Genomic DNA, 165941 nt, shown 5'->3' with positions numbered 1-165941 from the left:
AATGAACATACCCAAACTCGTCGCATTGTGTCCGTTTAGGGGCTGCAAATATAAAACCCTTTTACTTACAACCAAATACTTTTTAACCTTTTATTTATTTAATTTTTTACAGGAAAAACCAATAGACTGAAATTCACATATTTAATCTGAATATTAATCTAAAATTTTATAAGAAGAAGTCCCAAACCAAACCAAAACGAATGGTAAAGTCCCTATAAGGATGATTAGGAGCTGAGAAATAATCATAACCTGTAAATGAGGAATTGAAATGTTCTGCTTTAAAGAAAATGCGAGTTTGTCTCACTTTTGCATTAATAAAAAAGTCTAGTCTAGGAAACCCCCCTATCTTAGTTGAATTCTGAGTATAGAATTCCGCCAATACAGGATCGTATCCATTCATATTATATTCTGTAAAATAATTGACTGTTACTCCTGTTTGGAGTTTCATGGCTTTCTTAAAAATATGGTTAGAATAATAAAGCGTATTTCTAGAAATTAGTGTTGGTACATTTAACACTTCTGCATCGCTTAAAACATTCTGATACATAATTGTGTTGTCTAAAGCAAAGTTACCAACTTTAAATTCTCTCTGGACCTTTAACCTTAAATATTGTAATGAACTATTAAACTGTTGTGGACTTACAACCCTTACTCCATCTTCATTGATTTCATCTAAATTGAAATATGTATAATTTTCAATGTTTGAAATATCTAAAGATGCATTAAAAAACTTTTGGGACTTAATATTAAACCTTAACTGCTGAGTATTGATGTTATTAAATTGATTGAAATTATACCAGTTATAGTTAGTATAATCACTTTGATATAATAAGTAATTATAATTTGGTAATTTAGAACTAATATTAATCCCACCAGAAACATTAATGTCATCATTAAGTTTTAATCCAAGTTCTGCGTCAATATAACTACCTGCAAACTCATCAGACAGATTTAAACTTGCTTTACTCTGTAAATGAATTGACTTGATGGTTTTGTTATACGATGCATCTAATCCCAAGTAATCAGTCTTTATTCTATTTGGTATTAACTCATCAGGAAACAAAACTATACTATTGTACCCATAGTTAATGTTGGTATAATTTATTCCAAATCTAATTTCTCCTAATATATTGTTGATGAATTCAACATGTACTTTTGTTTTGAAGTCTTCAAGTGTAACTTTATCATTTATTCTACTTGTGAAAGAGTCACCAAAATAATCACTTGAAGGTGAATCTTGATAGTATTGAAAATATTTATCTTCAAAGAAAACCTCGTTTACAATCGTTAGTCTATTATTATTAATTGAGTCTTTTTTATTTACAATGTCGTAAGAATGATTTAAGAAAAATCTTTTTCCTTTTAAAATACTTTCTGCGTTTTCAAAATTCATATCAAATACAGACCTATCTAAAAACTCTTCATCACCAGATGTGAAATTCTCCAAATCCTCATCCTTTATCCCACCATTTTCTTGATTAAGGAAATCTTGCATTACTATATGTCCCATTGCCTTGTAACGCTTATTCTTTGTATGATAATTAGTAGTAACCCTAAAATTGCCTGTGCTGGTTAATGCGTTTTGGTAATTACCTAATGACCTTAAACCTTTATATGCTATTGAAAAGTTAAATTGTCTCGAAAGATTTACAGCAAAAAAAGCATCTAACATCTGTCCTTGTTCAAAAGCTGTCTTATATGTCAGCCTTGTCCATGGTGTTGGTACTTCGTAATACTTTGTGTCGTCACTTTCTAAATAGTTGAAATGTCTTGCTCTGGCGCCAAATAAGGGTTTGGTTTCATCACTTATAGAATTAATACTTAAAGAATTGTAAGTCTGGCCTATGTTGGCGAAAGGCATTAACCCAAAGTTATCTTTCTGCAGATAATTAAATTTATAATCCTTTTTTATGGTTAAAGTGGTGTCAACTATAGAGGTATCTACTTCGGTGTTGTATTGCAAATACATATCTATTGAAGCAAGGTCTTTAAAACCTCTTGAGAGCCTAATATCAGTAGAATCATTTTTATCATTTGAACTTCTAGAGTTAAAGCTATTCAATTTTACCTGTGCATTTACATTAGCAATGACAAGAGAGAAAATGAAAAATAAAAATAATTTGATTTGCATCTATTTAAATATAATCTAAAACAAAGTAAATTATAAATTATTGTTTTAGAGGGAAGAATTACAATTTACTTAACACAAAAAAGACCAACTTAAATCGTTGGTCTTTATCTTGTTTAAAAAAGGAGTGCTATTCAATTACTAGTTTATGAGAAGTAGTTCTATTTCCTTCTGATATATTTACTATGTATACACCTGCCTTTGCATTTTCTAAAGTTATCGTTTCTTTAAAAATTGAAGACGAATTCGTATACTTATTATTGTAAACAAGTCTACCTTGTAAATCATACACCTCTACTTTTACATTATTGTCAATACTATTTAGATTTGATTCAAATGTAAGAGTGAACTCGCCATTAGATGGGTTAGGGTAAACCGCTAATTTTCTTGCTAAATCATTTTCATCAACGCTTAACACAAGATTATTACCTGTAATAACTAGAGAAAAATCTTGGTTCCCTGGATCAAATGGCCCTGCACCACCACCTTGAATGCTACCTTTGTGGGAGACAGTTAATGTGTACATACCATTGGTAGGGACTTCTATATCAACTCTTTCTATGTTATCAACTGAATTATCTGCTTTTGTTGTTGAATATCCGCTAACTGGGTCAAAATTTAAACGCCATGGTAAATACGTAGTGGTACCGTCAGATATTCTCAAATCTAAATCATTTACCAATCTTGGTGTTGGGTCATTAGCTGGACCGTTGGCAGGTGGTCCTGGTAAGTCTGTCCAACATATAGTGGCAGACAATTTTTCGCCTGCTTGAGCTGAAAAAGTAAAGGTATAAGTTTCGCCTTCAGCCAAATTCAATTCATCAATGACAGCTTGTGAACTATTGGCAGCAGCGATTGTTTGTGCTGAAGCTCTTGCGTTCAACAAACCCCAACCGAATACAGGATCTGGACCCATAGTATGATTTGGATTTACTGGGTTAACATCAAATTCGTCAATGGCCGTATGGCAAACTAAAGCCTTTAAAGTAGCAGAATTCATATATTCTCCGAAAATTTGGTTATGATACTGCTGCAACAATAATAACGTGCCTGCCGTATTTGGTGATGACATTGATGTGCCTGAAAATGTTGAATAACCATTCCCTGGAGTTGGAGATAATAAGTTAGTACCATCAGCGGCTATATCTGGTTTAATTCTAAGATCATCTGTAGGACCTTCACTCGAACCAGAGTTTATAGCTAAACTTGTTAATTCATAGTTTCCACTGAAGGCTGGCTGTTCTGATGCTATAGGATTGGCGTTAGCAACAATTAAACTGTTCTTTGCATTCTTGTCGCCAGTTAACTTATCAAATCCAGGAAACATTCCACCAGGATAAGAAACGTTACCAGAATTACCAGCAGACATTACAGGTAAATATTTAGGGTTATTTCTTGTTATGTTATCAACTGTGACTGCACCTGAAGAATAAGCTCCTATGAAATCTGCATCTAACTGATTACCGTTTCCTTGATCTATTGGCACTCCATAAGAGTGATTAGAAACTAGCATAGGACTGACTAAGTCACCTGCTTCAGTTGTCATTTCTGCAGAGTCATTAGTCCAATTAAATGATTTAACATTTACTCTAGAAGCCATACCCCTTGCACTTGGGTTAGTTCCGTTAGCAGAAATAGTACCTGCAACATGTGTTCCGTGTGAGCTAAAGCCTGTATCACCGTCAACAACAACAGGATCTATAATCTCCATCCTAGTATCAGTACCTGCTGCATTTTCAAATTCAACATGACCATCATCAGCTGGTCCACCATCCCAAACACCCACAGTCATACCTAGGCCATCTAAGTCAAGACCTAAACTCCCCCCTGTCCAAAGCTCAGCAGTTTTGGTTGCACGTGCAGCTTCCAAGTTTTCAGTGGATCTATATATAGGTTTTCCGTTTCTAACATCGTGGATATGCATTAATGTAAAACCATCGTTAATTAATGTAGCTTTAACATTTGGATGGCTTTGTAAAAAGTCTTGTACTCTACTAATTCGCTCATTCTCTTGTGCGTTTAGCTGAGCTAATAGAAGTCTATTTGCTTCAGATAGATTACTATCTGTAACCTGTCCAAAAGACAAACAACTAAAAACAATTAAAACAAAACGTAATAAATTCTTCATTTTCATCAAATTTTTAATTTTTATGCAATATAAAGATATTTTAAATCACTTAAAAAAAAAAGCCATCTATTAAGATGGCTTTAATATATAATTAGATTGACTTACTACTAATTGATTGTAAAAGTTGCTGATGATTGAGTACCACCTACAGCTGTAGCAGGAACAAGAGTTCCTCCTGCTGATGTCACGCTAAATACAGGACCTCCATCTCCGTAAGAGTCATAAACAACAACACCATAGTTACCAGCTGCTAAACAAAAATCAAAAGCTAATACAGCAAAGTCATCATCTGGATTTACATACGGTCCACCAGAAGCGATAACAGATGGAGTACCATTTAAGTCATATATTTCCCATGTAGTTTCATCTGGCCAAGTATCTAACTCTAAATTGAAAGTTACTACAGTATCTAGACATTGCTCAGTAACTGCATAAGTAACTTCATTTCCAGAAAAACCTTCAATACCAAAAACTAACAATTGTTTTTCGAATCCTAGATTATCATTATCAGTAACAGTAAAAGTTAAAGTACCTTCATTAGAACCACCAGGTATAGTTACCGTTGATGGTACTGTGTATGGTGATGCTAAAGAAGTATCATCCATATCAACTACAACATTAAATGTTCTATCAGACGAAGTAGTTTCTGTGGCATATACCTTTATATCAAATGACTCTGATGCATCTTTAGGAACTGTAATTGCTCTCTCTGCAGTTCCTATTTCAAAACCTGCAAAGTTTGAGACAGGTGACTCTAAATCTTGCTCACAGGCAGTAAACAACAATACTACTAGAGCCAGGCTGAATAATGATTTAAAATATCTATAATTTTTCATAAGATTTATTATTTTAATTATTTTGAGATGAAATGTTAGGATTGTTTATAATCTCAGTTTCAGGTATCTGGAAAGACATTTCATCAGAATCATAAACAAATGACTCACCTGCTCTAAACACATGGTTAGTACCACGAGTAACAGTTGCTTGATTACGTTTCATAGCGAAGTAACTCTTTCCTTCACCCCACATCTCAACACGTGTTTGGAAATATATTTCATCTACTAATGCTGGCCCAGATAATGGCGCTAAATAAGTCGTTGCAGCAGCAGCACTACCTAATCGAATAGACAATAGCTCTTGTAAACGTGCTTTAGCAGCAGGTTCATTTCCTGTCTTTGCAGCTGCCTCGGCACTTAGCAAATAAAATTCTTCGACTCTCATAAAGATGTAGTCTGTTGTAATTGCAAATTGTCCACCTGGCGTTCTACCTGGATCAAAGAACTTATTAATTGGCTGTAAAGCTTGAGCACCTGTACCAAATTGAGTAGCTCTAATGTCATTAGCTGGAATCTGGCTATATAGTAAATCATCTATAGATTTAGTATCTCCAGCCCATGCATAACTATATGTAAAGTAATCCATTTGTCCCCACCAGTTGATTAATTGGTGACCTAAATCAGCAGTAATGTCAAATCCCCAAACCCAATTTGGTGCACTTACATCATTAAAACCTGATCCCGCTCCTGGGAACGCTAGTGCACCAGCAGTAGCTAGAGGATAACCTGAAGATATTACTGCATCGGCTTGTGTTTTAGCATTAGTATAATCACCCATAGCTGCATAAGTATATGCTAATAAACCTTGAGCTACAGTTTTGTCTATCTCACTAATAGCTGTTCTAGTATAACCATCTAGGTTATCAATAGCAAAAGTTAAATCACTAACTATCAAATCATAGATTTGAGAAGCCTCAACCTTAGCAGTATTGATATCATCAATATTATAGAAAGGAAGAATAGGCTCAGCTGGGTCATAAGCTGTTTGATATAATTGAGCTAAATAAAAATAAGCATAAGCTCTATATGCTTTAGCTTGGGCATTAACTCTTAGAGTATTATCGTCTAAATCCCCAGGATTATTACCACCTGCTGTTTGAATTACAGAGTTAGCAACACTTATAATTCTGAAATAGTAATTCCAAATGATTTCATTTTCTTCACGAGTAAAATCTGTGGTAGTTAAAAGATTAGCTGATGCATTATACCATCCAAATGCACTGGCAGATAATGATGCATCACCACAAACTATATCTGTCCAAATATCCACACCTTTCTGACCTATGTCATAATGTCTACCACCCGTTACTCCGAATGGTTCAATCATGAATCCACTGATACCCGTTAGGTTTCCTTCAATAATATCTGGATTTAAACCCGCCGCATCAGTTATACTAACATCAGTTAATACATTGGTATTTCTTTCTGGATCTAAAAAATCTTCTTCACAGCTGAAGCATAGAGCTAGAACTGCTACTATTGATAAATAAATTACATTTTTTTTCATATTGCTTTTTTTTAAAATTGAACTTTCGCTCCTAAACTAAAGGTAGTTAATGGCATGTAAATACCCGAATTAGTTGTACCTATAGCTGTACTAGGGTTTAAACCTTTACGGCTACTTAAGAACATTAAGTTATCACCAGACAAAGTAAAACTTACTGCCTCTAACCCCATAGATTCAACAACAGATTGCGACAATCTATAGTTTAAGTTTACATTGTTCAATGAGAAGAAGTCTGACTTTGTAAGGAAACGTGTAGACGTATTGTTTTGCTGTCCATCGTTACCAAAGTTAGCTGAAGTTCTTGGTATATCAGTAACTTGACCAGGAGTTGTCCATGCATCTCTAATATCAGTATGAAAATTGTCAGCACCGATAAGATTATTATCAACAAGTAATCTATAACCACTATCAAATGCATATCCACCAAGACTGTAACTAAATTGTGCAGAAATATCAAAATTCTTAAACCCTGCGTTAATTCTGAATCCACCACGCACATCTGGAATAGCTGATTTACCAGTGAATACTTGAGTCGCATCAGCATAGTTATTAGTAGTAGTTCTTCTAACATTTGCACCAGGAACCAACTGTTGATATTCAAACAAATTACCTGAAGCATTATCATTGATGCCATCATTATCTACATCAACCTCAAAGGAACCACCATTAAAAGAAGATAGCTCACCATTATCGAAAACACCATTGTTGTTTTCATCAACATAGTACATATACCACAAAGCCTCACCATTAGCTGGATTAACACCTGCCCATTCTCTCATATACCAATCATATTGAGAAACACCTTCTGCGATGTTATTAAAATCATCAAAAATTGCTTTCTCACCAGAGAAAGGGTCAGTAGGCATCTCTAATACCTCATTCTTAAATGTTTCTCCATTTAGATTTAATGATAGTCTAAAATTATCTTTTTCAACAAGTTTAGCATTAATATTAAATTCTAAACCTTGGTTTAATAATTCACCACTGTTATAACGGATAGTCTCTTGACCAGAAGAAGGTGCCAAGTTAGCTATTTGAATTAAATCTACTGTTCTTCTATCGTAGAAATCTACATCTACACCTAGACGACCGTCAAACCAAGTACTTTCAAAACCAACCTGAGCTACATTAGAAGTTTCCCAAGTCAAATTTGGATTTGCAGCCTCGCTGGAAATAGTATAAGATATGTTACCGTTAGGATCTTGGTTAATATTAAAAACTTGGAAACCGTTTAATAGAGCAGTACCTGTATCACCAATCACACCATAACTAGCTTTTAACTTTAAAAAGTCTAAAGCACCTACGTTAGCCATGAAATCCTCTTTTGTAACAATCCATCCTAAACCTACAGACCCAAACGTACCCCATTTGTTCTGTAAGAAACGTGAAGAACCATCACGTCTTATAGACGCTGTTAAGAAATACTTATCTGCATAATCATAATTTAGCCCAGAGAAATAACTATCTAAAGTCCAACCTAATCTAAATGAACCTGCTCTTCCCAAAGGAGTTGTATATTGATTTAAATCATTTGAACCAGGGATAATTGCACGTTCAGCTGCACCAGTGATTGTTCTAAAACGATCTTCTGTTGATTCATGAGCAACAAATAACTCTATATCATGATCACCATAAGACTTAGTAAAACGTAATAACTGTAAAAAGTTTTGGTTTGTTCTTAAATCATCATCTAAGAATAAACTACCTCCTGAATTAGCCGCACCACCATAGAACTGATTATTTCTGTTAGTATTTATTCTTGAATCATACTGACCACTATAACGCATCTCAAATGCTAACCAGTCTGTAACATCTATACCAACATTAAAATTACCTAACAAAGTGTTGATGTCTGATTGGGTTAAATCGTACTTAGCTAAAGCAATACCATTAGTAGCATTCCAAGCACGTCTTCCTGTTTCTGCACCAAAATCATACTGAGAACCCCCAAAAATTGGATCTGGAACTAAATTTCCATCCAAGTCTCTTAAGAACACATCATAAATTGCTGGTGTAGTATAAACTAAAGCAAAAGGGTTTGCAGAACTACCAGCACTACCTTGAGTACCTGAATTTGTAGCACGTGCGCCAGCCCAAGCAATATTACCACCAATTGTTAACCAATCTTTTGGCTTATGCTCTAAATTTAATCTCGTAGTGTATCTTGAATAGTTTGAATTAACAGAGTAACCTTCATCATCAACATAACCTAGAGAAACAGCATATTTAGTTTTTTCATTACCTCCAGAGAATTGTAAATTCGCCTCTGTTCTTACACCAGTACCAAATGCAGCATCTCTCCAAGAAGTTGGCGTAAATCTACGCTGAACACCTGGATTAAATTTCCCAGTAGTTGGGTCTATTAATTGGTTACCTGGCACATTCCATATGTTATAAAGCTCATTAATACCTTCTGCAGTACCATATAAATTGTTACTAGCAAAAGCAGCAGGATCAGCTTGACCTGTTAAGATTCCTTTCGTTCTTAAAGCTTGCCAGGATATCTCCATATACTCCTCTGGAGAATCAATAGTTTCATATTCTGGTAAAAATAATGTATTAATACTTGTTGTTACATCCACTGAAATACGAGAAACACCTGCTTTACCTTGTTTTGTGGTGATTAATACAACACCATTCGCACCACGAGAACCGTAGATAGAAGTAGCAGCAGCGTCTTTCAACACAACCATATTCTCAATATCAGAAGGGTTAATAGACTGTAATACACCTGTAGCATTACCATCAACTGGAGCACCATCTATTATGTAAAGAGGAAGCGTATTACCATTGATAGAACCAAAACCTCTAATTCTAACTTCTGCAGTAGAACCAGGAGCGCCACTTCTTGTAATAACATTCACACCAGCTACCTCACCCCTTAAGGCTTGAGTAACGTTAGAAACAACTTTGTCTTCAACACCTTCCATGTCTACAACTGCAGCTGTACCTGTGAATGATTCTTTTGTCGTTTTGCTATAACCAACAACAACAACTTCATCAAGAGTGTTACCTTCTTTTAAAACAACATCATATACATTAGATGCACCCACTGTTACTTCAACAGGCTCCATACCAACGTAAGATATTACTAAAACATCTCCTGAGTTGACTCCGATAGTATATTTACCATCAAAATCAGTTTGAGCACCTTTTGTAGTACCCTTTACAATTACACTAGCTCCCGGAAGGGGTAAACCATCCGATTCTGTAGTAACTGTACCTGTGACCATTTTTTCTTGTGCAAAAGAAAATTGCATCACGAACGCCATAAAAAGCGTTAATAACCATGTTAACTTTAATTTCATAAAACAATTATTTGAGTTAGTCTAGTTGCAAACATCTTAATTAAATATTAAATAAACAAGCGTTTTTGCCAAAAAAATGTTAATGGTTTTGCGATTTCATCAACAAAAATGAACTAATATTTAATTAGTGTTTTTGACGCTTAACTCATTACGTAGATACCAAAACTGTAAAAGGGTTGCGTTAAAATTTTAACTTTGTTCAAATTTTAACATTTTGGTCTTAAAAACTCAATTCACAAATTTTGATTTAGAATGTGGCACAGACGAGGCAGGCAGAGGGTGTTTAGCTGGTCCTGTAACTGCTGCGGCTGTCATACTACCTTCAACCTTCAATAACAGTATACTAAATGACTCTAAACAACTTTCGGAAAAAAAAAGAATACTATTAAAACCCCTGATAGAACAAGAGTCCTTGTCTTTTGGCGTACAACACATTTTTGAAGATGAAATAGATACAATCAATATATTAAACGCATCTATAAAAGCTATGCATGGCTCCATATCACAGCTTGACATAGAACCAAATTATATCATCGTGGATGGAAACAAGTTTAAACCCTATAATACTATACCATATCAAACTATTATAAAAGGAGATAGCAAATATCTAAATATTGCTGCTGCATCAATTTTAGCAAAAACTTACAGAGATTTATATATGGAGAAAATTCATGAAGAATTCCCTATGTATAATTGGAAAAAGAATAAAGGCTACCCTACAAAAGAGCATAGAGCTGCAATAGAAAAATATGGAGTAACTAAATATCATAGAAAATCGTTCAGATTATTGCCAGAGCAATATCGTTTAGATTTATAACTTTTTATATTTGTAAATATATCTTTACATATGAAGCATTTTGGATTTCTATTGATTTTACTTTCTGTTTTAGTGTCTTGCCAAAAAGACTACAATTCTTCAAAATCTCCATATAAATTTCTCCCTTCAGAAACCGAAGTTGTTATTTCCATTAATGAGCTCAATGATTTTACAAATAGTACTAAAAAACATAAAATTTTATCTGGTATATATAATAAGGAGTTAACTGAGACTTCTACTGTACTTAAAAACATGAATCCAATAGATAAAGTATATGTTGCATTCTTAAACAAAACCAACACAGAGTATCTCGTTTTAACTAAGAACGATTCCACCGTATTTACGATTGATTCTTTACCAAATCATATTTCAGAAAACCTTAAAGAAATCAATATTGCAAAAACTCAAATCGACTCTACTATATTTTATCACAAAACCCTAAACAATGTTTTTGCTGCTTCTAATAGTTTAGGAGTTTTGAAAAATTTAAAACCAAACGAAGGCAATCAAAAGTTAGTCGATTTAATTGAAACTGCTGACAATCGCACTATTGCTTCAGTGCTATATAAAACAAATACAGCAAATCTATCTAAACTACAATTTTCAGAAACGATTAAAAATTCAAGTAGCAGCTTTACATTACTTGATTTAAATTTTTCTGACAACAACATAAACTATAATGGTATTGTGACCTCGTCAGATTCTATATCACAATTAATAGATTGCTTTAAAAATGCCGTTCCTCAAAACATAAATAGCCTGAACATAGCATCAGCAAACACTAAATCACTGTTCAGTATCACCTTTGATGACTATTCAAATTTTAGTAATAATTTGAATAAGTTCAAAAATGTAGTGCCAGACAGCACTAAAACATTTTTAAACTTTACAAACGAAATCGCATTAGCAGATAACACCCTTATCCTCCATTCCTTAGATACAGAACTTGTGATTGAATCCATTGAAGAAAAATCAATTTCCGAAACTTTCAGAGATATTGATATTTATGAATTTGGGGATACTGAGTTTTTCAAAAATAGATTAGAACCAATTATTAGTTACGAAACTGCTAACTTCTTTTTTAAATACGAGGATTATATTGTTTTCTCAGATTCCATCGAAACATTAAAATCACTACTTTCTGATGCATTAAACAATAATACCATTGCTAATTCTAACGCTTACAAAAACATAAGCACTAATTTAAGTGATGATGCCTCAATCTTTATCTATAAAAACAACGAAGCACTTTCTGAACATTTAGGCATCAACACAAAAAACTATCATGCCAACGTGGTACAGTATGTTTATGAAAACAATTATGCGCATATGAATGGTGTAATAGAAGAATTCAAGAAGAAAGCAGCTTCAAATTCGGTAACAGAAACTTTTACAATAGCCCTCGATGCTCAAATTGTATCACCTCCTCAAACTGTAGAAAATTATATCGACAACACACATGATATTGCGGTACAAGATACCAACAATGTATTGTATCTAATTTCAAATTCTGGTAGCTTACTTTGGAAAAAACAACTTCAAGGAAAAATACTTGGAAAAATAGAGCAAATAGATACCTATAAAAACGGAAGATTACAATTAGCTTTTGCAACATCTAACCGTCTATATGTTTTAGACAGAAACGGCAATGATGTGTCTCCTTTCCCGAGAAAATTCAATGACGAAATCACACAACCCTTATCTATTTTTGATTACGACAAAAGAAAAAACTACAGACTCCTAATTACCCAAGGAAAAAACCTTCTTATGTACGAAGCTAAAGGCAAAACCGTCAGTGGCTTTGCTTACAAAAACAACACTAAAAACATAACCTCCCAGGCTAAACATTTTAGAATCGGAAGTAAGGATTACATTGTATTCTCTACAGAAGACAATCTAAAAATTCTAAACCGTCAAGGTAAAGTTAGAATTGATGTTAAGGACAATATTCGTTTCTCAGACAATGAAATCTCCTTATACCAAAATAAGTTTACTGCTTCTAACACCCTAGGTCAACTCGTACAAGTAGATACTCGAGGAAAAATAAGCCGAAAAGATCTCAATTTAACAGACAAGCACAATATAGCTACGACGAGCAAAACGTTGGTCTCAATGTATGAGAATAAACTTTTTATAAAATCGCGACGTGTAGATTTAGACTATGGTGTATACACAGCACCTAGAATTTTTTACTTAAACGATAAAATTTATATTACAACAACAGACTTACAGTCTAAAAAGGTTTATTTATTTGATAGCCAAGCAAAATCAATTCCAAATTTCCCTGTTTTTGGAACTTCTGCTGCAGAATTACAGAAACTAGACAAAAACAAAGGCTTGGAATTAATAACTCAGGCAGATGATAAAACAATAGTTGTTTACAAACTACACTAATTTATTAACCATTTTTCATTTTCATTTTTAAGTATCAATAGTTATTCTTATTTTTAGTCCGCTATTAATCAATTACTTAAAATGAATTTTACAAAAATTTCCCTCGCGTTTTGTATAATCCTCTTTATTACTCCTGCCCTTAATGCCCAAACAAAAAAAATTAAACGTCCCAAAAGCAGAGTTGGAGTTGCTAGTGTAGACAATTTTGTTCAAGAATCTTTCGATTTGTACGATAAAGTATATAAATATGATGGCTATGCTGCTTCTGGTCAATCTTTAGAGGATGATGATATTGATGTGCTAGAAGAAGCGTTAGAAGAAATGTCTTCGCTTAGCGATAGTGCACCAGACATTATAAACGACTTAGATGGAGTTGGTGTTTTAAAGCAAGGAAAAGCCACCTTGCAAATGAACAAGGCAAAGAAAGCCTTAAAATACAGCATAAAAACAGCTAAAGAACTTCTTCTGGGACAGCGTGAGCGTGAAACTGAGGATGAAGAGGATACCAAAGAATCTAATGACAAACCAGAAGATAAAACCAATAGTGATTCTGGTAACACAAATGATGCTATTGAAGAGACACCATCAAATGTTTCTGATGGTTTAGAAGTGTATAGTAAATACGATTTTGTTCCTGGTGACAAACTTCTGTTTTTTGATGATTTTTCAAATGATTTTATTGGAGATTTACCAAGTAAGTGGAACACGAACGGCTCTGGTAATATCGTAAAATTCAATAAGGTAGAAGGTAATTGGTTTGAGCTAAAAGCAGGTTACAGACTATACGCCATACCAGATCTTAGTCAACTACCAGAAGACTACACTATAGAATTCGATTTACTCACATCTGGCGTTAGCAATAAAACGTCCTCTGGCGCAAGACTTCATGTAATATTGAGCGATGCTAATGCATTTACAAACGGAGAAACCCACTATGCATCTGTTTCACTTCCGTTGGGTCAGTATGCTCCTTTCAACATAGATACTTATAATTATTTCAATGGCAAAGCTGGCATGATTAACTCTGGTCTAACTGCTGATATAAGAGATGAAGTAAAAAACCAACCACATATCGCTATTTCTGTGACAAAAAAACGTTACAGACTCTGGGTTAACGAAGTTAAATATGTAGATATTCCAAGATTTATAGAGGAGCTTAACGTGCTTAATTATTTAAAATTTCATGTGTATGGACTAAAGGATGGTGAAGAACGCGTTTTTATAAAAAATATTAAAGTTGCCGAAGGTGGTGTTGACTTAAGACGCAAACTAATGTCTGAAGGCAAGATTTCTACCAATGGTATTTTGTTCGATTCTGGCTCTGCCAACATACAACCGCAATCATTAGGTATTGTACGCCAAATCTCGCAAGTGTTAATGCAAGATGACAGTATTAAACTCAATATTGTTGGGCATACAGATTCTGATGGTCCTGACGACTCTAATCTTAAGCTTTCTAAAGACAGAGCCGAAGCTGTAAAAACGGCTTTGGTTAATATCTACAACATTTCGGCAGATCGACTTACAACCGAAGGCAAAGGAGAAACAGAACCTGTTGCAGATAATGGTACTGCAGATGGAAAAGCACAAAACAGACGTGTAGAGTTTGTAAAAATATAACGGTAACCAAATCTCAAAGTCCCTGAGTCTGAAAACGCCAAATTTATTTTGGCGTTTTCTTTAGTTTTAAGCCATACCTTTTGTAGTATTGCAAACACTTATTTTCTTATTTATTTACTGATGATAAAACGACAAAAAGCCTCAATAAAACAATGTATTATTCACAAGGTTGGCAATAAGTTTAATGATACTAAAAACGCGTTTTCAGATGCTGCTGTGCATTTTGACGAAGCCACTTATAACCTTATGCTACCTTACTTACTAAAACCCTTTGTAAGTGTTGCAGAGAGTTATCGTTTTCATCATCATAGCAATGTTGGGCTTAATGAAATCAACACCTATTCTGATCAACTTTTTAAAGAAGAAGCTGATTTTGTAGAAACGTCTAAACACATCGTCACACATCTTTATGAACAAAGTAATTCAGCCCAAATAAAAACAGGAGATGTATTGGTTTGTCATTTTGAAAATATACAGTACGAAGACTTTTTTGTAGATGCTATTGGTATTTATAAAATTGAAAACAAAACCGAGTTTTTTCAGACCTATTTAGAGTCTGGTAACTACGACATTTTGGTTCAAAAAGGCATACAAGCCAAGAAAGTAGATAAAGGGTGTCTGATTCTGAACACTTCAGACATGGAAGGTAAAATAGTATTTAGTGTAGACAACAACACCTACGATACGCAATACTGGATTAAAAGCTTCCTAAACATTAAGTATCCTGACGACAGCAACCAACACACCAAGAATTGCATAGAGCTTTGTAGAGAGTTCTCTAAAGAAGTTTTACAACCCAATTTTGGTGGACAAGAGCAAAGTAATTTCTTAGCAAAAACAGTAGACTTTTTTAAAGAAAATGAAATTGTAAACATTGAAAACTTTAAAGAAGAAGTATTTGAGGAAGAAGACCAAATACAACTTTTTGAAGACTATAAAAAAACCTACGAGGCCGAAAACAACGTGCTGATTAGAAACCAGTTTGATGTCTCTGAACGTGTCTTAAAAAAACAGAAACAAAAGATAAAACCCGAAATAAAACTAGACACCAACATACAAATAAAGCTCGATGTTGATGCACCAGATGCTTCTGCTGAATACCTAGAACGTGGTTACGACGAAGAGAAGAAAATGCACTATTATAAAGTGTTTTTTAATGAAGAGGCTTAGATTGATTTTTAAGAACTTTAACTGATTAAACCATGAAAAAAATCTTTTTAGCATTAATAATTTTTGTTTTAACATATTCATGTTCAACTTATAAAATTGAAAATAAAAGTAACAGGTATTTTGATGATAGAGATATTGAGATAAAAAAAGTAGAATTTGAAAAGAAGCTTTCTTCATTGGAATATCTAGGTATTGAAGGGGATTCTATAAATCACAGAAGATTAATTAAAAGAGAAAATTATGGCGAAATATCAAATAAAAAAGTATTATTAAAACTATTGAAAGAGACGGTTAACAGTGAGCTGGACTCAACCAAACCGATTGTAATAATATATTATCCAGGTAAGGATAAATGCAATGGTACAGGTGGGTTCACTAGCAAACTTTGGGTTGAAAACTGGCGACAAGATCTTGAAAATGGTTTAAATCAAATAGCACAGGTTAAGCCATTGTATATCTACAAAACACCAGAAGGTTTAGAAAAACATGAGAATATTATAAATTGGCATGAAGACCCAGAGAACATAATTGAGAGACTATTCTTTAAGCATCATTATCCATGTGGTAGTTTTGTGGTAATATCTAAAAATGGTAAATATATAAGTTATCTTGGTGAATACCCGAAAGAGTATGTCTGGGCTGCAACAAAGTTGATGAATGAATAATCATCTTTAAATATATAAAGATGTCACACAAACTCTGCCTCAAAAAGCGCTTTAAAATGCTTTAAAATCTTTTCTTTCACTGCTTTTTCATCAACAGTTTCTACACCAAGTTCATTATTTAAAGAGGTCACTGCTTTCCCTCTAATTCCGCAAGGAATAATATTATCAAAATAGCCTAAATCGGCATTTACATTAAGCGCAAAACCATGCATAGTAACCCAACGGCTGGCACGTACTCCCATAGCACAAATTTTTCGTGCAAATGGAGTACCAACATCTAACCAAACACCAGTTTCACCAGGACTACGTTCGGTTTTTAAACCATACTCAGCCAACGTAAGAATAATGATTTCCTCTAAAAATCGCAGGTATTTGTGAATGTCAGTAAAGAAATTATCCAAATCTAAAATAGGATAGCCAACAATTTGCCCAGGACCATGATACGTAATATCTCCACCTCTATTAATCTTGTAGAAGGTTGCGCCTTTCTCTGCTAATTGTTCCTCTGAGAGCAACAAATTAGACAAGTCTCCACTTTTACCCAAAGTGTACACATGTGGATGCTCTACAAACAGAAAATGGTTATCGGTTGCTAAGCCTGCATCTTCTCTCCTATTCTTAATTTTAGTATCTAAAATGGCTTTAAAAAGCGTTTCCTGATAATCCCAGGTGTCTTTAAAATCTTTTAAGCCTAAATCTTGAAGTTTTACGGTTTTATTCATCAACAAATTTCACGTTCACGTCTAGTAACTTTGGATTCTTAAGATACTCTACCCAATTGCTTTTGTAAGTCACTGTTTTTCTATCGTCAGAGAATTCAGCACCTTCAATATCTATAGATTTAACAGCTTTTGGGAAGGTTAACTTCACATTATAAAAAGAATCTTGAAAATAGGCTATAAGCTGTTGGTTGTTTTCATCGGTTTCATCAAAAAGCTCGTCTATAGCATCTTCTGTTGCTTCGTCTGGCAAATTAATACTCGTCATTCTAGAAAAACCATCATTAGTATACATGTAAGCTACATCACTATTTTCATTACCCATAAAGTTACCAAGTGGTGAGTTTTCTTTCATAGCACCTACTTGGTCTCCTTGTGCGTTTAAGCTTTGTAGTTTCCTAAATTTTTCACTAAGATCCCTTAAATCGTCAATAGATTCAAACTCCATTCCCATACCAAAATTCATAACACCTTCATCCTCATTCATCTGCATTCTCATGTACATATCTTTTACTGCCTCCATAGCTAAACGCTTTTTTTCTGGTAGTGCTGCAACACTGTCTTTATAGGTTTCCATAATATCGGCAATTACCAAAGTGGTATCCATAACCTCGCCACCTTCTTTCTTTTCTTTATTATCGCCACCACCCATAGATTCTTGGAAGGCTTTCATAGCTTCACCCATTTCATAAGTAACTAAAAAATCACCTGAACCATCCTGATTAAAAACAATAGATTCGGTAACATTACAACTTGTTATAAAACAAGCAAAGACGATGAGAAGAAATACTTTTTTCATGTGTTTTAAATTGATTTAGTAAAGCACAAAGATACGATTAATTCTACTTGTGGTTATAAATGTGTTTTTCACTTAAACGTTTATAAATCTTCATTGGACTCAACAAAAAAAGCTCAACATCATATCCTGCTGAGCTTTGTCTTAAACATTTCAATTTTTTTTAGCCTTCTGGATTATAGAAAAATTGTTCCTTCCATATTTTACCATCCTTTACCTCATATACAGCGATCTCGTTCATTTGAGAACGATGTCCACTTGGTTTGTGTGTAGTATCCATCCAAAATTTTACTGTAAAGTGGTTATCTGCAACCAACGGATCAGAAACTTCAGTGGCATGTACCTCAAAATTTTCTTGCCACCATTGTCCCTTTTTTTGTATACCTTCAAAACCATGAACTTCTTTCATTGGTTCTGCCATTTCAATACTGGTAATTTCAGGACTATATAGTTCTTCATAGGCCTTATCCTCTTGATTGTTTCTGCAATAGGATACTAATTTTTCTGCAATGTCTTTTGTTGTCATTTTGATTTAGTTTTTTGATGAATTTAAAGTTAAATAATTCTACTTTTAAAAACTCATATTTTCTAAAACAATTAACTAACGTTCTGGATTATTGAGAATTACCAAAGCAGCAATAACTCCCGGAACCCAGCCGCAAAAAAACAATATAAATGTAATTAGAAAAGATCCACAGCCTTTATCTACAACAGCCAAAGGTGGAAAAATAATAGCTAAAATAACGCGCCAGATACTCATAATTTCGTTTGATGATTTGATGTATCTGTATGACGCTAGTTTGTTAAAGTTGTTACACTTTTACCACAGTACTATTTTATTGTTTCCTAAAATTGTGTAGTTTCGTTTTATGCGGTTTAAATTATTGATTTGCTTTTTATTGGTATCGCTTTACTGTAAAGCACAATATTCTTTTTCGGGCTACACCAATCCAGATGAATGGCAAAAAACTGTATACCTTTCTATTGTAGAGGATTACCGTAAAATGTCTGGTGTATATTCTGAACAAATCATTGCAAAAACCTCAGCAGATGAAACAGGTTTTTTTGAGTTTAAAGGCGATATGCTTAGCACAGAAAATCGAATCTATCGTATCCATGTAGATAAGTGCAGCGAAACACAACAAGACATCAACCACTTTAACGGTCACTGCAGTAATAGTGAAGAATTACTATTCATTGCAAAAAACACTGATACTTTAAAATTACCTTTTTCTTTTGGCAATCAGGTGTTTTGTAAAGTAGAATCTAACAACCCAAGAGCTAATGCATTTTTAAAGATAGATTCCCTTAAAAACGATATGCGTTTTGCTTATGGTGAAGTACGAAGTGAAGCCAACCGAAAACTGAACAACAAAAAGTGGTTTACAACATTACAAGACTACGGAACTGCCTTAAACGAGCCTGTAGCAGAACTCGCCATTTACGCTTATTTATCAGATAGAAGTAGTGATTTACATAGCTACTATGTTGAAGATTTACAGAACAATTCTTATTACGACGATCTCAAGGAACGCTTAGAGACTACATACCCTAATGCACCATACACTACACAATATAGAAATGAATTAGCAGCTGACCGATTTATGCTGGCATCAACTGAAGAAAACAAAAGCGCTTCATTTGACATTTACCTTTACACTCTACTTGGAGTTTCTTTTTTCTTGAATTTGTTTCTACTCTACCGAATGTGGAAAAACAAACAATCTAAATCTGAAGATTTAAAGTCTAAATTATCCAAACAAGAGCAAGTTGTTTTAGAGCATTTACTACAAGACAAGACCAATAAAGACATTGCTGAAGCCTTATTTTTGAGTGTTAGCACCATAAAAACGCACACCAATAATATCTACAAGAAGTTGGAAGTACAATCTAGAGACGATGTTAAATCTTTATTTATCAAGTAGTTAAAAAATTCAACCTTGGTACTAGTACCAATTTCAAACCCTTTTTTTTAAAAAATTTAGCTTCTAAGTTTGAAGTTTGTTTCAAGTATTAATCAAAAATTTTTAAAACCATGAAACGAACAGTAAACACTATTCTAATTTTAATTCTTTCAGTAGGATTATTCAATGCAACTTCAAACAAGATTGAAAACAAGACAGGCAAAGTAGCTATTATTTCATTTGAAACTGAAGTCATAGATTACGGAACCATAGAACAGCATTCTGATGGTACACGATTATTCGCTTTTACCAATGAAGGTGACGCTCCACTACTAATTACAGGCGTAAAAACCAGTTGTGGTTGTACTGTACCAAGCTACTCAAAAGAACCAATTTTACCTGGTAAAACTGGCGAATTAAAAATTAAGTACGACACCAAAAGACTTGGCGCTTTTACAAAAACTATAAGAGTCACTTCTAATGCTGAAGGCGGAAACAAGATCCTTAAAATTAAAGGGAATATTATAGCAGCTAAATAAATATTTACTTCCTTTCAGTTTTGTCATTCTGAACTTGTTTCAGAATCTATTTTAGATTTCTATCAAACAAGATCTAGAAACTGAAATAAATTCAGTTTGACAAATTCATCTTTTAATCTCAATAATTTGAGAATTGGTTAAGCTGAACTTTAAAGTTTTGCTCATCCTTCGCTATACCAAAACAGCATACTAATCTTTTTAAAAAATCTATCATGAAAACGAACATATTTTCACTACTCATCATATCCTTTATCTCAATTCAAATAACCGCCCAAAACCTCAACACAGAAATCACAGAAAATACCGATACACCTTATCTTCTAGGTAAAATAGACAAAAGCGGTTTAGAAGGTAACAACTACAAATCTTGGTTTACCAAAAATTATAATGATTACGAGCCAAATTCAACTATTACCGAAGCCATAGCGTCAGAGTTAAAAAACTACAGCATCACTTTGTTTATGGGTACATGGTGTGGTGATAGTAAAAAGGCAGTTCCAAGATTATATAAAGTTTTAGAAGCATGCAATTATCCTATGGATCAACTAACGGTTGTTGCCGTAAGTAGAGAAGCTGGCATGTATAAACAAAGCCCACAGCACGAGGAAGCAGGTTTAAATATTCATCGTGTACCAACCATTATTTTTTATAAGGATGGTAAGGAAATCAATAGAATTGTAGAACATCCTGTAAAAACGTTTGAAGAAGATATTCAGAATATCATTACAGTCAATGACTACAAATCCAATTACCAAATCGTAGCTACCGTAGATGATATTTTAAGTAAAAAAGGAACAAAAGGCTTAAAAAAGAAACAAAAAAAGCTTTTGAATAAATTCAAAGGTAACGTAAGCAGTATGTTTGAGCTTAACACCTATGGCAAAATACTATTCAACACCAATCGCATAGAAGAGGTTATTGCCGTGTTTGAACTTAACACAAAACTTTTTCCTGACGAACCAAGAACGTATATGAGTTTAGCCAACACCTTAGGCTTTTCAGGTCAAAAAGAAAAAGCTATAAAAGTTCTTGAAAATGCTGTCGAATTATTTCCAGATAACAACGACCTAAAACAAAATTTAGAGGTTATAAAATCTAATTAAAATAGGTTCTCGATACACTTCGCTCTGCTCAGCACTCGAACTGACCTCAACTTTTCTATTTAAATTAACGTCACTTCGAGTGATTTTGAAGCATGAAAAATTGTATCGAGAAGTTATAACAAAAGCCATTTAATAATTCTATGAAATAATGTAATTTTGCATTTTTAAAATAAGCAAGAATGCAACTTTCAGAACAAGAATTAGTAAGACGTCAAAAGTTAGAAAAACTTCGTGCTTTGGGAATTAATCCTTATCCAGCCGATTTATACCCAGTTACGCACACTTCCAAACAGATAAAATCTGACTACAAGGAAGGTAAACAGGTAGTTGTTGCTGGTCGTCTTATGGCAATTAATGTTCAAGGAAAAGCTTCTTTTGCGCAGTTACAAGATAGCGAAGGACGTATTCAGGTATATTTTAACAGAGACGAAATTTGCCCAGGCGAAGACAAATCGTTGTATAACGATGTCTTTAAAAAATTAATCGACTTAGGCGATTTTGTTGGTATTGAAGGCGAATTGTTTACCACCAAAGTTGGCGAGAAAACAGTAATGGTAAAGCAGTTTAAATTATTGAGTAAGGCTTTAAAACCATTACCAATTCCGAAGCAAAAGGACGGAAAAACCTACGATGCGTTTACAGACCCAGAGCAACGTTACAGACAGCGTTATGCTGATTTAGCTGTAAATCCGCACGTAAAAGATGTGTTTGTAAAGCGTACAAAATTATTCAACGCTATGCGTCAGTTTTTTAATGACGCTGGTTATTTTGAAGTTGAAACACCAATCTTACAACCAATTCCTGGTGGTGCTGCTGCGAGACCATTTGTAACGCATCACAACACGTTAGACATTCCGTTGTATATGAGAATTGCCAACGAGCTTTACTTAAAGCGTTTAATCGTTGGTGGTTTTGAGGGTGTGTATGAGTTCTCTAAAAACTTCCGTAACGAAGGTATGGACAGAACACACAATCCCGAGTTTACAGCAATGGAAATCTACGTTGCTTACAAGGATTACAACTGGATGATGGACTTCTGCGAAAAGTTATTAGAGCATTGTGCTATTGCTGTTAATAGTACTACAGAAGCAACATTTGGTGAGCATAAAATCAACTTTAAGGCACCATACAAACGTATCACGATGCGCGATTCTATTTTAGAATTCACCGGATTTGATATCTATGGTAAATCTGAAGCTGAAATTAGAACTGCAGCCAAAGAAATGGGTATTGAAGTTGACGACACAATGGGTAAAGGCAAATTGATTGATGAGATTTTTGGCGAGAAATGTGAAGGCAACTACATTCAACCAACATTCATCACAGACTACCCTAAAGAAATGAGTCCGTTGTGTAAAGAGCATAGAGAAAACCCTGAATTAACAGAACGTTTTGAGCTTATGGTTTGTGGTAAGGAAATCGCGAATGCGTATTCTGAGCTTAACGACCCAATAGACCAACGCGAGCGTTTTGAGCACCAGTTAAAACTAGCACAAAAAGGCGATGATGAAGCAACGGAATTCATTGATTTTGACTTCTTACGTGCTTTAGAATACGGTATGCCTCCAACTTCTGGAATGGGAATTGGTATGGACAGATTGATAATGTTCTTAACCAACAACCAAAGTATACAAGAAGTATTGTTCTTCCCACAGATGAGACCAGAGAAGAAAAAAGTGGATTTAAGCGATAATGAAAAAGCGATTTTTGAAATTCTTAAAAAAGAACAGCGTATGGACTTAAACGAACTTAAAGCACAATCTGGATTGAGCAACAAAGGTTGGGATAAAGGTATTAAAGGCTTAGGAAAACACGGCTTAACCAAAGTTGAAAAAACTGATGAAGGGTTGTTTGTTGAGATGGTTTAAACAATGATTAAATTCATAATAAAATATAAAGCATATCTTCTTATAGGATATGCTTTTTTATTGATAATACATTTTATTTTAAAAGACAGATTTTATCTAACAGGAATAGTTTTCTATGCTTTTCCTTTACCGATAATTTTTCTTATTTCAGCAATATTATTGGTGGTTTTCTTCTATGACAAGAAATTAAAAATTATATTATCACTAGCCTTTTTATGTCTTACATTTTTTTGGTTTAAAAATTATTACTTCTTAGATAATTCAGACGAAAGAAATGAAAAAGGAAAAACACTTATCCTCTGGAACGTAAATAAACAAGAAGACTTTAATATAAACCAACTTAAAGAAATTACAGAAAATAAAAATATTGAAACTATTTTTTTGGTTGAAGCTATTCACGAAGAAAGCGACTACAAAAACAAAATTGAAAGAGAACTGCCTAACTATAAAATAGAATATCTTAAGGGTAATATGATTGTTGCCTCAAAAAATAAAATTGAGACTTTGAATTCCATTCAAATAAATCAGGATTTAAATTTAAATCACATTCGGGTTGATGATGAAATTTATTTACTAGTCGATGTTTATGCAAGTCCAATACATTACAAAAAAGATGCTCTTAACAAAGTCATTGAATATGCTACAAAAAACAATATTGATGTTATCTTAGGAGACTTCAACACACCATATGAAAGTGTTCATTTTGAAAAGTTTAAAAACAATTACACTTCGTTTAGAGCGTATCAAAATGGATTTACAGCTACATGGCCAATTGGTTTACCTTTACTAGAACTTGATCAAATTTGGTTAAGAAGTAAGATAAGACCCTTGAGGTTAGAGAAATCATACTATTCCTGCTCTGATCATGCGGTTTTGATTGGTAAATTTGAATAAAATTAATTAAACTCTTAAATCGATTTACATTAAAAAAATAGTATAAAAGTTTTTACAATAAATCTACTTTTTTAATTCCAATCACCAATATCGGTTGGAACTTTTTCTTTTAAATAGAGTTCAAGAAAACTTACCAGATCTTTAGCAATATATTTGCTGGGTTCACCTTTTTGCCCAAGCTGAATAATTTGACCTACATATCCATTTTGATCAGGTAATAAATCCATGGCATAACTATAACTATAATCCTCATAAATTGTCAACCATCTTGGTGAAACAGATAAAGAAGCAACACGTTTAGAAATGTCCTTATATCTTTTGTCCTGTAAATTTTCAATTGGAGTATTATAGAATACATTACTTGATTGTTCCAAACGCACCTTGAGCTTTCCTAGTTTAACAAAGGGGCCATTAAGATTTTGATGCTTAAAAAAGAAGCTTAAGTCCTCCGGAAGTAAAATTTCAGAAGGTTCCAAATAAACCTTTTTAGGTATTGAGTCTATTTTGCCCTTATACTTAAATTTAAATTTAGTATTAATTTTTTCCCATGCAACTAGTAGTCTTGTAGTATCTAACTCAACTCTTTTTTTCGATATACCTTCATACTGGTTTAGTAATTTATTATGCTCTCGTCTTCTTATTAAATTGTAAGATGGCACACTATCAAACTCATAATAATATTTAAATGGATAGTTGTAATAGTCTGGGATTTTCTCAAAATCGTACGCTTCTATATGACTATTAGTAGAAGACACAAACATCTGTCCATCACTACTTTTAACTCCAATAAAAACGTTAAACGGTTCCACATACGATTTACCAATATTGTCTCTTACGTCCTTCAAAAAAAGATATTGATCAGCAGTATCAACGGTATCAAATTTATCGATTTGAAACAAGGTTAATATCATATTATTCTTTACAGTGGAATATATCTTAACGTCATCACCATTTATTTTATAATTACTATAATTAACTTTTTTATGCAGTAAATACGATATCGAGTCTTTATCAAATGAAGGTACGCTAACAGCACTAGCCAAGCCTGTATTTAATTGACTAATATGGATTTGCGCTTCATTATTCTGATTTTCAATTATGGCTTCCTTCTTACTGTTCTGAATCATATATTCGATCTCAAAATAAGCAAATAAGAAAAAAAGAGTTGCTATTTCATATACTAAAAAGCCCAAAACCAAAAAATGCCACCATGGTCTTTTGAGTGGCATTGTGTTGTAACTGTTAAGCAGCTGTTTTGGTGCAGTTTTCTTGTAATGGTGTTGTCCACAATTTCTACATACAAATTCTATTTCTTTCTTTAATGGAATTATCGGAATCCAAAATAAATGAAAATAACTCGCTTTTCCTTTTACATCAAAAGACCCAACACTATTGCATTTAGAACATGTAGTACCAACTCTTATTGGTTTACTCTTTAGCTTTGAGTCTCTAACTCCAAATATTACAAAAAACATATTTTGATTTTATTTCACTTGTCGTAAAAATAAGCATCATTATCTTATATCATAACAATTCCTTTCAATTGAGAAATTGTAATGAAATTTAGTGATTTGTAATTCTGTTTTTTTTATTATTTTCACACTCGCTATGAATCAGTCACTTATCAAAAAAATGAAAAAACTTACGCTTCTTTTCGCAATTCTAATTGTTGCATTTTCATGTGAAAACGATGACGACATAACACCTGTACAAGATCCTTTAGTAGTTGCAGAGTTTAGGCCTAATCTTTCAGAATTAAACTTATTTATAGGAAATCTTGGAGATTTAAACATTTCTTCTCGCGCCTTTAACTATGAACTTAATTCACAGTTATTTACAGATTACGCACACAAACAACGGTTAATTGCATTACCAGAAAATACTTCAATGCAGTATGATGGTGACGGTTTACCAATTTTTCCAGACAATACTGTAATTGCCAAAACATTTTATTACAATAATGACGAACGCGATTTAACCATAGGAAAGACTATTATTGAAACACGTGTACTAATAAAAATTAATGGAGAATGGGAAACAGGTGATTACAAATGGAACGAAGACCAAACAGAAGCTGTATTAGACCTTAACGGAAGTACTGTACCTGTAACTTGGATTGATGCTGATGGCGAAAGCAACTCAGTAAATTACGAAATACCATCTAACACAGATTGCTTCACCTGTCATCATACTTATGACAATGCCACACCAATTGGACCAAAGCTTAGAAATATGAACTTTGAAGTTAATGGTGCTAATCAGCTAGAAAATTTCATCAGCGAGCAGTACTTAACTGGTTTATCTGGTAGTTCTGAAGTTTCATCAATAGTTAATTGGAAAAACACATCTGAATCCCTAGAAAATAGAGCTAGGTCTTACTTTGATATTAACTGTGCACACTGTCATATCGAAGGTGGTGATTGTGAAGATGAATCAACGTTGCGATTGGCTTTTGAAACATCATTAGAAGACTCTCAGATAGTTCAGAGAAAATTCAGTATTTCACTTAGAATTTCGGAGTATAACGAAGGATTTAGTATGCCATTTATTGGCACTACTATCGTTCATACAGAAGGTGTAGAACTTTTACAAGCATACCTAGATACGCTATAGCCTTGCGTTAAAAAAATTATAAAGTAGGTTTTAAAACTGAAAGATTCTTAATAGAATCCTTATTTTCATGCAAATTTTTTAAAACCGACTCAAAGTGAAACAACTATCCATTAAGCTACTTTTAGTAGCTTCTGCTTTTTTGGCATTCTCATGTTCTACTGCAAAAAAAGCTAGTAAATCTAAGAAAACAGATGCAACAGCAATGGCAAAACCTGCTGGGAAGAAACCAGGAAAAAATGACCCAAAACCTTACGACAAAGTAATTACTAAAGATGCTAAAAGTGACGAAGGTCTCTTTACAGTTCACACTTTAGACGATAAGTTCTACTACGAAATACCTGATTCGCTTTTTGATAGAGAGATGCTAATGGTAACACGTATTGCCAAAACTGCCAGTGGTCTTGGTTTTGGTGGAGGAAAGCAAAACGAACAGGTTTTACGCTGGGAAAAGAAAGGTAAAAAAGTAGTTTTACGTGTTGTGTCTTACAACGTGACTGCTGCCGACTCGTTACCAGTAAACGAAGCTGTTAAAAACTCAAATTTTGAACCTGTTTTATTTACATTTCCAATAAAAGCGTATAGTAAAGACTCAACAAGTACAGTAATTGATGCTACTCCATTATTTGAAAAAGATGTAAAATCACTTGGGCTTCCTATGTTTAGAAGAAGACCATATAAAGTTACTAGATTAGAAAGTGATAAATCTTTTATTGAGACTATAAAAAGTTACCCAAGAAACATTGAAGCACGTCATGTAAAAACGTATGCTGCTGGCTCACCTCCTTCTAATTGGAGTACAGGAAGTATTTCTATTGAGATTAATAATTCCATGATTTTACTTCCAGAAAACCCTATGAAACGTCGTTATTTCGATGAGCGTGTTGGATGGTTTACAAGTAGTACGACTGATTATGGATTAGAAGACCAAAGAAGTAAATCTTTAACCTATTTAGATCGTTGGAGATTAGAAGTTAGAGATGAAGATATTGAGAAATTTAAACGTGGTGAACTTGTAGTTCCTAAAAAGCAAATTGTTTACTATATAGATAGAGCTACTCCTGAAAAATGGAGAAAATACATTAAACAAGGTATTGAAGACTGGCAAGTAGCCTTTGAAGCTGCAGGCTTTAAAGAAGCAATCATTGCAAAAGATCCACCTTCAGTAGAAGAAGACCCAGAATGGACACCAGAAGATGTTCGTTATTCTGTAGTGAGATATTTAGCATCACCTATCCCAAATGCTAACGGACCTCATGTAAGTGATCCTAGAACAGGTGAGATTTTAGAAAGTGATATTAACTGGTATCATAATGTAATGTCGCTTTTACGTGGTTGGTTCTTCGTGCAAACTGCTGCCATAAATCCTGAGGCTCAAAGCCCTGAGTTTAAAGACGAAGTTATGGGACGATTAATTCGTTTTGTGTCTGCTCATGAAGTAGGACACACACTTGGTCTCCCTCATAATATGGGAAGTAGTGTTGCTTATCCTGTTGAAAAACTTAGAGATGCTGAGTTCACTCAAAAATATGGAACTGCACCATCTATAATGGATTATGCGCGTTTCAACTATGTAGCTCAACCTGGTGACGAAGGCGTTGCGCTTATGCCTAATATTGGTGTTTATGACAAATACGCTATAGAATGGGGCTACAGACCTATTTTAGACAAATCACCTGAAGAAGAAAAAGAAACCCTTAACCAATGGATTACTGAGCATGCAGGAGACCCAATGTATCGTTTTGGACACCAACAAGTTGGTGATGTTCACGATCCAAGTTCGCAAACTGAAGATTTAGGTGATAACGCAATGCTTGCTAGTGCATATGGTATTAAAAACCTTAAGCGTATTGTTCCTAACTTAATAGAATGGACTACTGAAGCTGGTGAAGATTATGATGATTTACAGGAAATGTATGGTCATGTTATATCTCAATTTAATAGATACATGGGACACGTTTCTAATAACATTGGTGGTGTTTATGAGCACTACAAAACATCAGACCAAGATGGTGTAGTTTATACTCCTGTACCTAAAGCTCACCAAAAAGAAGCAATGCAATTTATACAAGATAATTTATTTACTACTCCAGAGTGGTTAATTGATGAAAACATCTTTGACCGCATAGAGTATTCTGGTTCTGTTGAACGTGTACGTGCGCTACAGGCAAGAACACTAAATAATATTTTAAGCTTAGGTAAGATGCAACGTTTAACTGAAGCTCATACTTATGATAGCGATGCTTATGCTTTAACAGACATGATGCGCGATTTACGTAGAGGTGTATGGAGCGAATTACGTACTGGTAAAAAAATAGACACTTATCGCCGTAACCTGCAACGTGCTCATATCGATCGTTTAGCGTATTTAATGACTGCTGAAAACCAAAGTGGAAGATCACCAAGTCCTTACTTAAAAATGACTGCAGTAAACACTAGTCAATCTGATATTAGAGCTGTAGTAAGAGCAGAATTAAAGACTTTACGTAGTCAATTGCGTTCTGCGCGTGGTGGAGATAGCATGAGTAGAATTCATATTGCTGACGCGATAGAGCGTATCAATAATATTTTAAATCCTAAATAATCTAAACATTCTTATAATTAAAAAAGGCTTCAATTAAATTTGAAGCCTTTTTTAGTTTAATAGGTTATCTATTGCTTGATGATAATCTTTAAACTCAATGAGGTTATTATGATTTCCATTTTCAACGGTTATAAAGTCTAAATTATCTATCCCTAATTCCAGAAGTTTTTTAGCCGACGAATAAGGCACCACATTATCCTCAGTACCATGAATAATTGTGATAGGACAATCTACTTTTTTTAAATATTGAAATGTAGGAAAACGGTACTTTAATAACTGTTTTACAGGTAAAATAGGAAACCGATAGTTAGCAACATCTTCAATACTGTGATATGGTGTCTCTAAAACAACTTGCTTTGGGCTGTTTTCTTTTGCTAAATAAGAAGCAATTCCTGTACCTAAAGACCTTCCGTATAATGTGATTTTATCTTCAGAATAATGTTTCAATAAATAATTATAGCAATATTGTGCATCCTTGTAAAACGCTTCTTCACTTAATTTTCCAGAACTCTTTCCGTAAGTTCTATAATCCATAACTAATACATCATAATCTTTCTCAACAAAATACTCGGTTATGTTTCCCCATCGACTTAAATCACCAGCATTACCATGAAAATATAGTATGACTCCTTTAGGGTTTTCTGCTTTAAAGTGAAGCGCATTAATGATAGCTTCTTCATCTGTGTTGAAAAAATATTCTTCAAACGGGTAATTAAACTGGTATTGATAATCTTGCTCTAAAGTTGTAGGCAAAAACAACATCTTTTCCTGTAAAAAATAAAGTGCTGATGCAATCATAACATACAAACCTAATAAGACAACAAATAGTCTTTTAAGCCTTTTTCTTAGTTTTTTTGGAAGAGTGAATGACATTAATGCTCGTGGTTTCCAAATCTATGGTTTTGGGTTCGTTATTTAAAATATCGTCTAACATCTTGTGATAGGACTCAAAGTTATTTAAGTTTTTATGTCCACCACCAATTACGGTGTGCAACTTAGTAAGATTGGGATTAATCTGAGCCAATTTTACACTCGATTTATACGGAATCAACTTATCTTGAGTACCATGAATAATGTGTATAGGACATTGCACATATTTTAACCACTTATATGTTGGCAAAGGATACTTCAGCAATAAAGATAATGGCATAAATGGTGCATATCGTGCAGTAACTTTTGTAAGGCTATAGTAAGGCGCATCTAAGATGAGCATTTTGGGATTGTTTAACGACGCTAATTTTGTTGCAAAACCAGAACCCAAGGAACGACCATAAAGTATTATTCGGTCTTCAGAGGTTTGTTCCTTGATTTTATTATACACCAATTGTAAATCGCGCTTAATGGCTTTTTGCGAACGCTTGCCAGTACTTTTACCAAAGCCACGATAATCTACCATTAAAACATTATAACCATGCCTTGTAAAATCTACAGCAAATTTTCCCCAACCTTTTATACTTTTGGAATTACCTTTAAGGTACAAAACCACACCTTTACTTTCACCTTTAGGAAAAAAACGAAGTCCATTAATTATGGCTCCATCTCTAGTTTCTAGGTTGTATTCTTTGGTTTCCTGATTTTCATAATCAAACTGAAAATCCTTGGGTAATTTTTCTGGTTTAAACAGCATATAATCTTGTAAGTAATACAAGGCTATACTTATAGCAATATAGATACCCAAGATTAATAAAATTGTTGAAACCCAATAAGACATAAGCCAAAGTTTACTTTCTACAAGATACAAATTATTGATTATTGCCTTTTTCTAAGTAATAAGCAATTGGCTTATCGTTTATGTAGACATCTTTTAAAACGGCTTTCCCATTTTTAATCGCAACCAAAGCGTATGTTTGATTTAATGTATCTCGACGTCTATTATATTTTCTGTAAATATCTTCAGCAGGTTTTGCTTTAGTTTCTTCCATATAAAACCTATCGAAAGGTAACTCGAAATTAACAGTATTTGAATTACCATAATTCCAACGGACTTTAGCCTCAACATAATCTCTATCTATATCCTTTTCTTCTTTACTTACACTATGAACCTTAGCATAACCAAGACTATCATTTTTTAGATAAACAAAAATCGTTTCACCACGTTTCCAAATTGAATCGTTTGTTTCAGCAGAATTCATTTCATAGTTTAAAGTAATGTATTTTCCTCTAAATGGATCATTAGGATCAACAGGTCGTGTTTTAAACTTGTAGGTTATTCCTGTTTTTAAAACATCTTCCCTATCTAAAATCATTTTTGCTGGCACAAATAATTGTATAACCGCAACTATTACGAATAGTATAAAAATGTGTATCGTTTTCATGTGTTTTAAATTTAAGGTTTAACGATTTAATTCTTTCTTCTTTTTAAGCATTATATAGTTGGTTAAGAAGAATCCAAATCCAACAGCAACAAACAAAATTCCTCTAAAAACAAAGCTCATATCAGTATCAAAAAAGCGACAGACAATAACAGCGGTTATAATCAACAGTCCATAATTAAGGACACTAAAACGAAATGTATCTGCACCTATTTTTATTGCTGAAAGCCCTAACACCAAAAGTAGAATATTGGTTAAAACAGTAGCTGCAATGGCATTTGCTACACCTATAAAAAAGATTATTGCAACTATTAAAAAAACATACTGAAACAGGTTGAATCTTTCATTTTTTTCATTCTTTCTGGAATAGAGCAATGCCGCAAATGCCGCTATCAGCAAAACAGTCGCAATTATCATTTCTTGAGTGTTCATTGCTATTGAAGCTCTTTTTACAACTTCTTCCCAAATGATATTGAAAGATAGAATCGTCAACAAAACCACAGAGCCTAAAGAACCTATTATGGTAAAACTATTTCGTCTTAATTGTTGGTTTTTATAAATCGGAGTTTTTCCTAGATTATAAAAAACACCGAACAGCATGGCATACATTAAAAAGCCTACTGGCCAATTGCTGTTAATAAAAGTACCTAATACAATAGTAAAACTTAAAACATAGAGCCAATTGAAAATGGATGTTGAATTTGCTAGAGGTGACTTTTTTAATAGCTTTAAATAAAATGGTAATGTTGCCAAAATAAAAACCAAATACATCCAAGGAGTGCTGTCCTTATATCCAAAATCGTATCCTAATTCACATGCGTAATAACTTGCAAATACAATAACCAGAATTGATACTGCTTTAGAATTGAGCAGATAAACTAAGGGTAATGCCAGCACTATCCATGTAAACAAAAAACTACCTAAATCGCCAGGTATATTATAAATCTGACTTACTAGTGCGATGGAAGCTCCAATGGCAAAAAAGAGAAACGTTCCTGAAGATTCTTTCCACGCCTGATTTTTCTTTTTAAGAATAGTAAATCCTGAAATAATTTGACCAATAACCAGTGGTAAAAAGGCAAAAAATGTTTTTATGATTCTTGAGAAATTATCCCAATTATGTGCCAGTATTAGGATAATTCCCAAACCTACCAATGTAGCTCCCAAGACTCCGAAAACGGTAAATAGCCTATTAGGCTGGTCATCTTCCTTCGATTTATAATACGCTGTGATATTTGAGGCAACTTCTTGAGAAATTATATTGTTCTCTAAAAGTTCTGATATATCGCTTAATAGTTTTGATTTCATGATATTTAAATTTATCTATGAGGAAATAATAGCAGATTTAGAGCAATTAGTATTAAAGCCATAATTATAAAAGCTTTCTTTTTTGTGTTTTCACTTTTCTTCTTTTTGTAATATAATGAATAAACTATTGTCATTATAACACTAACTAAAACAAGAAAGGGAATCGTAATTACTATTATTAAAGAAGCACCACCACCTTCAACCAGAAGAATTTCTAAAAGTGGAATAGTTAAAAATCCTAATAGGATTAATATTATAGTTTTCAAATAATCTGATTTCATATCAATTAGAATTTAAAACCTCGCAGCTCTAAACCAATCTGCGAGGTTTTGGGTTACTAACTAACCAATCATCAAAACAAAAAAATCATGTATACGATGATACCTTCAGCAATACCTGTAACGATAGACATTCCTAAAATGTCCTTTATTTTGCTTCGAAGAAAAAATACAGTACTCAGTATGGCAATTATACCTGCCAAAAGAATTTCTAAAGCGTCAATCCTAGATAACAACAAGGTTATTCCTGTAAAGGAAGCTGTTATTCCTAAGGTTATTAACCCGAATTTTATAATCTCTTTTTTAGTGTAATTACCTTCTATAAAACCCTTTCTTAAATCCCTTAAGATGGAAAGAACAAATAGTAAAGGAACAACTGATAGAAAAGGAGCAAAGATGACTTTAATGCCTTTTACAACGCTTAAGTTATTATAGAAGAAAAATGCTATAGCTGTAAAAGCAAGCAATCCGGTGACAATAATAGTCTGAAATGTAAAAAGTAACTCTCTCTTACTTACATTGGTCTGTTTTTTTGGTGTTTTAATGATATTCATAATATTAAAATTTGATGATTGTACATTTAGTTTTAAGCGGATAAAAAGAACATATGAATTGCTAAAGCCATAAGCACTCCGCTTAATATGCCATTGGCTTTTAAATTGTTATACAGTAAAAAATTAAACACGTAAGAACTTATTGATGTAGAGTTTATAAGATGAGCAAGTATTAATGCATCTTCGAGTTTCTTATGGGTTAGAAATTCTAAAGCTTGCATTAGCAATAGCACAACTACAACAGAAACTGCTAATAAAATAGTTGCTGGTTTTTGATTTTTCGCTTTGTACTCATCAGAGTTTACAGGCATAAAATGTTCAATAACAATAAATCTTGTAAAGAACAGTATTGGTATTGGAAACAAAATAGATCCTATAATCTTTACGACATCTTTAAAGGTTTTTATTTCATCATAACCTAAAAAGACCAGATAAATAAAAACTACTACTGATATTCCTACAGTAATGAAGAAAGCCATATTTAAGCTCTTTTCCCTCATTTTAGTACCTCAAAATATTTGAACTACTCACAGTGTTGTTAGCTAAAAATTCTACATTCTGGTTATAGGCATCAATTAAATAACCAGATATGGTCTGTGAATACACAGCTATTAAACCTAGAAAGCTAAAAAAAAGACCTGCCCAAATGCGCTCTGCTTTAGTAAAATTAGATTTAGATTTCATAATACTTTGTTTTAATGATTACGAGACAAATTTTGAATAAATCTAACTCACATAAAAACTAATATCTTCTAATTACTGACGATATAATTTTATATTTATTATAATTACATATTATATTTATTGATAATATTATATAATTTAATGACGATTAAATGATAGCATTAAAATCAATTATAGATGCCTTTAGTATAGAAGATCAACAAAGATTCACCGCTTATCTTCAGCAAAAAAACAAGCGTAAGGACACAAAGAATATTGAATTATTTAGGTTAATAACAAAACCTGAATTAGATTCTAAATCTATTTGCTATGAACTCTATAAAGTTGATAATTGCAATGCATATCACGCTTTAAGGAAACGACTATTTCAATCTTTAATAGATTTTACTGCCAATAAAAATCTGGAAGACGAGAATTCAATAGATATGCAGATTATTAAATATATTCTGGCATCTCGCACTTATCTACTTCAAAAAAACTATGAGATTGCCTACAAAATTCTAGATAAAGCAGAGCGTTTGGCAGACGAACATTTACTCTTCCCCATTCTTAATGAAATCTACCATACCAAGATTCAGTACGCACCCAATTACCCAAAAATAGACCTAGACAACCTCATCCTTAAGCAAAAAGAAAATAGAAAAAAGCACATACTGGAAGATCAATTGAATATTGTTTACGCTCAACTAAAGTCTGTATTAAATTCTATGAGCTACCAAGGAAAAGCCATTAATTTTGAAGCAGAACTAGAATCTATTCTTGAAGATTACAACATCGAACTAAGTGAATCTCTTTCCTTTAAATCACTTTATCAAATTTTGGCGATTGTTAATATCTCTGCTCTAGCAACAAATAGGTATTACGAAATTGAAAAATTTGTTTTAAAAAGCTATAACATCCTAAAAGACAAAAAGGACACTGAGAAGCAGCTGTTTTACCAAATTCATATCGTTTATATTATCGCAAACACACTTTTTAGGAATAAAAAATTTGAAGCTTCCTTAAGCTATATTCAAGAGATGGAAGAACTGATGAAGCTAAAAAAAGGAGCCTACCAAAAAGAGTTTATACTTAAGAAAACCTTAGTTGAAGCCCTAAACTATAATTACCTTAATAATCAGAACAAAGCCATAGACATTGTTGAACAAGTCATTAAGAAAAAACATAGCGACATAGAGGCACTTCTAGACTTATACCTTTCACTTTTAATGTTTCATTTTCAAAAAGAGGATTTTTCAAAAGCAAAATCTGTACTTGCAAAATTTTATCACACAGATCAATACTATATAGAAAAAGCTGGTATAGATTGGGTCATTAAAAAAAATCTTGCTGAAATTCTACTTTATATAGAATTGAATGAAGACGACTTATTCTATTCAAGATTAAAAAGTTTTAAACGCAAATACACATCTTACCTAAAACAAATTAACCAATCCAGAATATTAAACTTTGTTAACTATGCCGAACGTTTGTATCAAAAACCCGAAACTAAGATGGATACTGATTTTTCATTAAAATTAAAATCGACTTTTGAATCGAACACAATACACAAAGAAGACATTTTTGTAATAAGTTTTTATGCTTGGCTAAAGAATAAAACAGAAGACAGCACACTCTACAACACAACATTAAATCTTATAAATTCTTAGTACTGTGCAGATAGCATCTTAAAAATTACTATTTTTAGAGTTCTAAATCTTATATCAATTAAAGATGAAAAAATTAATTTTAATCCTTCTCTCGTTTGTAGCATTTAATCTTGGTGCACAAGAAAAAATTGAAGTCAAAAGAGAGACAACTAAGAAAGAACAACAGAAGTTAGTTCAAGATAATGATGCTAAAACATTAGCTAAAAATGAAACCAAAAAACTTACCAAGCAATTAGACCTTTCTACCAAACAACAAGAAAGGGTTTATGATATTTTTCTGGATCATTTTGAAGATGAACTTAAAAACAAGCAGAAAATAAAAACGTTGATTAATTCAAAAGACAAGGAAAATAAAGAAGAAATCAAACAAAAAATTGCCAAACAAAAAAGTGGTAACAGAGAGGCCTTAGACTCTAAACTCAAAGATGTTCTAACTGAAGAACAATTTAAAAATTATCAAGAAAACACTAAGGTTAAGCACAAAACCAAACAGAAAAAGTTAAGAACAAAGAATTAATTTGTTCTATACAAGAATAAATACCAAAGGTTTAAATAAAATTATTATTTTAGTAACCTATTTAACTAAACAATCCGTAATGAAAAAGATACTTACTTTAGGCTTATTTGTTTTTGCAATGTTTTTAGGAACTGGGTCTTTAATGGCACAATCCAACAAAATAGAAGTAAACAAAAAAGCATCTGAACAAACTGAAGCACTTGCAAAAGTCATTAAATGTGATAACAATCAAAAAGATCAAGTTTATTTAGCTTTACAAGAGTTTACTCAAGCTACATTAGATTTAAAAAATGCTTCAGTTGTAAAAGAAGGTGCTGTTGAGAAAATCAAGACGCTTTTAGACACTAAAATGCAAGACATTTTAAACGAAACACAATACGAACGCTACGAAGTTTTTTTTGAAGAAAACCTAAAAAACTTATAGCTAACCATTAGATATTTAAACAAAAAAGCTTCGTAATTGCGAAGCTTTTTTGTTTTACAACTCTTTTGCAACTTCCTCAACAGCTGCAATGGTTTCATTTAAATCTTGATATGTTAACGCATCAGTTATAAACCAGGTTTCAAAAGCGCTAGGTGCTATATAAATCCCCTTGTTTAGCATACCATGAAAGAATTTCTTAAAAGTCTCATTATTTCCTTTTGCTGCACTTTCAAAATCTACTACAGGCTCATCAGAAAAATGAACAGAAATCATTGAGCCTATTCTATTGATACTATGTGTTACATTGTTTTTATTTAAAGCCTCAGCTATACCATTATGAAGATATTTTGTTTTCTCATCTAGCCTATTCATTAGACCTTTATCTGTATTAATTGCCTTAAGCATGGCTAATCCTGCTGCCATAGCCAAAGGATTACCACTTAAAGTTCCAGCCTGATATACAGGTCCTAAAGGTGCCAAATGATTCATTATTTCGTTTCTTGCAGCAAAAGCACCAACAGGCAAACCTCCACCAACTACTTTACCAAAACACACAATATCTGCATTTATTCCTTTTAATTCCTGAACTCCCCCTTTAGCAAGTCTAAAACCTGTCATCACTTCATCAAAAATCAACAGCATATCATTAGCATCACAAACCGCTCTTAAGCCTTCTAAAAATCCTTCAACCGGAGGAATACAACCCATGTTACCTGCTACTGGTTCAACTATTATTGCTGCTATTTCTCCTTTATTTGCTTCAACTAATGATTTTACATTTTCAATATCATTGTACGTTGCCAAAAGAGTGTCCTTAGCAGTACCTTGTGTTACTCCTGGACTATTTGGAGTACCAAACGTAACAGCTCCACTACCTGCTGCAATTAAGAAAGAATCACTATGTCCATGATAGCAACCTGCAAACTTTATAATTTTATCTTTTTTAGTGTAACCTCGTGCTAAGCGAATAGCGCTCATACAAGCTTCTGTACCAGAATTCACAAAACGAATTTTATCAATATTTGGCACCATAGAGACTGCCAATTCAGCAATTTCTGTTTCTAAAGCTGTTGGCATTCCAAAAGAAGTTCCTTCTTTTGTTTTTTCAATTACAGCCTCTACAACTGGTGGAAAAGCATGACCTAATAACATTGGTCCCCAAGAATTAATGTAATCTATAAAACGGTTTCCATCTTCGTCATAGATATAAGCACCTTTTGCTGATTTTGCAAAAATTGGCGTACCTCCTACAGCTTTAAATGCTCTTACTGGCGAGTTTACTCCTCCTGGTATAACATTCTGCGCTTCTTTAAACAAAGCACTACTTCTTTGATATAACATATTTAATTTGGAATCTTTAATTCTTGACCAATAGCAAGTGTATTAGAACTTAATCTATTCATACTTTTTATAGCATCTACAGTGGTATTATAGCGCTTAGACAAGGAATATAACGTATCACCTTTTGCTACAATATGTATCGTTGTTCCGCTATTGACTCTAACAATTTTAATACTATCTTCTTTTGAACCCAAAACTTCCTGATCATATTCATATAGTTTGTAACGTTCAATTAGACTAATAAGTTTATCTGGATATTTTCTATCAGTGGCATAACCAGCTTTTTTCAAGCCTCTTGCCCAACCTTTGTAATCATCTTGTTTTAATTTGAATAAATTAGCATAGCGACCTCGTCCTGTTAAAAACTTAGAATGATCTTCATAAGAAGATTTTGCCTCTTTATATTTTCTAAAACATTCTTGAGAACGGTCATCATCATGATAGATTTTTGCGCCTGTCCAACCATGGCATTTTATACCAAAATGATTATTGGCCTTTACTGCAAGTCTACCCTTACCAGATGCAGATTCAAGAATTCCTTGTGCTAATGTAATACTTGCAGGAATCTTATATTTACGCATTTCTTCTTTAGCAATATCAGCATAAGTTGCTATGTACACAGCTGTAGATGTCGGTGGCTTAACCTCTACCTCTTTTTCGGAAGTTTTAACTTCATCAGCTTTTACAACCTCTACTGTTTCAGTCTTTTCTTTCTGTTGTTTTTTCTTAGTTACAATACCTTTTTTTGGTCCACATGAAAACGCAACTATAGCAAAAACTAATATTACATATTTAAAATCAATTTTTATTCTAATTGAGGCCATCCTTTTTGTTTCAATTTTATATTCATCCCTTCTATTCCTTGCAAACCACCTGTGTGTATCGCTAATATTTTTGCGTCTTTTGGGAAAAATTGTTTTTCCATCAAATCAAAAATACCAAACATCATTTTACCCGTATAAATAGGATCTATAGGAATATGGTATTTCTTTTTAAAGTCATTAATAAACGTAATTAGTTCAGGCTTTATTTTTCCATAACCACCAAAATGATAATCCGTTATTAAATCCCAATTATCCTTTTTTGCAAATTTACGAATATCCTCTCGGATAAAATCACCTTTCAATGCCGGAAAACCTAATATTTTCTGATGTGGTTTTGCAGAATTTATTAATCCAGAAATCGTGCCACCTGTACCGACACAACAACAAATAAAATCAAAATCACTATCATCTTCATTCAAAATTTCTTCGCAACCTTTCACTGCTAGTTGATTAGTACCTCCTTCAGGAATTAAGTAAAAATCACCAAACTCTGTTTTAAGATTTTCAACAAAGTCGTTTTCTGACTTGTTTCTGTATGTTTCTCTATCTACGAATTTAAATTGCATTCCGCAATCTTCCGCAAACTTTAAAGTAGGATTAGAATCTACTTTATTCACCAATTCCTCTCCTCTTATAACACCAACAGTTTTAAATCCATATAATTTCCCTGCGTAAGCAGTTGCAGCAATATGGTTAGAATAAGCTCCACCAAAAGTTAAGAGCAAGTCTTTATTTAGTGTTTTAGCTTTTTGAAGGTTGTATTTTAGTTTTCTGTACTTATTTCCAGATATGAAACGATGAATAAGATACTCAGGCTTTACAAACAACTGATTATCAATATTAATATTACCAAAGTCTTGTTTTACCAACTAATTATGTGTTTTTCTAACATTTTCATTATTAAAATGTTAAATTAATTTTATTTTTTTTACATTTACCCATAATCCCTACATAATCTGCTATTTACAATATATTACCCCCTTTACATGGGATAATTATACGTTAGCCTTTCTTCATGGTAACCAGCCAAATTTATGTAGTTGTTAATTGAGACAACTACTAATGGAATATGTATTTACTAGAAAACCATAAAACTAGTAATTCTAATATTAACGTTTTAGCTGATGAAGAAATTTTTACTAGCTCCGATTTTTATATTTTTATATTTTACAACTAGTGTCATTGCGCAATGTCCTTCCTTTGGAACTGATCAATGTACAACTGCTGCACCAACCGTAATAGGAAATTCTATTATTTGTACACCAGCTCTAAATAATGGTGGTAGACGGAATTTTAGGGTTACAAACATGATCGCCAATGCCACGTATAGAGTGTCAAATTGTGGTTCTGGTTTTGATACCCAAATGACTATTAGAACAGCTGCTGGAGCTTTTGTTGAATTTAACGATGATAATGGTCCAGCATGTACAGGGACTGCCGCTTCCATTGACTTTATTCCACCTGCAACCGGAGATTATCGAATTCAACTTAATAGATGGGATTGCCAAAATAGCGGCTTCCTTGATAACGGTGATATTACTGTAACGCTAATTGCGGATCCTCCACCTCCGGTAACTAACGATGAGTGTTCTGGTGCAACAGCCCTAACTGTTAATGCTGACTTAAATTGTGGTGTGACTACGGCAGGAACTACATTAGGTGCAACAGCATCACCTCAAGCTGATGATGTTACTGGGACACCTAACAATGATGTTTGGTACAGTTTTATCGCAACTGATACAGCCCATGTAGTTTCATTACTTAATGTTGTTTTGGTTAATGGCAGTACAGATATGGGAATCGGTGTGTATGATGGTACTTCGGGCTGTAGTGCACTGACTTTTGTGGATGATAGCGACCCTAATACTCTAAATTTAACAGGATTAACCATAGGAAATCTTTATTACGTTAGGGTTTATGGTTGGTTTAGCGACTCTTCTGATGCAGCTAATTTTGATGTTTGTGTAGGTACTGATTCACCTTGTGTGCTACCAACACCTATAACTACAGCAGCTTGCCCAACTGTTGATGTTACACCAGATTCTGCTACTGTTGGCTCATGTGGTTCTGGCTCAGGTCCTGTCGACTTAACCGCAGCATACACAGACCTTGGAGATACCTCTGATTATGATGTTGATTTAATTACATGGGATCCAACGGCCTTTGGTTTACTCTCAGCAGCAGCCTCCACCAATATCGCGTTATCTGCTGACGATAGATGGTCCGATCTTGCTTACAGCATACCTTTTGATTTCTGTTTTTATGGTAACTCCGTTACACAATTTGTTGTTGGTGCCAATGGCGTTATATCTTTTGATTCTAGCCTAGCCAACACTGGTTCTGGTTATTCATTTAATAACAATTTACCTAGTACAACAGGAGCTTTATTTGAAAATGCCATTTATGGTGTTTATCATGATATAGACCCTAGCGTAGCTGGAACTATAAGTTATGGGACTACTTCAATAAATGGATGCAATGCTCTAGTTATACTTTGGGATGATGTTGCAATGTTTGATAATGGGAATTTCGGCGATAATACAAAGAGAAATACCTCAATGATTGTTATGTACGAAAACACTAATACAATTGAAGTATATATTGAAGAAAAGGTTATTGATGATGATTGGAACAATAACAATGCTATTGTAGGTTTACAAAATGCTACAGCTACAGCTGCAGTTGTTCCGCCTTGTAGAAATGCTCTAGATACTGATTGGTCAACGACTAATGAATTATGGCGTTTTACACCATCTGGCGGTAGCTCTATTGCTACTTTACAATGGTTAGTAGACGGAACCTTAGACCCAACTTACAATGGACAAACAACCATAAGTGTTAACCCTACATCTACAACGACATATACCGCACAAGTAACATACAATCTATGTAATGCTACTACATTAGTTATCACAGACGATGTTATTGTCTCTACTAGTGGAGCGAAGATTTGGGATGGCTCCCAACCAAACGACAATTGGATGGATCCTCTTAACTGGTCAGACGATGCAATACCAACACCTGCAGATTGTGTTATTATTCCAAACACAGGAAATGACCCTGTGATTTACACTGGAAGTGATGGAGATGGTCTCAATCTAACAATTGAAAATGGAGCTACCCTAACACAACAATCTAACTCTACATTAACAATCGTAAATTTTATAGATGTTGAAACTGGTGGCACGTACAATATGGATGATAGCTCTAGTCTCATTCAAGTTGACAATGTAGCTAACACTGTTGATGGTACTTTTACTATGAACAGAAACACCAACATCAGAGTTAATGACTATGTGTATTGGTCTTCCCCAGTTACTAGTTTTAATGTTCAAAATATATCGCCTGGAACACCGAATGGATACAAATACGAATGGCTTCCTACTTTATTTCAAGGTACTGGACCTCCTGGCAACATGGTTTTCGGTGAATGGCAAGGTTATAATACTGGCGTAATGGATATTGGTAAAGGTTACATTGTAAAGGGTCCTACAGGGCATACGGCAGCTCCTTCAAACTATACTGCCACCTTCTCTGGAACTCCTAACAATGGTATTATAGTACAACCTATAGAAAGAGGTGCTTACACCGGTGCAAACTACTTTTACAACCCTTATGGAAATGACGTTCTTTTAGTAACTAGTGACGATGACAATTGGAATCTTGTTGGTAATCCGTATCCTTCAGCCATTAATGCCATTGACTTTTTAACTCACACCGATAATGGTAACATCTCAGGAAGTGTTTATTTATGGACTCACGGAACAGACATTGGCACCGGAAATACAGATCCATTCTATGATGATTATTTATACAACTACAATGTAGCCGATTATATTGCCTACAATTCAAGTGGTACATCTACACCAGCAGGATTTAATGGAAATATTGGCGCAGGACAAGGATTCTTTGTGTTAATGACTGATACTGCTACCACAAATGAAACAGTAACCTTCGATAACACTATGAGAAGCAGTACTTATGCAAATAATCAGTTTTACAGAACCAACAACCCTTCAAATATGGATGGTTCGGCTGCCAATAGAATATGGTTAGATTATGTAAATCCTTCTGGTCAAACTAGTACAACTTTGGTGGCTTATATAGACGGAGCTACTAATGATGAAGACAGAATGTATGATGCACATACAACTACAGGAAATGGTTTAGATCTTTATTCTTTGATAAACGAAAAAGAGTTTCTAATACAAGGACGACAATTACCTTTTGATAATAATGACCAAGTGCCTCTAGGCCTTAACATCACAGAATCTGGTATTCACACAATAGCAATTAACACATTACAAGGATTGTTTAATGATAGTAATCAGGATATTTTTATTGAAGATTTACTCAATGACACAATTCACAACATTAAGGAGTCACCTTATTCGTTCACGAGCGAATCTGGTATTATAAATGATCGTTTTGTTTTAAGGTTTACCAATACAACTCTTGGGCTAGAAGACTTTGATACCTTGAGTGGTGTAATTGTTTTTGAAGACAATGAAAAAATAACTGTAAAATCAGATTACGGAACCATTGCCTCAATAGATGTATATGATGTGCTCGGAAGAACATTATACTCTAATAAAACGGTTAACATTAATAGGTTCTCTATTGAATCTATTTCGCCTAATAATGCCACTTTATTACTAAAAATTAAACTAACAGATGGCAAACAAAAAATAGCTAAGATTATTTTTTAAAGTACTTTACAAAATTCCAAAAAGACCTCTTTTTTAAATAACTGAGGTCTTTTTCATTTAAATAAGCTTCACGTTCAAAAGAAATATTTCGGTATGCCAAATGCCAGTTCTTATATTGTAATAATCGGAACAAAAACTCTAGAAAATAGACCACAAAAAAAAGAATAATCAACAATTCCAACTGTTGTTTTAAGTGTATTTTTTCATGATTAATCAACACGCTGTTCCCTTTTAATGTTTTGTACTTTAAAAACATAAAAGGAAAAACAGTCATACCAATATAACCTCTAGGCACCAAGTATTTTGAAATCAATATCACAATCTACTCTATTCAAAAATCAATCCAAATTACATTATCTTTGTGAGAGATGAAAAAATATGTCCCAATAGAAGAAGGCGATTACTACCTAACACCAGAAGGATATCGCTGTTTTACAGAACAATATCACCTAAAACGAGGCTATTGTTGCGAAAGTGGCTGTAGACATTGCCCTTATGGATTTAACCCTTCAACCATGCTCAGGACAGGCGAAAAAATTAAAAAAGAAATAATGCAAGTAACAGAATTATCATTTAAGGATCAGATTTTAGAAGGCATACCAGATATTTTACCACAACCAAAAACGTATGACTCAAAAATAAATCATGCACCTAAACGAAAAGCTATTCTATCACCAGAAGAAGAAAAGCTAGCACTTAAAAATGCATTGCGCTATTTTGATAAAAAACATCACATTACTTTATTGCCAGAGTTTAAGGAAGAATTAGACAAATACGGTCGTATTTATATGTACCGTCTACGTCCTGATTACAAAATGTACGCAAGACCAATTGATGAATATCCAGCAAAATCAAAGCAAGCTGCAGCTATAATGCTGATGATTCAAAATAATTTGGATTATGCTGTAGCACAACATCCACATGAATTAATTACTTATGGTGGCAATGGTGCTGTATTTTCTAATTGGGCACAGTACAGACTTACAATGAAATATTTGGCTGAAATGAATGACGAGCAAACACTTGTTATGTATTCTGGTCATCCTATGGGTTTATTTCCCTCTCACAAAGAAGCACCAAGAGTTGTTGTAACCAATGGTATGATGATTCCTAATTATTCTAAACCAGACGATTGGGAAAAATTCAATGCATTAGGTGTTACGCAATATGGACAAATGACAGCAGGAAGCTACATGTACATTGGCCCACAAGGCATTGTTCATGGCACAACGATTACCGTTTTAAACGGCTTTAGAAAAATAAATAAATCACCTAAAGGACACATTTTTGTTACCTCAGGTTTGGGAGGTATGTCTGGCGCACAACCAAAAGCTGGTAACATTGCAGGTTGTATTACGGTTTGTGCAGAAGTAAACCCTAAAATCACACAAATTAGATTAGATCAAGGTTGGATTGATGAAAAAATCACCGATTTAGATGAATTAGTAGCTCGAGTTCAAACAGCGCAATCAAATAAAGAAACAATATCAATCGCATATCTAGGAAATGTTGTTGAAGTCTGGGAAAAATTTGATGAAGCCAACATTCATATCGATTTAGGAAGCGACCAAACCTCACTACACAACCCTTGGGCTGGTGGTTATTACCCAGTTGGACAATCTTTTGAAGATTCTAATCAAATGATGGCGAATAATCCTGAATTGTTCAAAACCAAAGTTCAGGAAAGTTTACGTCGTCATGCAAAAGCAATAAATAAACATACGGATAAAGGTACCTATTTCTTTGATTACGGAAATGCCTTCTTACTCGAAGCTTCTCGAGCTGGCGCAGATGTTATGGCAGAAAATCCATCCATTGGTCGCGAATTTAAGTATCCTAGTTACGTACAAGATATTATGGGACCAATGTGTTTCGATTATGGTTTTGGTCCTTTCCGATGGGTTTGTGCTTCAGGAAAACCAGAAGACCTAGCAAAAACTGATGCTATTGCTTGCGAAGTTTTAGAAGAGATTATGAAAAATTCACCTGAAGAAATCCAACAACAAATGGCTGATAATATTCAATGGATTAAAGGTGCTCAAGAAAACAAGTTAGTGGTAGGTTCTCAAGCAAGAATATTATACGCAGATGCAGAAGGTCGAATGAAAATTGCCCAAGCTTTCAACGATGCAATTGCAAAAGGCGAAATAGGCTACGTTGTTCTAGGTCGTGATCATCATGATGTTTCTGGGACAGATTCGCCATACCGTGAGACCAGCAATATTTATGATGGTTCTCGTTTCACTTCAGATATGGCTATACACAATGTTATAGGAGATAGTTTTAGAGGAGCCACTTGGGTAAGCATCCATAATGGTGGTGGTGTTGGTTGGGGAGAAGTTATTAATGGTGGGTTCGGCATGGTTCTTGATGGTACTAAAGAAGCATCAAAACGTCTCAAACAAATGCTATTTTGGGATGTAAATAACGGTATCTCAAGAAGAAGTTGGGCAAGGAATGAAGGTGCGGTTTTTGCTATAAAACGCGCTATGGAAACCGAACCAAATTTAAAAGTAACATTACCAAATACTGTTGATGATGGTCTTTTAGAAAACATTTAAAAAAAAGTGATATGAAGAAACTACTCAAATTTACGCCGATTTTAGTTTTAGCCATCCTTCTATCGTCTTGCAGTTCTGTAAGAGTTGCAGCCGACTATGATAGAGAGGCTGATTTTGAACAATATAAAACCTTTGCGTTTTTTAAACCAGGAATTGATAAAGCAGAAATAAGCGATATAGACAAGCGTAGAATTTTGCGAGCTATTGAAGCCGAATTGATGGCAAAAGGAATGACAAAGTCTGAAAACCCAGATATGCTTGTTAGTATATTCACCAAATCCACACAACGTGTAGATGTTTATAACAATGCTTGGGGCTACGGAGCTTGGGGCTGGGGAGGTTTCAACCGTTGGGGTTGGGGCTGGGGACCAGGTTGGGGCCGAAGCAATGTGTCAACAAAAACCGAAGGTATGCTCTTCATCGATTTTATTGACACAGGTAAAAAAGAATTGGTTTGGCAGGGCTCTGGAACTGGCTACTTAGTAACCAAGAATGTCGAAAAGAAAGAAGCTCGTATCAAAGAATTTGTATCAAAAACTTTAGAGCAGTTTCCACCTTCAAATTAAAAGAATAAAAAACACATAGTTAAAAGCACTGATTACTCAGTGCTTTTTTTGTTTACAATTTCAAAACACCTATTATTCTAAATATCCTATCTTTGCCGACTTCAAAATGAAAATGTTATGATTTTAGGTCAAACTACAAGAAAGAATTTTACTCAAAACCCTAAAGACGATATTTTATCTGGTCTTACAGTTGCACTTGCATTAGTTCCAGAAGCTGTTGCTTTTGCCTTTGTTGCTGGTGTAGATCCATTGGTTGGATTGTATGGTGCTTTTATGATGGGAATCGTTACCGCATTGTTTGGTGGACGACCAGGAATGATTTCTGGTGCTACAGGTGCAATGGCTGTGGTTATGGTACACCTTATTCAAAAAGGAAATGAAGTTGGTATTAATTTAGATACACCTATTGATAATCTTGGGCTTCAATGGCTTTTTATTACCTTACTATTTGTTGGTGGTATTCAAATTTTGGCAGGTGCTTTCAAACTAGGGAAATTCGTTAGACTTATTCCGCATCCTGTAATGATGGGCTTTGTAAATGGTTTGGCCATCGTTATTTTCTTATCACAATTAAAATTATTCCCTAATGCTGTACCACAGGATATTTCATTTTTTGATAATACTTCTGAATGGTTTTCAGCATTATTCTCAAATGCTGCTTTTTGGAAAATGATGGGCTTCATTGGATTGACAATGGGAATTATGTATGGCCTGCCTAAACTCACCAAAAAAATTCCTGCAGCTTTAGTGGCTATTATTGTTGTAGCTTGTATCACTATTTTTGGTGGAATTGAAATGAGTACTGTAGGATCCTTTATTGCTGAAGGTGGCGGAAAAGGTTTAAAAGGTGGATTACCAACATTTCAAGATCAAATTTTCGGATTATTCGGAACACTAGCTGGACATTGGGACACCATTATTTCAACTGCATTTATTTTAGCAGCTGTTGGTTTAATTGAATCTTTAATGACCTTAAACCTTGTTGATGAAATCACTGAAACCAGAGGTAATGGAAATCGTGAATGTATTGCCCAAGGAAGTGCCAATATGCTAAATGGTTTATTTGGTGGAATGGGTGGCTGTGCGATGATTGGTCAATCTATCATCAACGTAGATTCTGGCGGTCGTGGTCGTTTATCTGGTGCTTTTGCCGCATTAGCTTTATTAGGGTTTATTCTATTTGCTGCACCATTAATTGAGCAAATTCCAATTGCTGCACTTGTTGGTGTAATGTTTATGGTAGTTATCGGAACCTTTGCTTGGTCTAGTTTTAGAATCATTCGTAAAATTCCTATTGCTGATGCTGTTGTACTTATTGCTGTTTCTGCAATTACCGTTTGGAAAGATTTAGCAGTAGCTGTTATCGCTGGTGTTATTATTTCTGCTTTGGTATTCGCTTGGAAAAATGCGACAATGATTAGAGCACGTAAGCGCATACAACCAGATGGTACTAAAACTTACGAAATTTGGGGACCTTTATTCTTTGGGTCTATTCAGAGTTTTAATTCTAAGTTTGATGTAAAAAATGACCCTGAAAAAGTGGAAATAGATTTTGTTGAATCTCGCGTGAGTGACCATTCTGCTATGGAAGCTATTTTCAATTTGGTAAATAAATATGAAGCTGCAGGAAAAAGCTTAAAATTGAAACATCTTAGTGAAGATTGTAAAGCTTTAATGCATAAAGCAAGCCCTAAGTTTAAAGAAGTTATTGTTGAAGATATTAATGATCCTCGCTATTATTTGGCTGCTAATCCTGAAGAGTTTACCAAACCGCTTTCGGAATACGATTTATAAAAGAAAAGCGACTCAATTGAGTCGCTTCTTTATTTTAATAATTAAGTAAAGCTTCTATTCTAGCTTTCACCTTTTCAGTTGAAGGAATCATTGTTTGCTCTAATATTGAATTCAATGGAATTGCAGGCATATTTTCGCTACCAATCGTCATTACTGGCGCATCTAAATATTTGAAGCATTCCTCTTGAATCTTTCCAGCTAAAGCTCTAGCAAAACTATTATTTGACGGTTCTTCGGTAACTACCAAACATTTACCCGTCTTCTTAACTGATTTCATGATTGTATCTTCATCTAAAGGGTAAAGCGTTCTTAAATCTACAATTTCAATTTGGTCGCGTATATCTAATTCTCCTGATGCATTGTAAGCCCAATGCACACCCATTCCATAAGTTACAATGGTACACGTTTCTACATCATCTTGCTTCCAGATTTCTTGTAATACCCATGCCTTTCCGAAAGGTAATACGTAGTCTTCCGCAGGTTCTACAGAGGTTGCACCTTGTGTTCCTGGTACTTTAGACCAGTACAAGCCTTTATGCTCAAAAATGACTACTGGATTTGGATCGTGATATGCGGCTTTCATCAGTCCTTTTAAATCAGCACCATTACTTGGATAAGCAATTTTCACACCTCTAATGTTAGTGACTACACTTTCTACAGATGATGAATGGTAAGGTCCACCACTACCATAGGCACCAATTGGCACACGCAAAATCATACTTACAGGCCATTTTCCGTTACTTAAATAACAGCTACGGCTCACTTCTGTAAATAATTGATTGAGTCCTGGCCAAATATAATCCGCAAATTGAACCTCAACAATAGGTTTCAAACCAACCGCACTCATACCAACCGTAGAACCCACGATAAAAGCTTCCTGAATTGGTGTATTAAAAACGCGGTCGTCACCAAATTTCTTTGCTAATGTTGCTGCTTCTCTAAATACACCACCAAGTCGTCCACCAACATCTTGTCCGTAAAGCAGACATTCTGGATGCTTTCGCATTAATTCTTCAACAGCGAATAAGGCACAATCTACCATCACTACTTTTTCCGCACCTTCAGGCGAACGCTCACCTTTTTCCTCGGTAATTGGTGTTGGTGCAAAATCGTGCGTAAATAAATCTTCTGGTGTTGGATCTTCAGCTTTTAAGGCGTTTTGAAAATCATTTTCAACCAACGTTTTTATTTCCGCTTCAATAGTATCAATATCGTTTTGAGTGAAACCATTGTCTAACATTTGCTGTTTTAAAACAGGATATGGATCACGAGATTTTGCTTCTTCCAAATCATCACGATACCATTCCATACGCACACCAGATGTATGATGATTTAATAACGGTACTTTAGCGTGTACCAAAAATGGTCGACGCTCTTCTCTTATAGTTTTTATAACTTTTTCCAATGCTTCGTAGCTTTCAATAAAGTTAGCACCATCAATAGAAATGGCTTCTAATCCGTGAAAACCTTTTGCATATTCTGCAGCATTTTGAGCTCTGGTTTCGGCTTCATTGGCTGAAATATCCCAACCGTTGTCTTGCACCAAATATAAAATTGGCATTTGCTTTAATGCTGCCATTTGAAAAGCTTCTGCAATTTCGCCTTCGGTTACTGATGCGTCACCTAAACTACAAACAACAAGCCCATCCTCAATCCTTCCCGAAGGGAAGGAAGCCTTTGCGTGCTCAATCGTAACGGAATTTTTTAAACCCTGTTTCTCTAAATATTGTAAACCCATGGCAACACCAGTTGCAGGAATGGCTTGCATACCTGTTGCTGAAGATTGATGTGGAATTTTAGGCTTATCAGCATCTTTTAAACTTGGATGCGAATAATAGGTTCTTCCACCAGAAAATGGATCGTCTTTTTTAGCTAACACCTGAAGCATTAGATCGTAAGGCGTCATACCAAAAGCTAACAACATTGCATCGTCTCTATAATACGGAAATGCATAATCTTGAGGTAACAATTGCATTCCTAAAGCGGTCTGAATGGCTTCGTGACCACGTGATGTAGCGTGTACGTATTTTGAAACTACTTTGAAGTTAGCTTCATACAATTCTGCCATTGTTTTGGCGGTTACTAAATTTGTAAATCCTTTTTTTAATATGTCTTTATTCATCATTATATCTATTCGTCAGTACGAGTGGAATTGCCTTATGCAATTTTGTATCGAGAACTTTATACTTACTTCTCGATACAATTTGCTCGTTCCTCACAAATCACTCGAAGTGACGTTATCTTTACACTAATTCCTTCTCAACCTTTATCATCCAGTTGAATTTATCTTCAATTTTTCCTGTTTTTATGGCATTTAGCGTGTCGTTAACTTCTAATCCTACCGGACTTTCATCAGATACGTGAATGTCGCCATTTTCTGTGCCAATGCTCTGAATGTAAGCAATACCAACAGCTGTTCCTGTTCCGAAAGCTTCTTCTAAAAGGCCTTTTTCTGATGCTTCTCGGATTTCGGTAAGCGTGATTGGACGCTCAATAACTTCAAAACCTTTATCTTTTAGAATATCGATAACACTCATTCTGGTAATGCCATCGAGAATGGCGCCATCGCGACGTGGCGTGATGAATCTTCCATCGATTTTGAAGAAAATATTCATTGTTCCCACCTCTTGAATGTACTCGTGCTCAACAGCATCTAACCACAATACTTGGTCGTAGCCTTTTGCTTTTGCTAATTCTGTAGGACGAATTGCTGCTGCGTAATTTCCAGCCGCTTTTGCTTCGCCTGTACCACCATCTACGGCACGAACGAATTTTTTTTCTGCCCACAATTTTATGCGCTTGCTAAAAAATGGTCCTGCTGGTGATGCCATAATGATAAACTTGTAACTTGTGGCTGCACGCATCCCGATAAAGGCTTCGTCAGCATACATAAACGGACGTAAATATAAGGCACTACCATCTTGTGGTGGAATCCACGCTTTGTCCATAGCTACAAGCTGTTTTAAACCTTCTACAAACAATTCTTCTGGAACATTTGGCATTCCCATTCGGTCTGCACTAAAGTTTAAACGCGCTGCATTTTTGTCGGCACGGAATAGCATTGGTGTTCCATCGGCATCTACATTAGCTTTCATTCCTTCAAAAATAGCTTGTCCGTAATGCAATGCCATTGCTGCTGGATGCGTTGGAATTAAAGCTAAAGGTTCAATTCTTGGGTTTTGCCATTGGCCATCTTTGTAATCGCAGATAAACATATGATCTGTGAAAGAGGTTCCTAATGGTATGTTGTTGAAATCGATGGTATCGACTTTTGATTTTTCTATTTTTTTGATTGCTATGTTGTAAGACATAATTTTTATAAATGATGAAATCCTGAATCAAGTTCAGGATGACAGTTAACTATATTTTTCTATTCGTATCAAATTGCTCTAAATAATCAGCTACGCGACGTACAAAGCTTCCACCTAGGAAACCATCTACGACACGATGGTCGAAAGACAGAGATAAGTACATCATACTTCTAATAGCGATTTCGTCGCCTTCTTCTGTTTCGATGACTTCGGCACGTTTTTTAATAATTCCTAATGCTAAAATAGCAACTTCTGGTTGGTTGATAATGGGTGTTCCCATAACGCTTCCAAACGTCCCAACGTTAGAGATAGTAAACGTGCTGCCTTTGATATCGTCGCCACTCAACTTGTTTTCTCTTGCTTTTCCAGCGAGCTCGTTTACGTTTTCTGCTAACGTTTTTAAGTCTTTGATATCGGCATTTCTAACTACTGGCACAATTAAGTTTCCACTTGGTAATGCTGTTGCCATACCAATATTAATGTCTTCTTTTACGATGATATTGTTACCATCAACAGACGCATTGATGTTTGGAAAATCTTTAACTGCTTTAGCTACGGCTTCTACAAACAATGGTGTAAAGGTTAGTTTTTCGCCATATTTTTCCTGAAAAGCAACTTTATTTTCATTTCGCCAATTTACCATATTGGTTAAGTCAGCTTCAACATAAGCCGTTACGTGTGGCGATGTATGCTTGGAATACACCATATGATCTGCAATCATTTGACGCATACGATCCATTTCTACAATCTTACCTTTGCCCTTATCGAACGTTAATTGTGGAATGCGATAAGCTGTTGGATCTTCAACCACTGGCTGCGCAAACTTATAAGGTCTGCCGTCTTCGATATAATTGAAGACATCGCTTTTTCTTAATCGTCCTTCGCTTCCGGTTGCTGGTATTCTTGCTAATTCTTCAAAACTGATATGATGTTCTTTGGCAATGGAAATGATTAATGGTGAAAAGAATGTATTTGTATTATTGACTGAAAATGAATTTGAAGTAGATGTTTCGACTGTGCTCGATGTGATAGAACGTTTCTTTTTAGTTTTCTTTTGAGACGTCTCGACTGCGCTCGACGTGACATCATTTTTCGATTTCGGTTTCGATTTCGATTTTTCTATTTCTAGAAGAGCGATAACTTCACCAACTTTTACCACATCTTTTGCTTGGTATTTGGTTTCTAGCAACGTTCCTGCTGCTGGTGCTGGCACTTCGTTATCCACCTTATCTGTGGCTACTTCTAATATGATATCGCCTTCATCAAAAGAATCGCCTTCATTAATTAACCAATTAATGATGGTTCCTTCTGTGATGCTCTCGCCCATTTTGGGCATTTTTAGTTCAAATTTAGACATAGTCTTTATCTTCAATTTAGATTCCACATCAAGTGCGGAATGACTAAACGCATTAACTAGCGTTTGTTAGTTTTTATTTCTTACGCGTTAGCGATTGAAACGGCATCCTTTTTTGCTATTAAAAGCAAAAAAGATATAGTGTAAAGCGCGACCCTTGTGGTAACGCCCAAATTATTTTACTTTTTCATAAAATCCCTCAAAGTGTCATATGCACCTTCTTGGATTTTCATATTTTCAGGAACTTCTCGTAGTGGCTCAACGGCTTTTAAACTGTTGTGACAATCTTGCGGCAACTGCTGATATAACTGAGTTCCTTTAGTTTTCCAAGCAATCATCTCGTCGCTTACCTGCTTGATGACTTTTGCTGGATTACCAACCACCAAACTACGAGGTGGAATTTTTGTTTCGGCCTTAACAAATGCCATGGCTCCAACGATACTTTCATCTCCAATTTCGGCATCATCCATAATTACGGTATTCATACCAATGAGACAGTTACGTCCTAAATTGGCTCCGTGAATGATGGCTCCGTGACCAACGTGTGCACTTTCTTTTAGGGTAATAGATTTACCTGGAAACATATGCACTGTACAGTTTTCTTGCACGTTAACGCCATCCTCTAAAATGATTTGTCCCCAATCCCCACGAATGGCAGCACCTGGACCGATGTAACAGTTTTTGCCAATGATGACATTACCTGTGACTGCTGCCAACGGATGCACGAAACTGCTTTCGTGTACGACTGGTGTGTAACCTTGGAATGCGTAAATCACTATTTAAATCGTTTTAATGTTTCTTTTGTAAAATCACTTAATACCAAGCGACCACTAATGGCTGCTCTTTCAGCTAAAAGCGTGTCCCAATCTTCGGTACCTTGCCAGAAGATTTTCTTCATTTCTTTCATTGCTTCTGGATTATAGTTGCAAAGATTTTCAGCAAAGGTTTTTACGGCTTCATCTAATGCTTCTGTAGTTTCAAACACTTGTGTAAATAAGCCTTTTTGTTTTGCCCATTCTACTGGATAAAATGTATTGGCATCAATGGCGATTTGTGACATTCCGCTTAATCCTAACTTGCGCTCTACGGCTGGACCAACCACAAACGGACCGATACCAACGTTTAGTTCACTTAATTTAATAGCTGCAAACTTGGTTGCCATACAATAATCAGTTGCAGATGCTACTCCTACTCCACCACCAACGGTTTTTCCTTGCACGCGACCAATGATAAATTTTGGACATTTACGCATTGCATTAATCACGTTAGCAAATCCTGAAAAGAAGACTTTTCCTGTGGCTTCATCATTAATATTAATAAGCTCGTTAAAACTTGCGCCAGCACAAAATGTTCTATCTCCTCCACTTTTTAAAACGATAACTTTAATGTCGTCATTATTGCCAGCATCGGTGATAGTCTGTGCTAGTTCAGCCAGAATATTTCCTGGTAATGAATTATGCGCAGGATGAAAAAATTCGATGTATCCTACTTGGTTTTCTATTTCTAATTTTACGTAAGGGTTACTCATATCTTAACTTATAATTTAATTCCATTACAAAATAGTTCTTCTTCTTTTTTATCAGCATACTCATTCCAAACAACTTGATTTCCATCTTCAATATCAATTTTCAATTGAGTACACCAAAGTCCATCCAATTCAATATATTTTGCTTCAGCATTTAATAATTTCTTCTGAGCTAAATTAAATTTCATAAGTAGATTTTCTCTTATCCACTTATATCTAACCTGTCCATCTAAATGTTTACTCTCATATTCTTCCATTTCTTCTTCAACAAATTCTTCAATATTTTGGCTTTCCGAAAAATTTTCTATCCAAACTTTAGCTTCATCAGGGTTTAAATCTTCCCAATGTGGTACCCAAGCATCTATAAAAAAGCGATGCCATATTGAATCACTTGTTTTCATCCATGCAAAACAAGGTTCTCTTTTTCTATCATATTCAGCAAAAAGGAAAGTCAAATATTCAATTTTCTTACCTATCGACCTATTAAATTCACCTTCAAATATCTCTCCGAATGTATCAACCATAATTTAAATTAATCCAAATTGTTCAAAATGATGATTTAAATGTTTTCTTTCGAGTAAGTAAGATTCGTAACGATTCAATTCGCCAAATACTAAATTCTTCAATTTAGCATCTGGATTTTCCTTGAAAAACTCGATGTATTTTTTGCGTTGTTCCTTAAACTTCTCAATCGCTGTTTCTAAATCTTGATGTTTTAAATCATCTAGCGTGTCTTTTTCTAACTGTGGGAATTGAGAGTTTTGTGGAAACTTTCTATAGTTATACAAGCTTGCGTGCACCTTGTCTAAAATCTTTTCTGGTGTGGCAATTTCAAAATCTTGAATTTCGCCAGACGCAATTTTATAAGTGTATTCTAAATGCTCAATCATATGTTGAGGCGTCATAATACCCCATTTTGGTTTAGTATCTACTTTTAACTTTGATAAGCATTCGTTGATTTTCACTTCAGTCATTTCAACAAAGGTTTCTTGTTTTTTCTGAACCATTGTTAGGATGGTAGCTACAGCAACCAACGGACTGTCTTTGTCTGTTTTTTGGCTTTCTGGTCGGTCTTCAAAATTAGCATCAAAAACCTCAACGTGCCATTTTACAATACCACTTGGATGCTCGGTTGATGACACATCTCTATCTACTTTTTCCTTGCAGGTTAAACGCACATAAATAGTATCGTTGTGATATAACGGTCTTAAAAATCGTATAGAATCCAAACCGTAATTTGCCGCTACTGGACCTTTATTTGGATACACAAATAAACCAGCTGCAGCCGAAATTATAAAATAACCGTGTGCTGTTCGTTTTTCGAAAATACTTCCATCTAAAGAGGTAATATCTGTGTGTGCGTAAAAATGGTCCCAAGTTAAATTGGCAAAATTTTGAATATCAGTATCCGTAAGTGTACGCTTATGCGTTTTTAAAGACATTCCTGGTTGAATATCTTCCCAATGGTACTTAAACGGATGATCTTCGGCTTCCTTGTATTTTGCATTTTGCTGATATATGCCAGTGATTTCGGTAATTGTTGATGGTGTTCCTTGAATGGCTGTTCGTTGCAAATAGTGTTTAATACCACGCATTCCACCCATTTCTTCTCCACCTCCAGCACGTCCTGGACCTCCGTGAACCAAGTAAGGTAATGGCGAACCGTGACCTGTACTTTGTTTTGCCATTTCGCGATTAATCACTAAAATTCTTCCGTGATGACTCGCTGCATTTACTACATAATCAGTTGCAATGTTATCATCATAAGTTGCAATAGAAGACACTAACGACCCTTTACCCATTTGCGCTAATTGCACAGCTTCGTCCATTGACTTGTAAGGCATAATGGTACTTACTGGTCCGAATGCTTCGCGCTCGTGAACCACATTATTCTGGAAAGGATTATCAGTTCTAAACACTACTGGACTTATAAACGCTCCTTTGTTGGCATCTGCTCCAATGGTTTTGATATTATCGAGATTACCATAAACCATTTCAGCTTCTTTGCTGATGTCTGCAATAGAACTTTTAACGGCTTCAACTTGTTGCTTACTAACCAATGAGCCCATTCGCACTTCCTTAAGTCTTGGGTCTCCAATGGTAACTTTATCAAGTTCTTTTGCTAATGCAATTTGAACATCTTCAACTAAATTTTCTGGAACAATGATGCGTCGGATGGCTGTACATTTTTGTCCGGCTTTTACCGTCATTTCCTTTCGAACTTCCTTAACGAACAAGTTAAATTCTGGTGTCCCAGGAACTGCATCTTCACCTAAAATAGAGGCGTTAAGTGAATCAGCTTCCATAGTAAAAGGTACAGATTCTTCAATTAATCTTGGATGCGCTTTTAACAAACGACCTGTTGCTGCCGAACCTGTAAAAGTTACGACATCTTGAGATTCAACCGTATCTAAAACAGTTTTTACGGTTCCGTTTATGATTTGAAGTGCGCCTTCTGGTAAAATACCTGAATTGATAATTTCTCTCGCTACAGCTTCAGCTAAATAAGATGATGATGGTGCAGGTAAAACCACTGCTGGCACGCCAGCCATCCAGTTTACAGCGCACTTTTCTAACATTCCCCAAACCGGGAAATTAAAAGCGTTAATATGAACCGCAACACCTTTTTTTGGCACCATTATATGATGCGCCATAAAGCGTCCACCACGAGACAAATCGATTGGGTCGCCTTCTACGTGAAATGGTTTGTTTGGAAACAATTTTCGTAATGAAGCATTGGCAAACAAGTTACCAAAACCACCTTCTATATCTATCCAACTATCCACACGAGTTGCGCCAGTTCTGTAACTTAAATCATAAAATTGTTCTTTGCGTTTTGTAAGATAAAGCGCCAATTTTTTGAGCATATTACCTCGTTCTTGAAAGGTCATTTTACGAAGCACTTCGCCTCCTTTTGTGCGTCCGTAATTAAGAACTTCAGGAATATCTAATCCTTCAACAGCCCAATTTGTGAAGTGTTCGCCTGTTATGGCGTCGTAAATTGGTGCTCCTTCTTCTTTTCCTGTGGTCCATTGTCCTTGGACGTAGTGCTGAATTTTATTCTTCATCTTACTGTTTAAGATTATGTATTATCGACTTTGTATTTTTTGAAGCAGTTCTCCTATCATTAATCTACTATCTTTAATCGTTTGCATTTAACTCAATTATCTTTTTTATCCAATCTTTTTCATTGTTTAGTAGGACATCTGGTGTTATGCCAACTTGTTCGTACTTTAAATAATCATTTTTAATCACTTCTATGGAAAACGCATATTGAATAGAATTACAATTTAATCTTCCTGCTATCCCTTTATTTCCATAACCATATGATACTGCCCCTTTTGAATTCTCACCAACAATAACAGTGCGCTTATCGTCTTTTAGCCGAAGCGTACTTATTTCTGCAGCGCTAGCCGTTAAAAAATTGATAAGCACATAAATTTTTTTGATTTCTTTTGTCTTTTTTAACAATTTAATAAGTGATTTTGTTTGTAATAAAGAACCACCTCCATTGTTTCTTAAATCTATAATTAAGTAAGGTTTGACTAATTTTTGCTTTAAATCGTTGTAAAACGTATCAGCTTCATCCATTAGCTCATATGTACGCTTAAGGGATTTGATATTTATATAGTCATGATTAGCGTCCAAAGATTTAAAGCCGAAATTTTCTTCGTGTTGTTTATAAAAATGATACGTATTGTCTTTATTCCAAAAGGTGTTTCCTATTCTATTGTTCTTTATTTCTATATTGTTATTGTATACGAGTAAGCCGTTTTTATAATACTCGAATATTTCAAATTTCCCTTTTGAGGTTTTGTTGAGCTTTATTCTTATGGAACCATTTTTCCAAATATCAGAATCTGAAGTATCCATAACACCCAACCAACTCGAATTTGAATGTTTTATGAGTTTTATAGTTTCGTTACCCGAATAGTAAATTCCAGAAATTGAGTCTGAGTCAATAACATCATCAACTTCTCTTTCATAAAACAAAGGCTTAAATAAATCGGCTTCAGTCTTTTGATAAATTATATTGTGATTATCTTTTATAAAGGAGATGTATTTTTGAAGATACCCTAAACAAAAATAATCCTTTAGACTATCTTCATTAATTTCCTTTATTATTTGGCTTTTCCATTCTTCAAACCTGAATTCATCTGATTTAGTTTTAATCTGAGACTTATAGCTCTTGGCTACTTTAATCTTTTTGGAAACCTCTTCTAAACTATTTAGGCAATCGCAGCTTTTATCCTGGCCAGAGGATATATTAGTAAATAACAGAATTAATAAAATCAGAATTTTATTCATGTAACTAAAAACAATAATTTAACTCATATTTTCAATAATAGCTGCATAGCCTTGACCCACGCCAATACACATTGTTACCAATGCGTAGCGCTTGTTTTGCTCTTTGAGCTCTAAAGCCGCTGAATAGGCGATTCTGGTGCCTGTAACGCCAAGCGGATGGCCAATTGCGATAGAGCCTCCATTTGGGTTGATTCTTGGATCATTATCTGCCAATCCCCAAGCTCTGGTGCACGCCAATGCCTGCGCAGCAAAGGCTTCGTTGAGCTCTATAATGTCGATATCGTCCATTGTTAATCCGGCTTTTGCCAAAGCTTTGTTGGACGCCTCGACTGGACCAATGCCCATAATTCGCGGTTCTACACCTACGACAGCGGAACTCACGATGCGCGCTAAAGGTTTTAGATTGTATTTTTTTACTGCCTCATCTGAAGCGATAATGGTTGCTGCTGCTCCGTCGTTTAAACCTGATGCGTTTCCTGCGGTTACGCTTCCTCCTTCTTTTTTAAAGGCTGGTCGTAATTTGGCTAAAATCTCTTTTGATGTTGTTGGTTTTACAAATTCATCTTTTGCAAAAACGATTGGGTCTTTTTTACGTTGCGGAATTTCAACAGGTAGAATTTCTTTTTCTAATCGTCCGTTTTCTTGTGCTTGTGATGCTTTCATCTGACTCCAGTATGCGAATGCATCTTGGTCTTCTCTCGAAATATTATATTTCTCGACAAGATTTTCGGCTGTCATTCCCATTCCGTCAGTGCCATACATTTCGTGCATTTTCGGGTTTACAAACCTCCATCCGAATGTAGAATCGTAAAGCTTTGAATCGCCTCCATATGCGCTTGATGGTTTTGCCATAACGTATGGTCCGCGTGTCATATTCTCAACACCTCCTGAAATGAATACATCGCCATCTCCTGCTTTTATCGCTCTGTTTGCGTGAATAATTGCTGACAAACCTGAACTACATAGTCTGTTCACGGTTTCTCCTGGAACTGTAAATGGCAATCCTGCTAAAAGTGACGCCATTCTTGCCACGTTACGATTATCTTCTCCGGCTTGGTTAGCACAACCAAGAATAACATCGTCGTATGCTTCTTTTGGAATGTTTGGGTTTCGTTTTACGATTTCTTTGATTACTAAAGCTGCTAAATCGTCTGTTCTTACAGCCGATAATGTGCCTTTGTAATTTCCTATTGGTGTTCTTATGCCGTCTATTATGTATGCTTCCATTCTTAAGGAATTAGTTAAATAGGGATTAGGGATTAGTTTTATTTCTTTCAATAATTGTTCGTCTTAATGAAGACATCATTTTTGTTAATTCTGATAATTCTTCTCGATTTTGCTCATCTTGTTGAAAATCGATATAATTTCTTCTTCTTGCTTTGGTACTACAACTCACACATTCATTAGCGCTATGTATTGCGTGATTAATATGCTTTACAAATTGAGCATCAGAACCAGGATAACCTTCTGCAATATTCAATGCTACCGAATCAGCTGCTCTTCTGAACTGAGATGATAAAGCATAGAGTTCGTGATTTGGAAATTGCTTGACTTGATGATCAACATTTTCACCAAAATCCATTGCTTTTTGGTAAATCTTTAAGTCTTCAAACTTAAAATGATATTTACTTTTATCACTCATTCCTAATTCCTAATCTCTAATGCCTTTTATTCCCAATCTTTTTGAGTGCGATAAACAACACCTTTAAATAGTGCTACCAGTTCATCTCCTCGCTTTACTTCTACGATATTAAATCCGAGTCTGTTTTTCACGTTTTCTATCACAGATTCAGCGACTAAATAATCTCCTTCATTTAATGCTTCTATATGGTTGATGCTGGTTTCTATTGACACAGCAAACTTTCCGTGTGTATTCGCTGCGAATCCAAAAGCGGTATCTGCCAATGCATAACTAATGCCACCGTGTGCTTTTCCCATACTATTAAGCATTTCCTTGCGAACCGTCATTGCTACACGACAACGACCGATTTCGCATTCCAAAATTTCGATGCCTAACCAAGTGCTGAATGCATCTTGACTTAACATTTTATGTGGAATTTGTTCTCCTTTCATACTTCAATTTGTCACTTCGAGTGATTTTCGATAGAAAATTTTATCGAGAAGTTTCGCTTGTTCTCGATACGCTTCGCACTCGAACTGACGCTAGTTAAAAAATGTTTTATTTTCCTTGTTCATTTTACGCAACAACGGACTACAACGGTAACGGTCTTCGTGATACTCGTTGTACAATTCATCTAGTTTGGTTACGCACCAATCAATGCCTTTTTCGTCTGCCCAAGCTAATAATCCTTTTGGATAATTAACACCTTTAGTCATTGCGTTGTCTATATCTTCTGCCGATGCGATGTTTAAAAACAAGGCGTCTGCTGCTTCGTTGATTAACATTACTAGAACACGGTCGAAAATGGTTTGTGCTAATTCGCTATCTTCTTTTGGTTCTTGCTTTACAGCTCCTTCAGAATAATCATAATAACCTTTTCCTGTTTTTCTTCCTAAATAACCTGCTTCGCTTAAACGCTTTTGCGTAAAACTTGGTTTGTATCTTGGGTCGAAATAGAAGGCTGTAAACACGGTTTCTGTTACTGTGTAATTGACATCGTTACCAATAAAATCCATTAACTCGAATGGTCCCATTCTGAAACCTCCCAATGTTTTTAAACTATGGTCAATGGTTTCAAAATCAGCGATACCTTCTTCGTAAATTCTTAAGGCTTCTCCGTAAAATGGTCGCGCTACACGGTTTACGATAAAACCAGGTGTATCCTTGGCAACAGCTACTGTTTTCTTCCAACTTTTTATAGTTTCAACCGATTTGTCTAAAACCGCTTTTGAGGTTTGCACTGCTGGAATGACCTCAACCAATTTCATCAATGGTGCTGGGTTGAAAAAGTGAATACCAATGCAACGCTCCGGCTTTTGTAATGATGATGCAATTGAAGCTATGGATAAACTCGATGTGTTTGATGCTATAACACAATCATCCGCAACATAGCTTTCCAATTCTGAAAATACTTTCTTCTTGATATCGATATTTTCGACGATAGCTTCAATCGTAAGATTTGAATCTGCTAATGCTTTTAGACTATCGACATACCTGATATTTGACTGAATTCTGTTTTTTTCTTCAGTATCTATTCGACCTTTTTCTATGAGTCTATTTAATATTTTCTCAAGACTTGCTTTAGCTTTGTCTAAAACCGCTTGGTTGGTATCGTATAATTTTACGGAACAACCAGCAGTTGCCGCTACTTGAGCGATACCGCTTCCCATTGTTCCTGAACCGATGATTCCGACAACCATTGTTGATTGCTGATTTTTGATTGTTGATTTTTGATTTTCCTTAGTTATGCCCATAAAATTTTGGATTTATTGATTTCACTTCTAAAATCGCCAATCGCTAATCATTTTAATTTATTTGACGCTGTTTTGATACTCGAAACAAATATTGAAATCAACTCATCATTTTCTTTCATTAATTTTTCGAGATTTTGCACATCTGAAAGTGTTTTAGCTCCTTTCTGAATTCTAAGATTTATGTAAGATTCTCTCAACTCTTTCAAACAAATTTTCATTTTATGTAAAAAATCCCTTGTAGATTCTCCACTTCTAGCTTCGCCATAGTTTAACGCTGAGGATGTAGCTGAACGAATTAGCTGCTTTGTCAAATGCTCGGAAGCAAAGGATTTATCAATAGATTTACATAAAAGAATGACATCTATTGCAAATTGAATAAGTCTATCTTCTAACTGATTTGGTTTCATTATATTACTACTCGTTTAAAATCTAAATTCTAACATCAAAAATCTACAATCGTTAATCAGAATTGTAAATTCTTCAGGTCTACATTTCCGCCAGAAATGATGATTCCGACGTTTTTATTTTTAAATTCTTCTTTATTCTTTAAAACAGCAGCAAAAGCTACTGCGCTTGATGGCTCTACAACTATTTTCATTCGTTCCCAAATGAGTTGCATAGCCTCTTTAATTTCTTGTTCTTCTACTCTAATAATTTCATTTACCAAATCTTTAATGATTGGAAAATTACGGTCGCCTAAATAGGTTTTTAGGCCATCTGCAATGGTATTTGTGCTTTCGTTTTTTTCAATCTTACCTGATTTTAAAGAACGATACGCATCATCGACTTCCATTGGCTCTGCACCTATTATTCTGCAATTTGGTGCAAACTGATTAACCGCCAAAGCTGTACCTGCTAATAATCCACCACCTCCAACTGGTGAAATAATTACATCAAGATTAGGCTGCTCCTCTAACAACTCCATTGCTGCTGTCGCATTGCCGTAAATCACTTCATCTTGATTAGATGGATGTAAAAATGAAGCTTTTGTTTCTTTTTGAATTTTATTGGCCGTGAACTCTCTCGCTTCAGCTGTTGACTCACATTCTATAATTTTGCCACCATAGGTTTTAACACCATTTTTTTTGGCTTGCGGTGCATTTTCTGGCATAACGATATATGCCTTAACACCAACTTTCTTAGCTGCTAGTGAAACAGCTTGAGCAAAATTACCTGAAGAATGTGTTACGACTCCGTTTTGTCTTTCTTCATCAGAAAGGGATAAAATTGCGTTTGCTGCACCTCTCATTTTAAACGCTCCCATTTTCTGAAAGCTTTCACATTTAAAAAACACATTACAACCTGCTATTTCATCTAATAATTGTGATGTTAACACAGGTGTTTTGTGAATAAATGGTTTTATTCTTTGATGGGTTTGTATGAGAAGTTCTTTATTCATAATTGGTCAGATCCTGAATCAAGTTCAGGATGACAGACCTAAGTTATTTTCCTTTAAAAGTTGGTTTACGTTTTTCTACAAAAGCTGAAACGCCTTCTTCGTAATCTTTAGTTTGAGCTGCTTCGATTTGTAATTTTGATTCTAATGCTAACTGCTCCTCTAAATTATTCGTCAAGGATTGATTAAAGGCTTCCTTAATTTTCCCTAAAGCTAATGTTGGCATATTAGCGAGTTTCAATGCTAGTTTGTTTACTTCCTCTTCAAAACTTTCTAATGGTAAAACTTTATAAATCATCCCCATTTTTTCAGCTTCATCTGCAGACACTTTATCTCCTAACATCGCTAATGCTGATGCTTTTTGAAAACCTATTAAGCGAGGTAAAAAGAACGTTCCTGCACTATCTGGGATCAAACCTATTAAACTAAACGCTTGAATAAAACTTACTTTTTCGTGAGCCACAACGATATCACAAGCTAATGCGATGTTTGCTCCTGCTCCTGCTGCCACACCATTTATCGCACCAATGATTGGTTTTTTTATGTTTCTAATTCTGGTGATGATTGGGTTGTAATGCTCTTCTAGAATTTTCTTGAATCCTGGGTTTAGTTCCGGACTTGTCACTTCTTTTAAGTCTTGACCTGCGCAAAATGCTTTTCCGTTTCCGGTTAGCACGATTGCTCTTACTTCAGAATTACTCTCGCAATCGTCAAAAACTTGCTGTAGGTTTAATGCCATTTCACGGTTGAAGCTGTTAAAAACTTCTGGTCGGTTTAGTGTGATGTAGGCTATGTTGTTTTCTATTTTTAGTTCTATTGAATTACTCATAATAGTCTTTTATTTTCTTTTATTCATTTTTGTCTTGACACAAAAACGAACCAAAAAAGTCAAGTTGAAATGAGGAATTTTTCAATCTTGTTACACAGATTGAAAACCTCAAAATAAAATCTAAATTTCTTCCAAGGCTTCAGAAATTTATAACGATTTCATTTTGTTATTCTGCATTTCAACATTTCTTACTTGCTATCTAATTTTCTAACAGCGAAGCGGTCTAACTTCTCTGTTCTAATTTCTATTTCAAACATTTAAAATAATCAAATGGTTCTTGGCAATCGTTGCACTGAAACTGTGCTTTACAAGCTGTTGAACCAAATTGACTTATCATTTTTGTATTTGTGCTTCCGCATTGCGGACATTTTACTAATTGTTTTCCTTCTAGCAACACGGACTTGTCGGCTTCAGCATCTAATGGTGCTGCAATACCGTAATCTTCGAGTGCTTTTCTGCCTCTTGGTGTAATCCAATCGGTTGTCCAAGCTGGATGTAAAATCAAATCTACTTCAGCTTTATAACCTGCTTTTTGCATTGCGCGTTTGATATCGTCTCCGATAACATCCATTGCAGGACAGCCACTGTAAGTTGGTGTGATTTCGATTTTCACAATATCATTTTCGATAACAGCAGAGCGCACAACACCCATATCCATAATGGATAATACTGGGATTTCTGGATCTGAAATAGATTCTAATATCGAAACTAGATCCCCATCCACCTTCCCCAAAGGGGAAGAGTTATCACTCGGCTGTAATATTTGATTTTCCTTACTCATATTTTTCATCTTCCCTTTAGGAAGACTGAGATGGGCTTTTTACCATTCCATATTTGGATAGGTGCGCTGCATATATTGTAAATCGGCCATTAAGTAACCCATATGTTCGGTATGAATGCCTTGCTTTCCTCCTTTTTGAAAGTATCTGCTTTCTGGAACGCTTAACGTTGCTTCTTCTAAAACTGCATTTACTTCTTCATAATAAGCGTCTTTTAATTTAGTGACATCTACTCCAACGCCTTCAACGACCATAGCTTTATCAGCTTCGGTTTGATGAAATAATTCATCTGTATACGTCCATAGATCATTAATTGCGGTTTGAATACGACTATGGCTTTCTTCGGTACCATCTCCTAATCGCTTAATCCAATCGGATGAGAAACGTTTGTGGTAACTCACTTCCTTGATGGATTTTTTTGCAATTGCAGACAGATTTAAATCGGTACTTTTTTCTAATTCTGTTAACATTAAAAAATGATATACATCGAATAAGAATTGTCTTGCCATTGTGTACCCAAAATCGGTGTTTGGCTGTTCTACCAATAACACATTGAAGTATTCGCGTTCTTTACGAAGCATCGCGATATCATCTTCAGTTCTGCCGTCTCCAGCAATCTTCGCTGCATATTGATAATAACTACGTACTTGCCCTAATAAATCTAACGACATATTGGTGCACGCAATATCTGTTTCTAAACTTGGTCCGTGACCGCAAAGCTCTCCTAATCTCTGACCGAGAATTAGGCTGTTATCTGCGATGCCTAGGATGTAATTGTATAGGTTTTTGTTTTTCATTTTTACTCAAATTGAGACCTTTCGACTGCGCTCAAGGTGTCATTAACATAAATAAAGAGATCCTGAAACAACACTTCGACTGCGCTCAGTGTGACAGTTCAGGATGACAAAGCCTTGCTTTGTTACATATGCTTTACGTCGTCTGGTAAATCATAAAATGTTGGATGACGATACACCTTGTCTTGTGCTGGTTCAAATAATTCGCCATTATGCTCTGGGTTTGATGCTGTAATATGCTTGCTTTCTACAACCCAAATGCTTACGCCTTCGTTACGTCTCGTGTAAACGTCTCGTGCATTTTCTAAAGCCATTTCTGCATCTGCTGCATGAAGACTTCCGAAATGACGGTGTTCTAATCCGTTTTTACTTCTTACGAAAACCTCCCAAAGTGGCCAGTTCTTTTTATTAGACATTAGATATTCGATGTTAGATGTTAGATGTTAGACTTTATCAGAGTACTTTTCTCATTTCTCATTTCTCGAGTCTAACATTCTGATTATACTACTTGTTTGTTTTTTCTTTCTTGTTGTTTTTCAGCATGAGCCATAGCTGCGTCTCTAACCCATTCGCCACGTTCCCAGGCGCCAACTCTGGCTTTCATTCGTTCTTTATTCATTGGCCCGTGACCTTTTACAACTTGCCAGAATTCATCCCAATCAATTTTTCCAAAATCGTAACTCTGACGCTCTTCGTTCCATTTTAAATCTGGATCTGGAATTGTTAATCCTAAAATATCAGCTTGTGGTACGGTTTGGTCAATAAACTGCTGACGCAACTCGTCATTGGTTTTTCGCTTCAATTTCCATTTCATTGATTGTTCGGTGTGAACTGACATATCATCAGTTGGACCTAACATCATTAAACTTGGCCACCACCAACGGTTAAGTGCATCTTGTGCCATTTCTTTTTGCTCTGGTGTTCCATTGCAAAGCTTTAGCATAATTTCGTAGCCTTGACGTTGGTGAAAACTTTCTTCCTTACACACGCGAACCATAGCTCTTGCATAAGGTCCAAAAGACGTGCTACAAAGTGGCACTTGATTAATAATGGCTGCACCATCTACCAACCAACCGATAGCTCCCATATCTGCCCAAGTCACTGTTGGATAATTAAAAATGGAAGAATATTTTGCTTTACCAGAATGCAATTGCTCGTATAACTCGTCTCGCGAGATGCCTAATGTTTCGCAAGCACTGTATAGGTATAATCCGTGACCAGCTTCGTCTTGCACTTTTGCCAATAAGGCTACTTTACGACGTAAGGATGGTGCTCGCGTAATCCAGTTACCTTCTGGTAACATTCCTACAATTTCGGAATGCGCGTGCTGACTAATTTGCCTAATATGCGTTTGACGATATTTTTCTGGCATCCAGTCTTTAGGTTCAATTTTTTCGTCGCGTGCGATACGCGCTTCAAATTGCTCTTCCAAGTTTTTTATTTGTTCTTCACTCATTTCTTTTAGCTTTTGGCTATTAGCTTATTGCTTTTAGCTGGTGAAACTTAATTTTTCTTTTTCAATATTATGAGATTCCTGCTTTCGCAGGAATTTTACACGTCGAAATCGACCACCACTTTTTTAGTAGTTGGAACGGCTTGACAGCTTAACACATAGTTCTGCGCAACTTCATCTTCTTCTAATGCATAGTTGATTTTCATTTCAACTTCACCTTCCATTACTTGACACTTACAGGTACTACAAACGCCTCCTTTGCACGCAAATGGTAAATCTGCTCCTGCTATAAGTGCTCCATCTAAAATATTATCATCATCTTGCTGCATAGTGAAACGAAATTCTTTTCCGCCATCGATAATAACAACTTCGACACCATCTATTTTTTGTTCTGATAAACGCTCAACACGTTTTTTATCTTCTTCGGTTAGGCCTTTTACAAATAATTCGAAATGAATTAAATCTTTTGGCAAACCTGCTTCAGCTAGATAGTTACTTACGTAATTGACCATATCTTCTGGTCCGCATAAAAACACTTCGCTTGTGTCTGGAATATCAATGAATGTCTTGGTGAGCACTTTCATTTTTTCATCATCAAAACGACCATTGAACAACTCAATATCTCGCTTTTCTTTGGTTAGGAAATAATAGATTTCCAAACGACCGAAATAGGTGTTTCTTAATTGCTCCAACTCTTCCTTAAAGATAATGGATTTTGCTGTTCTATTAACATAAAACAACTTACAAGTTGAGTTTGGCTCTGCTGCCAAATGCGCTTTAATCATCGAAAGAATTGGTGTGATACCACTTCCTGCCGCAAAAAACAGGTAGTTTTTAGCATTGTCCGCATTACAATCTACTCCGAATGTTCCACTAGGAGCCATAACATCTAGCTCATCTCCGGCTTTTAAAGTGCTGTTGACAAAGGTTGAGAATTTTCCTCCTGGAATTTCTTTGACTGCCACTTTCCATTCGTTATCAAATGGACTAGAACATAACGAGTATGAACGACGCACATCTTCGCCATTAATTAGTGCCTTAAGCGTTAAATGTTGCCCTTGCGAGAATTTAAATTCGTCTTGCAACGCTTCAGGAACATCAAAAGTTACAACGGATGTATCTTTAGTTTCCCTATAAATATCTTTTATTCTTAATTTATGAAAATCTGCCATTAACAGTTATAATCTAAACTTTAAAACTTTTTAAGCTTAACTCGAAAACGATTTCGAATTACAAACTAAAAAAACTAACAGTTGTTAGTTTACTTGACAAATTTACAAAAAATTAATCGATTTTTTTGTTAATTCCGTTAATTAGTACTCGGCTTAATTGTTGTGAAAGTTCTTCAGAGTTTAGATCTTCTTTCTTGGGAATCCAAAGATATAGGGATCTTAAAGTGGATAAAATTGAGAATAGAATTACTTCTATATTTTCATCAATAAATTCATCTTTTTTTTCACCTTCTGATATTATCTCCCTTAACTTATCTTCATAATTAGCACGCAATTGAAGGTAATAATCTAGCTTTTCCTCAAGATGCATCCAATCGTTATTTAAGGATGCCATACCGTAAGTGTTTTGAGAAGTAATCTTAACATGTAGCTTTACGATATCCTTGAGTTTTTCAACATTAGATTTATTTGTTTGTTGTATTTCTTGCAAACCTAAGGTAAACTCTTCAGCTAGTGAAATAATTATCTCTTTGAGGATTTGTTGCTTAGAGTTTATATGATTATAAAGACTTGCAGCTTTAATTCCCATCGCAGACGCAAGGTCTCTCATTGTTACTGCGCTATAACCCTTTTCTTTAAAGAGTTTAGCAGCAACTCTAATAATCTCCTCTTTTCTGGTTTCTGCGTTCTTTTTCAAAGTTTAATATCAATTAATTTTAATGCATCTAAAGTTTCAATAGGTGTTTCATTGTACTGCAACTCCCAACCCATAGAATTGGTTAAAATAAAGAATTTTGAAAGTTCGCTAAGCAGCCTGTTTTGAGCATTAGATTTTAAATCTGAAGCTTCAATTTTTTTCATTAGAGACTTTTTTACAATCTCTTTTATATTGTTATAATCATCTGCTTCAAAAGGATTTAGATAATCTGCCTGAATATCATAATACTCTAAATCTGGGCTAATTTTTATTTCTTCTTCTGGTATACTCAATATTTGAAGCGTCTTATTTTCTTCGTCTATTTTGTATTCTATTTTACTTAAATCATATGCAACAGTAACATCAGCGTTTACAATTACTACTGCTTGTTTTTTTGCTTCCAACAAATCTGCAAAAACCGCTTTAGAATTTTTGTAGGTAAACACTTCACTAAAATGTCCTTCAGTTACTACTAATTTACCTACATTTTTAATTTGTTCTTGTATTAAAGCCGTATTCTCCTGGAGAAGAATTCTATCCTTCTTTTTATCTCCGCAATACTTAAAAGTGAACAATATGACGAGTGTAATTACAACTCCTAATAGAATTTTTCGCATAAGGCTAATTTAATAATTTTAGTATTTAATGTTTGTCTAATCTGTTTTTTAAATCCTATTTATTTGCATTACAGCGAATGACTTAGCCTCTCATCCATAAAAAAAGTAATCTAACTTAGATTTTTAATCAAATCAGTGTTTATAAATACTTTAGATAGTTACAACACTGTTTTTTCCTCAAATCTCCAAAGCGCAGTATTAGTTAATCCATTTTAATGCTTAAAAACGTTTACATATTTGTTTTCATGTTTTTGACACTGGCTTCATATGGCCAAAAATCTACACTTTTACAAAATATTAATTTTAGGGCCAAAGAGCTAAAACACAACTTAAACAAAGCAGGAGATACACTTATTTTAAGCAGTGAAAAAACCATCTATAATGTTGATATTTTCAATCAAGATTTTGAAAAAACAGTTGATGTTAGAAGTAATGAAACCAAGATACCGTTACACGACACACCTCTTGGAAGGTTGGTAGTACAAGCTAAAATGCCAGACAAAAGAATTATTATGACTTTGCTTAGGCATGAAGAAATAGAAAATGTACCCTCTAAAAAAATTGAAGTATTAAGTAAAAAAGAAGATGAAGTACAAAAGCAACCCGTTTTAAAACTGAAAGCTCTATTTAAAATTAATATTGCAATCATCACTAAAAGTGCCAAATTAAGTAGTAAAAACAGAAACACTGTTGACAATACTCCAAGTAAACCTGTTGCAGAAAAGGTTGTAGAACCTATTATCAAAATAACACATCCCAAACCAGAAGCTAAAACTTCAAGAAGTATTTCAGATATGCTTAATTGGAACTCGAAAAAAGCAAATACTAGTAATAAAGTTTTTTGGATTTCTCACACCATAAATAGTGGTACCTCTTCAAGAAAAATCATGAAAATGGTGACTCATACCGAAGCTGACCATCTAATTGCAAAGTATAAAGCAGAGAACCAAACACAGCAAGGCAAACTTAACGAACTAACTATTTGGGAGGTTTTTGACACAACAAATTTTTTAAAAAAACAAACACAGAATTCTGAATATATTGAATCCAAAAATTCTGATTTTTTCAACACAGTACCTTATTTTTCTTCAACCAAAAACTTTGTTGCTCTTAATTAGTTGACGTCTTATTTATCTTTTAACTATTTTTAAGGATAAAAAACCAACTGTTATGAAATTAAGATATTTAAAGTTTTTCTGCACATCATTAATTATACTTTGTTTTCTAGGCTGTTCTAAATCTAAACAAGATTATGCTACTATGCTTATTTATGGCGGAACCATATATACTGTAGACAGTACGTCAGTTACTGTTGAAGCTGTAGCTACAAAAGATAACAAAATCCTTTTTGCTGGCAGTTTAGAAGACGCTGAAACTTATAAAAACAAACAAACCAAAGTTCTGGATTTAAAAGGAAAAACAATGACACCAGGCTTTATAGAAGGTCATGGCCATTTTATGGGTTTAGGATATAATGAACTTAACCTAGACCTTATGAATACAACGAGCTATCAAGCTATTGTTGATGCTGTTGCAGAGCGCGTTAAAACTGCTAAACCTGGCGAATGGATAACAGGCAGAGGTTGGCACCAAAGCAAATGGGACAGTATGCCATCTGATGTAGTTAATGGTTTTCAAACACATCATTTATTAAGTGAAGTTTCACCAAACAATCCTGTTTATCTTGGTCATGCAAGTGGTCATGCTGGCTTTGCAAATGCAAAAGCAATGGAAATAGCAGGACTAACCGAATTGGCTTTAGATGGTTTAAAGAAATATGAAGTTGAAGGTGGTGAAGTCCTAGTAGATGCTTTAGGTAGACCAACTGGAGTTTTTAATGAGCGTGCACAAACTTTAATCACACAACATATACCTGAAAGAACAACTGAATCTGATATAAAAGCCTTTGAACTTGCTGTAGATGCTTGTCACAAAAACGGCATAACAAGTTTTCATGATGCTGGCATTCCAAAAGAAACAATCGCTTTGTATGATCAGATGAAGTCTGACTCAAAAATGAATGTAAGAATCTATGCGATGCTAACTGGTTGGGATAAAGATTTATTAAACGATTGGTATAAGAGAGGTGTAATGATAGACAATGACCATCTCTTTACAATTAGATCTGTAAAACTTAATTGCGATGGCGCACTAGGCTCTCGTGGTGCTTGGCTTTTAGAACCTTATACTGACAGACCAGATCATTTTGGTCATGAAACCTTACCTATGGAATTTGTAAAAGAGACTGCGATTAGTGGACTTAAAAATGGTTTTCAAGTATGCTCTCATGCCATAGGAGACAGGGCCAATAGAGAAATTTTAGATCGTTACGAAATAGCCTTTAAGGAATATCCTGAGCACACACAAGACCATAGATTTAGAATAGAACATGCACAGCATCTTCATCCAGAAGATATTCCTCGTTTTGCAGAGTTAAACGTTATTCCTGCCATGCAAGCCGTACACATGTCTTCTGATAGACCTTGGGCTATTGATCGTTTAGGTGAAAAACGAATTAAGGAAGGGGCTTACATGTGGCAAACCCTTCTTCAAAGTGGCGTGCCCATTGTAAATGGAACAGATGTACCTGTAGAGCCTGTAAATCCTATTGCCAGTTTTTATGCCAGTGTAAGTAGAAAAACACTAAAAGGAACACCTGATGGAGGCTACGAACCAGACCAAAAAATGACCAGAACACAAGCTTTAAAATCTTACACTTTAGATGCAGCTTATGGTGCTTTTGAAGAACAAATAAAAGGCTCTATTTCTGTTGGGAAGCTGGCTGACTTTACAATTTTTGACAAGGATATAATGACTATTGATGAAAATAAAATTTTAGACTCTAAAGTTGTGATGACGATATTTAATGGTAAAGTTGTATATAATGCTGAAGAATAAAAAAACATTAGTTTCCTTCTCTACTGAAGGTCTAACTAATGTTTAAGCATGCGGTTAATAGCATTACAAAAATAAATAGTTCTGTGCGAATGAACATTACTAAAATATTACTAATACGTTATCAGAAATTAGCCTAAAGCTTAGAACTAATGACTAGCTACAAAGCAAGAAATATTGAATACAAAGAGCTTTTAAAAGTTAATGATTGGTTTATAAAGGTGTACACCATTACTAAACATGATGATAAGTTTAACAGTGCTGAATTTTACGAAGACGTAAAGCTTCAAATTCCTAAGTGGATTACATTAAAAAATGGTTTTAACCATAATCATAATAATATTGGATTTTTAATTCTACATCAAGGAACTGAAGGTATTTTCTCATTAATAAACTGGTGGGTTGGCGACAATATGCTAAACACTCATATTTTTAAAACAGACTATAATCAACCCATTTCTTTTGATAAAATTTCTGGTGACGGCCTAGCACCTTGTGTTTGGGAACTTGAGATTATCAATCATGAACGTGTGGCTTGGACAAACCATGTGTTAAAAAAAGCACCTGAACCTGACTTTGAATCGTATTTAAAAAGTTCATTTAGCAAAACTTTATAGCCCAATTCTGTTAATGCCATTTAACATAAGTTTTTCGCTTTACAACGAAACCAATAGCTTTTCAACTTAAAAAAAACACCTTACAACCTAAGAATACTAAGATCTTGAAGTCATAAATTATATTTGTCGCAAGTATTATACATACTAATTTGTTTCCCCAAAAACAAAACCTACTTATTATGACAAGACTATTAACCGCACTCCTATTACTTTTGGCTCCCTTTATTCATGGCCAAAAATCAACACTTTTAAAAAACATTAATTACAGAGCCAGTGAGCTACAACATAGCTTAAACAAAACTGGAGATACTCTAATCTTAAAAGGTGAACGTACTATTGATAAAGTTGAGATTTTTAACAATGATTTTCAAAAAGCCTACATTGTTAATAGCTTAGACACAAAAATATCTTTAGCTGATATTCCGGTCGGAAGATTTGTAACTGAAGTAAAAGTGAATGATAAACTTATTATTATCACACTTTTAAGGTACGAGAATTTTGAAGATGTCTTAGAAACTGCAGAAACAGAGACTAACAAAGAAAATGATGGTTTTGGTGAATCTAACTACCAAAATAAAACTGAAGGCAAGACATTATCTGAGTTTGAAACAAAAGAAACACTAAGTAATACAACCAACAAACCAGTAAAATTTTATTGGATTGTAAAGCATATAAACAAAGGACATGGCTCCAGTAAAAAAATGCGCATTGGAGACAAAGCGATTGTTGACAAAATGATTACTCAGCATAAAATAGATTTAAAATCTAAGGCTGGAAAACGTAACAAGTTAACCATTTGGGAAGTATACGATACTTCAAAATTTATGCGCTTTAAAAGAGAAAATCCAGATTATGCCACTGTAAAAGAAGCAGATTGTTTTAATACTGAACCTTTTTATAAATCTGAAGGCAGTTAAATATTTACCAAACTACTTTTTTAACTCTAACTTTTCAGCAAAATAATCACAAAAATCCTTCATTGTAGCAGTCATTTTCTCGTCTTGTGTAGCACGCAGAAAAGTATCGCTCATTGTTACTAAAGTCTGGTGAAAAAACAGTTTCATTTCATCAACAGGCATATCTTTAGTCCATAAATCTATTTTTAAGGTTTCCTGAGCGTTGCTATCCCAAACAGAAAGCATAATTGCCTTAGCTTCTTCATTTTTTACTCCACCATCTTCAGCAGACCAGTTCAGTTTTTCTGGCACTCTGTTCTCATCGAGTTCTACGTTTAGTTCTATTTTAGATGTTATGGTTTTAGCCATTATTTCTTCGGTTTAAATTTTGCTTTGTTAAAAATTTCTTCTGGTTCTTTTTCTAAAATGCTCAACACATTTTCGTCTGTTGTTTCTGCATAGGCTCTTACAATTTGCCAACCTATATATTGCCCTAATCTTCCAGGTGATTCGTTGTCTAATTCTAAATAAAACTTGGAATAAGGTGCGTCTGCAATAAAACGACTTGGTAGTTTACTATCTGTACTAAAGAGCAATTCCTTTTCAATAAAATAGCTCCATATTGGACTCTCGTTGGCTTCTGCCCATTTTAGCTCTTGTTCTGTATAGCCAATCTTTTCAGCATTGGTTTTAAAAGGAATCATTACATCCTTAAAGTAAAGTAATTTTCCATAGTAAATCATTTCATCTAAAAGTGTCTTGCGGTTAGACTGAAAAGTATATTTCTTAGCATAAGCTTCTGCTGCTTCAGACACAATTTGATTCCTCTGCATGTTCTTTGCTAAGTATCTTGGTATATTTTGATAAAATTCATGGTCTTCACCCAAAAAATTATCAAGAGCAACTAGCAACAACGAATCTGTAACAATAGTTTTATTTCTATAATCTACATCATTTGTTAAGGTAACCAATCTTGGTACACTAAATGTTTTATCATAATACTTTAGATGCTGAAACAGTCCTTCAAACTCTTCTTTTACGTCTTTAAAGTCTGGATACACCTCCGCTACTTCAACCAATAACTGATTTTGTAATGTATCTTCAATTCTATCAATCCAAACAGAATCTGGCACATGCTTAGAAAATAAAAATGGATAAGCTTGTTTTAACTTAGGAAGATCAGATGGTTGTGCTTTTGCATAGGCTTTATCAAATCTTTCAACTACAAAATCTACTTCAATTTTTGAAATTTCTTCCTCAAGTTTAGCGTCTTCATTACAAGACACCATCAAAAGACTCAACATAAATAAAATGAAAATTCTCAATGACATTTTACGAAACATTTTTAATCCTAACACGTTTCCGTTATTTTTGTTGTGCAAAGGTACATTTCTTTGTTTTAAATTGTAAACATTATGCAAACAGAAAAGGTTGTAAATCATATTGTAAATTGGTTAAAAGATTACGCAAATAACGCAAAGGTTAACGGTTTTGTTATAGGTATCTCTGGCGGAATAGATTCTGCAGTAACCTCAACCCTTTGTGCCAAAACCGGTTTAGACCTTTTATGTATTGAGATGCCAATACACCAAGCTGCAAGCCATGTTACAAGAGCTCAAGAACACATTGCGCAATTAAAAAAGCGTTTCCCAAATGTAAGTGATGCTCGTGTTGATTTAACTCCTGTGTTTGAAGAATTTAAAACCGAAGTAAGTCTTGATGGTAAACAAGCCACTGTAGATATGGCTTTAGCTAATACAAGAGCCAGATTACGAATGACCACGCTTTACTATTATGCAGGTCTGCAAGGCAGATTAGTTGCCGGAACTGGAAATAAGGTTGAAGATTTTGGAGTAGGTTTTTACACGAAGTATGGAGATGGAGGTGTGGATCTTAGTCCTATTGCAGATTTATTAAAATCTGAAGTTTATGAAATAGGCGACTATTTAGATGTACCAGAGTCTATTATGAAAGCTGCGCCAAGTGATGGTTTATTTGGAGATGCCAGAAGCGATGAAGACCAAATAGGAGCCACATATCCAGAGTTGGAATGGGCTATGAAAATGAAAGATGAAGGAAAAACTGCTGACGACTTTACAGGAAGACAACGCGAAGCTTTCGAAATTTTTATGAGCTACAACAGAAGAAATCAACACAAAATGATTCCTATTCCTATTTGTGAAATTCCTAATAATTTAAGATAAATACAGCAGTTTATCGAATAAATTGCTTATTCTGCTTTTTTTTTAATTACCTTTACTAGGCAAATCTCCACGAGAATCTTGACTTAGTAATATTGTTATTACAACTGATTAACCCTAACCAAACCAAAATCAATTGTCATGATACGTATTTTGATTGTTGACAATCACCCTATTGTAAGAACGGGTTTAGAACTGTTCTTAAACAGTAAACCCGATCTCAAAGTCGTAGGTAAGCTAAGTAGTGGTATAGAAATTTTTGAATTTGTAAGACGTAACGATGTTGACGTTATTATTTCAGAGATTGATTTACCAGAACTTAATGGTATCACTGCGCTAAGGGCAATTAAAAAAGAAAACCAATCGGTTAATGTACTCATTTTTAGTCATCAACCAGAGGAAATCTATGCTATTAGCACGCTAAAAGCAGGTGCTTCTGGCTACTTAAACAAAACTGCTGATGTAGAGGCTATTGAAGCTGCTGTTAGAAAAATTCATGGTGGTGAAGTATCCCTAAGTGAAAAAATGGATAAGCATTTGCGTTATGAAGATACGCGCAAGAGCAGAAGCCGAATGTTTAAAAAGCTATCTACCAGAGAGGTAGAAGTTTTAAAACTTTTATCTATCGGAAGAAAAAATAAGGAGATTGCAGAAGAGCTTGATATTAACGAAAAAACGGTAAGCACTTACAAAGCAAGACTTTTTAAAAAGCTTAATGTTAACAATATCGTAGATTTAATCCATCAGGCAAAGCACCACAACCTAACTTAGTTTTTATCCGCCAATAACTTTACCAAGTTTACGAGACAACAACATTTTAAGACCTAAATAGTCCTTTACGTCTTCCATAACCGAGCGCGTATCTGCGTTCTCCCTTAAGGTTTCGTTTTTGTACTCAGCTACTTTTTGGTCAATAAGATAACAACGTAAACTCAAAATGGTCTGACTAACCAATTGAGAAATAGAATGCTCCTTTTCCTTAGGAATGATTTGATTACGCTGCCAATCGTGAAGGTTGTATTTCTCATCCTCCATTAAAATACTGGTAACTTCGGTTGCCGATTCTTGGTCTAACTGATTGACAAAATCTTTAGTTGAAAAATTTTCATCCTGGTTTAGCCTGTCAATGATAGAATAATATAACTCTCTAAACTTTTCATTAGAAAACATCATTTCATCTTCCTGAAGGTCTAAGTAAATTTTTTCGAACACACGTGCTTCATGTACTGCTGGCTCTAAAACTAAATCGCCAGATACCTCATCTTCCTTTAGGATTAGGTCTTCAAACTGTTCTGTTCTGTCACCATACAACATCAAGATTTCTATAATCTTTCGTTCCAACTCATACTGAACGTCAACTTTTGGTTTCTTTTGCTGTTCTGTTTTTACAACTTCAAAAGCCTTTTGATCTTGTTTGTATTTTTTATTAGCGTCTTGAACATCTTTTTTATTGATTTGCGCCAATGTACTAAAGAGAACATTTTCACTAATATTCATAATAGAAGCACACTCTCTTACATAGATTTCGCGCTTAATGGCGTCAGGAATTTTAGCAATACTATTAACAATATCTCTAATGGTTTCAGCTTTTTTTATTGGGTCGTTATTAGCTTCTTTTACTAAAAGTGAGGCTTTAAACTGGATAAAATCCTTAGCATTTTCATTAAGATATTCGGTAAGCTCTTCTAAAGTATTAGACTTTGCAAAACTGTCTGGATCTTCACCATCTGGAAAGGTACAGACTTTGACATTCATACCTTGCTCCAAGATTAAATCTATACCACGAATAGAGGCTCTTATACCTGCAGCATCACCATCAAAAAGCACTGTGATGTTGTTGGTTAGCCTATTAATGAGTCTTATTTGCTGAGAGGTTAATGCTGTACCAGAAGACGACACCACATTTTTTACTCCTGTTTGGTAAAACTGAATAACATCTGTGTAACCTTCTACCAAAAAGCAATTATCTTCTTTGGCAATGCTCTGTTTAGCAAAAAACAAACCGTAAAGCACATTGCTTTTATGGTATATATCGCTCTCTGGCGAGTTTAAGTACTTTGCAGCTTTTTTGTCGTTGGTAAGAATACGACCACCAAAACCAAGCACTCTTCCGCTCATACTATGAATAGGAAACATCACACGACCTTTAAATCTATCGAAACGACGCTCATCCTTAACTATGGTAAGTCCTGTTTTTTCTAAAAACTCTAGCTTGTAACCTTTACCCAAAGCATCATCTGTAAAGGCTTGCCACTCATTTAAGGAATAACCAAGTTGAAACTTTTTTATCGTGTCTTCTGTAAAACCACGCTCTTTAAAGTAGCTTTTACCAATGGCTTGTCCTTGATCTGTTTTTTGTAAAACTTTTTGAAAATACTCATTAGCGTACTCACTTACCAAATACAAACTTTCTTTGGCATTGGCTTGCTCCCTTTCCTCATCTGTACGCTCAGTTTCTTCAATCTCAATATTGTACTTTTTGGCTAAGTAGCGTATGGCTTCTGGATAGGTAAAATGCTCATGCTCCATTAAAAAGGTAATGGCATTACCACCTTTGCCTGTTGAGAAATCTTTCCAAATCTGTTTTACAGGAGAGACCATAAAACTTGGCGTACGCTCTTCGCTAAATGGACTTAAACCTTTAAAGTTGCTACCAGCTTTTTTTAACTGCACAAAATCACCAATTACCTCCTCTACGCGAGCAGTTTCAAAAACCTGTGATATGGTGTTTTGTGAGATCATACAACTTCCTGCAAAGACAGGGATCTTTTTAATTTTTTAAATTATAAATGTCATACTACAAAAAACACTTCGACAAGCTCAGTGTATCACACAGCAATGACAAGCGTGTAAAATTAAGATAATCTATTTGTTTTAAAAATAACTATCGGAAAGTTATTTAAGGATAGATTTTGATAAAGCAACGCAAAAACTTCTCTTATCCCGAGAATGAGACAGGATAATGATTATATTTATTGTTATACAACAAGTTGTAAGGCATTTGAAAATCGAAACTAAATGGGAGTTTGGAACACTGAAATAAAAGGAAATGATATCACATTAGATATTTACTCGAACTATTTCGAAAAGTATAATAATGGAAGAAATCAAGTTTGGGTTTCAAACGAAATAAAGACGGAATTTGCTGATTATTTTTCAGATTCGGACGATCGAAATAATTCATTATTCGGACTTGCTTTGGCGCAATGGGAAACGAAATCTCTTGAATCAGAAATTTTTAAGCAAGTAAAAGAAATAATTGATAACGGAATTGACTTGGAATTGTGGAAAGAACTTGGTGCAGATGAAAAGACAATTCAGGAAAGAAAAACTGAATTACAGAACTTCTTGAAATTAATATCGACTGAAAAGTCAAAAGCGAAAAGAAGAGTTCGACCAAAATTTGATTTTACAACAAACGAACTCGTCCGAATTTCAACTGCTGACGGAACAAAGGAATTCAGGGTCAACGAAGAATTTACGAACGGAAAATATATCCATACAAGCGGAATAATGGAATGGAATTCTGGCGGTGGAGCTGGAATAATGTACTTTAATGGAGAAGGTAAAAAAGTTTCTGCGAAATGGATTGACAATAACAACTTGGAAATAATCCACGAACCGAATTTGAATTTTGTAAAAAAGGAGAATGAATCGTTTTTCCGAGGAAACGAAGTGAAAATAGAATATAAAACTGAATAAAAAACGCCTTACAACAATGGCTATAAGTAATTTGAAAATGATTTCGGAAAACAAAAATGAATTAGAAAAACAAGAAAAGACAATCCGAAAAAGTCTTGCATTGGTGTTTATTCCAATTTTTATTGTAATTATTTCTGTATCACTTATTCAAAATAATTCGAAAAGCTATCTTGAAAAAGAATATAATAAAATCCGAAATAAGTCCTACTCTGGAAAAATAACAAATTTATTATCAGAAAAAGACAACGGACGAACAAGATCAATTCTTATAAATAATAATTGGGAAAAAGAAATTCCTTTTTTCATATACGAAAAACTGAATATTGGAGATTCCCTATATAAACAAACTGATTCTGATTTTGAATATTATGTTAGAAAATCAAAAAAGGACACTATAAAACGAGATGTAAATGAGTTTTATCGGAAAAAATATTTTGACAAACTGAATGAAAAATAAAAAACTGTACAGAACAATATATTACTGTAATTTTTCAATCTAAAATCACTAACTTTAATCCATTAATTGACTGTTGCTCAAATACATTGACCACGATTATTAGAAACCTATTTCAATTATGAGGAATCTTTTATTAATAATATTTTTTTTAGCATCAATACAAGGAACTGCACAAAATGAGTCTTGTGAATTTTCTGATGGTAATTATCATTACTTTTTGTGGCTAGAAGATGATACTCCTATAGGTTTTAACAAAAGTGATTTTATTTCCTATCTTGAAACGAATAGTAACATTTCTAGTTCCGAAGTTACTTTTCTTGAATCTAATCTTGTTGAAGTCTACAGATCGGTTCCTTACTTAGACTCTGACCCAGAGAACAAACTTATACGTGTAGAAGCTATAGATGAAGACTTAGTGCCCTTTTTCTTATCTCTTAATGAATCCATTAATCAAGCAACTATATATTGCGATTGCCTAAACTCAGATGGATTTTTTCATTTCTATGTACGATTGATTATTGATGATATACCATCTTCTGATTTTGACAAAACTGATTTCATTAATCATATACAAACGAATAGTAGTCCTTCTAGTTCGGATTTGGATTTTTTTAATAGTTCTATTTCGAGTGTCTCCCTTCCTTTTCCTTCATCTCAATCTGAAAGTTTGCAAAAAACTCTGCTTGTAATTTCTAACTACGACCTTATGATGCCTTACCTACACCAATTTTCTGAGGCTCTCAACTTGGTGGAATTAATTTGTGGTGAAGCTGAATTATCCATAACGGATTACCAAGACCCTAAGGATTTAATAACAATAACTCCTAATCCAATCGTAGAGACTTCTATAATTAAAATTGATGATCAATTCTCCTTAGAAGAATTGCAGATCATTGATTTGAATGGTAAAATATTGTACCATAAAAACATCAGAGGTTATGATATGATTAATATGAATGAATTCAATTTGAACTCTGGTTTGTATTTTATAAAATTCTCTGAACAGAAAAGTAGTATTATAAAAAAGATTGTAGTACAATAGCTTTTATAGCTAAAAATTAATTCGTCGTATTTGGAAAGTCTCAAAATTTCCAAATTAATTGAATTACACACAATTCATCAAGACTATTCAACAATTCAGGATTATAAAATTTCTACGCTTTGTATATTAATGGAAATTTGTGAGTGCAAAATATTAGTAGCTTATTTTACTAAAAGCAAATGACATCATGAAAAAAAACGTATTTAGAGTAGTCTTGTTGGTTAGTACCGCAATTTCCTTATTCTACGTACCATGGATTTTGGTTTGGGCTTGGATTTTGCCATTGCCAAACACCGTACAAGAACAAGTAGATGAAACCTTATCTCATGGCTTTGAAGGCATGATTGTCTATGTAGACCAAGCAGGTAAACCTCCTGCATTTTATACAGGTGGCTGGAAAGACAGAGAAAACAAAATACCTGCAGACCCAAAGTCGTTATTTAAAATTGCAAGTATTAGTAAACTATATACTGCTGTTTCTATTGCTAAACTCGCCAAAGCCAATGAATTGTCGTTAGATGACACACTTGCTGATTACTTTCCGGAATTGGTTGGTAGAATTGAAAACGCAGAGTCTATTACCTTAAAAATGATGGTGCAGCATCGAAGTGGTATTCCAAATTTTACAGACAATCCTACGTATTGGGAAAACGAACAAGAAAATGGCAAAAGAGCGCTTGATTTTGCTTTGGATTTACCAGCTAGTTTTAAACCAGATCGAGGCTATGAATATTCTAACACCAACTATCTGCTACTTCGTAGAATCATGGATAAAATTTTAGGTTATAGCCACGAACAATACATTAAAGAAACCATATTGCGTCCACTAAATCTTAATAACACATTTTTTTCACTCAAAGAAGTCAACTTAGATGATGTAATGAGTGGCTATTATATTGGCATTGACAAAGATTTTAAAACCAATGAAAACGGCATGTTGGCCACAGCAGAAGATGTTGGTAGATTCTTACGTGCATTAAATGATGGTTCTGTTTTTAATGAAGGTGAAAGAGATATTTATGCGTCTATTTATGAGTTTGAACATGGTGGATTGGTTCCTGGATACCAAAGTCTTGCCGAATACCATGAAGACATAGACACTGTTGTTATTCAATTTCTAAACACCACAGATTTTAATGGCTACGAATGGAATTTATCAGAGATTTCGATTAATCGTATCGTAAAAATCATTAAGAATCAGAAATAAAGTGCATGTAGAAGCTTTTAGCCGTTGCATACACACTAACAAATCAATATTAACCCATGAAGTATATTTTATTATTCAGCCTAGTATTAGCAATGAGTTGCTCTAGTAAAACCAAGCCTGAAACCACATCGACAAAAACGGAAAATCAAAAAAGTTTAATTGCAGTTTTAGACACTATCTGGAAAGCTGAACAACTGCCTATTAGAAAAAGAGATTCTCTTATGAAACTATATGGTGCCGAATCGGAATTAGTGAAAGAACAACAAGCCATCTATAAAAAGAACCATAGCATCAATGAAAAAAAAGTAAAGCATATTCTAGATACTTATGGATGGCCAACCAAAGAAATGTCAGGTGGCGAACAAGGTAATTGGACAATATGCAATGTTATACAACACTCAGACAATGCTGTTAGAATACACTATCTACCAATGATGAGACAAGCTGTAAAAGACAAAAAGTTAGAGCCTCGATTTTTAGTTAGAGCGGAAGACCGCATAGCAACCGAAAGAGGAGATTTACAAATCTATGGTGGACAAATGAAGTACTACCCAGAAACGAAGAGCTTTAATCTTTGGCCTGTTTTTGAACCAGAAAATATAGATAAAAGAAGAACTGAAATTGGGCTCGATTCAATAGCGATATTTCTAAAAAATAGATTCAATTTTGAATGGAATCTAGAAGAGCAAATAAAGCGAACGGAAGCGTTTTTAAAGGAACGTAATAAACAATAAAGAAAAAGCCGTAATCTAAATATTAAGATTACGGCTTTTAACACTCAAAAATTGATTGATGAAAAATTTATTTTAGTCCATATCAAATCTTAAACCTACTGATATGTTATTTTGGTCAAAAGCCTGGTCCTTAAATAATGGATTAAGATCGTACTTTACATAAAGTGCAACATCTCCCCAAGCCAAATAGCCACTTAATCCGTATACAAACTCATTAACTTCGAAACCTCCTCGTTGCTTGTCCTTAATGCGGTTACCATCTTCCTTGTATTTTAGCTTTTGCATGCTACCAATATTAAGACCAGCATAACCACCAAGACCTATTTTAAACTTATTGTGTGTAGAATATCTGAAGTAATCCTCTTTTTCAATCTTTTTTGATGGTCCAAATTCTAAGTGAACAGGAAACACTAGGTTGGTAGTTCTAAATTTTGCTTTCTTTAAATCTAAAGGAAATTCTTGCAACGTAACATTACCATCTGTATTCACAAAGTATTGGTTGTCTTTAATATCAAACTTATTCCACTGAAATGAGAAACCATATTTTAATCTCCAGAAGTTAGTATTCTGAAAAATTCTTGTTTTCCAGGCATAACCAAGCTCCATAAAACCAGAACCACCAATTTTATATGGAGAGTCATCAATATTTTCCCCTTCAATTATAGCGTTATTTAATCCAAATGCAAAAACGATATCGCTTGTAGTGCGTCTGTCGTATTTTCTTGGTTTTCTTACCCTATCTTCCGGTGTTATTTCTACACCTGTAAACTTTCCAAGATTAATTCCAAAACGGATAGATTCATTATCTGACTGATAATCATCTTCGTTTCTTTGCAAAAGAGCAATTCTATTATCAATAATTGCTAATCTGTTTTCTATATTAGCGGCTCTCTTTTTTGCAGCTTCCTTTTTTAATTCTTCGGCTTCTGCAGCTGTAATTTGTTTAGCATCTAGTCGCTCGTTTATAGCCTCAATTTCTTTTTTTAAAAACTCGCGCTCTTCCTTTTCAATTTCAACTTTTCGTTCTTCCAAATCTTCAATTTTATAATCTACTGAAGTTTTTTCTAAACTGTCTTTTACCTTTTCTTGTGCTTGTATTGTACCAAATGTTACCGATATAATGGCATATACTACTAATCTTGTGATTGTGTTCATAACTGTTCGTTTTTTGATGATTTATAATTGTTTTATTTGATTCTAACTTTTCTTAAGGAACTTAATCGTTACGCTGTGCTACTGCAGTTTTTACTGTTTTGTATCCGTCTTTTAGCACTTCGTAAACTTTACTTCTAAAGGATTGTCCCATCTCATCTTCCACATCTTCTAATAGTGACTTTGCATCAACTGTTCTGTTTGCTTCCTTATGCAACTTATCTTTAAAAAGTTCTTTGCTTGCTACTTTAAGAAGCGAATCTACTTCTCTATCTGTAACTGCTGTATTAGGCTTTATTTCGTTTAAAACTTCTGTCATAGCTTCGGCAAAAGCTTCTTTATCAATTGTAACCTTCTCCGTAATTAATTTTATATCTTTACTAGAATTTTCAACACTACTTTTATTCTTCTGCATTAATTTTTCATCAACTGCCAATTGTGTATCTACCTTACGCTTTGTAGCTGATTTATAATTAATTATTTCTGTTTTACTCTTTTTGTCTAGACCTTCAGAACCAACTTCTACTTCGTTATCCTCTGATGCTAATTCTATCTTATTGATTTCAGTTGTATTAGACTTTTCTGTATTATTAATATCATCTTTCACCTCTTTCTCAACCACCTGAGGTAAGCTTTGCTCAGTATTTTTAGGTTCTAATGTTTGCATCACAACAGTTAGTGTAATTATAACTGCTGCTGCTATTCCCATCCACCAAAACCAAGGGAATTTAGTTTTCTTATCTTCTGCATATAGACGTTCAGACAGTTTTGCCCAACTCTCTGCCGAAGGTTGCAGACTGCGCTCTTCTAGCTTGTCTTTTAATTGTTCTTCAAATTTAATTGGTGCCATAACTGCTGTTGTTTAATTCTTTAATCTTTTTCTGAAGCATTTGTCTAGCTTTAAACAATTGAGACTTAGAGGTGCCTTCTGATATGTTTAATAACTCAGCTATTTCATGATGCTTGTAGCCTTCTACTGCGTACATTATAAATACCATTTTATAGCCTTCTGGCAGACTATCTATTAACTGTTGAATTTCTGCAACCTCAATATTAGTCTTAATGTTATTAGAATAATCTTGCTCTAAATAATCGTCTTCTAAAGCAAACTCAATATGTTTTTGTTGCCTTAAAAAAGAAATCGCCTCCCTTACCATAATCCGTCTTATCCAACCCTCAAAACTACCTTCATTCTTAAATGTTTTTAAATACTTAAACACTTTAAAGAATCCATTTAACATAACTTCTTCAGCTTTCTGCACATCTTTAATGTAGTATCTGCAAACACTTAACATTTTAGGAGCGTGCAGCTCATACAATATATGCTGTGCCTCACGATTATTCTTCGCGGCTCTTTGTATAAGTTTAGTTTCGTTTTTATGAAGCTGAATAACTTTCATCTTGTCGGTTACGATTGCTCTTCTATTTATAGAGACGCAAATATCTTACTAATGGTTGTCTGGAAAGTAAAAAAACTTCAATAATATTTTTAAAAAATTGTTTTTCAGACACTTACAAACCATATTACTTTAAATAAAAGAATTAAAAATAAAAGTTTTAAATTTTGTGCATGTTATTAATACCTCTAATTTTACAAAAAAACTACAATGAGATATTTTTTCTTCCTCTTTATAATTACTACATCTATTCTAAGTTGTAAAAATGACGACGACCAAACAAACGAACCAGTAGTACTATCTGAAAATGTTGAAGTTTATGATGGTGATGCTATTGAAAATGGTTACGTATTAGCAATTGAAAATGGTGGTACTAGTTCTTACCTGCTTAATAAGGAAGGATTTAGAGTTCATGAATGGACTTTTGAAGATAATCTCGGAAATGATGTAGAAATCTTACCAAACGGTAAATTAGTTGGCATATTTAAAGTTGAAAACCCTGAAATTGCTTTTGGAGGGTCTGGTGGAATTATTAAAATACTAAACTCTGATGGAACCACAGACTGGGAACTACCTTATGCTTCTTCAGATATGATTTCGCATCATGACGTAGAAATGCTACCTAACGGCAATGTGCTCTTTATTGTTTGGGAGCGCATAGATAGTACGCTTGCTGCTCAACAAGGAGTAAATACAACCACAACAGATATTTTTCCAGAGGTTTTAGTTGAAGTAAATCCAAGCACTAATGAAGTAGTTTGGGAATGGCACAGTTTTGATCATATTATTCAAGATCAATTTAGTAATCTACCCAACTATGGAGATATAGCAGCGAATCCTCAATTAATTGATATTAATTATGATGTTGTTGATAATGGAGATATAATGCATGCGAACGGTATTGACTATGATGAAGAAAAAGACGTCATCTATTTAAGTGTTAATTTCTATAGTGAAGTTTGGGTTATAGATCACAGTACAACTACTGCAGAGGCGGCAACCAACTCAGGTGGTAACTACAATAAAGGTGGTAATTTAATCTATAGATTTGGTAATCCGACTGCCTATAATAATACTGAAGGAGAGCGTATATTTTTTAATAATCATTTCCCTAATTTACTAGAAGGTAATGAGCCTGGTGCAGGCAATATTCTTGTTTATGGCAATGGTGTAGATCAATCTACAGTTTTTGAACTAGACCTACCTGAAAATTTCACGCTAACTCCAAATACTAATAACGAACCAAGTATTGTATGGAGTTTTACAGATCCTGATTTATATTTTGGCAGAATCTCTGGTGCAGTACGTTTACAAAATGGTAATACACTCATTGCTGAAGGTGATTATGGTTTTTGGGAAGTAACACCTAACAATGATGTTGTTTGGAAATATTATGGTCAAGGTACACGCTTCTGGAGATGTTACGGCTATTTACCAGATGATGAAGCCATTATAAACTTAGATATTTTCTAAAAAAAATTACTTCTTTCTATCTATTACGTAGTTCACCATAAGCTCTAGTGACGCTTTGTATGGAGATTCTGGATATTTACTAAGTAAGTTTAAGGCTTCTTGTTGAAAATCTTTCATTTTTGATATGGCATAATCTAAACCACCATTAGATTTCACAAAAGCGATAACTTCCTTGACGCGCTTTTTATCTTTATTGTGATTTTTAACAGAATTTATTAACCACGATTTTTCCTTTTTTGAACAATTGTTAAGCACATAAATTAAAGGCAGCGTCATTTTCTGCTCCTTTATATCAATTCCTGTTGGTTTGCCTATTTTTTCTTCACCATAGTCAAATAAATCATCTTTAATTTGAAAAGCCATACCTATTAGCTCGCCAAACTTTCGCATAATATCAACTTCGGCGGAATTAGGCTTTACGGATGCAGCTCCTAAACTACAACAAGCTGCAATCAAAGTTGCTGTTTTCTGACGAATGATATCATAATAAATAGCCTCTGTTATATCGAGTTGTCTTGCTTTTTCTATCTGTAGCAATTCACCTTCACTCATTTCTCGTACTGCAACAGAAATAATTTTCAGTAAATCAAAATCATTATTATCAATAGAAAGCAAAAGTCCTTTGGAAAGGAGATAATCGCCAATTAGAACTGCTATTTTATTTTTCCATAGGGCATTGATAGAGAAGAAACCTCTTCGCCTATTACTATTATCAACAACATCATCATGCACCAAGGTTGCTGTATGTATAAGCTCTATAACGGAAGCACCTCTATACGTACGCTCACTAACCTCACCATTATTTAGCATTTTGGCAACCAAAAACACAAACATTGGTCGCATTTGCTTACCTTTTCTGTTGACAATGTAATGTGTAATTCTATTAAGCAACGCTACTTTACTAGCCATAGATAGCTGAAACTTTTGCTCAAAAAGTTCCATTTCGTAGGCAATAGGCTGCTTAATTTGTTCGGTTATTTTCATAAATGCATATAAAACTTTGCAAAATTACAAATAAAGCCGCTTTTTATCGTTAAAAATTGAATATTACATAATTAACGTATTTGGTAAACAAATATTTGTAACTTTAGGCAATTAATCTAAAAACAAACTTTATGAAAAAAATTACTTTACTGATGGCATTAGTCTTCTGCTCTAGTCTAATGTTCGGACAAGTCTTATCTGAGGATTTCGAAGGTGGACTCAGTTTACCAGCTGGATGGACCAATAACGAAATCGCTGCGATGGGCGGAACTTGGGGTTTTGCATCTGGAGGTGAAGCTATAGGTTATAACTCACCTAATACAATTTATTACGATGATGGTTTATTATTTGGCAACTATGCTGTATTTGATAGTGATGGGATTGGTAATGATGGAAATGCAGAAGAAGCAGCATTAGAAAGCCCTGCTTTTGATGTGTCTGGTGCTACTAATGTTATTTTATCTTTCAATCATTTCTTTACCGCTGGTTATGGAGGACAAGGTTTTGTTGAAGTTTTTGATGGAACCACTTGGGTGCAAGTTGCTTCTTATTCTGGAGCTGACCAAGCTGCTTCATCTTTTGGATTAGAAGAGATTAATGTTTCTACTGAAATAGCAGGTGTTGCAAATGCACAAGTACGCTTTAGATGGGTTGGTGACTGGTCTTGGGGATGGGCTGTTGATAATGTTGAAGTATCTGCACCTACCTGTATTGACCCAACAGGTTTTGCAATAGGACCTAACGGAGTTACAACAACAAGCTTTGATATTCAGTGGACTGACCCTAATGGTGGTGGCACTGTATTTGATATAGAATATGGAGAAACAGGTTTCTTACCAGGATTAGGAACAATGGTTAACGACCTTGCTGCTACCAACTATGATTTTACTGGTTTAATGCCAGATACAGAGTACGAATTTTACATTACTGCCAACTGTGCTGGTGGTAATGGTGACAGTAACCAAGTAGGCCCTATTACATTCTTAACTGCTTATGATTGTAGCACTTACACTCTTCCTGTAATGGAGGTGTTTGATAATAATAATGCTTTTGTAAGTTGTTACACTACAGAGGATGTTGATGGAGATACACTTTCTTGGATTTCTCAGCAAGATTTAGATCTTGACGGTGACATGGTTAATGAAACATTTGCTACAAATGCTAATGGTGATGCAGCAACTACACCTATGAAGAATGATTGGTTAATAAGTCCTGCTATTTCTTTAACTGCTGGTACTAATTATGAAGTTACAACTAGATTTAACGTATTTAGTGGAACACCAAATGCGAGTTTAGAGGCTTTTATTTTGGACGCTCCAAACTCTGGTGCAACGCAAGTAGCTACATTATTCTCTAATACTGGAATAGTTACACAAGGTGCATTTGAAACATTAGAAACAATGGCATACGAAGAAATAAATACTTTTTCAGTTGGAACTTCTGGCGACTATTACATAGCTTATCGTTCGTTTGGTGCTGGTGGGTCTGGATTTGTTCTTATGTTTGATTCAAATATTCAAGAGTCCTTAAGCATTGATGAGTTTAATCAAAATACATTTACTCATAACTACAGTAAAAACTTAGAAACATTGACGCTAGAGTCTTCTAATTTAGAAATGACTAATATTGAAATTTATTCAATCTTAGGTCAGAATGTAATTTCTAAGCCATTATCTAGTACTAGAGAGGTTATCGATGTAGCATCATTAAATGATGGTGTTTACTTAGCAAAAGTATTTGCTGAAGGTGGTTCTAAGACTATTAAGTTTGTGAAGAACTAAAACACTTTAAATATTACTCATAAAAAAAGCGGCTAATGCCGCTTTTTTTATGCTTTATTTTTATTAGCCAACTGACCACAAGCAGCATCAATATCTTTACCTCTGCTTCGTCTTACTGTAACTGTAATATTATTAGCCTCTAATATATTTACATACATATCTAAGGCTTTAGAATCTGCTTGTTGAAACTCACCATCGTCTATAGGATTATATTCTATAAGATTAACCTTACTTGGTGCAAACTTGCAAAATTCAACTAATGCATCTACATCCTTACGTTTATCGTTTATTCCTCTCCAAACGACATACTCGTAAGTAATTCTGTTTTTAGTTTTAGAATACCAATATTCTAATGCTTCTCTTAAGTCTTTTAAAGGAAATGTAGCATTGAAAGGCATTATGGATGTTCTCACCTCGTCTATAGCTGAATGCAAGGATACAGCTAGCTTAAACTTAACACCATCATCTGCCATTTTTTTTATCATTTTCGGCACGCCTGATGTGGATACTACAATTCGTTTCGGAGACATACCTAAACCTTCTGGCGATGTAATTTTATCTATCGCTTTAAGCACATTGTTATAATTCATTAAGGGCTCTCCCATTCCCATAAAAACGATGTTGCTTAATGGTCTGCCATGATATAATCTACTTTCGTTATCAATAGCTACAACTTGGTCATAAATTTCATCTGGATTAAGATTTCGCATTCGCTTTAACCTAGCTGTTGCACAAAACTTACAATCCAAACTACATCCAACCTGAGAAGACACACATGCTGTTGTGCGAGTTGGTGTTGGTATTAGCACAGATTCTACAATTAAATCATCATGTAATCTTACAGCATTTTTTATAGTACCATCAGAACTACGCTGCATCTGATCTACCTTAATATGGTTTATTACAAAGTTGTCCTCCAACATCTGACGCGTTTGCAATGATATATTGGTCATATCTTCAAAACTATGAGCAGACTTTTGCCATAGCCACTCATAAACTTGATTTCCTCTAAACGCTTTATCCCCTTGTTTTACAAAAAAATCACGAAGTTGCTCTTTAGTTAAAGCTCGTATATCTTTCTTCTTAACTTCCATATTTTACAAAAATAGGCATTGTAACTGTATCTTTTTCCAAAATAAAAAGCCTCTACTCTTTTTAGCTGTATGAGTAGAGGCTTAATAATATTCTAAGTTTGTTTTAGATGATTAACATAGCATCACCATAAGAATAGAACCTATATTTTTCCTTCACCGCTTCTTCATAAGCACGTTTTACAAAATCGTGTCCTGCAAAAGCAGAAATCATCATTAATAATGTAGATTTTGGTGTATGGAAATTGGTAATCATACAATTTGCAATACTAAAATCATAAGGTGGAAAGATAAATTTGTTTGTCCACCCATCATATGGATTTAACCTTCCGTTTGATGACACAGAACTTTCTATGGTACGCATAGATGTTGTACCAACAGCACAAACACGTTTTTTGTTCTCTATACCTTTATTTACTATATCAGCAGCTTTTTGGCTGATTATAATTTCTTCACTATCCATTTTGTGTTTAGAAAGATCTTCTACCTCAACCGGATTGAAAGTTCCTAAACCAACATGTAATGTAACTTCAGCCATTTCAACACCTTTAATTTCTAAACGTTTTAATAAATGCTTAGAAAAGTGTAAACCGGCTGTTGGTGCTGCTACTGCTCCTTCATTTTTTGCATATATGGTTTGATAACGCTCCTCATCTTCTGGCTCTACGTCTCTCTTAATATACTTTGGTAGTGGTGTTTGCCCTAACTCAGTTAATTTTCTTCTAAAATCGTTATAAGAACCATCGTATAAGAAACGTAAGGTACGTCCTCTAGAGGTTGTGTTATCAATAACCTCTGCTACTAAAGTTTCGTCATCACCAAAGTACAGTTTGTTACCAATTCTAATTTTACGTGCAGGATCTACTAATACATCCCAAAGACGCTGATCTTGGTTTAACTCTCTTAATAAAAACACTTCGATACGTGCACCTGTTTTTTCCTTATTACCATATAATCTGGCAGGAAAAACTTTGGTGTTGTTCATTATCATTACATCACCTTCATCAAAATAATCGATAATATCCTTAAAAAGTTTGTGTTCGATAGTTTGATTAGCTCTGTCTAGAACCATTAATCTAGACTCATCTCTGTGTTCTGCAGGATGTTCAGCTAATAATTCTTCTGGAAGGTCAAAATTAAAATTTGATAATTTCATGTATGAGTATTTTTTTTTAGAAGTTGCAAATATACAATCTCAGAATAGGCCTTGTCAAGTAATTAGCTGTTTATTTTGGAATTCCATATCTAAGGGTACAGAAACCAAAAAAAATACATATTATACAACTTGTAATTAAAACTTATATTATGCTTCAGTAACTTCTAACTGAAAACCAATACTTTTTAAGTCTTCCCAGAATTGAGGGTACGATTTACTCACCACTTCCGCATCATTAATTTGAAGTGTTGTTTTTAACCCTAATGGAGCAAATGCCATTGCCATTCTATGGTCATTGTAAGTCTCTACAGATACATCACTTTTAATACTCTTAGAGGGTTTTAAATACAAAGATTCATCCGTAATTTCTACTTCTGCACCAAACTTTTCTAGCTCTGTTTTTAGGGCTATTAACCTGTCGGTTTCTTTTATTTTTAAGGTATGTAAGCCTGTCAACTTGCATTCTAAGCCTAAACCAAAAGCTGTTGCCGAAATGGTCTGTGCGATATCTGGCGCATTGCTTAAATCAAACTTTATGGTTTTGTTGCTATCAACTTTCTTAACTTTTTTTATGGTTACAGAATTATTCTTAAAATTAGTTTCTATACCAAACTCTTTATATAACTCTGATAATATAGAATCCCCTTGCAGTGAGTCTTTTTTATATGATGACAACCTTAACGCAGTATCAACATTGCTCAATGCTGCAATACTAAAATAATATGAAGCAGAGGACCAGTCTGACTCTACCACCAATGTTTTAGACGCTGTTTGTTTTACTTTCGGTTTTACAGAAATAACATTATCTTCAAATTTTGTTTCTATACCAATTTCGTTAAGCAACCCTAAAGTCATTTTGATATAGGGAACAGAGGTTATTTTACCATCTAAAGTAAGCTCTAATCCGTTTTCTAATTTTGAAGCTATAAGCAATAATGCAGAAATGTACTGACTGCTAACATTGGCTTTGAGTGTAACCTTAGAACAAGTTAATTTTCTTCCTCTAATTTTAAGTGGTGGAAAACCTTCATTCTCTAAATATTGAATATCTGCACCTAGCAATTTTAATGCATCTACAAGGATACCTATAGGACGCTCTTTCATTCTAGAAGAACCTGTCAATGTCACCTCTCTGCCTTCTTGAATGGAAAAATAAGCTGTTAAAAAACGCATAGCTGTGCCTGCATGATGGATATCAATAATATCACCATCGGAAGACAATGCCTTTTGCATTAAAATAGAATCGTCTGAATTAGAAATGTTTTCAATATCTATGTGAGGATATAAGGCTTTTAATAAAAGTAAGCGATTAGATTCACTTTTAGAACCCGTAATTGTGACAGAAGTTTTTTGTTTAGTCTTAGACGAATTGAGAACTTGAATATCCATGTAGTTTTTCTTCTTTAGCAGAAACAAAACTACTTCAATTTTTCATTATTATGATGTCTATCGTGATCGCGTTTTGTTTTTTTATCCATTTTCTTATCAAAAGAAGCCTGTAAATCTATACCTGTTTGATTTGCTAAGCACAGCACTACAAATACAACATCTGCTAATTCTTCTCCTAAATCTTTGTCTTTATCACTTTCCTTTTCACTCTGCTCACCATAACGCCTTGCTATAATACGCGCGACTTCACCAACTTCTTCAGTAAGCTGTGCCATATTGGTAAGCTCATTAAAGTATCTTACACCATGTTCTTTAATCCAATTATCTACTTCTTTTTGTGCGTTTTTTATGTTCATTATTTAGCTTTTGACAACACAATTTGCTCTTTGTTTTTATCAATGATTTTTGAATAAAAAGCCTTAAAATTTTTGTAATCTGCTGGTGCAATAAAAGGGTTATTTATTTCAAAATCTAATTTTAAGCTTAGATATTTACCATTTTCTTGCATTACATATGAAAATTTTACATCTCCAGAACCAAATTCCATAGCTTCGCTTTCTGGTAAAAATTCTAACTCGTAACCCTCTGGCAAAAGAATATTTACAATAGTATTATAATTTACGGGATATATAAAGTCTATAGGATAAATACGGTTCTCTAACTTAAATGGATTCTCCTTTGTTGCTAAAAATAAAAGTGGTGAAAAATATAGCTTATCTCCTATCTCATCGATACCGTCAGATAATTCATAACTGTAAGTTACTTTAACTGGTTTACTAATATCAGTATCATTTTCAAACTGTAAATCTGAAATTTCAATATCTCCTTTTCCAGACTCTAGCGATTTTAAATGGTCATCTTCGCTTAATCCTGTGTAACGCTTTCTGTATTGCAAGGCTAAGTTAGAGGTATGATTTTCTCTTACTTGACCAGAGATTAACAAATCACTATCTATTTTTACATTTAGCATTGTAGTTTTTTTAGACTTTTTTAAAGATTTAACATTCACCCAACGTGATACACCACCATTTTTAATTAAGCGTCCTTGCCAGTTGAGCACTCTTTCTGGCAAAACATTATTAGTACTAAATGGCTCTGTTGCATCAATTAACATATAACCATCCTGACTCTCTACCATACAAATTACATAGTTAAATCCTTGTCTTGTTGGAAACAAAGGAAATCCATTATTACGAGTACTGATTAAAACCGGATTTGCCTCAACTCCCAAAGATTTCAACATAGCAACCACCAATAGGTTAATATCAGCTACGTTACCCTCACCTTCTTTATAAGCTCCTCTAATTCCTTTTTGTGCATAAATACCGTAATTGCCATTCCATTTCACCTTAGACTTTACGAAATTTTCTACCACTACTGCTTTTTGAAAATCGTCTTCTGCATTTTGCAAAACACTATTTAAATCTTCTTTGTAAAAAGGAGATTTATTGAGTTGTCCACCGAAGCTTTCATTATCATAAACTGTTTTTGAAACCCCTTCCCAAGTGACAGCATAAGATTTCTCTACATAACCTTCTTTAGCCAAACTTGCCTCGAGCTCTAAACTTAATTTTGCTTTGTAATTATTAATGTTTCCACCATATGACTCAGTCTTAAGTGCAGGAACATTGGTCTCAGTTAACTCTAAAACATTATCAAAATAATCGAATTGACTTGTGTATAGCGAAGAGCCTGAACCAACTTTTGTATTTCTTGTTGTGCTTTCGCCTCTTCTTGCCAGGGAAACTTGCCTGTTGTTTTTAGACTCAGAAAAGTTCGGCCTAAAAAATGCTCTAGGGTTTAGCCTAGTCTTGTATTTATAGAATTGTGGTGTTGCAACCGAAACTTCAATCTTATTTATAGGTATACTGTATTGTAAATCAATTTCATCAATTTGCAAAAAAGGGGAAGTTATAGTGTATTCGTACTCTATGATTGAGCCTTCTTTAACATTTGGTAGTGTAAAAGAACTAATATCATAGATTTCCGTTGCTTTCTCTGTAAAAATACCACTATTCTTTAGCTTAGATTTTTCTATTTTACCCTTCTCTAAATTATAAGTATACCCTTTTATACTCTTTATTTTTTCATCATTTCCTGAGGTACTTTTATATAATGGCACCTTTATATTAGCCCATTCAAATCCTTCCTTATTATAGATTTTAATCTTTGTAGCTACCTCTTTCATTTGAGTAAAACCATTGGATTGACTGTAATTGAAATAAATCTTTTCGCTCCTGTAAATAATAGCTGCGTTTGCCGATGAGTCTGTAGAATGATATTTTTCTTGTAACTCTAATTTAGAAACATCTCCCAATTTAAAGTTCTGGCTGTTACTTTTTAATTGGGTCAATTGAAAAATGAAGAATAAGATTAATAGTTTTTTCATAAAAATGGAATTCACAATTGTTATTTAATTAGGCTTTTATTAAGGCAATTTTAGATTTGTCATTTCTTACAATTTGCTTTCTAAAATCTCTATATGCTTTGTATTCAAGTTTATCGTAGGTTCCTTTGTACTGCATATATGTTCTTGTATATTTAATTTTATTGCCGTCTATAGCCTGTAACTTATACTCATATTTACCAAACTTATTCTGAATGCTTATGCCCTCTAGCATAGCTTCTATTTCATAACCGTTTGGTAATTTTATAATATATTCATCAACATCCTTAAATGCTCTATTTATAGTAAAATCTAACTTTCTATCAGTATATCTTACAGGAATAACACTAAGCCGATTAAATATATTTGGTTGTATTATTAATCGATCTCCACTTTTTGAAGAATAGTTATCAGCTGATAAGGTTACACTCTCTTTATAAATAATATTATTTTTATCATTTATTAGTTGAATTTTGGTAATATCAAGATTATTGATATAATCCCAGTAGTTATTGTAGTGTAATTGCTGGTCTCTTAGTTCCTTTCTTTCTAATCCTTCATGTATTGCGTACTGATAACCTTTGGTTTCAATAATCACCTCAGCTGATATACTTCCATCTTCATGAATAGTAACGTTAGCTCTCGTTTGTTGTAAACTATCATCCGCATCATACACCTTGGTGTGTACTATTTCACCACCTTCAGGCTTTACCAACAGCACATCTCTATCGTCCGTGAATCCAGCTATAAAACCAAATGGATGGGTTTGACTTGTACATTCTAAGAATATATTTTCTGAGTTGTTTGGAATGCACAAGATTACATGATTGCCCTGAATAGATGAAAATTCCTTATCAATACTACGTATATCTCTACCACCATATACAACGGTATAATAGGAGGGTACATCAACAGCTTCTAATAGAGATTTTGTGTAATTTGTTAAACCTTTACAATCAGAATAACCAAGATTATCTACTTCTTGTGCCATCATTGGTTTCCAACCACCAATACCAACTTGGATGCTTATATATCTTGTTTTGTCTTGCATATACTTATATACAATTTTTGCTCGCTCAATAGGATCCTCAGTATCTTTTGTTAAAGCTTTAACCTCGTCTATAGTACTTTGTGGTATTTTGTCTGTACCAGTCAATAGTTTATTGTACATCCATTTTCCAAATTCTTTCCAGTTGGTATTAACACCTTCAAGACCTAGCATATCAAAAGATGTTAATGCAACCTTATATCTCGGTATAAGCTTAGATAGTGACGGTGTGTAAGATTCATATTTAATACCCTCTACATTATTCAACACAAAATGATGATCAGTAATTTCTTGAATTGGAAAACTATCAAAATTAACCTTCTTAGTTTTTAAACTGATATTGGCAGGATTCAAAATTTTATACTCAGAATGCTCTACGCTTAGAAAAAAATCACTAATCGGACGCCAATCTGGGAAAAAAGCAGTGTTTCTATAAATCACCTCAGAAAAATATTTCACGGTGTAAGGATAATCTATCGGATTATAACTAAGGTGCTTTACTCTATCGTCCTCATAAATTGAAAAGTCGCTTACTGCACTAATATCAATGAAATCACGCTCTTTTATATTTTTTATTTCTGAGCCATACTCGTCATAAATTGTGGCATTCATATCCAAGATTTCAGTATAATCATCATAATACTGAGTTGCATCTACATGTCTATTACCGTATTTATTGAAGACAGTTACAATACGGTTAGTGATTACCTTAATTTCAGAATTACTTAATATCTGCACCGTTTTATTTTCAGACCTAATGACGGCATTAGCCTTAACTTTTAATTCTGATGGTATGGCACTAGATGTATATAAGTCTTCAGATTGTGAAAAGCCAGTAATAATAAAAAGAAGAAATATTACTGTAGAAAAATATTTCATGCAGAGTCTTGATTAATTGAATTGATTGGTAGCACAATATAATAAGTAATAATAGTAAGCCAAATGATTAAAGTCATAAAATCCCTACAATTCTCAAATACTCGATAAACAACGTAAAATCAATTGTTAATTTTATTATTCTTTATTCTTAGAATCTATAATTATAGTTACAGGGCCATCATTTACCAAGTGTACTTTCATGTCTGCACCAAACTCACCTGTTTGTATTGGTTTTCCAAGAGTATTTTGTAAGGTCGAAACAAAATTTTCATAAAGCGGAATTGCAACATCTGGCTTAGCTGCTTTTATATAACTTGGTCTGTTTCCTTTTTTTGTACTCGCATGAAGGGTGAATTGACTAACTACAATAATATTACCATCAGAATTTAGTAGAGAAGTATTCATAACACCATTTTCATCTGGAAACACACGAAGATTTACAATTTTATTACATAACCAATCGATATCCTCTTGGGTATCCTCATTTACAATTCCCAATAAGACCAAAAGGCCTTTTTCTATTGAGGCTACTTTCTTTTTATTAATCACTACAGAAGCTTCAGATACTCTTTGAATTACTATCTTCATTCGTTATCCCAATTATCTGTCCTGTAGTTCTCTTCATCCCCTTCTAAAATCTGAATATAACTTCGATATCTGGAATAAGACACTTCATCATTTTCTAGTGCTTCTTTAACCGCACACTTTGGTTCTTTTAGATGCAGGCAATTATTGAATTTACAATCTTGCTTTAAAGCAAAAAACTCAGGAAAATAATCGCCTACTTCTTCCTTTTCCATATCCACAACACCAAATCCTTTGATACCTGGCGTATCTATAATTTTAGCATCAAAACTTAAGTCGAACATCTCTGCAAAAGTAGTTGTATGCTGCCCTTGCATATGCTGTTCTGAAATGGCTTTAGTTTTAAGATCTAAGGAAGGTTCTATAGCATTAACCAGAGTAGATTTACCCACACCAGAATGCCCAGAAAACATACTCACCTTACCTATCATTAAAGATTTTACTTTTTCTATGTTATGTCCTGTCGTAGCTGAAATCTCAATGCATTCATAGCCTATTTTTTTATAAATACTTTCAAGATATTTTACCTCTAGTAATTTCTCTTCATTATAGGTGTCAATTTTATTAAATAATAAAATAGTTTTCACAGAATAGGCTTCGGCAGTAACCAGAAAACGATCAATAAAACTGGTAAACGTAGGTGGATTGTCTAAAGTAACCAAAAGAAATACCTGATCTATATTTGCCGCAATAATATGGGTTTGCTTAGACAGATTAACCGATTTTCTAACAATGTAGTTGGTGCGCTCTTCTATACGATGTATTACCCCTGTTTCGGTATTATTTTTAGTTTCTAGCTCAAACTCTACGATATCACCTACAGCAATAGGGTTAGTGCTTTTTATACCTTGAAGTCTAAATCTCCCCTTTATACGGCACTCATAAAACTTACCGTTCATCGTTTTTACGGTATACCAACTTCCGGTAGATTTATAAACTGTTCCTGTCATCAATACAAAGATGATTATTATTGTTTAATGAAACAAAAAAGCTCATCAATTAAGATGAGCTTAAATTAATTCTATTGAATAACTAGTGGTTAATAATCTCCTCCTGATGATTAATAGACTCTTGGTGAATGGCCTTAAACATTCTAAGAATAAATTCTTCGCTAAGATTTTTCTCTTCACCTTCTAAAATCATTTTACCCAAAATCTCATTCCAACGTTTGTTTTGTAAAACTGCAACGTTGTGCTTCTTTTTTAAACTACCTATATCATCTGCTACTTGCATTCGCTTCCCTAAAATTTCAATTAATTGATGGTCAATAACATCTATTTTAGTTCTTAAGGTGTTTATCTTATTTTTAAACTCTGCATCTTCACCAACTTCCTTTCTAATACGTAAATCTTCTGTGTACTTAATTAGAGTTTCTGGTGTAATTTGCTGTGCAGCATCACTCCAAGCATTGTCTGGATCGTGATGTGTTTCTATCATTAATCCGTCATAATTTAGATCTAATGCTGTTTGACTTAAGTCGAAAATTATATCTCTACGACCAGCAATATGAGATGGATCTAAAATTAATGGCAAATCCGGAAAACGGTTTTGTAAATCTACTGCAATTTGCCACTCTGGATTGTTTCTGTAGCGTGTTTTTTCATAAGTTGAAAACCCTCTGTGAATTACACCTAAATTCTTAACATCTGCAGTGTAAAAACGTTCAACAGCACCCAACCATAACGATAAATCTGGGTTTACTGGATTTTTAATTAAAACTGGCTTATCTGTTCCTTTTAAAGCATCTGCAATATCTTGCACTATAAAAGGACTTACTGTGGTGCGCGCGCCAATCCAAAGTATATCTACATCGTGCTTTAAAGCCAATTCTACATGGTTGGCATTAGCTACTTCTGTAGTAATAAGCATCCCTGTTTCTTCTTTTGCTTTTTGAAGCCACTTTAACCCAAGCGCTCCTACTCCTTCAAAATTACCAGGACGTGTTCTTGGTTTCCAAATACCTGCTCTAAAAACAGTGGCATCGCTATCTTTTAGCTGATGTGCAATTTTTAAAACCTGCTGTTCTGTTTCAGCACTACAAGGTCCAGCAATTACCAGTGGATGATCTAAATTAAAAGCATCTAACCAGTTTCTCAATTCTTTCTTGTTTTCCATCTTACTATTAATCTTCTTTTTCTTAGTTTTTATTCTATTCCGTTTAATATATCTTTTATATGGTTGGTGGTTTCCATCTCCTTGAAAACTGCCTCAAAGTTATCTTCTAACATTAACTTTCTGAAATGCTTTAGGTTATCTATATATTCATCTAAAGTTTCAATAACATTAGTTTTATTTTGTTTAAAAATTGGTGTCCACATGGCTGGCGAACTTTTTGCTAAACGTACTGTACTTGCAAAACCACTGCCTGCCATATCAAAAATATCGCGTTCGTTTTTCTCTTTTTCTATCACTGTTTTGCCCAACATAAAAGAGCTTATATGCGACAAGTGCGACACATAGGCTATATGTTTGTCGTGCGCTTTAGGATTCATATAACGAATACGCATCCCTAAATCCGAAAACAGTTTTAATGCTTTTTCCTGAAGCTTGAAAGCTGTTTCTTCAACTTCACAAATAATATTTGTCTTGTTGTTATATAAATTATGAATTGCTGCATCAGGCCCTGAAAATTCTGTACCAGCAATAGGGTGTGCTGCTAAAAAATTTCTACGTTTTGGATGATTTTTCACCTTAAGACAAATATCTTCTTTGGTTGAACCAGCATCAAACACAACGGTCTCATCCGAAATCAGATCTAGTACTTTTGGCAACACTTCTAAAGTAGCATCAACAGGAATAGCCAAAATAACAACATCTGCTGTACTTAAATCTTCGTAAATAGCCTTTTTATCTATAATACCCAGAGTTTTTGCTTTATCTAAATGCGCTTCGCTCTTGTCTATACCATACACAACACATTCTGGATTTTGCTTTTTTATATCTAAGGCAAAACTTCCTCCTATTAATCCTACTCCTATGATAAATACCTGTTTCATCTATCTAAACTCGCGCTATCGCTTCTTTTATTTGTTCTTCTGGAGAGCACAATGAAAAACGCACATAGCCTTCGCCATTACTTCCAAAAACTGTTCCTGGTGTTATAAATATTGAATGCTCTTTTAACACTAAATCGGTAAATTCTTCAGACTTTAAATGTGGTGGTAATTTTGCCCAAACAAACATACCTGTTGCATACTCGTCGTAGGTACAGTTTAAAGCCTCTGCCAGTTTCCAGATAAGCTCTCGTCTTTGTTCGTAAACACTATTTAAACTTACAAACCACATATCTGAACATTTTAAGGCTTCTATTGCTCCTTTTTGAATGGCATAAAACATTCCTGAATCCATATTACTTTTTACCTTAAGCACTGCATTAAGATGCTCGTAACTTCCTACAAGCATACCTACTCGCCAACCTGCCATATTAAAGGTTTTACTAAATGAATTTAACTCCAAACAAACCTCCTTTGCATGGTTATAACGCATGATACTGATAGGTTTTTTGTTTAGAATAAAACTATACGGATTATCGTTTACTATTAAAATATTGTGTCGCCTTCCAAAGGCTATAACTTCGTCATAAAACTTGTTTGGTGCGTTAGCTCCTGTTGGCATATGCGGATAGCTGATCCACATAATTTTTACCTTACTTAAATCTAAGCGTTCTAAAGAAATAAAATCTGGCAACCAATGGTTGTCCTCCTTTAAATCGTAAAAAACTGGTTTTGCTTCTAACAATTTAGTTACCGCAGAATATGTTGGATATCCTGGATTTGGAATCAAAACCTCATCACCTGGATTTAAAAAAGCCATAGAGATATGCATTATACCTTCTTTACTTCCTAAAAGTGGTAACACCTCAGTTTGCCCACTTAGATTTACTTTGTACTGTTTTTTGTAAAAATTGGCAATCTCTTCTCTTAACTCTGGTAAACCTTGGTAACTCTGATATTTGTTAGCTCCTTCTTCATCCAAGCTATCTTTTAAAAGCATAGTAGCTTTAAAAGGCGGTTCTAAATCCGGACTTCCAATACCAAGGTTGATAATAGGTTTTCCTTGAGATTGCAAAAAGGCCACTTCCCTTAACTTTTTAGAAAAGTAGTATTCTTCTACATGTTTTAAACGGTTGGCTACTTCAATCATGTTTTTGCATTTTTATATTCACCTAACACTTTAAAATTCTCTGCCATAATCTGCATAATGGCATATGCTTTTTCGTAATCTTTGTAATCATCAAAAGTTACATCTACAAAAAAAGCATACTTCCAAGGCGTCTCAATTTTTGGTAAGGATTGAATCTTAGTTAGGTTTAGTTTACAATCACTCATTACATTGAGTATTGTAGCTAAACTACCACGTTTATGATCTAATTCAAATTTTAGAGATGCCTTATTAACTCCTTTTCGTTCAAGGTTGCTATTTTCTCGCCTAACAATTGCAAAGCGTGTTTCATTATGTTTTATGGTTTGAATGCTTTCGGCCAAAATATCTAATTGATATAAACTTGCTGCATTCTTGCTTGCTATAGCTGCGATGCCTTTAATATTATTTTCTGCAATTTGTCTAGCAACTTCTGCTGTATCTTTTGCTTCTACCAACTTAATATGTGGATGATCTTTAAAGAACACTTTACATTGTAGCAATGCCATTGGATGTGAATGTACTTCTTTTATAGTTGCTAAAGTTTCACCTTTTAATGCCATTAAGTTGTGCTGAATATCCAAATAATACTCACCAACAATACTCAGATTATGATTATCTATTAGTGCGTAATTAGGAATTATAGAACCTGCTATAGAATTCTCTAAAGCCATAACCATACTATCTGTTTGGTATTGTAATAAATTGTCCACAGCACTATCAAAAGACATGCACTCAATGACTTCTGCTGTAGAGCTGAAGTACTTTTGAGCCACCTCATGATGAAACGATCCTCTTATTCCTTGTATGGCTATTGGTTTTGTCATAACAAAAAAAGTCTCGAATTAATCGAGACTTTTTTAAACTTATATTTTATTCACTAAAACATACTAAGCCTCGTTTCTTCCGTTAAAAAAGAAATAAAACCAGTTATAATATGTTTTAGCTATGTGTTTCATAATATTCTGTGGCTAAAGTAAATAATATTTTTACAAATCAAAATTGTTGTTATACCTTTTTTGAGTTGTGCACAAAATTTTAAAGATTTTATAATAAATAATGTGTGGTATTAGATATTAGTTATTTTTGATTAAATATTCTGAATTATGTCTATTGAAGTTACTAATATTTCAAAATTATATAAAGATCAAAAAGCATTAAACAACGTTTCTTTTAAAGTGAACGATGCTGAGATTGTAGGTTTCCTTGGTCCAAATGGTGCCGGAAAATCGACAATGATGAAGATTCTTACTACGTATATTGAAGCTTCCGAAGGCAATGCAAACGTGAACGGATTTGATGTTACGGAGAACAAAAAAAATGTTCAGAAAAGTGTTGGTTACTTACCAGAACACAATCCGCTTTACACAGATCTTTATGTAAAAGAATATTTAAACTTTAATGCCAATGTGTATGGAGCACCAAAATCTAGAATTGACGAGGTTATTGAACTTACAGGACTAACACCAGAAGCGCATAAAAAAATAGGACAACTTTCTAAAGGTTACAGGCAACGTGTTGGTCTGGCAAACGCACTACTACACAATCCTGATGTTTTAATTTTGGATGAACCAACAACTGGTTTAGACCCTAACCAACTGGTAGATATTAGAAATCTCATTAGAGACATAGGAAAAGAAAAAACTGTGTTTTTATCTACGCACATCATGCAAGAGGTTGAAGCCATGTGCGATCGTGTTATAATCATTAATAAAGGTGAAGTAGTTGCAGACAAATACCTCAAAGACCTCAGAGAAGGTCAAGAACAGGTTATTATTGTTGAGTTTGATTACCGTGTTGAGGATGCTTTTCTATTACGTTTACCTAAAGTAAATAACGTAAAAAATGTGCACGATTTTATTTACGAAATCACATTTTCAACCAAAGAAGATATGCGCTCTCATGTTTTTGATTTTGCCCATGATAACGAATTGAAGATTCTTCAGCTCAATCAAAAAAATGCTAGTTTAGAGAGTTTGTTTAGAGAATTAACGAGTTAATGATTTTGGAGGCTTTTCTAGAATTTTTAGCAGGAATAATTCAAGAAGCGATTCCAGATCTTTTAAAATACATTGGCGCTTCTTTTAAATGGCTTTTTTACTTAGGCAAGAAACCTTTTAGAACTATTTTACAAGAAGAATGGAATAGAAGGCTTGGGTTATTTGTAATTATTTTAACAATAGTAATAATCGTAAACCTTGGTTAATCAAAAAACAACTGACCTGTATAAACACGCTCTACCTCTACAATTGGTGGTTCATTTACAGAAATAAGATCGCCTGTACCTCTTAATATCCCTGTGAGCGATGCTTGCGGATTTACAACCATATCGTTACTACCTCTGTGGTTTACTTCCACATTTTGAGCGATTAAATTTTCACCTTCAAATCGCCCAGAACCAGAGAAAAACCCAACAAACAAAGTCTCTACTTCACCATTAATATAAAATGATGATATATTATTTGAAGTAATGCGTAAACTCTCAGAATTTATGGACAACCTAAAATCACCGACAGTAAAATCTGTAGCTTCATTAAAATCTTCTGAGAATAATCTTAAACTAGGATATGTTAACACTCCATCAGATGAAATTTCATACTGCGACGATGTTCTTATTTCTGTAAGATTTGGTGCTTCAACATAAATTTTTGTAATACCATAGTCTCTTACATAATTACAGGTATTATCATCTGTAAGTACTAATCTATTGCCAATAACTTCTGCCTTTACATCGTTTATTAAGTTTTCACCAGTTTCAATAGTAACTTTATATTCTGGCGCTTCGGTAATGATTAATTCTATATCTCTATTCACTACAATTCTTTCAAAGCCAACAACATTAACATCTTGTTGAATAATAGTTCCTGAAGTTTGAAAGCAATCATTAGCATCTTCGCTATTGCAAGCAAAAACAAGAAAAACCAATAAACAAATTATTTTCTTCATATCTAAAATAGATTCCTGTCTCACTTCGACTTCGCTCAGTGACCAACTCAAGAATGACAAATTTATAATCTTACTCCAATTCCAAATTCTACAGCTTCTGCTTTAGCTCCATGAGATTTTAAGGTTATAGCTCCAAAAAATTTATTTCCAAAATAGCGTTTTAAGCCTATTCTTAAGTAAGTTCTTCCTTCAAAATCATAAGGATAATACACGTAATAACCTATTTGAGATTCTATTGACATTTTATTGATAAACAATTCATGACCCACAAATAGTCCTACACGCTTGTAATCTTCATCACCAGTAACATCTAACTCAGGAAAAGAAACGGATTGATAATAAATGAGTTCTTTTAAAAAATTAGAAAAGAACACATCTGCACCAAACTGAATAGCACTTACGTGACTAAGTCTTTTATCTGCATAAGCAGACACAATGTAAAACGGAAATTGCCCACTTCCTATAACGTCGCTCTGATTAATACCACTTCTAAAAGCTATATTATACTTAATGCGTTCTGTGAATTTTTCATCACTTAGATTATCGATGTATTCTGCTTCGTCTTCATCTAAATTATAGGTTAAACCCAAATTAAAAGTCATAGAATTAACGCTGGTGTTTGGCGCTTTTACATTGGCATTAGAATAATGAATTAATGACAAACCGGATTGCAAACCAAACCTATTAAAAAGGCGTTCTTTTTTATAATTAAGCATTACGTATGTAGAACTCAGTAAATGCGATCCGAAAGCAATGTTTTTATGATTTTCTAACTTATCATAAGGATTAGTGCTATAGGCAATACCTTGCCCAATTCTAAACATTAGGTTACGCTTAAAAAAGTAGAAATTATAGTGCGCATACAGTCCATAATTTTCACCAAGCACATCATTCTTTAAATCTTGATAAATAAAGGAAGCTCCATAATCAGGGTAGTTAAAACGTTGTTGCCAATCTTCTTCACCAAAGGTTTTCTTATTCCAACTGAGAATTACACCTTCTGGATGTCCTTGAATGAGGTGAAGAATATCGTTATTGTGAAGTGCAATATTTCCGGAGAAATAATTGACATCTAAGTATGAATTTGAGTTATCATTATTTTGAGAAAACAATAATAATCCAAACAAAACTGTAAATCCTGTCAGCCAGTACTTCATAAAAAATTGGTTACTGGCAAAAGTAACAGAATATTTAATTTAAAAACAATGTTGCAACTAAAGATAGTAGTGTTATTGCCATTAACTTTAATGCAAAACTGACTTCTAATTTATACTTTTTCATGTGATTTGGTTTTGGTGCAAATTTCTGTAATATCCACATTCTAAATTTTAGCAATAGAGCAATAAATGGTTAATAAAACATTAATTAAAACTATGTACGTTAACCTTTTGTAAATGTGCAGAAAGCTTCAGAATATCCGAAAATACACCTCTTGCGGTTACTGCCTTACCTGCACCTGCTCCTTGAATTACTAATGGTTGCTTATTATACGATTCCGTATAAATTTCAATAAGGTTGTCAGTACCTTTTAACTGCCCTAAAGTTGAAGTCTTTGGTACGGAAACAAGCTTAACTTCTAAGGTATTTTTTAGTACATCTAGTTCGCCAACGTAACGTAAAACAGTGTCTTTATTTTGTTTTGCCGTACTTGTTTTAATACTATCATCTAACTCAAAAGCACGTTCTTTAAACTCATTTAAAGATGTTGAGCCATTGAGCTGTTTGGGCACCAAAGAGGTTATGTTTACACTACTAAGTTCTACCTTTAAGCCTAATTCTCTTGCTAAAATCAAGAGCTTTCTCGCCACATCTTTACCAGATAAATCGTCTCTTGGATCTGGCTCTGTTAACCCTAATTTTACCGCATTATTTAAAACCTCATGAAAAGGCAATTCTTCTTCCGAGTAAGTATTAAAAATGTAACTCAAAGATCCTGAAAACACACCTTTTATCTTTTGTATTTCTTCACCAGAATTGTATAAACTTTTAATCGTTTCTACAATTGGCAATCCTGCACCTACATTTGTTTCGTACAGAAACCTTTTGTTGTTCTGCTTTAAAATAGCTCTTAAGTCTTTATAAAAATTATAATCTAAAGTATTAGCAATCTTATTTGCAGCAATGATGTGAAAACCATTCTCTATTAATGTCGTGTAGTTTACTACAAATTCATTACTAGCTGTAGCATCAATTGCGATAGCATGTTCTACTCCTAAAGCCTTAAAATGATTGATTATATCTTGAAGGTTATAAGGCTCTGAAAATTTTTCAAAATCCACCTCCCATTCGCCTGTAGTGTTATTAGCAAAAAATGCTAATGTTGAATTTGCAATTACAGAAATCCGAATATCTAATTGTTGCCGCTCTTGAAGCTTTCTTTTTTGTTGTTGAATCTGATTGATTAATGTAGAGCCTACATTACCAATTCCGAATATAGCTAGATGTATGGTTGTCATATTCTTCTAATTTTAGATTAAAAACTGGTTTTAATAGCTTAATGAGTTGCTGATACTCAATTAAAAAAGCATCGTGACCATCGGTTGATTTTATTTCTCCAATGGTTACATTTTCTTTTACAGATTTTAACTCTACAAATGTGCTCCAGTTTTCATCAGACTTAAAAAGCAAATCTGAATTAATAGTAATAATGTGAATGTGAGATGTAATTTTTCCAGCCACTTCTGTAAACGTACTTTTCCCTTGTGTAATGTCTATAGTTTTTAAGACCTGGTTCATTATTTTATAGGAAGAAAGCCGAAATCGATTTTCAAGTTTTTCTCCATGATGCGCTAACCATGTTTCAATCTTAAATGCATCCTTACGCTGCTTCTCTCTTTTAAATTTTGAAGCAAAAGATTCTGGCGTTCTGTAAAACGTCATGGCATGCAATCTGGCATCAAATAAAGGTTGAGACGAATGATTTAATATTTCATCTTGAATGAAGCAATTACCAATTACCCAGTCTGTAGATTTCCAGTCAGTTGCAATTGGAATTATATATTCTGCTAAATTTGGTCGTAATGCTGCCAACTCCCAAGTAATACCACCTCCAACAGATGCACCAACAACAGCATATAATCGGTTAATTTTTAAACGATCTAATCCTTCAGAAAAAATACGAGCAATATCTCTTGCTGTAAATTCTTTATAATATTCTAAAAAGGATTCTTCTAATCGGCCAAATCCATTACCTGGTACATTAAAAGCTAAAATCGTGTAAATCTCTGTGTCTATAACCTTACCTTTACCTACAATATCATTCCACCAACCATCCTTTCCTGTTATTTGAGAATTTCCTGTTAAGGCATGATTTACTAATACTATTGGGTTGTTTCCTAATGGCTTTCCGAATACTTGATACGACAATCTAAGGCTAATGTTTCTGCCACTGCACAACTCAAAATGATCTATTTCAATAAACTTAAGCACACTCATAATTGTATTTTTTATTTCTTCTCTGAAAAATTTTTAAATTAAGCTGAGCGAAAGCCTCGTCGCCCAGCTTAATTAAACAACACTAATACAAAAAGAGATTAAGCTAATTGAGGCTTTTTTATTAATTGAAATGCTTCTTTTAAATCGGCTTTTAGATCTTCAACATTCTCAATACCAACAGACAATCTTATAAGGTCTTTTGTTACTCCTGTGCTTTCTTGCGCCTCATCGTTTAATTGCTGATGCGTTGTACTTGCAGGATGAATGATTAAAGATTTTGTATCGCCAATATTGGCTAATAGCGAGAATAATTTTGTTTTATCTGCTACAATTTTTGCAGCATCATAACCACCATCAACTCCAAAAGTTACAATTCCACTTTGTCCTTTTGGCAAGTATTTTTTAGTAAGTTCATTATACTTGCTAGTTTCTAAACCAGGATAATTTACCCATGAAACTTCTGGTTGTTCTTGTAACCATTTTGCAAGTTGAAGTGCGTTTTCGCTATGCTTTTTTATTCGTAATTCTAAGGTCTCTAAACCTTGAATGATTTGAAATGCATTAAACGGACTTAACGCGCCACCATAATCTCTTAAACCTTCAATTCTAACTTTTGCAATAAATGCAGCTGCCTCTAAAGCTTCGCTATACACCAAACCATGATAACCAGGTGAAGGCTCTGTAAATTCTGGGAATTTTCCGTTTGTCCAATCAAAAGTACCAGCATCTATAATTACACCTCCAAGTGCAGTTCCATTACCATTAATGTACTTTGTTAATGAATGAATAACGATGTTAGCACCATATTCTATTGGGTTTAACAAATAAGGCGTTGCCACCGTATTATCTACAATTAATGGTACTTTAAATGCTTTTGCCTCTCTTGAAATTGCTTCGATATCTAAAACATCTAACTTCGGATTTCCTAAAGATTCTATAAAGAATGCTCTGGTATTTTCTTGAGCAGCATTTTTAAAGCTTTCTGGATTTGATGGATCTACAAAAGTTGTAGTGATGCCATGTCTTGGCAATGTTACACTCAGCAAATTATAGGTTCCGCCATACAAACTGCTTGATGCCACAATATGATCTCCAGCCTTTAAAAGTGTAAGCAACGATGTTGCTATAGCAGAAGTACCAGATGCTGTTACCACAGCCGCAATACCACCTTCTAAAGCTGCTAGACGCTGCTCTAAAACATCGTTTGTTGGGTTATTAATTCTGGAATAAATATTCCCAGGCTCTGCTAAAGAAAATAAATTAGCAGCATGATCTGAGTCGTTAAAGACATAAGCTGTAGATTGATAAATAGGAACTGCTCTGGTTCCGCCATTGTTTGCTACGTCGTGTCCTTCGTGCAACGCTTTTGTTGCAAATTTTTGTGTACTCATTTTTCTAAGTTTTTGAGTTAATAATGAGTGCTATTTGCAGAACGAGATTAATGGAGTAAGAAGTTTCTTTTTCACTAATACTTCAAAATAAAAATTGACCATAACTAAGGCTATGCTAAATTTTTATTTCTCGTCTAATCAAAAAATCTATCTGCTTCCTATCATCAATCCCATTCAACAAATAGCACGATTAAACCAAAAGCCAAATAAGCCTTTTCGTAAGGCGTACTTAATAGAAAAATGTTATAAAGAAAATGCCAATTACAAATGGGTAATTGGTCTTGAGTTATCTATCCGAACTGGCAAGAAATGATTTGCGCGTTCAAGTAGAATTTAGCACCTTCTTAGTAAGTCTAAGGGTTGCTAAGGCTTCATTGGGTCTATTCCCTCCACCTTTCTTGATAACATTTCAGTAAGTGTATTGAACTTTGTGAGTACAAATATTGCGATACAAAAGTTTAATTTCAAAATATATTTTACACTTTTTTAATTTTTTAACAAAAACCAAAGCATCCAAAACTGGTATAAACTACTGATAAACTAATAATTACAAAGATTTTTAATCAGAAAACCAAATTTTTGAAACCTAAGAATTTATGAATTCATTACCATTTGAAGTCTTTCTATCTTAATTAAAATCTTTATTTTTGCCCAGATTTATTAAGAGGAAAAATTTGTCTGATTGCAACCTCATTAAAAAATGCTAAAGCAGTTAGTATACGACTTCTCTAGCGACCAAGCAATCTCACAATTTTAAAACAACAAATTAAAATATAGGATTTATGCCATATTTATTCACTTCCGAAAGTGTTTCGGAAGGACATCCAGATAAAGTTGCAGATCAGATTAGTGATGCATTAATTGATAATTTTTTAGCTTTTGATCCAGAGTCTAAGGTAGCATGTGAGACCTTAGTAACTACAGGACAAGTTGTCCTAGCTGGTGAAGTGAAATCTAACACCTATCTCGATGTACAGCAAATAGCTAGAGATACCATTAATAAGATAGGTTACACCAAAGGTGAGTACATGTTTGACGGTAACTCTTGTGGAGTAATTTCTGCAATACACGAGCAGTCTGAAGATATTAATAGAGGTGTAGATAGAGCGAGCAAAGAAGAGCAAGGTGCAGGAGACCAAGGTATGATGTTTGGTTACGCTACCAATGAGACAAATAATTATATGCCACTCGCATTAGACATTTCTCATCTAATACTTAAAGAACTAGCTGCATTGCGTCGTGAAAACAAGGAAATTACATACTTAAGACCAGATTCTAAAAGTCAGGTAACTATTGAATATAGTGATGACAACACACCTCAGCGAATCGATGCGATTGTGGTTTCAACACAACACGATGATTTTGATACCGATGAAGCTATGTTGGCAAAAATCAGAAAGGATATTGTTGAGATTTTAATTCCACGTGTTGTTGCTAAAGTACCAGACCATATCAAACCATTGTTTACTGATGATATTAAATATCACATCAACCCAACTGGCAAATTTGTAATAGGTGGACCACATGGAGATACAGGTTTAACTGGAAGAAAAATCATCGTAGACACATACGGAGGAAAAGGTGCACATGGTGGTGGAGCATTTTCTGGGAAAGATCCTAGCAAAGTAGATCGCAGTGCTGCTTACGCAACAAGACATATTGCCAAAAACTTAGTTGCCGCAGGTGTTTGTGATGAAGTATTGGTACAAGTGTCTTATGCTATTGGTGTTGTAGAACCTATGGGAATTTTTATAGATACTTACGGTACTTGTCCTTTCAATCTTACTGATGGAGAAATTGCTAAAAAAGTTTCTGAAATTTTTGATATGAGACCAGCAGCTATTGAAGAACGTTTAAAACTACGTCAACCAATGTATAGTGAAACTGCCGCTTATGGTCATATGGGAAGACACAATGAGGTAGTTACCAAAACCTTTCAACAACCAAATGGTGAACCAAAAACTTTGGAAGTAGAGCTGTTTACTTGGGAAAAATTAGATTATGTAGACAAGGTAAAAGAAGCTTTTGGCTTGTAATTATTGCCATTCTTAATATTAAAAACTCTGATTATGTATTTAATCAGAGTTTTTTGTTTATAACAATAAGGTAGGAATTTTTAAACTAGAATTGTTTTATAACCACAAGACCATTCAATTGGTAAACTTTTAACTAAATCAATTCATTATGAAAAGCATTAAAAACTTCCCAAATCTTGTTTTAATACTTTTATTATCATTAGTTGTAGTAACATCTTGCCTTAGTGATGACGAAAGCATAGGTGGAAGTGACCCACAAGAAAACATTCCAGATACATTCTCTGAATATTTCGGAAATGAAATTTCTCGCGACTTTCTTGGAACAGTAATCGACAAAAACCATAATCCCATTGAAGGAGCTACAATTACTATCGGTAACGAAACCGCAACAACCGACAGCAATGGTGTTTTTATGATTAATAGCGCTACAGTTAACCAACGTTTTGGCTATATAAAAGCCGAAAAAGCTGGTTACATCCACGCCTCAAGAAGTGTTGTACCTTCTAATGGCACCAACAAAGTTACCATTATGATGCTAGAAGCTACCGTTACAGGCTCTGTAACAAGTGGCACTTCTGGAACCGTTACAGCAACCGATGGTAGTTCAGTGAGTTTTGATGGAAACTTTATTAAAGAAGACGGTTCAAGCTATGATGGCTCTGTAGATGTAATTTTACATCATTTAGATCCTGCTGATGACGATATGCCAATGCAAATGCCAGGAATGTTATATGCTGAAAATGAAAATGGTGCTGAACGTATGCTTCAAACTTTGGGTATGCTTGCTGTGGAACTTAGAGGCTCTGGTGGAGAAGATTTAAATTTACCTGAAGGGTCAACTTCTGAAATTAAAATTCCTGTTGATGCTAGTCTAATGAGTATAGCTCCTAACACCATTCCGCTTTGGTATTTTGATGAAGTCAATGGCTATTGGAAAGAAGAAGGACAAGCAACTTTACAAGGTAACATGTATGTGGGCACAGTATCTCATTTTAGCTTCTGGAACTGTGATATTCCTACTGAAGCTATTACACTTTGTGTTACAACCACAGATGAAGACAATGTTCCTTTAGCAAATATGGCTGTATCTATTACAAGTGCAACATTTGGGACTACATATGGCTATACAAATGAAAACGGTGAAGTTTGCGGCTATGTACCAAGTAATGAAGGCTTAGAACTAAACGTGTATAGCTATGATGTATGTGGTGATACTGCATTACACACAGAAACTGTTGGTCCTTTTACTGTAGATTCTAGCATAACGGTTATTGTACCAGATAATCCAGATGTTGTTCAAGAAACTGTAGTTGGTACCTTTAACACGTGTGCAGAAGAACCTGTAACAGATGGTTATGTGCAATTACGATACGGCAACCAAACCTTTATTGATGCTGTAAGTAATGGTGAATTTGAAATTAATCTTTTAAGATGTAGCGATAATAACTCATTTGCTATAGAAGCTAGTGACTACGTTAACTTACAGGTTACAGATAGTATAAGTTATACCTTTACAACACCTTTAACAGACATAGGAACTATATCTGCATGTAATGCTGTAACTGAGTTTATAGAATATACAATTGATGATGGAGAGAGTACCATTATTTTTGAAAATATTTCTGCTAATTTCTATGTAGAAAGCCCTAATTATCCTGGACCTACAATAGATATTTTTGCATCTAGTAACGATCAAGGAAATTGTTTTTACATGTATGGTGCGCTTAATGAGCCTGATTATTTAGGTACTTATGATAATTACTCCTTTAATGGTACAGTAGGTGATACAGGCTTTTTTATTGGTGAATGCTTAAGTGTTGCTGATGAAAACAATGATATTACCTATAATCTATCAGCTTTAGGAGACGTTGGTGAATATATAGATATAAACTTTAGTGGCAGTTATGAAGATTGGAATGGAAATACTCACACTATAAATGGAGTTGTGCATGTATTGAGAGATAATTAATAACCTAATTATCAATATTATAAACATATAAAAACGCTCAAATCAGAATTTTAAGATTTGAGCGTTTTTATTTATAAGAATTTTAACGCAACCCTTTTACACTTCTTGTATCTTCGATATATAAAACATCATCAATCATTACATGAAATCAACTGCATTAAAAGTATTTGTATTTCTTATTTGTATCTTTTTTATATCATCTAATAATAATTCTGAAGATAAATTAAAAGAGCAAATTAATAATACAAATACATTAACCGAATACTTGGGAAAACCCATTGAAGTTAACTTTAAGGGCTCAATCGTCAATGACAATAATGAGCCTCTAGACAGTGTTACAGTAACTATTGGAAACCAATCCGTGCAAACAGATGCTCAAGGTAATTTTGAAATAAAAAAAGCAACTGCTCATGACAATTTTTTGCCAATAGAAGCTCAGCGCAAAGGTTACAAAAATGTCATCTTAAACCTAAATCCAAATACCAAAGACAACAATATAGATATCACCCTTAAAAAAGAAGGTACCACTTGTCTTTTCTGGTTTTGCGAGCATAACCACAATCTATCTACCACTTCGAATTAGCAAAATAAACTAAGTTTATACGCAACCCTTCATTGATTTTAGCATCTAACAAGAAACGCTAAAAATCAATCGCTATGAAACCAATCAAACTTTTCCGTTTACTAATACTCTTATTTCTTATTTGCAATCTTTCATGTCAACTAGATGATGGTTTTACAAATAATGATTCACAAAATACCTTTTCCCAATATTTCGGAAATGAAATTTCCAGAGATTTTTTAGGAACTGTTATTGATAAAAATCATAGCCCAATCCAAGGTGTAACAGTTACTATTGGTGATGATAGTGCAATAACGGATAGCAATGGCATTTTTATAATTAATAACGCTACCATAAATCAACGATTTGGCTACATAAAAGCCGAAAGAGCTGGTTATATCCATGCCTCTAGAAGCGTTGTCCCAACAAATGGCACCAACAAAATCACCATCATGATGCTTGAGGCTACCGTTACAGGATCTGTTACTAGTGGTAGTTCAGCAACTATAACAACTAACAATGGTAGTTCTGTAAGTTTTGATGGCAACTTTATAAAAGAAGATGGCTCAGCATATTCTGGTTCAGTAGACGTTATTATGCATCACTTAGACCCAGCGGATGATGATATGTCATTGCAAATGCCTGGAATGCTTTATGCACAAAATACCCAAGGAGAAGAACGTATGCTTCAAACCTTAGGTATGCTTGCGGTTGAACTCAGAGGGTCTGGTGGTGAAGATTTAAACTTAGCTGAAGGCTCTACTTCAGAAATTAAAATTCCTGTAGATCCTAGCTTAATGAATATTGCGCCAACAACCATACCTCTTTGGTATTTTGATGAAGTTAATGGCTATTGGAAAGAGGAAGGTGAAGCAACGCTACAAGGTAATATGTATGTAGGTACCGTATCGCATTTTTCTTTTTGGAACTGTGATATTCCAGCAGAAGCTATCACACTTTGCATAACTTCAAAAAATGAAGATGGCGTTGATCTAAATAATTTAAATGTTAAAATCACTAGTTCCGTATATGGGACACGATGGGGCCAAACTAATGAAAAAGGGGAAGTTTGTGGTTTAGTTCCACGAAATGAAAATCTAGAGCTTAGCGTTTTTGGTAATGATTGTGATAATTCTCCTCTTTATACAGAAATAATTGGACCTTTTAATTCTGACTCTAGTATTACTATAATTGTACCTGATAGCCCATACATTATTCTAGAAACAATTACAGGAATCTTAAATACCTGCGATGGTGATTCAGTGACCAACGGTTATGTAGAAATCAACTATGGTAACTTAACCTTTTATGAATATTTAAGCAACGGAAGTTTTGAAATTATTCTCAACAGATGTTCTAATAATGATAATAATACTTTTTCTATTATTGGTAGTGATTTTTCTAACTATCAAACCACAGAAAGTACTAACTACACTTTTACAACACCCTTAACTGATATTGGTACACTAAATGCGTGTCTATCACAAGAAGAATATATACAATACGTAATTGATAACTCTATCTTTGTTTCATACACAGATTTTATTGATGTTATTCTTGGAGATGATAGATTGGTTATCTTAAAATCAACTAATGGTGCATTCTTAGCAGATTTACCGAATCAAATAGGTACCTATACTGTTGACTCAGAAAACTCAAATGTATTTAATTTCAACGTACCAGGAAGCGGATATATTTTTATGGGACAAGAAGGTATTGTCATAAATGTAACTTATGTAGGAACTGGAATAGGTGATTTTATCGATATGAATTTTTCTGGTACATTTATAAATCAAGGTACAACTAGAACTATTGATGGCTTTGCCCATGTAAGAATAGATTTATAAATGGGATTGTAGAATTTGCATTAATTAAAACCGTAAATTTATAAGCATAATGTTTATTATCATTTAATCGAAAACCACTAACATGAAATCAACCGATCTATTAAAGCTTCTGATTTTATTCGTTTTATTATTTGCTTCATGTCAAAAAGATGATGGAAACTCTGGTGGCGAACCACAAGAAAATATTCCTGACACCTTTTCTGAATATTTTGGTAATGAGATTTCACGAGACTTTTTAGGAACGGTTATCGATAAAAACCATAACCCTATTGAAGGCGTAACTATTAGCATTGGTAACGAAACAGCATTAACTGACAGTAATGGTGTATTCATTATTAGAGATGCCAACGTAAATGAACGTTTTGGGTACGTAAAAGCTGAAAAAGCTGGATACATTCACGCTTCACGAAGTGTTGTGCCTTCTAATGGCACCAACAAAGTAACAATTATGATGCTAGAGGAAATGGTAGTAGGTACAGTATCTAGTGGAAGTTCTAGTACTGTTACCATTGATGGTGGAAGCTCTGTAAGTTTTGAAGGCAACTTTGTAAAAGAAGATGGCTCTACTTATGATGGCTCAGTCAATGTGATTATGCATCACCTAGACCCAACCGACGAAGATATGCCTATGCAAATGCCAGGTATGTTGTATGCCGAAAATGAAGATGGAGCTGAACGCATGTTACGAACATTAGGTATGCTTTCTTTAGAACTCAGAGGTTCTAGTGGTGAGGATTTAAATCTAGCTGAAGGCTCAACTTCTGAAATTAAAGTTCCTGTTGATGCTAGTTTGATGAGTATTGCACCTAACACTATTCCGCTTTGGTATTTTGATGAAGTCTATGGCTATTGGAAAGAAGAAGGACAAGCAACGCTACAAGGTAATATGTATGTTGGTACTGTATCGCATTTTAGTTTTTGGAATTGTGATATACCAGCTGAAGCTATTACACTTTGTGTTACTGCAACTAATGAAAATGCAATTGCTTTAGCTGATCTTTATGTCAGTATTACTAGTGATGCTTATGGCACAACTTATGGTTACACCAATAATAATGGTCAAATTTGCGGTTTTGTACCAAGTAATGAATCTCTAACTCTTAATTTGTTTGGTTCTGATAATTGTAATGATATTCCATTATACAATCAGACTATTGGTCCTTTTGGTACAGACTCTAATATAACAGCTATTGTCTCTAACAATTCTAATATTATTGAAGAAACAATTGTTGGTAATTTTTTAACATGTAACGGTGAATCTGTAACAGATGGTTACGTACTATTAAATTATAATAATAGGGAGTATTCAGATGTAGTTAATGACGGTATATTTGAATTTACATTTTATAGATGTACAGAAACTTCTGAGTTTACCCTTAGCGGAATTGACTATAGCAATTCTCAAAGTTCTATTGCAATGAACTATAATTTCTCCTCTCCATTGACAGATATTGGAGACATGTCGGCTTGTGTAGATTATGGCTATAACTATATTTACTTTCAAGTAGGAGATTTTGAGCCAAATTCTTGGGTAGAACTCCCAAATGAACCTGGTACTGAAGATGCTTTAGTTTGGATTTGCCAATATGACGATCAAAACACCAACAATCGATATAATACTGGTGTAAGAAAAGATAACTGGAGTCAATACTTTACTCTTTGGCTTTATAATTTCTATGGATCTGGTAATTATGTTGGTGATAATGGAATAAATAATTTATCTACACCAAATTCAAAAATTATATCTCTAGGAACTATCAATTACAGTGATGATATAACATTTCCCGAATTGGTAAATTTTGATGGTATGACAGAAGTAATCACTTTTGGTGGCTTAGGTGAAGTTATGGAGATAAATTTTTCAGGAGTTGTTGATATTCAGTTTTATAACACCAGTATAGGGCAGTTCACTATACTTGAAGAAGATGTTCCAATAAATGGATTTATGCATCTTATCCGAGAAAACTAAAAAAAGCCTTCTGCACTTCAACTTCGCTCAGTGACCAGAAGACTTTTTAATATTATAAAGTATACGTCAATCTAAACGTAATAAATCGAGGTTGTATAAATGTTTCAGAACTAAATACCGAAATAGTACCTGCACCATTGCTAATATTAGAATCGATATCCAAGAGGTTTGAGGCTCTTAACGAATATTCCCATTTAGCATCTCTATCTTTTCTATAGCGTAAAGATGCATCCCATGTTTTAAATACTTCGGTCTGCCCTGCACTTTCTTGTTCGTTATAAGTAAACTCGGTTACAAATGTAAGTGCATCCCAAATGTACGCATCAAACTCTATTGATGGCGCTCTGGTTATAAACTTAGTCGTATTGTTTCCTTGGTCATTATCTCGTTCTGTAAATCTGTAGCGCAATCTTACATTTGGCGCTTCTCTAAAGTTTGTTCTTAATTCTGGCGAGTAAGACTGTGTAAAACTTTCATTAAGTGATTGTCTTCCTTGAATAAACTGGTTTAGTTTACTGTAATTAAAATTAGCGCCCAAACGTGCTCTAATTTTACCAAATGTACGTTCTACTCTACCAAAAACCGAAGCACTCTCATCTGCAAATTGAGAATTGAAGAAAGTACTTGTTCTAATAACACTTTCAAAATTGGTTAAACCACGTATTTGGTCTTCATTTTTACTATAGTTAGCACCTGCAAATACATTTGTGTAGTTAAATAGATTAAAACTACTATAAAACAACCTAAAGTTATGAGATAATGCATTCTGTAATTCTGGGTTACCAAATTGTATACTGTTGAAGTTATTAAGCACTAAACCTTCAGCTATGTTGGTGATGTCCGTAAAGGTATTAGTCATGTTGTAATTAAACTGTAATGCTTCACTCTTTTTAAACTGTATACGTGCTTCAAAATCTGGTAATACATTAAAGAAATTATCTTTGAAGGTGTCTCCGCTTTGAGTGTTTTGATTGCTGTAGGCATGGAATGATACACCTGGTGTAAAGGTGAATTTACCTGTTTTAAATCTGTAATGCACACCTAAATATACATCACTAAAGCGATATTCTACATTGTCATTTTCTGCAGAAAGTAACTCTCCTTCATTGGTTATAGTTGGTGTAGGATTTAAGCGTGTACCATCATCTAGGAACTGAAAAATATTAGAATTAAATTTTTGATTACTAAATATGGTACCCAAAGTTAGGTTGATGTTACTTTTTGAATTCAAAATATTATAGTAATCTAACTTAGCATCTAACTGATTACTTTTTACACGTCTTTCTTGATTTATATCATAGTTAAACTGATCTAAATTAAATCCTAAACCATCCGCTGTATTATCAAAGGCATCATTATCAGGATCTTCATTATTTGTTGGGTCATTATCTAATAAGGCATTGTAAAATGGGTCTTCATCCTTAATTAAATGCTGTGCTTCAAAAGCAAAAATGTTATTTTCGTTGAGCGTGTAATAGTAATTTAAATTCTGATTAATACTGAATGGATTCACTTGATCCACTTGATTGGTATTACCAACCACAGATGAAAATAAGTTCTGACGTTCTTCATCATCTGATGTGCGCGCTAATACATCATAGTCTAATTGATTATTTACATTTGGCTTGTAAGACGCACTTAATTTAGCAATAAACTGATTTGTTGCTTCTCTACCTGTAGATTCAGTTGCTTCATCTGGCGGAATACTTGTAGATTCATCTATTGGTGTAGATGGATCATCTTCTACTTCAATATAATCGATGAAGCTTTCTTCGCGTGTTCTTAAACGACTACTATTATAAATTAAGAATCCGCTTAAGTCTAACGCTTTATTTGGGGAGTAACTAAAGTTAGCAGATGCTAATTTTGTCACCACTTCTTGTGCATTGGCTATACTGGTTAATCCACCAAGTCCGTTGTCTCCCAAATTAATACTTGTACCACTTGTTCTGCTAGGCAATCTAAATCCACCACCAAATCCTCTGAGGTCTCTATTGGTTAATGCTACCTCACCTATGTTATTCATATCACCAATAAGGTTGATACTGTATTTAGGACTGTAATAGAATAACTTTGGCTGCACCAAATACAACTCATCATTTGGTGAAGGTGCTGTACCTGCTCCTGCTGTAATATCACCAAACCAAAAGTTCTCTTTTCCTTCTTTGAGCTTAATATTTATAGCTACGTTATCTTGATTATTTTGCACACCTCTTAACTGACCTACTTCGGCATAATTACGAAGTACCTGAACTTTATCTACAGCATTTGAAGGGATATTTTTAGTTGCCAATTTGGTATCACCATCAAAGAAATCTTTTCCATTTACCATAAGCTTACTTACGGTTTTACCTTCTACCTCAATTTGACCATCGTCGTTAATCTCTACTCCAGGTAATTTTTCTAAGACATCCTCAAGCTTGCGTTCACTTCCATTTTTAAACGAATCTGCGTTGTAAACAATTGTATCTCCTTTTACAGTTACTGGCATTTCGTAGGTTAATTCTACCGCATCTAGAGAATTATCTGGCATTAAAATAAAGTCTTTTGTAATATCAACTTCTGCTGTTGATACAATTTCTTCGTGTGATTTTAAACCAATGTAGCTTACTTGAAGTTTATATTTACCATTTTTTCCTAATGATAGTACATATTTTCCTTTATCATTAGTAACAGCATAAGACTCTAAGCCATTAGTTTCTTGATTTATAGCTATTACATTTGCTAATTCTAAGGGTTCGCCTATACTATCTTTTACGATACCCTGCATTTTAATTTGAGCAAAAGAACTACTAGCTGCTACTAAAAATAGTAGCATAAAAAATTGTTTCATAAGTCGGTTGTTAGTCTTTTATTAATTTCTTCTACCGCGTCCTCCACGACCTCCTCTTCGTCCACCATACATTTCGCGCATTTCTTGCATTTTTTTGGTGATGATGTCGTTGTATTCCGCTTTAGTTACTTCTTCTCCTTTTTTAGGTTTTTCTATTTCCTCTTTTTCTTCAGGATTCATAACTATCTTAGTACATAGTATTGTCGTTCTGTCGGCATTAATCTCTAAGATTAAACCAGGTAAGCCCCAATAATCATCAGGCCCTTGATTGATTGGCACTTGAGGAGTATACCATGCTACCACTTCTATCGTTTTTGGCACCTCAATCTCACTCATTGGGTCGTCATCCTTTTTAATAGAGTCGTTCTTCTTTTCACCTTCTTTCTTGTCATTATCTCTATCTCTTCTACGTCTCATACTTCTCCAATCAAACTCGTCTACAGTCTTTGTGGCTGTGGCTTTAAAACATGTATACTGACCTATTTGCTTAGTCTCTGTGCCCATTGTCCATTCCAAAGACTTTAATTCATCCTTTATTAAAAATTGTTTTCCAAAGAATTCTTGATCTTGTAACAATTCTTTAGACTTTACATTTTTATATTTTGGCCCACCAGTAAAGCTACTTGCAAAACCTCCCCAACCTCTTCCTGAGCCAGGAGCTTCTAGTTTTTCATCTTCTTTGTATATGGACTCTTCTTTATTAAAAGTTAGAATGTATTCTTTCTCAAGGAAACTTTTCATGCGTTCTTCTATACGTTTCTTTTGTTCAGGTGTCATTTCTCTTCCGCCCCATTGATCTAAATCCATTGTGGTTTTAGACATGTAATATGCTTTTCCCTGAAAGTCTTGCTGAGCAAAGGCTGTTGTGAAGAAGCCTAAAAAAATTAATGCTACTAAGTTTTTAAATAATCTTTTCATTCTCTAAGTTTAATCGTGGTTAACAACTATAAAAATATCATACTAAGTTTAGACTTAGACCTTTTTAGATGCTTTTTGTTAGTTTTAATTGCGTTAAACTTGTGTTAATAATTTATCCTCTTCGTCTTCCCATACGATTATCTCTAAACTCCTTCATCTTCTTTACAATGGTAGTCTGATAGTCTTGTTTAGTAATTTCTTTACCCTTGTCTGGTGCTTCAATCTCTAGCTTCTCTTTTGGGTTTAGTACTATTTTGGTGCATAATAGTGTTGTATTACCTGCACTAACCTCGAGAATTAGACCTGGCAGTCCCCAATACTCTAATGGTCCGTGACCTACAGGAACTTGTGGTGAATACCATGCTTCTACTTCTGTCATTGGGACATCTTCTTGTTCTTCTGCTACTGCTTTAGTACTTGTTGAGTCGATTTTCTTTTCGGCTTCAACGCTACTAGTTCTTAATCTACTCCAAGAAAAATCATACCAAGTTAACTCACTGGTTGGTATAGATGCAGTAGCCTTAAAACAGGTATAATTTCCAATTTGTTTGGTTTCTTCACCTAGTATCCAATTAATATTCAACAACTCATCTTTAACCAAAAATTGCTTACCATAGAATTCTTGATTTTGAATTTGTGTATTGGTTTTTACATTTTTGTATTGTCTACCTGGTGAAAAGTTTTTACCCCAAGAATCTGTTGCTCCAGACATTGCATCTAGCTTTTCATCTTCGTAAAACAGAGCTTCTTCTTTATTGAAGGTTAAAACATACTCTTTTTCTAATCTGTTTTTTAACCTTGCCTCTACCTGCTTTTTTTGCGCTTCACTTAATCGATCTCCCCATCTTCCGAGTTCCATCTTAGATTTAGATATGTAAAATGCTTGTCCTTGGAAATCATCATTAGAATTATTGTAAGTTATGCCTCTCTCATTTTTTGTCAATTTTCCAAAAAATAAGAGCGCTAAAAGAACAAAACCAGTTTTAAAGAATAGTGATTTCATGATAAAGATTTTTAATTTTGTTTAACGAATATATTATTTAATTAAACAAAACTTGTCGCTTTACCATAAAATTAACACTGACAAGTATTTAGCCACCTATCCTAATTTCGATACTCTCGCCATTACCTCTTCCTTTTCTTGGCCTAAATCTCTCCATCATTTCATTGGCTTTTTTATCCATGATTTCTTCATACTTCTCTTGATTGACTACCTTACCTTTCTCTGGTTCTTTAATATCAATCTTATCTTTTGGATTTAGTACAATTTTACTGCACACTATGGTTAATTTACCATCATGAACTTCTAAAATTAGACCAGGAAGCCCTTGGTAATTATCCGGACCGTTATTAACTGGTATTTGAGGTGTATACCAAGCTGTAACTGTTCGTTCTTCCATTTCAGGTTCTTTCTCTTCCTCTTCTTCATTTTCACTATTAAAAACTACTCTTGGTTTTTCTACCATCTTCGAGTATGTTGCTTTATAACATTGGTATTCTCCAATATACTTAGTTTCAGAACCTAATTCCCAATCTATTTTTTCAATACCATCTTTTACAAGAAATATTTTTCCATATGTATCAACTTGTTCAGAAAACCTCTGCTCCTTAGTATTTTTATACAACACATCAGATCCTCCGCCTCCACCAATTGAAACAATCTGAATACCATCTCCCATTCCAACATTTGGTTTGTCTAACTCTTCTTCTTGTTTATAGATAGATTCTTCTTTATTGAAGCTAAGTGTGAATGTTTTTTGAAATTGCTTCTTCATCATTGCTATCATTTTCTGATGCATTTCATCATTCATCTTTGTACTGTCTAGCTTAATGTCTACTTGCCGCTGCGTCTTGTATGTTGCAACACCTTGAAAGTCTTGTGCATTAACAGCTGTAAAAACAGCTGTTAATGCCAAAACTACAACTCTAACAATTGTGGTCATTTTTGATTGATTTTAATTATTGTAATATTTAATAGCTGATGATCTTAGCTTTGAAACTAAAGATAAAAATTCTTCTGGTTCATTAGAATTACCTTCAATTTTGTAAGTCATTGTAGATTTTTTTCCGTTAGACATTTTTGTTCCATTACAAACTAGGCTAAATGAAATTTCTTCATTAGGATCAGACGCGTTCAAAATTTCTTTAATGTCTTCTACTTTAAAAGTTTTTTCAATGTCTTTTGCTGAATCTACAGTAACGACTACTTCTAAATTAGTGATTTTTGTTTGTGACAAATTACCAATCTTTTCGTTTTGTGGATTCTGGCTAAATCCTAATGTTGCTAATACTAATGCTAAGCACGTTAATACATTTTTAAACATAACTGTTGTTTTTAATTGATTAATACACCACAAATATCTAGACTTAGTTTTGTTATTTGAGTTAACTAGTGTTAACGTGTGTTAACCGATTAATGCTAACTAGTTTTTTACATTTACTTTTGAATTATGAACGATAAAAGATATAAATGGATTTTGCACACTATTGTAGCTGTAATCATAGTTACAATTGGGATACAAATATTTTGGAACTACAAGAACTACCAGTCTAACAAACAACAACTTATTAATGATGTTCAGGTTAGTTTAGACAAGGCCGTAGATGACTATTATGCGGTTTTAGCCGAGCGTACTACAATTGGAATCTTCTTGGAAGGCGACCAACAAAAAGATCCATTAAAAAAAGGAAGTCACATTCAAAAGTTTTTAAAACAAATTGATGAAGACTCTTTTGGATTTAAAGGACTAGACCAGATTGACATTAATGACATTGAGGGTGTAACTGTATTAACAGGCACTAAAGCAGACTCAATGTCTAAGGTTATGGATGAGCAGATAAAACCATCTAAAGCAGAAGATTTTAAAAAGAAACTAGACAGTATCAAGAACGATAAAAACATCAAGGATATTTCAGAATTTGAAATTCTTACTTCTAAAATTGTTATATCCATGAGCAATGATAGCTTGGATCTTCTTGAGTTAGACAGCTTGGTTAAACAAGAATTTCTGAGAAAGAAGCTTTATATAGATTATGATTTACACTTTAAAAAAGAGAAAAGCAAAGACACATTAACTGATTTTAAAAATAAGCTTTATACCTCATCTAAATCTACTTTTTTACCAAAAGGGAGTCAACTCGATATCAGTTTTACAAATGAAACTAAACTAGTCTTAAAGAGAAGTTTGGTAGGTATTCTTATTTCGGCTTTATTAATTGCAGCTGTAATAAGTAGTCTTTTTTATCTATTAAAGATTATAAAACACCAAAAACAATTAGCTGAAGTAAAGAACGACCTTATTAGTAATATTACTCACGAGTTTAAAACACCTATTGCTACTATAGGAGTAGCTTTGGAGAGTATTAGCAACTTTAACGCTATTGAAGACAAAGAAAAAACCAAAAACTATGTAAACATGTCTTCTCAGCAATTAGAAAAGCTAAATCTTATGGTTGAAAAATTATTAGAGACTGCCACATTAGACAGTGACAAATTAGAACTCAACAAGGAATCGATAGATATTGTAACGCTTCTTAACGACTTAACCAGACGTTATAAAATTCAGTTTCCTGATAAAGAATTTAATACAAGTCTTAAGGTTGAACACCTAGAAACAACTATTGATGTGTTTCATTTTGAAAATGCTCTAAATAATATTCTAGATAACGCTGTTAAATATGGAGGCAACATTATCTCTGTAGATTTAATTCCGAAGGAAAAAAGCTTCGAAATTTTAATCTCAGACAATGGCAACACTTTATCTAAAGCTAATAAAGAACGTATTTTTGAAAAATTCTATCGTATACCTAAAGGTAATACGCACGATGTTAAAGGGTTTGGTATTGGGCTATATTACACCAAATCTATCATTGAAAAACATGGTGGAAGCATTGATATAAACTTAAGTAAAGATTTAACAACCTTTAAAATCACAGTACCAAATGGCTGATAAAATAAAACTACTTCTTGCTGAAGATGAAGCTGCGTTAGGACAAATTATAAAGGAAAGTCTAGAAACCAGAGATTTTGAAGTGCTACTCTGCGATAATGGTGATAAAGCCTTTGAAAAATATCAGTCAGAGCATCCAGAAATTTTAGTTCTCGATGTTATGATGCCAAAAAAGGATGGCTTTACTTTGGCTAAAGACATCAGAGCCATTGACGATGCTATTCCTATTATTTTCCTAACTGCAAAATCGCAATCAGCAGATGTTGTAGAAGGATTTTCTATTGGAGGAAATGACTACCTAAAGAAACCTTTTAGCATGGAAGAGCTCATCGTAAGAATTCATAATCTTCTTAATCGCACTAAAGTTCAAAAAACTTCCGAAAATTTAATCATTGGCAAATACAACTTTGATTTCCCAAAACAACAACTTTACTTTGAAAACGATGAAGCTATACAACTTACGCACAGAGAAGCGCATTTATTATTTCATCTTATAAAAAACAAAAACAAAGTTTTAGACCGTTCACTTATTTTAAACAAGCTTTGGGGAACTGATGATTTTTTCTCTGCCAGAAGTATGGATGTTTTTATTACCAAACTTCGAAAAAAACTCAAAAAAGATGAGAACTTGCAAATTATAAATGTTCGTGGGTTTGGTTATAAACTTACTGATTAAGGCCTTATACTTTTTTTGTCCTTCAGAATATGTTTCAGCATCCCTATTAATTCTTAAACTTCAATTTTAAAAAGATTCTGAAAGTAGTTCAGAATAATACAATCATTGGTGCAATTTTTGTATTTTTCTGTCTTGTATGAAGCATTTAATTTATTTCCTTTTTCTATTCAGTCTTCCGCTCTGCGCCCAAGATAATGTACAGATGCAGATTAAAGATTCAACCAAAATCAAGGCTAAATCTATTTTTGGGATAGACACTTTCAGTACTTTATATTACGCTTCTAACGACAACACCTTTAATAAAAAAACAAAGGATACTACGATTACATATGCCAACTTTCAACTTGGCGAAATCACAACAGCTAATACTTTTAATCCTTTAAAGATTAATTTATTTTACAAGGATTTTAATACAGTTGTGATATTGGATAATCGTTTGGCTGAAATTTTTAAAATAGACTTTAATACACTTCAAAATTACAAGAATGTCAGCTTTGTTTCTACAGGCTATGATAACACACTTTGGATTTTTAATCAGGATTTACAACAATTAGAATTGTACGATTATAAAGCCAATAAAATCAAACAAAAAACGGTTCCGGTTCAATCTGAAGTTTTGGATTTAAAAAGCGACTATAACAACTGCTACATGCTTACCGAAAAATATCTCTATATCTATAATTATTTTGGAAGTTTAATAGCAAAACACCCTAATAATGGCTATACAAGTCTAGCATTCAGTAAGGCGCATTTGGTTTTAAGAAAAGAAAATAATCTCTTTTTACTATCTAAAAACAGTGATGAAATAAAACCGATTGAACATGTAAATTTGTTAATAAGTCAGTTTTTGGTAACCAATGAAACCTTGTATATTTACCACGACGAAATTCTACGTCAATACCAACTTAAACTACAATAGATTATGCATTTTGCCATTGCTGGAAATATAGGAGCCGGAAAGACGACGTTGACTAAAATGTTAGCAAAACATTATAAATGGGAAGCCCAATTGGAAGACGTAGTTGACAACCCGTACTTAGACGATTTTTACAATCAAATGGAACGTTGGAGTTTCAACCTACAAGTATATTTTCTTAACAGTAGATTTCGTCAAATAAGCCAGATTCAAACTAGTGGCAAAGACATTATTCAAGACAGAACAATCTACGAGGACGCTCATATTTTTGCTCCCAACCTACATGCCATGGGTTTAATGACCAATCGCGATTTTGAAAATTATTCTTCTTTATTTGAATTGATGGAATCTTTTGTAAAAGGTCCAGACTTATTAATCTATTTAAGAAGCTCAATTCCTAATTTGGTAGCGCAAATACATAAACGCGGTCGTGATTATGAAAACACTATTAGTATAGACTACCTAAGTCGACTAAATGAACGCTACGAAGCATGGATTACAAAATACGATAAGGGTAACTTATTAATTATAGACGTAGACAATCTAGATTTTGTTGCCAATCCTGAAGATTTAGGAGGCATTATCAATAAAATTGATGCAGAAATTAACGGTTTATTTTAAGCTATAAAACCATGTGCTCTGGCATGTTCAATGGCTTGAGCACTACTTTCTACCAATAAAACTTTGGTGGTTTTATAATTCTCTACAAGCGTTTTTACTCTAAGCATTTTCTTTTTATGCTTTACGCTCCTTAAGTAAATGGCTAAAATTCTTTCAGGAAATTCTTCTGCTATTTCCATATAAATATCAGGATCGTGTTCACCGCTATCTCCAATTAAAATAAAAGGTAAATTAGGATAAGTCTTTAATAAGTTTAGGATTTCTCTTTGCTTTTGTGGTTTTTGATTTTGAGGTTGCTTTCGTAGTAGATTACTAAAATTCCTTAGTAAAATTGGTCCTTTTGGAAAGTTGTGCTGTCTCAAAAATAATTCCAAATAGCGATATAAATTCCATGGACTATGACTAACATAAAATATTGGATTAGTGTTTTTACCAGATACGCCTCTATATAATTTATGATAAAAATCTGCTGCGCCTTCTAGAGGAATTCTATTTTTTGCGTGTTTAAATACTGAGTTATAAATAACTTTCCATTTTAATGTACTAACTACACCAGTATGTAAAATAGTATCATCTATATCACTGGCAACACCAAATTGTGCTGTGGTTGAAGGAATTAATATTTCACCAGGAAACCTGTTGTCATTTTGTATTTTCCTTTTAATATTTTCATCGCTATATGAAAGCTCAAACGAAAGCCAATCTTCATCATTGGTTAGTTTTGATAGATCATTCAGATTTGCTTCGATCTTATAATAGCCATCTCTGTCCGTTTTTCCTTTAAGAGTAATACCATTAGATAATTTAATACTTACCTCTACGTTTTTAATTTCGTCTGTTTCAAAACGTTTCCAAGTATTAATAATAAGGTGCCAAGTATTTTGATTTTCGAGATCAATAGACTCATCTTCAAAAGCTCTACCACGTGCATAGAAATGCGTATCTGTGCCATAGCCCTGAAATGCAATTATTTGTAGTGGATCTTTTGTAAACATCTATTAATCTTAATACGTAAAAATAAAAAAACCACGCTGTTTAGCGTGGTTTTAATTATTAGATATTAAAAATTATTCTTTAGTAATTTTTACTTCTTCAATAATTTTCTCGACATCTTTACCGTCAGTTTTAACAGTAGCTTCAAATGCTTCTAATTCTTTTTTTACTTCAGCTTCAGTGCCTTCAAAAGTTATAACTTCAGAAACCTTTTCACCGTTTTTAATAGTAGAATAGTTTACTGTAGCTTTAGCCATGTCTTTAGACTCAATTGTCATTTCTATTGAAACTTCATCTTCATTATTAGCTAAACCTTCTTCAGAAGTATGACCTCCTAAAATTGGCGCTATTACTAAACCTACTAAACACGTTAATTTAATTAAAATGTTCATAGAAGGCCCAGAAGTATCCTTAAAAGGATCACCAACAGTATCACCAGTTACAGCAGCCTTGTGAGCATCAGAACCTTTGTATGTCATCTGACCATTAATTTCTACACCTGCTTCAAAAGACTTTTTAGCGTTATCCCAAGCTCCTCCTGCATTGTTTTGGAAGATTGCCCACATTACACCACTTACACAAACACCTGCCATGTAACCACCTAATGGTTCTGCACCGAAAACTAAACCGATGATTACCGGAGTAATTATAGTGATAAGACCTGGCAATAACATTTCTCTTAATGCTGCTTTTGTAGAAATATCCACACACTTCGCATATTCTGGTGTACCAGTTCCTTCCATAATACCTGGAATTTCTTTGAACTGACGACGTACCTCTTGTACCATTTCCATTGCTGCTTTACCTACAGATTGCATTGCCAAAGCCGAGAAGATTACCGGAATCATTCCACCAACAAATAACATTGCCAACACATCGGCTTTGAAGATATTAATACCATCAATACCTGTAAAAGTAACATAAGCAGCAAAAAGCGCTAAAGCTGTTAAGGCAGCAGAAGCAATAGCAAAACCTTTACCTACAGCAGCAGTTGTATTACCAACAGAATCTAAAATATCTGTACGCTCACGAACGTGAGGCTCTAATTCACTCATCTCTGCTACACCTCCTGCATTATCTGCTATAGGTCCAAAAGCATCAATAGCTAATTGCATTGCAGTAGTTGCCATCATTGCTGAAGCTGCAAGAGCAACACCATAAAAACCTGCTAAGGCATAAGATCCATAAATTGCAGCAGCAAATAATATTACTGATAAGAATGTAGATTTCATACCTACAGCTAAACCTGCAATGATATTTGTTGCAGCACCTGTAGAACTATTTTTTACGATATCTAAAACTGGTTTTTTACCTAATGACGTGTAGTGCGCTGTAACCATAGAGATTAAAGCTCCAACAGCTAAACCAATCATAGCTGCATAAAATACATGGCGTGATGGAATAGACTTTGCGCCTTCACCAAAGAAATTCATAGTCATAGTTTCTGGTAACATCCAACGGATTAAGAACCAACTTGCTACAAGTGTTATTATTATAGACACCCAGTTACCCATATCTAGTGCTTTTTGCACTTGAGCTTCTTTAGCATCATTAGAAGAAATTCTTACTAAGAAAGTTCCTATGATAGACGCCAATACACCAACACCAGCTATTACCAATGGTAGTAAGATTGGTCCCATATTGTTGAATGCATCTGTAAACTGTGTTGTAGCAGACATGTCTTTGATTACATAGTTACCAAGTACCATAGCTGCTAATACTGTAGCAACGTAAGAACCAAATAAATCAGCTCCCATACCAGCAACATCACCAACATTATCACCAACGTTATCTGCAATAGTAGCTGGGTTACGTGGATCGTCTTCTGGAATACCAGCTTCAACTTTACCTACTAAGTCAGCTCCAACATCTGCTGCTTTAGTGTAAATACCACCACCAACTCTAGCAAATAATGCAATAGACTCAGCTCCTAAAGAGAAACCTGCCAAGGTTTCTAAAACAACTGTCATTTCATTATAGAAATTCCCTCCTTCTGTCATAAACTGACCTAAAAAGAAAAAGAATAACAAACTTAAACCTAAAACTGCCAAGCCTGCTACTCCAAGTCCCATTACTGTACCACCACCAAAAGATACTTTTAAAGCATGTGGTAAACTTGTTTTTGCAGCTTCTGCAGTACGAGCATTAGCTTCAGTAGCAATTCGCATACCTACATTTCCTGCTAAAGCCGAAAAAACAGCACCTATAATAAAAGCAGGAATAATCATTACGCTTGTTGTATCCACAACTTGAGATATTCCGAATAATGCAGCTGATGCTATAATTACAAATACCAGCAACAAACGATACTCAGCACCTAAAAAGGCAAGAGCACCTTCTTTAATTGCTTTAGATATGTTTTGCATTTTTTCATTTCCTGCATTTTGCTTTTTTACCCATGACATTTTCACAAACATAAAAAGCAATCCTACGACTGCTAATGCCATTGGTACAAAAATCATATTTGATTCCATATATATTTATTGAGATTAGTTATTCGCTTTTAAAACTGGGCAAAAGTAGTAAATTAATGTTAATAGAAAAACCCTTTTACTATCAATGTAAAAGGGTTTAGACTTTTAAACCTAAGATTTAACTATATCGTAAAATCTCCGTTAGACTTATGATGACTATTGTTATAACGCTCGATACATTTTTTTACAATATCTCGAGCCTCTTCTGCATCTCCCCAACCACCTACGTCAACTTTTTTCTTTTCTAAGTCCTTATAAACTTGAAAAAAGTGTGTTATTTCATCCAATCGATGAGGATTAAGATCTTTTATATCTTCTTTTAAACTCCATATTGGATCTGATACAGGAACACAAACCACTTTTTCGTCTGGACCTTTTTCGTCAGCCATATGAAACACACCTATTGGTTTTACCTCCATTACACACATTGGGAATGTTGGTTCATGTCCTAGAACCAATACATCTAAAGGATCACCATCTAAAGCTAATGTTTTTGGAACAAATCCATAATCACCAGGATACATCATTGATGAAAATAGCATCCTATCGAAACGGATTTTCTTTAACTCAAAATCATACTCATACTTATTACGGCTTCCTTTTGGAATTTCAATTAAAACGTCAAAGGTTAATTTTTGCTCTTTTGTCATTATCAAATACTTAATTAGGTGCAAATATATAATTTAGTACCTACTAGACCTACTTTGAAAATGATTAATACCACGAAATAGAGATAAAAAAAGGAAGCACTTGTTGACTTCCTTTTTTTTATACCAAATTACTGAGGTATTTGATCAAAAATATTTTCTGGTATTAATGATAATGCTACGTGTTTGTCATCTTCTGGAGTTAAAGTGGTAATATATGTAAAAGTACCTACTGGTGAACCAACAGTTAAATCTATGCGACCAAAATGATTATCTCTATCGATACCATAAATCACACCGTCTTCGCTTGTCTCAAGTGTTCTTATTCCATCTAAAGATTCTCCTACAGGAAAGTCTGCCTGATTAAGCTGAATAATCTCCATAACATTACCATTAAAATCTGACACTATTATCTCATCCCATCTTGTAATTAGTAGTTCAGTATCATTATTAGTATATTCAATACCCATTCCTTCATTGAGAGAAATAGTATCACCATCTTCCATTAAAGGTGTAACATTAAAGATTGTTCCATCTAAGTTTAAAGTAACCAATCCTTCGTTATAGTCTAAGTTATTGTCGTTATCATAATCATCCCAATATACAGTCGCGAGGATTTTTCCATTATAAATCTCAAGTCCTGGAAGCGCATACCAATCATCATCAGCGTTATCATTTAGTATAGATGCTTCGAGTGTTGATGGATTTACACTAAAAATTGCTCCATTATTATAATCTGAACGAGAGCTTGCATAAATCATTCCGTTAGACTCATTATAAACAATATCCCTTAGACCAGTTAAAACCTCACCATTAAAAGAAATCGTTCCAATGGATGCAAGTGTCCCATTTGTGGTATTAATTGCAGAGAACATACCACTGTCTGAGTTATACACAACCATGATGTCATTTATAACAATTGGGTTGTCATCGTCATCATCACTACATGCCACAAAAGCTGTAACGAATAACAACATTGCTAAAAATTTTACTAGTGTTTTCATACCCTTTATATTTAAAGATTAATAACATTTTAATGCTTTAAATATATTGGCATACTAATAATTAGAAAATGATTCTAGTCAGACTATTCCTATAAAATGATTTTGGTCAGTATTCTAAAAATAGAATCCAAAACTACCTGTAACACCAAAACGTCTGGCGTCTGGATTATCTAAATAATTACCTCTAAAATTGAAGTCTATTCTTAAAATTTTGAAAATGTTGGCCACACCCACACTGTACTCATAATACATACGCGTATCTGGTGCCACAAGTTGGAATTCCACAGGATTTCCTGTTGTACTTAATGCAATATTTTCATCAGACAACTCTCCCCAAACACCTCGAAGCCCAACAATAGCTCTAAGGTTATATTTCTTTAAGAATGGTATACGTGAAAATAAACGACCATTAAAATTGTGTTCTAAATGAACAGAAGTATATGTATCTGTTACAAACTCATAAAAGTCGAGTTGAGAGAATGTATTATAAATTGAAAAATACGTTTGATTACCTGGCACAACACTTAACAATCCTAAAGGCACTTCTCCAAAAGTTTTACCAGCTTCAATTGACGTTACCAAACGACCAAATCCACCAACTTGCCATGGCTGTATGTAAGAGAACTGCACTTTAGTGTAATCAAAATCACTGTCAAACCAATCTCGATCTCCACGTGTAACTTGTGCAAAAAGTCTGGCGAAATCATCATTTTTCTCTTTTCGCTCTACACCAAAACCTGTCATCTGTCGTTTCGGAAAATAGGATAATGCTAATCGACTTTCAAATTGTTTGATTTCTGAAGAAATACCTGTTGAAGATTCAGGATTATTATAATCTAAACTGAATGTTGGTGATGCTGACCTTAAAGTTCTAAAGCTTCCATCTAAACGAACTTCAAAATTTCGCGAAGGCTCAATTGAAAACCCTAAATTGGTTAAATTAATATTGGTTAATTTGTCATTAGCTCCAGCCGTAAAAACGGCATTAGAGGCTAAACTTCTTCCTAAAACATCAGTAGAACTTGTAAGGCTTGCACCTATTTGCTCAACATCTCTTCTATTACCACCAAAAATGGTGAGACGACTCCGTTTATCTAAAAGCCATTTTCCAGAAATTCCGTATTTAAATTTATCATCTCTAAAGCCATAAGCCAAAAAGCCTTCTAATCTCCATAAATCGTTTGGACCAAAGTAAGTTCGTCCACCAGTTCTAAGACGTAAACCTTCAACCTCATTAAATCCGAATGTTGAAAAAATTGGACCATAATCGAAATTAATACTTGGAAATTCTATATAACCTGAGGCAAGTATACTTCCCAAGTTATAAAGCCTTTTAAACTTCTTTACTGTTTTTAAAGTGTCTAACATTTTGTAAACACCTTTTTCATCTTTGTTTAAGGCTTCTAGCCTATTCTTTTCCCAGAAATCATCTTCTCGGTTATAAACATCTTCGTCATAATTATAAACTACCTTATCATAGAATTTTTCATCCTTAGGTTGATTAAACTTATAATTGTCATACAACGTAGTACGTTTACCGTAAACTCCACGAGATTTTTCTTTCTTATTTAAGGCAAAGTCTGATAAAAAATAATCGCGTTTTATAAGAAAAACTGAATCATTTAAAACCTCAAACTCTTGCTCTATGTATATTTCTTTTACCCAGTTAATGTTTGCACTTTTAGATGCTTGAAGATTAATTTCTTTAATTGCATAGGTAGAATCATTAACCCAAAAATCTCCTTTAAAAGTGAGTTCATTTTTTCGTCTTGGATAGTAAATGATATTATAACACCATTTGTTATCTATAAATGCACTATCTGAAAGCACATAGTTATAAGTTTGTATACCTGTGCGACTCAAAGGACTTACAAAACTCTTATCAAAGAATTTTAAATAATTATCGTAAATATTATAGTCTGAATATAAATCATCAACAAAATCAATAATCACTTGATTGTTACTAAATCCTGAATTTTTGTTTCCTACTAAATCTTCACGTTTTTCATTGAGCTCATTATCGCCATAAACTTTCTTTACAGATTCATTTAAAAAAATTGGCAGATAGGTCTTACCTGTTACTGAAGATGTGTCAACCTCTTCAAAAACAAACTCCATACCTTTAAATAGCTTACTTTTAATTAGTGCGCTATCTATAGTATTAAGATCAAACTCTACTTTTTCGTATTGGTCGTATTGGTATTGTTTAAACTGGCTAAGACCGTTTTGTCTTTTGCGTTCCCAAATTTTCTGTAGAATACGAATTGCCGGATTTTCTGAAGCTTTCTTTGATTGTTTACCACTAACTATAACTACTTCTTTTAGGGATTCAGCCTCTTCCTTAAGCACAAATCTTAAGTCGTAATTTACCTTTTTTGTGAGTGGGAATTCTAAAACCTCATAACCAACAAACGACACCATTAAAGCTCCCCATGTTTCGTCTGACTCTAAATAGAATCGTCCATCTTCGTTTGTGATAGTACCTTCGGTAGAACCTTTAAAAACCACATTTGCAAAAGGAATTGGCTCATCCTTTACATCAAAAACGTAACCACTAACTTTTGTTTGGGCAAAAGCTGAGGTTAAGGCTATAATAAAGAGGGCAAAGAATAGTTTTAACTTCATATTTAAACAATAAACTTCATCAACAACCATGCTAAAATTAGTTTTTGGTTATTGATGAAGTTTATTTAACGCAGAAAACTGCGATTTATTTACTTATACATTACTTTTTTCACCGCTTTTACAACGTCATCACTGTTAGGCAACCACTCTTCTAAAAGTACTGGTGAATATGGTGCAGGTGTATCTGCAGTATTAATTTTTACAACTGGTGCATCTAAATAATCAAACGCTTCAGATTGTACTAAGTATGTAATTTCTGTTGCTACGTTGCCAAAAGGCCATGCTTCTTCAACAACAACAAGTCTATTTGTTTTCTTTACAGATTCTACAACTGTCTTTCTATCCATAGGACGCACCGTTCTTAAATCTATAATCTCGCAAGAAATTCCTTCTTTTTCTAATTCGTCTGCTGCTTTGTAAGCTTCTTTTATAATTTTACCAAAAGATACAATGGTAACATCTGTTCCTTCTCTTTTAATATCTGCTACACCTAATGGAATAGTATATTCTCCTTCAGGCACTTCACCTTTATCTCCATACATCTGCTCACTTTCCATAAAAATTACAGGATCGTCATCTCTAATAGCAGATTTTAATAGTCCTTTTGCGTCATAAGGGTTAGAAGGCACAACCACTTTAAGTCCTGGTGTGTTAGCAAACCAATTCTCAAATGCTTGTGAGTGTGTTGCCGCTAACTGACCTGCAGAAGCTGTTGGTCCTCTAAAAACGATAGGACATTTAAACTGTCCTCCAGACATTTGTCTAATTTTCGCAGCATTATTTATAATCTGATCAATACCAACCAATGAGAAATTAAACGTCATATACTCAACTATAGGACGGTTACCAGTCATTGTAGAACCTATTGCTACACCTGCAAAACCAAGCTCTGCAATAGGAGTATCGATAACACGTTTTGGTCCAAACTCATCTAACATACCTTTAGATGCTTTATATGCACCATTATATTCTGCAACTTCTTCTCCCATAAGGTAAATGCTCTCGTCTCTACGCATTTCTTCGCTCATGGCTTCTGCAATTGCCTCTCTAAATTGAATTGTCTTCATTATTTTCTTTTTAAACGAAGAACAAAAATAGCAATAAATGAAAAACTAAGTAAATCAAATTTCTTTAAAATTTATTATGCACGCATAGTAAATATTCGAAATAAAATATTTACCTTCGTAACCGCAATTTTTTGAAGTTTTACAAACAATTAACGAAATCGTTTTAGTAAAATTTCACACAAATTAATGTAAACTTAAATAATATATAAGTATGAAGATTTTAGTATGTATTAGCCATGTACCTGATACAACTTCCAAAATTAATTTTACAGATGGAGATACAAAGTTTGATACTAATGGTGTTCAGTTTGTAATTAACCCTAATGATGAGTTTGGTTTAACCAGAGCAATGTGGTTTAAAGAAAAGCAAGGTGCTAGCGTGGACGTTGTTAATGTAGGTGGTGCTGAAACAGAGCCAACACTAAGAAAGGCGTTAGCAATAGGTGCAGATACTGCTATTAGAGTTAACACTGAAGCTACAGACGGATTTGCTGTTGCAAAACAATTAGCAAAAGTTGTTAAAGATGGTGGTTACGATTTAGTAATAGCAGGAAGAGAATCTATTGATTATAATGGTGGAATGGTTCCTGGTATGCTTGCTGCAATGACAGATGCTAACTTCGTTGCCAACTGTATAGGATTAGAGGTAGACGGTACAAGCGCTAAAGCTGTTAGAGAGATTGATGGTGGTAAAGAAACTGTAAGTACGTCATTACCATTAGTTGTTGCAGGACAGAAAGGTATTGTAGAAGAAAGTGATCTTCGTATACCAAACATGAGAGGTATTATGATGGCTCGTAAAAAGCCATTAAATGTAGTTGAACCAGTAGATGCCACTTCAGAAACTTCAACTGCAAGTTTTGAAAAACCAGCACCTAAGGGAGCAGTTAAGTTAGTAGATGCAGATAATATTGATGAATTAGTTAATTTACTTCATAACGAAGCTAAAGTCATTTAAAAAAAGAATTATGTCAGTTTTAGTATATACAGAGTCAGAAAACGGAAAATTTAAAAAAGCAGCTTTAGAAGTCGTGTCTTACGCAAAAGCTGTTGCAGACCAAATGGGTACAACAGTAACTGCTGTTGCCATTAATGCAGATGATAATGATAGCTTAGGAGCTTACGGAGCTTCTAAAGTATTATCTATAAAAGACGATAGTTTAAACAACTTTAATGCAAAAAAACATGCTGCTGTAATAGAGCAAGCTGCTAAAAACGAAAGTGCAAAAGTTGTTGTTTTAAGTTCTAGTGCAGACAGTAAATATTTAGCACCTTTGTTAGCCGTAGGATTAGACGCAGGATATGTTTCTAATGTAGTTGAGGCGCCATCTAACACTTCACCATTTACAGTAAAACGTACAGCTTTTACTAATAAAGCTTTTGCTAATACAGAAATAAACACAGACGTAAAAATAGTTGGTTTGTCTAACAACTCTTTTGGAATTGTTGACGCTGGTGGAAGCGCTTCTGTTGAAGATTTTTCACCATCAATACCAGATTCTGGTGTTAGCGTAGAATCTGTTGATAAAGCAACAGATAAAGTAAGTATTGCAGATGCCGAAGTTGTTGTATCTGGTGGTAGAGGATTAAAAGGCCCAGAAAATTGGGGAATGATAGAAGAATTAGCGGATGTTTTAGGAGCTGCTACAGCATGCTCTAAACCTGTATCTGACCTTGGTTGGAGACCTCACAGTGAGCACGTAGGACAAACTGGTAAGCCTGTAGCCTCAAACTTATACATTGCAATTGGTATCTCTGGTGCAATTCAGCATTTAGCAGGTATTAACGCTTCTAAAGTTAAAGTTGTTGTAAACACAGATCCTGAAGCTCCTTTCTTTAAAGCTGCAGATTATGGTGTTGTTGGTGATGCTTTTGAAGTTGTACCAGCTTTAATCGAAAAACTAAAAGCTTTTAAAGCACAAAACGCATAATTTTAGTACCTTGTAATATTAAAGGACTGTTTAAATTTAGATTTTCTTAATTGCTTTACGTTTTATCGAAAGTATTTAGAAAAATATCCAATTCTGCATTTTGCAGTTGGTAAAGTCCAAATTTAAACAGTTCTTTGTGTTTTATAATTCATGAGTTTAGTACGTTTAAATATAAAAGGTATTTCCTACAGCCAAACCCAAAATGGTGCGTATGCCTTAATACTTAATGAAGTTGATGGTGACAGAAAACTTCCAATCGTAATTGGTGCTTTTGAAGCACAATCTATTGCTATAGCATTAGAAAAAGAGATTCGTCCTCCAAGACCTTTAACTCACGATTTATTCAAAAATTTTGCAGACAGATTTGATATTGTTGTAAAGCAAGTTATTATTCACAAGTTAGTTGATGGTGTCTTCTACTCTAGTCTAATTTGTGAACGCGACAAAATCGAAGAAATCATAGATGCCAGAACCAGTGACGCTATTGCCTTAGCTCTACGTTTTCAGGCACCAATTTTCACGTATAAAAATATTTTAGACAAAGCAGGTATCTATCTAAAAGTAAATCCTAAAAAAGAGGATGAAGAACAAGATAGCATACTTGTAGATGATCTCATTGCTGAAGAAATTGAAAGTGCAGTTGCCGAACAAGAAGGTTATAAGGATAAATCTTTAGAAGAATTAAATAGCCTTTTAGAAGAAGCTGTAAATAATGAAGACTACGAAAAAGCAGCAAAAATAAGAGACGAAATTTCTAAGCGCTAACTAACACCCTTTATATGAAACTTTTTTTCAGAGCCCTTATTGCTATACTTATTGGAATTTCATCAATTACAGCACAAGAGCTAGAAAAAACATGGCAATTTACGACTGTAGAAAATACGAAATCAGGCGAATCACTACTTATTTCTGATTCTGATGTTTTAAAATTTAGAGATGGTGATTTTGACTATAAATTAATGAGCAAAGATAGTCTTAAAGCCTCTGGTCATTATACCTTTCAGAATAATCTTCTGGTTTTTTATTATAACAAACCTAAAGATACAATAAGAAAATATAAGGTTCGCGAATTTACAGACTCAACATTAGTTTTTACTGAAAAAGGAGTTACCTATAAATTCAAAACACCTAATGAAATTGAAACTTTAGTTTCTAACGAACAAGTAAAAAACACAGATACAATTATTCCAAGTCAAGGTTTTTCTTTTGGTAGTTTATGGAGAGGGATTTTAGGTATGTTTACCTTAATATTTATTGCTTTTCTATTTAGTAGTAACCGTAAAGCCATAAACTGGAAAACCGTAGGAATTGGTTTAGCCTTTCAATTACTCATTGCCATTGGTGTACTTAAAGTAGGATTTGTAAAAACTGCTTTTGAATGGGTTGGCGGTTTATTTGTAAGCGTATTAGATTTTACAAGAGCCGGAAGCGAGTTTTTATTCGATGGACTAGTTGTAGATATGGATACATTTGGTTTCATTTTTGCATTTCAGGTATTACCAACTATATTATTCTTTTCGGCATTAACATCTGTACTATTTTACTTGGGTATTATTCAAAAAGTTGTAAAAGCTTTTGGGTGGTTATTAACTAAACTCCTCAGAATTTCGGGAGCAGAAAGCCTTAGTGTAGCCGGAAACATTTTCTTAGGTCAAACAGAAGCACCACTCCTAATTAAAGCTTATTTAGAAAAAATGAATAAGTCCGAAATACTACTTGTTATGATTGGTGGTATGGCAACGGTTGCTGGTGCTGTATTGGCAGCTTATATTGGATTTTTAGGTGGCGATGACCCAGAGTTACGTCTAGTATATGCGAAGCATTTATTGGCAGCTTCTGTAATGGCTGCTCCTGGTGCTATTGTTATTTCAAAAATACTTTTCCCACAAACTGAAGATATCAATACAGATGTAGCAGTGTCTCAAGAAAAAATTGGTGCTAATATACTAGACGCTATTGCTAACGGAACTACTGAAGGCTTAAAACTGGCTGTTAATGTTGGCGCTATGTTATTAGTATTTGTTGCTTTTATTGCCATGATTAACGGTATTCTAGGTTGGGTTGGAGACGTTACTAACCTCAATGCATGGATGGCAGCCAATACACCTTATCAATCATTTTCACTCGAAGCTATATTGGGAACTGTATTTGCTCCTTTAATGTGGTTAATAGGTGTGGCAAAAGAAGATATGATGATGATGGGTCAACTTTTAGGTATCAAACTTGCAGCAAGTGAATTTGTTGGCTACATACAGCTAGCAGATTTAAAAGATGTTACAAACGTAACCCATCTTAATTATGAAAAGTCCGTTATTATGGCAACTTATATGCTTTGTGGATTTGCCAATTTCGCATCAATAGGTATACAAATAGGAGGTATTGGCTCACTTGCACCAGGACAAAGAAAGCAATTATCTAAATTTGGGATGAAAGCCTTGATTGGTGGTACAATTGCTTCACTAATTTCTGCAACCATAGCAGGAATGATAATTGGGTAATTTCAGTTAATAACTTTTTATATTATATAAGGCTTCAAATCAATGGTTTTGAAGCTTTTTTTTATTTTCGTTTTTGCATTATGCTATTTGCATTTCGCTTAAAAATAAAGTTTAATTAAATGAGATTCCTGCTTTCGCAGGAAGTATGCATGAAACAATATCACGACTTAGTAAAATACGTATTAGAAAACGGAAACGAAAAAGGAGATAGAACAGGTACAGGCACTAAAAGTGTGTTTGGCTACCAAATGCGTTTTGACTTGAGTGAAGGCTTTCCTATGGTAACTACCAAAAAATTACACCTTAAGTCTATTATATACGAGTTACTTTGGTTTCTTAAAGGAGATACCAATATTAACTATTTAACTGAAAATGGTGTAAGAATCTGGAACGAATGGGCAGATGAAAATGGAGATTTAGGTCCTGTTTACGGACATCAATGGCGCAACTGGGCGAGTGAAGAGATAGACCAAATTAAGGAAGTCGTAGAAACTCTTAAGAACAATCCAAACAGCAGAAGAATGTTAGTTTCTGCTTGGAACCCTTCTGTATTACCAGATACATCTAAATCTTTCTCAGAAAATGTAGCTAATGGTAAAGCTGCTTTACCTCCTTGCCATGCATTTTTTCAATTTTATGTTGCAGATGGTAAATTATCCTGTCAACTCTATCAACGTAGCGCAGATATCTTTTTAGGTGTTCCTTTTAACATTGCATCATATGCATTATTTACTATGATGATGGCACAGGTTTGCGGTTACCAACCAGGTGAATTTATCCACACTTTTGGAGATGCACACATATATAACAACCATTTAGAACAATTAGAATTACAGCTCTCTAGAGACATAAGACCTTTACCAAAAATGATTCTTAATCCAGAGGTGAACGATATTTTCGATTTTAAGTTTGAGGATTTTACGCTTGTCGATTATAACCCACACCCTCATATTAAAGGTATTGTTGCTGTATAAATAATAACATGAAGTATATTAAGCTATTTATTTTTCTGTTTATCTCAATAAATTTTTGTAGCGCTCAAAAGCCTCAACCAAATCTTTTTAAAAGATCATTTGTTGTTTACAAAGGCTGTGAAGGCTCAGAAGATCTAGAGCATTGTTATGAGGTTTCTTTTCATGAGTTTTTAGCCAAACATATTAACAGAAAAGCTTTAAAAGATTCTATTTTCTTTGAAGCTAAAAAAGACACTATAACTGTTAATGCAAATATTCTGTATGATGAAAACGGGAAAGTTATTAAGCGGTATTCTAGAATCTCTAATCCAGCAAGTAACAGAGTTGAAGGTCTAAGGTATTTATTAGACAGCATTCCTGTTGTTAAACCTGTATTAGACAGATATAACAATGGTGTAGCCCAAAGCGCAAGAAATTTATTTGGTTTTTATTTAGACAAAGCTAAAGACACTATTGTTCCAATTTTAGGTTACACACCAGACGAGGTTCCTTTTGATATCATAGAGAAAGTTCCAGTTTATAAGGGATGTGATGAAAGCTTGAGCAATGAGGATTTAAAAAAATGCATGAGCGATAAAGTGAGAGCTGTTATCTCAAAAAACTTTAAAGTTAAACTAGCCAAAAAGTATAGGTTAGATCCTGGCATACAACGTATATATGTGCTCTTTAAAATAGATAAAAAAGGACGAGTAAAAGATATACAAGCTAGAGGACCACATCCTGGTATAGAAAAAGAAGCCATAAGAGTTATCGGAAAAATACCAAAATTAACAAAACCTGGCTATCAAAGAGGTGAGCCTGTAGTGGTTCCTTTTTCAATTCCAATAGTTTTTGCGGTACCTGATTAACAACATAAAAAGGCGTTTCTTGTAAAAAGAAACGCCTTTTTAACACATTAATTTATAAAGGGATATTATAAATTTAACACGCCATTTTCAGCACCTGCATAATCATTCCAAGCATATGCATCTGCTTGTTCATCATTAACGTAATTACCGTCGACAACGTATCTAAACTCATAAGAGTTTTCGCTCTCTAAATCTACAGTACCCTTAAATGTACCGTTCTTTAATTTCTTTAATTCTGTAGCTTCAGTATTCCACTCGTTAAAGCTTCCAACAACTGCTACACTTTTTGCCTCCTCTGCAGGAACAGAAAATGTTACCTTACAAACTGGCTTACTTTTTAAATACTGCTTTTTAATTGCCATAATTATAGTTTTAAATAATGACTCAAAAGTATAAAAGAAAAAACCAGCACAAACAGTTTAAATCACTTTAAATGAAAGAATTATCATTTTAGTAAAATAGCCTTTACTTTTTGATAAACTATGTAATTTTTTGTTGTATAATTTGTAATATCAACAACACAAAAATCAAGCCTTAGCTATTGATTATCAACGATATCGTTTTCGAAAATAGCGTGAATAAATTCCGTAATAATAGCGATAACGTTTTAGTGAAAAAGAAGTATCTTTATCAGATAATTTTAGAATTATGTTTGGAAAGAAAAAACAAGTTTCAACAATAGATAAAGACCAATTAGAACTCATTGAATATGCCCAAAAACGCATAAGACAAAAAAAGCGTTTATACATCCATTTTGTTGTATTTCTTATTGGTGCAGTTTTCTTAATTCTGGCAAATACGGTACTTGGTATTGGTGAAGATTTTACTATAGCTGGTATTAATTGGTTTGTATATGCCATACTTATTTGGTTGTTCTTATTTGTATATCACTTTGTAAATGTTTTTATCACCAATAAGTTTATGGGCAAGGATTGGGAAAAACAACAATTAGACAAGCTTGTAAGCCAACAGCAAAACCGCATTGATAATTTAAAAGAGGGCTTTCTAAAAGAAGAGCGTAAAATTGCACAATCGCAGGCCTACAACGAAACGCATCCAGAAACTAAACCTGAAGAAAAAAAAAACTCCAATGAGTTAACCATCATTGTAGCAGCTGGTGAAGACAATGCTATTGGAAAAGACAATGACCTAATTTGGCATCTTAGCAATGATTTAAAACGATTTAAAAAGCTAACCTCTGGTCATCATATCATTATGGGACGCAAAACTTTTGAAAGTTTCCCAAAACCACTGCCAAACCGTACACATATTGTTATTACAAGACAAAACGACTACAAAGCACCAGAAGGAGTTATTATTGTAAATAATCTTGAAGATGCTTTAGATGCAGCAAGAAAAGACAATCAACCATTCATTATAGGTGGTGGTGAAATCTACAAGCAATCCATTAACATAGCTGATAAACTAGAACTAACTCGTGTACACGCAACGTTTGATGGTGCAGACACCTATTTCCCAGAAGTAGATTCTAAAATTTGGAAAGAGATTGGTAGAGAAACTCATGATGCGGATGAGGACCATAAATATGCATTTTCTTTTATTACTTATGTGAGAAGATAAATATTCCTATTTTTGCAGCACTAAAAATTAGTCACATGAATGCATACGTATTTCCAGGTCAAGGTGCTCAGTTTTCAGGAATGGGATTAGACCTTTATGAAAACTCACCTTTAGCACAAGAGCTTTTTGAAAAAGCTAATGATATCCTTGGTTTCTCAATTACTGACATTATGTTTGAAGGTTCTGCTGAAGATCTAAAACAAACCAAGGTTACACAACCTGCAATATTTTTACACTCAGTAATTTTAGCAAAAACTTTAGGAGATAACTTTAAACCAGATATGGTTGCAGGCCACTCACTTGGCGAGTTTTCTGCTTTAGTTGCTGCTGGTGCTTTAACTTTTGAGGATGGATTAAAATTGGTATCTCAGCGTGCACAAGCAATGCAAAAAGCATGTGAAATACAGCCAAGTACTATGGCAGCAGTTTTAGGTCTAGATGATGATGTGGTTGAGAAAATATGCGCAATGACAGAAGGTGTTGTTGTAGCAGCTAATTATAATTGTCCTAGTCAATTAGTTATTTCTGGTGAAGTTGAAGCTGTAAACAAAGCTTGTGAAGCTCTTAAAGAAGAAGGTGCAAGACGTGCATTGGTATTGCCTGTTGGTGGTGCATTCCATTCACCAATGATGGAACCTGCTCGTGAAGAATTAGCTGCAGCTATAGAAAACACAACCTTTAGCAAACCAAATTGCCCAATTTATCAAAATGTAACTGCTTCTGCTATTACTGATGAAAATGAAATAAAAGCTAATTTAATCTCTCAATTAACTGCACCTGTACGTTGGACACAATCTGTACAACAAATGATAGCAGATGGTGCTACTCACTTTACAGAAGTTGGTCCTGGTAAAGTTTTACAAGGATTAGTAAAGAAAATTAACAGAGAAGCAGAAACATCTTCCGCTACTTTTGAAACTAACGCTTAACATCTTCTGTTTTGAATAGAAACATTTTTATTGTACTCCTAATAGCTTTTAATATTGCTATAGACCAAATCTCAAAAGTCTATGTTAGGGCTAATATTGAAATTAGAGAAGTCATAGAATTAATTGGTGATAAATTTATCCTTACCAATGTATATAACAAGGGTGCTTTTCTTGGTATGGGTAGTGATATGAACCCTACATTAAGAACCATCTTTTTGTTAATCTTACCAACTATAGTTTTAGGATATGTTATATACTACATTATTAAAACAAAGGAATTAGATCGCTTAAGCCTTATTGCTTTTTGTTGCATTATTGGTGGTGGCATTGCCAATGTCTTTGATAGAATTGTATTTGGCAAAGTCACCGATTTCTTTTTTATAGATTTAGGTGGTATTTTTAAAACCGGTATTTTTAACGTTGCAGATATTTCTGTAACTGCTGGTATGATAATGTTACTTTTCAGTGGTGTCTTTAATAGTAAAAAGAATGTCGTCACAACCGAATCATAATATTGATTGTAAATTAAAACAAAAAGACCCTTTCTGATGAAGGGTCTTTTTTGATTTAGTTAGTATTATAAACTCAATTGCTTAAGGTAAAGAAAATGTTGTTACCTCATTAGCGCCAAATAATCCTCCTTGGTGTATAATTTCGCCATTTACAGTTAATGAATAACTTCCCTGACCGAAACTACAACAGATACCATCTCCATAAGCATCATAGATAACAAAACCAAAATCACCGTTATCTATACAAAGACGTTCTTGTATAGATTGATCATCTAGATCACCATATCCACTACCCGATGCTATTAATGTAGGAGAAGTACTTATATCTGAATATAACTCCCAACTTGTTTCTTCGGCATAGTTATCAAAAGTGATATCTAAAATGAGCTCATTTACAGGACATACAATAACAATATCCATACGTAAAGGATGTGGATTTAAGGCCGTATTATCATCTGCAAATCCCAAAACCAATCTATCACCACTACCAAAACCATTATCCGTAATGGAAACATCAAATTGAGCTGAAGAAGCATTAGCAGGTATGGTAACAGAACTCGGCACATTATAAAAATCCGAGCTTATGGTTGTACCTTGCCCATCATTAAATTCTATAGGCAAAACCTCTAAATTATAGGTCTTATCGGAAGATGATTTTCTTGAATTGTAAACCGTTATCGTTCTAGCTGAAGTTCCGCTTTGGTTTAACTCAAAACTTAAAACATCATCTTGAAAACTTATAAATTCATAATCTGAAACGCTTGTTGCATCAGCATCAATTTCGTTATCACAAGCAACAAAAATGAAGCTACACAAAACCAAAGCTGTATATAAAACTTTTTTCATGTTATCTCTTTTTAAATTAAATATTATTGAAGCCTGCATAATTCTCGTTTAAATCCATCTCATCTTCTGGGATTTTCAAGAAGAACAAATTACTATCTGCTGGCACATCTATAGATATTCTGTGAATATCATTTCTAGTTATTGGAAGATTGTAGCGCTTTGCATCAAACCATTGCGGACCAAACTCACCATAAAATTCTTTTTTTCGTTCTAACAAAATCTCATTTAATAACGCCTGACCAGAATTGGTTGTTATTGTAGCATTAGGGTCTCTTGAAGATTGCAGTGCAAACAGAAGATTCCTAGCTTCTGGGATATTACCTAAATGATACTGAGCTTCAGCATCAAAAAGTACCATTTCAGACTTTCTTATAATTGGTATATCAGATGCAAAAGTAAAGGCGTACTTTGTAGACACAAATTCTCTCCATGGCGTCGTAGCAGATACTCCATAAAGATCAACAAAGGTATTTCTAACATCCGTTGAAGAAAATTCTGCTGCAAATTCAGGATCTATATATGTAGCATTGTAGCTTAAGGTAAAATGATCCATCATAGGTGCTGCATGTCCCCAAAAAAAGTTGGTTTCGTCAGAGCCGTTTTGAAACATTGCCCAAAGCCACTCCTGATCTTGCATGTTACCAAAACCTGATCCCCAATTTGATGACTGTACTGCCTGGTTAGCATTACCTCCATATGCACTTCTGGCCAACTCCGAAACTCTCTGCCAATCATCTTGAGTTACAGCATATACTCTTGCTAAAACTGCTTGAGCAACAGCCTTATTAATAAAACTTTTACCTATTCTATTATCTGGTAAATCGGCTACTGCATCTTCTAAATCTTGAATAATTTGACCATAAACCTCATTCATCGGTGCTGGCGGATTACCACCTACAGTTTCTAAGGATGTTGGTGTAGTGTAGATTGGTATTCTCTCTAAACTTCTGTCATTATTATAGTTTGGCGCAAATTCTAATGCAAGTTCAAATAAGTGAAATCCTCTAAAAAATTTACCTTTTGCAACAAATTCTCGCTTCTCCTCTTCACTTAACCCATCACTATTATTTACACCAAATATTAATGTATTTGCAAAGTTTATATTCTCGTAATTAAAGTCCCATGTAAAATTGGTTCGTCTAAAGTTAGGCTCCCTATTTTCGTGCCCATAATCAAATCTATACCAATTTACATCTTGAATGATATCGTTTCCTTTTACAGCTCTGGCAAAATACATAGCATATAAACCGCCAACATCTACAGTTCTATATTGGCCTTTATAATTTGCAAGAATACCATTAACAAAAGTCTGGGCATTCTCTCTGGACGAGAAAATTAATTCATCCGTAACACCTGTAGTGTCCGAAGGTTCTTCAACATAGTCTTTTTCACAAGACAACATCATACTAGCTAAGACCAAAGCAATTAATGGCAATAGCACTCTAAGTTTATTATTTTTATTTTTCATCATACTATTTTTTAAAATTGAATTAATGTCCCAAACGTAAATGTTCTTTGTAATGGCGACCGGTTTGCTGTTAACCCATTAAAAGCTTGTTCTGGGTCTATACCACCATGCGATTGCCATGTTAATAAATTATCTCCCTGAAAATACACTCTCACTGAAGTTAACCCTATGTCTTCTAAAGCATCTTGCGGTAAATTATAACCAACAGTAATACTCTTAAGACGTAAATAATCATTTTTAAACAACCATCTCGTTGATTGAGAATTGAAGTTATTATTTGATGTAGTCAACCTAGGAAAATCAGTAATATCACCTGGTTGTGACCATGCGTTAAAGTTATCTGGATGCGCTGATGCTCCAATAGCATCAAAATTATTTACTAAACCAGAGTAATCTGTATCTAAGAGATAAGCTCCCAAGCTAAAATTAAACAACGCACTAAGATCAAACTGCTTATATCTTAAGCTAGTATTGAAACCACCTTGAATATCTGGAAGAGATTCCTTGCCTGTTTCATAACGTGTTGCTTGGTCATAATCATTAGTTACTGTTCTACCAGTAACATTACCTTCAGTGTCAACTATATCTTGGTACCAAAGCGCATCGCCATTTGCCGGATTAACGCCTGCCCATTCTCTAATATAAAACTCGAATAAAGAGTTTCCTGGTGCCCAAAGTTTGGTACCTTGAACTTGTCTATCTGTGAATGGTGAAATTTGAATGATTTCATTCTTCAATACTGAAAAATTACCACCTACACTCCAGCTAAAATCTTTCTTATTAAAGATATCACTGTTTAAGGTTACTTCCCAACCAGAGTTTTCTATAATACCTGCATTAGCTCTTACCACAGGAACTCCTGGCGAGGGTGTTGCAGTAATATCCTGAATTAAATCTTCACTACGTCTTTTGAAGTATTCTACAGTACCACTAAGTGCTCCATTAAAAATGGTAAAGTCCATACCTAAGTTAAGGTTGGTTGATGTTTCCCATTGTAATGCTGGATCTGGCAATGTACCTGCTGGCAAGTTAGACGGTTGGCCTTCTACCGGTGAAATAACAACACCACCAAAATTAGCACCACCAAATAAAAAGCTTGTTGGGAAGAAACCACCAGGAATACTAATGTTACCCAATTCACCATAAGATGCTCTTAATTTAAGATTGTTAAGCCAATCTGCTTTCTCCATAAAAGCTTCATTTGTAAGATTCCAAGAGGCACCTACAGAGAAAAACTCACCTGTGTTATAGTCTGTATTAAACTGTGAAGATTTATCTTGTCTTATAGAACCTTCTATGAAATATCTATTGTCAAAATTGTAAGCCACACGACCCAACATACTTACAATTCGTCTTTCAGTTCTAAAACCACCAAATGATTCTGCTATAGTTCCGTTACCTAATTCTTCCTGACCAGGTAAAAAGCCCGTAGCAGAAGCACTAAATGTATCTGAAGTTGTAGTATTGGCTTCGTAAATAGCATCTACAGAAATATTATGTACATCAGCTAAAGAGGTCTTATAATTAAGCGCTTGAATAGCATTTAAACCTGTAGTTACATTTCTGGCCTTACTTACTCTACCACCTACTGCTGAAGCAGAACCAATTTCATCATCATTAAAACTGTGACTATCAAAAACAAAGTTTTCATAATTTAAGGTAGATCTAAATGTGAAGTTTTTAAGGAAATTCACCTCAGCATAAGCAGAGCCTAAGAAGTTTGTTCTTATACGCTGCTCAGTTCCTAACAAAATGGATGCTAAAATATTTTCACCTTGATTTGTTGGTCTATTAAAGTTTACTGGCTGACCAACTGGTCTTCCATTACCATTACCAAGATCGTATATTCTATTACCACTATCATCTAAAATTAGATTTCCATCTGCATCTCTTACATAGAGTGGATAGATACCGTTAACACTATAAATCCAAGATATAGCTTGTGTAGTACTACCAGATGTTTGATCTGGATTATTAGAGTACGATCTGGAGTAACCACTAGTAATTCCGAGTTTTAACCAATCATTTACTTGAGTATCTAGTCCTACTCTTGATGCAATTCTCTCAAAATCTGATTTAATTACTGGTCCATCCTCACTTAAATAGTCTACAGAGAAAAAGTAGTTTGTATTTTCTGTACCACCAGAAATGTTAACATTATGATTTACTCTTGGCACATCTTCTCTTAATACAGCATCTTGCCAATCGGTTTCCCAAAGTAGATTAGCTCCACTTACTAAATTTCCATCTGTACCAATTGGGTTAGAAACACTGTAAGGATTATAGCCTAAAGTTGGTATTAGAGCATTTGTGGCATTACTTGCTGCTTCAGCAGGCAATTGTCCTTGGTTATATAAATTATCATTTCTAAGCGCTTGCCACATTAATCTTAAATAGTCTTCAGAACCTACAACATCATGTATACCAACCGCAGGATTGGAAATACCATATTGAGTTCTAACTCTAACACTTGTTTTTGTGTTTCGCTTACCTCTTTTAGTAGTAATTAGAACTACTCCATTTGCAGCTCTAGATCCGTAAAGTGAGGCTGAAGATGCATCTTTTAATACAGAAATAGATTCTATCTGATCTTGACTTATGGTGTTTAAATTTCCTGTAAAAGGTGCTCCATCTATAACAATAAGCGGACTATTAGCACCATTAAAACTACCAAAACCTCTAATAACAAAATTAGGATTATTACCAGGTTGACCTCCAGGAGTAATCAGGTTAATACCAGCAACTGTTCCTTGCAAGGCTCGTAATGGTGAGGTTACTTGTTGATTTTCTATAACCTCAGATTTAACAACAGCTACAGAACCAACAATAGCTTCTCTTTTCTGTGTACCATAGGCTACAACAACGACTTCATCTAAAGCATTTCCTTCTTTTAAGGCAACATCATAAACATTGGCATCTCCAACTATGACTTCTGCTGTTTCCATTCCTACATAAGAAACAACTAGAATATCTCCTTGTGTTGCGCGAATGGAAAACTTACCATCGAAATCTGATTGCACTCCTCGAGAGGTGTTTTTTACAATCACATTAGCACCTGGTAAAGGCATTCCATCTGATTCAGTTGTGACGGTTCCGGTGATTGTTTTTTCTTGGGCTAAAACCATTTGAGATCCAAAAAATAAATACAACAGAACCAAAGCATAATTTTTTACTTTCATAAAATTTCATTTTAGATTATACACTCAGTTTGTTGCAATAAGAAAGGTCGGCAGCGAAGTAATTTTAAAGACTAATTCAAAATAATTACTTTGATTGATGAAATTGAAGTTAACATGGTTATTTCATAAAAAAGTAAGGCTTCCACTGCCTCCCTTTGCAATTGCGTAAGTAAAACAACCAACAAGACAGCAAATTTGAGGTAAGAATTATAAGATTTTACCTATGCCGATAAATAATTACTTCTTATTTACCTTTTAAAAAAACTAAAAATGCTAAAGCTTTAGAATAGACTTTATTCTAGAAAGTAAGACACGCCTAAATTGTTTATACAGATAGAATCTTATTTTTAAAAAAAGTCATTTTCCCAGACATTGAATTAAGGATAATAAGTAATTAAAGAGAAAGATTAAACAACAAGAACAATAATAGCCTATAGCTAAGTTAAGAGAGAAGATTTTAAACTAACCTAAGTGATCTTATGTAAGTAGAAGGTGTTTGATTCATATGCTTCTTAAAGGCTTTATTGAAAGTTACCTTGTTATTGTAACCCACTTCATATGCTACTTCTATAATGTTAAGATTTTGTTTTTTGTCTTCATCAAAAATATCAACTGCCTCTAATATTCTGTATTGGTTTATTAGATCGTAAAAGCTCATATCAAAGTGTTCATTTATAACTTGTGATGCATTATGCCTAGTAGTTCCTAACATCTCGGAAAGTGATTCTAAGCTAATACTATTGTTTTTGTATACTTTTTGATGGGTTAATAACTCAACCAATTTATCTTTCAATTCATTTGAAAGGCTTTCTGTAAGATTAGATTTTTCGTATTTAATTGGTAGTTTGTTTATTCCAACAACATTGATATTGGCATTCATTATAATTTCTGGTCTTAAACCAGACATTAGTGCCATATAAAAAATCATGGCAATCATAAACACAGATTTTAAATACGTAAAAGGCATGTAGTCTACCAATCTAACAACTACAGCTCCATGAAGTAAGTACGCGAAAGCATAACAAACAAAGATTATCATAATACTTCGTTCCCATAATGCTCTGCTTTTTATTTCCGAATTACGGTCTGTAACACTTTTCTTTTTATTTCGGTAAACAAAATATATTCCTATAGCATAAAGACTTAATGAGAGTGATTTAATTACAACCAAAGCTTTTCTACCTATATGAACAGATTGCGTATTATCTATTAATAAATTAAATTTTTCTGTGGCACTTAAGTTGTAGTAAGGCATTAGCCAAAATATGAGTAATACAGTAGGGATTAAGTGTACTGAATCTTTGATAGATATTTTATAATTTTCTACAACCCTTTTAAAATAAAAATAAAGCAGTGGACCATATAAAAAGGAAAATGGTGTAGATATATAAAACGAATGTGGAAACATTAGGTTGTAATTAGACACAAACAAACTAACATGCAACATAAAAAAAGAATGAAATAGGATAAAAGAACCTATTAACCACACAGACGTCTTATCTAAGTTTCGTTTAGCAAAAAGTATGATTACTATAAAAATTCCAATGATGCCTGTTAATGCATGTATTACTGCTAAAAAATTGAAATGAGGCTTATATGCTTCATTTAACTGACTGTAAGATTCTGTATCCTTAATATCTGAAAACACATGGTCGTTGATTATAGATAAATCTTGGGTGTCCTTAATGTATTTTTTTAAGTGCTTAGAAGCTTTATCTGCGTTATTATTTTCGGAATATAATATTGCTAAAGTCTTAGTAACTGCAATAGAATCGCTAGTATTATTTGACAGAAGCGTTTCGTTTATTTTTATTAATCCAGTACGCTCTACTGAATCCTTTTCTTTTTGGATTTGAAGTATACTGTCGAGACCTTTTTTAGAAAGTGATTCTACATTGATTTTAGAATCTTTATTATCATACGAGATGGTATAACCCTTATTAGAAAACAAGAGCAAGGCAAGCAATAGAAATATATGCCTTAGAAATACCATTTTTTAGAATTTAGTTGATTATAACTTCGTAGTTACTTTTAAAGTTATAGTTATCAGTCGTAATAAGTTCTTAAAAATTTCTTAAATAGGTAAAAAAAGTGTAAAATCCGATAAAAGTTTACCTTTTCTAAGACATAAAAAAGTGTAAAATACTAACTATCTCGCAAGTTGACAGTCTTCACAATCTTTAACCTCTCCGTAATAAGTTTCGCGATATTTATGAAGGGTTTTGTAAGGAATACTTAAGAATTGTTTTTTTATGTAAGTGACTTTTGTGGACAGTACACCCATCTTTTTAGAGAATCTTCCTTCTTGCTTTGTTTCTCGTTTAATGCTTATCAATTTCATTATAATTCAATTATCATTAGACACAAAACAACAAAGACTAAGAGGCAATCCCAAGAAATAAGTGTTAAAAACTAGTTAAGTCTTTTTTTGATTATCATATTGAAAATCAAGTATTAAAATCATTAAAACATTCTTAACAAATGTTATACAACATTAAAATATTAATAATAAAAAAAGTAAAGTAAGATTGTCTAGTTTTTGTAAATAACCCCTTCTTTCATGACAAAAACAACATTCTCCATTGTAGAGATATTTTTTGTAGGATCATCATTTACCGCAATAATATCTGCTAAAAACCCTTCTCTTATTTGACCTAGCTGGTCTTCCATTTTAAGAATCATTGCATTGGTAACTGTAGCACTTTGAATGGTCTCGATAGCTGGCATTCCTGCTTCTACCATATAACCAAATTCCTTTCCGTTTTCACCATGGTAAAAAACTGCTGCATCAGTTCCAAAAGCAATACCAACGCCAGCATTATAAGCTCGGCCAAACATATCTTGAATTTTTGGACCAATATCTAAAGCTTTTGGCACAACAACTTCTGGGTAGTAGCCTGGTATCTTAGCTTTATCGGACACAAATTTACCTGCAGTAATTGTTGGTACCAAGTAAACATCATGTATCTTCATAAGGGTCATGGTTTCATCACTCATTAAAGTACCATGCTCAATAGTTTTTACTCCTCCTAAAATAGCCCGCTTCATACCTTCATCGCCATGTGCATGTGCTGCTACATGAAATCCATAGTCTTTGGCTGTTTCGCAAATAGCCTTTATTTCTTCTATTGTAAATTGTGGATTCTGTCCACTTTTAGCTACACTGAGTACACCTCCAGTTGCAGTTATCTTAATTAAGTCAGCACCATTTTTATAACGCTGCCTTACTGCTTTTTTGGCATCGTCCACTCCATTCACTACTCCTTCTTTAGGACCAGGATTACCCATTAATTCTCTACTTGCTCCATTTGTAGGGTCTGCATGTCCACCAGTAGTAGCAAGAGCTTTTTCTGCTGTAAAAATTCTTGGTCCTTTTACTTTTCCTGCATTGATTGCATTTCTTAAAGACACATTAACACCTGTACCTCCTAAATCTCTCACAGTTGTAAAGCCATTCATAAGAGTAACTTCTGCATACTGTACAGAATTAAAAGCAACATCAGCATCATTTAATGTATAATCTTCAAGATATGATTTAGGGTTGGTTTCACTTTCAATATGCACATGCATATCTATAAGGCCTGGCATTACCGTTTTAGATTTTAAATCTACGACAGTGTCTTCGGTATTTTCTGGATTTTGATAACCCTTATTAACCGAAACTATTTTATTACCTGATACTATAATTGTTTGCTCGGTAAGTACTTTACCAGACTCAGTATCTATTAGTTTTCCACAATGCAGATAAGTGTTTTGTGCTGTCAAAACAATTGAAAATACAAATGCTAAAATACTGAGTAGAGTTTTCATAGTTATTGATTTTACTTATTTCTTATTTTCTGTTCCCACTTCCAAGCTGAAGCCATAGCATCATCTAAAGTAAGTTCTGTTTTCCAGCCTAAAACATCATTAGCCTTTGTTGTGTCTGCATAAGCAGCTGTAATATCGCCTTCTCTCCTGCCAACAATTTGATATTTTAAGCTTTTACCTGAAACCCTATCAAAAGACTGAATCGCTTCTAAAACTGAACTTCCTTTTCCGGTTCCTAGATTAAAGACTTCGTAATTTGAAAGATTTTTTTCTTCCAGCAAACGTTCTAATGCTATAACATGCGCTTTTGCTAAATCTACTACATGAATGTAATCTCTAATACATGTACCATCTGGTGTTTCATAATCGCCACCAAAAACTGATAGTTGCTCGCGCATACCAATACCTGTTTGCGTTATATATGGCACTAAATTTTGTGGCACACCAATTGGCAATTCTCCTATCTCAGCCGTAGGATGTGCACCTATGGGATTAAAATATCTTAAAGCTATACTATTTAGTTTATCATTTATTTTACACGTATCTCTTATAATTTCTTCGCCAATTTGTTTGGTATTACCATAAGGAGATTCTGCAGGTTTTACCGGTGCATTTTCAGTAATAGGTAGCTCATCTGCCTGACCGTAAACAGTACATGATGAGCTGAAGATAAAGTTTTGCTTATCTAATTTTGAAACTTCTTGTAGCATATAAACAAGTGTCCCAATATTATTTTCATAATACATTAAAGGCTCTTTAACACTCTCACCAACCGCTTTACTTGCTGCAAAATGAATAACACCAACGATATCATTATGCTTTTCAAAAAATTGAACAACATCAATCTTTTCTTTAAGATCTAGTTTCTCAAAATGTGGTTTTACACCCGTTATGGCAACAATACCGTCTAAAACATCTATAGAAGAATTGCTTAAATTATCTATGATTACAACCTCAAAGCCTTTATTTTGAAGCTCAACTACTGTGTGAGACCCTATAAAACCTAAGCCACCTGTTACTAATACTTTCATCATTAATTTTTATTAATAAAATTTAAAACGGTTGTCGTAATAAATTCAATTTGCTCGTCATCCAATTCCGTATGCATTGGTAATGAAATTACTGATTTAACGAGCTGATTTGTTACTTTAAAGTCTTCTTCTTTGTAACGTTCATCCTGGTAAGCTTTTTGGAGGTGAAGCGGAATTGGATAATACACGCCACAAGGTATATTATGTTCTTGTAAATGTGCAACTAAAGCATCTCTATCTACATCTTTTAGATTTAATGTATATTGATGAAACACATGACAATCGCAAGTATCACAGATACCATCGCAGGTTGTTCTACCTGATGGTGTTGTGATTTTAGGATGATCTTTAAAAGCTTCAGTGTATTTTCTTGCTGCGTTTCGTCTTGCTTCATTATAACTATCTAAATGTGGCAATTTTGCATCTAAAACTGCTGCTTGTATAGAATCTAATCTAGAATTTACACCAACCACGTCATGATGATAACGTTTGTACATTCCATGGTTTACAATTCCTCTTATAGTATGTGCTAAATCGTCATCGTTTGTAAAAATTGCTCCTCCATCCCCATAGCAACCTAAATTTTTAGACGGAAAGAACGAAGTTGACGCGACATGACCAAGAGCTCCTGTTTTGGTTTTTGAACCATCTTTATGTGTATAATTGGCACCAATTCCTTGTGCATTATCTTCAATAACATACAGATTATGCTTTTCTGCCAAAGCCATAATCGCATCCATATCAGCAGCTAAACCAAACAAATGCACAGGCACTATAGCTTTAGTTTTTGGTGTAATTGCTTTCTCAATAGCTGCTACATCAATATTAAAAGTTATAGGATCTACATCTACCAAAACAGGTGTTAACTGCAACAAAGCAATAACCTCAACAGTTGCTGCAAATGTAAAATCTGCAGTGATTACCTCATCACCTGGCTTAAGACCTAAACCCATCATGGCAATCTGTAATGCATCTGTACCATTGGCACATGGTATAACATGTTTTACACCAAGATAGTTTTCTAAGTTCTTTTGAAATTGATGAACCTTTGGCCCATTTATAAATGCTGCACTTTCTAAAATTTCTTGAATTGAAGGATCTACAACGTCTTTTATTTTTGCATATTGACTCTGAAGGTCAACCATTTGTATTTTTCTCATTCCGTGAAGGATTATAATAAATTCTGAAATGCATTTTTAACAATGCTACAGGCGAAAATACAAAATTGTAACCGCTAAGCCAATGCAATTAATTGAAAGAAATGTATTTTAGCACAAATCTAAATTATTGAGACTACTCTATTCAATAGGAATTTATTTTGCAGGTTTAATTGTAAAACTTCTTGCCCTATTTAACTCTAAATTAAAGCAAGGCGTTGATGGCAGAAAAGAAACTTTTAAAGTCTTAAAATCTTCTATAACCGCTAATGATAAGACGTTTTGGTTTCACTGTGCTTCTCTTGGTGAATACGAGCAAGGTCTGCCTGTTTTTGAACAATTGGTAAAAAGACATCCTGACTTTAAGGTAGTACTTTCCTTTTTTTCACCTTCTGGCTATGAAGTAAGAAAGAACTCAAAAATTGCTAATGTTGTTGTTTACTTGCCTTTGGATACAAAAAATAATGCCAAACGTTTTTTAGAAATTGTAAAACCTAATTACACAATTTTTGTAAAATATGAGATTTGGCCAAACTTTTTACTAGAACTAAAAAAGAGAAATCATAAAGCTATTCTTATTTCGGCTGTCTTTAGAAAAAACCAAGCCTTCTTTAGAGGTTATGGTAGTTTTATGAAAAAAGCATTATTTTCTTTCGATCATATTTTCACTCAGAATGAGGATTCAAAAATCCTTCTAGAAAGTATTAACTACAAAAACGTTTCAGTCTCTGGAGATACAAGATTTGATCGTGTTAGTAATCAATTAAAAATTGATAACTCAGTTGAGTTTATTGAAAAATTTAAGCAAGATAGCTTATGTATTGTTTTTGGTAGTACTTGGCCTGAAGATGACAAACTTTACATGGACTATATTAATCAACTAGATTTTAACGACATTAAAGTTGTAATCGCTCCACACAATATAAAATCTGGATATATCCAATCCCTTAAATCTCAAATAAAGAGCAAATCGATTTGTTTTTCTGAATTATCTAACGAAAAAAAACTATCAAGTTATAATGTTTTCATTTTAGACACCATTGGATATCTCAGTAAAGTTTACAGTTATGCCGACATTGTATATGTTGGTGGTGCAGCTGGCACAACAGGCTTACACAATATTTTAGAGCCTGCGGTATTTGGCTCACCTATTATAATTGGTAAAAACTACAATAAATTCCCTGAGGCAAAAGCACTTATTGAACTTGATGGTGTTACTTCTGTCTCTAACTCAAATGAATTAAATTCTAAATTAGATGTTTTAATCTCTAATTCATCACTAAGAGAGAATCAAGGACAGATTAATAAAAATTATGTCGAAAAAAATAAAGGAGCAGTCATCCAAATACTCGATTATATCCGTATATCATGAGGTCGCACAATTAATAAATGTTGAAATTTTGTTAAAGTTTCGCATATTTTGTTAAATTAGTGCATTAACAACAATTAACACTAAAACTATTAAAATGAAAAAAGTTGTATTAAGTTTAGCCTTGGTTGCATTTTTAGGCTTATCATTAAACTCTTGTAGAGAAACTAAGGAAAAGGCTGAAGATGCTGTTGAGAATGCTGCTGATAAAGCAGGTGAAGCAATGGATGACGCTAAAGATGCCGCTAAAGACGCTGTAGACGACGTTAAAGATGCTGCTGACGATGCCGCTGATAAAGCAGGTGAAGCAATGGATGACGCTAAGGACGCTGCTAACGATGCTGTAGATAGCGTTAAAGAAGGTGCTGAAGAAATGGCTAAAGACGCTAAAGATGCTGCAAATGATGCGGTTGATAAAGTGAAAGAAGCTGGTAAAGACGCAGCTGACAAAATGAAAGGACACTAATAAAATCCTTGTTTAAAATAAAAAAAGCCCGATACATGTATCGGGCTTTTTTTATTTTATAATTTATTTAGTTGACTCGCCGAGTTTAAGTTCACTAGGCACCACAATAGTCTGTAATTTATGATTATCAGACTGTAAATTTTCAATTAGCAATTTTACAGACATCTCACCTATCTCATAAGCTTTTTGATGAATTATTGAAATCTTAGGACTAGACAATAACTGTGTATGTTCGTAACCAAAACCAATAACAGATAAATCTTCAGGAATTGTCTTTCCGATTTTCTTAGCCATGTTAATCGCAATAATACCTGTAATATGATCAATGGACACAATAGCATCCGTTTTAGGATTATCATTAAGGTAATTATATATATACTTTTCTACATTATCAACCTTACTGAGCTTTAAAATATTAGATTTTAGACTAGCCTCATCAATGGCTTTCTGGTAACCCTTTATTCTTAACTTCCCAACACTGAGCTCTTCAATATTACTAACCAATAAAATATGTTTTCTTTTTTCTTTATGAATTAAATACTGAGTCGCTTCATATACTGACTGAAAATCATCTACCACTACTTTATCACATGATATTTCATTAACAACCCTATCGAACATTAAGACTGGTATTTTATTCTGAATAGCTTTAGTTATATGCTTTGTATGCTCTTCAACTTGACTTTCTCTGGCTACTGCCATAATAAATCCATCTACACTGCCATTAGATAATAATTCTAAACTACGCTCCTCTTTAGATAATGATTCATCAGACAGGCACACAATAATATCATACTTGTTTTTTGTTGCGTTTGTCTCAATACCATGTAAAACTTCAGCAAAAAATGGGTTTGTTACCGTTGGTAAAATTACGCCTATAGTTTTTGTTTTATTACTCTTTAGTTGTTGTGCTATACGATTAGGTTTATAATTAAGCTTATCGGCCAACTCATTAACACGCCTTTTAGTATTCTCACTAATCTCATGGCTATCATTAAGTGCTTTAGAAACTGTGGATACCGAAATATTTAAGAGTTTTGCTAATTCTTTTAGTGTAGTCATATTGCCTTATTTTAAAATCTGACTTAAAGCCTTTTCTGTTGTATTTACTGGTAGTTTACATGTTCCATTTACACAAACATACACTAATGTTTCTTCTTTATTAAACTTATTTTTTAACAATGGTAAGTCACTCTCTGTTATTGAACCTGAAACTAGAATATTAGGAATATAAGTTGTGTTAAACTCTTTTAAAATATCTTTTGCATTCTCACCAGAAATTGCCACCTCATAGTAAGGGTTTGAATAATTTAAATACAGAAACAGCCAGTTGGTGAAACCTGAAGGAACCTCTATTAAATTGTCATTTACATTTTTAAGCATCTGATTTGCCAAGTCTAGATACCTGTTATTTGAAAAATAATGTCCTAGTTTAAACAAGTTCTCTGCTAAGATAGAGTTGGATGATGGAATAACACCATCATAAACGTCTGTTTTTCTCGCTATTAAATTTGAAGGACCTTTTTTGGTAAAGTAGAACATACTTGTTTCCTTATCTAAAAAATAATTTATGGAATAATCCATTAAATCTTTGGCTGTAATTAACCATTCTTCGTTTAATGTGGCTTGATATAACTCTATAAATGCCAAAATTGAGTGTGCATAATCTTCTGAAAATCCTTCTATTGTACTTTTACCATCTTTGTAACTGTGGTATAAAGAACCATCCTTTTTTAGTTGATTATTTTTTATAAAATTCGCATTATTAATTGCTCTATTCAAATACGTTTCATGACCTGTAGCGTTAAATGCATCAACATATGCTTTGATCATCATAGCATTCCAAGATGTTAGTACTTTATCATCTAACCTTGGCTTACTTCTTTTACTTCTTTCCTCATTTAGTTTATCTTTCCAACTTTTTCGTTTAGAATCTAAAGTCGTAATACTTAAGTGATAATTCTTGGCAAAATCTTCATCGCTTAAAGTCCTAGACAAAACATACTTTCCTTCTTCCCATCTATCTGTAGCATTAATGTTATAGTAATGTTTAAATAAATTAAAATCTTCTCCTAAAATTATTTTCAACTCTTCTTCTGACCAAACGTAATAAGCCCCTTCTTTTAACTCATTACTATCATTACCACTATCAGCATCTAAAGAGGAAAAAAATGCACCTTCATCAGAAGAAAACTCAGAATCTACAAAACTTAATGTTTCATTAACTACTCTTTTATAATTTTCGTTCTTAGTTAACTTATATGCTTTGGAATAAATACTGACCAATTGAGCATTATCATAAAGCATTTTTTCAAAATGCGGAATATGCCATTTTTCATCTACAGCATATCTTGAAAAACCACCTCCAACATGATCATATATACCACCATTAGCGATTTTATCTAAAGAATTTAAAACGTACTTTTTTAGTGCTTCGTCATTATTATGAAAACTATAACGTAATAAAAAGTTTAAGTTTGTAGGCATAGGAAACTTTGGCTCGCCTTTTTGTCCTCCAAACTTATAATCTAATGATTTCTTCAACTCCTCAACTGCAATCTCTAATGCTTCAGCGTTAAATTGAACAGGCTCTTTTTTTACTGTTATTAAGTCCGAGTTTTTTACTCCTTCAGTGAGTTTCTCTGCATAAGAAATCACCTTGTCTGGATTAGCCTTATAGAGCTCAGATATCTCTTTCAATATTTTAATCCATTGTACTTTGGTAAAATATGTACCTCCAAAAACCGGTCTTCCATCTGGTAAGGTTATGCAATTTAAAGGCCAGCCTCCACTCCCTGTCATTAACTGAACAGCATTCATGTATATCTGATCTACATCTGGTCGCTCTTCACGATCTACTTTAATATTAATAAAGTTTTCATTCATTAGTTTTGCAACAGAATCGTTTTCAAAACTTTCTTCTTCCATAACATGACACCAATGACATGCAGAATATCCTACTGACACTATAATCAATTTGTTTTCATCTTTAGCCAATTGTAACGACTTATTGTTCCAAGCTTTCCACTTCACAGGATTATATGCGTGTTGAAGCAAGTATGGACTTGTCTCGTTAATAAGGTCATTAGCTACTTTATCAATGTCATTTGATATAGTTGTGTTTTTTTGAGAACATCCAAAAAATAAAATAATCAGTATGCTATAGTAGCATATACTTCTAAACATTACTTTTTTTTATATAAAATTATAACAATATACATCTATATCACTAAAAAAGCGTATTTAATGTATAAACACGCTTTTTAGAAATCAATTTTGTAAGCTTTGATAAGCTACTCTTTAACTAACTTAATAGTTTTACAACCATTATGTCCTTTAATTTTTGCTATATAAATACCTGCTCTTAATGAAGAAGCATTTATAGAAACCTCTGCAGAATTAGGCGTTAATGTAAGTACTTCTTTACCAAGAATGTCATAAATCCAAACCGCTTTAATAATTTGACGATTAGAATTGATATTCCAAGTTGAGCTTGTTGGGTTTGGAGACACACTAAATTGCTCATTACCAAATTCCTTAACTGAAAGTAGGTTTTGAGTAAAAATTATGTTATCCACATACACAATACCACTATTGTCTACACTATCATTAAGTGGACTAAACTTCCATTGCCAAAGTGCTGTATCTGCGAAACCAATATTTGTGAAAAATGACATTGGAATTTGAACTTTAGTCCAGGTTTCATTTACAATAGGTTCTTGAATACTGATTTGGTACTTATGCTCAGTTACTGCACCATTGTTACTTATTAATACAAAATCAAAACCAACAACCGCTGGACCAGCCCAATAATCAAATGAGACAAAGTTGTACGAAGACACATCATCAGGACCACCTTCGCCTTGTCCCCAACCAGCAACCCCAAAATTAAACTTAAGAGCCTTGTTCTCTGTAGCTGAAGGGTCTAAGTCTGGCTCGCCAGAAAGAGTACCAAAATCATAAGCAACCGGAAAGTTATTTGTAAAACCTGAATTATCGTTATAGATACTATATACTTCAGCGTTTGATACATTAGGGAGATTAGCTGGTCCAGATGGTATTGGGTCTGGTGGTATTACTGCCCCGTTTGGACCATTTATATTATCTATGTAATAGATGCCAGATGCTGTATTACCTGGACCCGAATCTGCGAAAAGCACTAAAATTGGATAGTCGTTTGCTAAATTAGAGCCAAAATCTAGGGTTATGGTTTGCCATCCTGCAGCTGAAGTATTAAAATAAAGTTCCGTTGCTACAGGTGGGCTAGATGCGCCTTCTAGTTTTAGTAAATGTGTTCTATTGGTTGCATCTGGTGCCCAAAAATCTAAGGTTATAATATTGTCACTATCATTAGATAAATCAATGTAGACACCCATGTTAATAGATGCACCATCAAAGTCTACACCATTACTTGTTAATTCTAATACTTGATTAGAAGTATTAGTTGGATCTGTCACTACAGCTACTGTAGCACCATTAAAAGGACTCCAATTATCGTCTTCTGCTACTTCAAAATCTAATGGTAGTTCT

At 34.0% G+C, this 165941-nt stretch carries 144 protein-coding genes and 1 riboswitch (1 of these 145 only partly in view); of the genes, 54 read left to right on the top strand and 90 right to left on the bottom strand.

Annotated elements, in window-relative coordinates; all coding sequences use genetic code 11:
• Positions 1 to 166 precede the first annotated feature (166 nt).
• The 5 genes from ACXAFS_RS11585 to ACXAFS_RS11565 form a co-directional block, all read right to left on the bottom strand.
• Positions 167 to 2131 (bottom strand): putative porin, encoded by a 1965-nt coding sequence (locus ACXAFS_RS11585; protein WP_475307114.1) that lies wholly within the window; start codon positions 2129 to 2131, stop codon positions 167 to 169.
• Positions 2132 to 2258: 127 nt separating this feature from the next.
• The gene (locus ACXAFS_RS11580) at positions 2259 to 4256 is read right to left on the bottom strand and encodes a S8 family serine peptidase (protein ID WP_475307113.1); all 1998 of its coding nucleotides are present in this window, start codon (positions 4254 to 4256) and stop codon (positions 2259 to 2261) included.
• A gap of 107 nt (positions 4257 to 4363) precedes the next feature.
• Positions 4364 to 5092 carry a hypothetical protein gene (locus ACXAFS_RS11575; RefSeq protein ID WP_475307111.1) on the bottom strand — a complete coding sequence of 243 codons (729 nt, stop codon included), beginning with the start codon at positions 5090 to 5092 and terminating at the stop codon, positions 4364 to 4366.
• A 13-nt stretch (positions 5093 to 5105) separates the two neighbouring features.
• Entirely contained in the window at positions 5106 to 6599 is a 1494-nt protein-coding gene (locus ACXAFS_RS11570; protein ID WP_475307110.1) for a RagB/SusD family nutrient uptake outer membrane protein, read from the bottom strand.
• A gap of 11 nt (positions 6600 to 6610) precedes the next feature.
• The gene (locus ACXAFS_RS11565) at positions 6611 to 9907 is read right to left on the bottom strand and encodes a SusC/RagA family TonB-linked outer membrane protein (RefSeq protein WP_475307109.1); all 3297 of its coding nucleotides are present in this window, start codon (positions 9905 to 9907) and stop codon (positions 6611 to 6613) included.
• Positions 9908 to 10121: 214 nt separating this feature from the next.
• Here ACXAFS_RS11565 and ACXAFS_RS11560 point away from each other — a divergent pair, with 214 nt between their 5' ends.
• The 5 genes from ACXAFS_RS11560 to ACXAFS_RS11540 all read left to right on the top strand — a co-directional run bounded on the left by ACXAFS_RS11560 (position 10122) and on the right by ACXAFS_RS11540 (position 16573).
• Positions 10122 to 10724, top strand: a complete 603-nt coding sequence (locus tag ACXAFS_RS11560; RefSeq protein WP_475307107.1) for a ribonuclease HII — start codon at positions 10122 to 10124, stop codon at positions 10722 to 10724.
• A gap of 30 nt (positions 10725 to 10754) precedes the next feature.
• A complete protein-coding gene (locus ACXAFS_RS11555; protein ID WP_475307106.1) occupies positions 10755 to 13118 on the top strand; it encodes a ribonuclease HII in 2364 nt (787 codons plus the stop codon).
• 81 nt (positions 13119 to 13199) lie between these two features.
• Positions 13200 to 14738, top strand: coding sequence for an OmpA family protein (locus ACXAFS_RS11550; RefSeq protein ID WP_475307105.1), 1539 nt, complete (start codon positions 13200 to 13202; stop codon positions 14736 to 14738).
• A gap of 120 nt (positions 14739 to 14858) precedes the next feature.
• Positions 14859 to 15908, top strand: a complete 1050-nt coding sequence (locus ACXAFS_RS11545; RefSeq protein WP_475307103.1) for a nucleoid-associated protein — start codon at positions 14859 to 14861, stop codon at positions 15906 to 15908.
• 32 nt (positions 15909 to 15940) lie between these two features.
• Positions 15941 to 16573: a hypothetical protein gene (locus ACXAFS_RS11540; protein WP_475307102.1), complete on the top strand. Its 633-nt coding sequence runs from the start codon at positions 15941 to 15943 to the stop codon at positions 16571 to 16573.
• Positions 16574 to 16596: 23 nt separating this feature from the next.
• Here the strand turns inward: ACXAFS_RS11540 and lipB are convergent, their stop codons facing one another.
• From lipB to ACXAFS_RS11520, 4 genes are all read right to left on the bottom strand, one after another.
• A complete protein-coding gene (gene lipB, locus ACXAFS_RS11535) occupies positions 16597 to 17295 on the bottom strand; it encodes a lipoyl(octanoyl) transferase LipB (protein WP_475307101.1) in 699 nt (232 codons plus the stop codon).
• The gene (locus ACXAFS_RS11530; RefSeq protein ID WP_475307100.1) at positions 17288 to 18091 is read right to left on the bottom strand and encodes a hypothetical protein; all 804 of its coding nucleotides are present in this window, start codon (positions 18089 to 18091) and stop codon (positions 17288 to 17290) included. Before ACXAFS_RS11530 ends, lipB begins: the two co-directional genes overlap by 8 nt.
• A gap of 160 nt (positions 18092 to 18251) precedes the next feature.
• Complete coding sequence (locus tag ACXAFS_RS11525; protein ID WP_475307098.1) at positions 18252 to 18614, bottom strand: SnoaL-like domain-containing protein; 363 nt, start codon at positions 18612 to 18614, stop codon at positions 18252 to 18254.
• Between the two features lie 75 nt (positions 18615 to 18689).
• On the bottom strand, positions 18690 to 18848 hold the full coding sequence (locus tag ACXAFS_RS11520; RefSeq protein ID WP_076620180.1) for a YqaE/Pmp3 family membrane protein: 159 nt from the start codon (positions 18846 to 18848) through the stop codon (positions 18690 to 18692).
• A 109-nt stretch (positions 18849 to 18957) separates the two neighbouring features.
• Here ACXAFS_RS11520 and ACXAFS_RS11515 point away from each other — a divergent pair, with 109 nt between their 5' ends.
• The 5 genes from ACXAFS_RS11515 (at position 18958) to ACXAFS_RS11495 (ending at position 24396) form a co-directional block, all read left to right on the top strand.
• The gene (locus ACXAFS_RS11515; RefSeq protein ID WP_475307097.1) at positions 18958 to 20013 is read left to right on the top strand and encodes a LuxR C-terminal-related transcriptional regulator; all 1056 of its coding nucleotides are present in this window, start codon (positions 18958 to 18960) and stop codon (positions 20011 to 20013) included.
• A 110-nt stretch (positions 20014 to 20123) separates the two neighbouring features.
• On the top strand, positions 20124 to 20531 hold the full coding sequence (locus ACXAFS_RS11510) for a DUF1573 domain-containing protein (RefSeq protein WP_475307096.1): 408 nt from the start codon (positions 20124 to 20126) through the stop codon (positions 20529 to 20531).
• A 212-nt stretch (positions 20532 to 20743) separates the two neighbouring features.
• Positions 20744 to 21634, top strand: coding sequence for a thioredoxin domain-containing protein (locus tag ACXAFS_RS11505; protein ID WP_475307094.1), 891 nt, complete (start codon positions 20744 to 20746; stop codon positions 21632 to 21634).
• A gap of 179 nt (positions 21635 to 21813) precedes the next feature.
• Positions 21814 to 23502, top strand: coding sequence for a lysine--tRNA ligase (lysS, locus tag ACXAFS_RS11500; RefSeq protein WP_475307093.1), 1689 nt, complete (start codon positions 21814 to 21816; stop codon positions 23500 to 23502).
• A 3-nt stretch (positions 23503 to 23505) separates the two neighbouring features.
• A complete protein-coding gene (locus ACXAFS_RS11495; RefSeq protein ID WP_475307092.1) occupies positions 23506 to 24396 on the top strand; it encodes a hypothetical protein in 891 nt (296 codons plus the stop codon).
• A gap of 71 nt (positions 24397 to 24467) precedes the next feature.
• Here the strand turns inward: ACXAFS_RS11495 and ACXAFS_RS11490 are convergent, their stop codons facing one another.
• Positions 24468 to 25871, bottom strand: a complete 1404-nt coding sequence (locus tag ACXAFS_RS11490) for a zinc ribbon domain-containing protein (protein ID WP_475307091.1) — start codon at positions 25869 to 25871, stop codon at positions 24468 to 24470.
• A gap of 157 nt (positions 25872 to 26028) precedes the next feature.
• On the opposite strand from ACXAFS_RS11490, the gene ACXAFS_RS11485 reads away from it, so the two are divergent.
• Both ACXAFS_RS11485 and ACXAFS_RS11480 read left to right on the top strand, forming a co-directional pair.
• Entirely contained in the window at positions 26029 to 27009 is a 981-nt protein-coding gene (locus tag ACXAFS_RS11485) for a hypothetical protein (protein WP_475307090.1), read from the top strand.
• Between the two features lie 94 nt (positions 27010 to 27103).
• Positions 27104 to 29590 (top strand): zinc-dependent metalloprotease, encoded by a 2487-nt coding sequence (locus tag ACXAFS_RS11480; protein WP_475307088.1) that lies wholly within the window; start codon positions 27104 to 27106, stop codon positions 29588 to 29590.
• Between the two features lie 51 nt (positions 29591 to 29641).
• Here the strand turns inward: ACXAFS_RS11480 and ACXAFS_RS11475 are convergent, their stop codons facing one another.
• The 8 genes from ACXAFS_RS11475 to ACXAFS_RS11440 form a co-directional block, all read right to left on the bottom strand.
• Entirely contained in the window at positions 29642 to 30388 is a 747-nt protein-coding gene (locus tag ACXAFS_RS11475) for an alpha/beta hydrolase (RefSeq protein ID WP_475307087.1), read from the bottom strand.
• Positions 30389 to 30422: 34 nt separating this feature from the next.
• Entirely contained in the window at positions 30423 to 31301 is an 879-nt protein-coding gene (locus tag ACXAFS_RS11470) for an alpha/beta hydrolase (protein WP_475307086.1), read from the bottom strand.
• Between the two features lie 31 nt (positions 31302 to 31332).
• On the bottom strand, positions 31333 to 31905 hold the full coding sequence (locus ACXAFS_RS11465; protein WP_475307084.1) for a GDYXXLXY domain-containing protein: 573 nt from the start codon (positions 31903 to 31905) through the stop codon (positions 31333 to 31335).
• An 18-nt stretch (positions 31906 to 31923) separates the two neighbouring features.
• The gene (locus ACXAFS_RS11460) at positions 31924 to 33210 is read right to left on the bottom strand and encodes a DUF2157 domain-containing protein (RefSeq protein ID WP_475307083.1); all 1287 of its coding nucleotides are present in this window, start codon (positions 33208 to 33210) and stop codon (positions 31924 to 31926) included.
• Between the two features lie 11 nt (positions 33211 to 33221).
• Positions 33222 to 33491, bottom strand: coding sequence for a hypothetical protein (locus ACXAFS_RS11455; protein ID WP_475307082.1), 270 nt, complete (start codon positions 33489 to 33491; stop codon positions 33222 to 33224).
• A gap of 71 nt (positions 33492 to 33562) precedes the next feature.
• Entirely contained in the window at positions 33563 to 34042 is a 480-nt protein-coding gene (locus ACXAFS_RS11450) for a hypothetical protein (protein WP_459441341.1), read from the bottom strand.
• Positions 34043 to 34074: 32 nt separating this feature from the next.
• Positions 34075 to 34521, bottom strand: coding sequence for a hypothetical protein (locus ACXAFS_RS11445; protein WP_138433035.1), 447 nt, complete (start codon positions 34519 to 34521; stop codon positions 34075 to 34077).
• 22 nt (positions 34522 to 34543) lie between these two features.
• Positions 34544 to 34726, bottom strand: coding sequence for a hypothetical protein (locus ACXAFS_RS11440; protein WP_475307081.1), 183 nt, complete (start codon positions 34724 to 34726; stop codon positions 34544 to 34546).
• Between the two features lie 152 nt (positions 34727 to 34878).
• On the opposite strand from ACXAFS_RS11440, the gene ACXAFS_RS11435 reads away from it, so the two are divergent.
• The 3 genes from ACXAFS_RS11435 to ACXAFS_RS11425 all read left to right on the top strand — a co-directional run bounded on the left by ACXAFS_RS11435 (position 34879) and on the right by ACXAFS_RS11425 (position 37316).
• Positions 34879 to 36375, top strand: coding sequence for a hypothetical protein (locus ACXAFS_RS11435; protein ID WP_475307079.1), 1497 nt, complete (start codon positions 34879 to 34881; stop codon positions 36373 to 36375).
• A gap of 64 nt (positions 36376 to 36439) precedes the next feature.
• Entirely contained in the window at positions 36440 to 36892 is a 453-nt protein-coding gene (locus ACXAFS_RS11430) for a hypothetical protein (RefSeq protein ID WP_475307078.1), read from the top strand.
• A gap of 79 nt (positions 36893 to 36971) precedes the next feature.
• Positions 36972 to 37316 (top strand): hypothetical protein, encoded by a 345-nt coding sequence (locus tag ACXAFS_RS11425; protein WP_475307077.1) that lies wholly within the window; start codon positions 36972 to 36974, stop codon positions 37314 to 37316.
• A 54-nt stretch (positions 37317 to 37370) separates the two neighbouring features.
• On the opposite strand, the gene hemL is transcribed toward ACXAFS_RS11425, so the two are convergent.
• From hemL to ACXAFS_RS11410, 3 genes are read right to left on the bottom strand one after another with little or no spacing between them, the layout of a single operon-like run.
• Positions 37371 to 38657: a glutamate-1-semialdehyde 2,1-aminomutase gene (gene hemL / locus ACXAFS_RS11420; RefSeq protein WP_475307075.1), complete on the bottom strand. Its 1287-nt coding sequence runs from the start codon at positions 38655 to 38657 to the stop codon at positions 37371 to 37373.
• A gap of 2 nt (positions 38658 to 38659) precedes the next feature.
• Positions 38660 to 39481: a glucosaminidase domain-containing protein gene (locus ACXAFS_RS11415; protein ID WP_475307074.1), complete on the bottom strand. Its 822-nt coding sequence runs from the start codon at positions 39479 to 39481 to the stop codon at positions 38660 to 38662.
• On the bottom strand, positions 39463 to 40350 hold the full coding sequence (locus tag ACXAFS_RS11410; RefSeq protein WP_475307073.1) for a 1-aminocyclopropane-1-carboxylate deaminase/D-cysteine desulfhydrase: 888 nt from the start codon (positions 40348 to 40350) through the stop codon (positions 39463 to 39465). Before ACXAFS_RS11410 ends, ACXAFS_RS11415 begins: the two co-directional genes overlap by 19 nt.
• Before the next feature lie 255 nt (positions 40351 to 40605).
• On the opposite strand from ACXAFS_RS11410, the gene ACXAFS_RS11405 reads away from it, so the two are divergent.
• From ACXAFS_RS11405 to ACXAFS_RS11390, 4 genes are all read left to right on the top strand, one after another.
• Positions 40606 to 44190 carry a T9SS sorting signal type C domain-containing protein gene (locus ACXAFS_RS11405; RefSeq protein WP_475307071.1) on the top strand — a complete coding sequence of 1195 codons (3585 nt, stop codon included), beginning with the start codon at positions 40606 to 40608 and terminating at the stop codon, positions 44188 to 44190.
• A gap of 368 nt (positions 44191 to 44558) precedes the next feature.
• Positions 44559 to 46751, top strand: coding sequence for a urocanate hydratase (locus ACXAFS_RS11400; protein ID WP_475307070.1), 2193 nt, complete (start codon positions 44559 to 44561; stop codon positions 46749 to 46751).
• 11 nt (positions 46752 to 46762) lie between these two features.
• Entirely contained in the window at positions 46763 to 47317 is a 555-nt protein-coding gene (locus tag ACXAFS_RS11395) for a DUF4136 domain-containing protein (RefSeq protein ID WP_475307069.1), read from the top strand.
• A gap of 117 nt (positions 47318 to 47434) precedes the next feature.
• On the top strand, positions 47435 to 49111 hold the full coding sequence (locus ACXAFS_RS11390; RefSeq protein ID WP_475307067.1) for a SulP family inorganic anion transporter: 1677 nt from the start codon (positions 47435 to 47437) through the stop codon (positions 49109 to 49111).
• 34 nt (positions 49112 to 49145) lie between these two features.
• Here ACXAFS_RS11390 and ACXAFS_RS11385 read toward each other — a convergent pair whose 3' ends face one another.
• The 22 genes from ACXAFS_RS11385 to ACXAFS_RS11280 form a co-directional block, all read right to left on the bottom strand.
• A complete protein-coding gene (locus ACXAFS_RS11385; protein WP_475307066.1) occupies positions 49146 to 51233 on the bottom strand; it encodes an alpha-ketoacid dehydrogenase subunit alpha/beta in 2088 nt (695 codons plus the stop codon).
• 121 nt (positions 51234 to 51354) lie between these two features.
• Positions 51355 to 52422 (bottom strand): branched-chain amino acid aminotransferase, encoded by a 1068-nt coding sequence (locus ACXAFS_RS11380; RefSeq protein WP_475307065.1) that lies wholly within the window; start codon positions 52420 to 52422, stop codon positions 51355 to 51357.
• 49 nt (positions 52423 to 52471) lie between these two features.
• Positions 52472 to 53749 (bottom strand): dihydrolipoamide acetyltransferase family protein, encoded by a 1278-nt coding sequence (locus tag ACXAFS_RS11375; RefSeq protein ID WP_475307064.1) that lies wholly within the window; start codon positions 53747 to 53749, stop codon positions 52472 to 52474.
• 206 nt (positions 53750 to 53955) lie between these two features.
• The gene (locus ACXAFS_RS11370; RefSeq protein WP_134200967.1) at positions 53956 to 54552 is read right to left on the bottom strand and encodes an acyltransferase; all 597 of its coding nucleotides are present in this window, start codon (positions 54550 to 54552) and stop codon (positions 53956 to 53958) included.
• A complete protein-coding gene (locus ACXAFS_RS11365; RefSeq protein WP_475307062.1) occupies positions 54552 to 55304 on the bottom strand; it encodes an enoyl-CoA hydratase/isomerase family protein in 753 nt (250 codons plus the stop codon). Before ACXAFS_RS11365 ends, ACXAFS_RS11370 begins: the two co-directional genes overlap by 1 nt.
• 8 nt (positions 55305 to 55312) lie before the next feature.
• On the bottom strand, positions 55313 to 55825 hold the full coding sequence (locus tag ACXAFS_RS11360; RefSeq protein WP_475307061.1) for a hypothetical protein: 513 nt from the start codon (positions 55823 to 55825) through the stop codon (positions 55313 to 55315).
• A gap of 3 nt (positions 55826 to 55828) precedes the next feature.
• The gene (paaZ, locus tag ACXAFS_RS11355; protein WP_475307059.1) at positions 55829 to 58369 is read right to left on the bottom strand and encodes a phenylacetic acid degradation bifunctional protein PaaZ; all 2541 of its coding nucleotides are present in this window, start codon (positions 58367 to 58369) and stop codon (positions 55829 to 55831) included.
• Positions 58370 to 58442: 73 nt separating this feature from the next.
• Positions 58443 to 59609, bottom strand: a complete 1167-nt coding sequence (locus ACXAFS_RS11350; protein WP_475307057.1) for a S41 family peptidase — start codon at positions 59607 to 59609, stop codon at positions 58443 to 58445.
• A gap of 18 nt (positions 59610 to 59627) precedes the next feature.
• Positions 59628 to 60836 carry a 3-oxoadipyl-CoA thiolase gene (pcaF, locus tag ACXAFS_RS11345; RefSeq protein WP_475307055.1) on the bottom strand — a complete coding sequence of 403 codons (1209 nt, stop codon included), beginning with the start codon at positions 60834 to 60836 and terminating at the stop codon, positions 59628 to 59630.
• 25 nt (positions 60837 to 60861) lie between these two features.
• Positions 60862 to 61251, bottom strand: coding sequence for a four helix bundle protein (locus ACXAFS_RS11340; protein WP_475307053.1), 390 nt, complete (start codon positions 61249 to 61251; stop codon positions 60862 to 60864).
• 26 nt (positions 61252 to 61277) lie between these two features.
• Positions 61278 to 61682 carry a PaaI family thioesterase gene (locus ACXAFS_RS11335; RefSeq protein ID WP_475307052.1) on the bottom strand — a complete coding sequence of 135 codons (405 nt, stop codon included), beginning with the start codon at positions 61680 to 61682 and terminating at the stop codon, positions 61278 to 61280.
• Positions 61683 to 61772: 90 nt separating this feature from the next.
• Positions 61773 to 62930, bottom strand: a complete 1158-nt coding sequence (locus ACXAFS_RS11330) for a 3-hydroxyacyl-CoA dehydrogenase NAD-binding domain-containing protein (protein ID WP_475307115.1) — start codon at positions 62928 to 62930, stop codon at positions 61773 to 61775.
• A gap of 101 nt (positions 62931 to 63031) precedes the next feature.
• Positions 63032 to 63391, bottom strand: coding sequence for a four helix bundle protein (locus ACXAFS_RS11325; RefSeq protein ID WP_475307051.1), 360 nt, complete (start codon positions 63389 to 63391; stop codon positions 63032 to 63034).
• A 56-nt stretch (positions 63392 to 63447) separates the two neighbouring features.
• Positions 63448 to 64383, bottom strand: coding sequence for a pyridoxal-phosphate dependent enzyme (locus ACXAFS_RS11320; RefSeq protein WP_475307049.1), 936 nt, complete (start codon positions 64381 to 64383; stop codon positions 63448 to 63450).
• A gap of 43 nt (positions 64384 to 64426) precedes the next feature.
• On the bottom strand, positions 64427 to 65209 hold the full coding sequence (locus ACXAFS_RS11315; RefSeq protein WP_475307048.1) for an enoyl-CoA hydratase-related protein: 783 nt from the start codon (positions 65207 to 65209) through the stop codon (positions 64427 to 64429).
• Positions 65210 to 65453: 244 nt separating this feature from the next.
• On the bottom strand, positions 65454 to 65990 hold the full coding sequence (gene paaD, locus ACXAFS_RS11310; RefSeq protein WP_475307047.1) for a 1,2-phenylacetyl-CoA epoxidase subunit PaaD: 537 nt from the start codon (positions 65988 to 65990) through the stop codon (positions 65454 to 65456).
• A gap of 39 nt (positions 65991 to 66029) precedes the next feature.
• A complete protein-coding gene (paaC, locus tag ACXAFS_RS11305) occupies positions 66030 to 66785 on the bottom strand; it encodes a 1,2-phenylacetyl-CoA epoxidase subunit PaaC (RefSeq protein ID WP_475307045.1) in 756 nt (251 codons plus the stop codon).
• Positions 66786 to 66907: 122 nt separating this feature from the next.
• The gene (gene paaB, locus ACXAFS_RS11300) at positions 66908 to 67198 is read right to left on the bottom strand and encodes a 1,2-phenylacetyl-CoA epoxidase subunit PaaB (protein ID WP_076620128.1); all 291 of its coding nucleotides are present in this window, start codon (positions 67196 to 67198) and stop codon (positions 66908 to 66910) included.
• 83 nt (positions 67199 to 67281) lie between these two features.
• Positions 67282 to 68238: a 1,2-phenylacetyl-CoA epoxidase subunit PaaA gene (gene paaA / locus ACXAFS_RS11295; protein ID WP_475307044.1), complete on the bottom strand. Its 957-nt coding sequence runs from the start codon at positions 68236 to 68238 to the stop codon at positions 67282 to 67284.
• Between the two features lie 95 nt (positions 68239 to 68333).
• On the bottom strand, positions 68334 to 69407 hold the full coding sequence (gene paaE / locus ACXAFS_RS11290; RefSeq protein ID WP_475307042.1) for a 1,2-phenylacetyl-CoA epoxidase subunit PaaE: 1074 nt from the start codon (positions 69405 to 69407) through the stop codon (positions 68334 to 68336).
• A gap of 112 nt (positions 69408 to 69519) precedes the next feature.
• Positions 69520 to 70104, bottom strand: coding sequence for a TetR/AcrR family transcriptional regulator (locus ACXAFS_RS11285; protein ID WP_475307041.1), 585 nt, complete (start codon positions 70102 to 70104; stop codon positions 69520 to 69522).
• On the bottom strand, positions 70101 to 70721 hold the full coding sequence (locus tag ACXAFS_RS11280) for a DUF4230 domain-containing protein (RefSeq protein WP_475307040.1): 621 nt from the start codon (positions 70719 to 70721) through the stop codon (positions 70101 to 70103). The genes ACXAFS_RS11285 and ACXAFS_RS11280 overlap by 4 nt, the downstream gene beginning before the upstream one ends.
• 245 nt (positions 70722 to 70966) lie before the next feature.
• Between ACXAFS_RS11280 and ACXAFS_RS11275 the strand changes: the two genes are divergently transcribed.
• From ACXAFS_RS11275 to ACXAFS_RS11260, 4 genes are all read left to right on the top strand, one after another.
• A complete protein-coding gene (locus ACXAFS_RS11275; protein WP_475307038.1) occupies positions 70967 to 71839 on the top strand; it encodes a hypothetical protein in 873 nt (290 codons plus the stop codon).
• A 52-nt stretch (positions 71840 to 71891) separates the two neighbouring features.
• On the top strand, positions 71892 to 73619 hold the full coding sequence (locus tag ACXAFS_RS11270; RefSeq protein WP_475307037.1) for an amidohydrolase: 1728 nt from the start codon (positions 71892 to 71894) through the stop codon (positions 73617 to 73619).
• 149 nt (positions 73620 to 73768) lie between these two features.
• A complete protein-coding gene (locus tag ACXAFS_RS11265) occupies positions 73769 to 74233 on the top strand; it encodes a hypothetical protein (RefSeq protein ID WP_475307036.1) in 465 nt (154 codons plus the stop codon).
• A gap of 179 nt (positions 74234 to 74412) precedes the next feature.
• Positions 74413 to 75150 carry a hypothetical protein gene (locus ACXAFS_RS11260; RefSeq protein WP_475307035.1) on the top strand — a complete coding sequence of 246 codons (738 nt, stop codon included), beginning with the start codon at positions 74413 to 74415 and terminating at the stop codon, positions 75148 to 75150.
• Positions 75151 to 75162: 12 nt separating this feature from the next.
• On the opposite strand, the gene gldC is transcribed toward ACXAFS_RS11260, so the two are convergent.
• Together gldC and gldB are read right to left on the bottom strand one after the other, a co-directional pair.
• A complete protein-coding gene (gene gldC, locus ACXAFS_RS11255; protein ID WP_138433003.1) occupies positions 75163 to 75498 on the bottom strand; it encodes a gliding motility protein GldC in 336 nt (111 codons plus the stop codon).
• Positions 75498 to 76460 carry a gliding motility lipoprotein GldB gene (gene gldB / locus ACXAFS_RS11250; protein ID WP_475307033.1) on the bottom strand — a complete coding sequence of 321 codons (963 nt, stop codon included), beginning with the start codon at positions 76458 to 76460 and terminating at the stop codon, positions 75498 to 75500. Before gldB ends, gldC begins: the two co-directional genes overlap by 1 nt.
• 84 nt (positions 76461 to 76544) lie before the next feature.
• On the opposite strand from gldB, the gene nadE reads away from it, so the two are divergent.
• Both nadE and ACXAFS_RS11240 read left to right on the top strand, forming a co-directional pair.
• Positions 76545 to 77333 carry an NAD(+) synthase gene (gene nadE / locus ACXAFS_RS11245; protein ID WP_475307032.1) on the top strand — a complete coding sequence of 263 codons (789 nt, stop codon included), beginning with the start codon at positions 76545 to 76547 and terminating at the stop codon, positions 77331 to 77333.
• Between the two features lie 138 nt (positions 77334 to 77471).
• Complete coding sequence (locus ACXAFS_RS11240; protein ID WP_475307030.1) at positions 77472 to 78101, top strand: response regulator; 630 nt, start codon at positions 77472 to 77474, stop codon at positions 78099 to 78101.
• 3 nt (positions 78102 to 78104) lie between these two features.
• On the opposite strand, the gene dnaG is transcribed toward ACXAFS_RS11240, so the two are convergent.
• The gene (gene dnaG / locus ACXAFS_RS11235; protein WP_475307029.1) at positions 78105 to 80072 is read right to left on the bottom strand and encodes a DNA primase; all 1968 of its coding nucleotides are present in this window, start codon (positions 80070 to 80072) and stop codon (positions 78105 to 78107) included.
• 276 nt (positions 80073 to 80348) lie between these two features.
• On the opposite strand from dnaG, the gene ACXAFS_RS11230 reads away from it, so the two are divergent.
• From ACXAFS_RS11230 to ACXAFS_RS11210, 5 genes are all read left to right on the top strand, one after another.
• On the top strand, positions 80349 to 81032 hold the full coding sequence (locus ACXAFS_RS11230) for a hypothetical protein (RefSeq protein ID WP_475307028.1): 684 nt from the start codon (positions 80349 to 80351) through the stop codon (positions 81030 to 81032).
• A 16-nt stretch (positions 81033 to 81048) separates the two neighbouring features.
• Positions 81049 to 81489 (top strand): hypothetical protein, encoded by a 441-nt coding sequence (locus ACXAFS_RS11225; protein ID WP_475307027.1) that lies wholly within the window; start codon positions 81049 to 81051, stop codon positions 81487 to 81489.
• A gap of 118 nt (positions 81490 to 81607) precedes the next feature.
• Positions 81608 to 82531 (top strand): T9SS type A sorting domain-containing protein, encoded by a 924-nt coding sequence (locus ACXAFS_RS11220; protein WP_475307025.1) that lies wholly within the window; start codon positions 81608 to 81610, stop codon positions 82529 to 82531.
• A gap of 187 nt (positions 82532 to 82718) precedes the next feature.
• The gene (locus tag ACXAFS_RS11215; protein ID WP_475307024.1) at positions 82719 to 83738 is read left to right on the top strand and encodes a serine hydrolase domain-containing protein; all 1020 of its coding nucleotides are present in this window, start codon (positions 82719 to 82721) and stop codon (positions 83736 to 83738) included.
• Between the two features lie 56 nt (positions 83739 to 83794).
• Positions 83795 to 84472 carry a DUF6624 domain-containing protein gene (locus tag ACXAFS_RS11210; protein WP_475307023.1) on the top strand — a complete coding sequence of 226 codons (678 nt, stop codon included), beginning with the start codon at positions 83795 to 83797 and terminating at the stop codon, positions 84470 to 84472.
• Positions 84473 to 84544: 72 nt separating this feature from the next.
• Here the strand turns inward: ACXAFS_RS11210 and ACXAFS_RS11205 are convergent, their stop codons facing one another.
• The 3 genes from ACXAFS_RS11205 to ACXAFS_RS11195 form a co-directional block, all read right to left on the bottom strand.
• On the bottom strand, positions 84545 to 85627 hold the full coding sequence (locus ACXAFS_RS11205) for a hypothetical protein (RefSeq protein WP_475307021.1): 1083 nt from the start codon (positions 85625 to 85627) through the stop codon (positions 84545 to 84547).
• 61 nt (positions 85628 to 85688) lie between these two features.
• Complete coding sequence (locus tag ACXAFS_RS11200; RefSeq protein WP_475307020.1) at positions 85689 to 86474, bottom strand: hypothetical protein; 786 nt, start codon at positions 86472 to 86474, stop codon at positions 85689 to 85691.
• Complete coding sequence (locus ACXAFS_RS11195; protein ID WP_475307018.1) at positions 86461 to 87024, bottom strand: RNA polymerase sigma factor; 564 nt, start codon at positions 87022 to 87024, stop codon at positions 86461 to 86463. The genes ACXAFS_RS11200 and ACXAFS_RS11195 overlap by 14 nt, the downstream gene beginning before the upstream one ends.
• Positions 87025 to 87231: 207 nt before the next feature.
• On the opposite strand from ACXAFS_RS11195, the gene ACXAFS_RS11190 reads away from it, so the two are divergent.
• Positions 87232 to 88494 carry an aryl-sulfate sulfotransferase gene (locus ACXAFS_RS11190; RefSeq protein ID WP_475307017.1) on the top strand — a complete coding sequence of 421 codons (1263 nt, stop codon included), beginning with the start codon at positions 87232 to 87234 and terminating at the stop codon, positions 88492 to 88494.
• A 6-nt stretch (positions 88495 to 88500) separates the two neighbouring features.
• On the opposite strand, the gene ACXAFS_RS11185 is transcribed toward ACXAFS_RS11190, so the two are convergent.
• Positions 88501 to 89478: a polyprenyl synthetase family protein gene (locus tag ACXAFS_RS11185; protein ID WP_475307016.1), complete on the bottom strand. Its 978-nt coding sequence runs from the start codon at positions 89476 to 89478 to the stop codon at positions 88501 to 88503.
• 131 nt (positions 89479 to 89609) lie between these two features.
• Here ACXAFS_RS11185 and ACXAFS_RS11180 point away from each other — a divergent pair, with 131 nt between their 5' ends.
• The gene (locus ACXAFS_RS11180; RefSeq protein ID WP_475307015.1) at positions 89610 to 91259 is read left to right on the top strand and encodes a T9SS type A sorting domain-containing protein; all 1650 of its coding nucleotides are present in this window, start codon (positions 89610 to 89612) and stop codon (positions 91257 to 91259) included.
• A gap of 47 nt (positions 91260 to 91306) precedes the next feature.
• Here ACXAFS_RS11180 and rlmN read toward each other — a convergent pair whose 3' ends face one another.
• The 12 genes from rlmN to ACXAFS_RS11120 form a co-directional block, all read right to left on the bottom strand.
• Positions 91307 to 92353: a dual-specificity RNA methyltransferase RlmN gene (gene rlmN / locus ACXAFS_RS11175; RefSeq protein ID WP_475307013.1), complete on the bottom strand. Its 1047-nt coding sequence runs from the start codon at positions 92351 to 92353 to the stop codon at positions 91307 to 91309.
• A gap of 103 nt (positions 92354 to 92456) precedes the next feature.
• The gene (gene queA / locus ACXAFS_RS11170) at positions 92457 to 93506 is read right to left on the bottom strand and encodes a tRNA preQ1(34) S-adenosylmethionine ribosyltransferase-isomerase QueA (RefSeq protein ID WP_475307012.1); all 1050 of its coding nucleotides are present in this window, start codon (positions 93504 to 93506) and stop codon (positions 92457 to 92459) included.
• 147 nt (positions 93507 to 93653) lie between these two features.
• Entirely contained in the window at positions 93654 to 94895 is a 1242-nt protein-coding gene (gene aroA, locus ACXAFS_RS11165; RefSeq protein WP_475307011.1) for a 3-phosphoshikimate 1-carboxyvinyltransferase, read from the bottom strand.
• A 29-nt stretch (positions 94896 to 94924) separates the two neighbouring features.
• Positions 94925 to 95251 carry a nucleotide pyrophosphohydrolase gene (locus tag ACXAFS_RS11160; protein WP_475307010.1) on the bottom strand — a complete coding sequence of 109 codons (327 nt, stop codon included), beginning with the start codon at positions 95249 to 95251 and terminating at the stop codon, positions 94925 to 94927.
• A complete protein-coding gene (locus tag ACXAFS_RS11155; RefSeq protein ID WP_475307008.1) occupies positions 95251 to 97284 on the bottom strand; it encodes a DUF3857 domain-containing protein in 2034 nt (677 codons plus the stop codon). The genes ACXAFS_RS11160 and ACXAFS_RS11155 overlap by 1 nt, the downstream gene beginning before the upstream one ends.
• A gap of 28 nt (positions 97285 to 97312) precedes the next feature.
• Positions 97313 to 99208 (bottom strand): DUF3857 domain-containing protein, encoded by a 1896-nt coding sequence (locus tag ACXAFS_RS11150; RefSeq protein ID WP_475307007.1) that lies wholly within the window; start codon positions 99206 to 99208, stop codon positions 97313 to 97315.
• Positions 99209 to 99343: 135 nt separating this feature from the next.
• Positions 99344 to 99796: a D-aminoacyl-tRNA deacylase gene (dtd, locus tag ACXAFS_RS11145; protein WP_475307006.1), complete on the bottom strand. Its 453-nt coding sequence runs from the start codon at positions 99794 to 99796 to the stop codon at positions 99344 to 99346.
• Complete coding sequence (gene rsgA / locus ACXAFS_RS11140) at positions 99793 to 100743, bottom strand: ribosome small subunit-dependent GTPase A (protein ID WP_475307004.1); 951 nt, start codon at positions 100741 to 100743, stop codon at positions 99793 to 99795. Before rsgA ends, dtd begins: the two co-directional genes overlap by 4 nt.
• Before the next feature lie 82 nt (positions 100744 to 100825).
• The gene (locus ACXAFS_RS11135) at positions 100826 to 101908 is read right to left on the bottom strand and encodes a chorismate mutase (RefSeq protein WP_475307003.1); all 1083 of its coding nucleotides are present in this window, start codon (positions 101906 to 101908) and stop codon (positions 100826 to 100828) included.
• A gap of 29 nt (positions 101909 to 101937) precedes the next feature.
• The gene (locus tag ACXAFS_RS11130; protein ID WP_475307001.1) at positions 101938 to 102789 is read right to left on the bottom strand and encodes a prephenate dehydrogenase; all 852 of its coding nucleotides are present in this window, start codon (positions 102787 to 102789) and stop codon (positions 101938 to 101940) included.
• Between the two features lie 4 nt (positions 102790 to 102793).
• Positions 102794 to 103936, bottom strand: coding sequence for a pyridoxal phosphate-dependent aminotransferase (locus ACXAFS_RS11125; RefSeq protein WP_475307000.1), 1143 nt, complete (start codon positions 103934 to 103936; stop codon positions 102794 to 102796).
• Entirely contained in the window at positions 103933 to 104760 is an 828-nt protein-coding gene (locus tag ACXAFS_RS11120; protein ID WP_475306998.1) for a prephenate dehydratase, read from the bottom strand. Before ACXAFS_RS11120 ends, ACXAFS_RS11125 begins: the two co-directional genes overlap by 4 nt.
• A 279-nt stretch (positions 104761 to 105039) precedes the next feature.
• Between ACXAFS_RS11120 and gldA the strand changes: the two genes are divergently transcribed.
• Positions 105040 to 105933 (top strand): gliding motility-associated ABC transporter ATP-binding subunit GldA, encoded by an 894-nt coding sequence (gene gldA / locus ACXAFS_RS11115; protein ID WP_475306997.1) that lies wholly within the window; start codon positions 105040 to 105042, stop codon positions 105931 to 105933.
• Positions 105933 to 106139, top strand: coding sequence for a hypothetical protein (locus ACXAFS_RS11110; protein ID WP_475306995.1), 207 nt, complete (start codon positions 105933 to 105935; stop codon positions 106137 to 106139). Before gldA ends, ACXAFS_RS11110 begins: the two co-directional genes overlap by 1 nt.
• Here the strand turns inward: ACXAFS_RS11110 and ACXAFS_RS11105 are convergent.
• The 5 genes from ACXAFS_RS11105 to ACXAFS_RS11085 all read right to left on the bottom strand — a co-directional run bounded on the left by ACXAFS_RS11105 (position 106136) and on the right by ACXAFS_RS11085 (position 111705).
• Positions 106136 to 106879 (bottom strand): head GIN domain-containing protein, encoded by a 744-nt coding sequence (locus ACXAFS_RS11105; protein WP_475306994.1) that lies wholly within the window; start codon positions 106877 to 106879, stop codon positions 106136 to 106138. The genes ACXAFS_RS11110 and ACXAFS_RS11105 overlap by 4 nt on opposite strands.
• Positions 106880 to 106941: 62 nt before the next feature.
• On the bottom strand, positions 106942 to 108036 hold the full coding sequence (locus ACXAFS_RS11100) for an acyloxyacyl hydrolase (RefSeq protein ID WP_475306993.1): 1095 nt from the start codon (positions 108034 to 108036) through the stop codon (positions 106942 to 106944).
• Positions 108037 to 108240: 204 nt separating this feature from the next.
• A complete protein-coding gene (locus ACXAFS_RS11095) occupies positions 108241 to 109335 on the bottom strand; it encodes a homoserine dehydrogenase family protein (protein WP_475306992.1) in 1095 nt (364 codons plus the stop codon).
• Entirely contained in the window at positions 109298 to 110314 is a 1017-nt protein-coding gene (locus tag ACXAFS_RS11090) for an alpha/beta fold hydrolase (RefSeq protein ID WP_475306990.1), read from the bottom strand. The genes ACXAFS_RS11095 and ACXAFS_RS11090 overlap by 38 nt, the downstream gene beginning before the upstream one ends.
• A 98-nt stretch (positions 110315 to 110412) precedes the next feature.
• The gene (locus tag ACXAFS_RS11085) at positions 110413 to 111705 is read right to left on the bottom strand and encodes an O-acetylhomoserine aminocarboxypropyltransferase/cysteine synthase family protein (RefSeq protein ID WP_475306989.1); all 1293 of its coding nucleotides are present in this window, start codon (positions 111703 to 111705) and stop codon (positions 110413 to 110415) included.
• 283 nt (positions 111706 to 111988) lie between these two features.
• Positions 111989 to 112113, bottom strand: a riboswitch (SAM riboswitch).
• Between the two features lie 374 nt (positions 112114 to 112487).
• Between ACXAFS_RS11085 and metK the strand changes: the two genes are divergently transcribed.
• The 5 genes from metK to ACXAFS_RS11060 all read left to right on the top strand — a co-directional run bounded on the left by metK (position 112488) and on the right by ACXAFS_RS11060 (position 120088).
• Positions 112488 to 113741: a methionine adenosyltransferase gene (gene metK / locus ACXAFS_RS11080; protein ID WP_475306988.1), complete on the top strand. Its 1254-nt coding sequence runs from the start codon at positions 112488 to 112490 to the stop codon at positions 113739 to 113741.
• A gap of 148 nt (positions 113742 to 113889) precedes the next feature.
• Entirely contained in the window at positions 113890 to 115710 is a 1821-nt protein-coding gene (locus ACXAFS_RS11075; protein ID WP_475306986.1) for a carboxypeptidase-like regulatory domain-containing protein, read from the top strand.
• Positions 115711 to 115852: 142 nt separating this feature from the next.
• On the top strand, positions 115853 to 116293 hold the full coding sequence (locus tag ACXAFS_RS11070) for a carboxypeptidase-like regulatory domain-containing protein (protein WP_475306985.1): 441 nt from the start codon (positions 115853 to 115855) through the stop codon (positions 116291 to 116293).
• Between the two features lie 74 nt (positions 116294 to 116367).
• Positions 116368 to 118119, top strand: a complete 1752-nt coding sequence (locus ACXAFS_RS11065) for a carboxypeptidase-like regulatory domain-containing protein (protein WP_475306984.1) — start codon at positions 116368 to 116370, stop codon at positions 118117 to 118119.
• An 82-nt stretch (positions 118120 to 118201) separates the two neighbouring features.
• Positions 118202 to 120088 (top strand): peptidase associated/transthyretin-like domain-containing protein, encoded by a 1887-nt coding sequence (locus ACXAFS_RS11060; RefSeq protein ID WP_475306983.1) that lies wholly within the window; start codon positions 118202 to 118204, stop codon positions 120086 to 120088.
• A 52-nt stretch (positions 120089 to 120140) separates the two neighbouring features.
• On the opposite strand, the gene ACXAFS_RS11055 is transcribed toward ACXAFS_RS11060, so the two are convergent.
• The 5 genes from ACXAFS_RS11055 to ACXAFS_RS11035 all read right to left on the bottom strand — a co-directional run bounded on the left by ACXAFS_RS11055 (position 120141) and on the right by ACXAFS_RS11035 (position 126163).
• The gene (locus ACXAFS_RS11055) at positions 120141 to 122921 is read right to left on the bottom strand and encodes a carboxypeptidase regulatory-like domain-containing protein (RefSeq protein WP_475306981.1); all 2781 of its coding nucleotides are present in this window, start codon (positions 122919 to 122921) and stop codon (positions 120141 to 120143) included.
• A gap of 21 nt (positions 122922 to 122942) precedes the next feature.
• Positions 122943 to 123839 carry a GLPGLI family protein gene (locus ACXAFS_RS11050; protein WP_475306980.1) on the bottom strand — a complete coding sequence of 299 codons (897 nt, stop codon included), beginning with the start codon at positions 123837 to 123839 and terminating at the stop codon, positions 122943 to 122945.
• Between the two features lie 112 nt (positions 123840 to 123951).
• Complete coding sequence (locus tag ACXAFS_RS11045) at positions 123952 to 124842, bottom strand: GLPGLI family protein (RefSeq protein WP_475306978.1); 891 nt, start codon at positions 124840 to 124842, stop codon at positions 123952 to 123954.
• 88 nt (positions 124843 to 124930) lie between these two features.
• Positions 124931 to 125782, bottom strand: coding sequence for a GLPGLI family protein (locus ACXAFS_RS11040; protein WP_475306977.1), 852 nt, complete (start codon positions 125780 to 125782; stop codon positions 124931 to 124933).
• Positions 125783 to 125794: 12 nt separating this feature from the next.
• Positions 125795 to 126163, bottom strand: a complete 369-nt coding sequence (locus ACXAFS_RS11035; protein WP_475306976.1) for a hypothetical protein — start codon at positions 126161 to 126163, stop codon at positions 125795 to 125797.
• Between the two features lie 126 nt (positions 126164 to 126289).
• Between ACXAFS_RS11035 and ACXAFS_RS11030 the strand changes: the two genes are divergently transcribed.
• From ACXAFS_RS11030 to ACXAFS_RS11015, 4 genes are all read left to right on the top strand, one after another.
• Positions 126290 to 127789: a sensor histidine kinase gene (locus ACXAFS_RS11030; protein ID WP_475306974.1), complete on the top strand. Its 1500-nt coding sequence runs from the start codon at positions 126290 to 126292 to the stop codon at positions 127787 to 127789.
• Positions 127782 to 128465 (top strand): response regulator transcription factor, encoded by a 684-nt coding sequence (locus ACXAFS_RS11025; RefSeq protein WP_475306973.1) that lies wholly within the window; start codon positions 127782 to 127784, stop codon positions 128463 to 128465. The genes ACXAFS_RS11030 and ACXAFS_RS11025 overlap by 8 nt, the downstream gene beginning before the upstream one ends.
• Before the next feature lie 202 nt (positions 128466 to 128667).
• Entirely contained in the window at positions 128668 to 129384 is a 717-nt protein-coding gene (locus ACXAFS_RS11020; protein WP_475306972.1) for a hypothetical protein, read from the top strand.
• A gap of 3 nt (positions 129385 to 129387) precedes the next feature.
• Positions 129388 to 130002: a deoxynucleoside kinase gene (locus ACXAFS_RS11015; protein WP_243470907.1), complete on the top strand. Its 615-nt coding sequence runs from the start codon at positions 129388 to 129390 to the stop codon at positions 130000 to 130002.
• Here ACXAFS_RS11015 and ACXAFS_RS11010 read toward each other — a convergent pair.
• The 6 genes from ACXAFS_RS11010 to ACXAFS_RS10985 all read right to left on the bottom strand — a co-directional run bounded on the left by ACXAFS_RS11010 (position 129999) and on the right by ACXAFS_RS10985 (position 138812).
• Complete coding sequence (locus ACXAFS_RS11010) at positions 129999 to 130997, bottom strand: App1 family protein (protein ID WP_475306970.1); 999 nt, start codon at positions 130995 to 130997, stop codon at positions 129999 to 130001. The genes ACXAFS_RS11015 and ACXAFS_RS11010 overlap by 4 nt on opposite strands.
• Before the next feature lie 72 nt (positions 130998 to 131069).
• A complete protein-coding gene (locus ACXAFS_RS11005) occupies positions 131070 to 133469 on the bottom strand; it encodes a sodium-translocating pyrophosphatase (protein ID WP_475306969.1) in 2400 nt (799 codons plus the stop codon).
• 122 nt (positions 133470 to 133591) lie between these two features.
• Positions 133592 to 134119, bottom strand: coding sequence for an inorganic diphosphatase (locus ACXAFS_RS11000; RefSeq protein WP_475306968.1), 528 nt, complete (start codon positions 134117 to 134119; stop codon positions 133592 to 133594).
• Positions 134120 to 134247: 128 nt separating this feature from the next.
• Entirely contained in the window at positions 134248 to 135120 is an 873-nt protein-coding gene (locus ACXAFS_RS10995) for a hypothetical protein (protein WP_475306967.1), read from the bottom strand.
• A 114-nt stretch (positions 135121 to 135234) separates the two neighbouring features.
• A complete protein-coding gene (locus ACXAFS_RS10990; RefSeq protein ID WP_475306965.1) occupies positions 135235 to 137745 on the bottom strand; it encodes a DUF5686 and carboxypeptidase-like regulatory domain-containing protein in 2511 nt (836 codons plus the stop codon).
• A gap of 89 nt (positions 137746 to 137834) precedes the next feature.
• The gene (locus ACXAFS_RS10985) at positions 137835 to 138812 is read right to left on the bottom strand and encodes a pyruvate dehydrogenase complex E1 component subunit beta (RefSeq protein ID WP_475306964.1); all 978 of its coding nucleotides are present in this window, start codon (positions 138810 to 138812) and stop codon (positions 137835 to 137837) included.
• Positions 138813 to 139023: 211 nt separating this feature from the next.
• Here ACXAFS_RS10985 and ACXAFS_RS10980 point away from each other — a divergent pair, with 211 nt between their 5' ends.
• From ACXAFS_RS10980 to ACXAFS_RS10955, 6 genes are all read left to right on the top strand, one after another.
• Positions 139024 to 139770, top strand: coding sequence for an electron transfer flavoprotein subunit beta/FixA family protein (locus tag ACXAFS_RS10980; protein ID WP_475306962.1), 747 nt, complete (start codon positions 139024 to 139026; stop codon positions 139768 to 139770).
• Positions 139771 to 139780: 10 nt separating this feature from the next.
• Positions 139781 to 140743, top strand: coding sequence for an electron transfer flavoprotein subunit alpha/FixB family protein (locus ACXAFS_RS10975; RefSeq protein ID WP_475306961.1), 963 nt, complete (start codon positions 139781 to 139783; stop codon positions 140741 to 140743).
• A gap of 150 nt (positions 140744 to 140893) precedes the next feature.
• Complete coding sequence (locus ACXAFS_RS10970) at positions 140894 to 141508, top strand: bifunctional nuclease family protein (RefSeq protein WP_475306960.1); 615 nt, start codon at positions 140894 to 140896, stop codon at positions 141506 to 141508.
• Positions 141509 to 141522: 14 nt separating this feature from the next.
• The gene (locus ACXAFS_RS10965; protein WP_475306959.1) at positions 141523 to 143241 is read left to right on the top strand and encodes a nucleoside transporter C-terminal domain-containing protein; all 1719 of its coding nucleotides are present in this window, start codon (positions 141523 to 141525) and stop codon (positions 143239 to 143241) included.
• Between the two features lie 149 nt (positions 143242 to 143390).
• Complete coding sequence (locus ACXAFS_RS10960) at positions 143391 to 144215, top strand: thymidylate synthase (RefSeq protein ID WP_475306958.1); 825 nt, start codon at positions 143391 to 143393, stop codon at positions 144213 to 144215.
• 8 nt (positions 144216 to 144223) lie between these two features.
• On the top strand, positions 144224 to 145063 hold the full coding sequence (locus ACXAFS_RS10955; RefSeq protein WP_475306956.1) for an energy transducer TonB: 840 nt from the start codon (positions 144224 to 144226) through the stop codon (positions 145061 to 145063).
• Between the two features lie 65 nt (positions 145064 to 145128).
• Here the strand turns inward: ACXAFS_RS10955 and ACXAFS_RS10950 are convergent, their stop codons facing one another.
• Complete coding sequence (locus ACXAFS_RS10950; RefSeq protein WP_475306955.1) at positions 145129 to 145425, bottom strand: isoamylase early set domain-containing protein; 297 nt, start codon at positions 145423 to 145425, stop codon at positions 145129 to 145131.
• A 286-nt stretch (positions 145426 to 145711) separates the two neighbouring features.
• Here ACXAFS_RS10950 and ACXAFS_RS10945 point away from each other — a divergent pair, with 286 nt between their 5' ends.
• From ACXAFS_RS10945 to lspA, 3 genes are read left to right on the top strand one after another with little or no spacing between them, the layout of a single operon-like run.
• A complete protein-coding gene (locus tag ACXAFS_RS10945) occupies positions 145712 to 146644 on the top strand; it encodes a dihydrofolate reductase (protein WP_475306953.1) in 933 nt (310 codons plus the stop codon).
• 35 nt (positions 146645 to 146679) lie between these two features.
• Positions 146680 to 147573 carry an ACP S-malonyltransferase gene (fabD, locus tag ACXAFS_RS10940; protein WP_475306951.1) on the top strand — a complete coding sequence of 298 codons (894 nt, stop codon included), beginning with the start codon at positions 146680 to 146682 and terminating at the stop codon, positions 147571 to 147573.
• 11 nt (positions 147574 to 147584) lie between these two features.
• Complete coding sequence (gene lspA, locus ACXAFS_RS10935; RefSeq protein ID WP_475306950.1) at positions 147585 to 148085, top strand: signal peptidase II; 501 nt, start codon at positions 147585 to 147587, stop codon at positions 148083 to 148085.
• 81 nt (positions 148086 to 148166) lie between these two features.
• On the opposite strand, the gene ACXAFS_RS10930 is transcribed toward lspA, so the two are convergent.
• The 8 genes from ACXAFS_RS10930 to ACXAFS_RS10895 form a co-directional block, all read right to left on the bottom strand.
• The gene (locus ACXAFS_RS10930) at positions 148167 to 148931 is read right to left on the bottom strand and encodes a hypothetical protein (protein ID WP_475306948.1); all 765 of its coding nucleotides are present in this window, start codon (positions 148929 to 148931) and stop codon (positions 148167 to 148169) included.
• A gap of 16 nt (positions 148932 to 148947) precedes the next feature.
• Positions 148948 to 150399: a RagB/SusD family nutrient uptake outer membrane protein gene (locus tag ACXAFS_RS10925; RefSeq protein WP_475306946.1), complete on the bottom strand. Its 1452-nt coding sequence runs from the start codon at positions 150397 to 150399 to the stop codon at positions 148948 to 148950.
• An 11-nt stretch (positions 150400 to 150410) separates the two neighbouring features.
• Positions 150411 to 153578: a SusC/RagA family TonB-linked outer membrane protein gene (locus ACXAFS_RS10920; RefSeq protein ID WP_475306945.1), complete on the bottom strand. Its 3168-nt coding sequence runs from the start codon at positions 153576 to 153578 to the stop codon at positions 150411 to 150413.
• A gap of 457 nt (positions 153579 to 154035) precedes the next feature.
• Positions 154036 to 155571, bottom strand: a complete 1536-nt coding sequence (locus tag ACXAFS_RS10915) for a helix-turn-helix domain-containing protein (protein WP_475306944.1) — start codon at positions 155569 to 155571, stop codon at positions 154036 to 154038.
• A gap of 156 nt (positions 155572 to 155727) precedes the next feature.
• A complete protein-coding gene (locus tag ACXAFS_RS10910) occupies positions 155728 to 155919 on the bottom strand; it encodes a hypothetical protein (protein ID WP_076620009.1) in 192 nt (63 codons plus the stop codon).
• A 191-nt stretch (positions 155920 to 156110) separates the two neighbouring features.
• Positions 156111 to 157388, bottom strand: coding sequence for a metal-dependent hydrolase family protein (locus ACXAFS_RS10905; RefSeq protein WP_475306942.1), 1278 nt, complete (start codon positions 157386 to 157388; stop codon positions 156111 to 156113).
• Between the two features lie 11 nt (positions 157389 to 157399).
• Complete coding sequence (gene galE / locus ACXAFS_RS10900) at positions 157400 to 158422, bottom strand: UDP-glucose 4-epimerase GalE (protein WP_475306941.1); 1023 nt, start codon at positions 158420 to 158422, stop codon at positions 157400 to 157402.
• Positions 158422 to 159579: a DegT/DnrJ/EryC1/StrS family aminotransferase gene (locus ACXAFS_RS10895; protein ID WP_475306940.1), complete on the bottom strand. Its 1158-nt coding sequence runs from the start codon at positions 159577 to 159579 to the stop codon at positions 158422 to 158424. The genes galE and ACXAFS_RS10895 overlap by 1 nt, the downstream gene beginning before the upstream one ends.
• A gap of 127 nt (positions 159580 to 159706) precedes the next feature.
• Between ACXAFS_RS10895 and ACXAFS_RS10890 the strand changes: the two genes are divergently transcribed.
• A complete protein-coding gene (locus ACXAFS_RS10890) occupies positions 159707 to 160948 on the top strand; it encodes a 3-deoxy-D-manno-octulosonic acid transferase (RefSeq protein ID WP_475306938.1) in 1242 nt (413 codons plus the stop codon).
• Positions 160949 to 161042: 94 nt separating this feature from the next.
• A complete protein-coding gene (locus ACXAFS_RS10885; RefSeq protein WP_475306937.1) occupies positions 161043 to 161411 on the top strand; it encodes a hypothetical protein in 369 nt (122 codons plus the stop codon).
• Positions 161412 to 161474: 63 nt separating this feature from the next.
• Here ACXAFS_RS10885 and ACXAFS_RS10880 read toward each other — a convergent pair whose 3' ends face one another.
• The 3 genes from ACXAFS_RS10880 to ACXAFS_RS10870 all read right to left on the bottom strand — a co-directional run.
• Entirely contained in the window at positions 161475 to 162473 is a 999-nt protein-coding gene (locus ACXAFS_RS10880; protein ID WP_475306936.1) for a LacI family DNA-binding transcriptional regulator, read from the bottom strand.
• A 6-nt stretch (positions 162474 to 162479) separates the two neighbouring features.
• Entirely contained in the window at positions 162480 to 164597 is a 2118-nt protein-coding gene (locus ACXAFS_RS10875; protein ID WP_475306934.1) for a thioredoxin domain-containing protein, read from the bottom strand.
• A 107-nt stretch (positions 164598 to 164704) separates the two neighbouring features.
• Positions 164705 to 165941: the 3' portion of a T9SS type A sorting domain-containing protein gene (locus tag ACXAFS_RS10870; protein WP_475306933.1), read on the bottom strand. Its footprint extends 59 nt past the window's final position; the window shows 1237 of its 1296 coding nt (coding positions 60–1296); the start codon falls outside the window, past its right edge — the gene reads right to left on this strand; the stop codon is at positions 164705 to 164707.

The sequence above is a fragment of the Winogradskyella sp. ABM4_392 genome (genome assembly GCF_056160445.1).
Note: the sequence above shows the minus strand (reverse complement) of the source record. Positions and strands in the feature narration are given on the sequence as shown.

Excerpts from the sequence above, each read along its gene's own strand:
- ACXAFS_RS11585 (WP_475307114.1), bottom strand. The coding sequence starts at position 2,131 with ATGCAAATCAAATTATTTTTATTTTTCATTTTCTCTCTTGTCATTGCT.
- ACXAFS_RS11580 (WP_475307113.1), bottom strand. The coding sequence starts at position 4,256 with ATGAAGAATTTATTACGTTTTGTTTTAATTGTTTTTAGTTGTTTGTCT.
- ACXAFS_RS11575 (WP_475307111.1), bottom strand. The coding sequence starts at position 5,092 with ATGAAAAATTATAGATATTTTAAATCATTATTCAGCCTGGCTCTAGTA.
- ACXAFS_RS11570 (WP_475307110.1), bottom strand. The coding sequence starts at position 6,599 with ATGAAAAAAAATGTAATTTATTTATCAATAGTAGCAGTTCTAGCTCTA.
- ACXAFS_RS11565 (WP_475307109.1), bottom strand. The coding sequence starts at position 9,907 with ATGAAATTAAAGTTAACATGGTTATTAACGCTTTTTATGGCGTTCGTG.
- ACXAFS_RS11555 (WP_475307106.1), top strand. The coding sequence starts at position 10,755 with ATGAAGCATTTTGGATTTCTATTGATTTTACTTTCTGTTTTAGTGTCT.
- ACXAFS_RS11550 (WP_475307105.1), top strand. The coding sequence starts at position 13,200 with ATGAATTTTACAAAAATTTCCCTCGCGTTTTGTATAATCCTCTTTATT.
- ACXAFS_RS11545 (WP_475307103.1), top strand. The coding sequence starts at position 14,859 with ATGATAAAACGACAAAAAGCCTCAATAAAACAATGTATTATTCACAAG.
- ACXAFS_RS11540 (WP_475307102.1), top strand. The coding sequence starts at position 15,941 with ATGAAAAAAATCTTTTTAGCATTAATAATTTTTGTTTTAACATATTCA.
- lipB (WP_475307101.1), bottom strand. The coding sequence starts at position 17,295 with ATGAATAAAACCGTAAAACTTCAAGATTTAGGCTTAAAAGATTTTAAA.
- ACXAFS_RS11530 (WP_475307100.1), bottom strand. The coding sequence starts at position 18,091 with ATGAAAAAAGTATTTCTTCTCATCGTCTTTGCTTGTTTTATAACAAGT.
- ACXAFS_RS11525 (WP_475307098.1), bottom strand. The coding sequence starts at position 18,614 with ATGACAACAAAAGACATTGCAGAAAAATTAGTATCCTATTGCAGAAAC.
- ACXAFS_RS11520 (WP_076620180.1), bottom strand. The coding sequence starts at position 18,848 with ATGAGTATCTGGCGCGTTATTTTAGCTATTATTTTTCCACCTTTGGCT.
- ACXAFS_RS11515 (WP_475307097.1), top strand. The coding sequence starts at position 18,958 with ATGCGGTTTAAATTATTGATTTGCTTTTTATTGGTATCGCTTTACTGT.
- ACXAFS_RS11510 (WP_475307096.1), top strand. The coding sequence starts at position 20,124 with ATGAAACGAACAGTAAACACTATTCTAATTTTAATTCTTTCAGTAGGA.
- ACXAFS_RS11505 (WP_475307094.1), top strand. The coding sequence starts at position 20,744 with ATGAAAACGAACATATTTTCACTACTCATCATATCCTTTATCTCAATT.
- lysS (WP_475307093.1), top strand. The coding sequence starts at position 21,814 with ATGCAACTTTCAGAACAAGAATTAGTAAGACGTCAAAAGTTAGAAAAA.
- ACXAFS_RS11495 (WP_475307092.1), top strand. The coding sequence starts at position 23,506 with ATGATTAAATTCATAATAAAATATAAAGCATATCTTCTTATAGGATAT.
- ACXAFS_RS11490 (WP_475307091.1), bottom strand. The coding sequence starts at position 25,871 with ATGTTTTTTGTAATATTTGGAGTTAGAGACTCAAAGCTAAAGAGTAAA.
- ACXAFS_RS11485 (WP_475307090.1), top strand. The coding sequence starts at position 26,029 with ATGAAAAAACTTACGCTTCTTTTCGCAATTCTAATTGTTGCATTTTCA.
- ACXAFS_RS11475 (WP_475307087.1), bottom strand. The coding sequence starts at position 30,388 with ATGATTGCATCAGCACTTTATTTTTTACAGGAAAAGATGTTGTTTTTG.
- ACXAFS_RS11470 (WP_475307086.1), bottom strand. The coding sequence starts at position 31,301 with ATGTCTTATTGGGTTTCAACAATTTTATTAATCTTGGGTATCTATATT.
- ACXAFS_RS11465 (WP_475307084.1), bottom strand. The coding sequence starts at position 31,905 with ATGAAAACGATACACATTTTTATACTATTCGTAATAGTTGCGGTTATA.
- ACXAFS_RS11460 (WP_475307083.1), bottom strand. The coding sequence starts at position 33,210 with ATGAAATCAAAACTATTAAGCGATATATCAGAACTTTTAGAGAACAAT.
- ACXAFS_RS11455 (WP_475307082.1), bottom strand. The coding sequence starts at position 33,491 with ATGAAATCAGATTATTTGAAAACTATAATATTAATCCTATTAGGATTT.
- ACXAFS_RS11450 (WP_459441341.1), bottom strand. The coding sequence starts at position 34,042 with ATGAATATCATTAAAACACCAAAAAAACAGACCAATGTAAGTAAGAGA.
- ACXAFS_RS11445 (WP_138433035.1), bottom strand. The coding sequence starts at position 34,521 with ATGGCTTTCTTCATTACTGTAGGAATATCAGTAGTAGTTTTTATTTAT.
- ACXAFS_RS11440 (WP_475307081.1), bottom strand. The coding sequence starts at position 34,726 with ATGAAATCTAAATCTAATTTTACTAAAGCAGAGCGCATTTGGGCAGGT.
- ACXAFS_RS11435 (WP_475307079.1), top strand. The coding sequence starts at position 34,879 with ATGATAGCATTAAAATCAATTATAGATGCCTTTAGTATAGAAGATCAA.
- ACXAFS_RS11430 (WP_475307078.1), top strand. The coding sequence starts at position 36,440 with ATGAAAAAATTAATTTTAATCCTTCTCTCGTTTGTAGCATTTAATCTT.
- ACXAFS_RS11425 (WP_475307077.1), top strand. The coding sequence starts at position 36,972 with ATGAAAAAGATACTTACTTTAGGCTTATTTGTTTTTGCAATGTTTTTA.
- hemL (WP_475307075.1), bottom strand. The coding sequence starts at position 38,657 with ATGTTATATCAAAGAAGTAGTGCTTTGTTTAAAGAAGCGCAGAATGTT.
- ACXAFS_RS11415 (WP_475307074.1), bottom strand. The coding sequence starts at position 39,481 with ATGGCCTCAATTAGAATAAAAATTGATTTTAAATATGTAATATTAGTT.
- ACXAFS_RS11405 (WP_475307071.1), top strand. The coding sequence starts at position 40,606 with ATGAAGAAATTTTTACTAGCTCCGATTTTTATATTTTTATATTTTACA.
- ACXAFS_RS11400 (WP_475307070.1), top strand. The coding sequence starts at position 44,559 with ATGAAAAAATATGTCCCAATAGAAGAAGGCGATTACTACCTAACACCA.
- ACXAFS_RS11395 (WP_475307069.1), top strand. The coding sequence starts at position 46,763 with ATGAAGAAACTACTCAAATTTACGCCGATTTTAGTTTTAGCCATCCTT.
- ACXAFS_RS11390 (WP_475307067.1), top strand. The coding sequence starts at position 47,435 with ATGATTTTAGGTCAAACTACAAGAAAGAATTTTACTCAAAACCCTAAA.
- ACXAFS_RS11385 (WP_475307066.1), bottom strand. The coding sequence starts at position 51,233 with ATGAATAAAGACATATTAAAAAAAGGATTTACAAATTTAGTAACCGCC.
- ACXAFS_RS11380 (WP_475307065.1), bottom strand. The coding sequence starts at position 52,422 with ATGTCTTACAACATAGCAATCAAAAAAATAGAAAAATCAAAAGTCGAT.
- ACXAFS_RS11375 (WP_475307064.1), bottom strand. The coding sequence starts at position 53,749 with ATGGGCGAGAGCATCACAGAAGGAACCATCATTAATTGGTTAATTAAT.
- ACXAFS_RS11365 (WP_475307062.1), bottom strand. The coding sequence starts at position 55,304 with ATGAGTAACCCTTACGTAAAATTAGAAATAGAAAACCAAGTAGGATAC.
- ACXAFS_RS11360 (WP_475307061.1), bottom strand. The coding sequence starts at position 55,825 with ATGGTTGATACATTCGGAGAGATATTTGAAGGTGAATTTAATAGGTCG.
- paaZ (WP_475307059.1), bottom strand. The coding sequence starts at position 58,369 with ATGAAGAATAAAATTCAGCACTACGTCCAAGGACAATGGACCACAGGA.
- ACXAFS_RS11350 (WP_475307057.1), bottom strand. The coding sequence starts at position 59,609 with ATGAATAAAATTCTGATTTTATTAATTCTGTTATTTACTAATATATCC.
- pcaF (WP_475307055.1), bottom strand. The coding sequence starts at position 60,836 with ATGGAAGCATACATAATAGACGGCATAAGAACACCAATAGGAAATTAC.
- ACXAFS_RS11340 (WP_475307053.1), bottom strand. The coding sequence starts at position 61,251 with ATGAGTGATAAAAGTAAATATCATTTTAAGTTTGAAGACTTAAAGATT.
- ACXAFS_RS11335 (WP_475307052.1), bottom strand. The coding sequence starts at position 61,682 with ATGAAAGGAGAACAAATTCCACATAAAATGTTAAGTCAAGATGCATTC.
- ACXAFS_RS11330 (WP_475307115.1), bottom strand. The coding sequence starts at position 62,930 with ATGGTTGTCGGAATCATCGGTTCAGGAACAATGGGAAGCGGTATCGCT.
- ACXAFS_RS11325 (WP_475307051.1), bottom strand. The coding sequence starts at position 63,391 with ATGAAACCAAATCAGTTAGAAGATAGACTTATTCAATTTGCAATAGAT.
- ACXAFS_RS11320 (WP_475307049.1), bottom strand. The coding sequence starts at position 64,383 with ATGAATAAAGAACTTCTCATACAAACCCATCAAAGAATAAAACCATTT.
- ACXAFS_RS11315 (WP_475307048.1), bottom strand. The coding sequence starts at position 65,209 with ATGAGTAATTCAATAGAACTAAAAATAGAAAACAACATAGCCTACATC.
- paaD (WP_475307047.1), bottom strand. The coding sequence starts at position 65,990 with ATGAGTAAGGAAAATCAAATATTACAGCCGAGTGATAACTCTTCCCCT.
- paaC (WP_475307045.1), bottom strand. The coding sequence starts at position 66,785 with ATGAAAAACAAAAACCTATACAATTACATCCTAGGCATCGCAGATAAC.
- paaB (WP_076620128.1), bottom strand. The coding sequence starts at position 67,198 with ATGTCTAATAAAAAGAACTGGCCACTTTGGGAGGTTTTCGTAAGAAGT.
- paaA (WP_475307044.1), bottom strand. The coding sequence starts at position 68,238 with ATGAGTGAAGAACAAATAAAAAACTTGGAAGAGCAATTTGAAGCGCGT.
- paaE (WP_475307042.1), bottom strand. The coding sequence starts at position 69,407 with ATGGCAGATTTTCATAAATTAAGAATAAAAGATATTTATAGGGAAACT.
- ACXAFS_RS11280 (WP_475307040.1), bottom strand. The coding sequence starts at position 70,721 with ATGCGAAAAATTCTATTAGGAGTTGTAATTACACTCGTCATATTGTTC.
- ACXAFS_RS11275 (WP_475307038.1), top strand. The coding sequence starts at position 70,967 with ATGTTTTTGACACTGGCTTCATATGGCCAAAAATCTACACTTTTACAA.
- ACXAFS_RS11270 (WP_475307037.1), top strand. The coding sequence starts at position 71,892 with ATGAAATTAAGATATTTAAAGTTTTTCTGCACATCATTAATTATACTT.
- ACXAFS_RS11265 (WP_475307036.1), top strand. The coding sequence starts at position 73,769 with ATGACTAGCTACAAAGCAAGAAATATTGAATACAAAGAGCTTTTAAAA.
- ACXAFS_RS11260 (WP_475307035.1), top strand. The coding sequence starts at position 74,413 with ATGACAAGACTATTAACCGCACTCCTATTACTTTTGGCTCCCTTTATT.
- gldC (WP_138433003.1), bottom strand. The coding sequence starts at position 75,498 with ATGGCTAAAACCATAACATCTAAAATAGAACTAAACGTAGAACTCGAT.
- gldB (WP_475307033.1), bottom strand. The coding sequence starts at position 76,460 with ATGTCATTGAGAATTTTCATTTTATTTATGTTGAGTCTTTTGATGGTG.
- nadE (WP_475307032.1), top strand. The coding sequence starts at position 76,545 with ATGCAAACAGAAAAGGTTGTAAATCATATTGTAAATTGGTTAAAAGAT.
- ACXAFS_RS11240 (WP_475307030.1), top strand. The coding sequence starts at position 77,472 with ATGATACGTATTTTGATTGTTGACAATCACCCTATTGTAAGAACGGGT.
- dnaG (WP_475307029.1), bottom strand. The coding sequence starts at position 80,072 with ATGATCTCACAAAACACCATATCACAGGTTTTTGAAACTGCTCGCGTA.
- ACXAFS_RS11230 (WP_475307028.1), top strand. The coding sequence starts at position 80,349 with ATGGGAGTTTGGAACACTGAAATAAAAGGAAATGATATCACATTAGAT.
- ACXAFS_RS11225 (WP_475307027.1), top strand. The coding sequence starts at position 81,049 with ATGGCTATAAGTAATTTGAAAATGATTTCGGAAAACAAAAATGAATTA.
- ACXAFS_RS11220 (WP_475307025.1), top strand. The coding sequence starts at position 81,608 with ATGAGGAATCTTTTATTAATAATATTTTTTTTAGCATCAATACAAGGA.
- ACXAFS_RS11215 (WP_475307024.1), top strand. The coding sequence starts at position 82,719 with ATGAAAAAAAACGTATTTAGAGTAGTCTTGTTGGTTAGTACCGCAATT.
- ACXAFS_RS11210 (WP_475307023.1), top strand. The coding sequence starts at position 83,795 with ATGAAGTATATTTTATTATTCAGCCTAGTATTAGCAATGAGTTGCTCT.
- ACXAFS_RS11205 (WP_475307021.1), bottom strand. The coding sequence starts at position 85,627 with ATGAACACAATCACAAGATTAGTAGTATATGCCATTATATCGGTAACA.
- ACXAFS_RS11200 (WP_475307020.1), bottom strand. The coding sequence starts at position 86,474 with ATGGCACCAATTAAATTTGAAGAACAATTAAAAGACAAGCTAGAAGAG.
- ACXAFS_RS11195 (WP_475307018.1), bottom strand. The coding sequence starts at position 87,024 with ATGAAAGTTATTCAGCTTCATAAAAACGAAACTAAACTTATACAAAGA.
- ACXAFS_RS11190 (WP_475307017.1), top strand. The coding sequence starts at position 87,232 with ATGAGATATTTTTTCTTCCTCTTTATAATTACTACATCTATTCTAAGT.
- ACXAFS_RS11185 (WP_475307016.1), bottom strand. The coding sequence starts at position 89,478 with ATGAAAATAACCGAACAAATTAAGCAGCCTATTGCCTACGAAATGGAA.
- ACXAFS_RS11180 (WP_475307015.1), top strand. The coding sequence starts at position 89,610 with ATGAAAAAAATTACTTTACTGATGGCATTAGTCTTCTGCTCTAGTCTA.
- rlmN (WP_475307013.1), bottom strand. The coding sequence starts at position 92,353 with ATGGAAGTTAAGAAGAAAGATATACGAGCTTTAACTAAAGAGCAACTT.
- queA (WP_475307012.1), bottom strand. The coding sequence starts at position 93,506 with ATGAAATTATCAAATTTTAATTTTGACCTTCCAGAAGAATTATTAGCT.
- aroA (WP_475307011.1), bottom strand. The coding sequence starts at position 94,895 with ATGGATATTCAAGTTCTCAATTCGTCTAAGACTAAACAAAAAACTTCT.
- ACXAFS_RS11160 (WP_475307010.1), bottom strand. The coding sequence starts at position 95,251 with ATGAACATAAAAAACGCACAAAAAGAAGTAGATAATTGGATTAAAGAA.
- ACXAFS_RS11155 (WP_475307008.1), bottom strand. The coding sequence starts at position 97,284 with ATGAAAAAACTATTAATCTTATTCTTCATTTTTCAATTGACCCAATTA.
- ACXAFS_RS11150 (WP_475307007.1), bottom strand. The coding sequence starts at position 99,208 with ATGAAATATTTTTCTACAGTAATATTTCTTCTTTTTATTATTACTGGC.
- dtd (WP_475307006.1), bottom strand. The coding sequence starts at position 99,796 with ATGAAGATAGTAATTCAAAGAGTATCTGAAGCTTCTGTAGTGATTAAT.
- rsgA (WP_475307004.1), bottom strand. The coding sequence starts at position 100,743 with ATGACAGGAACAGTTTATAAATCTACCGGAAGTTGGTATACCGTAAAA.
- ACXAFS_RS11135 (WP_475307003.1), bottom strand. The coding sequence starts at position 101,908 with ATGGAAAACAAGAAAGAATTGAGAAACTGGTTAGATGCTTTTAATTTA.
- ACXAFS_RS11130 (WP_475307001.1), bottom strand. The coding sequence starts at position 102,789 with ATGAAACAGGTATTTATCATAGGAGTAGGATTAATAGGAGGAAGTTTT.
- ACXAFS_RS11125 (WP_475307000.1), bottom strand. The coding sequence starts at position 103,936 with ATGATTGAAGTAGCCAACCGTTTAAAACATGTAGAAGAATACTACTTT.
- ACXAFS_RS11120 (WP_475306998.1), bottom strand. The coding sequence starts at position 104,760 with ATGACAAAACCAATAGCCATACAAGGAATAAGAGGATCGTTTCATCAT.
- gldA (WP_475306997.1), top strand. The coding sequence starts at position 105,040 with ATGTCTATTGAAGTTACTAATATTTCAAAATTATATAAAGATCAAAAA.
- ACXAFS_RS11110 (WP_475306995.1), top strand. The coding sequence starts at position 105,933 with ATGATTTTGGAGGCTTTTCTAGAATTTTTAGCAGGAATAATTCAAGAA.
- ACXAFS_RS11105 (WP_475306994.1), bottom strand. The coding sequence starts at position 106,879 with ATGAAGAAAATAATTTGTTTATTGGTTTTTCTTGTTTTTGCTTGCAAT.
- ACXAFS_RS11100 (WP_475306993.1), bottom strand. The coding sequence starts at position 108,036 with ATGAAGTACTGGCTGACAGGATTTACAGTTTTGTTTGGATTATTATTG.
- ACXAFS_RS11095 (WP_475306992.1), bottom strand. The coding sequence starts at position 109,335 with ATGACAACCATACATCTAGCTATATTCGGAATTGGTAATGTAGGCTCT.
- ACXAFS_RS11090 (WP_475306990.1), bottom strand. The coding sequence starts at position 110,314 with ATGAGTGTGCTTAAGTTTATTGAAATAGATCATTTTGAGTTGTGCAGT.
- ACXAFS_RS11085 (WP_475306989.1), bottom strand. The coding sequence starts at position 111,705 with ATGAGTACACAAAAATTTGCAACAAAAGCGTTGCACGAAGGACACGAC.
- metK (WP_475306988.1), top strand. The coding sequence starts at position 112,488 with ATGCCATATTTATTCACTTCCGAAAGTGTTTCGGAAGGACATCCAGAT.
- ACXAFS_RS11075 (WP_475306986.1), top strand. The coding sequence starts at position 113,890 with ATGAAAAGCATTAAAAACTTCCCAAATCTTGTTTTAATACTTTTATTA.
- ACXAFS_RS11070 (WP_475306985.1), top strand. The coding sequence starts at position 115,853 with ATGAAATCAACTGCATTAAAAGTATTTGTATTTCTTATTTGTATCTTT.
- ACXAFS_RS11065 (WP_475306984.1), top strand. The coding sequence starts at position 116,368 with ATGAAACCAATCAAACTTTTCCGTTTACTAATACTCTTATTTCTTATT.
- ACXAFS_RS11060 (WP_475306983.1), top strand. The coding sequence starts at position 118,202 with ATGAAATCAACCGATCTATTAAAGCTTCTGATTTTATTCGTTTTATTA.
- ACXAFS_RS11055 (WP_475306981.1), bottom strand. The coding sequence starts at position 122,921 with ATGAAACAATTTTTTATGCTACTATTTTTAGTAGCAGCTAGTAGTTCT.
- ACXAFS_RS11050 (WP_475306980.1), bottom strand. The coding sequence starts at position 123,839 with ATGAAAAGATTATTTAAAAACTTAGTAGCATTAATTTTTTTAGGCTTC.
- ACXAFS_RS11045 (WP_475306978.1), bottom strand. The coding sequence starts at position 124,842 with ATGAAATCACTATTCTTTAAAACTGGTTTTGTTCTTTTAGCGCTCTTA.
- ACXAFS_RS11040 (WP_475306977.1), bottom strand. The coding sequence starts at position 125,782 with ATGACCACAATTGTTAGAGTTGTAGTTTTGGCATTAACAGCTGTTTTT.
- ACXAFS_RS11035 (WP_475306976.1), bottom strand. The coding sequence starts at position 126,163 with ATGTTTAAAAATGTATTAACGTGCTTAGCATTAGTATTAGCAACATTA.
- ACXAFS_RS11030 (WP_475306974.1), top strand. The coding sequence starts at position 126,290 with ATGAACGATAAAAGATATAAATGGATTTTGCACACTATTGTAGCTGTA.
- ACXAFS_RS11025 (WP_475306973.1), top strand. The coding sequence starts at position 127,782 with ATGGCTGATAAAATAAAACTACTTCTTGCTGAAGATGAAGCTGCGTTA.
- ACXAFS_RS11020 (WP_475306972.1), top strand. The coding sequence starts at position 128,668 with ATGCAGATTAAAGATTCAACCAAAATCAAGGCTAAATCTATTTTTGGG.
- ACXAFS_RS11015 (WP_243470907.1), top strand. The coding sequence starts at position 129,388 with ATGCATTTTGCCATTGCTGGAAATATAGGAGCCGGAAAGACGACGTTG.
- ACXAFS_RS11010 (WP_475306970.1), bottom strand. The coding sequence starts at position 130,997 with ATGTTTACAAAAGATCCACTACAAATAATTGCATTTCAGGGCTATGGC.
- ACXAFS_RS11005 (WP_475306969.1), bottom strand. The coding sequence starts at position 133,469 with ATGGAATCAAATATGATTTTTGTACCAATGGCATTAGCAGTCGTAGGA.
- ACXAFS_RS11000 (WP_475306968.1), bottom strand. The coding sequence starts at position 134,119 with ATGACAAAAGAGCAAAAATTAACCTTTGACGTTTTAATTGAAATTCCA.
- ACXAFS_RS10995 (WP_475306967.1), bottom strand. The coding sequence starts at position 135,120 with ATGAAAACACTAGTAAAATTTTTAGCAATGTTGTTATTCGTTACAGCT.
- ACXAFS_RS10990 (WP_475306965.1), bottom strand. The coding sequence starts at position 137,745 with ATGAAGTTAAAACTATTCTTTGCCCTCTTTATTATAGCCTTAACCTCA.
- ACXAFS_RS10985 (WP_475306964.1), bottom strand. The coding sequence starts at position 138,812 with ATGAAGACAATTCAATTTAGAGAGGCAATTGCAGAAGCCATGAGCGAA.
- ACXAFS_RS10980 (WP_475306962.1), top strand. The coding sequence starts at position 139,024 with ATGAAGATTTTAGTATGTATTAGCCATGTACCTGATACAACTTCCAAA.
- ACXAFS_RS10975 (WP_475306961.1), top strand. The coding sequence starts at position 139,781 with ATGTCAGTTTTAGTATATACAGAGTCAGAAAACGGAAAATTTAAAAAA.
- ACXAFS_RS10970 (WP_475306960.1), top strand. The coding sequence starts at position 140,894 with ATGAGTTTAGTACGTTTAAATATAAAAGGTATTTCCTACAGCCAAACC.
- ACXAFS_RS10965 (WP_475306959.1), top strand. The coding sequence starts at position 141,523 with ATGAAACTTTTTTTCAGAGCCCTTATTGCTATACTTATTGGAATTTCA.
- ACXAFS_RS10960 (WP_475306958.1), top strand. The coding sequence starts at position 143,391 with ATGAAACAATATCACGACTTAGTAAAATACGTATTAGAAAACGGAAAC.
- ACXAFS_RS10955 (WP_475306956.1), top strand. The coding sequence starts at position 144,224 with ATGAAGTATATTAAGCTATTTATTTTTCTGTTTATCTCAATAAATTTT.
- ACXAFS_RS10950 (WP_475306955.1), bottom strand. The coding sequence starts at position 145,425 with ATGGCAATTAAAAAGCAGTATTTAAAAAGTAAGCCAGTTTGTAAGGTA.
- ACXAFS_RS10945 (WP_475306953.1), top strand. The coding sequence starts at position 145,712 with ATGTTTGGAAAGAAAAAACAAGTTTCAACAATAGATAAAGACCAATTA.
- fabD (WP_475306951.1), top strand. The coding sequence starts at position 146,680 with ATGAATGCATACGTATTTCCAGGTCAAGGTGCTCAGTTTTCAGGAATG.
- ACXAFS_RS10930 (WP_475306948.1), bottom strand. The coding sequence starts at position 148,931 with ATGAAAAAAGTTTTATATACAGCTTTGGTTTTGTGTAGCTTCATTTTT.
- ACXAFS_RS10925 (WP_475306946.1), bottom strand. The coding sequence starts at position 150,399 with ATGAAAAATAAAAATAATAAACTTAGAGTGCTATTGCCATTAATTGCT.
- ACXAFS_RS10920 (WP_475306945.1), bottom strand. The coding sequence starts at position 153,578 with ATGAAAGTAAAAAATTATGCTTTGGTTCTGTTGTATTTATTTTTTGGA.
- ACXAFS_RS10915 (WP_475306944.1), bottom strand. The coding sequence starts at position 155,571 with ATGGTATTTCTAAGGCATATATTTCTATTGCTTGCCTTGCTCTTGTTT.
- ACXAFS_RS10910 (WP_076620009.1), bottom strand. The coding sequence starts at position 155,919 with ATGAAATTGATAAGCATTAAACGAGAAACAAAGCAAGAAGGAAGATTC.
- ACXAFS_RS10905 (WP_475306942.1), bottom strand. The coding sequence starts at position 157,388 with ATGAAAACTCTACTCAGTATTTTAGCATTTGTATTTTCAATTGTTTTG.
- galE (WP_475306941.1), bottom strand. The coding sequence starts at position 158,422 with ATGATGAAAGTATTAGTAACAGGTGGCTTAGGTTTTATAGGGTCTCAC.
- ACXAFS_RS10895 (WP_475306940.1), bottom strand. The coding sequence starts at position 159,579 with ATGAGAAAAATACAAATGGTTGACCTTCAGAGTCAATATGCAAAAATA.
- ACXAFS_RS10885 (WP_475306937.1), top strand. The coding sequence starts at position 161,043 with ATGAAAAAAGTTGTATTAAGTTTAGCCTTGGTTGCATTTTTAGGCTTA.
- ACXAFS_RS10880 (WP_475306936.1), bottom strand. The coding sequence starts at position 162,473 with ATGACTACACTAAAAGAATTAGCAAAACTCTTAAATATTTCGGTATCC.
- ACXAFS_RS10875 (WP_475306934.1), bottom strand. The coding sequence starts at position 164,597 with ATGTTTAGAAGTATATGCTACTATAGCATACTGATTATTTTATTTTTT.